Source organism: Nocardioides sp. zg-DK7169 (assembly GCF_013155365.1).
Classification (GTDB): domain Bacteria; phylum Actinomycetota; class Actinomycetes; order Propionibacteriales; family Nocardioidaceae; genus Nocardioides.
In genome coordinates this window covers 165,640-390,853 of record NZ_JABJRA010000005.1, presented here as the reverse complement: position 1 = coordinate 390,853, position 225,214 = coordinate 165,640, and the positions used below count along the sequence as shown (strand labels likewise).

Below are 225,214 nucleotides of genomic sequence, written 5' to 3'. Positions count from 1 at the left end.
CAACCGCCGGCGTCGCCAACGAGGCCTCGGCAAGCTCACCCCGGTCGAGTTTGAGATGATCTACGCGATCTCAGAAGCGGCCTGATCCCCGCAAACCCCGAGTGTCAACAAGACCGGGGGCAGTCCCTGGGACCTACCTGCGCGGAGCCTTCGAACCGTCTGCGCCGCCTCCGGGATGGGGCATGCCTGGCTGACTGCCGCCGACTCGTCGGCATGCGGCGAGGCGTCCCCTGGGGCCCCTAGCGACAGAGCGCCGCGACGTACCGTGGATCGCGATGGGGCAGTCGAGTGGGCACCTGGTGTGCAGCGTCTCGGCTCGCACTGAGGCAGTGCTCGCGCTGATCCACTCTCTGGTCGTGGTCGCTGACCTCCTCGATGTCCCCGTTGAACAGGTGGCGATGTGGCGCGACGGGGCGGGCTCCCCTTCGCCTGAGCAGGAGAGCCGTCTCAATGACCTCGCGCGACTCCCCTCGCGAGCCGCGCGGATCTTCGAGCGCATGGGCGCCCGGAACTGGACGTTCAATCCGAACGCGTTCCTCGGAGGGCTCAGGCCCATCGACGTGCTCCGCACGCGCGGGATCGAAGGGGCCGAGGTGGTCCTCGCCGCGTTCGGCGCGGCAGAGCAGTTGGCCTACGGCGGATGAGCGTGCGTCCGTCAACCATCTCGACCGTCCCCAGGGCTACGACGCCTGGTACTTCGCGCTGACCCCGGAGGTTGCGGTCGGCGAGTGTGCATGTCCTTGATCTTGTCGGGGTCGATGCGCCGGTGGCCGTCGAGGATGCGGCTCAGCGCGTACGACTTCCCGACGCCGGGGTGGCCCGGCGGTGACGATGATGACCCGCCCCTCGGTGGGGACCTTGGGCTGCCTGGCGCTGTAGGTCTTGATGATGGCGCGCTGGAGGGCTGGGTCTCGAAGGAAGGCGTCCAGGCTCGACGGCGCGTTCGCCAGTGGGCCGGACGGCCACGTAGGAGCGTCCGCTCGGCATGGACGCGGTCACGGTCTCGGTGGTTGAACTGCGTCGCGGACACGCTCGTACTCCTCCTCGGAGAGAAGCCCGGTCATGGACGCGTGAGTGACCTCGTCCCAGGTGCCTTCGATGGCGCCCTCAAGCGGTTCCGGGGCGTACTCGCGGAAGGTGTAGTCGTAGCCGATGAGCGCTTGGATCATCTGCTCGCGCTCGGGGCCGTCGACGTCGGCGACGATGGCGCGCAAGATGATCTCCTCGGGCGTCTCGACGTCTGCGGAGCGTCCTTCCATCGCTTTCAGCATGCGGTGCACACGCGGCTGGGTGGTGCCCAGTACCTCGGCGATCTCACGCTGGGAGTAGTGCTCGGAGAGACGCAGCGCGTCGTGCATCTCCTCCAGTCGGTCCAAGCGCTCACGGGCCCGACGGATCCGGGCGCTCGTGGCGATCTCCAAGAGCCCGATCGGCATGTCGCTCGCGCCCCAGTCCGATCGACGCGTGTCGTCCCTGACGACCAGCGCGCGCCTGGAGGTGGTGGCGATGACGGCCTCCGCGGTTCGGATTCGCCAGCGTACGCTGATACGCCGTGTATCAACGAGGATGCGGGGGACGCGGCGCCGTCGAGGATCGCGTTGATCTTGTTGGGCACGGCACCCTTCGGGGCCCTGGTCACCGCGCGGCGAACGAGCATGCGCTAAGGGGGGATCTCCGCGATAGGGGTCTGCCCCCGGTCTGTTGTAAACCTGTCACCCGTTCGTGCAGCAGCCCCTTCCGCTCTGGAAACCAGTTCGCGGGTAGGCGCGAGCGAGTTGTTCGGTGGCCGGATGAGCGGCCGGGGCGGTTCAGGGTGTCTATGCCGTCGGGGAGGAGGTCGGCGAAACTAGGTCGGTGCCCGCGCCGAACTCGAAGTCCAACTCGAAGCCGGTCTCGAAGGGGGCGGCTCGCGCGGTCGGTCGGGCGGGCGAACGGGAGAACGGGCGGGCCAGGCAGCAGGCTGTGGACGCGGCAGTCCATGAGGCGATTCAGGCCGCGGTGAACGTCGCGCCGATGTCGAAGAAGGCGAAGAAGAGGGCAGCCGAGCAGGCCCGTCTGGCCGCAGTCGAAGCCGCTGCCGCCGAGAGGGCCGCGCAGAAGGCAGCGGCGCAGAAGGAAGCCGAGGATCAGCGGGCCATCGCGGCCAGCCCGCACAAGTTCCCGCCCATCGACCACGCGACCGCCGGGCCGCGGTCAGCGGAGCAGTACGTCGCGGTCGTGCTGCGCACCGTGCTCGGAGCGAACAAGGTGAAGGTCACGTCGGGTGGGCGCGACGAAGGGATCGACGTCGTCTCCAGGGGCTTCTCGGTCCAGGTCAAGCGGTATGCGAACCAGGCGATCGGGCGCCCTGACATCCAGCGGCTCAACGGCGCCCGACGCCCAGGCACCGAAGGACTGTTCTTCACCTCGTCGCGCTACACCAAGGAGGCGATCGCGTACGCCGGCGCCAACGGGATCGCGTTGTTCACCTTCGACTTCGACGGTGTCGTACCGCCGCGAGGCGTCAACAAGCGAGCGAAGACGTTGTTGAACGGCACGGACCAGCGCACTGCTGCGGCTCGCAGGTACGGCGACGCTCTGTCGTATCTGCGGATGATGAGCAACGACAGCACGCTGCCCGACGAGACGCGAGCAGCAGCCCGGGAACTGGCTGCCTTCCTGGCTCCGCTCCGTCGGCCAGACGGCGAAGGGCCGTCAGCCAGATGAGCCCGTCGGCGGTGGGCAGCCGATCGCAGGAGCGAGCGTTGCTGACTACTAGGGCGACGGATGTCCGATGCGCAGCAGCGAGGAAGAAAACCGGGGCACCAGCCGCCCGTCCGCAGCGCAGGAAAGCACGCGCAGATCTGATGGAAGCAACTCCTTGGCGGCTGAAGGGACTCTGCAGTCGCCACTCCTTCGTGGCCGAAGGTCCGCTTGTGAATCTTCTTGAGCGCTCATGCTCGGAGGTGAAGGCGAGAACGAGCATCGCGATGACAAGAATGGTCGAGCCCGCAAGGCCGTGGAGCGCAGACGAGGTCGCATGAGCGCTCATTACGGTGCCGCGGAGGGGCCTGTCTGCTTCGCGAATCCCTTCATGGAGTCCACCGTGCTGCAGCAGAGCACTCTTAGCGGTCCGGCGATCCGCCTGCGGGAACGTAGTGGTCCGGGTTGTAGGCGCTGAGAGCCTCACTGCGCGTTTCATTTTCGCGGTCAAGGACGTTGCAAGTTCGCGACACCTGGGCGTCAACGCCTTTCAGATTCGTCGATCGTCGGCACGCGGCGCCGATGCCGGCGTGGCTGCTGCCGCCCAGGGGTCCTGGCGCAGCGCGGCGTCAGTTGCCGGTGAGCGAGAGCAGGTCGAGGAGGGCCTGCGGCGGGTCGCCCTTGACGGTGTCGACCTCGACCTCGTCCTCACCAAGCACGGTGAACGTGACCAGGCCGGTGGCGTCGGCGTCGTCGAAGGAGCACGCGGTGCCGGGTCCTGCGCGCAGCGCGCCGGTCGAGATCGCGTCCGCGCCCGTGCCCTCGGTCGCCGCGTCGTAGGCGAAGTACGCCTCGTCGGTCGTCGAGGTTGCGCACAACGTCGAGGGGGTGCCCCCGGCGGACCTCTCGAGCGATACGACCGCGAATCCGGTGTCGGTGTTCCAGCCGAGGGCTTCGTTCATCGTCGAGACCGGCGAGTCGGGCGCCACCCGCTTGGTGAACATCTCCATCGCCGCGGCCCAGGCAGCCGCCTCCGCGGCCGCGGCGTCCGCCGGGACGTCGGTGGGGTCAGCGGATCCGCCGTCGTTGCTGCTCGTGGAGCAGGCGGCGAGGCTCAGCGCCGCGCCGGCGGCGAGGACGGGCAGAAGTCGTTTCATGGTTGCTCCTCTGCCGGGGTCCCGGCTCAGTGTCGGGGGGGGTGCTCCTCCTGAGAGGGCACAGGAGGTCGATGCTCCCGCATGGCGGGCGGGCGTGGAGGGCGAACGGGGGATCGCGGCGTCACGCCCCCAGCGCGACACCCAGCTCGCTCTCCACGACGCGGTCGCCGCACTGGTTGCGGAACTCCTGGATGGGGCCGGGATCTCCTTGCGGCACGGGGGGACACGCGGCGTACCAGAAGTTGATCACCGCAGGCCCCGAGATCGCCTGAAGGTCGGTGCTGGCCGCCCCGCCGCCGGGGCAGGCGAGCTCCAGATCGGGCATGTCGTTGGGGGAGGTGCGTTCTCCCGGCGACACACGAGGGCCACCCGGGCCGGCGCCGTGCCGACTCGAGCAGCACCGCAGCGGCACCGGACTGGTCGAGACGCGTGGGGCGCCAGGGACGGCGTACCCCGGCTAGGTAGGACGAGGCCGGCGTGCTGGCCTGGTAGGCGTACGGCGGCGCCTCCCGCGCCCCTGCGGGGGTGGCGCGGCGCCGGACTCCGACCTACCGTCGATGAGGTGCCCGTCACAGACGTCGTGATCCAGGTCCTCGCGGCCGAGCCCGCGGGGCTGCTCCCCGCCCGGCAGCAGATGGCGCTGTCGCTGGGGTGGCACATCATCCTGGCCTGTTTCGGCGTCGCGTTCCCCGCGGTCATCTTCACGATGCACCTCATCGGCATCCGCCGCGACGACTCGGACGCGCTGGCGCTGGCCCGCAAGTGGGGCAAGGTCTCCGCGGTCCTCTTCGCGATCGGGGCGGTGTCCGGCACGGTCCTCAGCTTCGAGATGGGCCTGCTGTGGCCCGGGCTGATGGGCACCTACGGCGACGTGCTGGGCCTGCCGTTCGCCTTCGAGGGCCTGGCCTTCTTCCTCGAGGCGATCTTCCTCGGCATCTACCTCTACGGCTGGGACCGGATGCCGCCCAAGCGGCACCTGCTGATGGTGCTGCCGATGGCGGTCACCGGCGTGGTCGGCACCTACTGCGTGGTCGCGGTCAACGCGTGGATGAACGTGCCCGTCGGCTTCGACATCGTCGACGGCGCGGTCACCAACGTGCGGCCCTGGGACGTGCTGTTCAGCTCCGCGGCATTCTGGCAGTTCCTGCACATGTGGGTCGCGGCGTACATGGTCGTCGGCTTCATGATCGCCTCGGTCTACGCGGTGGGGATGCTGCGCGGGCGCCGGGACCGACGCCACCGGCTCGGGTTCGACGTCGCGTTCGCGTTCGCCAGCGTCTCGGCGGTCGTGCAGCCGTTCGTCGGCCACCTGCTCGGCGGCCGCATCGCCGACGCGCAGCCGGCCAAGCTGGCGGCGTTCGAGCTCGCCCTGGAGACCGAGAGCCCCTCGCCGCTGCGCCTGGGCGGGGTCCTCATCGACGACACGGTGCGGTGGGCCGTCGACATCCCGTACCTCGGCTCGCTCATCGCCCGCAACTCCTTCACCGCCCCCGTGGAGGGGCTCGAGAGCTTCCCGCGCGAGGACTGGCCGCCGGTCAACCTCACGCACCTGTCCTTCCAGACCATGGTCGGCATCGGGACGCTGCTGGCGGCGGCCGTGGTCGTGTACTGGCTCGCGCGCTGGCGCGGGCACGACCTGGTCGAGCGGCGCTGGTTCCTGCGCTTCGTGGCGGTGTCCGGGGTGCTGGCCATCGTCGCGATGGAGGCCGGCTGGATCGCCACCGAGGTCGGCCGGCAGCCGTGGGTCGTCTACAACATCCTGCGCACCTCCGACGCGGCCGGGGACAACCCGGGCCTGTGGTGGATGCTCGCCGCCACCGTCGTCGTCTACACCGGCATGACGATCGGCGCGATCGTGGTGCTGCGTTCGATGGCCCGGCGCTGGCGCAAGGGCGACGCCGACCTGCCCAGCCCGTACGGCCCGGAGGAGGCGCTCGTCACCACCGAGAGCGCCGCCGGCCCGGGCGAGGGCACCGGGGAGCGGAGATGACCCTCGCGGTCGCGGTCGCCGCGGCACTCTTCGTCGGCGTCGTGGCCTACGCGCTGTTCGGGGGCGCCGACTTCGGCTCCGGCTTCTACGACCTCACCGCGGGCGGCGCCCGCACGGGCGCCGCGCTCCGCACGCTGATCGACCACAGCATCGGTCCGGTGTGGGAGGCCAACCACGTGTGGCTGATCTACGTGCTGGTGATGTGGTGGACCGGCTTCCCGGAGTCCTTCGCGACCGCGATGTCGACGCTGATCCTGCCGATGCTCTTCGCGCTGGCCGGCATCGTGCTGCGCGGGGCCGCCTTCGCGTTCCGCAAGTACGCCGAGACGCTGAGCCAGGCGCGGCTGTTCGGCGCCGTCTTCGCCGGGTCCTCGCTGATCGCGCCGTTCTTCTTCGGCACCGTGGCGGGCGCGATCGCCTCGGGACGGGTGCCGGCCGACGGCACCGGGGACCGGATCGGCTCCTGGGTGAACCCGACGTCGCTGTTCGGCGGGCTGATCGCGGTCGGGACCTGCGCGTTCCTCGCCGGGTGCTTCCTGTGCGCGGACGCCGAGCGCACCGGCCAGCCCCGGCTGGCCGGCCAGCTGCGGACCCGGACCCTCGGGGTGGGGGTCGCGACCGGCGTCCTGGTGTTCGTGGCGCTGGTACCGCTGCGCCGCGACGCCCCGACGCTGACCGAGGGCCTGGAGACCCAGGCGGCGCCGCTGATCGTGCTCTCCGGGATCGCGGGGGTCGCGACGCTGGTCCTGGTCTACCTGCGGCGCTTCGCGGTGGCCCGGGTGAGCGCGCTGGTCGCCGTCGCCGCGGTGATCTCCGGCTGGGGGGTCGCGCAGTACCCGTGGCTGCTCGTCGACGAGGTGACGATCAACGACGCAGCCGGCGCGGACACCACGCTCCGCGCGCTGCTGGTCACCGTCGCGCTCGCGGTCGTGCTGGTGGTGCCGGCGATGGCGTACCTCTTCCGCCTCACCCAGACCGACGCCTGGTCGCGGAACGACGCCTGAGACGCGCGGGTCCACCCCACCCCTTGCGGTGGTCCGGGCGCCCATCCGGGCGCGGTGTGCATGGTCTGTCGGACCACGGCTACAGGCTCGAAACGCACATTCCCGAGGAGGGAGCGACACATGTTCGACGAGACACAGGCCTCGAACGTCATCGGCTCGACGGCGTACGGCACCGACGGTGCCAAGATCGGCAAGGTCGGCCAGCTGTTCATGGACGACGCGACGGGTCGTCCCGAGTTCGTCACCGTCAACACCGGGTTCTTCGGCACCAAGGAGTCGTTCGTACCGGTGGCCGAGGCCGAGTTCGACGGCTCCGCGCTGCGGCTGCCCTACGACAAGGACCTGATCAAGGGAGCCCCCAACGTCGACCTCGAGGGCGACGGGCACCTCCCCGAGGGCGAGGAGGAGCGCCTCTACGCCCACTACGGGCTCGGGTCCGGGTACCTCGCCGGCGATCCCGGCGTCAGCGGCATGGGGACCGGCACCGGCACGATGGGCACCCAGCCCGCCGGGCAGGACGTGTCCGGGCCGAACACCGACGACGCGATGACGCGCTCGGAGGAGCGCCTCGACGTCGGCAAGGCCTCGCGGGAGTCGGGCCGGGCGCGACTGCGCAAGTACGTCACCACGGAGACCGAGACGCACACCGTCCCGGTCACCAAGGAGCGTGCGGTCGTGGAGTCCGAGCCGGTCACCAGCGGCAACGTCGACCAGGCGCTCGACGGTCCCGACATCTCCGAGGAGGAGCACGAGGTGGTCCTCAACGAGGAGCGCCCCGTGGTCGGCAAGACCACCGAGGCGGTCGAGCGGGTCCGCCTGGGCAAGGAGAGCACCGTCGAGGACGAGACCGTGACCGAGGAGGTCCGCAAGGAGCACATCGAGGTGGAGGGCGACGTCGACGACCGACGCCGCTGACCCCGACGCTCGCTGACCCACCGCGACCGCTCGTGCCTCCGGGTGCGGGCGGTCGCTGCGCGCGTCCGGGGTCGTGCCGGGACGGGGGTCAGGACGGCTGGGACGGGCCGTGGTCGCGGTGCTCGACCTCGACGCCGTCGTCGGCCTCCACCGTGACGTGCTCGCGGCGCAGCTCGACCTCGACGGTCTCCTCCTCGACGACGGTCTGCTTGCGCACGATCACCCGCTCGCGCACCACCCGCCTCTTGGTGATCTCGAGGATCTCCTCGAAGAGCGGGACCGACAGCGACCCGTCCTCGAGGGTCTCGACCTCGCCGCTGTCGGCCTCGCCCGCCGGCACCCGCTCGGAGGTGTCGAGCTCCTCGGTCCCGCGGGAGACCACCGCCTGGGTGGGGACGGTCTCGACCTCGGTGCGCACCCGGACCCGGCCCGCCTCGCGGCGCTCGGTGCCGATCTCGGCGCGTTCCTCGTGCCGCGTGGTCTCGGCGCCCTGGTCGGGTCCTGCGTCGGGCTGCTCCCGGGGCGCGTCCGGGCCGCCGGTGCTCCCGCTGTCGGTGTCGTCCATGATCAGCTCCCAGCTCCCCCGGGGTCGTGCTGCGCGGGTACCCGGGATCGCGCGGGCCACGCAGCCCCGGCTACAGGTCGCCCGGCTCGAACCAGGCGGCGGAGGCGAGGGACCGCTCCTCGCGCAGGACGGACACCTCCAGCAGCAGGGAGCCGCGCGCGGGCGGTGTCGCGCCGTCAGCGGCCAGCGCCGCGCCCGCCCGGACGCCCAGGACCAGCCCGGTGCGGTCATCGAGGTGCAGCTCGCACGCGCCGTACGACTCGAGCGCGCAGCGCACGAGGGTCGTCTCGCGCGGCGCCTCGCCGAGACCGGGCACGGCGACGGGGTCGGCCGGGCCCGCGACCTCGGGCCAGCCCTCCACGTCGAAGGAGTCGCAGAAGCTCTCGAGGGACGCGATCGCGAGCCCCTCCGTCCCGTAGTCGGGCGGGAGGAGCATCGGGCTCTCGGCGTCACCGTGCGTCACGAGCACGCACGCCGGGTCGTCGGGGTCGCGGGCCGCGCTGAGGTCGTCGGTCTCCAGCCACAGCAGCCGGCCGTCGGGGCGGCGTACGGCGACGTCCGTGTCGCGGCGGCACACGACCAGGCGCCGGGGTCCGTGCGGTCCCTCGTGGACGGTGAGCTCGGCGACGAGCACCGCGCCGTCGTGGGGCGGGAGCGGGGCGTGGTCTGCGAACGGCGCGACCCGCCCGCCCCCGAGCCTGAAGAAGCTGTGGTTGTCCACGCCCGAGACCTCCCCGTGATCGACGGTGTCCGGACAGGATGCACCACGGGCGGGAGGGCCATCGGTCACCCGAGGGGGTCCTTGCCACGGCGGCGCGGCGCGAGGATGGTGAAGGGCCCCACCAACTCCGCTGCGACTCGGGCAGGCAGAACGGGCCGGGCGCGGCGCGTTCTCGAGGAGCGCCATGACCCCCGTACCCCCGCCCCGCTCACCCGCAGCCTCTCGCGCTCGCCGCGCACGCACCCGCCGCCGGGTCGGTGCCACGGTCGCGACGCTGACCGCCTCCGCGCTGGTCGCCGCCGGACTGTGGGGCGCCAGCCCCGCCCCCGGCCAGGCCGAACCCGGCGGCGGCTCGGACATGCCCGAGACCCTGCAGGCGGCGCCCAGCCCGCTGCGCACGCCGTTCGAGGAGTCGAACGGCGCGCGCTGGACGACGGTCCCCGAGTCCCAGCGGTTCTGGCGCCAGCTGGACCGCAGCAGCGATCGCGTGAAGGTGACCCGGGTCGGGCGCAGCGTCGAGGGCCGGCCGCTCCAGCTGGTCGCGGTCGGCGACCCGGCGCCCGCGTCGGCGGCGGAGGCCGCCGAGGGCTCGGTGCTGATGTACACCTGCTCGGTCCACGGTGACGAGAACTCCGGGCGCGAGGCGTGCATGCGCCTGGCCCGCGACATGTCGACCACCACCGACCCCGCGTGGCGCCGGCTGCTCCGCGACACCACGGTGCTCTTCATCAACCTCAACCCCGACGGCTGGGTCGCGAACACCCGCCAGAACGCCCAGGGCCTCGACGTCAACCGCGACTACATGGCGCTGGAGTCGCCGGAGGCGCGGACGGTGGTGAAGCTGATCCGCGACTGGAAGCCGGACGTGCTCAACGACCTCCACGAGTACGGCCCGAACCCCTATTACCGCACCGACCTGCTCCAGCTGTGGCCGCGCAACCGCCAGGTCGACCCGACCGTGCACGACCTCGCCCGGACGATGAGCGAGGACTACGCGGGCGGCCAGGTCGAGGCCTCGGGCTACACCTCCGGGGAGTACGGCATCTTCGTCAAGGACGGCGAGCCGTTCCGCCAGGTCGCCGGTGACGAGCAGGGCCGGATCCTGCGCAACTACGCCGGCCTCCAGCACGTCGCCGGGATGCTGAGCGAGACCGCCAACGAGCCGCTGGACGCCGAGGAGGAGGCCGACGAGGCGCTCACCAACCGGCGCCGGGTCGAGGTCAACTACCTCAGCGCGGTCGGCAGCGCGCAGTTCACCCTGGAGAACCGCGACACCCTGCTCCGCGAGACCGCCGCGGCCGCCGAGCGGGCGATCGCGAAGGGCGCGAGCCGCAGCGGCGTCGTCTACTTCGCCGGCCAGGACAACGTGCTGCCCACCGAGGCCTCGGACGTCGAGCCGGAGCCGATGTGCGGCTACCAGCTCACCCTCGAGCAGCGCCGCGACGTCGCCCGCACGCTGCGCCTGCACGGCATCACCTGGCGCAACAACGCCGAGGGGTCCTACGTGACGATGGCGCAGGAGGACCAGCCGCTGATCCCGCTGCTCCTCGACGCCCGCTCGGAGTACCGGATCACCGAGGCGACGCCGGTGGAGGTCTGCTGAGCGCCACCCCCGCCCGCTTGTAACGCGGGGTTATTGACGCTGAACACGCTTCAGGAGGCGTGTGGAGCGACAATAACCCCGCGTTACAGCGCGCCACGGGCGCCGCGGCCAGCCCGGGTCGGCCCTCAGCGGCGCCAGAACAGGTGGTGCACCACGCCGCCGGACGGGCTCGGGACGACGTCGAGGTGGTAGCGGTCGAGCAGGTCCGCGGGGCTCTCCCACAGCCGAGAGCCGGCGCCGAGCTCCACTGGTGCCACCGCGACGTGCAGCGTGTCGACGAGGTCGGCGTCCAGGAACTGCCGCACGGTGTCGGCGCCGCCGCCGAGGCGCACGTCCTTGCCGTCGGCGGCCGCGAACGCCCGGTCGAGCACCTCCGCCGGCGTACCGCCCACGAAGTGGAAGGTCGTGTCGGACAGGCTGAACGAGGGCCGCTCGTGGTGGGTCATCACGAGGACGGGGGTGTGGAACGGCGGGTCCTCGCCCCACCAGCCCTGCCAGCTCAGGTCGGGCCACGGGCCGCGCTGCGGGCCGAACTTGTTGCGGCCCATGATCTCGGCGCCGATGTTGCGGTGGAAGTCGCGCACCAGGTAGTCGTCCAGGCCGCGGCTGCCGCCCGGGTCGGTGCGGTTGGGCCAGCTCGCGGTGGCACCCGCCCGCGCGACCAGCTGTCCCGGGTCGGCGTGGCCGAACGGGCGCTCGAGGCTCTGTCCCTGCCCCGCGGCGTACCCGTCGCTGGACACGCAGAAGTTGTGCACTCGTACCTGCTGGGTCACGGCCTGCTCCTCGAGGTCGGGGTCGGGGTCGTGGTGACTCAGACCGTGGTGGGGAGGGGGACTCATCGGGCCCTCCCGGTAGTCCGCCACACAGGTGTCGTGATCTCGCCGATCGACGACACCTGTGTGGCGGACTATCACCCCTCGGGGGCCAGAGCGTCAGAATCGACACGTGCGCGAGGGACGGTGGCGGCGGGTGACCCGGGGGTCGTGGCAGTCCGCGGCGGTGACGGCCGTGGCGCTCGCCTGGGCACGGTGCTGGGGCGCGCGGGCGGCGTACGACGAGGAGGCGGGACTGTTCGTGTGCGCCGGGATGCGCGGGGGCTACGCGCGCGGCGGCACGACGTACGGCGGGGCGTACCTCACCGGCAACCCCCGCCCCGGCCGGGGGGTGCTGCGCCACGAGGCGGTGCACGCCGAGCAGTGGGCGCGCCACGGCCTCGGGTTCGGGCCCCGCTACCTGCTCGAGGAGCTGCGCCGCCCCGGCGCGCGCAACCGCTTCGAGGTCGAGGCCGGGCTGCGCGACGGCGGGTACGGCGACCCGCCGCCCGGATAGCCCCGAAATGGAGGTCCCGCCGGCGGCGGGGGCGTGTCAGCATCGGGCATGCGACCCCTGATCGTCACCGAGTTCATCAGCCTCGACGGCGTGATCGACTCACCCGGCGGCGGGGCGCACCCGCGTGCCGGGTGGACCTTCACCGACGTCCCCTTCGAGGAGGCGGCCTACGAGATCAAGGGCCGCGAGCAGGCGGAGGCCTCCGCGCTGCTGCTGGGCCGGGTGACCTACGAGGAGTTCGCGCCGGTGTGGCCGACGATGGCGGAGTTCGCGGAGTACAACGCGATGCCCAAGTACGTCGTCTCCTCCACCCTGCGCGAGCTGCCGTGGGGCCCCGCGACGGCGCTCGGCTCGCTGGCGGAGGTGGCCGAGCTCAAGCAGGGCGACGGCGGCCCGATCCACGTCCAGGGCAGCGCGACCCTCGCCCAGGGGCTGGCCGCGGCCGGGCTCGTGGATCGCTACCACCTGCTGACCTTCCCGGTGGTGCTCGGCGCGGGCAAGCGGCTCTTCGCCTCCGACGCCGACCACCACGGCCGCCTCGAGCTGGTCGAGCACGCGACGTACGACAACGGGATCCGGCTCGGGGTCTACGACGTGGTCCGCTGAGCCCTGGCGGGGATCGGCGGCGTCCTCGGCGCGGATGCGCGAGGATCGCGCCATGACGGAGGGGATCGGGCAGACCATCGGCGTCGTCGGCGGCGGGATCGTCGGGCTGGCCGTCGCGCGCGAGCTCACCCGGCGCCGCCCCGGGACCCGGGTGGTGGTGCTGGAGAAGGAGGAGCAGCTCGCGCGGCACCAGACCGGGCACAACTCCGGTGTCGTGCACGCGGGGATCTACTACCGGCCCGGCAGCCTCAAGGCCGAGCTGTGCACCCGGGGGCGGAGCCTGCTGCGCGAGTACTGCGCCGAGCGCGCGATCCCCTACGAGGAGTGCGGCAAGCTCGTGGTCGCCGTCGACCGCTCCGAGCTGGGCCGGCTCGACACCCTGGAGAGGACCGCCACCGAGAACGGCGTACCCGGCCTGCGCCGCGTCGAGGGGGCCGGGATCACCGAGGTCGAGCCGTACGCCGCCGGGCTGGTCGCGCTGCACTCCCCGCAGACCGCGATCACCGACTACGTCGCCGTCGCGCACGCCTACGCCGACGACGTGCGCGCCGCCGGCGGAGAGGTGCGCACCGGCACCGAGGTCACCGGGATCCGTCGTACGGCGAGCGGCGTCGAGGTGGCGACCACGCAGGGCCCGCTGCGGGTGGACCGGCTGGTGGTGTGTGCCGGGCTGTACGCCGACCGGGTCTCGCAGTGGGCCGACGGCAGCGCCGGGCCCCGGATCGTGCCGTTCCGCGGGGAGTACATGAGCGTGCGCCCGGCCAAGGCCGACCTGGTGCGCGGGATGGTCTACCCGGTCCCGGACCCGCGCTACCCGTTCCTCGGCGTGCACTTCACCCGCCGGGTGGGCGGCGGCCTCGAGGTCGGCCCGAACGCCGTGCTGGCGCTGGCCCGTGAGGGCTACCGGCGCCGCGACGCCCGCCTCGAGGACCTGCGCGAGTTCGCCGCCTGGCCGGGCTTCTGGCGGCTGGCGGCGACCCACTGGCGCACCGGCGCGCGCGAGCTGCGCGGCAGCCTGTCGGTGCGTGCCTACATGGCCGTCGCGAGCCGCTACGTGCCGCAGATCGGCGCCGCCGACGTGGTCCGCGCGGGTGCCGGGGTGCGCGCGCAGGCCGTCGAGCGCGACGGCAGCCTGCTCGACGACTTCCGGGTGCTCGGCGACGAGGCGGTCACCACCGTGCGCAACGCGCCCTCGCCCGCCGCCACCTCCAGCCTCGCGATCGCCGAGCACGTGGTGGACCGGATGGGGCTGTAGCGGGGCGGATTCGATCCCGACCTCGCGGGCATCGTCTGCCTGGCAGCGCGCCCTGCCTGCCGCTTCGGATCGAAGGAGTCGCGATGTCCCAGGCCACCCCCCAGGCCCCGTCGGAACGCGGACCGGACACCGGTGCCGAGCAGGCGCGCGAGCGCGGGCTCGCCCGGTTCGCCCAGCGCACCGCCGCGTGGACCGAGACCTGGTTCCCCGATGCCTACGTCTTCGCCCTCGTCGGCGTCGTCGTCGTCTCGCTGGCGGCGTTCGTCAACGGGTCCAGCCCCCGGGTGGTCGCCGAGGCGTTCGGCGGCGGCTTCTGGGACCTGACCGCGTTCACCCTGCAGATGGCGATGGTGGTGCTCACCGGTTACATCGTCGCCACCTCGCCACCCGTCGCGCGCCTGATCGAGCGGATCGCGAGGGTGCCGTCCACGCCGCGCGGGGCGGTCGCCTTCGTGGCGCTGCTGTCGTGCCTGGTCTCGATGCTCAACTGGGGCCTCAGCCTGGTGTTCTCGGGGCTGCTGGCCCGCGCGATCGCGCGCCGTCCGGACCTGCGGGCGGACTACCGGGCGCTCGGCGCCGCGGCGTACCTCGGCCTCGGCGCGGTGTGGGCGCTCGGCCTGTCCTCCTCGGCTGCGCAGCTGCAGGCCACGCCGGCCTCGCTGCCGCCGGAGCTGCTGGAGATCACCGGGGTGCTCGACTTCGGGGCCACGATCTTGACCTGGCAGTCGCTGGTGATGGCCGCGGTCCTGATCGTGCTCAGCGTCGTGATCGCCTGGGCCTCCGCGCCGCGCGGCGAGGCGGTGCGCACCGCCGAGGACCTCGGTGTCGACCTCGACGACCGGGTCGCCGAGCCGGCGGCGCGCACCCGGCCCGGGGAGTGGCTGGAGCACTCGCGGATCCTGCCGGCGCTGATCGGGATGCTGACGCTGCTGTGGCTGGTCTGGCAGTTCATCGACCTGCCGGTGCTGACGGTGCTGAGCAACCTCAACGGCTACCTGCTGGTCTTCCTGGTCCTCGGCCTGGTCCTGCACGGCACGCCGCGCCGCTTCCTCGACGCCACGACCAAGGCGGTGCCGTCGACGGCGGGCGTGCTCGTGCAGTTCCCGCTGTACGCCGCGATGGCCGCGATCCTCACCCGCGCCGAGGGTCGCGGCGGGGTCACGGTGTCCGAGCACCTCGCGGACCTGTTCACCGGCATCGGCGGCGGTGGCGCGTTCGCGGTCGTGATCGCGCTCTACACCGCGTTGCTGGGCCTGCTGGTGCCGTCCGGCGGCGGCAAGTGGCTGGTCGAGGCGCCGTACGTCATGCAGTCGGCCAGCGACGTCGGGATGAACCTCGGCTGGACGGTGCAGATCTACAACGCCGCCGAGGCACTGCCGAACCTGGTGAACCCCTTCTTCATGCTGCCGCTGCTCGCGGTGCTCGGCCTGCGGGCGCGCGACCTGGTGGGCTTCACGTTCCTGCAGTTCCTCTTCCACCTACCGGTGGTGCTCCTGCTGCTGTGGCTGCTCGGCATGACGTTCGAGTACGTGCCGCCGGTGATGCCCTAGCGGCGGTCCGGCCCCGAAATAGCTGTAACGCGGGGTTATGGACGCTTCCCACGCCGTGGGCGGCGTGTTCAGCGGCAATAACCCCGCGTTACATGCGGTGCGGGAGGGGCGAGCGTCAGCCCACCGGCTCCGGGGTGGTGTCGCGCTCCTCGGCGGGGGCGGCGCGCTTGGCGGCCCTCTTCGCGGCCCGCTTCTCCTTGCGCCGCTCGACCAGCAGGTAGAGCGCCGGGACGAGGAGCAGGGTGAGGAAGGTCGAGCTGAGCAGGCCGCCGATGACCACGATCGCCAGCGGCTGGCTGATGAACGCGCTGCCGCCGGTGAGCCCCAGGCTCATCGGGGTGAGCGCGAGGATCGTCGCGAGCGCGGTCATCACGATCGGGCGCACCCGCTTGCCACCGCCCTCGCGCAGCGCCTCGGTGATCGAGGCGCCCCGCTCGCGGTACTGGTTGACCAGGTCGATCAGCACGATCGCGTTGGTGACCACGACGCCGATCAGCATCAGCGCGCCGATCAGTGAGGCGACGCCGAGCGGGATGCCCGTCACCACCAGCAGCAGCAGCGCGCCCGTGGCCGCGAACGGCACCGAGACGAGCAGGATCAGCGGCTGGGCCAGGGAGCGGAACGTCGCGACCATGACCAGGTAGACGATCGCGATGGCGACCAGCAGGGCGAGGCCGAGCTGGGCGAACGCCTCCGCCTGGTCCTCCGAGACGCCGCCGAGCGAGACGTCGGTGCCCTCGGGCAGGTCGAGGTCGTCGAGCAGCGCCTGCACGTCGGAGGTCACCGCGCCGAGGTCGTCGGCGTCGGGCTCGGCGCTGATGGTGATGGTCCGCTCGCCGCCTGCGCGGGTGATCGCGGTGGCGACCTGGCGCTCCTCGAGCTCGGCGACCTGGCCGAGGGTGGCGCCGCCGGGGCCGACCGGAAGCTGGCCGAGCTCCTCGACCGAGGTCGGGCGCGGGCCGGAGACGACGACGGCGTCGAGCTGCTGGCCGTCGACCGACACCTGCGCCACCGGCGGCTGGAACAGCGTCGCGGCGAGCAGCTGGCCCAGCACCGAGGAGGTGAGGCCGCTGGCCTCGGCGCTCTCGCGGGCCTGGACGCTCAGGATCGGCTGCGCGGCGGCGGCGTCGGAGGTGACCACGCCGATGCTGTCGACGGTGCGCAGCTCCTCGGTGACCAGGTCGGCGGCCTCGGTCAGCGCGCCCTGGTCGGTGGCCGTGACGACGACCTCGAGGGCGGAGGCGAACCCGGCGTCACCCGCGGAGACGGTGACCTCGCCGTCGGCGTCCTCGAGGCGCTCGGTGAGCTCGTCGGCGACCTCGTCGGCGTCGGCGTCCTCGGCGAGGGTGAGCGCGAACGACGTGCTGCCTCCGGAGAACAGGGCGGTGGCCGGGTCGGAGCCGACCGTGGCCTGGAGGGTCTCGACCTCGTCGAGCTCGCCGATGATCTCCTCGACGCCGCGGGCGGCGGCGTCCTGGCGGGCCAGGCTGGCGCCGGGCTCGAGCTCCTGGGTGACGCTGAGGGTGTTCTGCCCGCTGCTGCCCAGGAAGTTGGTCTTGATCAGCGGGGTGAGGGCCAGGGTGCCGAGCAGCACGAGGAAGGCCAGGCCGACGGTGACCCACGGCTTGCGCAGCACCCACTGCACGGCCGGGTCGTAGAGGCGGCGCAGCCAGCTGCGCTCCTCCTTGGCCTCGGCCTCGGCGGCGACCACCTCGGCGTCGACGGGACCGGTGGTCTCCTTGAGGAACCAGTAGGCCAGCACCGGGATGATCGTCAGCGCGACCAGCAGCGAGGCCATCAGCGCGAGCGCGACGGTCACCGCGAACGGGCGGAACAGCTCGCCGACCTGGCCGCCGACGATGCCGATCGGCAGGAAGACCGCGGCGGTCGCGATCGTCGAGGAGGTGATCGCCCCGGCGACCTCGCGCACCGCGGTGGTGATCGCGGTGCTCTTGGCCTCGCCGTACGACAGGTGCCGCTTGATGTTCTCGATCACCACGATCGAGTCGTCGACGACGCGTCCGATCGCGACGGTGAGCGCGCCGAGGGTGAGGATGTTGAGGGTGTAGCCACCGAGCTGGAGACCGATCAGGGTGACCAGCAGCGACAGCGGGATCGAGATCGCGGTGACGATGGTGGAGCGCACCGAGAACAGGAACAGCAGGATCACCAGGACGGCGAAGATCAGGCCGAGGCCGCCCTCGGTGGTGAGGTCCTCGACCGACTTCTCGATGAACGGTGCCTGGTCGAAGGCGACGGTGAACTCGGCGTTGGAGCCGAGGGACTCCTCGAGCTCGGGGATCAGGTCCGCGACCTCGTGGGAGATGTCGACGGTGTTGCCGTCGGGGGTCTTGGTGATCGCGAGGGAGAGGCTCGGCTCGCCGTTCGTGCGGGCGTACGACGTGGGCGCCACCTGGGCGACCTTCACCGTGGCGACGCTGCCCAGCGGGCGGGTGCCCTCACCGACGGCGACCGGGACGGCGCGCAGCTGCTCCAGCGTGGTCGGGGTGGTGCCGACCTGCACCGAGAGGCTCTGGTCACCGGCGTCGAGACTGCCGGCGGGCACCATCGAGGAGCCGCGCAGGGCCTCGGCGACCGAGCCGGCGTTGACGCCCTGGGCGGCCGCGGCCGGGAGCGGGGTGATCTCGACGCGGTCCTGGGGCCCGCCGGTCAGCTGGACCTCGCGCACGCCCTCGACGTCCTCGAGCTCCGGGATCACGACCCGGTCCAGGTCGCTGGCCAGCCGGGCGGCGTCGGCGTCGGAGGTCACCGACAGCTGGATGACCGGGAACTGGTCGAAGTCGCCGGCGAAGACGACCGGCTCGACCTGGTCGGGCAGCGCGTCGAGGCCGGTCACGGCCGACTCGACCTGCTGCTGTGCCCGGTCCAGGTCGGTGCCGTAGGTCAGGGTCAGCAGCACCAGCGCGGAGCCGGAGGAGGACGTCGAGGAGATCTCCTCGAGGTCGTCGATGCCGGCGAGGGCGTCCTCCACCGGGATGGTGACCTCCTGCTCCACGGCCTCGGGCGAGGCGCCGGCGTACGGCACCACCACGCCCACCGCGGGGAACTGCAGGTTGGGGATCAGCTCCATCTTGAGCGACCCCAGGGAGAGGAAGCCGAAGATCGCGACGAGGACGGTGGCCAGGGCCACGAAGGCGCGGTTGCGCAGGGAGAATGAGGCGAGGTGGCCCACCGGGGCGCTCCTGTGTTCTGTTCAGGCGAGATCGGGGTACCGCATTTGGTTAGGGCGACGCTAAGGAACGCCCGCATCATCATAGGGAGCACGCGGTGACGCCACCGGATTGCCAGCGCGAGGAGCTGGTGGCCTCGGTCTCAGGCCATCTCGCGGCCCTCGACGACCTGGCGACGCAGCTGCGCCTGGAGGCCCTGGTGGCCAGCGAGCTGTCGCTGCAGCAGCTCAAGGTGCTGCTGCTCGCGGTGCACCGGGCGCCGATCACCGCCCACGAGGTCGCCGGCGCCCTCGGGGTCACCGCGGCGACGGTGTCCGGCCTGATCCGCCGCCTCGGCGAGCACGGGCTGCTGGTGCGCGAGGAGGCGCCGCAGGACCGCCGTGCCCGGCACCTGGTGGCGACCCCGGCGGGGCGGCAGGCGCTCGAGGAGCTCGCGTCGTTCCAGCTGCGCTCGCGGCTGGGGCTCCTGGAGCACCTCGACGACGAGGACCTGGCCACCCTCGACGCCGGCCTGGCGGTCGCGCGCCGCGCCTTGGCCGCGCACGTCGCGGAGGAGACGGGCGGGTCCTGAGCGCGACGGTGCCGCGCCGCCCGGAGGCGACGCGGCACCTGTGGTCTGCGAGGGGTGGCGCCGGGTCAGCGCACCACGACCCCCTCGGGGACCGACGGAGCGCTGCGGCGACCCGTGGGCCGCGCGTCGTCCGGGGTGTCGATCGCCAGGGTGCTGCGGCCCAGCCGGATCGTCATGTGCGCGATCGCGTCGGACATGATCGTCAGCGAGCGCCGCGAGATGTTGGTGAGGTCGTCGGCCGGCGTGTGGTAGTTCGGGTCGTAGGTGATCCCGGCCGTCCCGCCGAAGAGCGCCACCTCCTCCTCGGACTTCACGCCGTCGCCGCCGCTGAACAACCCGCCCGCGGCGACGCCGTTCTCGATGAACGCCTGGTAGTCCGAGCGGCCCGAGAACGCCGTGTCGACCACCGGCTGCCTCACCGAGCGGAAGTAGGAGCGGTAGAGCCGCTCGGTCTCGATCGAGCCGGCCGGCACCGGGGCGCTGGCCTCCTCGGTGGACTCGTCGGCGTCGTAGACGCCGATGACGTAGTTGGGCGAGGCCACCATGTCGTAGTTGAGGTAGACGGCGATGTCGTCGAGGGCCTCGGGATCGTTCGCCACCAGCTGGTCGACGTAGTGCGTCGAGCCGAGCAGGCCGAGCTCCTCGGCGCCCCACCAGGCGAAGCGGACCTTGTTGCGCAGCCGGCCCTCCATCTTCTTCAGCTGGATCGCGGTCTCGAGCAGGGTCGCGCTGCCGGAGGCGTTGTCGTTGATCGCGGCGGCGTCCTGCACGCCGTCGAGGTGGGAGCCCACCATGACCACGTCGTCGGCGCGACCGCGGCGGGTCTCGGCGATGACGTTCCAGGTGCGGCGCTCCTCCACGGTGACGTCCAGGTCGACGGTCGCCTCGACGGGTCCCTCGGCCAGGTCGGCGAGCAGCGCCTGCCCGTCCTCCTGGCTGATGCCCGTCGTCGGCGCGAGCGCATCGGTGGACTCCCCGAGCGTGGCGTTGCTGAGCGGGCCGGGGGCGTTGTTCCAGATCACCACGGCCGCGGCGCCGGCGGCCTTGGCGACCTCGGACTTGATCTGGAAGCTGCAGGTGCCGCGGTTGACCAGGGCGATCTGGCCGGCGACGTCCACGCCCTGCCAGGCGGCGGCGTCACAGCCCTGCGGGGCAGCCGGCGCGACCAGGTCGGCGGTGACCCCGCCCGCGGGGGTGCTCGGCGAGCCGGTGAGCACCTCGTTGGCGATCTCCTCGCCGCCGGCGGTGAGCGTGTTGGCGTTGACCCGGGTGTAGACGAAGTCGAAGTACTGCCGGCGCGGGGAGTAGCCGGCCGCCCGCAGCCGGGACTCCACGTAGCGCGAGGCGGCGTTGTAGCCCTCGTGACCGGCCGCGCGGTCGCCGTACCGGTCGGCGGCCGCCTGGAACTGGCGCAGGTGGGCCACGATGCGCGGGGTCTTCACCGCCTTGCGCAGCTTCTCGCTGTCGGTCAGCTTGGGCTTCGGCTTGCCGGGCTTGCCGGGCTTGCCGGGCTTGGCCTTGCCCGGCTTGGCGTGGACCCGCTCCTGCACGGCCTGGGTGCTCTGCGCGGGGGTGCTGCTCTGGCCGGGGGCGGCCGGACCGAGCAGGGCGAGTCCGACACCGAGAACGGCCGATGCGGCGATCGCCGCGCGACCTCGTGATGCGCTCACAGCTCATCTCCTTGGGAGGTGGGGGGACGAGTGCCCACCTTGACCCATGGAGGTGATCTGTGTCACGCCTCAGATCGGGGAGGGGAGCGGCGGGTCGCTGCGGCGCAGCCGACGCAGCTGGCTGCGCCAGTTGTGCCGGTTGGTGCGCTCCAGCCAGCCGTTGGGCAGGGAGAGCCGCACGACCTTGTGCCACGCGCTGGCGACCTGCTGGGGCAGCGGGCGCACGTTGTAGCTCAGGCCGTAGCGCTCGAAGAGCTCGCGCATCCGCGGGGCGATCTCGGCGTAGCGGTTGCTCGGCAGGTCGGGGAAGACATGGTGCTCGATCTGGTGCGACAGGTTGCCGGTCATCAGGTGCACCAGCGGCGGGCCGGAGATGTTCGCCGAGCCGAGCATCTGGCGCAGGTACCACTCGCCGCGGGTCTCGTCGGGGTCGAGCCGCTCCATCTCGAAGGCCTCGACGCCCTCGGGGAAGTGCCCGCACATGATCACCGAGTGCGACCAGACGTTGCGCAGCAGGTTGGCCGTCACGGTCGCGGTCAGCGTGGCGCGCCAGTGGCGTCCCGAGAGCGCCGGCAGCACGACGTAGTCCTTGGTGACCTGCTTGCCGATCTTGCGCAGGGTGGTGCGGATCTCCGCCTTCTTCTCCTCGGTGAACCCGGTCTTGTTGCGCAGAGAGTCGCCGAAGTCGAGGTCGTACATCGCGATGCCGTACTCGAAGATCAGCGCGTTGATCGCGTTCCACACCGGCTGCACGAGGTAGCGCGGCTTCCAGGGCTGGGCCTCGTCGACCCGCATGATCCCGTAGCCGAGGTCGTTGTCCTTGCCGAGGATGTTCGTGTAGGTGTGGTGGGTCTCGTTGTGGGCGCGCTTCCACTGCGCGGGCGGCGACGCGTGGTCCCAGTCCCAGGTCGTGGAGTGGATCTTCGGGTCGCGCATCCAGTCCCACTGCCCGTGCAGGACGTTGTGGCCGATCTCCATGTTCTCCAGGCTCTTGGCGACGCCGAGCATCAGCGTGCCCAGCGCCCAGCCGCCGCGCCGGTTGCTGGCGAGCACCAGCACCGCGCGCCCGGAGAGCTCCAGGGCCCGCTGCGCCGCGATCACCCGCCGGATGTACGCCGCGTCGCGGGCGCCGCGGGAGTCCAGCACCTCCTGGCGGATCTGCGTGATCTCGCGCCCGAGTGCCTCGACGTCCTCCGCGGTCAGGTGGGCGGCGGGTCCGATGCGGGACGACTGCAGGTGCGTGGTGGTGGTCATCGTGGGGGGCTCCAGGGGTGCTCGACGCTGGTGGTCGCGGACGCGGATCCTCAGGGATCGCTGATGAAGCGGTACCCGTACCGCGAGCCGTTAGCCCGCAGAGCCTACGGCGTCGGGGCCGCCTGCCCCCGTCCGGGCGCGCGCCGGGCGCCATGCGGCAGGCTGATCCCATGCAACCCGATCTCCACCTCGTCGGCGTGGATCTGGCCTGGGGCCTCCAGCGGCCCACGGGGATCGCCGTGCTCGATGCGGGCGGTCGCCTCGTGCACGTCGCTGCGGTCACCAGCGACGACGAGGTCGTCGCCGAGCTGGACCCGTACGTCGCCGGGCCCTGCGTGGTGGCCTTCGACGCCCCGATCCTGGTGCGCAACGCCTCCGGCAACCGGCCCGCGGAGGCGGCGCTGAACCGCGACTTCGCCCGGTTCGAGGCGGGCGCGCACCCCTCGAACACCGCGAAGCCCGACTTCCGCGACGGCAGCCGCGCCCAGCGCCTGGCCGCCCGCCTGGGCCTCGACGTCAACCCGCGCTCGGGGCGCAGCCGGCGCGCGATCGAGGTCTACCCGCACCCGGCCACGGTGGCGCTGTTCCGGCTCGGTCGCACCTTGAAGTACAAGGACAAGAAGGGTCGCGACCAGGCCTCGATGCGCGCCGAGCTGCTGGTGCTGATGGGCCTGCTCGAGGGGCTCGCGGCGAGCGAGACGCCGCTGCTGCTCGCCGGCCCCGCGTGGGCCGCGCTGCGGCGGGCGGCGGAGTCGGCGACCCGCAAGAGCGAGCTGCGGGTGGTCGAGGACCAGGTCGACGCGGTGGTCTGCGCCTACGTCGCGCTGCTCTCCCACCGGGCACCCGAGCGGCTCACGACGTACGGCGACGACGGCGGCTCGTCGTGGGAGGACGGCTACATCGTCACCCCGACGCTGCCCGCCGACCTGACCCCGCAGGGCCCCTCGCCCGCCGCCGGCGGCGAGGACGCGGTGGCCGAGGCGGTGCGCGAGTACGCGTTGCGCCACCCCGAGCTGTCCCGCGGAGGTGCGCTGGCCGTCGACCTGGTGACCCGGGTGCTCGACGAGGCCGGCATCAACTACCTGACCGTCACCGGGCGCACGAAGTCGGTGGCGAGCTTCGCGGAGAAGGCGACGCGCACCCGCGACGGCGAGCTGCTCTACCCCGACCCGCTGCGCGACATCACCGACCAGGTCGGGGTGCGCGTGGTGACCTACGTGCACAGCGACGTCGCCGCGGTGGCCGACCTGTTGGCCAGCCAGGTGACGGTGCTCGACGACCGCGACATGGGCAGCGAGACCGCCGCCGAGGGACGCTTCGGCTACGCCAGCCGGCACCTGCTCGTCGAGCTGGACCCGGCCCGGCTCGAGGAGCAGGACCTGGCGCCGCTGCACGTGCGGGTCGCCCAGATCCAGATCCGCACGGTGCTGCAGCACGCCTGGGCGGAGTTCGAGCACGACATCCGCTACAAGGGCACGATCCCCGAGGAGCACGCCCGTGACTTCGACCGGCGCTTCACCCTGGCCGCGGGGCTGCTGGAGCTCGCCGACCAGGAGTTCTCCACGATCCGCGACCGGCTGCGCGGCTCCTCGCAGGACCCGACCCCGGACCGGGTGGGCCACGAGCCCGACGAGCCGGGTGGCAGCGGCATCGACGCGCGCGAGCTCGCGGCGTTCCTCGCCGGGCAGTACCACGACGCGGGCTGGTCGCGCAGCGACCACTACGCCTGGATCTCCGGGCTGCTGCGCGAGCTCGACATCACCTCCCTCGACGAGCTGGGCGAGGTGATCCGCCCGGCGCTGGCGTGGGACCTCAACGGGCGCATGGAGTACCGCTACCCGCCCGGCGCCGTACGCCGCCTCGACGACGCGCTGCTCGCGGTGTACGGCGAGCGCTACGTCCGCCTGGAGGGCAACGCGCACCGCGCCGACCTGCTCGCCCAGCGCCTGGAGCGGCTGCGCCCGGAGGGCGAGGGATGAGCGGCCCGCTCGACTCGGTCGCCTGGCCGGTGCGCACCGAGCGGCTGGTGCTGCGCCCGGCGACTCCTGGCGACGTCGAGGCGACGTACCGGATCCGGGTGCTGCCGGAGGTCTCGCGCTGGATCACCGCCGCGCCGGGCGATCCCGCGTCGTACGCCGCGTCGTTCGCTGAGCCCGACCGGCTGGCGCGGACCCTGGTCGTCGAGCTCGGCAGCGACGGCGGCCCGGTGATCGGCGACCTGATGCTGTGGGTGGGCGACGCCTGGGCGCAGGTCGAGGTCGCGGAGGCCGCCCGGGCGTGCCAGGCCGAGCTGGGCTGGGTCCTCGACCCGGCGTACGCCGGCCGCGGCTTCGCCACCGAGGCGGTGCGCGCCCTGCTGGGGACCTGCTTCGACGCGCTGGGGCTGCGCCGGGTCGTCGCCGAGTGCTTCGCCGACAACACCGCCTCGTGGCGGCTGATGGAGCGCGTCGGCATGCGCCGCGAGGCCCACACCGTCCGCGAGTCCCTGCACCGCGACCTGGGCTGGCTCGACGGGTTCAGCTATGCGCTGCTGGCGGAGGAGTGGGCGGCCCGCGAGCGGTGACGCGGGGCGCGCCGCCCGTCGCGGCCCCCGCCGCACCTCACGGAGCGGCGGCGCGCAGCTTCTCCAGCAGCGGGGCGGCGGCATGGTCGAGGAACTGCTGCTGCCAGCGGTCGCCGACCTGCACCAGCGCGACGTCGGTGAAGCCGGCCTCCCAGTAGGCGCCGACGGCCTCCACGATCGCGTCGAGGTCGGGGCCGCAGGGGATCTGCCCCGCGACGTCCTCGGGGCGCACGAACTGGGTGGCGCCGGAGAAGCCGTACGGCGTGGGCAGGTCGGCGTTGACCTGCCAGCCACCGGCGAACCAGCGGAACTGCTCGTGGGCGAGGGCGGTGGCCTCCTCCTCGCTGGGGCCCCAGCAGATCGGGATCTGCCCGATCGCGCGGGCGCCGTCGGGGATCTGCGGGGCGCCGGGGGTGGCGTTCCAGGTGTTGATGATCTCCGCCTCCGGGGCGACCGCGACCAGGTGGTCGGCCAGCGGCGCGAGCTCGGTCATCGAGCGCTCACCGGAGACCGCGATGGCGAGGTCGACGCCCTGCTCCGGCACGTCCCAGACCCGCGCGGAGTTCACCTCGAAGTGCTCGCCGCGGTAGTCGACCAGGTCGCCGGTGTGCAGCGCGCGGATCACCTCGACGGCCTCCGCGAGCATCCGCTGGCGCACGCCGATCGTGGGCCAGCCGGCGCCGACGACGTGCTCGTTGAGGTTCTCCCCGCTGCCCAGGCCGAGGGTGAAGCGGCCCTCGGCGAGCAGCTGCAGCGTCGCGGACTTCTGCGCCACCACCGCCGGGTGGTAGCGCATCGTCGGGCAGGTCACGTAGGTCATCAGCCCCATCCGCTCGGTCGCCTGCGCGACCGCGCCGAGCACCGTCCAGGCGTACGGCGCGTGCCCCTGCTCGGTGAGCCAGGGGGAGTAGTGGTCGCTGGAGACGGCGAAGTCGAAGCCGACGCGCTCGGCGTCCACCGCGTAGCCCACCAGCTCGCGGGGCCCGCTCTGCTCGGTCATGAGGGTGTATCCGAGATTGCTCATGCGCGGGGGGTACCCGGTTTCGCCGCACATCCGTACCGTCGGGACATGACACCCGCACAGCTGTTGTCCGACGGGTTCGGACGCGTCCTCGAGAGCGGCACCGCGGTCGTCGACGGCCTCTCGCTCGGCGAGCTGTCGCGCCGCCCCGGTCACGACGCCAACCCGATCGGCTGGCTGGTCTGGCACCTCACCCGGGTCCAGGACGACCACGTCGCCGAGGTCGCCGGGCGTCCCCAGGTCTGGACCGACCAGGACTTCGTACGCCGCTTCGACCTGCCGCTCGTGGTCAGCGACACCGGCTACGGGCACACCCGCACCCAGGTCGACGTGGTGCGTGCCGAGGGCGACCTGCTCGCGGAGTACCTCACCGCCGTCCACGCGCAGACCCTCGCATTCCTCGCCACCGTCGGCGAGGACGACCTGGACCGCGTCGTCGACACCCGCTGGGACCCGCCGGTCACCCTCGGGGTCCGGCTGGTGAGCGTGCTCGACGACGACCTGCGCCACGTGGGGCAGGCCGAGTACGTGCGGGGGCTGCTCGGGGGTCGTCCGTAGCTCACCGCACCCGCAGCAGCGATCGGCCTCACCAGGGACTGGGCGCGTAGTCCTTCAGGAAGTGGCCGTACAGGTCCACGCCGGCCTCGCCCTGCACGATCGGGTCGTAGACCCGGGCGGCACCGTCGACGAGGTCGAGCGGGGCGTGCCAGCCCTCGGCGGCGATGCGGAGCTTCTCCTGGTGCGGGCGCTCGTCGGTGATCCAGCCGGTGTCGACGGCGGTCATCAGGATCTTGTCGGTCTCGAACATCTCGCCGGCGGAGGTGCGGGTGAGCATGTTGAGCGCGGCCTTGCTCATGTTGGTGTGCGGGTGCCCGTGGCCCTTGTAGCGCCGCGAGAACTGCCCCTCCATCGCCGAGACGTTCACGACGTACGCGCGCCGCGCGCCGCGGCGTACCGCCTCGCGCATCGAGGGCCGCAGGCGCGAGACCAGGATGAACGGCGCGGTCTGGTTGCACAGCTGGACCTCGAGCAGCTCCAGCGGGTCGACCTGGTCGACGCCCTTGGTCCAGGAGTTGGTCGACTGCAGGTCCGGCAGCAGCCCGCCGGCGTCCACGGCGGTGCCGTCGAGGTGGCGCTCCAGGGACGCGGAGCCGGCGCTGAGCGCCAGCGCGGTGAGGTCGGCGGCGGTGGTCGCGGCCAGCGCGGCGGCCGGCGCACCGGCCTCGTCGGCGTGGGCCACGGCGTGCTCGCGCAGCGCACCGGTGATCATCGCGGGGTGGGCGTCGCTGACCCGGTCGAAGGTGACCATCGCCGGCAGCTCGATGCCGGTCGGCAGCGGCGCGGACTCCATCTCCACCAGCTGGGAGTACGCGCCGGGGGAGCGGCGCACGGTCTGGCAGGCGTTGTTGATCAGGATGTCCAGCGGCCCGTCCGCGGCGACGTCGTCGGCCAGGGAGACGACCTGGGTGGGGTCGCGCAGGTCGATGCCGACGATCTTGAGGCGGTGCAGCCAGTCCGCGGAGTCCTCCATCGCGGCGAAGCGGCGCACCGCGTCCTTGGGGAACCGGGTGGTGATGGTGGTGTGCGCGCCGTCGCGCAGCAGCCGCAGCGCGATGTACATGCCGATCTTGGCGCGCCCGCCGGTGAGCAGCGCGCGCTTGCCGGTCAGGTCGGCGTGCTGGTCGCGCTTGGCGTGGCTCAGGGCCGCGCAGGAGGGGCACAGCCAGTGGTAGAAGGCGTCGACCAGGGTGTAGTCGTTCTTGCAGATGTAGCAGCCGCGCGGGTTGATCAGCTCCCCGGCGAAGGCGCCCTGGGCGGTGGAGACCAGCGGGATCCCCGCGGTCTCGTCGTCGATGCGCATCGCCGACCCGGTCGCGGTCGCCTCGGTGACGGCGCGGTCGTGGGCCAGCTCGGCCTCGCGCTTGCGGGTGCGCCGTTCGCGCTTGAGCGCCTTGTACATGTGCGACGCGGCGTGCTTGACGGTGCGGATGTCCGGGTGGTCGTCGGGCAGCTCGTGGAGCTGGTTGAGCACCCGGACAGCGGTGGCGAGGTCGTCGGGGTCGATGCCCGGGACGCTCGCGGAGGGCGTGCGGTCGTCGGTCGCGGTCACCGGCGGATCCTACGAAGCCGGAGCCGCGGACCCGACATCCTCACCCCCGCTCAGGCCCCCGATGCGGTGCGGGTCACGCGGTAGCGCACGAAGGACGGTACGGCGAGCGCGGCGACGACCGTGCCGACCACCACGAGCACGCCACCGCCGGCTGCGGCCGCGGCCGCGCCGACCGAGGCCGCCGCGGCGCCGTGCGCGACGTCGGCCAGGCGCGGGCCGCCGGCGACGATCACGATGAAGACGCCCTGGAGGCGCCCGCGGACCTCGTCGGCCGCGGCGCTCTGGAGCATGCTGGTGCGGAACGCCGCGGAGGCCATGTCGGCCGCGCCGCCGATCACCAGCATCACCAGCGCCACCGACAGCATCAGGGTGTGCGCGTGGCTGGCCAGCCCGACCGCGACGCCGAACCCGGTCATCGCCGCGCCCCACACGAGGATGCAGACGATCACGGCGAGGCCCTGGCGGTGCACGCGGGAGACCCAGCCGCTGAAGATGCCGCCGATCACCGCGCCCGCCGGGATGGCGGCGAAGAGCAGCGCGAAGATCAGCCCGCCCTCCTCGGGCCCGCCGAAGTCCACGTGGGCCATCTCCGGGAACAGCGCCCGGGGCATGCCGAAGAGCATCGCGATGACGTCGACGACGAAGGACATCAGCAGCACCGGGTGGTGGCGCAGGTAGGCCAGGCCCTCCAGCACCGAGCGAAGCCCGGGGGCGCCGACCACGCCGCCGAGCACCGGCAGCGCGGGCAGCCTGAGCACCGCGCCGAGCGTGGCCAGCAGGGTGATCGTGTCGATCAGGTAGAGCCACTCGAAGCCCAGCACCGGGATCAGCACGCCGGCCACCAGCGGCCCGGCGATGGCGCCGGCCTGCATCACGGTCATGTTGAGCGAGTTCGCCGCGGGCAGCAGCTCGGCCGAGACCAGCTTGGGGACCACCGCGCTGCGGGTCGGCTGGTTGACCGCGAAGAACGCCTGCTGCACCGCGAACAGGCTCAGCAGCAGCCACACGTTGGTCGAGCCCGCCGCCGCCTGGAGCCAGAACAGCGCGCTGGTCCCGATCAGGCCCAGCGTCGTCACCACGAGGATCGTGCGCCGGTCGAAGGCGTCGGCCAGCGCCCCGCCGTACAAGCCGAAGACGATGAGCGGGACCAGGCCGAAGAGGCCGGTCAGCCCGACGTACGCCGAGGAGCCGGTGTCGGCGTAGATCTGCGCCGGCACCGCCACGACGGTCAGCTGGGCGCCGATCACCGTGATGATGTTGGCCAGCCACAGCCGCTTGAAGTGCGGGTTCTGCAGCGGCCGGGTGTCAGCGACGATCGACTTGAGCCCAGGCACGAGGGGAGAACCTACGCCGCGCCCGGCCCCTTCCGGTGCCGGGGTCGCCCGGATGGACGGCGCTCAGCAGGCGGGCGACTCCCGCAGGCCGAGCAGCCGGTCGGCGAGCAGGTCGCACCACTGGCCCGAGGCGTTGCCGCGGTTCCAGGCGCCGTCGGACTCACCGGGGTGCTTGACCCAGACGGTGGCGTCGAGGGCGCCTCGGAAGCGCAGCCGCGGCGCGGCGCCCAGGCGCGCCCAGGTCGGGTTGATGACGTCCCCGGCGACCGGCGCGGAGAACCCGTTGCGCGAGGTGTCCACGACGTGCTTGGTGCCCTTCACCCCGATCCGGGACAGCTCGCGGCGCAGCGTGGCGGCGTAGGTCAGCTCCTCGCCCAGCGGTCGGAAGTTGGAGACGTTGGTGCTGATGCCGCGGGCCTTGGCGACCCCGGCGCGCTTGAGCAGCTGCGCGCGGCCGGTGTACGGCGTCCAGCCGGAGTGGCCGGCGTCGAGGTAGGCCCACGCCCCGGTCCTCGCGATCCGGGTGACCGCGAAGCGCAGCATCCTCAGGCGCGCGGCGGTGTCGGCGCAGCCGGGCTCGCCGATGAAGGGGATCGCGTCGGGCTCGACGACGACCATCGCCTTGCTCTTCTTGCCCAGGCCGCGGGCGAAGGCCCGCACGTAGGCGCGGTACGACGCGGCGTCGGGCAGGCCGCCGGCGGAGTACTGGCCGCAGTCGCGCCCCGGGATCGCGTAGAGCACCAGCAGCGGTGTCGAGCGGGTCGCCCTGGCGCGCGCCACCTGGTCGGAGACGGCCCAGGTCACCTGGGCGGTCGGGTGCTGCTCGGAGGAGTACCAGGTCGCCTGCGGGGCCCGGGCGATCCGGGCGTAGCGGCTCTCCTGCGTGGCGGCGGGGATCCGGTCGTCGACGTACAGCGGCCGGGTGCGGCGCGGGTCGGAGCCGGCGCGCTCGGAGGCGGAGGCCACGCCACCGGCGTCGGCCGGGGACCAGGCCGGGACCGCGGTGCCGGCCGTGACCAGCGCGGTCACCAGCACGATGCCCAGCAACCTCAGCAGCAGGCGTGGCGACATGGACCGGATCGTACGGCCTGCTCGGCCGTCCGGGAGGTGCGGTCGTCCAGCCACTGGGCGGGGTGACTACCCCCTCGCCCCCCGCCACCCCCAGCCACCCCCAGGCCCCGCCGCACCCCACCCCACGCCCCGGAGCCGTGGCAGGCTGACGCCCATGAGCGCACCCACCCCGTCCCCGGTCCTCCTGCCCGCCGCCGACGGGGCGTCGGGCTGGGTCGAGCAGCAGTCCCGCGAGCGGCTCGCGGCGGCGCGCGCGGTGGCCGACCGGCTCCGCGCCGGCGAGGGTGGCGGCGACGCGCTCGGCACCCTGGAGCTCTGGAACGAGCTGTGCATCGAGCTGGGCCGGGTCGCCTCGGTCGGGTCGCTGTACGCCAACGTGCACCCCGATCCCGCGGTCCGCGAGCAGGCCGAGCAGGCCGAGGTGGAGGCCGACCGGCTCGGCACCGAGCTCTCCCAGGACCGCGCGCTCTTCGAGGTCTTCTCCGCCCTCGACCCCGCCGGGCTGGACCACGACGCGACCCGGCTGCTGGAGCACACGCTGCGCGACTTCCGGCGCTCCGGCGTCGACCGCGACGAGGACACCCGCGACCGCCTCGCCGAGATCCGCGAGCGGCTCACCGCGCTGGACCAGGAGCTGAGCCGCAACACCCGCGACGACGTCCGCACCATCACCTTCCCCGCCGAGCGGTACGCCGGGCTGCCGCAGGACTGGCTCGACGCGCACCCCGCCGACGAGGACGGGCAGGTCACCGCCACCACCGACTACCCCGACGCGGTGCCGGTGCGGATGTTCGCCCACGACCCCGAGGTCCGCGCCGCGATGAACCTCGCCTTCCTCACCCGCGGCTGGCCCCAGAACGACGCGGTGCTCAAGGAGATGTTCGCGCTGCGTCACGAGCTGGCGACGCTGCTCGGCTACGCCGACTGGGCGGCGTACGACGCGGAGGTGAAGATGATCGGCTCCGGGCCGGCGATCCCGGAGTTCATCGACCGGATCGCGGCCGCCGCCGAGGAGCCGATGCGCCGCGACCTCGAGGTGCTGCTGGAGCGCTACCGCCGCGACGTTCCCGACGCGGAGACGATCCCGTCGGCGGACGCGTCGTACTACTCCGAGCTGGTGCGCCGCGAGCGCTACGACGTCGACTCCCAGCAGGTGCGGACCTACCTCGACTTCGCCACCGTGCGCCGCGGCCTGCTCGAGGTCACCGGCCGGCTCTTCGGGCTGCGCTACGACGAGGTGCCCGACGCCCCGACCTGGCACGAGGACGTCACGACGTACGACGTGCGCCGCGCGGACGACCCGGCCGACGCCGCGCCGCTGGGCCGCATCCACCTCGACCTGCACCCGCGGGAGGGCAAGTACAAGCACGCCGCCCAGTTCGACCTGGTCTCCGGCGTCGAGGGCACGCAGCTGCCCGAGGGCGTGCTGGTGTGCAACTTCGCGCGCGGCCTGATGGAGCACGACCACGTGGTCACGCTCTTCCACGAGTTCGGCCACCTGGTCCACCACGTCCTCGGCGGGCACCAGCGCTGGGTGGCGTTCTCCGGGGTCGCCACCGAGTGGGACTTCGTCGAGGCGCCGAGCCAGATGCTCGAGGAGTGGGCGTGGGACCCGGCGGTGCTGGCCTCCTTCGCCACCAACGCCGCCGGCGAGCCGATCCCGGCCGACCTGGTGGAGCGGATGCGCGCCGCGGACGACTACGGCAAGGGCATCCAGGCCCGGGTGCAGATGTTCTACGCCGCGATGTCGTACTGGTTCCACGTGGAACGTCCCGCCGACCTCACCGCCCGCACGCGCGAGCTGCAGGCGCGCTACTCGCCGTACCCCTACGTCGAGGGCACCCACATGTTCGCCAGCTTCGGTCACCTGGGCGGCTACTCCTCGGCGTACTACACCTACATGTGGTCGCTGGTGATCGCCAAGGACCTGTTCAGCGCCTTCGACGAGGGCGACCTGTTCGACCCGGTCGTCGCCGGGCGCTACCGCGACACGGTGCTGGCGCGGGGCGGCTCGAAGGACGCGGCCGACCTGGTCGCGGACTTCCTGGGGCGCCCCTACACCTTCGAGGCGTACGCGCGCTGGCTCGCCCGGCCGGCCTGAGCCCTCAGATCCAGCCCAGGCGGCGTGCGCTGGCGCAGGCGTCGTGGCGGTTGGCCGCGCCCAGCTTGGAGGTCGCGCTGGAGAGGTAGTTGCGCACCGTGCCCGGGCTGAGCGAGGCGCGCCGCGCGATGTCCTCGACCGGCGCGCCGTCGGCGGCGAGCTCGAGCACGTCGGCCTCGCGAGGGGTGAGCGGGCTGTCGCCGGCGGCCATCGCCTCGGCGGCCAGCTCGGGGTCGACGTAGCGGCGCCCGGCGTGGACGTCGCGCACCACCCGGGCCAGGGTGCTCGCCGAGGTCGTCTTGGGCAGGAACCCGCGCACGCCCACGCCGAGGGCGCGCTTGAGGTGTCCCGGGCGCCCGTGCCCGGTCACCATCACCACCCCGCAGCCCGGCAGCTCGGTCGCCAGCACCTCGGCGACCCCGATCCCGTCCAGGCCGGGCATCTGCAGGTCGAGGACGGCGACGTCGGGCCGCTCGGCGCGGGCCACGGCGAGCGCCTCGGGGCCGGAGGCGGCCTGGCCGACGACCACGAGGTCCTCCTCGAGGCCGAGCAGCTGGGCGAGCGCGACGCGGATCAGGTTCTCGTCGTCGGCGAGGAGGAGTCGGATCATCGCGCACCGCCCTCGGCCGCGGCCAGCCCCGCGCCGGCGGCCAGCCCCGCGCCGGCGGCCGGGACCACGGCGGGGGCCGTGCCGGGCAGGGCCGCGACCACGGAGAAGCGGTCCGGGGTGTGCGCGGTGCGCAGCGCGGCGCCCAGCGGGGCCAACCGGTCCGAGAGGCTCTGCAGCCCGGTCCCGACCTGGGCGCCGGCGGGGGCCGGGCGGTCGTTGGTGACGCACAGCTCGCCGTCGGCCCAGCGCACCTCGACCCGGGTCGCGGCGGAGTGGCGCAGGATGTTGGTGACCGCCTCGCGCACCACCCACGCGGCCGGCTCGTGCCACGCCGGCGGCAGCGCGTCGACGGCCACGTCGACCTCCGTGCCGGCGGAGCGCAGCAGGGAGCGGGCGCCCTCGAGCTCCTGGGCCCAGTCGGTGCCGCGGTACCCGCGGGCCAGCTCGCGGGCCTGGCGCAGCGCCTCGTGGGCGACCGCGCGGACCTCCCGCATCCGGGCGCCGGCACCGGGGTCGCCGCGCTCGGCGAGGGTCGCGGCCAGGTCGGCCTGCACCCCGATCACCGAGAGGTGGCGGCCCAGCACGTCGTGCAGGTCGCGGGAGAAGCGCAGCCGCTCCTCCGCGACCGCCAGCGCCGCCCGGCTGCGGCGCGCCTCGTCGAGCTCGCGGACCACCGCCAGCACCCACAGCGAGACCCGCACGGTGAAGACGAAGAAGCCGCCCACGCCCAGTCCGAGGAGCGCCAGCACCGGCTCGCCGGAGGCGACCGCGGGCGCGACGGTGAGCACCGCCAGCAGCACGGCGGTGGCCGTCCGGCCGCGCAGCCCGGCGACCGACCAGGCCAGCGCGCTCCACACCAGCATCACCGCCAGGCCGCGGGTCTCCTGGGGCAGCCACAGCGCCGCGACGTACGCCGCGGCGAGCAGTGCGAGGAAGGGTACGGCGCGGCGCGGCAGCGGCCCCGCCGACGGGTGCACCTCGATCACCTCGCGCAGCACCCGCGTCGCCGGCAGGCACAGGACCAGCCCGGCGACGCTGACGGCGAGCGCGAGGTCGTACTGCTCGACCGGGACCTGGGCCACCGCCTGCAGGGCGAAGAAGAACGGGGAGCCCCACAGCAGCACGTAGAGGGACTGGCGGGTGTAGGCGTCGACGCGGGAGACCTCGTCGCGGCCGGCCCAGCGCCACCAAGGTGTGCTCATCGGGGTCCCCCTCGGTGGGTGCGGGTGGCGGGTGGTGCGGGCTCATTGTGCCCGGTGGTGACCGCTCAGGAGCGCGGCTCCCAGCGCATGGATCGGGCGGCCAGCCAGCCGCCGAGCACGGTCCAGGCGAGGAGCACCAGCAGCGGCACCGCCGCGCCCGCCCACGCGTCCAGGCCGCCCATGGTCGGGACGTCGTCGTCGGGGCCGAGGCCGAACCAGGACCCGCGGACCAGGTCGGTGACCGCGCCGCCCGGGGTGAAGGCGATCCAGCGCTTCACCTCGTCGGGGAACCCCACGGCGAGCTGGCCCAGCACCAGCAGCCCCATGACCGGCATGCTGGTCAGCTGGGCGGCCTCGGCGTTGCGGGTCCAGGCCGCGGTCCAGAACGCCAGGGTCGCCAGCGTCACCGAGGCGAGCAGCACGGTCAGCAGGAACAGCACGGGCGCGCGCGGCGCGGGCACGCCCAGGGCCATGGCCGCGGGCACGGTCACGACCGCGATCAGCATGGCGATGATCGCGCCGGGGGCGGCGAGGGAGACCAGCAGCTCGGCGTCGCGGACCTCGCCGGTGCGCATCCGCTTGAGCACCAGCTCGTCGCGGCGGGTCACGATCATCGACAAGGTGTTGTAGAAGACCGGGAACAGCAGCGCGAGCATCACCACGGTGATCACCGCGGCCGCGCCCGGGCCGACCTCGCCGCGCTCGCCGGCGAGCACCAGGAGCAGCGGCAGCACCGGGAGGACCACGGCGTAGGACAGCGTCAGCCGGTTGCGCACCACCAGCCGCGCGTTGGCGCGCACCAGCCCGCTCAGGCGGCGCAGGGAGTCCCGGGCCGGGGAGGGCTCCGGGGCGGTGGACGGGGTGGCGGGGGCGAAGAAGCTCATCGGGCGGTCCCTTCGAGGGCGCGGTCGCCGGGCCGGGGCCCGGTGCGGGGGTCGTCGTCGGCGGGGTGGCGGGCGATGTCGAGGAACACCGACTCCAGGCTGGCGGTGCGGGCGTCGAGGCGCTCGAGGCGTACGCCGTGGCGCGTGGCCCAGCCGAGAAGCGCGCCGAGCGTGACCTGCAGGTCGTCGGTCTCGACGGTGGTGGTGCCGTGCTCGGCGTGCACGTGGCGCGCGCCGAGGGCCTCGGGCGCCGGCAGCGGCTCGGCGCTCACGGGCGTGGCGAACTGGACCCGCGAGGGCCGCTCGGCGGTGATCTGGGCGGCGGTGCCGTCGCGCACGATCCGCCCGCCGTGCATGATCGCGATCCGGTCGGCCAGCGCCTCGGCCTCCTCGAGGTGGTGGGTGCACAGCACGACCGTGCGCCCGGCGTCGCGCAACTCGCGCACCAGGTCCCAGAGTCGCTGGCGGCTCTCGGGGTCCAGGCCGGTCGAGGGCTCGTCGAGGAGCACCAGCTCGGGGTCGCCGAGCAACGTGCAGGACAGGTCCAGGCGCCGCTGCTCGCCGCCGGACAGCGCCCCGACGCGGGTGTCGGCGCGGCCGGCCAGGTCCAGCATGGCCAGGCCGTCGGACACCGGGCGCGGGTTGCTCAGCGTGGCCGCCCACAGCTCCAGGGTCTCGCGCACCGTGAGGTCGGCGGCGAAGCCGCTGCGCTGGAGGAGCACGCCGGTGCGGCGTCGTACCTTCGCCCGGTCCGCGACCGGGTCCAGGCCGAGCACCTCCACCGAGCCGGCGCTCGCGGGGGCGAGGCCCTCGACGACCTCCAGCAGCGAGGTCTTCCCGGCGCCGTTGGTGCCGAGCAGGGCCACGACGCTGCCGCGGGCGACGTCGAGGTCGACGCCGCGCACGGCCTCGAAGGCCGACTCCCCGGTGCCGTAGGTGCGCCGGAGCCCGCGCAGACGGACCGCGGGCGAGTCGTCGGTGGTGCGGGACGTGGTTGTCATGGCTCCCACGATGTCGTGCCGCGCGCGTCCGCGGCAGTGCGTGGCCTCATCGGTGTGCCATGACAAATGTCAGAACAGCCCCTCGCTCCCGGGTTTCTTGTTCCACCCCGCGCTCCGGCGTACGCTCGCGATATATCGCCGACCGGTCGTCATCGTCTCGCCCGGCCGGTGCACCACACGAACACCTACGACGAGGGAGTCGACATGGGACACGGACAGGGATGTGGGGACGGCGGCCTGGGGCGCGACCTCGGCCGGCTCGGCGCGCTGGGCCAGCAGTGGGGCCAGCAGTGGGCCCAGGAGCTGGAGGGGCTGCGTGCGCAGCACCGCGGCGGTCCGGGGGGATGGGACCAGGAGGGCGGCCGACGCGGCCACCGGCGCCCCGGCGGGTCGAGCGGCGGCTTCGGGAGCGGGTTCGGGGCGCCCTGGGCCCAGGGCGGGCACGGCGGGCCGCCGCCGTGGCTGTCCGGGATCTTCGGGCTCGGCCAGCCCGCCCGCGAGGAGCGGCGTGGCCCGCGGGTGCGCCGCGGTGACGTGCGCTCGGCGATCCTCGACGTGCTCGCCACCGCGGAGAAGAGCGGGGAGACGCTCAACGGCTACCAGGTGATCCAGCAGATCGAGGCCCGCTCGGGCGGCGCGTGGAAGCCCAGCCCCGGATCGGTCTACCCGACCATCCAGCAGCTGGAGGACGAGGGCCTGGTCGAGACCGTCTCCGACCGCGGCCGGCGCTCGCTGCTGCTCACCCAGGCCGGGGCGACCTACGTCGCCGAGCACGCCGAGGACCTTGCGGCGGTCTGGGCGCCCTTCGAGGACCCCGCGGAGCAGCGCGAGGGCGAGGGCCAGCACCCCGGCGGCACCGACCTGAAGCCGGAGATCGGGCAGGTCATGAGCGCCGTCTGGCAGGTGGTCACCACCGGTACGCCGCGCCAGCGGGCCGCGGCGGTCGAGATCCTCGTGGACGCCCGCCGCCGGCTCTACAGCGTGCTGGCCGACTCCGAGGGCGCCGACCCCGACGACGAGACCGACGTGCCGGACCGGCCGGGCCCGGACGGCGACGAGCGGCCCGACGCACCCCTGGACGAGGGAACGTCGTCATGACCCCCGGGGACGCCGCCCGCGTGCGCATCGGCGACGCCGAACGGCAGACCGCGGCCGACGTGCTGGCCGGGCACTACGCCGAGGGACGCCTCGACCCCGAGGAGCACGCGGAGCGTCTCGACCGGATCTGGACGGCGCGCACCCACGGCGACCTGGTGCCGCTCTTCGCCGACCTGCCCGCCGTCGGCGCTCCTGCCGCCCCGCGTGCTTGGGCGCCGGGTCCCGTCACGCCCGCTCGTCGCGGGCCGCGCGCGGCCCCGGTGATCGGGGTGCTCCTGCTGCTCGCCGTGGTGCTGCACCTGCCGCTGCTGGCGGTCCTGGCCGTGCTGACCGGGGTCCTCGTGATCGCCCGCCGGGTGAGCGGGCCCGGCCCCGGACGGCCCGTGCGGTCACTACGCTCACCCGTGTGACCTCGACCTCGCCGTCCTTCGACCTGTCTCCCGACCACGTCGAGCTGCGCTCGTGGGTGCACGACTTCGCCGCCGGGGTCGTCCGCCCGGCCGCGGCGGAGTGGGACGAGCGCGAGGAGTTCCCCTGGCCGGTGCTCGAGGAGGCCGCCAAGATCGGGCTCTACTCGCTGGACTTCTTCGCCACCCAGTCCTTCGACGAGACCGGCCTGGGCTTCCCGGTCGCGATGGAGGAGCTGTTCTGGGGCGACGCCGGCATCGGGCTCTCCATCGTCGGCACCGCGCTGGCCGCGGCGGCGCTGAGCTCCAACGGCACCCCCGAGCAGGTCGGCGAGTGGGCCCCGCAGATGTTCGGCACGCCCGGTGACCTGCGGATCGCGGCGTTCTGCTCCTCCGAGCCCGACGCGGGCAGCGACGTCGGCGCGATGCGCACCCGTGCGACGTATGACGAGGCGAGCGACGAGTGGGTCATCACCGGCACCAAGACCTGGGCGACCAACGGCGGCATCGCCGACGTCCACGTGGTCACCGCCGTGGTCGACCCCGACCTGCGCACCCGCGGGCAGGCCAGCTTCCTGGTGCCCCGCGGCACCCCCGGCCTGAGCCAGGGCCAGAAGTTCCACAAGCACGGCATCCGGGCCTCGCACACCGCCGAGGTCGTCCTGGACCGGGTCCGGGTGCCCGGGCGCTGCCTGCTCGGCGGCAAGGAGCGCCTCGACGCCCGGCTGGCACGCGCCCGCGAGGGCGGCGGCGCCCGCGGCAACGCCTCGATGGCGACCTTCGAGCGCACCCGCCCCGCCGTCGGGTCGCAGGCGATCGGGATCGCCCGGGCGGCCTACGAGGTGGCGCTGGACTACGCCCGCACCCGCGAGCAGTTCGGCCGCCCGATCATCGAGAACCAGGCGATCGCCTTCGCCCTCGCCGACATGCGCACCTCCATCGACGCGGCCCGCCTGCTGGTCTGGCGCGCCGCGTGGATGGCCGCCCAGGGCAAGACCTTCGAGGCCGCGGAGGGCTCGATGTCGAAGCTGGTGGCCGGCGAGACGGCCGTCAAGGTGACCACCCAGGCGATGCAGATCCTCGGCGGCAACGGCTACACCCGCGAGTACCCCGTCGAGCGCTGGTCGCGCGACGCCAAGATCTACACCGTCTTCGAGGGCACCTCGGAGATCCAGCGCCTGGTGATCGCCCGCGCCATCTCCGGGGCCCCGATCCGCTGAGGCCGGCTCGCGGGGGCGACCGCCGGGTCGGCAGACTTGACCGGGTGAGCTCCGACCCGATCGAGCGGCTGCTGGCCGCCCCGCCCGACCTCCCGGTCGCGGCCGGGCTGGACGCGCTGGTCGACGCGATCGCCGCGCGCGGGGCGGCGGTGCTGCACGCGCCGCCGGGCACCGGCAAGACGACCCTGGTGCCGCCCGCGGTCGCCGCCGCGCTCGGCGGCCGGGTCGTGGTGACCCAGCCGCGGCGCATCGCCGCGCGCGCCGCGGCCCGTCGCCTGGCCCACCTGCTGGGCGAGCCGGTCGGCGCCACGGTCGGGTACGCCGTGCGCGGGGAGCGCAGGGTCGGCGCGGCCACCCGGATCGAGGTGGTGACCACGGGGGTGCTGCTGCGCCGCCTCCAGCGCGACCCCGAGCTGCCCGGCGTCGCCGCGGTCGTCCTCGACGAGGTGCACGAGCGCCAGCTCGACGTCGACCTGACCCTCGCCCTGCTGGTCGACGTCCGCGACAACCTGCGCCCCGACCTGGCCGTGGTCGCGATGTCGGCGACCGTGGAGGCCGGGCGCACGGCGGCGGTCCTGGCCGGCCGGGACGCCGAGGGTGGCAGCGGGGCGCCGGTGCCGGTGGTCGGGGTGCCCGGCGCCCTGCACCCGGTCGCGGAGCACTGGTGCCCGCCGCCCCCCGGCGTACGACGCCTCGACGAGCGGGGCGTGACCCCCGCCTTCCTCGACCACGTGGCGGCCACGACGCGGCGGGCGCTGGCCGAGCAGCCCGGCGACGTGCTGGTCTTCCTGCCCGGCGTCGGGGAGGTGGGCGGGGTGGTGCGCCGTCTCGCGGGGCTGGACGCCGACGTGCGCCCGCTGCACGGCCGACTCCCGACCGAGGAGCAGGACCTGGCCCTCACCGCCGGGGCGCGGCGCCGGGTCGTGGTGTCGACCTCGGTGGCGGAGTCCTCGCTGACGGTGCCCGGGGTGCGGGTGGTCGTCGACGCCGGCCTGGCCCGCCAGCCGCACACCGACCACCGCCGCGCCCTCGCCGGGCTGGTGACGGTCCCGGTCAGCCGGGCCGGCGCCGAGCAGCGGGCCGGGCGGGCCGGGCGCGAGGGCCCGGGCGCGGCGTACCGCTGCTGGTCGGCCGTCGAGCACACCCACCTCGACCCGCACCCCGCGCCGGAGATCGCCACCGCCGACCTGACCGCCTTCGCCCTCGAGCTCGCCGTGTGGGGCAGCCCGGACGGCTCCGACCTGGCGCTGCTCGACCCGCCACCACCGGCGGCGCTCGCCTCCGCCCGGGCCACCCTGGTCGCCCTCGGAGCGGTCGAGGTGGCCGGCGCCGTGACCGCCCGCGGCCGCGAGATCGCCCGGGTCGGCACCGACCCGCGCCTGGCCCGCGCGCTGCTCGACGGCGCCGGGCTGGTGGGCGCGCGGCGCGCGGCCGAGGTGGTGGCGCTGCTCTCCGAGGACGTGCGGGTCCCCGACGGGGACCTGGTCGCCGCCCTGCGGGCGCTGCGCCGCGGCGCGCCCGGCCTGCCGGTCGGCGCGTGGCGCACCCAGGCACGCCGCCTGCGCGACGCGCTGCCGCCCGGGGAGCGGCAGGAGCGCCCGGGCGCCGAGGTCCTCACCGACGACCTGGCGGTCGGGCTGGTCGCCGCGCTGGCCCACCCGGACCGGATCGCACGCCGGCGCCGGGACTCCTCGGCGTACCTGATGGCGTCGGGGACCGGAGCCGTCCTCGCCCCGGGCCAGACCGCGCTCGCCGGGCTGCCCTGGCTCGTGGTCGCCGACGCCGAGCGCCGCCCCGGCCAGCGCGACGCGACCGTGCGCGCCGCCGCCCCGCTCAGCGAGGACCTGGCCCTGGAGGCCGCGCCGTCGCTGTGGCACGAGCGCGACCGGGTCATCTGGCAGGACGGCCGCGTCGTGGCCCGTCGTACGACGCGGCTCGGCGCGATCGAGCTCTCCTCGGTGCCGCTGCCCGACCCGCCGCCCGCGCTGGTCGCGGAGGCGGTGAGCGAGGCGCTGCGGCGCGAGGGCGTGGCCCTGCTGCCGTGGACCGAGGCCGCCACCGCGCTGCGCGCCCGGCTGGCGTTCCTGCACCGCGCGCTCGGCGAGCCGTGGCCGGACGTGTCCGACGAGGCGCTCAGCGCCACGGTCGAGACCTGGCTGGGCCCCGAGCTGGCCGGGCTGCGCGGAGGCCGCGACCTGCGCCGCCTCGACCTGGTCGGCGCGCTGCGCCGGCTGCTGCCCTGGCCGGAGGCGTCCCGCCTCGACGAGCTGGCGCCCGAGCGGGTCACCGTGCCCAGCGGCTCGACGGTGCGCCTGGACTACGGCGCCGACCAGCCGGTGCTCGCGGTCCGTCTCCAGGAGGTCTTCGGCTGGAGCGACGCGCCCCGCCTGGCGGGCGGGCGGGTGCCGGTGCTGCTGCACCTGCTGTCGCCGGCGCGCCGCCCGGTCGCGGTCACCGCCGACCTCGCGTCGTTCTGGCAGCAGGCCTATCCGCAGGTGCGCGGCGAGCTGCGCGGGCGCTACCCGAAGCACTCCTGGCCCGAGGACCCGCTCACCGCGGAGCCGACCGCGCGTGCCGCCCGGGCGGGGCAGCGCCGGTGAGGGTGTCTCGATGAGGGGTGCGGGGAGCTGGCCGGGGCGGAGGTCTCGATGAGGCGGCAGCGCTTCGCCGGCCGGATCGCGGGCGCCGGCACCTCGAGCGGCACCCGGGTCGTGGTCGGGCACTGGCACGACACCCCGATGGGCGCCTTCTCGGACGCGATGGTCGAGACCGCCAGCGGCCACCGGGTGCTGCTGGCGCCGCGCGAGGAGGTCGCGGACTTCATCGCCGCGACGTACTCCTTCGACGAGGTGCGGGTCGAGGACTTCACGGTGACCAGCGACCCCTCGCTGTGGCAGGTGCGCTCGCCCTCGCTGCACCTCGACCTGGTCGTGGGGGCCCCGACCGGGCTCGGGCGGCTGCTCTCGGTCGTGCCGCGCGGCCTGTCCACCGCCCCGGCGTGGTGCGCGCTGACCGACCCGGTGGCGCGGGTGGTGCTGCGCGGGGTCCGGACCCGCGGCAGTGCCGGGGGCGGGCGCCGGGAGTACTACGGCGCCACCGGGGTCCGCAGGGTCCTCGCCGCCCGCGGTGCCTGGGAGGGTGCCGACCTCGGCACCCTCGCCCCGGTCGACCCGCCCCCGCGCTTCGGCTTCTCCTCCACGCCCCGACGGCCCTCGGTGACCGACGTGGTCACCACGGTCCTCGGCTGAGCTGGGGGGCTGCGGCGGCGGCGACGCCGCCGGAACCCGAGGACCGGCCTCAGCTCACGACCTTCAGCCCGATGACACAGCCGACGATGCCGGCGAGCAGCAGCACCTTGACGACCGAGGCGTCCTCGGTGCCGGTGGCCATCGACCAGGCGACGGTCAGGGTGGCGCCGATGCCGACCCAGACGGCGTACGCCGTGCCGGTCGGGATGGTGCGCATCGCCCAGGCCAGGCCGGCCATGCTGGCGGTGAGGCCGGCGACGAACACGATCGACGGCACCAGCCGGGACAGGCCGTCGGAGCGGCCGAGGGCGACGGCCCAGACGGCCTCGAGGGCACCGGAGAGGGCGAGCACGAGCCAGGACATGGGAGACCTCCATGGCCCGTCTTGTCGCTGGCCGGGTACGGGTCCCCTCGTCCGGGAGCCGCGCTCGCGGCTCGCGCCGATCCTACCCGCGCACCGCCGGCAGCACCGTCTCGCACACCAGCCGCAGGCTGGTCCACGACGGCTCGGCCGGCAGCCCGCCGCACGCGGGGTGGCTGGTCACCAGCCGCACCTCCCGGGCCCGGATCCGCTCGACGAGGTCGTCGGGGGTGAGGACGAGGTAGACCCCCGCGGCCCGCATCTCCTCCACCGTCCGCGACGGGTCGAGCACGTGGGAGGCGGCCTCGCCGTGCCACTGCTGGTACGACGTGGCGTCGGCCAGCAGGTGGTGGCCCCAGCGCTCCCAGAACTCCTCGGGGTCCGGGGTGCAGAAGACGTTGGCGGGGCCGGTGCGCGGCGTGGTGAGCACCATCCCGGGCTCGTGGCCGGCGTCGCGGCAGGCCTGCTCGTAGGTCTCGCGCAGCGCGGGGTCGGCGTGCTGGGGCTGGAAGTGCAGGCCCAGGCGGGCCGCGCGCCGGGCGGCGGCCGGGGTGCCGCCGCCGTAGAACAGCACCGGGTGCGGGTCGGAGAACGGCCCCGGGGTCGTCACGCCCTCGCGCCACAGCCGCAGCAGCTCGACCAGCCGCTCCTCCAGGTCGCGCCCGCGGGTGGACCAGGGGCGCCCGTGCACGTCGTACTCCTCGCGGCGGTAGCCGAGCCCGACGGTGTAGCTGACCCGCCCGCCGCTGAGGTGGTCCAGCACGGCGAGGTCCTCGGCCAGCCGCACCGGCTCGTAGAGGTTGACCAGCAGCGCGGAGACCGTGATCGGGACCCGCCGGGTCACCGCCGCGAACGCGCTCGCCAGCAGCAGCGGGCTCGGCAGGTAGCCGTCCTCGGCGACGTGGTGCTCGGAGACCATCAGCGCGTCGAGGCCGTGGGCGTCGACGTACGCCGCCTGCTCGACCGCGCGGGTGTAGAGCTCGTGACGCTCGGCGGGCGTGGCGCCCGGGGCGCGCAGGTCGTAGCGCGCGGCGAAGCTGGCCATGGCCCACACCCAAGCAGATCGCGGGGCGCATGGGTACGGCTTCGGGCCGGCTCCTCGGTGCGCCGCGGCTCGACGCTGCTCGGCCTCAGAGCGCGATCGCGCGGTGCACCCAGGTCGAGGTGACCACCATGCCGACGCGCTCGTAGAGGCCCAGCGCGCCGGTGCGGGAGTCGGTCGCCAGCTCCGAGCGGGTGGCGCCGTGCACGCGGGCCTGGGCGAAGGCGTCGACGAGCAGCGCCTGGGCCAGACCGCGGCCGCGCTGGTCGCGACGGGTGGCGAGGCGGTCGACGTACCCGCAGTCCCCGGCGAGCAGGACGACGGCGCACGCCACGACGTCGCCGTGCGGGTCCAGGACCACCCGCAGGTGCCACGGCTCGAAGCCGGGCCGGTCGGGCACCCGGGCGGTCCAGTCCTTGAAGGACTCCCGCTCGCGCCGCGACCACTCCAAGAAGGCGTCCTCCAGCAGCGTCCAGCAGGCGCGGAGCTCGTCCTCGCGGGCGCCACGCAGCGTGTATCGGTCCGGCAGCGGCCGGGGCGGGACCTCGGCGCCCGGCGGCAGCTCGAGCACCCAGCTGGTCCAGCGCACCTGGTAGCCCAGCGCGGCGAGCAGCCGGTCGCCCGGCGACCCCTCGGGCACGGGCATCCCGATGGTCCGACTGCCCTGGCGCCGCGCGAGGTCCTGCATCCGGTGCGCCAGCCACGTGCCGATCCCACGACCGCGGTGGTCGGGGTGCACGGCCGCGTCACCGCGCTCGCCGTCGACCTCGGCGTACGCCACCATCCGCTCGCCGTCGAGCACGGCCACCGAGGACGCGGCCAGGTCGTGGGAGGGCCGCTGCCAGTCGGCGACCAGGTCGGCCTCCTCGATCACCACCTCACCGACATCGGCGAGCTCCTGGGCGGCCATCAGCTCGAAGACCGCCCGCGAGTCGCTCGGGGCGAGGGGCCGGGTGGTGAGCCCGGCGGGGAGTCCGTCGGCGGGCTCGGGGGCGGCTGCGCTCATCCCCTGAGTGCAGCAGGAAATGCCGACCGGGGCCTCCCGTTTTCGGCAGGCCCCGGTGGGGTGGTGCTGGAGGTGGTGCTGGTGCGGCGGTGGCGAACTACCCGCGCCGCGCCGACCCCCGCGCCCGCTCGCAGACGCTCAGGCGTTCTTGATCGCCGAGACGTCGAACTCGAGCTTGATCTTCTCCGAGACCAGCAGGCCGCCGGTCTCGAGCGCGGCGTTCCAGGTCAGGCCCCAGTCCTTGCGGTTGATGGCGGTGGCGCCCTCGAAACCGACGCGGAGGTTGCCGAACGGGTCCTGCGCCGAGCCGGTCTCGTCGAAGGCGATGGTGAGCGACTTGGTGGTGCCCGCGATGGTGAGGTCGCCGGTGATCGCCCAGGTGTCGTCGTCGACCTTCGACACGTCGGTCGAGACGAAGGTGATCTCCGGGTTGTTCTCGGCGTCGAAGAAGTCGGCCGAGGCGAGGTGTCCGTCGCGGTCCGGGCTGCCGGTGTCGATCGAGGCCGTCTTGATGGTGATGCTCACCGAGGACGCCGACGGGTCGGTCGTGTTGATGGTGGCGGTGCCGGCGAAGTCGCGGAACGAGCCGCGCACCGTGGTCACCATGGCGTGACGGGCGCTGAAACCGATCCGGCTGTGGCTCGGGTCGATCGTGTAGGAGCCGGTCAGGTCGTCGACCGCGCTGGTGGGCGCGTCGAAGACGTCGGTGGCGGGCTCGGCGGTGGGCTTGCGGCTGAAGATGCTCATGGTGGCGCTCCGTAGGCAGAAGTGTTGAAGTTTCAACCACCGTAACCCGGGCTGGCCTCGATCCATTCCCGGACCCGTGAGCATTTTCGCCCGCGGGTCGACGGGCGCGTCGTTCATACGCAACAGGGCCGCGATCCCGGTCGGGATCGCGGCCCTGATGACTGGTGTGCGGCCGGTCGGTGACCGGCGTGGGACCAGTGGGGTGCGGGTCAGGCGGCGTGCTGGCCGACCTGGCCGCCCTGGCTGACCTGGGAGGCGCGAGCGGTGGGTACCCAGCGCGCCTCGAGTCGGCTGCGGCCGTCGGGACCCATGACGTCCACCCAGCGCATCCGGGGTCGGTCGGTCGCCCGTGCGGCGTGTCCTGTGTCGAGCATCTGACACCTCCTGTTCATCTTCTGTTCACCTACGTTACCCGATCTCCACCAGAACACGCGACCCGCCGCGCGATTCGGCCCAGGCGCCCCACCTGGGCACGTCCTCACTGCGAGATGTGCACGCCATCCCCCACTGTCCGCGCATCACGCGGGGCCGCAGGGCGAGGTGTCGTTTTTCGGAGGGCGGGGCAGATCGCCGTGGCTGGCATGGGGCGGTTCTGTGATTTTCTGCCCGATTTCGGGCAGAAGGTTGCGACAGCGCCTGTTGCGGAGCACAGTGGACGGCATGTTCGCCGACCCTGTCCTCATCGACCACGTCGCGCGGACCACCGGTCTCAGCCAGTCCGAGGCGCGCCGGGTGGTGGTGGACGTCCTGTCCTTCCACCACGAGCCGGTCGAGGACCTGGTACGCCGCCGGCACGCGGAGCTGCGAAGCGCCGGCGCTCGCAACGAGCAGGTCTTCGCCGCGCTCGCCACCGAGCTCGCCTCCCGCGTCGTGGCCGGCCCCGCGCTCACCGAGCGCCAGGTGCGCCGCATCGTCTACGGCTGACGGCGGCGCCCACATCCCCCCTCTTACGTCTGGAAAGGCACGGCCATGTGCGGAATCGTCGGATGCATCGGCACCCAGCAGGCGGCCCCGCTGCTGCTGGAGGGCCTCTCACGTCTCGAGCACCGCGGCTACGACTCCGCCGGCATCGCGGTGCTGCCGCCGGCCGCCGGCAGCGCCCCGCGGATCGTCAAGCGCGCCGGGCGGGTGCGCGACCTCGCGGACGCGCTCCCGAAGCGGTTCGCCGGGCGGGTCGGCGTCGGTCACACCCGCTGGGCGACCCACGGCCCGGCGACCGACGCCAACGCCCACCCGCACACCGACGCGTCGGGCCGCGTCGCCGTGGTCCACAACGGCATCATCGACAACGCGGCCGCGTTGCGCGCCCGGCTCACCGACGCGGGCGTGGAGCTCACCTCGGACACCGACACCGAGGCACTGGCCCACCTGATCGGCCGCTCCGGCGCCGAGACGCTCGAGGCCAAGGTCGCCGACGCCCTCTCGCTCGTCGAGGGGACCTGGGGGATCGCGGTGCTGCACGCCGACTTCCCTGATCGGATCGTGATCGCCCGCAACGGCAGCCCGCTGATCATCGGAGTCGGCGAGCGCGAGATGCACGTCGCCTCGGACCTCGCCGCGCTGGTGCGCTACACGACGACCGTGGCCCACCTCGCGGACGGCGAGATGGCGACGCTGACCGCCGGCGGGTTCACGACGTACCGCCAGGACCTCAGCGCCACCGCGACCACCCCGACCCACCTCGACATCGAGGCGGCCGCCTTCGACGCCGGCGAGTACGACTCCTACATGCTCAAGGAGATGTTCGAGCAGCCCGCGGCCGCCGAGCGGGTGCTGAGCGGGCGCCTGGACGACCGGTTCGGCACCGCGCACCTCGGCGGGCTCGGCATGGACGCCCGGGAGACCCGCGCGGTACGCCGGGTGAAGATCCTCGGCTGCGGCTCGGCGTACTACGTCGGGCAGATGGGCGCGACGCTGATCGAGGAGCTGGTCCGGATCCCGGCGGACGCCGAGGCGGCCAGCGAGTTCCGCTACCGCGACCCCGTGATCGAGCCCGACACCCTCTACGTCGCGATCAGCCAGTCGGGCGAGACCGTCGACACCCTGCTCGCCGTGCAGGAGATCCGCCGCAAGGGCGGGCGGGTGGTCGGCCTGGTCAACGTCGTCGGCAGCGCGATCGCGCGCGAGTGCGACGGCGGCATCTACCTGCACGCCGGGCCCGAGGTGGCGGTCGCCTCGACCAAGGCGCTGACCACCATGTTCCTGGGCTGCGCGCTGCTCGCGCTCCAGCTCGGCCGGGTCCGCGACCTGTCCGTCGCCGACGGGCGCCGGCTGATCGCCGGGCTCCAGGCGCTGCCGGGCCAGATCCAGGAGGTGCTGGACTCCGAGCAGGAGCTGGTGCCGCTGGCGAAGCGCCTCGCCGAGGCGGAGAGCCTGTTCTTCATCGGCCGGGTGCGCGGCTACCCGGTGGCCCGCGAGGGCGCGCAGAAGTTCAAGGAGATCAGCTACCGCCACGCCGAGGCCTACCAGACCTCCGAGCTCAAGCACGGCCCGCTGGCGTTGATCTCGCCGGCCGTGCCGACGGTCGCGATCGTGCCCGCCGACGAGCTGGTCGACCGCAACGTGGGGGCGCTGCACGAGATCGCCGCACGCGGCGGCCCGCTGGTCGTGGTCACCCATCGCGAGGTGGACCTCGGCGACCTCGAGGGCCGCGAGGGCGTCGCGCGCATCGACGTGCCCCGCACCGAGCGCGAGCTGGACCCGATCCTGCTCACCATCCCGCTGCAGCTGCTCGCCTACCACGCCGCGAGCCACCTCGGCCTCGACGTCGACAAGCCGCGCAACCTGGCCAAGTCGGTGACGGTGGAGTGAGCCTCGGCCCGCGATGAGCGGAACACGGAGCGCACCGGCTTCGCCGGCTCCGGTCGCGGCTCAGCGCCAGGCGGGCAGGTCCCGGTGACGAGCAGGTCCCCGGTGACGAGCAGCTCACGTCACCGACCGTCGCCGGGGCGAAGGTCACGGCCTCGTCGTGCCGGGCCTCGTCGTGCCGGGCCTCGGCGGACCGCACGGGACGGACTGCTCCACCGAGAGGCTCGTGTGCGCGACGTCTCATGGGCGCGTCGCTGGCGGCCGCGTGACGAATCACTCCACCGCCACGAATCGGGCCTGGGTGGCGCGGACCACTACCGTGGGGCTCGTGAGCACCGAAGAAACCGTGTCAGAGACCCCGACCTTCGCAGAGCTCGGCCTCGACGACGCCGTTCTCAAGGCGCTGCGTGACGTCGGCTACGAAACCCCCTCTGCGATCCAGGCCCAGACCATCCCGCCGCTGCTGGCCGGCCGCGACGTCGTCGGCCTGGCCCAGACCGGCACCGGCAAGACGGCGGCCTTCGCGCTGCCCATCCTGTCGCGCCTCGACATCAAGCAGAAGACCCCGCAGGCGCTCGTGCTGGCCCCGACCCGTGAGCTCGCGCTCCAGGTCTGCGAGGCCTTCGAGCGCTACGCCGCGCACCTCAAGGGCGTCCACGTCCTGCCGGTGTACGGCGGCCAGGGGTACGGCGTCCAGCTCTCCGCGCTGCGCCGCGGCGTACACATCGTCGTCGGCACGCCGGGTCGCATCATGGACCACCTCGACAAGGGCACCCTCGACCTCTCCGAGCTGCGCTTCCTCGTCCTCGACGAGGCCGACGAGATGCTCAACATGGGCTTCGCCGAGGACGTCGAGACGATCCTCGCCGGCACCCCTGCGGACAAGAACGTCGCGCTGTTCTCCGCGACGATGCCCTCGCAGATCCGCCGGATCTCCAAGAAGTACCTGAACGACCCGCAGGAGATCACCGTCAAGGCCAAGACGGGGACCGCCTCCAACATCACCCAGCGCTACCTGACGGTGAGCTACCCGCAGAAGGTCGACGCCCTCACGCGCATCCTCGAGGTCGAGAACTTCGAGGGCATGATCGTCTTCGTCCGCACCAAGAACGAGACCGAGACGCTCGCCGAGAAGCTGCGCGCCCGCGGCTTCAGCGCCGCCGCGATCAACGGTGACGTCAACCAGGCGGTGCGTGAGCGCACGGTCAACCAGCTCAAGTCGGGCAAGCTCGACATCCTGGTCGCCACCGACGTCGCCGCCCGTGGTCTCGACGTCGACCGGATCAGCCACGTCGTCAACTACGACATCCCCACCGACACCGAGTCCTACGTGCACCGCATCGGCCGCACCGGCCGCGCGGGTCGCAGCGGCGACGCCATCTCCTTCATCACCCCGCGCGAGCGCTACCTGCTCAAGCACATCGAGAAGGCCACCCGCCAGCCGCTCACCCAGATGCACCTGCCGAGCGCGGAGGACGTGAACAACACGCGTCTGTCCCGCTTCGACGACCAGATCACGGCCGCGCTGGGCCAGACCGAGCGGATCGACAAGTTCCGCGACATCGTGGCCCACTACGTGCGCAACCACGACGTGCCGGAGGCCGACGTGGCCGCCGCGCTCGCCGTCGTCGCGCAGGGTGACGAGCCGCTGCTGCTCGACCCGGCCGCCGAGCGCCCGATCCGTGAGCCGCGCGGCGAGGAGCGCGACCGTCCCGAGCGCTCCGCCACCCGCGGCCAGCGCACCTCGCGGGGCAGCGACGTCCCGCTCGCGACGTACCGCATCAGCGTGGGCAAGCGCCACAAGGTCGAGCCGCGCCAGATCGTCGGCGCGATCGCCAACGAGGGCGGCCTGCGTCGCCAGGACTTCGGCAACATCGCGATCCGCCCGGAGTTCTCGCTGGTCGAGCTGCCCGCGGACCTTCCCGACGAGGTCTTCGAGGCGCTGCGCGGAACCCGCATCTCCGGCAAGCTCATCGAGCTGACCAAGGACAACGGCCCGCGTCGCAGCTCCGCGCCCCGTCGCGAGGACTCCTCCGACGGCGAGCGGTACCGCAAGCCGCGCCACAAGGGCTGAGCGACACCGCTCCAGATCCGCACAGCAGGGCCCGCCGGTTCGACCGGCGGGCCCTGCTGGCGTCTCGGGGGGACGTCGGTGCGTCAGCGGCGTGGGCGGTCGCGCCAGGCTGCGGTGCTCCACAGCGCCCAGACGACCAGGACCGGCTGGAAGAACAGGCGCACGAACCGCTTCCGGTCGCTGTCCAGGCCGAAGGCGTCGGTTCCCTCGAGGTACTGCGCGATGTTGCCGGGGAAGATCGCGATGAAGAACGCCGCGGCGAGCAGGCCGGTCGGGATCCGGCCGCGGGTCCAGGCGAAGAGCGCCGCGCCGAGGGAGATCTCCGCGATCCCCGAGACCAGCACCACCGGGTCGTCGTCGACGGGGAACCAGTCGGGCACCTGGGCGCTGAACTCCTCCCGCGCGAAGGTCAGGTGACTGACGCCGGCGAAGACGAGGACGGCGCCGAGCAGGCGGCGGGCGAGGGTGCGCGGCAGCGAGGTCGGCGGCGCGTCGGTGAGGGAGGCCATGGCACAACCTAGGCAGGTCCCGCCAAACCGGGCCAGACCCAGACCGGCCAGACCGGCCAGACCGGCCAGGTCGGTCAGGTCATCGGGGCGGGCAGGCCACCGGCGGTGCACAGGCGGTCCCCGTGCGCGGTCCTCGACACGAGCTCCCGAGGACCCTGGTGGGTGGCGGCGCCCGGTGCTCGGCTGGAGCTGCGGCCGCACCCGCGGCCACGGAGCCCCGGAGGTCGCCGTGCACCGATCCCTCGCCCTGCTGCTCAGCCTCGTCATGGTCTTGGCGCTGCCCGTCCTCGCCGGTCCACCGGGCGGCGCGGCCGCCGCGTCGGGACCCGGTGCGGGCCGGGACGACGCGCCCCCCGTGTACGTCGCGCTGGGCGACTCCTTCTCCTCCGGCGTCGGCACCCGCACCTACCTCGACGACGGCTCGGGGTGCCTGCGCTCGGCCCACGCCTACCCGGCCCGCCTGGCGCGTGCCGCGGGGTGGCGGCTGCGGTTCGAGGCCTGCTCGGGGGCGACCTCGGTGCAGGTGCGTCGCCGCCAGCTGGCCGCGCTCGTCGGGGCCGACTACGTGACCGTGGGTGCGGGCGGCAACGACGCCCGGTTCAAGGCGGTGCTCACCCAGTGCGCCCTGCCCCGGTGGGCGGGCGACTGCGCCGAGGCGGTGGACGGGGCTGACAAGGTCGTCCGCGACGTGCTGCCCGACCGGCTGGACCTGCTGATGCGACGCATCGCCGCCCGGGCACCCGGCGCGGTCGTCGTGGTGGTCGGCTACCCGCGGCTGTTCATGGGGGAGGACTGCAACGTCGCCACCTGGTTCTCCCCGGACGACCAGCGCCGCCTGGCCGCGACCCAGCGCGCGCTCAACGCGGCGCTGCGCGCGGCGGCGCGCACCGCCGGCTTCGGCTTCGCCGACCCCACCGCCGCGTTCACCGGGCACGCGGTCTGCGACGACCGCGAGTGGGTCAACGGCCTCTCGCGCCCGCTGCGCGAGAGCTACCACCCCAACCGCGCGGGCCACCGCGCCGGCTACGCGCCGCTGGTGTCGGCCCGCCTGCGCGACGGCGGGTGATGCATGATCGCACCCATGTCTCGTCCCACCCGGCTCCCGGCGCGCGCCGGGGCGCTCGCCCTCGTCCTGACCCTCGCCGGGTCGCTGACCGCCTGCACCGAGGACGACGAGGGGCCCGACCCGCGCCCCGAGGCCGAGGCGCTGGCGGCCGCGCTCCAGGCCGGGGACCTCGAGGGCGTGGAGCTCGGCGGTCCGCTCGGGGCGCAGGCGCCGGCGGCGTACCCCGAGACGGTGGCGCGCCTCGGGGACGTCGAGCCGAAGGTGCGGGTCGCGGACGTGCAGGCGCCAGACGACGACGGCACCGAGGCGACGGCCACCCTGGAGTGGAGCTGGCCGCTCGCGGAGCAGCCGTGGGACTACACCACCGAGGTGACGCTGGAGCGGGCCGGCGAGGGATGGCGGGCGGTCTGGGCCCCGACGGTGGTCGAGGGGTCCCTGGCCGAGGACGAGCTGCTCGACGCCACCACCGTCGCCCCGGCCCGCGGTGACCTGCTCGGCGCCCGAGGCCTGGCGCTGGTGACCGACCGGCCGGTGCTGCGCCTGGGCGTCGACCGGTCCCGGGTGACCCGGCCGCAGGCGGTCGCCGCCGCGCGCCGCCTCGCCGCGCTGCTCGACCTCGACGCCGCGGCGTACGTCGAGCGCGTGCGGGCCGCGGGCGAGCTGGCCTTCGTCGAGGCGATCACGCTGCGCCGCGAGGACGTCGAGCCGGCCCTCGCCCGCGCCTACCCCCGGATCGAGGGCGTGCTGGGGATCCCCGACGAGCAGCCGCTGGCCCCGAGCCGCGGGTTCGCCGCCGCGATCCTCGGGACCGTCGGTCCGGTGAGCGCCGAGATGGTCAAGGAGGACCCGGAGGCCTACCGCGCCGGGGACGTCGCTGGGCTCTCCGGCCTGCAGGCCCGCTACGACGAGCAGCTGCGCGGCACCCCCGGCGTGGTGGTCGCCGCGATCTCCGACGACCCGTCCGGCGGCGACGACGAGCGCGAGCTGTACCGGGTCGACGCCGTCGACGGCGAGGACCTCGCGCTCACCCTCGACCTCGACCTGCAGACGGCGGCCGAGGCGGCGCTGGCCGACGAGTCCTCGCCCAGCGCCGTGGTGGCGCTGCGGCCCAGCGACGGGGCCCTGCTCGCGGCCGCCAACGGACCGGGCACCGAGGGCTACAACGTCGCGACCTACGGCCAGTACGCGCCCGGCTCGACCTTCAAGATCGCGACCAGCCTCGCGCTGCTGCGCGCCGGCCTGCGCCCGGACAGCGCGGTCTCCTGCCCGCCGTCGGTGAGCGTCGACGGCAAGCGGTTCGAGAACTACTCCGGCTACCCGGCGGCCGCGCTCGGCCGGATCTCGCTGCGCGACGCGGTGGCGAACTCGTGCAACACCGCCCTCATCGGCGCCCGCGACCGGCTCGGCGCCGACGACCTCGCGGCCGCGGCGGCGTCGCTGGGACTCGGGGTCGACCACGACCTCGGGTTCCCCGCCTACTTCGGCAGCGTCGAGCCGCCCGCCAGCGAGACCGAGGCCGCGGCCGACATGATCGGCCAGGGCACCGTGCTCGCCTCCCCGATGGTGATGGCCGCGGTCATCGGCTCGGTGCAGGCCGGCTCGCTGGTGGTCCCGCGGCTGCTCGAGGAGGCCGAGGTGAGCGCGCCCGAGGACGTCGCACCCCTGACCGGCGCAGAGGCCCGTCAGCTGCGCGCGATGCTGCGCGCGGTGGTCACCGACGGCAGCGGCCGGCTGCTCGCCGACCTGCCGGGCCCGCCGGTGATCGCCAAGACCGGTACCGCCGAGTTCGGCGCGTCCGGCAAGGTCGACACCCACGCCTGGATGGTCGCTGCGCAGGGCGACCTCGCCGTCGCCGTATTCGTCGAGCGCGGCGACTCCGGCTCCGGCACCGCCGGCCCGGTCCTGGCGCAGGTCCTCCGCGCCGCCCGCTGACGCCAGCCCTCGGTCGGGCACCGCCCGGGAGAAAGGGCGAACCCCTCGCCGCATGGGGTCGGCGAGGGGTTCATGTCGAATTCAAAGTGCTCCCTCCGAAATCGACATCCAGATGTTGTCACGCCCGTCCGGGCGGTGTCAGGGGAATCTCCGGAGATACCGCAGGATTTGCGGCGTGGATCACGTCACCTGCGCAGACCCGGCCCAGTGGGTCCGTGGTGGCAGGATCGCTGCATGAGCGGACTCGACCTCCTCGGACCCGACCACCGCAACCTTCTCGTCGCGGGCGCGTGGCGCCCGGCACGAGACGGGCGCCGCTTCGAGGTCTGGGACCCCGCCGACGCCTCCGTGCTCACCGACGTCGCCGACGCCTCGGTGTCGGACGCGGTGGCGGCGCTCGACGCGGCGGTGGAGGCGCAGCACGACTGGGCCCGCACGCCACCGCGCGAGCGCGGGGAGATCCTGCGCCGGGCCTTCGAGATGATCGCCGAGCGCGCCGAGGACTTCGCCCACCTGATGAGCCTCGAGATGGGCAAGCCGGTCGCGGAGGCGCGCGGCGAGGTCGGCTACGGCAACGAGTTCCTGCGCTGGTTCTCCGAGGAGGCGGTCCGCGTCCACGGCCGCTGGATGACCGCCCCCGCGGGCGGCAGCCGGCTGGTGACCATGAAGAAGCCGGTGGGGCCCTGCCTGTTCATCACCCCGTGGAACTTCCCCCTCGCCATGGGCACCCGCAAGATCGCCCCGGCCGTGGCGGCGGGCTGCACGATGGTCCTCAAGCCCGCCCAGCAGACCCCGCTGACGATGCTCGCCCTCGCCGCGGTGCTCCAGGAGGCCGGCCTGCCCGCGGGCGTGCTCAACATCGTCACCACCACCCGCTCCCGGGAGGTCAGCGAGACCCTCCAGGCCGACCCGCGGCTGCGCAAGGTGAGCTTCACCGGTTCCACCGCCGTCGGTCGCACGCTGGTGCGCCAGTCCGCCGACCACCTCCAGCGCCTCAGCATGGAGCTCGGCGGCAACGCGCCGTTCCTGGTCTTCGAGGACGCCGACCTCGACGCGGCCGTCGACGGCGCGATGGTGGCGAAGATGCGCAACATGGGCGAGGCCTGCACCGCCGCCAACCGGTTCCTGGTGCACTCCTCGGTCGCCGCGGAGTTCGGACGCCGCCTCGGCGAGCGGATGGCCGCGATGCGCGTGGGCCGCGGCCAGGAGGACGGCGTCGAGGTCGGCCCGCTCATCGACGAGGACGCCGTCGCCTCGGTGACCCGCCTCGTGGACGCCGCGGTCGCCGACGGCGCCGAGGTCGCCGGGCGCGGGAGCGTGCCGGAGGGCGACGGCTACTTCTACCCGCCGACCGTGCTCATCGGCGTACCCCACGACGCGGCGCTGTCCCGCGAGGAGGTCTTCGGCCCGGTCGCGCCGGTCACCACCTTCGAGACCGAGGAGGAGGCGGTACGTCGCGCGAACGACACCGAGTACGGCCTGGCCTCCTACGTCTACACCCGCGACCTGGCGCGCACGATCCGGGTGGCCGAGGCGCTCGACTTCGGGATGGTCGGGATCAACACCGGCCTGCTGTCGAACCCCGCGGCGCCGTTCGGTGGGGTGAAGGCGAGCGGGTTCGGGCGCGAGGGCGGCTTCGAGGGGATCGAGGAGTACCTCGAGACCACCTACGTCGCGCTGCCCGCCGACTGAGGGCCGCCGCGAGGCCCAGAGCACCCACAGACAGCCGAGGGGTGGACCGCCACGGCGGTCCACCCCTCGGCTGCGTGCGGTCCGACCCGTGGCGCTCAGGAGCGCTGGGCGAGCTCCTGGCCGTCGTGGTCGTTGACGCCCGGGTGGGCGTCGGTCTTCGCGGACGGCACGGCGCCCTCGACGGCGCGCTTGATCAGCGCCTCGAAGTCGAGCCCGGTCGAGGTCTTGAGCATCGACATCGTCTGCACGACGTTGTCGGTGACCTGGCGCGGGAGTGCGGCCGCACCGTCGGTGGAGACGACGGTGAGCTGGTCGATGGCGCCGATCGGGGCGGCCACCTCGCGGGCCACCTGCGGCAGCACCTCGATGAGCATCTGGAGCACGGCCGCGTCGTTGTAGTGCGCGAACGCCTCGGCGCGCCGGTCCATGGCCTCGGCCTCGGCCTGGCCGATCGCCAGGGTGGCGGCGGCCTTGGCCTCGCCCTCGGCGCGGACCGCGTCGGCCTCCGCCGTACGACGGGCCTTCTCGGCCTCACCGCGCTTCGCGCCCTCGATCGCCTCGGCGTCGGCCAGCGCGGCACGGCGCGAGCGCTCGGACTCACCGGTCAGGCGGGCCTCCTCGGCCTTGGCCTGGGCGGCGGCGATCGAGGCGGCCTTGCGGGCCTCGGCGGCCGCGATCTCGGCGTTGCGCTGGGCCTCGGCCTCCTGCTCGACGCGGTAGCGCGCGGCGTCGGCGGGCTTGCGGACCTCGGTCTCGAGCTGGCGCTCGGTCAGCGCGGCCTGCTGGACGGCCACCTTCTCCTGCTCGGCGAAGATCGCCTGGTCGCGCTCGGCCTGGGCGAGCGGGCCGGCGGCGGCAGCGGTGGCGGAGGCGGCGTCGGTCTCGGCCTTGATCTCGGCCTGCTTCAGCGCGAGGGTGCGCTGCGCGATCGCGATCTCCTCCTCGGCCTTGATGCGCGCCTGCTCGGCGGCCTGGCGGGCGTTGGCCTCGGCGATCGCGGCCGTCTGGCCGATCCGGGCCGCCTCGGGGCGCCCGAGGTCGGCGAGGTAGCTGCCGTCGTCGGTGACGTCCTGGATCTGGAAGGTGTCGAGGATCAGGCCCTGGCCGGTGAGGGAGTTCTCCGACTCGTCGGCGACCCGCTGGGCGAAGGCGCCGCGGTCGCGGATGATCTGCTCGACGGTGAGGCCGCCGACGATCGAGCGCAGCGCGCCGGCCAGCACCTCCTGGGTGAACGGCTCGATGTCGCCCTGCTGGGAGAGGAAGCGCTGCGCGGCGAGCCGGATCTGGTCGGCGTTGCCGCCGACCTTGACGATCGCGACGCCCTCGACGTTGAGCTTGATGCCCTGGCCGGACACGGCGCCGCGGATCTGCACCGAGATCCGGCGGCTGGACAGGTCGAGGGTGCCGAGCTTCTGCACGAACGGGATGACGAACGTGCCGCCACCGAGGATGACCTTCTGCCCCGACAGGTCCGTGGTCAGCGCGCCGGTCTCCGGGTTGATCACCGCCTTGCCCTTGCGGCCGGTGACGATGAAGGCCTCGTTGGGTCCCGCCACCTTGTAGCGGCTGGTGACGAGCAGGATGAGCAGCACGACGAGGGCGATCAGCCCGATGACGGGGACGAGTGCGGAATCTGGCACGGGGGTCCTTTCGAGGGTCTCCCGCGGCGCGGGAGGGTGGTCAGTCAGTCGGGCAGGATCGGCCAGACCGGGGCGACGGTGACGGCGGTCGGCGAGAGCACCCCGGTGACGTGGATGGCGGTGCCGGACGGGATCGGCTCCGCGGCGCGGGCGTTGAGGCGCAGCACGTGGCCGCCGACCAGGACGCGCACCGTGCCGAGGCCGTCGGCGGGGATCTCGGTGGTGACCGTGCCGTCGCGGCCGATGGCGTCGTCGGTGCGCACGGTGTCGTCGCTGCCGCCGCCGCGGACCAGCGAGGTGAGGCGGGCCGCGAACCAGGCGAAGAGCACGCCCGCTCCGACGCCGACCGGTACGGCGAGGGCCATCGGCCCGTCGGCGCCGTCCACGGCCGCGGCGCCGAAGCCGAAGGCCGAGACGAAGGCGCCGATCACCGCGGTCGAGAAGAGGTCGCCGCCCAGGCCGCCGAGGAGCCCGTCGCCGACGCCGTCCAGCACGTCGCCGAAGAGCAGCGAGACGGCGAGCAGCACCAGCCCGACGATCCCGATGATCAGGAACGGCGTCATCGTGCTCCCCCCACGTGGCCGTCCCCCATGACGACCGGTGCCTGCACCCTAGCGTCATCCCGGGCCGTGCTGGTCCATGATGCGGCCATGGAGCCCTTCATGGACCCGGCCGAGCAGTACGCCATGTTCGCCACGGACGCCCGCGACTCGCCCTGCTTCAGCGAGTGGGCCGCCGCGGTCGCCCGGGACGAGGAGGTCCTGGCCTGGCTGGCCACGCTGCCGCCGATCAAGCAGCAGCCGAACCTGGTCTTCGCGGCCGCCCGGTGGCACGGCGTACCCGCCCCCGGGCCGTACGACGCGCTCCGCTCGGCGCTCCTCGACGACGACGGGACGATCCGCGAGACGATCCTGAGCCGCTCCACCCAGACCAACGAGGCCGGGCGGATGGCCACCCTGCTGCCGGCGATCACCTCGCTCGGGCTCGAGGGCCCGATCAGCCTGCTCGAGGTCGGTGCGAGCGCGGGGCTGTGCCTCTACCCCGACCGGTGGGGCTACGCCTGGCGGACCGAGGCGGGGGAGGTGCGCCTGGGCGGGGAGCCGCGGCTGACCTGCGCGGTGCGCGGCGCCCTGCCGCCGCTGCCCGACCGGCTGCCGGAGGTGGCCTGGCGCGGCGGCCTGGACCTCAACCCCGGCGACGTCACCGACGAGGACGCGATGGCCTGGCTGGAGAACCTGGTCTGGCCCGAGCAGGACGAGCGTCGCGAGCGGCTGCGCCACGCGATCGCGATCGCCCGCGCCGAGCCGCCGCGGCTGGTCCGCGGCGACCTGCTGAGCGACCTGCCGGACCTGCTCGAGGTGGCCGCCGGGCAGGGCCCGGTGGTGGTGTTCCACAGCGCGGTGGTGGCCTACCTCGAGCCCGAGGGCCGCGAGCGCTTCCACGACCTGATGACCGGCCTGGTCGCCGACGGGGCCTGCCACTGGGTCAGCAACGAGGGCAAGGGGGTGCTGCCGCGGATCACCGAGACCGGACCGCCGGTCCCCGAGGGGCACCCGACGTTCGTGACCGGCGTCGACGGCCGCGCGGTCGCCTGGACCCACGGCCACGGCCGCTCCCTGCGCTGGGTCGCCGGGTCCTGACCCGCGAGGGGGAGGCCTGGCTGGGCGACACCTGCTGCGCGAGCGTCGATGACCGGGCCTCGACCCACCTCACGATCGGGCACGAACGACAGCCCTGAGCCCGGAAACGTTGCCGTTGGGGACCAAACGACAACGTTCTCGCGGCGGCCGCCCCGCTCAGACCGCGAGGTCGAACGCCGCGGCCAGCCGGGTGCGGGAGCGGATGTCGAGCTTGCGGTAGACGTGGGAGAGGTGCCACTCGACCGCCTTCACCGTGACCACCAGCGTCTCGGCGATCTGGCGGTTGGTGAGGCCGTCGGCGGCGAGACGCGCGACGCGCTGCTCGGTGGGGGTCAGGGTCGCGAGCGCCTCGCGCTGGTGGGGCCGGGGGGCCTCCCCGACGCGTGCGAGCAGCCCGCGCGCCCGGGCCTGGAGGGGACGCAGCTGCTCGCGGCCGGCGTACTCCTCGACGTCGCGGAGCATCCGCACGGCGTGCTGGCGCTCCGGCGACTCCCGCGGGTGCTGCAGCAGCATCAGTGCCGCGAGGTCGGTGTCGATCTGGGCGGCGAGCCGGGGCGCGGGGTGGTCGAGCAGGAGCGCGCGGGCCTCGGTCAGCCGCTCGGTGCGGTGCGGGCCGGCGCCGACCACCGCGAGGATCCGCAGGGCGTGGGCGTGTGCCAAGGGCGAGCCGGACGCGGTGGCGACCTCCAGCCACTCGGTGGCCAGGTCGTTGCCCTCGCGTCCGCGGCCGAGGCGGACCAGTGCGATCGCCGCGCTGCCGCGCCAGGGCAGCAGGTACGCCTCCTGCGGGTCGGCGGGGGTGGGGCCGAGCAGCCGCCCGCACTCCAGGTGGTGTTCCAGCGCGTCCTCGGTGTCGCCGAGGGCGGCGGCCAGCTCGCCGCAGCTGTGGTGCGCGATCGCCGCGACCGGGTCGTGCGCGGAGTCAGCGGCAAGACCATCCGCACCGCCATCGACAGCGGCGGGAGTGGCCTTCCGTGCGGCCACCATCGCCAGCAGGCCCTCGCCGGCGCGCATCGCCACGTCCAGCTCGCCGCGGCCCAGCCGCGCCTCGATCGTGCAGGCGGAGGCCAGCACCTGGTCGGCCGGGCGCCGGGGCCCGGGCGCGGGCTGCTCGAGCAGCTGCAGGGCCTCGCTCACGCGCCCGGCGTACAGGTGGCGCACCGCGGCGATCACGGCCGGGTCGGCCGGCTCGACCGGTACGGCCGCGCGGAGCGGGCCTGGGTCGTGTCGGGTCATGAGGGCAGGTTAGGGAGACCGCCGTCCCGTCCGTGCGGCTTTGCCGCGATTGGTCCCTCCCACAGGTGAGGTGCTCGTCCCAGGTGGCCCAGCAGCCGGTCGGCGTACGTCGCCCCGGCCGGTACGACGCGGGGCGCGGCGAACCGGGCCGGGCGGTCCTCGGCCGCCACCACCTCGTGAGCCACCGCCAGCAGGTCGCGTGCGAGGTCCTCGGGAAACGGATGCGGGGAGCCCGGCGAGGCGCTCGCCACGGCGACGTCGTGGGCGTGCACGGCGACCTCGAGGGCCGCGGCGCGCAGCAGCAGCCCGGCCTCCAGCTCCGCTGTGCCGCGCTCCGCGTCGCCGACCCCGACCCGTTCGCGCCGGCCGCAGCCGCCCGGCCCGCCGACCCACGCCCCGAGCAGGACCCCGGCCTTGTCCCGCAGCGCGGCCGCGCGCTGCGCCGGGCCGGCGCCGGACACCGCGGGGCCCGCGGCGATCCGCCCGGTGGCCGCCTCCAGGAAGGCGTCGAGGCCGTCCTCGAGGTGGGCGAGCAGCCGCTCCAGGTCCCAGGCCGCGCACGGGGTCGGACGGGACAGGTCGCCCGTCGCGACCCCGACGAGCACGCCGCCGGCGTAGGCCAGCGAACGCTCCAGCAGCTCGACGTCCCCGTCGAGCCGCCGGGTCACCGCACGACCAGGCTGAGCGGGTGGTCGCCGGGACGGTAGTCGGCCGGGAGCCGGTCGGGGAGGCCGAACTTGGCGAACAGCGAGGTGTCGAAGAAGGCGCGCACGTGGTCCACCCGGTCGCCGTCGAGCTCGAGCACCTGGAGCTGGAAGGGCACGAAGTCGCGCTCCTGGGTGCGCATGTAGAGGCCGAAGGCGGGCTGGCCGTTGGCGGAGGTGCGCAGCATCGGCATGTCGCTGCACCCGCCGGGGCAGTTGCGCTCGATCAGGGTGCCGATGCTCTCCGGGCCGATGTACCAGTTCAGGAACGGCGGCATCTCCCAGACCGCCTCGCTGGTGAGCAGCGTGACGATGGTGTCGACGTCCTTGCGCCAGAACGCGTCGACGTAGCGGTCGAGCAGCTGCTGCTGGGCCGGGGTGAGGTCGTCCTCGACGGAGTCCTCGGTGAGGCCGCGGCTCTTCACCTGTGCATGCGCACGCTGGAGGGCGGAGTTGACCGCCGCGGTGCTCGTCTCGAGGGCCTCGGCGACCTCGGCGGCCGACCAGCGCAGCACGTCGCGCAGGATCAGCACGGCCCGCTGCCGGGCCGGCAGGTGCTGGAGCGCCGCGACGAAGGCGAGCCGGATCGAGTCCCGCTCGGTGACCAGGACCGCGGCGTCGGGGACCGGCTGGAGCCAGGCGACCTCGTGGTCCTGCTCGAGGGCGTCGCCCCCCATCTGGTCGGCGGTGCCGAGGGCGGCGGGCAGTGGTCGCCGGGGCCGGCCCTCGAGGTTGGTGAGGCACACGTTGGTCGCGATCCGGTAGAGCCAGGTGCGCACCGAGGAGCGGCCCTGGAAGTCCGCCGAGGCCTTCCAGGCGCGCAGGAACGTCTCCTGGACCAGGTCCTCCGCCTCGTGCACGGAGCCGCTCATCCGGTAGCAGTGCGCCAGCAGCTCGCGCTGGTAGCGCTCGGTGAGTGCCTGGAAGTCGTCCAGCTCGGTCGTCTGCTCGGTCACCTGCGTCGCCGTCCGCTCGGTCATGCCGCGTTCCCTTCGCCCACCAGTGTGTCCCTGGTCACCGACCGGCGTCGATGCGAATACTCATCGGTGTCCGGAAATCACCGGTACTCGGCAGCGACCGCCAGTGCCCGTTCGGCGGCGGGGACGGCCCGGGCCCGGTCGGCGGGGACCAGCCCGACCCGGGTACGCCGGTCCAGCAGGTCGCCCACGTCGTGGGCCCCCTCGTGGGTGACGGCGAAGACCAGCTCGGCGAGGGTGACCGGGATCCCGTCGGCGACCGGGGCCAGCAGCTCCTCCTCGCCCAGGCCGGTGCGCTCGCGGGCGCTGGCGAGCACCAGCTCGGCCTCGGTGCCGAAGCGGCGCACCAGCCGTGGGTGCTGCTCGAGGCGGGCGAGCTCGCCGCGCGGCGCGGCCCCGAGCAGCGGCACGGCGCGGGTGACGCAGGGTCCCGCCGCCAGGGGCCCGTGCGCCCGGGCCGCGTCGAGCGCGGCGTCGACGGCGTCCTCGGCCATCTGGCGATAGGTGGTCAGCTTGCCGCCGACGACGGTGACCAGACCGGTGGGCCCGGTCAGCACCGCGTGACGGCGCGAGAGGTCGGCGGTGCCCCCGTCGCTGCCGCCACCCTCCGCCGGGCCCGGTCCGGCGAGCAGCGGGCGCAGCCCGGCGTACGCCCCGACGACGTCGGTGCGGTGCAGCGGGCGGGCGAACGCCGCGGACACCACGTCGAGCAGGAAGCCGATCTCCGGCTCGCTGGGCACCGGAACGTCCGGGAGCGGGCCGGTGACCGGCTCGTCGGTGAGCCCGACGTGGACGGTCCCGTCGGGTTGCGGCAGCACCAGCACGAACCGGCTGGTGGACCCGGGGACCGGCGCGAAGACCGACGCGTGCAGCCCCGGCAGTGACTCGCCGCGCAGCACCAGGTGGGTGCCGCGGCTGGGGCGCAGCCGCACCTCGCCGGCCAGGTCGCCGGCCCAGACGCCGGTCGCGTTGAGGACCGCGCGCGCCTCCACGTCGTACGTCGCGGCGCTGAGCTCGTCGCGCAGCCGGACCCGGGTCCCGCTCGCGGCGAGCACCCGGGCGCGGGTGTGGACCCGGGCGCCGTGGGCGGCGGCGGTGCGCGCGACGGTGGTGACCAGGCGGGCGTCGTCCTCGAGCTGGCCGTCCCACGACAGCAGCGCGCCGCGCAGCCCCTCGGCGCGCAGCGCGGGCACCATCGCCAGCGCCTCGGTGGCGGAGAGCCGGCGCGGCCCGGGCAGGGTCTCGGCGCGGGTGCCGGCGCCGCGGCGCAGCAGGTCGCCGGCGCGCAGCGCGGCGTGCACGAGCGCGGCCTGGCCGTGCCCGACCGAGGAGCCGAGCGGCAGCAGCGTCGGCATCGGGTGGGTCAGGTGCGGGGCGGTGACCTCCATCAGCAGGCCCCGCTCGACGGCGCTCTCGTGGGCCACGCCCAGCTGGCCGTTGGCGAGGTAGCGCAGCCCGCCGTGCACGAGCTTGGAGGACCACCGCGAGGTGCCGAACGCAAGGTCGTGGGCGTCGACGGCGAGCACCGAGAGCCCGCGGGTGGCGGCGTCGAGGGCGGCCCCGGCGCCGGTGATGCCCAGGCCGACCACGACCAGGTCCACCCGCTGCGGCGCCCCGGCGAGGCCGGCGGTGATCCGGCCCGGGGCGCGGGCGGCGGTGCTCACGGGGCCAGGGCCCGGGCGGTCGCGAGCGCCAGCTCGGCCTCGAGGTCGGCCTCGCCGACCTCCTCGTCGACCATCGTGTGCGCGGAGAGGACGAACCCGTGCGCGGCGAGCAGGAGCGCGCGGGCGATGGCGACCGGGTTGCCGGCGCGGACCTCTCCGGTCTCCTGGCCGCGGGCGACGGCGTCGGTGAGCACCGCGAGGATCAGGTCCTGGGAGCGGCCGCGGCGCGCGAGCAGGTAGGGCAGCACCAGCTCGGGGTCGAGCTCGACGATGCGGACGAAGAGCTCGTTCTCGCGCAGCAGGCGCACCGTGGTGACCACCGCCTCGACCAGCCGCTCCACCGCGGAGCGCTCGGGGTCCAGGCCGCTCACCGTGGCCTCCACCAGCCCGGTCCACTCCCGGGTCATCAGGTCGCCGAGCAGCTGCTGCATGTCCGACCAGGTGCGGTAGATCGTCATCCGCGACACGCCCGCCCGGCGGGCGACCTCGGTGAGCGTCGTACGCCGCCAGCCGACGTCGAGGATGCACGCCCGCGCGGCGTCGAGGTAGGCGTCGCGGGCGTCGGGGCGCGCGCCCTGGCCGGGCGTCGATCCCGAAGTCGTGTGACGAAGTGACGTCATATGTCACACTGTAACGCATGACGCACGTCACCTCTGGAGAGATGCACCCCTCCCGCTGGGGCGACCCGGCTCTCGCCGTGCCGCTGCCGGCGCCCGCCCGGGCGCTGGTGGAGGCGGTCTTCGGCATCGAGGAGCGACCCGCGCTCGCCGAGGTGGTCCTGCCCGCGCCGGCGATCGACCCCGGCCTGCTCGACGAGGTCCGCGCGGTCGTGGGCGCGGAGCACGTGTGCACCGACGACGCGACCCGGCGGCTGCGCACCCGCGGCCGCTCCACGCCCGACCTGCTGCGCCAGCGCGCCGGGGACCTGGCCGACGCCCCCGACGCCGTGGTGCGCCCCGGCGACCACGCGGAGGTCGCCGCGGTGCTGGACTGGGCCGTGGCCCACCAGGTCGCGGTGGTCCCCTTCGGGGGCGGTACGTCGGTCACCGGGGGGCTGGCCGCCCGGCGCGACGGGTTCGCCGGGCTGGTCTCGCTCGACCTGGGCCGGATGCGGCGCCTGCTCGCCGTCGACCCGGTCTCGATGACCGCGACCCTCGAGCCCGGCCTGCGCGGCCCCGAGGCCGAGGCGCTGCTGGCCGCCGAGGGGCTGACCCTGGGGCACTTCCCGCAGTCCTTCGAGCACGCCAGCATCGGCGGGTTCGCCGCCACCCGGTCCTCGGGACAGTCCAGCGCCGGCTACGGCCGCTTCGACGCCCTGGTCGTGGGGCTGCGGGTGGCGACGCCGCGCGGCGAGCTGCGCCTCGGCGCGGCGCCGATGAGCGCCGCCGGTCCCGACCTGCGCCAGCTGCTGCTGGGCTCCGAGGGCGCCTTCGGGGTGATCACCGAGGTGACGGTGCGGGTGCGCTCGCTGCCGGCGGAGAAGGTCTACGAGGGCTGGCGCTGGGCCTCCTTCGCCGAGGGCACCACCGCGATGCGCACCCTGGCCCAGTCCGGGCTGCTGCCGACCGTGCTGCGGCTCTCCGACGAGACCGAGACCGGACTCGACCTGGCCCACCCCGAGGACCTCGGCGCACCGGCGGAGGGCGCCGGTGGCTGCCTGATGGTGACCGGGTTCGAGGGCGCCCCGGCGGCGGTGGCCGCCCGGCGGGCCGCGGTCACCGAGGTGCTGCGCGGGCTCGGCGGCACCCCGCTCGGCGAGGAGCCGGGCCGGTCCTGGGCGCACGGGCGCTTCGCCGCGCCGTACCTGCGCGACGCCCTGCTGGACGTCGGCGTGCTCGTGGAGACCCTGGAGACCGCGACCTTCTGGTCGCAGGTGTCGCGCCTGCACGCCGCGGTGCGCGAGGCCCTGGAGACCGCGCTGGGTTCACCGGTGCTGGTGCTGTGCCACGTCTCCCACGTCTACGAGACCGGGTGCTCGCTCTACTTCACCGTCGCCGCGCGGCAGGGCGACGACCCGCTGGCGCGGTGGGCCGCCGCCAAGGAGGCCGCCTCCGCGGCGATCGTCGCGGCCGGGGCCACCATCACCCACCACCACGCCGTCGGCACCGACCACCGCCCGTGGCTGCGCGCCGAGATCGGCGACCTGGGCGTCTCGGTGCTGCGCGCGGTGAAGGCCGACCTGGACCCGACCGGGATCCTCAACCCGGGGGTGCTGGTGCCGTGACCCGGTCCTTCACGTTCCTCGTCAACCCCGCGTCCGGCGGGGGCGCGGCGCCGGGAGCCGTGGTGGGCATCGCCCGGTTGCTGCGCGACGCCGGCGCGGTCGTCGACGTCACCTACTCGCCCGGCCCACGGGCGATGGCCCGGCTGGTCGACGAGGCGCTGGCACGCGAGGACGTGGTGGTCTCCGTGGGCGGGGACGGGATGCTCTCCTCCCTCGCCGGGCCGGTGGCCGCCGGCGGGGGCACGCTCGGGATGGTGCCCGCCGGGCGCGGCAACGACTTCGCGCGGATGCTCGGCGTGCCGGCCGGGCCCGAGGCCCAGGCCGAGGCGCTGCTCACCGGGCGCCCGCGCCGCGTCGACCTGGTGCGCGTCACGCTGCCCGGCCAGGCGCCGCGAGTGGTCGCCGGCTCGGTCTATTCCGGCGTGGACGCCCGCGCGGCCGCGCTCGTGCACGGGATGCGCTGGGTGCCCCAGCGGGCGCAGTACCCGTGGGCCGCGGTGCGCGCGCTCGCGACCTACCGGCCGGCCGCGTTCGAGCTGAGCGTGGACGGCGTGCGGCGGCGCTGCTCGGCGGCGACGGTGGTGGTGGCGAACTCGGCGTACTACGGCAAGGGCATGCGGATCGCCCCGCCCGCCGACCTCGCCGACGGGCTGCTGGACGTGGTGGTGATCGAGGCGGCCTCGCGCACCGGGCTGATCCGCGCGCTGCCGACGGTGTACGCCGGCGGGCACGTCGAGCGCCCCGAGGTCACCCTGCTCACCGGGCGCCGCGTCGAGCTCACCCTCACCTCGCCCACCCCGGTCCAGGTCAGCGCCGACGGCGAGCCGCTCGGCACCCTCACCGCACCGGACCGGCTCTGCGTGGAGGTGCTGCCCGCCGCCCTGCAGGTGCTGGCGTGAGCGACGGGCCGGGCCGCCTCAGGCCTGCGGCAGGGTCCACACGAGCAGGTCGGTGGGGACGGCGGCGGTCACCTGGTGCGCGGACTCGTCGGTGAAGACGAACGCGTCGCCGGCGGCCAGCGGCTGGGCCAGCGAGGAGCGCAGCAGCGCCCCGGTGGCGACGTACACGTGCGTGAGCGCCCCGCCGTGGATCAGCAGCTTCTCGCCGGTGTCGAGCCGGGCGGCGGAGAACGTCGCCCCGGCCACCTGCGCGACCTCCACCAGCGAGCCCTCGGCGGCGTCGAGGTCGACCGGGCGCACGTCGTACGACGGCTGCTCGGGGGCGTCCTCGTCGGCCGTCAGCCACACCTGGACGAAGCGGGTCTGCGGGGCGACGGCGATCTCGGCGTGCTCGACGCCGGCCCCGGTGTGCAGCACCGCGACCGAGCCGGGCTCGAGCACGACCGAGCCCTCGGGACCGGTGTGCTCCAGGGCGCCGGACACCACCCAGGTCACGATCTCCAGGCCGGAGTGGCGGTGGGACTCGAAGCCCTGCCCGCGGGCGAGCAGGTGGTCGTCGTGGCACACCATCGGTCCCAGCCGCAGCCGGTCGGGGTCGTAGTGCTCCCCGAAGGAGAAGGAGTGGTGGGTCACCCGGCCGCGGAACCGCTCGGTGAATCGGGCCGAACCTCGGCGGATCTCAGTGGTCACGGCCATGATTGTGCCGTGCCCCCCGAGCGCTCGTTCCCCGTGCTGCCTCCAGGCTTCCGATTCGGCGTCAGCACGTCGGCCTACCAGACCGAGGGTGCCGTCGACGTCGACGGCCGCGGGCCCAGCATCTGGGACACCTTCAGCCACACCCCGGGACGCACCCTCGAGGGGCACACCGGCGACGTCGCCTGCGACCACTACCACCGCTGGCCCGAGGACATCGGCCTCGTCGGACGGCTCGGCGTGCAGGGCTACCGGATGTCGCTGGCCTGGCCGCGCATCCAGCCGACCGGCGCGGGGGCACCGGACCGGCGCGCCCTGGACCACTACGACCGGGTCGTCGACGCGGTGCTCGAGGCCGGCGTGGAGCCGATGGTCACGCTCTACCACTGGGACCTCCCGCAGGCGCTGGAGGACGACGGCGGCTGGCTCAACCGGGCCACCGCCGACCGGTTCGCCGATTACGCCGCGATCGTCGCGGACCGCTACGCCGACCGGGTGACGCACTGGGTGCCGGTCAACGAGCCCAACGTCGCGGCCTTCGTCGGCTACGGCATCGGGACCTCCGCGCCGGGGCGCGAGCTGCTCTTCGACTCCGTGGCCGCGGCGCACCACCTGCTGCTGGGCCACGGGCGCGCCGCCGTCGCCCTGCGCGAGGCCGGCGCCTCGAGCATCGGGTGCGCCAACAACCACGCGCCGATGTGGCCGGCCACCGAGGACCCCGCCGACGTGGGCGCCGGCAAGCTGTTCGACGCGTTCTGGAACGGCATGTTCCTCGAGCCGATGCTCCTGGGGCGCTACCCCGAGGACCTGCTGCCGCTGCTGGAGCCGGAGATCGTCGAGGGCGACCTGGCGACGATCCGCCAGCCGCTCGACTTCTACGGCGTCAACTACTACAGCCCGTTGAAGGTCGCGGCCACCGACGAGGACGCCGCACTGCCCTTCGAGCTCCAGCCGCTGCTGGGCTACCCGACCACCGACAGCGGCTGGACGGTCGTGCCCTCCGCGCTGCGCGAGTGGCTGATCACCGCGCGGGCCCGCTACCGCGCCGCGCTGCCGCCGATCGTGATCACCGAGGCCGGGTGCGCTTACGACGTCGCGCCGGGCCCGGACGGCACCATCGACGACCAGCAGCGCATCGACTACCTCGACGTGCACCTGCGCGCGGTCGCGGACGCGGTCCAGCGCGGGGTCGACGTGCGCGGCTTCTACACCTGGTCGCTGCTCGACGGCTTCGAGTGGAGCCGCGGCTACACGCTGCGCTACGGCCTGGTCCACGTCGACCACGAGACCCAGCGCCGCACCCCCAAGCGCTCCTTCGACTGGTACGCCGACATGATCGCCGCGCAGACCCGCTCGGTGGGCTGAGCCTCCCCGCCGGGTGGCTGCGGCCTCTGGCGGGTGTCGGCGCGAGGTGTCATCGTCGACGGATGGCCGACGTACTCCTGCTCCACCACGCCCGCGGGCGCACCCCCGGGATGCGCTCCCTCGCCGACCGCCTGGGCGCGGCCGGCCACACCGTCCACCTGCCCGACCTCTACGAGGGACGGGTCTTCGACGACCTCGACGCCGGGGTGGCGCACGCCCGCTCGGTGGGCTTCGACGTCCTGCTCGAGCGGGGACGCGCCGCCGCCGAGGGGCTCCCCGACGACCTGGTCGTGGCCGGCGTCTCCCTCGGGGTGATGCCCGCCCAGGCCCTGGCGCAGAGCCGGCCGGGGGTGCGCGGGGCGCTCCTGCTGGAGGCCTTCCTGCCGACCGAGGAGTTCGGGGCCTGGCCCCGGGGCGTGCCGGTGCAGGTGCACGGGATGGCCGACGACCCGTTCTTCGCCGGCGACGGCGACCTGGCCGCCGCCCGCGACCTCCTCGCCGCCGAGCCGGGGCTGGCCGAGGTCTTCGTCTACCCCGGCGAGGAGCACCTGTTCACCGACCCCAGCCTCGCCTCGCACGACGAGGCGGCCTCGGCGCTGCTGCTGGAGCGGGTGCTCGCGTTCCTGGAGCGGGTGGACGAGGAGCCTGCGAGGTCCTGAGGGGGCGATAGTCCGCCACACAGGTGTCGCAGATCCGCCCGATCACGACACCTGTGTGGCGGACTATCGGGCTGGTGCCCGACCCCTCAGACCAGCCCGTGCCGGTGCGCGAACACCACGATCTGCACCCGGTCGCGCAGCGCGAGCTTGCGCAGGATCGCTCCCACGTGGGTCTTCACCGTGGACTCGCTGGCGAAGACCTGGCCGGCGATCTCGGTGTTCGACAGCCCCAGGGCCACCGCGGTGAACACCTCGCGCTCCTTCTCGGTGAGCCCGAGGTACTCCGTGGGCGGCGGCGTGGCGCTGCGGAACTGCCCGTCGAGCAGCGTCGACAGGTCGGTCGGGGCGAGGACGGCGTTGCCCGCGTGCACGGTGCGGATCGCGTCGCCGAGCTGGCGCGGGGTGGTGTCCTTGAGCAGGAACCCGCTCGCGCCGTGCCGGATCGCGGTGGCGGCGCGGTCGTCGAGGTTGAACGTCGTCAGCACCACCACCCGCACCGGGCGCGAGCGCCGGGCCACCCGCTCGGGGGCGAAGATCTGCCGGGTCGCCTCGACGCCGTCCATCTCCGGCATCCGGATGTCCATCAGCACCACGTCGGGCGTCAGCTGCTCGACCAGCCGCACCGCCTCGACGCCGTCGGCGGCCTGCCCGACCACCTCCATGCCCTCCTGGGCGTCGACGATGACCGACACCCCCGCGCGGAACAGCTCCTGGTCGTCGACGAGGAGCACCCGGATCGGCGCGCCCGCCGAGCCGGAAGCCGAGCCCGTCACCGGCGCGCTCACCGGCTCAGCCCCCGGGTCGGGACCCACGCGGTGGCGGTGAACGTCGGGCCTCCGGCCTCCTCGCGACGTCGTACGTCGAGGCGCCCGCCGACCGCCTCGAGCCGGCGGCGCATGCCCTCGAGGCCGCGGCCGGCGCCGGGAGCCGCGGGCGGGGCGGCGTCCGGGTCGACGGCGCCGATCGGGCGGGTGAGGTCCTCGTCGGGCACGCCCGCGGCCACGGCGATGCTGTTGCGCACCTCGATGCGCAGCTCGCCGTCCCAGTGCCGCTCGACCTGCACCGGGGTGTCGCGGCGCCCGTGCCGGATCGCGTTGGTGAGCATCTCCTGCAGCACCCGGAAGGCCACCGTCTCCAGCTCCGGCGGCATCGGCCGCGGGACACCGACCTCGGTGGCGACCACGTCGTGACCGGCCGCCCGGACCCCTTCGACCAGCTCGTCGAGCCCGCCGGGGGCGGCGACCGGGGCCTGGGTGCTGGTCAGCACCTGGCGCACGTCCTGCAGCGAGCTGCGGGCCGAGGTGGCGATCGTGGACATCGTCTGCTTCAGCGCGGTGGTGTCGGCGTCGGGCAGGTACTGCGCCGACTCGGCCTGGGCCAGGATCACGGCCAGGGAGTGGCCGACGACGTCGTGCACGTCGCGGGCCAGGCGGGTCTGCTCATCGCGCAGCCGGGCGATCTCCTCGGCCTGCTCGCGCTCGCGCACGGCCATCGCTGCCTCGTCCTCCGCGACCACCTGCGAGGCCCGGGAGTCGCGGGCCCGGGCCAGGAAGCGCAGCGCCAGGCCGGCGAGCCACGGCACGGCCAGCACCGCGAGGACCACGAGCGCGATCGCGACCTGCCAGGTGTCGCCGAGGGAGTAGGCCAGCTCGAGCGGCCCCTGGTAGTTGCGCAGCACCGTGTAGACCACGCCGGAGTCGGCGAACCAGACCGCGACCAGGAAGACCACGAGCCCGCCGACGGGGATGCTCAGGGCGCTCGCCCAGACCGTCGCGGGCCGGCCCCAGCGGGCGCAGCCGAACGCCACCAGCATCACCGCGAGCTCGACCAGCAGCATCCGGGTCTCGGTGACCACCTGGGCGACGCCGAGCAGCCAGACCAGCGCCAGCGCGATCGCCGGCGCGTGCCGGCTGAGCCCGGCGGCGGCCGCGAAGCCCAGGACGTAGAGGGTCAGGACCGTGCGGCTCTCCTCGGGGTAGATCTCGGTCCCGAGCACCTCCAGCATGCCGACGAGGACCGCCAGGGCGCCCACGGCGAGGTCCGGCGCCCAGCGCCGCCAGTCGTCCAGCGGGTGGGGCGCGGGTGCGGACGCGCTCATGCCGGCACCGCCACGGTCGTCGTACGGCGACGCTGCAGCGGCCGCTCCACGGCGTACCAGCTCAGCGCGGCGGCGCCGACGGTCAGCACGGCCGCGACCACCCCGCCGAGCTCGGCGTGGGGGCGCAGCCACAGCGTGAGCGGGTAGCTCCACAGGTAGGCGCCGTAGGACACCGTGCCGAGCCAGACCAGGGCGCGCAGCGGGCCGGTGATGGTCCGCCATCGTCGCCAGGCGAGCAGCAGCACCGCGGTGAGCGCAGCGATGGCCGGACCTCCTGCCAGGTAGGTGAGCGCGTGACCGCGCAATGGAACCACGGCCAGCACCCCGAGCGCGGCGACGGTGAGCACCACGAGCACCGGCGGTACGGCGACCCCCTGCGGACGACGCTCCAGGAGGACCCGGCTCGCGGCCCCGATCACGAAGCACAGCGCCCACGAGGTCGGCAGCGGATAGGCCAGGTCCGGGTCCTCGGCGAGCCACAGCGTGGTCGCCACGCAGGCCAGCAGGCAGGCCGCCGCGGCGACGGCGAGCAGCAGCCGCACCCGACCGCGGGCCACCGCCAGCGACAGCAGGGCCGGCCAGAGCAGGTAGAACTGCTCCTCGGTCGCGAGGGTCCACAGGTGGAACGTCGCGCCGCCGGGGACCAGCCCGGGCAGGTTGCCGGTCCAGGTGATCGCCACCAGCAGGGTGCGGGCGACCTCGTCGCGCTCCCCGATCGGGTCGAGGGTCAGCGTGACGAGCAGCCACACCGCGACCACCACGGCCAGCGCGGGGACCAGCCGCCGGGCCCGGCGCCGGTAGAACCGGCCCAGCGCGACCCGGCCGGTGCGCCCGGCCTCCTCCAGCAGCAGGCCGGTGATCAGGTGCCCGGAGAGGGCGAAGAACATCACCACCCCGACCACCCCGGCGCCCGGGAAGACCTCCGGCAGCGCGTGGCGCAGCACCACCAGGGCCACGGCGACGCCGCGCAGCAGGTCCAGTCCGTCGATCCTCATGCCGCCGCGCGCGGCGTAGCGCGCCCGGCCACGGCGTCGCGCACCAGCCGGTCGACCAGGGCGACGTAGTCGATTCCGGCCGCGGCGAACATCTGCGGCACCTGCGAGTGAGCGGTGAAGCCGGGCATCGTGTTGACCTCGTTGAGCACCGGCCCGGCCTCGGTGAGGAAGAAGTCGATGCGGGCGACCCCGCGGCACCCGAGCGCGGTGAACATCGCGAGCGCGGCGGACTCCAGGGCCTTCTGCTCGGTGGACGACAGCGGGGCGGGCACCACGAAGTCCGCGCCCCCGCCGTACTTCGCCTCGAAGTCGAAGAGCCCGTCCACCCGGATCTCCAGGGCGGGGGAGACCAGCAGCTCCGCCCCGCTCGCCAGGACCGCGACGTCGATCTCGCGGCCCACGACGACGTCCTCCACGAGCACCCGGTCGTCGAGGGCGAACGCCGCGTCCAGCGCTGCCGCCAGCTCGGCCTGCTCACGGACCAGGGACACGCCGTGGCTGGAGCCGGCCGCGACCGGCTTCACGACCACCGGGTGGTCCACGGCGTACGCCGCGGCGCTGGCGCGGGTCAGCAGCACGCCGGGCGCCGTGGCGAGCCCGAGCGCCTCGGCGACGAGCTTGGTCACCCACTTGTCCATCGCCAGCGCGCCGGCGCCCACGCCGGAGCCGACATAGGGGACGCCGGCGAGGTCGAGCAGCGCCGCGAGGGTGCCGTCCTCGCCGCCGGGGCCGTGCACGACCGGTACGGCGACCGCGCAGCTGCGCAGCACGTGCACGGCGCCGGCCAGCCCGATCGGCCGGTCGCCGCCGTCGCGCCACACGCCCTCGGGGTCGATGGTGAGCCGGACGACGTCGTGACCCCCGGCGAGCAGCGCCTCGGCGACCCCGGCCGCGGAGGCGAGGGAGACGTCGTGCTCGCAGCTGGTGCCGCCGCCGATCACGGCGACCCGCCCGATCGGCGTGCGGGCGGGGACGGGGGTGCGGGCTGCGGTGGTCATCGGACGCTCCTGAGGACGGTGGTGGCCACGACCCGGTCGGGTCGCGGCCCGAAGCCGGTGAGCACCTCGTGGGGGAGGGTCCCCGACCACGTGGCCCACTCGGCGGGGGTGGGCTCCCCGGCGTCGCCGGGGCCGAGCACGGTGGCGGTGTCGCCGAGTGCGACGGCGTCGTCGCCGAGGTCGAGGACCACCTGGTCCATCGAGACCCGGCCGACGACGGGCCGGCGCTGCCCGCGCAGCAGCACGGAGGCGCGGCCGGAGGCGGCGCGCGGCAGCCCGTCGGCGTACCCCACCGGGAGCAGGGCGAGGGTCGTCGCGCGGGCGGCGGTCCAGGTGTGGCCGTAGCCGACCGGGGTGCCGGCGCGGACCCGGCGCACCTGCACCACCGGGGCGCTCAGGGTGACCGCGGGGCGCAGCGCGGTGGTGCCGCTCGGGTCGATGCCGACCAGGCCGGCGCCGACCCGGACCAGGGTGTGGTGGCTCTGCGGGTCGGTGAGGGTGGCCGCGGTCGCGGCGAGGTGGCGCAGCGCGGGCCGCAGCCCGCAGGCGCGGGCGACCTGCACGCCCCAGGCGAACCGGGTGCGGCCCACGGCGTTGGCCGGGTGGCCCGGCTCGTCGGCGAGCGCGAGGTGCCCCATCACGCCCACCACCTGCACCAGCCCGGCCCGCTCGGCGGTGCGCGCGGCCCGGCACAGGGTCGCCCAGCCGGACGGCTCGGCGCCGTCGCGGGCCAGCCCGGTGTCGAGGTGCAGGTGCACCCGCGCGGGCCGCCCGGGGGACGCGGCGCGGGTGATCGCGCCGAGGTGCTCGGTGGACGGTACGGCGAGGTCGAGGCCGGCCGCGAGCGCGCCGGCGAAGTCGGCGTCGACGCCGTTGAGCCAGCTGAGCACGGGGACGTCGATGCCCTCCGCGCGCAGCGCCAGGCCCTCCGCGACGGTGGTGACGCCCAGGCTGGTGGCGCCGTGGGCGAGCGCGGCGCGGGCGACCGTGGCCGCGCCGAGGCCGAAGCCGTCGGCCTTCACGACCGCCATCAGCGCGGTCCCGCCCGGTGCGCCCGGTGCGCCCGGGGTGACCCGGGCCGCGAGCACCCGGGTGTTGGCGGCGACCGCCTCGGGGTCGACCAGCAGCCGCGGCGCGGCCGAGCGGGTCGCGGCGCGCGCGAGCGGCACCGCGCTCACGCCGCCGCCCCGGCGCCGGTGCCCGTGGCGGCGCCCTCGCCGAGGGAGGCCTCGAGCGGGCCGTAGAGGGCCGCCGGGGCGCCGGTGCGCAGCGCCCAGTAGCGGTCACCGTGGCTCCAGTGCCACCACTCGGTGGGGTAGTTGACCAGCCCGGCGCCGCCGAGGACGCGCGCCATCAGGTCCCGGTGGGCGCGGGCGTCCGCGCCGATCCCGGCCGCCGCGGTCCAGCAGCGCCCGTCGGACTGCTCGGGGGTGGCGTCGACCGGGGTGCCCAGGTCGAGCTCGTCGCCGCAGGCGTCGACGAGGGTGAGGTCGACCGCCGCGCCGGCGACGTGCGGCGCGACCGCCACCGGGCTCACGAACTGGCTGGTCAGCCGCTCCACCTCGGCGGCGTCCGCGTCGGGGTGGGCGGCGCGGACCTCGCCGGCGTACCACTCGATGATCCGGCGCTGGTCGGCCACGCTGCGGTGCCCCTCGAGCACCCGCAGCCCGATGCCGGGCGGCAGCGCGTCGCGGGCCGCCGCAAGCCGGGCGGCGAGCCCGGCACGGACCAGGGCCCGGGCCGGGCCGAAGGAGGCGTCGAGGGCGACCAGCGGCTCGCCGCACTCGTGCACCGGCACGGCGGCGACCCGGGGGTCGGAGAGCAGGATCGTCATGGCTCCAACCTCGCCGCCGGGGCGGGGGTGCCGCCTCCGCCTCAGGTGCCGGGGAAGGGGCCGCTGGTACCGGAGGGATGGCCGCGAGGACGAGGCGCGCGGGGGCCCGCGCGCCCGAGGGTGGAGCCATGATCGCGATCTCCCTGGCCGACCTCGCCGCCGTCGTCGGTGGCACCGTGCACGGCGACCCGCGCGCCGGGCGCACCGTGGTGAGCGGCGCCGCCTACCTCGACTCCCGCCACCCCGAGCCGGGCGGGCTGTTCGTCGCCATCGCCGGCGAGCACGCCGACGGCCACGACCACGCCGCCGGGGCGCACGCCGTGCTGGGCAGCCGGCCGACCGCCGCCCCGACCGTGGTGGTGCGCGACCCGGCGGTCGCGCTGGCCCGGCTGGCGCGCCACGTCGTGGACACGGTGGCGCCCACGACGTACGCCGTCACGGGCTCGCACGGCAAGACCACCACCAAGGAGCTGCTGGCCGCGGTGCTCGGCTCCGGCGGCGAGCGCTGCGTGGCGACCGCGGGCAACCTGAACAACGAGCTCGGGGTGCCGCTGACCTGCCTGCGGCTGCGCCCCGACACCCGCGAGCTGGTGCTGGAGATGGGCGCCCGGGGCCTGGGCCACCTGGCCTGGCTGAGCGAGGTCGCCCCGCCGGACGTGGCCGCCGTGCTCGCGGTCGGCTCCGCGCACGTGGGGGAGTTCGGCGGCCCGGCGCTGGTCGCGGCCGCGAAGGGCGAGCTGGTCGAGGCGCTGGCGCCCGGCGGGACCGCGGTGCTGAACGCCGACGACCCGCAGGTGGCCGCGATGGCGGTGCGCACCCGGGCGCGGGTGCTGACCTTCGGCCGCACCGGTGAGGTGTCGTGGCGCGCGCCGGCGCTGGACGCCCGCGGACGGGCCTCCTTCGTGCTCACCCACGCCGGTGAGGAGGCGCCGGTGCGCCTGGCGCTCACCGGGCGCCACCAGGTGGCGAACGCCGCGGCCGCCGCGGCGATGGCGCTGGCCGGCGGCCGCTCCCTCGACGAGGTCGCCGCCGGGCTCAGCGCCGCCCGCCCGGCGCCGCAGTCGCGCAGTGCGGTCCACGAGCGGGCCGACGGGCTGGTGGTGCTCGACGACTCCTACAACGCCAACCCCGAGTCGGTGCGCGCCGCGCTCGACACCCTCGTCGACCTCGGGCGCGCCCGTCCCGGGCGCACGGTCGCGGTGCTGGGCGAGATGCGCGAGCTCGGGGAGGGGTCCGCCGCGCTGCACGCCGCGGCGGGGGAGCAGGCCCGGGCCGCCGGCGTCGACGTGCTGCTCGCCGTCGGGTCCGGCGCCTGGCCGGCCGGCGGCGAACGGGTCGCGGACCGCGAGGCCGCGCTCGCCTGGCTGCGCGCCCACGTCGGCCCCGGCGACACGGTGCTCCTCAAGGCCTCCCGCGCGGTCGGCCTGGAGACGGTGGCGGCGGGGCTGCTGGCCCGGGGACGATAGTCCGGCACAGGAGTGTCGTCGATCCGCCCGATGACGACGCCTGTGTGGCGGACTATCCGACCCCGCCCGTCCGCCCGGCCGGCCTCAGAGCGCGGCGGCCACCCGGGTGCCCTGCTCGATGGCGCGCTTGGCGTCCAGCTCGGCGGCCACGTCGGCGCCGCCGATCAGGTGCACGGCCACCCCCGCCTCGACCAGCTCGTCGTACAGCTCGCGCACCGGCTCCTGGCCGGTGCACAGCACGACGTGGTCGACCGCGAGCAGGTGCGCCTCGCGGTCGCGGGTGTAGTGCAGCCCGGCGTCGTCGACCCGGTCGTAGGTGACGCCGGTGACCCGCTCGACCCCGGACTGCTTGAGCACCGCGCGGTGCGCCCAGCCGGAGGTCTTGCCCAGGCCGACGCCGATCGGGGTGGTCTTGCGCTGGAGCAGGGTGACCTCGCGCAGCGGGGTGCGCGGCTTGGGCTCGGTCAGCCCGCCGCGGTGCAGCGAGGGGTCGCCGACGCCCCAGTGCGCGCGCCAGTCGTCCTCGGTCTCGCGCGGGTCGTGGGACAGCCAGTGGCTGACGTCCACACCGATGCCGCCCGCGCCCACGACGGCGACCCGGCGGCCCGGGACCACCCGGCCGGACAGGACGTCGGCGTACGTCACGACGGAGGGGTGGTCCACGCCCTCGAGGTCGGGCACCCGCGGGACGACGCCGGTGGCCAGCACCACCTCGTCGTACGCCGCGGCGCCGGCGTCGTCGCGTGCGGTGAGCTCGGCGGCGGTCGCGGTGACCCCGAGACGCACCTCGACGCCGAGCACCTCCAGGCGCCGGGTGAAGTAGCGCAGCGTCTCGGCGAACTCCTCCTTGCCGGGCACCGCCATCGCGAGGCGGAACTGCCCGCCCAGCTGCGGGGAGCGCTCGAAGAGGGTGCCCGCGAGACCGCGCTCGGCCGCGGAGACGGCGGCGGCGAGCCCGGCCGGGCCGGCCCCGACGACCGCGACCCGGGCCCGGCGCCGGGTCGGCGCGAGCACCAGCGTCGTCTCGCGCGCGGCCCGCGGGTTGACCAGGCAGGAGGCCAAGCGGTTCGCGAACACGTGGTCCAGGCAGGCCTGGTTGCAGGCGATGCAGGTGTTGATCTCGTCGGCGCGCCCGGCGGCGGCCTTCTCGACGAACGCCGGGTCGGCCAGCAGCGGGCGGGCCATCGAGACCAGGTCGGCCTCGCCGGCGGCGAGGATCTCCTCGGCCAGCTCGGGGGTGTTGATCCGGTTCGAGGCGCAGACCGGGACCCCGACCTCGGCGCGCAGCCGGGCGGTGTGCGTGCGCCAGGCGCCGCGGGGGACCTGGGTGATGATCGTGGGCACTCGCGCCTCGTGCCAGCCGATGCCGGTGTTGAGGACGCTGACGCCGGCCTCCTCGAGCAGGTGCGCCAGCTCGACGACCTCCTCCCAGGTCTGGCCGTCCTCGACCAGGTCGAGCAGCGAGATCCGGTAGACGATCGGCAGGTCCTCGCCGACCAGCTCGCGGGTGCGGCGCACCACCTCGACGGGGAAGCGCATCCGCTTGGCGGCGGTGCCGCCCCACGCGTCGGTGCGGTCGTTGGTGCGCGCGGCGAGGAACTGGTTGATCAGGTAGCCCTCCGAGCCCATGATCTCGACCGCGTCGTACCCCGCCTTGACCGCGAGTGCGGCGGTGCGGGCGAACGCGGTCGCCGTCCGGTCCACGCCGCGGGTGGAGAGCGCGCGCGGGCGGAACGGCGTGATCGGGGAGCGCTTCGCCGAGGCCGAGACGCTGAACGGGTGGTAGCCGTAGCGCCCGGCATGCAGCACCTGCAGCGCGATCGCGCCGCCGGCGTCGTGCACCGCGCCGGTCACCTCGCGGTGGCGCATCGCCTGGAGCCGGGTGGTGAGCTCGGAGGCCAGCGGCTTGAGCCAGCCGCGCTTGTCGGGGGCGTAGCCGCCGGTGATGATCAGCCCGGCGCCGCCGCGGGCGCGCTCGGAGAGGTACGCCGCGAGCGCCGGCAGGTCGCGGACCCGGTCCTCCAGCCCGGTGTGCATCGAGCCCATCACCACCCGGTTGCGCAGGGTGAGCGGGCCGAGCGTGAGCGGCTCGAGCAGGTGGGGGTACGGCGCGGGCGCGTCGGCGGTCATCGGTGGGCCTCCAGGTAGTCGGTCAGCCAGGCCACCCAGAACTCCTCCAGCCGGATCCCGCCGCGCAGGACGAGGTGCTGGTCGAGCTCGAGGCCGCTCAGGGCGGACGGGTCGGGGTGGTCGCGTGCCTCGAGGAAGCGGTAGTGCTCGAGGCGGGCGAGGTGGTCGGCGAGGGCGTCGCGCACCACGGCGAGGACCGCGTCGCGGTCGCCGAACGAGGCACCGCGCATCTTCACCGCCAGGTCGCTGCGCGAGGGCTCGGTCACCGACGGCTCGGCCAGCCAGGCGGCCAGCGCCTCGCAGCCCGCGGGGGAGACGTCGTACACCTTGGTGGTGGGCCGGTCGGTCTGCGCGACCTCGGTGACGCTCACCCACGAGCGGGCCTCCATCCGCGCCAAGGTGCGGTAGATCTGCTGGTGCGTGGCGCTCCAGAAGAAGCCCAGCGACCGCTCGAAGCGCCGGGTGAGGTCCGCGCCGGAGGCGGGCTGCTCGCGCAGCGCGACGAGGAGTGCGTGGTCCAGGGCCATGGCGACACCCTGGCCCACCTATGCAACAAGGTGCAAACCTGCCGTACGGCGCCGCCGGTGACCTGGCTCACTCGGGCCCGGACACGGTGGGTCCGGGCCGCTGCGCCGCCTACGATTCGCCTCATGCGTCTGCGTCGTAGCTCCCTGGCCGTGCCCGCCGTCCTCAGCCTCGCCCTCCTCGGCGCGTGCGCCCCCGAGGACGAGACGGCGAGCGACCCGGCGGCGACCTCGTCGGACGCGGCCACGACCGACCCGGCTGAGTGCGCCGAGGGTGCGACGTTCATCAAGGACGGCCAGCTCACCATCGGCACCGACTCCCCGGCGTACGAGCCGTGGTTCGTCGACAACGACGCCACCAACGGCCAGGGCTTCGAGTCCGCGGTGGCCTACGAGGTGGCCGAGCGCCTCGGCTTCGACGCCCAGGACGTCGACTGGGTGCGGGTGCCGTTCAACGCCTCCTACGCGCCGGGTGAGAAGAAGTTCGACTTCGACATCAACCAGATCTCGATCACCCCCGCGCGCGCCGAGGTCGTGGACTTCTCCGACGGCTACTACTCCGCCGCCCAGGCGGTGATCGCGCTCGAGGGCACCGACGGCGCCGAGGCGTCCAGCATCTCCGACCTCCAGGGCCTCAAGCTCGGCGCCCAGACCGGCACCACCTCGCTGACCGCGATCCGCGAGGTCATCGAGCCCGGCGCCGAGCCGCTGGTCTTCGAGGACACCAACGCCGCCAAGCAGGCGCTGCTCAACGGCCAGGTCGACGCGATCCTCGCCGACCTGCCGACCGCCTTCTACATCTCCGCCGTCGAGATCGAGGGCTCCGAGATCATCGGGCAGTTCCAGCCCGAGACCGGCGACCAGGAGGAGTTCGGCATGCTCTTCGAGAAGGGCAGCGACCTGGTCCCGTGCGTCGACGCCGCGCTCGCCGAGATGCGCGAGGACGGCACGCTCGAGGAGATCGAGACCGAGTGGCTCTCCGACGTCGTGGGCGTGCCCGAGCTGTCCTGAGCGGGACAGCCGGTCCGGCACTCCTTCCTCCCGTGTTGACTGATCCCCATGACTGACACCTGGGCGCCGAGCGAGCGCGAGCTCGAGCGGCGCCGGGTGCGTCGGGCGCGCCGCCGATCCTCGGTGCTGGTGGCGACGGCCGCGACCGTCGTCGTCTTCGCGCTGCTCGCCCTGGGCGTCACTAGCACCCCCGGCTGGGAGCGGGTGCGTGAGACGTTCTTCGACCCTGGGCACGCCCGGGACGTGCTGCCCGACATCTGGGGAGTGTTCTGGAAGAACGTGCTCATCTTCCTCGCCGCCGAGCCGTTCATCCTGCTGATCGGCCTGGCGCTGGCGCTGGTCCGCGTCTCGCGGTCCGCGCTGCTCACCCCGCTGCGCATCGTCGCGGTGCTGTGGACCGACGTGCTGCGCGGCGTGCCGACGGTGCTGCTGATCCTGCTGCTCGGGTTCGGCGTCCCGGCGCTGCGCCTGGAGGGCCTGCCCACCAGTGGGCTGTTCTGGGCGGCCGTCGCGCTGGTGCTGTCCTACTCCGCCTACGTCGCGGAGGTCTTCCGCGCGGGCATCGACTCCATCCACCCCTCCCAGCTCAACAGCGCCTCCGCGCTCGGGCTGAGCCGCGGCCAGGCGCTGCGGTTCGTGGTGGTGCCGCAGGCCGTGCGCCGGGTGGTGCCGCCGCTGCTCAACGACTTCGTGTCGCTGCAGAAGGACACCGCACTGGTCTCCCTCGTCGGCGCCTTCGACGCGGTGTACGCCGCGCGCGACTACACGGCGTACCACTTCAACTACACGGCGTACGTCGTCGTCGCGCTGTTCTTCGTGGTGCTCACCGTGCCGCTGGCGCGGTTCACCGACTGGCTGCAGCGGCGCTGGGTCGAGAAGGAACGGGCGGGTGCCCTGTGAGTGGTCCTGTGAACGAGCCGCTGCTGGAGGTCCGCGACCTGCGCAAGCCCTACGGCGAGCGCCTCGTCCTCGACGGGGTCTCGCTGACCGTGAACCCCCACGACGTGGTCTGCCTGATCGGGTCCTCGGGCTCGGGCAAGTCCACGCTGCTGCGCTGCATCGACCTGCTCGAGGACATCGACGATGGCGTGATCCGCTTCGAGGGTCGCGAGATCTCCGACCCGCGCGTCGACCCGCGCGAGGTGCGCCAGCGGATGGGGATGGTCTTCCAGGCCTACAACCTCTTCCCGCACCTCACCGTGCTGGACAACTGCACGCTCGCCCCGCGGCGGGTGCACGGCGTCGGGCGTGCCGCCGCCGAGGAGCGCGCCCGCGACCTGCTGGCCCGCTTCGGGCTCGCCGACGAGGCCGACAAGCACCCCGACCGGCTCTCCGGCGGCCAGCAGCAGCGCGCCGCCCTGGTCCGCGCGCTGTGCACCGGGCCCAGCCTGCTGCTGCTCGACGAGATCACCGCGGCGCTGGACCCCCAGCTGGTCGGCGAGGTGCTCGGCATCGTCCGCACCGAGGCGGCCGCCGGCACCACGATGGTGATCGCCACCCACGAGATGGCCTTCGCCCGCGACGTCGCCACCCACGTCTGCTTCCTCGACGGCGGCCGCATCCTCGAGCAGGGCCCGCCGGAGCAGATCTTCAGCGAGCCCCGCGAGCCCCGCACGCGGGAGTTCCTGCGACGGGTGCTGCCGACCGCCCCCGGGCTGTAACGCCGGTCGCGCCCCACCCCGCGCCGAGACGCCCCCGGGAACCCCCTCCCACTGTGACAGTGGTTCTGTCATGATCGGCGCCATGACGTACGAACTGGGTCAGGGCAGCGGGCCGCTGCGCGGGGTGAAGGTCGTCGAGATCGCGGGGATCGGGCCCGGTCCGCACGCGTGCATGATCCTCGCCGACCTCGGCGCCGACGTGATCCGCGTCGAGCGGCCGGGCGGCCAGGCGCTGGCCGGCGGCGCGGGCAACCTGCTCAACCGTGGGCGTCCCAGCGTCGCGCTCAACCTCAAGGACCCCGAGGCGACCAAGACCGTCCTGGAGCTCGTCGCCGACGCCGACGTCCTCGTCGAGGGGATGCGCCCCGGCGTCACCGAGCGCCTCGGCCTCGGTCCCGAGGACTGCCACGCGGTCAACCCGCGCCTGGTCTACGGCCGGATGACCGGCTGGGGACAGGACGGCCCGCTGGCCCAGGCGGCCGGGCACGACATGAACTACATCGCGATCACCGGTGCGCTGCACGGCCTCGGGCAGGACAAGAGCCGCCCGCACTTCCCGACCAACCTGGTCGGCGACTTCGGCGGCGGCTCGACGTACCTCGTGATCGGCATCCTCGCCGCCCTCCTCGAGGCGAAGGTCTCGGGCCGCGGCCAGGTCGTCGACGCGGCGATCGTCGACGGCACCGCCCACCTCAACGCGATGGGCGCGGCGTTCCTCGCGATGGGCACCTTCACCGAGGAGCGCGCCGCCAACCTGCTCGACGGCGGGATGCCGTTCTACGACATCTACGAGACCTCCGACGGCCGGCACATGTCGGTCGGCGCGCTGGAGCCGCAGTTCTTCGACGCCTTCGTGACCCTGCTCGGCATCAAGGACCGCGCGCCCGGCCAGTTCGAGCTCGAGCGCACCGACGAGCTGCGCCGGCTGATCACCGAGGCGTTCCTGAGCCGCACCCAGGCCGAGTGGGTGGAGCTCTTCGAGGGCACCGACGCGTGCGTGGCCGGCATCATCCCGATCAGCGAGGCGGCCACGCACCCGCACATGGCGGCGCGCGAGGTGTTCGTGGAGAAGGACGGCTTCCTCCAGCCGCAGCCCGCGCCCCGCTTCTCGCGGACCCGCGCCACCATCGGTACGCCGCCCCCGGCCACCGCCGGCGCCCAGACCCGCGCGGCGCTCAGCGCCTGGGGGATCGCCGACGTCGACGGCCTGCTCGAGCGCGGGGTCGCGGTCCAGGCCTGAACCTGAGCCCGACGGGACACCGGGGGCTGATGGACACGACGCGGGTGGAGACGACATGAGGCCGTTCCTGTTCCTGGGCACCCGCCCCGAGGACGACGCCGCCGATGCCGAGTACGCCGCGGTCCTGCGGTGCGCCGGCCTGGAGGAGCGCGACGTACGACGGGTGCGCCTGGACCGCGGGTCGCTGGCGGACGCCGTCGGGGACCTCGACCTCGAGGACTGGTCCGGGATCGTGCTCGGCGGCGGGCCGTACACCGTGACCGACCCGCCGCAGCTCAAGGGACCCGACCAGCTGCGCGCGGAGGTCGAGCTGCGCGCGCTGGCCGAGCGGGTGGTCGAGGCGGACACGCCGTTCCTGGGCGCCTGCTACGGCATCGGCACGCTCGGCGGGCTGCGCGGCGGGCACGTCGACCGCGAGCACGGCGAGCCGATCGGCGCGGTGACGGTCCGGCTCACCGAGGCCGGTGCGGTCGATCCGCTGCTGGGCACGATGCCGCCGGAGTTCCAGGCGTTCGTCGGCCACAAGGAGGCGGTCAGCCGGCTGCCCGAGGGCGCGGTGCTGCTGGCCTCCTCCGAGACCTGCCCGGTGCAGGCGTTCCGGCTCGGCTCCCGCGTCTACGCCACCCAGTTCCATCCCGAGCTCGACGACGACGGCCTGGTGAAGCGCATCGAGATCTACCGCCACCACGGCTACTTCGAGCCGCTCGAGGAGGCCGAGCTGATCGCCCACGCCCGCTCCGCCGTGGTGACCGAGCCCCCGCGCCTGCTCGCCCGGTTCGTGGACCTCTTCGCCCGCTGATCCGTCGAGTCGAGACTTCCGCCCGGTCGAGTCGAGACTTCCGCCCGGTCGAGTCGAGAGTTCTGACGCTCGAGCCGAGACTTGGGTGCGCCACGAGCGCCGACTCGCGCCACCACGAGCGCCGACTCGGCGAAGGACCGGGACCTCCGGCCCTGTGCCGGCCCGACGACGCGACCTAGGTTGGTCGCAGGCCCCTGGAACCGCGGGGACAGCACGAGGAGGAAGTGCCGATGTCGGTGGGCGACGAGATGGTGACGGTCCTGGACACCGAGGAGTGCTGGCGGATGCTGCGCTCCCACGAGCTGGCGCGCATGGCGTTCCGGCTCGTCGACGAGGTCCACCTGGTCCCGATCAACTACGCGGTGGACCACGACACGCTGCTGTTCCGCACCGCCGAGGGCGAGAAGCTGCTCAGCGTCGTGATGCACGGCGAGGTCGTCCTCGAGATCGACGAGATGGACGACGAGCAGGCGCGCAGCGTGGTCGTGCGCGGCACCGCCCGGCTGCTCGAGGAGGACGAGGCGCACCGCGCCGACAACCTCCCGCTGCGGCCCTGGGTCGGGACCGCGAAGTACAACGTCGTCGAGATCGTGCCCCGCGAGATCACCGGTCGCGTCTTCGCGCTGAGCCGGCCCTGGACCCACTACCTGCCGGAGTCCTGAGCCGCCGCTGGCCGAGTCGGCGCCGGCAGGCTCATCGGCCCCGCCCTACGCTGCGGGCATGAGCGCCGACCCCACTACTCCCGGGCCCGCCCCCGAGCACGTCGACGTCCTGGTGATCGGGGCCGGTCTGTCCGGCCTCGGCGCCGCCGCGCAGCTGCGCGAGCACCACCCCGGGCGCAGCCTGGCGGTGCTCGAGGCCCGCGACGTCAGCGGCGGCACCTGGGACCTGTTCCGCTATCCCGGGATCCGCTCGGACTCCGACATGTTCACCTTCGGCTACCGCTGGCGGCCCTGGGTGGGCGACACCGCGCTGGCCGACGGCGCGTCGATCCTCGACTACGTCCGCACCGTCGCCCGCGAGCGCGGCGTGGACCGTCTGGTGCGCTACGGGCACCGGGTCGTGAGCGCCGACTGGGACTCCGCGAGCGCCCGCTGGCGGGTGCGGGTCGACCGAGGCGGCGAGGAGCTCACCCTGACCGCCGGCTTCGTGCACTGCTGCTCGGGCTACTACGACTACGAGAGCGGCCACACCCCCGAGCTGCCCGGCATCGAGCGGTACGACGGGGAGGTCGTGCACCCCCAGCACTGGCCCGAGGACCTCGACCACGCCGGCAAGCGGGTCGTGGTGATCGGCAGCGGGGCCACCGCCATCACGCTGGTCCCGGCCCTGGCCGCGGACGCGAAGCACGTGACGATGCTGCAGCGCTCCCCGACGTACGTCCTGTCCCGGCCGGGCCGCGACCCGGTCGCCAAGGTGCTCGACCGGCTGCCGGCGCGCCTGGCGTTCCCGGTGGTGCGGTGGAAGAACATCCTCCAGGCGGTCGCGTTCTACCAGGTCGCGCGGCGCCGTCCGGGCGTCGTGAAGCGGCTGATCCGCTCCGGCGTCGCCGCCCAGCTGCCGCCCGAGGTCGACGTGGACACCCACTTCCGGCCCAGCTACGACCCGTGGGACCAGCGGCTGTGCTTCGTGCCGGACGGTGACCTGTTCCGCGCCATCCGCAGCGGCGGGGCCTCCGTCGTGACCGACACGATCGACACCTTCACCGAGCGCGGCATCCGGCTCGCCTCCGGGCAGGAGCTGGAGGCCGACGTCGTGGTCACCGCGACCGGGCTGCGGCTGCTGCCGTTCGGCGGGATCGCGCTCAGTGTCGACGGCGAGCCGGTCACGCTGTCGGAGACGATGGCCTATAAGGCGCTGATGCTCAGCGGCGTGCCCAACTTCGTCTACACGATCGGCTACACCAACGCCTCCTGGACGCTCAAGGCCGACCTGGTCAGCGAGTACGTCGCACGCCTGCTGCGCCACCTCGACGAGCGCGGCGCGCGCAGCGTCGTACCCGTGCGCGAGCCGGGCGTGGGCGAGCGCCCGTTCATGGACTTCCAGTCCGGCTACGTGCTGCGGGCGCTGGACCGGCTGCCGCGCCAGGGCGACCGCGCGCCGTGGATGCTGAAGCAGAACTACCTCACCGACGTGCGCACCATCCGGCGCGACCGGATCGACGACGGGGTGCTCCGCTTCACCTGAAGTTCGCCCGAACGGGTACCGGAAGGGTCCGCAACGTTCGAGGAGGAATCGATGGGATTCACCGACAAGGCGAAGAACAAGGCCGAGGAGTTCGGCGGCAAAGGCAAGGAGAAGACCGGGGAGGCCACCGGGGACCGCGACCTCCAGGCCGAGGGCAAGGGCGACCAGGCGTCCGCCGGCGTGAAGCAGGCCGGCGAGCACGTCAAGGACGCCGCCAAGGACCTGAAGGACGGCCTGAAGTAGCCGCTGTCGACACGATTGGTGCGCCGGGACGGCATCTGGCCGGCCCGGCGCGCCATTGGTGCCGAACCACCCTCCCGTCGGTCGAGCGGCACACCACAAGCGCCGACTCGCGCCACCACACGGGCCGACTCGCGGAAGGCCCGTGTGACCCAGCAGGCGGCGCGGGGATGCGAGAGATGGGGGCGGGGCGCCGTACGCTGCACACGCGGCCCGTCCTGTCTTGCCTCGGGCCTGCTGTTCGTCCCTGTGGCTCCGTCACCGGAGCCGGACGAGCCCCTTCTTCTGGCGAGACACCGCCACAGTGAGTGATATTTCCTTGTCTTCCTCTTCCTTCGCCGATCTCGGCGTGCCCTCCGACCTCGTCGCCCTGCTCACCGAGCGCGGCATCACGGTCCCCTCGCCGATCCAGGCGGCGACTCTTCCCGACTCCATGGCCGGGCGCGACGTGCTCGGCCGTGGCCGCACCGGCTCCGGCAAGACCTACGCGTTCCTGCTCCCGCTGGTGACCCGGCTGCGTTCCGCCGGTCGCCGCTCGGCCGCCGGCCGCCCCCGCGCCCTGATCCTGGCCCCGACCCGTGAGCTGGTCGGCCAGATCAAGGAGGCGCTGGACCCGCTGGCCGCTGCCGCGGGCCTCACCACCCAGACCATCTTCGGCGGCGTCGGGCAGAACCCCCAGGTCGCCGGCCTGCGCCGCGGCGTGGACATCGTCCTGGCCTGCCCGGGCCGCCTCGAGGACCTGATCAGTCAGGGTCACTGCGACCTCGGCTCGATCGAGGTCACCATCCTCGACGAGGCCGACCACATGGCCGACCTCGGCTTCCTGCCGGCCGTGCGCCGGATCATGGACAAGACCCCCCGCGAGGGCCAGCGCCTGCTGTTCTCGGCGACCCTCGACAACGGCATCAACGTGCTGGTCAAGCGGTTCCTGAACCAGCCGGTGACCCACGAGGCCGACTCGGCCCAGTCGCCGGTCTCGACGATGGACCACCACGTCCTGCACCTGCCCCGCGAACAGCGCGTGTCGGTCCTGGTCGACCTGGCCAGCGCGCCGGGCCGCACCGTGGTCTTCACCCGCACCAAGCACGGCGCCAAGGCGCTGACCCGCCAGCTGAACAAGTCCGGCGTCCCGACCGTCGAGCTGCACGGCAACCTCAGCCAGAACGCCCGCACCCGCAACATGGACGCCTTCCACGCCGGCAAGGCCAGCACCCTGGTCGCCACCGACATCGCGGCGCGCGGCATCCACGTCGACGACGTGGCCCTCGTGATCCACGCCGACCCGCCGGCCGAGCACAAGGCCTACCTGCACCGCTCGGGCCGTACGGCGCGCGCCGGTGCCGCGGGCACCGTGATCACGCTGATGACCGACGACCAGGTCCGCGACGTGCGCGACCTGACCCGTGCGGCGGGCATCAAGCCCACCATCACCAAGATCGACGGCCCGAAGCACCCGATGCTCACCACGCTGGCCCCCGGCGAGCGCACCATCGTCATCGGCGGCCTCGAGCTCGAGGTTCCGGCGCAGGCCCCCGGCCGTCGTCCGTCGAGCGGTGGCCCCGCGGGCAACGGCGGCGGTCGCAACCGGCGCCGCGGCGGCGCGTCGGGCTCGGGCCAGTCCTCGAGCCGCGGCGGCCAGGGCGGCGGTCGCTCCGGCGGCCAGTCCGGCTCCCGGTCGGCCAGCAAGCCCGCCGGTGCGGGCCGTTCGGGCCGCCCGGCCCGTGGCGGCAGCAGCGGTGGCAGCGCCACCGGTGGCAGCCACAGCGCGGCGAGCTTCTCCTCGGGTCGCCGCTAGTCTCGAAAGCCATGAGCCCGGTGCGCAGCTGGTTGCAGCGCTCCCTGTGGGAGGTCGTCCCGCGCGATCATCGCGAGACGCCCGCAGCGCTGCGCCGCCGCCAGCTGGTCACCGCCGGGTTCGTGCTCGTCGGCGCCGTCGTGCTCGGGCTGTCGCTGCGGATCGAGCCGGGCAATGCCTGGTTCTACCCCGCGACGTTCGGGCTCGCCGGTGTGTGGGCGCTCGGGGCGTTCTGCTCCGGGCCCCTGCACCTGGGCCGCATCGCGCGACGTGACGAGCTGGTCCGGCCCTGGGCGACACCGATCGCCCTGGGGGCCGGGCTGGCCGGCCTGTTCGTCGTCGGCGGCCTGGCCGTGCGCGAGCTGCCCTGGCTCTCCGGCCAGGTCAGCTCGGTGCTCGACTTCGCCGACCAGGGGTCGGTCCCGCTGCTGGTGGTGATCACGGCGGCCAACGGCGTGGCCGAGGAGCTGTTCTTCCGCGGCGCCGTGTACGCCGCGATCCCGCGGCACCCGGTCGCCTGGACGACGCTGGCCTACGGCGTCGCGACGCTGGCGACCGGCAACCTGATGCTGTCCTTCGCGGCCCTGCTGCTCGGCGTGGTCGTCGGGCTGGAGCGCCGCGCCTCGGGCGGCATCCTCGGGCCGATCCTGACCCACTGCACGTGGTCGCTGTCGATGCTGCTGGTGCTCCCGCTGGTCTTCGGCGCCTGAGCCGCCCGGCCTGCCTGGGCCCCCTCAGTCCTCCGCGAGCGCGCGGCGTACCGCGTCGGCGTAGGCCAGCGGCTCGCCCGGCACGATCTCGCGGATCGCGGGGTCGGTGACCACCACCCGGTTGCCCATCGACTCGATCAGGTTGGCGGCGGTGGTGGTGTCCACCCCGGTGACCAGCTTGATCCACCACGACGACAGCACCGGCGTCCCGACGGGGGCCTGCAGGATCGGCAGCCGGCGCCCGTGCATCTCGCGCGCCGCCTGCTGGAGCATCTCCAGGTAGGTCAGCTGGTCGGCGCCGCCGATCTCGAGCACCCGCCCCGTCGCGGCCTCGTTGTCGACGACCCCCGCCAGGTAGCGCACCACGTCGTCGATCGCGATCGGCTGGGTCAGCGTCGCGGCCCACCGGGGCACCACCATCGCGGGCAGGTTCTTGACCAGGCGCCGGGTCATCTCCCAGGAGATGCCCCCCGCGCCCACGACGATCGCGGCGCGCAGCACCGTCACCGGTACGCCGGCCTCCCCGAGCAGGTCCTCCACCTCGCGGCGCGAGCGCAGGTGCGGGGAGAGCGTCTCGTCCTCGGAGCCGAGCCCGCCGAGGTAGACCAGCTGGCGCGCCCCGTTGGCGGCCGCGGCGATCCCGAATCCGCGGGCCGCGTCGGCGTCCTTGCGCTCGAAGTCGTCGTCGTCGAGGGAGTGCACGAGGTAGATCGCGACGTCCACGTCCTCCAGCGCCGGCCCGAGGGTGCCCGGGTCGTGCACGTCGCCGAAGACCGGCTCGCCGGGGCCCCGGTAGGTGTCGGGGTGACGCGTCATCGCCTTGACCCGGTGGCCGCTGTCGAGCAGCGCGGGCACCAGACGGCGCCCGACGAAGCCGGTGGCGCCGGTGACGAGCACGGTGGGGGACGTCATGCAGCCACCCTAGGAACGACCCGCAAGCGGGCCGGGGCGCTGCTAGCGCGCGTCCCGCGCGGCGGGCTCCTCCGGCTGCTGGTCCCGCGCCCGGCGGGCCCGCTCGGCGATCCGTTCGCGCTTGGTCTCGTCCATGGCCGTCTCGTAGGCGGTCACCAGGCTCGCGATCGACAGCGGCTTGAGCCGCTCGACGACCTCCTGGATCTTCTCCGGGGAGGTCCCGGCCTCCTTGTAGACCGGCCAGACCATGGTGCGGAACAGCTCGTTGAGCTCGCGGGCCAGTGCGCGCCCGTGCGCGGCGTACACCTCGGCGGCGGCGACGGCCGCCTCGGTGGGGAAGCCCAGGTCGAGCAGGCCGAGGCCGACGCTCAGCTGCGACAGCGACACCTCGTAGCGCCCGCGCCGGTTGCGGACCACGATGCCGAGCGCCGCGAGCGTCGCCAGGTCGTCGTCGGACAGCGAGCGGCCGGCGCGCCGCTCCAGCTCGGCGTGGGTCATCTCGGCCGGCTGGTCGGCCTGCCAGGGCGCCAGCATCGTGCGGTGCAGGGCGATGTCCTCGGGCGTCGCGTCGGCGGGGATCGCGGCGACGTACTTCTCGATCGCGGCGAGGGTGAAGCCGTGGCCCTGGAGCTCCTGCACCAGCTCCAGGCGGGCGACGTGGTCGGTGCCGTAGTAGCCCGAGCGACCCCGTCGCACCGGCGGCGGGACCAGGCCCTTGGAGGTGTAGAAGCGGACGTTGCGCACGCTCATGCCGATGCGTGTCGTGAGCTCCTCCAAGGTGAGCAGCTCGCCGGACTCGATCTGGGTCATGGTCGTGGCCTCCTGTCGCGGCGTCGTCCGCGTGGTCCAGGTCACACGGGGCGAGTTGCCCCGACGCTCTTGACCGTGACACTAATGGTGTCACAATCAAGGGACCAACCCGGGCGCAGGCCCGACCATCGACACATCTTTCGCAAGGACGGTCATGGCAGAAGCATTCGTGTACGACCACATTCGTACGCCGCGCGGCAAGGGCAAGGCGGCGGGCTCGCTGCACGAGGTCAAGCCGGTCGACCTCGTGGTCGGGCTGCTCGACGAGATCAAGGTCCGCAACCCCTCCTTCGACGCCGCGCGCGTCGACGACGTCGTGCTCGGCGTGGTCTCGCCGATCGGCGACCAGGGCGGCGACATCGCCAAGACGGCCGCACTGGCCGCCGGCTACCCCGACACCGTCGCGGGCGTGCAGCTCAACCGCTTCTGCGCCTCCGGGCTCGAGGCCGTCAACCAGGCCGCGTCCCGCGTGCGGGGCGGCTTCGAGGACCTGATCCTCGCCGGCGGCGTGGAGTCGATGAGCCGCGTCGCGATGGGCTCCGACGGCGGCGCCTGGGCCTCCGACCCGGCCACCGCGCTCAAGTCCGGCTTCGTGCCGCAGGGCATCGGCGCCGACCTGATCGCCACCCTCGGCGGCTGGAGCCGCGAGGACGTCGACGCGTACGCCGCGCAGTCCAACCACCGCGCCGCGAAGGCGTGGGCCAACGGCTACTTCGCCGACTCCGTCGTACCGGTCAAGGACCTCAACGGCCTGACCGTGCTCGCCACCGACGAGCTGATCCGCCCCGACACCAGCGTCGAGAGCCTCTCCGGGCTGCGGCCCAGCTTCGCCCAGATCGGCGCGGACGCCGGGTTCGACGACGTGGCGCTGGAGAAGTACCACTGGGTGGAGCGGATCAACCACGTCCACCACGCCGGCAACTCCTCCGGCATCGTCGACGGCGCGGCCCTGGTCGCGATCGGCTCCGAGGAGGTCGGCCAGCAGCTCGGGCTGACCCCGAAGGCGCGCATCGTCGCCACCGCGGTGTCCGGCGCCGACCCCACGATCATGCTCACCGGTCCGGCGCCGGCGGCGCGCAAGGCGCTCGCCAAGGCCGGGCTCGAGGTCTCCGACATCGACCTGTTCGAGATCAACGAGGCGTTCGCCGCCGTCGCGATGCGGTTCATGAGCGACATGGGGATCACCGACGAGATCACCAACGTCAACGGCGGCGCGATCGCCATGGGTCACCCGCTCGGCGCGACCGGCGCGATGATCCTCGGCACCCTGGTCGACGAGCTCCGCCGTCGCGACCTGCGCCGCGGCCTCGCCACGCTCTGCGTGGGCGGCGGCATGGGCATCGCCACCATCGTCGAGATCGTCTGACCGGCCCGTCGAACCGAAGGAACCCATACAGCGATGAGCACCACCACCACTGAGTCGGCCGTCCGCTACGAGCGCGACGCCGACGGCATCGTCACCCTGACCCTCGACGACCCCACGGCGAGCGCCAACACCATGAACGAGCTGTACAAGACCTCGATGGCCGACGCCATCGGGCGCCTGTACGCCGAGCTGGAGGCCGACCCCGAGTCGGTCACCGGCGTGGTCCTGGCCAGCGCGAAGAAGACCTTCTTCGCCGGCGGCAACCTCAAGAACATGGTCACCGCGACCAAGGACGACGCGCAGAACGTCTTCGACATGGCCGAGGGGATCAAGGCCGACCTGCGTCGCCTCGAGACCTTCCCCCGCCCGGTCGTCGCCGCCATCAACGGCGCGGCGCTCGGCGGCGGCTTCGAGATCTGCCTGGCCTGCAACCACCGCATCGCCGTGGACGACCCCAAGGTCGCCCTCGGCCTGCCCGAGGCGACCCTCGGCCTGCTCCCCGGCGGCGGCGGCGTCACCCGCATCGTGCGCCTGCTCGGCCTGCAGGCCGGCCTGATGGAGGTGCTGCTCACCGGCGCCCAGTTCAAGCCCGCCCAGGCCAAGGAGAAGGGGCTGGTCGACGAGCTGGTCGCCACCCGCGAGGACCTGGTCCCGGCCGCGAAGGCGTGGATCAAGGCCAACCCCGAGGCCTCGCAGAACCCGTGGGACGCCAAGGGCTACAAGATGCCCGGCGGCACCCCGAAGTCCCCGGCCCTCGCCGGCTTCCTGCCGGCGTTCCCGGCGCTGCTGCGCAAGCAGACCAAGGGCGCCGTCTACCCGGCCACCCGGGCGATCCTGTCCGCGGCCGTCGAGGGGGCGCAGGTCGACTTCGACACCGCCTCGCGCATCGAGTCGCGCTACCTCACCAACCTGGTGATCAACCAGGGCGCCAAGAACATGATCCAGGCGTTCTTCTTCGACCTCCAGGCGATCAAGTCCGGCTCGCTGCGCCCGCAGGGCATCGAGCCGTGGAAGGCCACCAAGGTCGGCGTCCTCGGCGCCGGCATGATGGGCGCCGGCATCGCCTACGTCTGCGCCCGCGCCGGCATGCAGGTCGTGCTCAAGGACGTCTCGACCGAGAACGCCGCCAAGGGCAAGGCCTACTCCGAGAAGATCAACGCCAAGGCCGTGGGCCGCGGCAAGCTCACCGAGGAGAAGAGCCAGGAGCTGCTCGACCGGATCACGCCGACCGGGGACGCCTCCGACCTCGCCGGCTGCGACCTGGTGATCGAGGCGGTCTTCGAGGACCCGGCCCTCAAGGCCAAGGTCTTCGCCGAGGTCGCGCCGTACGTCAACGACGACGCGCTGCTGTGCTCCAACACCTCCACGCTGCCGATCAGCGAGCTGGCCACCGGCGTGGACCGCCCGGCCGACTTCATCGGCCTGCACTTCTTCTCCCCGGTGGACAAGATGCCGCTGGTCGAGATCATCAAGGGCAAGGAGACCTCCGACGTCGCCCTGGCCAAGGCCTACGACGTGGTCCAGCAGATCCGCAAGACCCCGATCGTGGTCAACGACAGCCGCGGCTTCTACACCTCGCGGGTCATCGGGTTCATGGTCAACGAGGGCATGGCGATGCTCGCCGAGGGCGTGCAGCCCTGGACCATCGAGCGGGCCACCACCCAGGCCGGCTACCCGGCCCCGGTGCTCCAGCTCTCCGACGAGCTCAACCTCGAGCTGATGTCGAAGATCGCCGCCGCCACGAAGGCCGCCGCCGAGCGCGACGGCTCGACGTACGACGCCCACCCGGGCACCGTCGTCGTGGACAAGATGATCGAGGCCGGTCGCCCCGGCCGGCTGCGCGGCAAGGGCTTCTACGACTACGACGAGGCCGGCAAGCGCGGCTCGATCTGGTCGGGCCTGGCTGAGCTGTTCCCGGTCGCCGATGAGCAGCCGTCGATCCAGGACTGCAAGGACCGGATGCTGTTCGCGGAGGCACTGGAGACCGCGAAGTGCTTCGAGGAGGGCGTGATCACCTCCGCCGCGGCAGCCAACATCGGCTCGATCATGGGCATCGGCTTCCCGCCCATGACCGGCGGCGCGGCGCAGTTCATGACCGGCTACGAGGGCGCCGACGGCGAGATCGGCCTGGCCGCGTTCGTGGCCCGCGCCGACGAGCTCGCCGAGAAGTACGGCGACCGCTTCCGCCCCACGGCGTACCTGCGCGAGCTGGCGGCCAGCGGGGGCTCCTTCCCGGCCTGATCGCCGCACGCACCCCCAGACCGGCGTCGGTCCCGCATCCGCGGGGTCGGCGCCGGTCGGCCGTCCGGGGTGGGTCGGAGGTCACGGTGATGCTCTAGCGTGCGGGCGCATGGGTCTCCTGCTGCTGGTGCGCCACGGCCAGGCCTCCTTCGGGGCCGACGACTACGACGTGCTGTCGCCGACCGGCTGGGCTCAGGGCCAGGCGCTGGGCGCCGACCTGGCCGCCCGGGGGATCGCCCCCACCGCGCTGCTGCGCGGCGACATGCGCCGGCACCGCGAGACCCTCGAGGCGATGCTCGAGGGCGCCGACGGCGCGCCGGGCTGGGACCCGGCGCGCGTCGAGGTGGACGCCGGCTGGGACGAGTTCGACCACCGCGCCGTGGTCGCCGCGGACCCCGCCGTACCCCACGGTGAGCTGGACCGCCGCGCCTTCCAGGCCGCCTTCGAGCGCGCCACCGCGCGCTGGTGCGCCGGCACCCACGACGCGGAGTACGACGAGTCCTGGCCGGCCTTCCTCGGCCGCGTGCGCGGCTCGCTCGAGCGCGCGACCGACCGGGCCGGCAGCGGGCAGGTCGTCGTCGCGGTGACCTCCGGCGGCCCGGTCGCCGCCGCCTGCGCGACCCTGGTCGGCGGCGCCGGCGACGGGGACGCGGCCCTCGCCGCCCGCCTGTGGTCGCGCTTCAACACCGTGGTCGTCAACGCCGGCGTCACCCGCGTCGTCGTCGGCTCCACCGGCCCCCGCCTCCTGAGCTTCAACGAACACCCCCACCTCGACGGGGACCTCCTGACCTACCGCTGAGTCGAGACCCCCGACGGTCGAGTCGAGACTTCTGACGGTCGAGTCGAGAGCTCGCGCCGGCCTGCCCGGTCCAAACCCTCGACTCAACGGTCGAAAGTGCCGACTCAACCGGCGCCGACTCGGCGGTGTAGAAAAAGTCAGGCTTGACTGTTTGTTTGCGAAGGGCCCATGCTGGGGGCGTGAGCACGTCGCCGGAGAGTCCCTCGTCCAGCACCCCCGCGTCTGCCGGGCGGGTGCCCCAGGAGGAGCGCACGCGGGCGATGCGGGCGCGGCTGCTGGAGGCCACCGTGGAGTGCCTGGCCGAACGAGGGTTCGGCGGCACCTCGACCACGGTGGTCTCCGAGCGGGCGGGGGTGAGCCGCGGGGCCCAGCTGCACCACTTCCCGACCAAGAACGCCCTGGTCGTGGCCGCCGTCGAGCACGTCGCCGACGTGCGGGCCCGCGAGCTGGAGGAGGCCGCGGCCCAGCTGCCCACCGGCCCGACGCGCACCCGCGCGGTGCTGCAGATGCTCGCCGACCACGTGACCTCCCCGATCTTCACCGCGGCCCTCGAGCTGTGGGTCGCGGCCCGCACCGATGAGACCCTGATGGGCGCCGTCGCGCCGCTGGAGCAGAAGGTCGGGCGCGAGCTCCACCGGCGCACCGTCGAGCTGCTCGGCGCCGACGAGTCCGTGCCGGGCGTGCGCGAGCTGGTGCAGGCCACCCTCGACCTGGTCCGCGGCCTCGGCCTCGCCGACACCCTCACCGACGACGCGCGCCGCCGGGCCCGCATCCTCGACCGCTGGGCGCTGGTCCTCGACGACGCGCCCGGGCGCGGCGAGCGGCCGGGCGGTGCGCGATGAGGCTGCTCGAGGAGCTGCTCGCCGACCTGGCCGCCGAGGGCGACCAGCTGCGCGACACCGTCGCAGGCCTCGACGCCGCCGCCTGGGCCACGTCCACCCCCGCGCCCGGGTGGAGCATCGCCACCCAGGTCGCCCACCTCGCCTGGACCGACCAGCGTGCCCTGCTCGCCGCGGACGCCCACACCCCCGACGGCGCCCGCGCCTGGGACGCCGAGGTCGACCGCGCGCTGCGCGACCCCGCGTCGTACGTCGACGACGGCGCCCACGAGCTCGCCCGCCTCGACCCGCTGGACCTGCTGGCCCGCTGGGACCTGGCGCGGCGGGCGCTCGGCGCCGCGCTGCGCGCGCACCCCTCCAGCGTGCGACTGCCCTGGTACGGCCCGCCGATGTCGGTCGCCTCGATGGCGACCGCCCGGCTGATGGAGACCTGGGCGCACGCCCTCGACGTCCACGACGCCCTCGGCGCCCGCCCGGAGCCCACCGACCGGATCCGGCACGTCGCCCACCTCGGCGTCAGCACCCGCGACCACGCCTACCTCACCCGCGGCGAGACGCCGCCGGCCGAGCCGTTCCGGGTGCAGCTGGACGCGCCCTCCGGTGCCGTGTGGACCTGGGGACCCGCCGACGCCGCCCAGCGCGTCACCGGGCCGGCCCTCGACCTGTGCCTGCTCGTCACCCAGCGCGCCCACCGCGCCGACACCGCCCTGATCGCCACCGGCGGCGACGCCGAGCACTGGCTGGACATCGCCCAGGCCTTCGCCGGCCCACCCGGCGTCGGCCGCGACCCGAGGAGCACCCGTGGCTGAGGTCCTGCGCATCGGCAACTGCTCCGGCTTCTACGGCGACCGTCTCTCCGCCATGCGGGAGATGGTCGAGGGCACCGTCGGGGGCCACCACCTCGACGTCCTGACCGGTGACTACCTCGCCGAGCTCACCATGCTGATCCTGGCCAAGGACCGGCTCCGCGACCCCGCGCTCGGCTACGCGCGCACCTTCGTGCGCCAGCTCGAGGACTGCCTCGGCACCGCCCTCGAGCACGGCGTCCGCATCGTCAGCAACGCCGGCGGCCTGAACCCCGCGGCCCTGGCCGACCGGGTCCGCGAGGTCGCCCGCGGCCTCGGGCTCGACGTCGCGGTCGCCCACGTGGAGGGCGACGACCTGCTCGCGGGCGCCCATCCCGACGCCGCCGGACTCGCGCTGGACGGCGCCCTCAGCGCCAACGCCTACCTCGGCGGGTTCGGGATCGCCGCGGCCCTGCGCGGCGGCGCCGACGTCGTCGTCACCGGCCGGGTCACCGACGCCTCGCTGGTGCTCGGCCCCGCGGTCGCCCACCACGGCTGGACGCCCGACTCCTACGACGAGCTGGCCGGCGCCGTGCTCGCCGGGCACGTCCTCGAGTGCGGCACCCAGGCCACCGGCGGCAACTTCTCCGGCTTCCGCCGGCTCTTCGAGGACGGCCGGGACCCGTCCCTGCCCCTCGGGTTCCCGGTCGCGGAGATCGCCGCGGACGGCAGCAGCGTGATCACCAAGCCCGACGGCACCGGGGGCGCGGTCAGCGTCGACACCGTCACCGCGCAGCTGGTCTATGAGATCCAGTCCGCCCGTTATCTCGGCCCCGACGTCACCGCCCACCTCGACACCGTCCGCCTCGAGCAGGTCGACCACGACCGGGTCGCGCTCACCGGCACCCGCGGCACGCCGCCGCCGGCCGAGCTGAAGGTCTGCGTCAACGAGGTCGGCGGGCACCGCAACACCGTCGAGTTCGTGCTCACCGGTCTCGACATCGAGGCCAAGGCGGACTGGGTGCGCGAGCAGCTCACCCCGCGGCTCACCGCCGCCGAGGTGAGCTGGTCCGGCGCCCGCAGCGCCCAGCCCGGCGCGGACACCGAGGAGGCCGCCTCCACGCTGCTGCGCTGCACGGTGCTCGACCCCGAGCCCGGCCCGGTCGGCAAGGAGTTCACCGCCGCCGCGGTCGAGCTCGGCCTGGCGTCGTACCCCGGCTTCAGCTTGAGCACGCCCCCCGGCCCGCCCACGGCGTACGGCGTCTACCGCGCGGCGTACGTCGCGCGCTCGGCCGTCGCGCACACCGTGGTCCACGCCGACGGGCGCCGCGAACCGGTCGCGGACCCGCCCGAGCTCGGCCCCGGCCCGCAGGACCCCGAGGTCCGCGACGCCGGCCGCCGGCCCTCGCCGTACCCCGCCCGGCCGGACTCGCTGACCCGCCGGATGCCGCTCGGCGCCTTCGTCCACGCCCGCTCGGGCGACAAGGGCGGCGACGCCAACCTCGGGCTCTGGGTCGCCCACGACGCACCGGCGTGCCTGGCCGGCCACGCCGACCGGGTGACCTGGCTGGCCAAGCTCATCAGCCCGCGCAAGGTGCGCGAGCTCGTCCCCGAAGCAGCCGACCTCGACATCGACGTCTTCGTGCTGCCCAACCTCGGTGCCGTGAACGTGGTCATCCACGGGCTCCTCGGGCAGGGGGTCGCCGCCTCGACGCGGTTCGACCCCCAGGCCAAGGGGCTCGGGGAGTGGGTCCGCTCGCGCACCGTCCACGTCCAGGAGGACCTCGCATGACCGCCACCGCCGACCCCACCGACGTCCGCACCCCCGAGGAGGCCGCGGAGATCCGCGCCGCGCTCAAGGAGACCGCCCGGGAGTTCACGCGCCGCGAGGTCGCACCGCACCTGCAGCAGTGGGAGGACGACGGGGAGATCCCGCGCGAGCTGCACCGCGCCGCCGCCCGCCAGGGTCTGCTCGGCGTCTCCTTCGCCGAGTCGGTCGGCGGCGAGGGCGGCGACCTGCTCGACACCCTCGCGCTCCAGGAGGGGATGTTCGCCGAGGGCGCCTCCAGCGGCCTGATGGCGGGGCTGTTCACCAACGGCATCGCGCTGCCGCACATCGCCGCGCACGGCACCCCCGAGCTCATCGACTCCTACGTGCGCCCCACCCTGGCCGGCGACATGATCGGCGCGCTGGCGATCACCGAGCCCGGCGGCGGCTCCGACGTGGGCAACCTGCGCACCACCGCGACCCGCGACGGCGACCACTACGTCGTCAACGGCGCCAAGACCTTCATCACCAGCGGCGTGCGCGCCGACTTCGTGACCACCGCGGTGCGCACCGGCGGCGCCGGCTCCAGCGGCGTCAGCCTGCTGGTGATCGACAAGGACACGCCCGGCTTCACCGTCGACCGTCGCCTCGACAAGATGGGCTGGCGCTGCTCCGACACCGCCGAGCTCTCCTTCGTCGACGTGCGGGTGCCGGTGGCCAACCTGGTCGGCGAGGAGAACGCCGGCTTCTGGTACATCGCCGAGCAGTTCGTCGTCGAGCGGATGGCGCTCGCGGTGCACGGCTACGGCATCGCCGGGCGCGCGCTGGCCCTGGCCAAGGAGTACGCCACCCAGCGCGAGACCTTCGGCCAGCCCCTCATCAAGCGCCAGGCGGTGCGCCACAAGCTGGTCGAGATGCACCGCCAGGTGGAAGTAGCGCGGGCCTACACCCACGACGTCGCCCGCCGCCACGCCGCCGGCGAGATGGTGATCGCGGACGCCTGCCTGGCCAAGCAGACCGCCTGCGAGACCGCGTCGTACGTCTGCGACCAGGCGGTCCAGCTCTTCGGCGGCGCCGGCTACATGCACGGCACCGAGGTCGAGCGGCACTACCGCGACGCGCGCCTGCTGCCGATCGGCGGCGGCGCGACCGAGGTGCTCACCGACCTCGCGGCCAAGCTGCTGGGCTACTCCTGATGACCTCGGCGCGGGAGGCGATGCTGGAGCGGGTCGCCGAGCTCGACGCCGCCCACGCCCAGGCGGTCGCCGGCGGCGGGGAGAAGTACGTCGCACGTCACCGCGCCCGCGGCCGGATGCTCCCGCGCGAGCGCGTCGAGCTGCTCCTCGACGAGGGCTCCGCGTTCCTCGAGCTCAGCCCGCTGGCCGGCTGGGGCTCCGACTTCGCGGTCGGGGCCAGCGTGGTCACCGGCATCGGCGTGGTCGAGGGCGTGCAGTGCCTCGTCACCGCGCACGACCCGACGGTGCGCGGCGGGGCGTCGAACCCGTGGACCCTGCGCAAGATCTTCCGCGCCAACCAGGTCGCCGCGGAGAACGACCTCCCGATCATCTCCCTGGTGGAGTCCGCCGGCGCGGACCTGCCGACCCAGAAGGAGATCTTCATCCCCGGGGGCCGGCTGTTCCGCGACCTGACCCGGGCCAGCGCGCGGCGCCAGCCGACGATCGCGGTCGTCTTCGGCTCCTCCACGGCCGGCGGCGCCTACGTCCCGGGGCTCTCCGACCACACCGTGATGGTCAGGGAGGCCGCGCAGGTGTTCCTCGCCGGCCCGCCGCTGGTCAAGATGGCCACGGGGGAGGACGCCGACGAGGAGGCCCTCGGCGGCGCGGAGATGCACGCCCGGGTCTCCGGGCTCGCCGACCACCTCGCCGAGGACGAGCGCGACGCCCTCCGGATCACCCGCCGGATCGTGGCCCGGCTCAACCGGGAGCGCCCCGCGGCCGCAGCCGCCACGGCGCCGCTCGGCCACGCCGAGCCCGAGCTGGACCCCGAGACCCTCCTCGACGTCGTCCCCGGCGACCTGCGCGAGCCCTTCGACCCGCGCGAGGTGGTCCGCCGCCTCGTCGACGGGCCGGGACCGGGCAACGAGGTCGCCTTCGACGAGTTCAAGGCGCGCTACGGCACCTCGCTGGTCACCGGCTGGGCCCGCCTGCACGGCCACCCGATCGGGATCCTCGCCAACGCCCAGGGCGTGCTGTTCAGCGAGGAGGCGCAGAAGGCGACGCAGTTCATCCAGCTCGCGAACTCCTCGCGCACCCCGCTGCTGTTCCTGCACAACACCACCGGCTTCATGGTCGGGGAGCGCTACGAGCAGGGCGGGATCATCAAGCACGGCTCGGCGATGATCAACGCCGTCGCCAACAGCACCGTGCCGCACCTCTCCGTGCTCGTCGGGGCGTCGTACGGCGCCGGCAACTACGGCATGAACGGCCGCGCCTTCGACCCGCGCTTCCTGTTCTCCTGGCCCAGCGCGAAGGCGGCCGTGATGGGTCCCGCGCAGCTGGCCGGGGTGCTCTCGATCGTCGCCCGCGCCGGCGCGCAGGCCCGCGGCCAGGACTACGACGAGGCCGCCGACGCCGCGATGCGCGCGATGGTGGAGCAGCAGATCGAGGAGCAGAGCCTGCCGTTCGTGCTCTCCGGGATGGTCTACGACGACGGCGTCATCGACCCCCGCGACACCCGCACCGTGCTCGGCATCTGCCTCTCGGTGATCGCCGGCAGCCCCGACCCGGGTGCCGGTCCCTACGGCGTCTTCCGGATGTGAGGGCCATGATCACCCGCCTGCTCGTGGCCAACCGCGCGGAGATCGCCGCGCGGGTCTTCCGGACCTGCCGCCGTCTCGGCATCGAGACCGTCGCCGTGCACTCCGACGCCGACGCCGAGCTGCCCTACGTCGCCGAGGCCGACCTCGCGGTCCGCCTCCCCGGCACCGCCGCGGGCGAGACCTACCTGTGCGCCGACCTGCTCGTCGACGCCGCGCTGCGCGCCGGGGCCGACGCCGTCCACCCCGGCTACGGCTTCCTGTCCGAGAACGCCGACTTCGCCCGCGCCGTGCTGGCCGCCGGGCTGACCTGGGTCGGCCCGGCCCCGGAGTCGATCGAGCAGATGGGCTCCAAGGTCCGCGCCAAGCAGATCGTCCGGGCAGCCGGCGTACCCGTGCTGGAGGCGCCGGACCGGCCCACCGAGGCGGACCTCCCGCTGCTGGTCAAGGCCTCCGCCGGCGGCGGCGGCCGGGGCATGCGCGTGGTGCGCGACCTCGCCGACCTCGACGCCGAGGTCGAGCGGGCCCGCGCCGAGGCGGCCGCGGCGTTCGGCGACGGCACCGTCTTCGTGGAGCCCTACGTCGAGCGCGGCCGCCACGTCGAGGTCCAGGTGCTGGGGGATCGCGCGGGCCGCATCGTGGTGCTCGGCACCCGCGACTGCTCGGTGCAGCGGCGCCACCAGAAGGTCGTCGAGGAGGCGCCCGCCCCCGGCCTGTCCGCCGAGGTCGAGCGCGGCCTGCTCGACGCCGCGCGCCGGGCCGCGGAGGCGATCGGCTACGTCGGCGCCGGGACCGTGGAGCTGCTCCTCGACCCGGGGACCGGCCGGTTCTGGTTCTTGGAGATGAACACCCGCCTCCAGGTGGAGCACCCGGTCACCGAGGAGGTGCTCGGCGTCGACCTGGTGCAGCTCCAGCTCGACGTCGCCGAGGGCCGGCCGCTGACGCTGCCCGACACCGTCGGCGGGGAGCCCTGGGCCGACGGGCACGCCGTCGAGGTGCGCCTGTACGCCGAGGACCCGGCCCGCGGCCACCAGCCGCAGAGCGGGGTGCTGACCGCCTTCGACGTGCCCGCCGAGCCGGGCATCCGGGTCGAGGCAGGCTTCGCCGCCGGCGACGCCGTCACCACCCACTACGACGCGATGCTCGCCAAGGTCGTCGCCCACGCACCCACCCGCGAGCAGGCCGCGCGCCGCCTCGCCGGGGTGCTGCGCCGCGCGCGGCTGCACGGCGTCGCCACCAACCGCGACCAGCTGGTCGCCGTGCTGACCTCCCCGGCGTTCCTCGCCGGCGAGCTGAGCACCGGCTTCCTCGACGAGCACGTCGCGGCGCGCGCGGAGCCCGACCCCGCGGCCCCCGTGGCCGCCGCCCTGGCCCTCGCCGAGCGCGCCGTCGCCGCACGCACCGTGCAGCGCGGCGTCCCGGTCGCCTGGCGCAACGTCGTCTCCGCCCCGCAGACCACGACCCTCCGCCTCCACGACGAGGACGTCGAGGTCGCCTGGTGGGGCGGTCGCTCCGGCTACACCGTGGCGCCCACCGCACGCACCGGCGACCTCGCGGTGGTCGCGGCCGGCCCGATCGCCGTGACCCTCGAGCGCGACGGCGTGCGCACGACGTACGACGTGGCGGTCTCGGGCCCGCGCGGCCGCGAGGTGGTCGAGGTCGACGCCCCGACCGGCCACGTGCGCCTGGAGCGGGTGCCGCGGTTCGCGGACCCCTCCGCGGCGTCCGGGCGGCTCGCGCGCGGCTCGCTGCTGGCCCCGATGCCCGGCAGCGTCGTCAGCGTCGCCGCCGCGGTCGGCGACCGGGTCCGTGCCGGGCAGCCGCTGCTGGTCCTGGAGGCCATGAAGATGCAGCACACCGTGAGCGCGCCGGTCGACGGCGTGCTGAGCGTCCTCGACGTCGTACCGGGCGCGCAGGTCGCGGCCGGCGCCGTCCTCGCCGTGGTCGATCCCGGCCCCACCGATACCCCTGATGAAGGAGAGCACCGATGACCACCTTCTCCGAGACCGAGGAGCGCCAGGAGCTGCGCCGCCAGGTCGCCAAGCTGGCCGGCACCTACGGGCGCGACTGGTTCGCCCGCCAGGCGCGTGCCGGCGAGAAGAGCACCGAGCTGTGGCTCGAGATCGGCCGCAACGGCTACCTCGGGATCAACATCCCCGAGGAGTACGGCGGCGGGGGCGGCGGCATCGGCGACATCGCCGCCGTCTGCGAGGAGCTGGCCGCGCAGGGCTGCCCGCTGCTGCTGATGGTCGTCAGCCCGGCGATCTGCGGCACCGTGATCACCCGCTTCGGCACCGAGGAGCAGAAGCGGCGCTGGCTGCCCGGGATCGCCGACGGCACCTCCACGATGGCCTTCGCGATCACCGAGCCGGACGCGGGCTCCAACTCCCACCGGATCACCACCACCGCGCGCCGCGACGGCGAGGACTGGGTGCTCTCGGGGCGCAAGGTCTACATCTCCGGCGTCGACGAGGCCGAGAACGTCCTGGTCGTGGCGCGCACCGAGGACGCTCGCACCGGCAACCTCAAGCCGTGCCTGTTCGTGGTCCCCACCGACGCCCCGGGCTTCGAGGCCCAGGAGATCGCGATGGAGATCGTCAGCCCGGAGAAGCAGTTCACCCTCTTCCTCGACGACGTCCGGCTGCCCGCCGACGCGCTGGTGGGCGACGAGGACGCCGGCATCATCCAGCTCTTCGCCGGGCTCAACCCCGAGCGGATCATGGCCGCGGCGTTCGCCACCGGCCTGGCCCGCTACGCCCTCGACAAGGCGGTGGGCTACGCCCGCGAGCGCACCGTCTGGAAGACCCCGATCGGTGCCCACCAGGGCGTCGCGCACCCGCTGGCCGAGTCGCACATCGAGCTCGAGCTGGCCCGCCTGATGACGCAGAAGGCGGCGGCGCTGTGCGACGCCGGCGACGACATGGGCGCCGGCGAGGCGGCCAACATGGCCAAGTACGCCGCCGGCGAGGCCTGCGTGAAGGCCGTCGACACCGCCGTGCACGTGCACGGCGGCAACGGCGCCACCCAGGAGTACGGCGTCGCCGGCCTGCTGGTCGCCGCCCGGGTCACCCGGATCGCGCCGGTCAGCCGGGAGATGATCCTCAACTTCGTCGCCCAGCACACCCTGGGGCTGCCGAAGTCGTACTGAGCCTGGCTCGACGGGATCCTGGCTCGACGGGATAGTCCGCCACACAGGTGTCGTGAAACGGCTCGATGACGACACCTGTGTGACGGACTACCGGCCGGGGCGGGCGACGGGTCGCGGGTCGAGACCCGGCGTTCGACGGCGCACGGCCCACCTACGCTCCTCGGGTGCAGGGGGTGTTCGAGGGGTTCGCGACGATCGGGATCCTGATCGCACTCGGCCTGCTGCTCGGCCAGCTGCGCATCGTCGACGGCGCCGGCCAGCGCACCCTGTCCAACCTGGCCTTCTACGTCGCCAGCCCGGCGCTGCTGGTGACGGTGCTCGAGGACAGCGACCTCGGCGAGGTCTTCTCGGGCAACCTGGTCGCCACCACCGCCGCGGTGCTGGTGGCGGTCGCCCTGGTCACCGCGGTCGCGGTGGCGCAGGGACGCAGCCTCGGCACGACGGTGGTCGCCGCGCTGTGCGGCGGCTACGTCAACGCCGGAAACCTGGGGCTGCCGATCGCGGCGTACGTCCTGGGCGACGCGGCGCTGGTCGCGCCCACCCTGCTGCTCCAGCTGCTGGTGCTCCAGCCGTTGGCGCTGACCCTGCTCGACGCGGCGGAGAGCCCGCAGCGGCTGTCGGTGTGGGCGGTGGCGCGGCGCCCGTTCACCAACCCGATCACCGTCGGCTCGCTGCTCGGCCTGGCGCTGGCGCTCTCCGACACCGAGCTGCCCGGCGCGGTGCACGACCCGCTGGAGCTGGTGGCCGGCATGGCGGTGCCCTCCATGCTCATCGCGTACGGCGTCGCGCTGCGGCTGGGCCCGCTGCCCGGGCGCGGCGTGCCCGCGCTGGACCTGGGCGCGATCGTGGCGACCAAGATGGCCGTCCAGCCGATCGCGGCGTACCTCGTCGGGCGCTTCGTCCTGGACCTCGACGCCCACTCGCTGCTCGCGGTGACGGTGCTGGCGGCGCTGCCGACCGCGCAGAACGTCTTCGTGATCGCCACCCGTTACGACCGCGCGAGCCTGCTGGCGCGCGACGCGATCTTCGTCAGCACGCTCGCCAGCGTGCCGGTCGTGCTGCTGGTGACCGCGCTGCTGGCGTGACGCCGGTAGCGTGAGGTCCGTGGGACGAGTGAGCGAGGGGGTGGACCGCACCCAGCAGCGGGTCCCGATCCTCGGCTTCCCGATCGCGGTCATCTACAAGTACTCCGACGACCAGGGCAACTACCTCGCCGCGATCATCACCTACTACGCGTTCATCGCGATCTTCCCGCTGCTCCTGCTCGCCACCTCGGTCCTCGGCTTCGTGCTCCAGGGCGACCTGGACCTGCAGGAGCGGGTGCTCGACTCGGCGCTCGGGCAGTTCCCGATCATCGGCGACCAGCTCGGCCGCCCGGGTGGGATCAAGGGCTCCACCAGCGGTGTGATCGTCGGCTTCTGCGTCGCGCTGTACGGCGCGCTCGGGCTCGGCACCGCCGTGCAGAACGCGCTCAACGTCGCCTGGGCGGTCCCGCGCAACAAGCGCCCCAACCCGATCCTGCTGCGGCTGCGCAGCGTCGGGCTGATCTTCACCGTCGGGTTCGCGCTGCTCGCCCTCTCGCTGGGCTCCGCGCTCAGCCAGGCCACCGTGTTCGGCGAACGGGTGGCGTCCTACCGCTGGCCGATCGTGGTGGTCACGGTGGTCGCGACGACCCTGGTGCTCGCCGTCGTGATGCGGATGGGCCTGGCCCGCTCGCACCCGCTGTGGGGCTCGGTGCCCGGCGCGTTCGTGATCGCGGTGCTGTGGCAGACGCTGCAGTACTTCGGCACGCTCTACGTCACCAACGTCCTGGCCGAGACCAGCGACATGAACAAGACCTTCGCCCTCGTCCTCGGCCTGATCGGGGTGCTGTGGATGGCGGCGGCGATGGCGGTCGTCGGCATCGAGGTCAACGTGGTCGCGGTGCGCAAGCTGTGGCCGCGCGCGCTGATGACGGCGTTCACCGACCGGGTCCGGCTCACCGACGCCGACCGGCGCGCCTACACCAGCTATGTCCGCTCCCAACGGCACAAGGGCTTCCAGCGGGTGCGGGTCTCCTACGGCCCCTCGCCGCTGGACCAGCCGGTCGAGCCGGACGCCGAGGCCGAGACCGAGCCGACCCTCCCGCTGGACCTGGCGGGCTACGAGGACGTCGACGCCGGGCGCAGCGAGGAGGAGCTCGAGGAGCTCGACCCGCACCCGGACGGCGAGGTCGAGGTCGAGGCGCGCGAGCTGCCGGACGAGCAGCGGCGCTGAGCCCAGGGCGGTACGCCGTGGGGCCGGGACGTCAGGCGCGCAGCCGCTCGCGGAGCGTGGTCAGCACCCGCGGCTCGAGGCCGAGGCCGTCGAGCAGGTAGCGCTCGCGGGTGCCGTAGCGCTCCTCGACCGCGGCGTACGACGTGTGCAGGTAGGCGGCATCGGCCAGCAGCACCGGCTCGAAGACGGCCGCCTGCTCCGGGCCCTGGGCCTCGGTGAGCAGACGCAGGGTGGCCGCGCGGCTGGCCTCGGCGCGGGTGTTGGTGAGCAGGTAGTCGGCCAGGACGAGGTCGTCGGCGACACCGGCGATGTGGAGCAGCAGCGCGGCGGTCCAGCCGGTGCGGTCCTTGCCGGCGCTGCAGTGGAAGAGGTGCACGCCGTCGTCGGCGAAGGAGGTCAGCAGCGAGCCGAGCGCCTCGCGGGTGGTCGGCTCCCCGACGAACCCGAGGTAGACCCGCTCCATCAGTGCCACCGCCGACTCCGCGTCGGCGAGCTCGGAGATGGCATCGAGCGGGATGCCGAGGACGTCGACGTGGTGCCGCGTCGCGCCGGGCACGTCCACGCTGGGGCGGTGCTCGACCTCGGGCAGCGTGCGCAGGTCGTGGACCGCGCTCACGCCCAGGGCCGCGATCGAGGCCGCGTCCTCGTCGGTGAGCTGCAGCTCGTTGGAGCGGTAGTAGACCCCACCGCGCAACGGCGTACCGTCGCCCGCCCGGTACCCCGGTCCCGCCACGTCGCGGAAGTTGTCCGCCGATCCCAGTCGGACCAGCTCCTCGGCCGCGCGCGGCCCCACGCCCCCCAGCTCCTCGCCCATGCCCGCACCATAGTGGAGCGGTCCCCGAGGATCCGTCGGTCGAGCTCGTCGAGACCCGGGCAGAGGTCTGGCCCCGCCGGCAGGGTGCTGGCGGGGTCCTGACGCTCGGGTTCACTCGTCCGGTGGGTGTGCGGTGAGGAGGCGGGTGGCGCCGTCGGACTTCACGAGGTGCAGACCGTGGGGCGATCGCCAGAGGAACGTCGCCGGGGCGGTCTTCTCGTAGGTCCAACCGGTGTGGGTCTTGGCCCGGTGATGTCGCCGGCACAGCGGCGCCAGGTTGCAGCTGCATGTCGGGCCGCCCGAACCGTGGGCGATCACGTGGTCGGTGTCGCAGCGAAGGGCCGGGCGTTCGCACCACGGGAAGGCACAGCTCGATTGGGTGAGGCGGGTCTGCTCGGTGAGCCGGTCGGGGACGGCGTAGGCGTCGGTGTGGTGGTGGGCGTCGAGGTCGATGACCGGCTTGAGCGTCACCTGGGTGTCGGGTCCGCACCAGTCGCGGACCTGCTCGGTGGAGACGATGGAGCGGGTCTCCTCGACCCGCGCGATGCCCGGCTTCCCACCGAGGGCCGCTTCGGAGAGGTGCACGTGGATGACGACCTGCCGCGGCTTGACCACCGAAGCCGTGCCGTCGCAGGCCTCGGTCATCAGGTCGAACGCCAGCTGGCGCCGAGCCAGCTCGCCGGCCGCCATCGAGCGGCGCACGTCGAGGGACTCCTCCGACCCCAGCGCAGCCAGCTCCTGGGCGCCCTGGCGGATTGCGGCGTCCAGGTCGAGCGCGTCGGCGAGGTCGAGGGTGCCCTCGACCTGCACGGTCCCGTCGAAGTCGGCCGACTCGGTGTGGACGTCGAAACGGCGCCCGTCGGCCGCCTCGCGCCGCTGCTTCTCCGCACCCTCGGGGTCGAACGTGACTCGGGCGTGGTCGACGAGCCGCCCGATCGCCGCGAAGCCGACCTTCCCCACCACAGGGGCGAGCTGGCGGTCGACGTACTCCGCGGCGACCAATGGCAACGTGGTGGTCAGCTGCGCGACCCGGCGGGCCTTCCACGCGGGGACCTCGCCGGCCTGCACGAGCGCCTAGATGCGCTTCAGCCGGTGCGCCAGCTCGAGGGCGTCCCCGATCAGCGTCTTCGCGGAGTCGGTGGACATGTCGAGCGCGACGCCCAGCTCCATCGGCGCGAACTCCGCGACCAGGGGCGTGCCCTCACCCGCGAGCGGGACGGCAAGCTCCCCGAACACCAGCCCGGTGGTCGGGGCCGGGGACACCGACTCCTCGGGGTGCATCGCCGCCCACACCAGAGCGGCCTCCAGCACGTCGACCTCCGCGGCCTGGGCTGCGGCCCGGCGGCGCCGTGCGAACGCCAGCACGGCGGCCGGAGAGTCGCAGTCGGGGAGTTCGGGGGAGGCCATGCCTCAGTCTACTCGAACGCATGTTCGAGAGCAAGGGTGTTTCCCCAGCGTCTCGACAAGCTCGACCAACGGGCGCCGCTCGACCAACGGGGCCTCGACGAGCTCGACCAACGGCGCCGGCTCGACCGGCGGCCACCCGCCGCCTACGGCTCGCGCAGCGGCACGAACAGATAGGCGCCGTGCCGGGTCACCTCGGGGCCGGTCGGGGTGGCGCGGACCAGGAGCATCGTGCCGTCGACGGGGACCACCATCCGCCCGCCGGGGCCGAGCTGGTCGACGAGGGCGGTGGGGAGGTCGCGGGCCTCGGCGGAGACCAGCACCCGGTCGTACGGCGCGCCGCCGGGGTCGCCGAGCACGCCGGGGCGGGCCGCCTCGATCCGCGCCCCCGGGCGGTGGGCGGCGGCGTGCTGTCCGGCCAGGTGTCCGGCGAGGTTGGCGGTTCCGAGGTCCACGAGGTCCGGCTCCACCTCGAGGCCGAGGACGTCGCCGGTGGGTCCGGTCAGGTGCGCGAGCAGCGCGGTGGTCCACCCGGACCCGGACCCGACGTCGAGCACCCGGTCCCCGGGGCGTACGTCGAGCAGGCGCAGCATGGCGGCGACCGTCCGCGGCTGGGAGCAGGTCATGCCGTGGCCGATCGGCAGCGGGCCGTCGTGGTCGGCGCGCCGGCGCTCCGCACGGGGGAGGAACCTCGTGCGCGGGGTGGCGGCGAACGCCGCCTCGACAGCGTCCATGGTCCCAGCGAACCACCGACGGGCGCCGGTGTCAGGTCGACACCGGCGCCCGTCGTGCGGTCGGGGCGATGAGCCCGCTAGGCCTTGTCGAACTCGAAGAGCGCGACGACCTCGTCGCTCGGGGTGTCCGACCCGCCCTCGGGCTCGATGGTGATGCCGGCGCCGATCGCGGTGGCCGGGTCGCCGGCGAGGACGACGGTGTTGTCCTCGCCCTTCGGCATGATCGCCGCGCTGACCATCCCGACCTCGCGGTGGTCCAGCCAGACCTCGTAGACCTTGCCCTCGGGGGCCGGGGCCATGTCCTCGGTCTCGAGGACCGCCTTGTTCAGCTCCCGCGACACCAGCACCGTGGCCTCGGAGCCGTCCGGGAAGGCCTGGGTGTAGGCCTCCAGGTCGGAGGCCTGGCGCACCTGCTCCACGGCCGACAGGGTCGGGGAGTCGGTCCCGCCGTCGTCCCACGGCTGGGTGACGGTGACGCCGACGGCGGCCACCACCGCGGCGGCGGCCACGGCGAGGACGCCCGCCCACCGACGACGGCGCGACGGCGCGGAGGTGATCGGAACGGGGGCGTCGGCGCCGCCGTCGGCGGCACCGCCGGTCCCCGGTGCGGGAGCGGGCTGCTCCGGTGCGGCGAGGACGGTGGTGCCCTCCTCGACGACGGGCGGCAGCGGTCGCACCTGGGCGATCTGGGCCAGGATCGAGTCGCGCAGCGCGGCCGGCGGCTGCACCGCAGTGGTCTCGGCCAGCAGCGCCGTGGCGTCGCGGAGGCTGTCGACCTCCGCGCGGCACGCCGCGCACCCGGCCAGGTGACGCTCGAAGTGGACGCGTTCGTCGTCGTCGAGGGCGTCGACGGCGTAGGCGCCCGAGAGCGCGTGGATGTCTTCGCTCACTGGCCTACTCCCATCGTGTCTCGAAGTCTGATCAGTCCGTCGCGGATCCGCGTCTTCGCGGTCCCGACGGGCAGGTCCAGCATGCTGGCGACCTGCGTGTGCGTGTAACCGCCGAAGTAGGCAAGCTCGAGGGCCTCGCGCTGCACCGGGGTCAGGGTCCCCAGCGCGCCGCGTACCCGGCGGGCCTCGAGGGAGGCGTGTGCGGCCTCGGCGGTGCTGTCGTGCTCGACCGGCTGGTTCTGCTGGTGGTAGGTCACGTCACGCCGGGTGGCCGCCTCGGCCGACCGGACCCGGTCGACGGCCTTGCGGTGGGTGATCGTCAGCATCCAGGCCAGCGGAGATCCCCGGTCGGGGTCGAAACGGCTGGCGGTGCGCCAGATCTCCAGGAAGGCCTCCTGCGTGACCTCCTCGGCCTGGGCCGGGTCGCGGACCACGCGCAGGGCGAGGCCGTGCACGCGGGCGGCAGTGAGGTCGTACAGCTGGGCGAAGGCTGCCTGGTCCCCGCGGGAGGCGCTCCTGAGGAGCGGTCCTGGGTCGGGGACCGCCGGCGTCCCCTCCGGGGAGGGGACGCCGGCGAACGGTCGGGTGGGGTCCACGAGTAGATCCTTGCGCGTCAGTGCCTGGTCGTCATGCTCAGGGCATCAGCACGGTGTCGATGAGGTACACCTTGGCGTTGGCGGTGTCGATGTTGCCGCACAGCACGGCGGCCTTCTCGTCGCCCACGCTGAACTCCTCGCCGGAGCCGGTGACCTTGAGCTTGTCGCCGTTCAGCGTCTCGAAGGTGCCGTTGAGCTCGTCGGGCTCGACCTCCTCGGTCACCACGTGGTGGGTGAGGATCTTGGTCAGCAGCTTCTTGTTGGCCAGGACCGCGTTGAGGTCCTTCTTCGGGATCGCGGCGAAGGCCTCGTTGGTGGGCGCGAAGACGGTGATGTCCTCGGCGGAGTTGAGGGCGTCGACCAGGTCGGCCTCGGTGACCGCGGCGGTCAGCGTCGAGAGCAGCGGGTTGGAGGCGGCGGCGTTGGCGACCGGCTCGGTGGCCATGGCGTCCAGGGAGCCCTTGCCCTCGGTCGGGACCGCGCTGCACGCGGCGCCGAAGACCTCGGAGCCCATGGCCATCTCGGTGTCGGTCATGTCGTCGGAAGGGGACATGTCGTCGGAGGACATGTCGTCCGAGGGCGACATCTCCTCGGACGGGCTGGAGGAGGAGGCGGTGTCCGAGGCGGTGTCGCCGCCGTCGTCGTCGCTGCAGGCCGCGAAGCCGAGGGACATGGTGACGGCGATGGCCGCCAGGGCGCCGGTGCTGCGAAGGGAGCTGCGCTTCATGGAACTGCCTTTCGATCGGATGGTGCGTTCTCGTTCGGCTGTCATCGGGAGTTCGGTGCGATCGCCGGTCCGGATTGGTCCGGTGTGGCGCCGACCTCACCCCTCCACACCGGTACGCCGACGTCTCACTCCACGTCGACGACGATCTCCTGCAGGCCGCTGGCGCCCTCGGGGAACGGCGCGGCGCGCACCGGCATCTGGGTCTCCCCGTCGCCGTTCACGGCGCGCACGGTGAGGGTGTGGCGGCCGGGCTCGGCGGCCCAGGGCATCCACCACTGGCGCCAGTAGTCCTCGCCCACGTCGGGTCCCAGCCGTGCCGGCTGCCAGGCGCCGCCGTCGATGCTGACCTCGACCCTGGCCACGCCGCCGCGGTGCTGGGCCCAGGCGATCCCGCCGATGACGGCGTCCCCGGCGTCGATGGTGTCGAAGGAGCCCGGGGTGTCGATCCGGCTGGCGAGCTTGATCGGGGCGTCGGTCGCCCAGTCGCGGTCGGTCCAGTACGCCGACTCCGCGGCGTAGGTGGTCAGCGTCATCCGCTCGAGCCACTTCGTGGCGCTGATGAAGCCGTAGAGCCCCGGGATCACCAGGCGCACCGGGAAGCCGTGCTCGCGGGGGAGCGCGGCGCCGTTCATGCCGACTGCGACCAGGGCGTCGCGGCCGTCGGTGGCGAGGTCGAGCGGGGTGCTGATCGTCATCCCGTCGACGTCGGTGGAGAGGATCTGGTCGGCGCTGGTGCCCACGCCGGCCAGGTCGAGCACGTCGGTGAGCCGTACGCCGAGCCAGCGCGCGCCGCCGACGTACGGGCCGCCGACGGAGTTGCTCACGCAGGTCAAGGTGATGTCCCGCTCGACCAGCGGCATCGCGAGCAGGTCCTCGAAGCTCAAGGTCACCGTGCTGCGCACGTCGCCGTCGATGGTCAGGCGCCAGTCGTCGACGTCGACGAGTGGGACGTCGAGGCGGGTGTCGACGCGGTAGAAGTCCTCGGCCGGCGTGCGCAGGGCGGTGATCTCGGGGAACCGCTCCTCCAGCCCGGCGGGGAAGCGCGGGGCCCGGTCGGTCGCCGCCGGGAGGTCGACGTCCGCGGGCTGCAGGCGCAGCCGGGTCAGCCAGCGCCCGGCCCCGGCCATCACCGCGGCGGCGACGCCGAGCACGCCGGCGGCCACCAGCACGCCGCGCCGGCTCGGGGAGGTGCTCGGGGTGGTGGAGGTGGAGCCGCCCGCCGGCGGCGCCGGCCACGGGTCGGGGTCGGCGGCCCGGACCAGCCACAGCAGCGCGCCGACCCCGGTCAGGGCCGCCACGAGGCTGGGCACGACATCGGTCACCGCCGCCTGCGGCCGGGCCAGGGCGGCCGCCCCGGCCAGCACGGTGAGCAGGGCGAGCAGGGCGGCGCCCGCCGCCGGGCGGCGGCGGGCGAGCAGCCCGGCGACCCCGGCGAGCAGCAGCACGCCGGCCATCACCGAGCCGACCAGCACCGTCTTGTCGTCGTCGCCGAAGGTGCGGATGGCCCACTCCTTCATCGGCGTCGGGGTCAGGTCGATGACCGTGGACCCGACCGCGAGCACCGGTGAGGACGCCGGGTCCAGCAGCGAGGCCGTCAGGTGGCCGGCCGCGGTGCCCACCAGCGCCGCCAGCACGCCGCACCCCGCGTAGCCGAGCCAGACCAGGCCGCGGCGTGCCAGGGAGCGGGTGGGCGGACTCGGCGTGTGGCTCATGGGGATGATTCGGAACCGCGCCGCCCCGCGGATGTCTGCGTGCCGCGGCGCGCGGCAGGGCAGGATGCCCCGCATGGCCGAGGCACCCGCACCCGTGGTCGAGTACGCCGTCGTCGGCGGCGTCGCCGCGATCACGCTCGACTCCCCGCACAACCGCAACGCGCTCTCGCGCCAGCTCCTCACCGAGCTCGAGGAGGCGCTGGACCGGGCCGCGGCCGACGACGCGGCGCGCGTGGTGCTGGTCCGCGCGGCCGGGCGGGTGTTCTGCTCGGGCGCCGACCTGGCCGAGGCGCGGGCGGGCTCGATGGCCGAGGGTGCGTCGCGCATCGTGGCGCTCCAGCGCAGGATCCTGGCCCTGCCCAAGCCGGTGGTCGCCCGCGTCCACGGTGCCGTGCGGGCCGGCGGCACCGGCATCGTCGCGGCCGCCGACGTGGCGGTCGCGGCCGACGACGCCACCTTCGCGCTGACCGAGGTCAAGCTCGGCCTGGCGCCGGCTGCGATCTCGGTGACGGTGCTGCCCCGGTTGACCTCGCGGGCCGCGGCACTGGCCGCGCTCGGCGGCGAGGTGTTCAGCGGCGCCGACGCGGCGGCGTACGGCCTGGTCACCACCGCAGTGCCGGCCGCGGAGCTGGACGCCGAGGTGGACCGGGTCTGCGCCAGCCTGGCGACCGGGGCCGCGCAGGGGCTGCGCGAGACCAAGGCGCTGCTCAACCGCGACATGGTCGCCCGCCTCGACGAGCAGGGGCCCGGGCTCGCGGAGCTGAGCGCACGGCTGTTCGGCTCCGAGGAGGCCCGCGCCGCGATGACCGCCTTCCTCCAGCGGGGGCGCTGACCCGGTCGTCCCGTGGGAAAGTCCCGCCGGCGGGCAACCCTTCACGGTTCCCAGGTGGTCCTCAGGGGCATGAGCACACTGCCAGGGCCGCCGCAGGCCGTCGCCGTCGCGGGGGGAGCGGGGAGCGTGGAGCCGATCGACTTCGACGACTTCGTGGCCGCCCGCTCCACCGGGCTGCTGCGCACGGCGTACCTGTTGACCCACGACCACGCGCTGGCCGAGGACCTGCTGCAGACCGCGCTGGCCAAGGCGTGGTTCGCCTGGTCGCGGATCGAGTCCTCCCCGGAGGCCTACGTGCGCCGGATCCTGGTCACGACGTACTCCTCGTGGTGGCGGCGGCGCTGGAACGGCGAGCACGCCACCGCCGAGCTGCCCGAGCCGACCGGGCCCGCGGCGCCGGACCCGAGCGCCGCCACCGACACCTCGCACGACCTGTGGACGGCGATGGGCCGGCTGCCGCGGCGCCAGCGCGCGGTGATCGTGCTGCGCTACGTCGAGGACCTCACCGAGGCGCAGACCGCCGACCTGCTCGGCTGCTCCGTCGGCACCGTCAAGAGCCAGGCCAGCAAGGCGCTGGCCAGGCTCCGCATCGACCCCGCCCTGAGCGAGGACCGCACCCACCTTCCCGAGGGGGACCTGCGATGAGCAGCATCGACGACCTCAAGACCACCCTGCACCACGCCGCCGAGGGTCCCGACCACGCGCTGGCGGGGCGCCCCGCCGCGGTCCGCGAGCGGGTGCGCGTCGTACGACGTCGGCGGCGGGTGGCCGTGGCGGGCGCGGTCGCTGCCGTGGTGGCGGTGACCGGGATCGGCCTGGGCGTCGGGCTGGACGGCGGGGAGCGCGCCGACACGGTCGACCCCGCGCGCGGCCTCGACATCGAGCGGAGCATCGTGTGGAACGGCTTCGAGTACGCCGTCGTGGCCGCCGAGCGGGTCGAGCTGAGCGACGCGACGACCGACGACCTGCGCGTCGAGCCCGGCGACGGGGACGACCTGCTGCTCACCGTCGCCACCGACGGGCTGGGCGGGGGCGACGTCACGGTGCGGGGCGCCGGTGAGGTGCTGGGCCGCGCGTCCGACGCGCTGCCGGTCACCGTCGACCCCTTCGGGGTGCGGGCGGTCAGCCTGGAGCTCGGCAGCCCGGCCGGTGCGGCGCCAACACCGTCCGGGGACGCCACCGTGACCTGGGCGGTCTACGAGCGCACCGACGCCCTCCCCGAGGGCCCCAGCGACGGACACGCCGTCTGGCGCGAGCGGATCGGCGGCACGACGCTGGTCGCGGGGGGCTTCTCCGAGCCGGGCCGGGGCGAGCTCGAGGTGGCCCATCGTGGTCGCCTGGATGACCTGTCCTTCTCGACCTACTGCCGCACGAGCGAGCGCGGGCTCTTCCTGCACGTCGCGGTGGACGGCGGGACCCGCGGGAGTGGCCACCGCTGCACGGCCGAGCCCGGCGACGACCCGACCAGCATCGCCAGCGGCATGTGGGGCACGGACGTCGCCGCGCACACGTTCGCGGTCTGGGTCACCCGCGACGAGCTCGGGCGGGGTGAGCCGGTCACCGCCGACGACCTCGTCGTCGGGGTCGGGGTCTACGAGGCGGGCGAGCGGTTCCGGGTCCACGACATGCTGCTCGGCGAGGTGATCCAGGAGGGGACGCTGTGGCGGCGCGACCGGGTGCACCGGTTCACCTCCACGGCGCAGACGGTGCGCATCGACACCACGGACGGTCCGGTCTCGGTCCACTACGTCACCCCCGGCGGCCCCGTGTCGGCGCTCGTGGCGCAGGGCCGCCGGCCCGGCTCGGCCTTCAGCACCCCGTTCGTGGGTGCCGCGGGGAGGGTCGGCATCCACCTGCCGGCCGGGGACGTCTACGCGGTCGGTGTCGACACCGACACCGTGCGCTCGGACCCGCCCGGTGCCGGCCGGGTCGAGGACGTCGAGGCCTCCGTCGTCGTGTACCGGCCGCTGCGCCGCTGACTCCCCCCCGCCCCGCTCCTTCCCGCTCCGCCAGGGCGCTGCCGGGGAGCTCTCGGGGTCATGGGGGCGTGGGCGGGGTCGCACCCCGGGGCCAGAAGTCGCCGGTTCGCTCCGGTCCTCGCCGGGGGCCGGATACAGTTGCTCGCTTGCCCCGACCGTCACGCGGGTGGGGCAGTACAGCCGGCGCTGGCCGGTCCGAGTGCGGAACCGTGTGTCGAGGGGATCCATCCGTGAGTGACGAGCTGGTCGAGCAGGAGCTCCAGGCGGAGCAGGCGTTCGTGGACCGGGTCTACCGGCAGCTGGCGGACTCCGCCGAGGCGGCCAAGCAGCTGGCGAAGGAGGGCCACGACCGCGGCAAGATCGGCCACGAGGGTGGCCTGGTCGAGCGCGACGCGATGGTCTTCCAGGCCGCCAAGCGCCTCGCCCAGCTCGACGCCGCCCACGAGGGCCTGGTCTTCGGGCGCCTGGACCTGCGTCCCGAGCGCGACCCGGCGCCGCGCTACATCGGCCGGGTCGGGCTGCGCGACTCCGAGCGCGACTCGCTGCTGATCGACTGGCGCGCGCCCGCCGCCGCGGTGTTCTACCAGGCGACCGCGGCCACCCCGCACGACGTCGTACGCCGCCGGGTGCTGCGCTGCGTCGGCCCCAAGGTGGTCAGCGTGGAGGACGAGCTGCTCGACGACTCCGTCGAGACCGACCTCCCGATCGTCGGCGAGGGCGCCCTGATGGCACAGCTCTCCCGCGCCCGCGACCGCTCCATGCACTCGATCGTGGCCACCATCCAGGCCGAGCAGGACAAGGCGATCCGCGCGCCCGGCAAGGGCGTGGTGTCGATCTCCGGCGGCCCCGGCACCGGCAAGACCGTGGTGGCGCTGCACCGCGCGGCGTACCTGCTCTACAGCGACCGGCGCCGCTACGAGTCCGGCGGCGTGCTCGTCGTGGGCCCCAGCGGGGTCTTCATGCGCTACATCGAGCGGGTGCTGCCGAGCCTCGGCGAGACCGCCGTGGCGCTGCGCTCGCTCGGCGAGGTCGTCGACGGCGTCCGCGCGACCCGGCACGACGAGCCGGCGGTCGCCGACGTCAAGGGCGCGGCCCGGATGGCCGAGGTGCTGCGTCGCGTCTCGCGCCAGCAGGCGCCGAACAGCCCCAGCCAGTTCAAGATCTTCTACCGCGACGACACCCTCGTGCTCGACCGCGGCATCCTCGGGCGGGTGCGCCGCCAGCTGATGGGCCAGGGGCCGCGCAACAAGCAGCTGCCCCGCGTCGCCCACGCGCTGCTCGACGCGATGTGGCGCCAGGTCCGCGGCGAGCGCGGCCGGGAGCGGGGCCGCGAGTCGTTCAACGAGGACATGCTCTCCCACGACGGCTTCCTCGACTTCGCCGCCGCGTGGTGGCCGCCGCTGGACGCTCGCACCGTGCTGGGCTGGCTGCGCGACCCTGAGCTGCTGGCCCGGGTCTCCGACGGCCTGCTGAGCGCCGAGGACCAGCGGCTGCTGCTGAAGTCGTGGACGGGCGACCCCCGCGACCTCTCCGTCGAGGACGTCGCGCTGCTCGACGAGCTGCGCTACGCCCTCGGCGACGTCCCGATCAAGGCCGACGACTCCCGCGACGACCCGATGGCGCTCATCGCCGGCGGCGTCGACATGCAGGAGCTGTTCACCGCCGCCGACCGTGAGTACGCCCCCACCGGACGCGCCTGGGCGCCGCCGACGCACCGCATCGAGGACGATCCCTACGCCCACGTGCTCATCGACGAGGCCCAGGACCTGACCCCGATGCAGTGGCGCATGGTCGGGCGCCGCGGCCGCACCGCCTCCTGGACGATCGTCGGCGACCCGGCGCAGTCCTCCTGGCCGGTGCCGCAGGAGGCGAACGACGCGCGCGCCGAGGCGCTCGCCGGCAAGTTCGTCCACGAGTTCCACCTCTCGACGAACTACCGCAACTCCGCGGAGATCTACGCCCACGCCGCGGCGTACGCCGAGCGGGTCGGGCTGGACGCCGACCTGCCGCAGGCGGTGCGCTCGACCGGCATCGAGCCGCGGGTCGTGGAGGACGTCGACGACCTGGAGGCCGCCGTACGCGCCGAGGTCGACGCGATCGCGGGCCAGGTCGCCGGCACCGTCGGCATCGTGGTCCCGGCGGCGCGTCGCGCCGAGGTGAACTCCTGGCTGGCCGCGTGGCCCGAGCGCGCCGAGGACGCCCCCGGCGCCCGCGCCGCGGCCCGCGACTCCACGGTCGCGCCGTCGGGGGAGGACCGCGTCGTGGTGCTCACCGGCCTGGACACCAAGGGCCTGGAGTTCGACGGCATCGTCGTCGTGCGCCCCCAGGAGATCGAGGACGAGTCGGTCACCGGCCGCGCCACGCTGTACGTCGTCCTCACCCGCGCCACCCAGCTGCTCACCACCGTCTCCTGAGGGTTTCGCGGCCCGGCGGAGCGGGGACGGCTGCGTCATGCGCATCGTGACGATCGTGGGCTCGCTGCTCCTGGCCCTGGTGCTCGGCTTCGCGGCCGGCTGGCTGGTCTTCGACGAGGACGAGCCCGACGACCGCGAGGTGGCCTGCGCCGGTGCCCGGTCGCTGCCCGAGGACCCCGGGGACCGCTGGGACCCCGCACTGGCCAACCAGGTCCACGGCGTCGCGATGCTCGCCCAGGGCGCCGGCGCGACCGGTGAGGGTCTCGACGACCTCGACGAGCTCGGGCGCGCCGGACGCGAGCTCCAGGGGGTCCTGCGCGACTTCGAGTTCGAGCGGTACCCCGGCGCCCGCGCGGCGCTGCTGGAGGCCTGCTGACGGCGACGGGCCGGCGCCCCGCCCACCTCCTCACGCGGCGTCGTCGACGCTGCTCACGTCTCCTGGAGCGTGTCCAGCGTCCACAACCCCGCGTCACCGCGAACGGGGGCGCAACTAGAGTTCGGCCATGACTGCGAGGACCTCTGCCCGGGACGCCATCGAGGCACTCCAGGGGCACGAGGCGTGGGCGATCATCCGGCGCTCCACCCGGGCCGGGGACCGCGACACCGTGGGCCTGGTCGGCGGGCGGCGCAGCGTCGTGGAGTCGATCCTCGACGTGCCGCTCGAGGAGGGCGCGCCCGCGGAGGGCCACATCGCCGACCGGCTGCTCGCGATCCCGTTCCGCCAGGTCGCCGAGCGCGGCTTCGAGGCCCACGACGACCAGACCCCGCTGGTCGTGGTCGACGTCGAGACCGAGCTGGAGTTCTCGGTCGCCGAGATCGTGGAGGCGATCGACGACGTGGAGGTCGAGTTCACCGACCGGGGCGGCTTCGAGACCTCCGACGAGGAGTACGCCGGGGTCGTCGAGGCGATCATCCGCGACGAGATCGGGCAGGGCGAGGGCGCCAACCTCGTCGTCGGGCGCCACTACCGCGCCCAGGTCGCCGACTGGGGCGCCGACAAGGCGCTCGCCGTCCTCAAGCGGCTGCTCGAGCGCGAGCGCGGCGCCTACTGGACCTACCTGTTCTTCACCGGCGACCGCTACCTCGTCGGCGCCACCCCCGAGCGGCACGTCTCCATCCACGGCGGCGACGTCCGGATGAACCCGATCTCCGGCACCTTCCGACTCGGGGGCGGCGAGGACACCCAGCAGCGGCTGCTGGACTTCCTCGCCGACGAGAAGGAGGTCTACGAGCTCTTCATGGTCGTCGACGAAGAGCTCAAGATGATGTGCGACATCTGTGACCAGGGCGGGCAGGTGCTCGGCCCGTTCCTCAAGCCGATGAGCCGCCTGGTGCACACCGAGTACCTCCTCGCAGGCCGCACCACCCGCGACCCCCGCGAGGTCCTGCGCGACACGATGTACGCCGCCACCGTCACCGGCAGCCCGGTCCGCAACGCCTGCCGGCTGATCAAGAAGTACGAGACCGAGGGGCGCGGCTACTACGGCGCCGCGCTGGCGGTCCTGGGCCGCGACGCGGTGGGCGGCCCGGTCGTGGACAGCCCGATCGTGATCCGCACCGCGGACATCGACCTCGAGGGCAACCTCAAGGTGACGGCCGGCGCCACCCTGGTCCGCGACTCCGACCCGGCGTACGAGGTGGCCGAGACGCACGCCAAGGCCGGCGGCATCCTCAGCGCCTTCGGCCTGGTCGAGCCCGCGCCGGTGCCGGACGTCAACGTCGGCGAGCTGGTCCTCGACGAGGACGTGCTGCTCGCCCTCAACGCCCGCAACCAGCGGCTCTCCACCTTCTGGCTGACCGACCAGGCCGGCGTCTCGCCCGAGCCGGGCCTGCGCGGCAAGCGCGCGGTCATCCTCGACGGCGACGACGACTTCGTGAACATGCTGCGCCACGTCCTGCGGGTGCTCGGGATGGACAGCGACGTGGTGCGCCACGAGGACTACCGCCCCGGCTGCCTGGGCGGCTACGACCTGGTGCTGGTCGGGCCCGGTCCCGGCGACCCGCGCGACGACACCGACCCCAAGATGGCCCAGCTGCGGGCCGCGGTCGACGAGCTGCTCGCCGCGGAGCAGCCGTTCCTGGCCGTCTGCCTGGGCCACCAGGCGCTGTGCCACCGCCTCGGGATCCCGCTGGCGTTCAAGGACATCGTCTTCCAGGGCACCCAGTCGCCGGTGCGGATCGGGCGCCGCACCGAGCGGGTCGGCTTCTACAACACCTTCGTCGGCCGGGTCGGCGAGGGCACCGAGCTGCCGTCCGGCGTGAGCGTCGACTCGGATGCCGAGACGGGCGACGTGCACCTCGTGCGCGGTCCCCACTATCGTGGGATCCAGTTCCACGCCGAGTCGATCCTGACCGAGCGTGGCTTCGAGATCCTGCACGACCTCGTCGCCGACCTCCTGCTCGACTGAGACCTCCGCGGTCCTCGAGCAGGTCACAGACGGGACAGGGCCCGATGGAGTGGGGAAGCTCCTCCGGGCCCTGTCTCACCTTCCCGCGCAGGCGGCGTCAGTCCCCGGCGGGGAGGCCGAAGAGCCGCTCGGCGGCCCGGGAGTCGGCGTACTCCTCGAAGCGGGCGATGCGCCCCTCGCGCAGCGTGACGACCAGGCAGGTCGGCACCCGCACGGCCTCGCCGGCGGCGCTGGTGCCGACGGTCGTCGCCTGCAGCACCCAGCCGCCGTCGAAGACCTTCAGGCGCACGTCCTCGACGCGTACGTCGGCCCCCGCCTGCACCTGCCGGGTGCGCGAGGGGGTGCGCTGGATCTCCGACTCCCGCTCGCCGATGTTGTGCCAGGTCGACACCCCCTCGGCGTAGACGTCGTCGTCGGCGCGGCGACCCGCCAGGAACGCCGGCAGCCACCGCTGCGCCACGGCCAGCGCCTCGGCGACGCCGGCGTTGGAGGGGGTCTCGATCACGGGAGCGCTCATGGTGCCGCATCCTGCCGTCTCGCGCGGGTGTCCGGGGCGACGACGGGTGAGCGTCCGCAGCGCGGACGGCGGTAGATTCCGCCCGTGGCCGGAGCGGACGTCGTGGTCGTGGACCACCACGACTCCTACACCTGGAACCTCGCCCACCTGGTGGCCTCGGTGACCGGCGTGCTGCCGCGGGTGGTCCAGCACGACGAGGTCGACGCCGAGGACGTGCTCGCCCACTCCCACGTGGTGCTCTCGCCGGGCCCCGGCACCCCGGACTCCCCGCGCGACTTCGCCGTCGGCCGGGCCGTCCTGGCCGCCGCGACCCGCCCGGTGCTGGGCGTCTGCCTCGGCATGCAGGGCCTGGTCACGACGTACGGCGGCCGGGCCGGTCGGGTCACCCCCGGCCACGGCGTCCTGGCGCGCGTCGAGCACGACGGGACCGGGCTGTTCGCCGGCCTGCCGCAGGGCTTCGCGGCGGTGCGCTACCACTCGCTGGCCGCCCTGGAGGTCCCCGACTGCCTGCGCGTGACCGCCACGGACGCGGAGTCCGGGCTGGTGATGGGCGTGGAGCACCGCTCACTGCCGCTCACCGGGGTCCAGTTCCACCCCGAGTCGGTGCTCTCCGAGCACGGCGCGGACCTGGTCGCGAACTTCCTGGTGGCCGCCCGATGAGCGACGCTGCGGACCTCAGGGAGCCCAGGGACCTCAGGGACCCCGCGGACTGGTTCCCCGCGCTGGCCGCGCGGCACCGCCGCTGCTTCTGGCTCGACGGCGCCGGCGGTCGGGACTGGTCGGGACGCCGCTCCCTGGTCGGGTGGCTGGCCGACGACGACGTCTCGCTGAGCTACGACGCCGCGGCCGGCGAGGTCACCCGGCACGCCGGCGGCCGCACGCAGGTGGTCGGCACCGACCCCTTCGCGGTGCTGGCCGACGAGCTCGCCGCGGGCGACCCGGGTGCGCAGTGGTTCGGCTACTTCGGGTACGCCGCGCGTCCCGACCTCCCCGCCCACCCCTCGCGCCGCGACGGCACCGGGCTGCCGGACGCGGTGTGGATGCGCCCCTCGCAGCTGCAGGTGCTGCCCCCGGCGCCCGCAGCCCCGTCCGCCGAGGCGACGCCGACCGCCCAGGCCGCCGGGACCGCCGAGCGCCCTGACGTCCCCGCGTCCTACCGGACCGCCTTCGCGCGCGTCCAGGAGCACCTGCACGCCGGCAACACCTACGAGGTCAACCTGACCCACCGGCTCGCGGCGCACAGCCGCCTCGACCCCGCGACGGCGTACCTGCGGCTGCGCGCGGCCAACCCCGCGCCGTACGCCGGCTTCGTGCAGCACGACGTGTCCGGCGCCGAGGCGTGGCTGCTCAGCTCCAGCCCCGAGCGGTACGCCGCGGTGGACGCCGACCGCACCGTGGAGGCCCGCCCGATCAAGGGCACCACCCCGCGCGGCGCGACGCCGCACGAGGACGAGCGGCGCCGCGCCGAGCTGGCCACCCACCCGCGCTTCCGTGCCGAGAACCTGATGGTCCTGGACCTGCTGCGCAACGACCTGGCGATGGTCTGCGAGCCCGGGACGGTCCAGGTGCCGCGCCTGATGGAGGTCGAGTCGTACGCCGCGGTCCACCAGCTGGTCTCGACGGTGCGCGGCCGGCTGCGCCCGGAGGTCTCCACCCTCGCGGCGCTGCGCGCGCTCTTCCCGGCCGGGTCGATGACCGGGGCGCCCAAGCTGCGCACCATGGAGGTGATCGCGGAGGTGGAGGCGACCCCGCGCGGCGCCTACGCCGGGGCGTTCGGGCGCATCGGCGCGGACGGCACCGCCGACCTGGGTGTGGTGATCCGCTCGCTGACGACCACCGGCGACGGGTCCTGGCAGGTCGGCACCGGCGGCGGGGTGACCGTGCACTCCGACGTCGCGGGCGAGCACGCCGAGGCGGGCTGGAAGGCCGTCCGGGTGCTCCAGGCCCTCGCCGAGGAGCCCGCCCCCACCGGCTGACTCCACCGCCTGACTACGCTCGGTGACATGGAACGGCCCGTGGTGATCGTCCTGTTCGGCGCGACCGGCGACCTGGCGCGCCGCAAGCTGCTGCCCGGTCTGCTCAGGCTGCACGAGGCCGGGCTGATCTCCGACGCCCGGATCGTCGGCACCTCGCTGGAGGAGCTCGACGACGAGCAGTTCGTGAAGTTCGCCCACGAGGCGTGCGAGGAGTTCGCGAAGGGCGGCCTGACCGAGGAGCACTGGGCCCGGTTCGCCCCGCTGCTGAGCTACGTGCCGACCGGCGACGGCCCGCAGGCGCTGGCCGCGGCCGTCGCGGAGGCGGAGAGCGCGTTCCCCGCGGAGCCGTTCGTCGGGCGCCTGCACTACCTCTCGGTGCCGCCGAAGGCTGCGCTGGACGTCGTGCACATGCTCGACGAGGCCGGCCTCGTCGAGCGCTCGCGGATCATCATGGAGAAGCCCTTCGGCACCGACCTGCCCTCCGCGCAGCGGCTCAACGCGCGCCTGCACGAGGTCTTCGAGGAGCGCCAGATCTTCCGCATCGACCACTTCCTCGGCAAGGAGGCGGCCCAGAACATCCTGGCCTTCCGCTTCGCCAACGGGCTCTTCGAGCCGATCTGGAACCGCAACTTCATCGACCACGTGCAGATCGACGTCCCCGAGACCCTGGGCCTCGAGGGCCGCACCCGCTTCTACGAGTCGACCGGCGCCTACCGCGACATGGTGGTCACCCACCTGATGCAGGTCCTGGCGTTCATGGCGATGGAGCCGCCGACGTCGCTGGAGCCGGAGCCGATCAGCAACGAGAAGCTCAAGGTGTTCCGCTCGATGCGCCCCATCGAGCCCAGCAACGTCGTGCGCGGTCAGTACGTCGGCTACCGCGGCAAGGAGGACGTCTCCGACTACTCCGACACCGAGACCTTCATCGCGCTCAAGGTCGAGATCGACAACTGGCGCTGGGCCGGGGTGCCGTTCTACCTGCGCACCGGCAAGAAGCTCGCGGAGGGCGCGCGCATCATCTCCATCGCCTTCAAGGAGCCGCCGCTGTCGATGTTCCCGACGGGTTCCAAGGCCGGCACCCAGGGGCCCGACCACCTGACCTTCGACCTCGCCGACCAGTCGCGGATGTCGCTGTCCTTCTACGGCAAGCGCCCCGGGCCCGGGATGACGCTGGAGAAGGTCTCGATGCAGTTCGCGACCCACGAGACGCTCGGCTCGGACTCGGTGCTGGAGGCCTACGAGCGGCTCATCCACGACGCGATCCGCGGCGACCACACGCTCTTCACCACCGCCGCCGGCATCGAGACCCTGTGGGAGAAGTCGATCCCGTTGCTGGAGAACCCGCCGCCGGTGCGCGCCTACCCGCCGGGCAGCTGGGGCCCCAACGCCATCCACCAGCTGATCAACCCGCACGCCTGGCGGCTGCCGTTCGAGCGTGGCTGGCGCGAGACCCGCGACCTCTCCTGACCCGCGGGTCGCTTCTCAAGCGCTCCCTCAGGCGCCGGGCGACGTACGCCGGGTGCCGTCGTCGGCGTACTCGACCCGGGCGAAGTCGACGACCCGCTTGGCGTTGGCCAGGGCGCTGACCACGACGGTGCCGAGGCGCCCGCTGCGGTCGAAGACGGCGGCCGTGCCGACGGCGATGCCGCCGTCCTCGCGGCGGTCGGTGGCGGCCAGGCCGATGGAGACGCCGTCGGGCTCACGGGCCAGCACCAAGGTGATGTCGGTGTTGATGTGCTCGACGCCGAGGCTGCCCCAGTTGGTGACCAGGCTGGCGCCGTCGGCCAGCGAGGCGACCGCCTGGAACGGGGTCGGCGCCTCGCCCACCACGACCGAGGGTCCGGTGCTCCACGACTGCTTGCGCGAGGCGTTCTGGTGCTGGGTGAAGTCCTGGGACCAGCCGACGTCGTCGCTGTGGATGAACGGCACGTGCGCCTCGGTCGTGACCGGGGCGATCTCGAGCGGCGGGGGGACCAGGTCCGACTCGGCGCCGGAGCCCGGGGACCAGGTCTCGCCCGCGGTGCTGCCGGTGGCGCGCAGGAACAGCCCGCTGGCCCGGGCCACGGCGACGTCGTCCTGCAGGTAGGTCGCGTCCACCAGGCACAGCCGGTTGCCCTCGCGCACGACCTCGGTGCGCACCACGCACGGGTCCGTCGTCGCGGGACGGAAGAGGTCCACGGTGTAGCGCGCCGGGCGCAGGTCGGCGCGGCCCAGCTCGGCCACCCGATGCTCCAGCGCCCGTGCCATCGCACCGCTGACCGCCACGCCGTGCAGGTGGTTCTCGCCCCACATGCTGGCGGCGAGGTCGGTGGCGAGCAGCTCGCCGGTGGCCTCGTCGAGGCGGTAGTAGCCCGGGCCGGTCGGGGAGTCTGGGGAGCTGGTGGAGGCGGCGGTCATGTGCTCATGGTGCCTGCAGCTCGGCTGCCCTCGCGCTGGCGTTCGACAGCTGGGTCATCGCGGTCGTGGCCCCCTCGACCACCGCGTCCCGGTCGTACGGCGCGGTGTCGGCCACGTTGACCACGTGGATCAGGGTGCCGTTCTGCACGAAGCCGGTCGCGGCGACGCCGGTCTTGTCGGCGGCCACGACCACGCGGGCGGCGTCGGCGCCGGGGATGCGGGGCGCGGTGACGTCGCCGTCCTCGGGGGCGCCCATGGTCTCCCAGGCGGCGTCCAGGCCGTCGGGGAAGACCATGTAGTTGGCGTCGAGCACCGCGCTGCCCTCCTTCGGCGGCACGAGGGCGCAGCGGGGCGCGTCCTCGGTGCCGCGATCGACCTTCAGCCCGGTGCCGAGCACGGCCTCGAGCCGGCCGACCCGGAGCCCGTCACACGGGTTCCAGGCCTCGGGGCGCTCCGAGGCCTCCTCGGAGGTGTCCGCGCCGCCGTGGGCCGCTGTGGCGTCCGGGGCGGTCTCGGCAGCCGGCTCCTCCTCGGAGCAGGCGCTCAGCACCCCCAGGGAGGCGACGAGGAGGGCGGCGGTGGCGAGCGAGCGACGGCTCAACGGAGGTTCTCCTGGGTGGTGCGGGTGGGCGGGACGTCCGGCCCCGAGGACGAAGCGGCGGGCGGGGCCGGCGGTGGCGTGGGCGGCGGGGGCGTGGGGTTCCCGGGCAGGGACAGGAGCAGGCGGGCGCCGCCGGCGGGGGACCGGTCCGCGGCGACCGACCCGGAGTGGCGACCGGCGACCTGGCGCACGATCGAGAGGCCCAGGCCGGAGCCGGGCATCGAGCGGGACTCCTCGGAGCGGTAGAACCGGTCGAAGACGTGCGGCATGTCGACCTCGTCGATGCCGGGACCCTCGTCGTCGACGGTCAGGGTGCCGCGCTCCAGGGTGATCCGCACGGTGCCGTCCGGCGGGCTCCACTTCGCGGCGTTGTCGAGCAGGTTGGTGACCGCGCGCTCCAGGCCGGCGGCCTCGCCCACGACGTACCAGGGATCGGCGTGGACCTCGAAGACCACGCCCGGGGCGCGGCGGCGCACGCGGGCGATCGCGTGGTCGAGGATCTCGGAGAGGTCGACGGTCTCCACGACGTGCTGGAGCGGCTCGTCGCGGGCCAGCTCGACCAGGTCGCCGATGAGGGTGGTCAGCTCCTCCATCTGGGCGCGCAGGTCGTCGAGCACCTCGGCGCGCGCGCCCGGCGGCAGCGTGGCGCCGGCGGCGTCGGCCTGGGCGAGCAGGTCGATGTTGGTGCGCATCGAGGTCAGCGGGGTGCGCAGCTCGTGGCCGGCGTCGGCGACGAGCTGGCGCTGCAGGTCGCGGGAGGCGGAGACCGCGCGCAGCAGCTGGTTGAACGCCGTGGCCAGCCGGGCGACCTCGTCGGCGCCCTCGACCGGGATCGGGGTGAGGTCCTCGGTGCGGGCGATCCGTTCCACGCGTGAGGTCAGGACGCGCACTGGTCGCAGGCCGTTGATGGCCACCATCCACCCGGCCATGCTCGCCGCGATCACGCCGGCCACGCCGAAGAGCAGCATCACCACCCCGAGCCGGGACAGCACCTGCTGCTGGGAATCCAGGGACTGGGCGAGCACCAGCGCGACGCCGTCGCCGTAGTTGACCGCCACCATCCGGTAGGCCTCCCCGTCGGCGCGGACGGTGCGGATGCTGGTGCTCTCCTCGCCGCGGGCGACCGCGATCTCCGGCTCGGCGGGGCGCAGGCCCGTCTCGTCGAGGATCTTGGGGTTGGTGTCGCCGGCGGAGTTGACCAGCGCGATGCGCACGTCGGTGGCGACCAGCGCCCAGGCCGGCACCTCCTCGCCGGAGGTGAAGGTGAGAGTCGGCGCGGAGGCGGTGCTGCGGGCCCGCTCGACCAGCGACTGGTCGAGGGTGGACTGCATCTGCATGCGCACGGTGACGTAGGCGCCGAGCGCCACGAAGGCGACGGCGAGCCCGACGGCGATCGTGGTGAGCAGGGTGACGCGGCTGGCCAGGGAGCGGCGATAGTGCCAGCGGCGGTCCTCGCGGGGCAGGGTCTGGTCCGGTGCGCTCATGCTTCCTTCAGCACGTAGCCGACCCCGCGCACGGTGTGCAGCAGGCGGGGCTCGCCGGCGGCCTCGGTCTTGCGGCGCAGGTAGCCGACGTAGACCTCGAGGGAGTTCGCGGTGGTCGGGAAGTCGTAGCCCCAGACCTCCTCGAGGATGAAGCTGCGCTCGAGCACCCGGCGCGGACGGCGCAGGAACATCTCCAGCAGCGTGAACTCGGTGCGGGTCAGCTCGATCAGCCGGTCGCCGCGGCGAACCTCGCGGGCGCCGACGTCCATGGTCAGGTCGGCGAAGGAGAGCACCTCCTCGGCGTCCTCCTGCACGACCGCGCGGCGCAGCAGCGCGCGCAGCCGGGCGAGCAGCTCGGGCAGCGCGAAGGGCTTGGTGAGGTAGTCGTCGGCGCCGGCGTCCAGCCCGGCCACCCGGTCACCGACGGCGTCGCGGGCGGTCAGCACCAGGATCGGTACGTCGTGGCCGGCGGCGCGCAGCGCGCGGGTGGTCTCCAGGCCGTCCAGGCGCGGCATCATCACGTCCATCACCACGACGTCAGGGGCGGCGGCGCCGATCTGGGCGAGCGCCTCCGCGCCGTCGGCGGCGAGGCGGACGTCGTAGCCGTTGAACTCCAGCGAGCGGCGCAGCGACTCGCGCACCGCCTTGTCGTCGTCGACGACGAGGACACGGGGCGGGGTCGGGGCGCTCACGCGTCCATGCTGCCAGCCCAGGCTGAGCCGCGTCTGAGAGGCAGGCCGGCGCCGCCCGGCCGCGTGCGTCAAAGGGTGGTGCGGAGGCGGACCGCAGGTGGGTCAGGAGTAGGACGCGGCGGCCTGGGCGGCGCGGGCGCCGTAGCCGCTGCCGAACAGGCAGGCGTGCACCAGCAGCGGGAAGATCTGGTGCACCGCGACCCGGTCGCGCCACCCGTCGGCCAGCGGGTGCACCTCCTGGTAGGCCTCCAGCACCCGGGCGAGGTTCGGGAGCCCGAAGAGCGCCAGCATCGCCAGGTCGGCCTCGCGGTGCCCGCCGTACGCCGCGGGGTCGACGACGCTCACCCGGCCGTCGGCGCCCCACAGCACGTTGCCGTTCCACAGGTCGCCGTGCAGGCGCGAGGGCGGCTCCTCGGGCAGCAGGCGGGGCAACCGGCCGACCAGGCCCTCGATCAGCTCGGCCTCGCTGGCGGTGACGGCGGCGCGGTCGCGCGCCACCTTGAGGTAGGGCAGCACCCGGCGTACGGCGTAGAACTCCGCCCAGGTCGGGGCCGGGCGCTGGGGCAGCGGCAGCCGGCCGATGAACCCCTCCTCGCCCGACCCGGGCGGGGCGCCGTACGCCGGTGCGCCGGCGTCGTGGGTGGTGGCCAGGGCGCGCCCGAACGCGGCGGCGGCGTCGACGCTGCCGCGTCCCGGCTCGACCCAGCGCAGCACCAGGCACTCCTCGTCGACCGCGAGCACGTCGGGGACCGGCACGCCGCCGTCGACCTCCCCGAGCCAGCGCAGCCCGCGGGCCTCGGTCGGGAAGAACCCGGCCGGGGCGTGCGGGAGGGTCTTGACCAGCGCGGTCGTGCCGTCGCTGAGGCGCAGCTTGGTCGCGGTGCAGACCTCGCCCCCCGCGACCGGCGCCGTGGCGACGACAGCCGCGCCGAGGAGCTTCTCGGCGTGGCGGGCGACCCGGGGCTGGCGGGTCATGACGTGGGCGGGTCCGGGGTCGGGTCGAGCGTCTGGGGCAGGGCCGCGAGGATCGCGGCCGACGTGCGCTCCACCATCGCGAGCACCTCCTCGAAGCCGTCGTCCCCACCGTAGTAGGGGTCCGGTACCTCGCCGCCGGGTTCGACCGGGTCGAGGTCGCGGAACAGCCGGACCCGCTCGCTGCGCCCGCCGAGGGCGGCCAGGTTGTCGTGGTCCATCGCCAGCACCAGGTCGCTGCGTCCGCGCCAGTCCTCGTCCCATTGCCGGGCCCGGTGCCGGGAGGGGTCCAGGCCGACGGCGCGCAGCGTGGCCGCCGCCCGGCGGTCCATCGGCTCGCCGACGTGCCAGCCGCCGGTGCCGCAGCTCCTCACCTCGACCCGGTCGGCGAGGCCGGCCTCCGCGACCCGGGCGCTGAGCACCACGTCGGCCATCGGCGAGCGGCAGATGTTGCCCAGGCACACCAGCGCGAGCGTGTAGCGGCCCGGCACCCGCGGCGCCGGCAGTGCCGGGGAGGGGTCGGGACCGGGCTCAGTCATCGACGCCGATCAGCCCGTCGACGATCCAGGTGACGACCGTGATGACGATCGCCCCGCCGACCGCGGGCCAGAAGCCGTCGACCTCGAAGCCGAGGTCGAAGTGGTGGGCGACCCACCCGGTCAGCATCAGCAGCGCGGCGTTGATGACCAGCAGGAAGATCCCGAGGGTGAGGATGATCAGCGGGAACGAGAGCAGCTGGAGCACCGGCTTCACGAACGAGGTGATCACGCCGAGGATCAGCGCCACCCCGATCACCGGGAGCAGCTTGTCCTCCAGCTCGGCGCGGCCCGAGGTGGGACCGGCGAAGCTGATCCCGTTGATCAGCCAGGCGGCGGCGGCCACGGCGAGGACGTTGGTGACCAGCCAGGTCAGGAAGCGTGTCATGGCCTGATTGTGGCAGTACGCCGCCGGGGCCGGGGCCGGTCAGGAGCCGCCGGCGACGGGCGGGCCGGGCTCGAGGGCCAGCGCGGTGATGATCTCGTCCGCGGCGCCGGCCAGGTGCCCGCGGAGGAAGTCGTGGGCGGCGTCCAGGTCGCCGGACTCCAGCAGCAGCACCAGCTGGGTGTGGTTGTCGGCCTCGTCGTGGGCGTTGCGCCGCAGCCGGTCGACCTGGGCCAGCGCGACCTTGAGCTCGGTGACCAGCTGCTCGGCCATGTGCACCAGCCGCGGGCTGCCGGTGAGGGCGACCAGGGAGAGGTGGAAGGCGAGGTGCTGCTCGTTGAGCTCCTGGTAGGTGCCGCCCGCGTGCACCGACGCGGTGTAGGCCTCCAAGGTGGTGCGGACCTGGCGGCGCAGCGCGTCCGTGGCCTGCGGCCAGGCCAGAGCGCCGGCCCCCTCCAGCACCCAGCGGGCCGCGCAGATGTCGCGGACCGACGCGGCCTGCGGCGTCGCGACGCTGACGCCGCGGTGCGGCTCGCGGGTGGCCAGGCCCTCCGAGACCAGCACCGTGAGCGCCTCGCGCACCGTCGGGCGCGAGACCCCCAGGGAGGCGGCGAGGGCGACCTCGCGCAGCGGGGTGCCCGACTCCAGCTCCCCGTCGAAGACCGCACGCCGCAGCTCCTGGGCCGCCCGGTCCACGGCCGTCGCGTGCTCGAGGCGCAGCGCCCCGGCGGGGACTGCGGCCGGTTCGGACATGGGGCCATTCTTGCCCACCGGGCTCGCCCACTACCGTCTCCGCCATGTTCCCGGTCGGTGGGATCGAGGTGATGCTCCTCGGCGTCGTGCTCTCGGGGGTGCTCTGCCTGGGGGTGGCGGCGCTGCTGCGGCGCCGGACCGGGGGGCTCTGGGCGGGTGCGGTCGCGGGACTGCTGTGGTCGCTGGCGGTCATCGCGTGCGTGACCCTGCTGCCCGCCGACGCGGCGCCGGGGATCGTGCCGGCCGAGACCCGCAGCGACACCTGCTCGTGGGACGTGGGCGGCCCGGCCCCGGACGGGTTCTGGATCTTCTCCGGCGGCCAGCGGCTGCTCAACACCCTCGTCTTCGTCCCCGCCGGGGCGCTGCTGGTGCTGGCGCTGGCCCGGTGGCCGCGCCTGATGGTGCTCACCGTCCCGGTCGGGCTGGTCGCCCTCGGCGCCTACTCGGTCGCCATCGAGATCACCCAGCTCGAGCTCGCTCGCCTGGACCGGGCCTGCGACGCGACCGACATGGTGGACAACTCCACCGGCGCACTGCTCGGCGGCGTCCTCGGGCTCGGGCTGGCGCTCGTCCTGCGGCCGTGGCGGGCCGGTCGCGCGCGGAGTGACGCCGCTCACACCTAGGCTGGGCGCGTGACGTCCCCCCAGGCCGGATCCGCCCCGCACCCACCACCCCCGCTGCCCCGCCCTCGCGCCTCGCTCGCCGACATCCCGGCGTACGTCGCGGGCCGGCCGCCGACGCTGCGTCCCGGCCTGACGGCGTACAAGCTGTCCTCCAACGAGAACCCCTACCCGCCGCTGCCCGGCGTGCTGGAGGCCGCCCACGAGGCGGTGGGGCAGATGAACCGCTATCCCGACATGGGTGCGGTCGCGCTGCACGCCGCGATCGCCGGGCACGTCGGCGTCCCGGTCGAGCAGGTCACGGTCGGCACCGGCTCGGTGGCGCTGATCTACGGGATCGTCCAGGCCTTCTGCGAGCCGGGCGACGAGGTGGTGATGGCCTGGCGCTCCTTCGAGGCCTACCCGATCGCGGCCGCCGCGTGCGGGGCGACGGCGGTGCGGGTGCCGCTGCTGCCCGACGCCCGCCACGACCTGGCCGCGATGGCCGCCGCGATCACCGACCGCACCCGCGTGGTGCTGGTCTGCACGCCCAACAACCCCACGGGTCCCGCGGTCACCCAGGCCGAGCTCGACGCCTTCCTCGCCGCGGTGCCGCCGCACGTGCTGGTCGTCGTCGACGAGGCCTACATCGAGTTCGTGCGGATGGCCGACCCGGTGGACGGGATCGCGACCCTCCGCCGGCACCCGCAGGTGGTCCTCACCCGGACCTTCTCCAAGGCCTACGGCCTGGCCGGCCTGCGGGTCGGGTACGCCGTGGCGGCCGCGCCGCTGGCTGCCGCGCTGCGCGCGGTGTCGCTGCCGTTCGGGGTCCCGCATGTCGCCCAGGTCGCCGCGATCGCCTCGCTGGGTCGCCGCGAGGACCTGCTCGAGCGCGTGGAGGTGCTCCTCGCCGAGCGCACCCGCGTCGTGGCCGGGCTGCGCGACCGCGGCTGGGACGTGCCCGACGCCCAGGGCAACTTCGTCTGGTTCGACCTGGCCGAGCGCACCGCCGCCTTCGCCGAGCACGCCGAGGGGCTGGGCATCACGGTGCGCCCGTTCGCCGGCGAGGGGGTCCGGGCGACGGTGGCGGAGCCGGCGGGCAACGACCGGCTGCTCGAGCTGGCGGCGACGCTGCGGCCCCGCTGAGGTCCCGGTGAGGCGGCTCAGCGCCCGGTCGCGCTGAAGTGCTGGTAGTCCTTCAGCGAGCTCCACGCCCCGCCCCAGCCCCAGCCGATCCGGGCGAACGCCGCCACGACGGGGCCGTCGGCGGTGATCATCCCCGGGCGCACCGGCGTGCGGCGCGCGTAGGACGTCGCGAGCTCGGGCAGCACGAGGTCGCCGCGCACGTAGGGGTTCTGGAACGGGTTGATGTCGATCGCGCGCCCCGACGCGTGCTCGGAGTACGACGACCCGCCGGTGATCGGGCGGCACACGAAGGCGCCGGTGTCGTTGCCGTCGCCGGTCGGGGTGGCGTCCTGGTCGGCGCGGGTGGCGATGCGCATCCGCTCCATCGGGAAGTCGGCGCGCCACAGGTCGCGGAACACCTGGACCAGGTCGTCGGCGTCGGCCCGGTTGACCAGCAGCTCGCCGGTGTGGCGGCCGGCGTCGAAGCCGCGGAAGGTCACCCGCACCCAGGCCAGGTCGTCGGCCGCCACCGGGCACCCGGGGCGCCAGGTGGAGCGGGCGAGCACCCGCTCGGGGGCCGGTGCGACGACGCGGGAGGCGTAGCCGCGCCCGGGCAGCATCGGCACCGGGTCGGGCAGGTTGAACGCACGCCGGCGCAGCTCGCGGGGCGTCGTGCGGGCCGCGGCGTACCCGTCGGGCCCGGTGGGCAGCTCGCGGGTGCCGAGCCAGGCCGGCGGGGTGGTGCCGGGGCGCGGCGACGGGGTCGGGGAGGACGTCCGGGACGGGCTCGGGGTGCCGGCGTCGGAGCCCGGGGCGGAGGGCGTGGGCGTCCGCGTGGGCGCGTCGGCGCCCGGGTCCTCCTCGCTGCAGCCCGCCAGGGCCATGACGAGCAGGGTCGCGGCGGCGAGGGTGCTGCGGAGGGAGCGGGGCACGGGACCGACGCTACGCCGGGCCGCGTCGTACCCCGCGGCGACGCTCGTCCCGCCGGATTGTTGAGCGTTCACCTATCATGGGGTCATGGGAGCCGATCAGACCGCGACGTACGTCGAGAAGGGCAAGGCCTTCGACCGGGACATGAGCTACATCCCCGATCGGATCCTCGCCGGTGAGCGGCCGGCCGACCCGCTCGAGGGCGCGTACGGCGGGCGCGCGGACGTGCCGGTGTGGCCGGTCGAGCCGGGGCGCTACCGGCTGATCGCGGCCAAGGCGTGCCCGTGGGCCAACCGCACGCTGATCGTGCGCCACCTGCTCGGGCTCGAGGACGTGCTGAGCGTCGGGCTGCCCGGGCCGACGCACGACCAGCGCAGCTGGACCTTCGACCTCGACCCCGGCGGCCGCGACCCGGTGCTGGGCATCGAGCGGCTCCAGGAGGCCTACTTCGCGCGTTACCCCGACTATCCCAAGGGCATCACGGTGCCCGCGATCGTGGAGATCGAGAGCGGCAAGGTCGTCACCAACGACTTCCCGTGGATCACCCACGACCTGTTCTTCGAGTGGCGCGAGCACCACCGCCCCGACGCCCCCGACCTGTGGCCCGCCGACCTGCGCGAGGAGATGGAGCAGGTCATGAAGCGGGTGTTCACCGAGGTGAACAACGGCGTCTACCGCTGCGGCTTCGCCGGCTCGCAGGAGGCGTACGACGCGGCGTACGAGCGGCTGTGGGAGGCGATGGACTGGCTCGAGGAGCGGCTCGCCACCCGCCGCTACCTGATGGGCTCGACGATCACCGAGGCCGACGTGCGGCTGTTCACGACGCTGGCGCGCTTCGACGCGGTCTACCACGGCCACTTCAAGTGCAACCGCCAGAAGCTGACCGAGATGCCGCACCTGTGGGGCTACGCCCGCGACCTGTTCCAGACGCCCGGGTTCGGCGAGACGATCGACTTCGACCAGATCAAGGCGCACTACTACGTCGTGCACACCGACGTGAACCCCTCCGGGATCATCCCCGGCGGGCCGGACCCGTCGGTCTGGCAGGAGCCGCACGGACGCGAGGATGTCGGCGCGTCCTAGCCTGAGGGCATGGGGCACAGTCACGGCCACGGGGGACACGGCCACGGCGGGCACGCCGCCGGACGGGCGGCCGATCGCCGGCGGCTCAAGATCGTCCTGGGGGTCACGGCCTCCGTGATGGTGCTGGAGGTCGTCGGCGGCCTGCTCACCGGCTCGCTGGCCCTGCTGGCCGACGCCGGGCACATGGCGACCGACGCCGGCGGGGTGGTGCTGGCGCTCGGGGCGTCGTACCTCGCGTCCCGTCCGGGCGGGCCGCGCTCGACGTTCGGCTACCACCGCGCGGAGATCCTCGCCGCCGCGCTGAATGGCCTGGTGCTGCTCGGCGTCTGTGCGTACGTCGCGTGGGCCGGCATCAGCCGGCTCGGCGACCCGACCCCGGTCGACGCGGTGCCGATGGTGGCGGTGGCGCTGGTCGGCCTGGTCGCCAACGTGGTGTCGCTGGGCGTGCTCAACCGCTCCGACACCGGCTCGCTCAACATGCGCGGCGCCATCAGCGAGGTCTTCGCCGACCTGGTCGGCTCGCTGCTCGCCGTCGTCGCCGGCGTGGTGATCTGGACGACCGGCTGGGAGCGCGCGGACGCCGTGGCCTCGCTGGTGATCGCGGCACTGATCCTGCCCCGGGCGCTGCTGCTGATCCGCGACGCCGGTGTCGTCCTGCTGGAGATCGCCCCGGAGAGCCTGGACCTCGCGGCGGTGCGCGAGCACCTGCTCGGCGTGCCCGGGGTCGTGGACGTCCACGACCTGCACGCCTGGACCATCACCAGCGGCATCCCGAGCCTCTCGGCCCACGTCACCGTCACCGACGCCTGCCTCGCCGAGCGCGGCGTCGGCGCCACCCTCGACGAGCTCAGCGCCTGCGTCGCCGCCCACTTCGACGTCCAGCACGCGACCTTCCAGGTCGAGCCGGTCAGCCACCGCGCCCACGAGGACCTCGGCGAGGCCCACTGACCGCTCCGCTGCTCCAGCCGGTCGAGACCGGCGGGGCGCGCGTGCTGCCGCCGGCCGATGAGTCCGCGACCCCCGAGCCGTCGGTACGCGTGAGACCCACCGACAGCGGGAGCGAGGCGGACACCGTGCGGAAGCTGACCTATGCGATGAACGTGTCCCTGGACGGCTACATCGCCGCCCCCGGCGACGACATCGGCTGGAGCGTGCCCAGCCCCGAGCTGCACCAGTGGTTCAACGACCGCACCCGCGAGGTCGACCTCTCGCTGTACGGCCGCCGGCTGTGGGAGCTGATGAGTGCCCACTGGCCCACCGCCGACCAGCAGCCGGACGCGACGCCCGAGGAGGTCGAGTACGCCCGCCTGTGGCAGAAGACGCCGAAGGTGGTGTTCTCCACGACGTTGAAGGAGGTCCACGGCAACGCGCGCCTGGTCACCGGCGACGCCGTCGCCGAGATCAGGCGGCTGAAGGCCGAGGACGGTGCCCCGATGGAGATCGCCGGCGCCAGCCTCGCGGGCACGGCGATGCGCGCGGGCCTGGTCGACGACTACCAGGTGGTCACCCACCCGGTGCTGCTCGGCGGCGGTACGCCGTTCTTCAGCGCGCTGGACTCGTGGGTGAACCTGCGCCACGTGGGCACGCGGAGCCTGCCGGAGGGCGTGAGCGTGGCCCACTACGAGACCCGGCGCTGAGCCGGAGCGTCAGGAGGCGCGCTGCGGCGGAGGAGGCTGTGAAACACCCTTGCTGTCGAACACATGTTCGAGTAGGATGAGGCATGGCCTCCCCCGAACTCCCCGATTGCGACACCCCAGCCGCCGTGCTGGCGTTCGCGCAGGAGCAGCGGGCTGCGGTGCAGCGGGGCGAGGTGCTGATCCTGGAGGCCGCTTTGGTGTGGGCGGCGATGCACCCCGAGGAGTCGGTCGCCGACGCGGCACCGACCACCGGGCTGGTCTTCGGCGAGCTCGCGGTGCCGCTGGCCGGCGAGGGGACGCCGTTGGTGGCGGAGTTCGCGCCGATGGAGCTCGGCGCCGCGCTCGGGATGTCGACCGATGCGGCCCGCTCGCTGGTCGGTGACGCGCTGGAGCTCGCGCACCGACTGAAGCGCACCTGGAGGCTGGTCCGTGCCGGCGAGGTGCCGGCCTGGAAGGCCCGCCGGGTCGCGCAGCTGACCACCACCCTCCCCCGCGACGGTGCGGAGTTCGTGGACCGCCAGCTCGCCGCCTTCGTCGGGAAGATCGGCTGGGCCGGGATCGAGCGGCTCGTCGACCAGGCCCGCGTCACCTTCGACCCCGAGGGTGCGGAGAGGCAGCGCCGCGAGGCCGCCGACGGGCGCCGCTTCGACGTCCGCACCCGCGAGGCCACCCACGACGGCACCGTGCACGTCGAGGGCGTCCTCGACCTCGCCGACGCGATCGACCTCGACACCGCGATCCGCCAGGGGGCTGAGGAACTCTCCGCGCTCGGTTCCACCGAGTCGTTGGACGTGCGCCGCTCGATGGCCGCCGGTGAGCTCGCCCGGCGTCAGCTGGCGTTCGACCTGCGCGCCGAAGCGGGTGAGGGTGCCGCGTCCGTGGTGAAGCCCCGGCAGGTCGTCATCCACGTGCACCTCTCGGCGGCCGCGATCTCCCGCGGCGAGGCCGGCATCGCCCACGTGGAGGAGACCCGCAGCATCGTGTCGACCCAGCAGGTCCGTGACTGGTGCAGCGGGGACGCGCAGGTGGTGATCAAGCCGGTGATCGACCTCGAGGCGCACCACCACACCGACGCCTACGCGATCCCGGACCGACTCGCCGACCAGACGCGTCTCGGCCAACCGGTGTGCGCTTTCCCGTGGTGCGAACGCCCGGCGAGGCGCTGCGACACCGACCACGTCATTGCCCACGGTGACGGTGGGCCTACGTGCAGCTGCAACCTGGCCCCGCTCTGCCGCCGACATCACCGGGCGAAGACCCACACGGCCTGGGCCTACGACAAGACCGACGCCGCGACGTACCTCTGGCGATCGCCCCATGGGCTCCACCTCGTGAAGGACCACGGCACCACCCGCCTCGTCACCGCGCACCCGCCCGACGAGTAGATCCACCGCCCCGGACCCCGCCCGCACGCCGCCGGCGGGGCCACGGGCATGTCCGGGGACGTCGCCGCCCGGCTTCTGTCGCGTCGCGGTGCCACTCGGCTCGTCACCGCCGATGGGTCCGACGAGCAGAGCCATCGCCCTGGCCAGCCGGAGATGCGCCGGGGTCGCCACGTCCTGCTCGACCGCCGCCGCAGGCCGAGTGCGAGGGTGTGCCCAGCGCCGAGGGGAGGAGCCGCCGTGGCGACGAGGACGGTGGAGGTCCAGACCGAGGTGCCCGCGTCCGCGGCGGCGGTGTGGGAGCGGGTCGTGCATCCCGACGGCATCAACCACGAGATGCGGCCCTGGCTGACGATGCGCATGCCGCGCCGGGCCGCTGGGCTGAGCGTGGACACGGTCCCGCTGGGTCAGCCCGTCGGGCGCGCCTGGCTCCGGCTCTTCGGTGTCGTGCCGTTCGACTTCGACCACCTGAGGGTGGTCGAGGTCGAGCCGGGGGTCCGCTTCCTCGAGCGCTCCACGATGATGAGCATGCGGCGCTGGGAGCACGAGCGGGTGCTGACGCCGGTCGCCGGGGGCACCCGGGTGCACGACCGGGTCACGCTGCAGCCCCGGCTGCCCGTGCCCGGCCTCGCCGCGGTGCTGGCGCTGGTGGTCGGCGCCTTCTTCCGGCATCGGCACCGTCGCCTGCGGCGCTACTTCGCGCCGCGGTGACGAGCCGCTCGCCTACGCGCGGCGGGCGTCCTGCTCGGCGGCGTCGGAGAGGCGGACGAGCGTCTGCTCGATGCCCCGGCGGTTGCGCTTGGTGAAGCCGAGCAGCTCATACATCTTGGCCTGCACGCCGCTGACGCCGGAGTAGTCGAAGGTCTCGGTGATCCGGGTGCCCTCGCCGTCGGGCTCGAGCTCGTAGCGCCAGATGTGGCCGCCGGGGTGCTGCCAGGCGAGGCGGCGACCCTCCTCGAACTCCACCACGGTGCTGGTGATCTTGTAGGGCACGCCCATGCGCATGTTCATGCCGAACTTCGCGCCCAGGGAGAGGCGCTCGGGGCCGGCGATGGCGTCGCGGACGGTGCCGGATCCGTCCACCCGCGCGTGCTGGCGCGGGTCGGCGACGATGTCGAAGACGACGTCCGCGGGCGCGGTGGTCGTCGTGCTGGCGAGGACGCGTCGAGTGGTCATGGCCGCCAGCCTAGGGAGGCGACCCCCACGAGGGGGGTGAGTTGGCGCGGGGGGTGGGTGGGGCTAGGTTGTGCCGCAACACGATCCTGTGTCCTGGGTCACCCTCGGTCCACCGCCCGAGCCGGCCCGGCGCCACAGGTCTCTGCAGGGTCTCTCAACAGGATCGGTCCTCAGGGCGCCCCACCCCGGCGCCCGGGGCTGGCACATCCGGTCGGCGGTGATCCCGCAGCCCGGTGAAGCGAAGGAGCGCTCATGACACAGCAGTCCGGCGACGGCTTCGGCCCCGACCTCGCCGACGTCTTCGGACCCGCACACTCCGACGGTGGTCCCGAGCTGGTCCAGCTCCTGACCCCCGAGGGCGAGCGGGTGCACCACCCGGAGTTCGACCTCGACTTCTCCGCGGAGGAGCTGCGCGGGTTCTACCGCGACATGGTCCTCACCCGGCGCCTGGACGTGGAGGCCACCGCGCTCCAGCGCCACGGCGAGCTCGGCATCTGGGCCCAGCTGCTCGGCCAGGAGGCCGCGCAGATCGGCGCCGGCCGCGCGCTGCGCCCCCAGGACCACGTCTTCCCGACCTACCGCGAGCACGGCGTCGCCTGGTGCCGCGGCATCGACCCGCTCCAGCTGCTCGGGCTGTTCCGCGGCGTCGACCACGGCAGCTGGGACCCCGAGGAGCGTCACTTCGGCCTCTACACGATCGTGATCGGCGCCCAGTGCCTGCACGCCGTCGGCTACGCGATGGGCATGCAGCGCGACGGCGACGTCGGCACCGGCGACCCGGGCCGCGACGCGGCCGTGCTGGCGCACTTCGGTGACGGCGCCTCCTCCCAGGGCGACGTCAACGAGTCCTTCATCTTCGCGGCGTCCTACAACGCCCCGGTGGTGTTCTTCTGCCAGAACAACCAGTGGGCGATCTCCGAGCCGATCGAGCGGCAGAGCCGGATCCCGCTCTACCAGCGAGCCCTCGGCTTCGGCTTCCCCGGCATCCGCGTCGACGGCAACGACGTGCTCGCGACGTACGCCGTGACCCGGGCGGCGCTCCAGCGCGCCCGCGACGGGCAGGGCCCGACCTTCGTGGAGGCCTACACCTACCGGATGGGCGCGCACACCACGACCGACGACCCGACCCGCTACCGGCTCTCCGACGACGTCGAGCGGTGGAAGCTGCGCGACCCGATCGCGCGCGTCGAGGTCTACCTCAAGCGCAACGGCCTGGTCGACGAGGCGTTCCTCGAGGCGGTCGCCGACGAGGCCGACCAGCTCGGCGCCACGCTGCGTGAGGGCTGCAAGGCGCTGCCGGACCCGGCCCCGCTGAGCATGTTCGAGCACGTGTACGCCGAGATGACCGAGGAGCTCGCCGCCCAGCGCGACGGGTTCGCGGAGTACCTCTCGACCTTCGAGGGGGAGCGGGCATGAGCCAGCGGATCACCCTCGCCAAGGCGCTCAACATGGGCCTGCGCCGGGCGATGGAGGACGACGGCAAGGTCCTGCTGATGGGCGAGGACGTCGGCAAGCTCGGCGGCGTCTTCCGGATCACCGACGGGCTGCAGAAGGACTTCGGAGAGGACCGGGTCATCGACTCCCCGCTGGCCGAGTCCGGCATCGTCGGCACCGCGGTCGGGCTGGCGATGCGCGGCTACCGCCCGGTGGTGGAGATCCAGTTCGACGGGTTCGTCTACCCCGCCTACGACCAGATCGTGTGCCAGGTCGCCAAGATCCACTACCGCAGCCGCGGCCGGGTGAAGATGCCGATGGTCATCCGGATCCCGTACGGCGGCGGCATCGGAGCGGTGGAGCACCACTCCGAGAGCCCGGAGGCGCAGTTCGCGCACACGCCGGGGCTCAAGGTCGTGACCTGCTCGAACCCCGTCGACGGCTACTGGATGATCCAGCAGGCGATCGCCTGCGACGACCCGGTGATCTTCCTGGAGCCCAAGCGGCAGTACCACGCCGACAAGGCCGACCTCGACGAGCAGACCCCGCCCGAGCCGCTCTTCACCTCCCGGATCGTGCGCCCCGGCACCGACGCCACCCTGATCTCCTACGGCCCGATGGTGAAGACCGCGATGAAGGCGGCCGAGGCGGCCGCCACCGAGGGCCGCTCGCTGGAGGTCGTCGACCTGCGCACGCTCTCCCCGCTCGACATGGGCCCGGTGCTGGACTCCGTACGCCGTACCGGCCGGGCGATCGTGGCGCACGAGGCGCACGTCAACCTCGGCATGGGCGCGGAGGTCTCCGCACGGATCACCGAGGAGTGCTTCTACTCCCTGGAGGCCCCGGTGCTGCGGGTGGGCGGGTTCGACACGCCGTACCCCGCCTCGCGCATCGAGGAGGACTTCCTGCCCGACCTGGACCGGGTGCTCGACGCCGTCGACCGCTCGTTCGCCTTCTGACCCGCACGTCACCGAGAGGACCCGGATGCCCGAGTACAAGCTGCCCGACGTCGGCGAGGGGCTCACCGAGGCCGAGATCGTGGCCTGGAAGGTCGCGGTCGGCGACACGGTGGCCATCAACGACGTGGTCGTGGAGATCGAGACCGCGAAGTCGCTGGTCGAGCTCCCCTCGCCGTACGCCGGGGTGGTGAGCGCGCTGCTCGTCGAGGTCGGCGAGACCGTCGAGGTCGGGACGCCGATCATCGCGATCGGGGAGCCGGCGGCCGCACCCGCGGCTCCGAGCTCCGCGCCGGTCGTCGAGGCCCGCATGGAGATCGACCTGTCCAACCCCGCGGCGAGCGGCGGCGGGGAGGGCGAGAGCCTGGTCGGGCGCAACAAGGCCGACCGCGGTCCGATGCGCCGGCCGCGCCGCGGGTCGGCCTCGCCGTCCACGCTCGCCGGCGCCGCGACCCAGATGCAGGTGCAGGGCGCCTTCTCTCCCGGCGGGGCCCAGTCCCAGGACGTCATCGAGGTCGACGAGCCGGCGGTGCCCGCCACCGCCGCGCGGGTGCCCGTCGAGCGGGTGCGGGCGCTGGCCAAGCCGCCGGTGCGCAAGCTGGCCAAGGACCTCGGGGTCGACCTCGCCGACCTCACGCCGACCGGCCCGCACGGCACGATCAGCCGCGCGGACGTCGAGGAGGCCGCCGCCGGGAACCGGATGCCGGAGAGCTACGAGGACCGCGGCGCCGGTGCGCCCGGTGTGCACCCGCTGGCCGGGGCCCGCGAGACCCGCGAGCCGATCAAGGGCGTGCGCAAGATGATGGGCAAGGCGATGGTGGAGTCGGCCTTCACGATCCCCCACGTCACCGAGTGGATCACCGTCGACGTCACCCGCACCATGGAGCTGGTCGGGCGGTTGTCCGCCCGCCGCGAGCTGCAGGGCGTCAAGGTCTCGCCGCTGCTCGTGCTAGCCCGCGCGGTGGTGCTGGCGATGCGGCGCACCCCGCAGGTGAACGCGTGGTGGGACGAGGCGGCCCAGGAGATCGTCGTCCGGGGCCACGTGAACCTCGGCATCGCGGCGGCCACGCCGCGAGGGCTGGTGGTGCCGAACATCAAGGACGCCGACGCGCTGTCGCTGCGCGAGCTCGCCGAGGAGCTGGCCGAGCTCACCGCCACCGCGCGGGAGGGACGCACCCAGCCGGCGCAGATGAGCGGCGGCACCTTCACGATCACCAACGTCGGCGTCTTCGGCGTCGACGCGGGCACGCCGCTGATCAACCCCGGGGAGTCGGCCATCCTCGCCCTCGGCGCGATCAACAAGCGCCCGTGGGTCGACGAGCACGGCGAGCTGTGCGTCCGCGACGTCACCACGCTCGCGCTCTCCTTCGACCACCGCCACATCGACGGGGCGCTCGGCTCCCGCTTCCTCGCCGATGTCGCGGGGATCCTGGAGGACCCCGCCAGCGCGCTGCTGTTCTGAGCCGCGCCCGCCAGCGTGACATCGCGGCGCGTGCCGGAGCCCGAGATCACCAGCCCCGTCGACCTGTGCCTGCCCGACGGGCGGCTCGACCCCGGGGCCGTCGGGTGGAGCCGGACGCCGCTGCACCGCGCCAACCTGCGCCGCGGGCCGGGCTGGTGGGGGCGCACCAAGCGCTGGGAGTACTGGGGCGTCGTCACCCCGACCCACGTGGTCGGCCTGGTGGTCTCCTCCCTCGACTACGCGGGCGTGCTGGGCCTCTACCTGCTGGACCGGGCGAGCGGCGCGGAGACGACGTACGACGACGTGGTGCCGCTGGCGCGCGGCGTGGTGCTGCCCGACCGCGCCGGGCTCGGCCCGGTGAGCGCGCGCGGGCCGCGCACGTCGTTCAGCTTCGACCAGGCCGAGCACGCCACCCGCCTCCAGGCCGCCGGGCCGGACGTCTCGGTCGACCTCGAGGTCGCCGTCGTGCCGGGGCAGGACAGCCTCGCCGTGGTGGTGCCGTGGAGCCGGCGCAAGTTCCAGTACACCGTGAAGGACCTCGCCCGCCCGGTCGTCGGCACCATCACCGCCCGCGGCACGACGTACGACGTGGGCGGCGCGGCGGGGGACGCGTGGGCGGTGCTCGACCACGGGCGGGGCCGCTGGCCGTACTCGATGACGTGGAACTGGGCGGCCGGCAGCGGGGCGGGCCGCGCCATCCAGCTCGGCGGGCGCTGGACCGCGGGCACGCCGCTGACCGAGAACGCGCTGCTCGTCGACGGGGACCTGCACAAGATCGGCGAGGAGCTGAGCTGGACCTACGACCGCACCGACTGGCTGCGGCCGTGGGAGATCCGCGGTGAGCGGGTGGCCGCGCAGTTCCACCCCTTCCACGAGCGGGTGGCGCGCACCAGCCTGGTGGTCCTCGCCGGGGAGACCCACCAGTGCTTCGGCCACTTCACCGGCTGGGCGAGCACCGACGACGGCGAGCGCGTCGACCTCGACGGCCTGGTCGGCTGGGCCGAGGAGGCGCGCAACCGCTGGTGACGGCCCGGCTCAGAGCTCCTTGGCCATCATCGAGACCAGCGTGCCGTCGGTGTAGGTGCGCTGCCCGACCTCCACGAAGCCGCGCTTGGCGTGGAAGGCCAGCGACGGTTCGTTGGCGGGGCGGGCGTTGACCTCGAGGGTCAGCCGTCCGCGCGCCGCGGCGTCGCGCTCGACCACGTCGTAGACGAACCCGCCCAGCCCGCGGCGGCGGAACCGCGGCGCGAACACGATCCGGTCGAGGTAGTGCAGCTCCTCGCCGTACCGCTCGGTGAACCAGGCGTAGTTCTCCGCGTCGTACGCCGAGCCGCCGTCGAAGACGATCACGAAGCCCGCCACCTGCGGGCCCTCGCCGTCGTCCACCTCGACCACGTCGGCGCGGTGCGCCCACCCCTGGATCGTCGCGAGCCGGTCGGCGTCCAGGGGCGAGAGGACGTCGACGTCGGCCTGGTTGAGCGCGAGGACGGCAGGTACGTCGCGGGGCTCGATCGGGCGCAGCAGGGGAGCGGTCACGGCCTCATTGTGCCGAGCCGGGCCCACCGCCGCCCGCTCAGGTACGCCGGCGGCTCAGGCGGGCCGCGCCCAGGGCGAGGCGGCTGGCCGTGGCGCTGGCGAGCCGGCCGGTGGCGGTGCCGCGGGGACGGCGGGGGTTCTTCAGGGCGTCGGTGCCGCCGTCGACGGTGACCACCGAGCCGACCAGCAGGCTGGCGGCGTCGGAGAGCAGGAACCCGATGAGCGCCGCGACCTCCTCGGGCCGGCCGGGGCGCTGGAGGGCGGTGGGGTAGGTGTCGGCGTAGCGCCCGAAGACCGGGTCGCGCCGCACCTCCTCGGTCATCGGGGTGGCGATCAGCCCCGGCGCGATGGCGTTGAGCCGGATGCCGGCGCGGGTCCAGTCCTTCACCTGCTCGCGCGCCCACCAGGCGAGTGCGGCCTTGCTCGCGGGGTAGGCGAACACCGCGGAGACCCCGCCCGCGGCCTCGCGCGCGGCCGTCTCGTCGCCGGCCAGGCAGGCACGCGCCAGCGCGGCGGGCCAGGCGGGCTGGCAGGTGACGGAGTTGGAGGCGAGCAGCACCACCGAGGAGAGGCTGTCCGGGGTCGAGCCCGCGACCAGCAGGTCGCGCAGCCCGGTGACCAGGTCGACGGCGCCGAAGTAGTTGACCGACACCAGCAGCCGGCTGTCCACGCCGCTGATCCCGGCGATGCCGGCGCACGGCACCACCCCGTGCAGGACGTCGGTGGCCTCGCGGACCGCGCGCACCGCGGCGTCGCGCCCGGTCGGGGTGGACAGGTCCGCGACCACCTCGGCCTCGTGGCGGTCCACCCCGATCACCCGGTGGCCCTGCTCGCGCAGGAGCGTGGTGGTGGCGGCCCCGATCCCGGAGGCCGCGCCGGTCACGACGTACGTCCTGGTGAGGGGAGTCATGGCCGGAACTGTAACGCGTTCTAGTTCATGCGTAGCGCCGCACCCGGTCGGCCGGCGCGCTCGGCCCGGTCTCGAGCAGCACCGCGAGCTCGTGCTCGAGGACGGCGCCGACCCGGCGGCAGAACTCCTCGGGCTCGTCGGCGGCGTCCGGCTTCTCCACGACCACCCGGTCCACGATCCCGAGCGCGGCCAGGTCCAGCGCCCGCACCCGCTGGGCGCGGGCCATCTCCGGGGCGTGCTCGGTGTCGCGGTACACGATCGCGCTGGCGCCCTCCGGCGGCAACGGCGAGAGCCAGGCGTGCTGGGCGGCCACCACCCGGTCCGCCGGCAGCATCGCCAGCGCGCCGCCGCCGTTGCCCTCGCCCAGCATCAGGCACAGGGTCGGCGCGTCGAGGGTGACCAGGTCGGCCAGGCAGCGCGCGATCTCGCCGGCGAGCCCGCCGTTCTCGGCCTCGGGCGACAGTGCGGCGCCCTGGGTGTCGATGACGGTCACCAGCGGGAGCCCCAGCTCGGAGGCCAGCCGCATCCCGCGCCGCGCCTCGCGCAGCGCCTCCGGGCCCATCGGCCGGTCGCGCTGCCCGCGCCGGTCCTGGCCCAGGAACACGCACGGCGCCTTGCCGAAGCTCACCAGCGCGATGAACAGCCCCGGGTCCTGCTCGCCCTGCCCGGTGCCGTTGAGGGGGACGACGTCGGAGGCGGCGTAGCGCAGCAGCCGGCGCACGCCGGGGCGGTCGGGGCGCCGCGACCGGGTGACGGCGTCCCAGGTCTCGACGTCCGGCACCGGCTCGTCGATGACCGGCGCGACCGGCTCGATCCCGTGCCGCGGCGCGAGCAGGATCCGCAGCGCGCGGTCGAGGATGTCGGCGATGTCCTCGGGGGCCACGACGGCGTCGATGATCCCGCGGGCGTAGAGGTTCTCGGCGGTCTGCACGCCCTCGGGGAACGGCTTGCCGTAGAGCGCCTCGTAGACCCGCGGGCCCAGGAAGCCGAGCAGCGCGCCCGGCTCGCCGACGGTCACGTGGCCCTGCGAGCCCCACGAGGCCATCACCCCGCCGGTGGTGGGGTGGCGCAGGTAGACCAGGTAGGGCAGGCCGGCCGCCTTGTGTGCGGCGACGGCCTGGGCGATGCGGGCCATCTGCACGAAGGCGGGGGTGCCCTCCTGCATCCGGGTGCCGCCGCTCACCGGGCCGGCCAGCAGCGGCAGGCCCTCGCGGGTGGCGCGCTCGACCGCGGTGACCAGCCGGTCGGCGGCGGCGCGCCCGATGGAGCCGGCGAGGAAGGAGAACTCGCCCATCACGACCGCGACCCGGCGGCCCTTCATCAGCCCCTCGCCGGTCAGCACCGACTCGTCCACCCCGCTCTTCTCGGCGGCTGCGGCGAGCTCGGCGGCGTACTTCTCGCTGATCTCCCTGCGCTCGGGCGGGGTGTCCCAGGAGGTCCAGGAGCCCTCGTCGAGGACCAGGTCGAGGAGCTGGGTGGCGTTGAGGCGGGTCACCCCTCGAACGCTAGGGCACCAGCGCGACCGTGCCGTGGGCAGTGGCTGACGACGTGGGGGCCGCCGCATCGTCATCTCGTGCTGGCGTCGTCCTGCGCCGCCGTGCCGCGATCCACAGGTCGAGCAGCACGGCGCCCAGCAGCAGCGCGCCGGCGCCCACGAGCAGCAGGTCGCGGTGCGGGCCGAGGGCGCCGCCGAGGCGGCCCACCTGCGGTACGGCGTACCAGACCCGCCCGCGGACCTGCTCGGCCAGCACGGGCTCGGGGTCGGCGACGGGGTTGGCGTCGCCGCGGGTGAGGAAGGCCGGCCGGCCGCCGGCGCCGACCAGGGCGGCGATCCGGTGGGTGATGAGCCTCGGTTCTCCCTCGACGGCCTCGAAGGTGATCACGTCGCCGACCCGCAGGTCCTCGGCGGCAGCGGGACGGACGACGACGATGTCGCCGGGGTCGTGGACCGGGGCCATCGACCCGGTGAGCACGGTCAGCGGGACCGAGCCGCTGAGCACCGGGACCACCACCAGCACCACGGCCAGCGCCGTGGCGGCCAGCGAGCACAGCAGGGCGACGGCGGTGCCGATACGGCGCAGGACGCTCATGGCGGGTCCTTCGGGATGGGCCGCGTGCGGGGGGAGTGCGGCGACGAGGCATCGTCCCCCAGGTGCCGCCCGGTGCGGGGCGTTTCGGCGCAGCTCACCGGGTGAGGCGCAGCACGCCCGCCTCCTCCTCGGCGGTGAGCCCGGTGGTCACGGCGTCCGGGGTCGCGCGCAGCCAGGTGAGCGTGTCGAGGCCGATCTCCGCGAGCGGTCGCAGGACGAGCCCGGCCGCCAGGGCGGGCGCGGCGTCGTGGGTCATCATCCCGTCGTACGCCGGGCGCGGCAGCCACAGCGGCAGCGAGTGCGGCCCGGCCCAGGGGCTGACCCCGACCCGCTCGAGGGATCCCTGGTCGACCCAGGTGAGCAGGGGGTCGGGGACCCCGCAGCCGGCGGCGACCTCGCCCAGCAGCACGCCCAGCGGCACCGCCGGGCCGACCGCGTCGTACACCCCGCCCACCCGCTCCTCCGCGCACCGCACGATCCACCGGGCCAGGTCGCGCACGTCGATGACCTGCACCGGGTCCTCAGGGGTGCCCGGGGCGAGCACCTCGGGGCGGGTGGGCGTCGCGGCCAGCCGCGCCGGCCAGTAGCTGAAGCGTCCGGTCGGGTCGCCGGGCCCCACGACCAGGCCGGGACGCAGGATCGTCCAGGAGGCGGCGCCGTCGCGGACCAGCTGCTCGCAGGCCACCTTGAGCGGTCCGTAGGCCTCGGCGTCGGCGCTCAGGTCGACGTCGTCGAAGCGCGGCTCGTGCAGCGGCAGGGTCTCCGGGGTGCCGTGCGGGGTGGTCTCGTCGGCGTACGCGCTGATCGAGGAGACGAAGACCTGGTGCGCATGCGGCAGCGCGGCGACGCTGCGGCGCACCCAGGAGGGCTGGCGGGCCACGTCGACGACCGCGTCCGGGCTGCCGAGGTCGGGCAGCGGCCGGTCGCGGTCGAGCACCAGGTGCCGGGCCCCGGCGGGGACGGTCCCGGAGAGCCCGCGGTTGGCGCAGGTGACCCGGTGCCCCCGCTCCACGGCCTCCTGCGCGACCGCGCGCGAGACGAACCGGGTGCCGCCGAGCACGAGGACGTCCATGACCGCACGGTGCCGGGTCCGGGGCCGACGCGCAACGCCTAGTCGAGCAGGGGCGAGTCCTCGCCGAGCAGCCAGGCGTCGAGGAGGGGGTCCACCTCGGGGCCGAGCCGCTCGACCAGCCAGGCCCGGTAGTCCTCCCGGGTGGCGGCGGCGTTGTCGCGCTCGGCCGGCCAGGCGCGGACCATCTCCCAGAAGGGCTCGTCGCCGACCAGCTCCCGCACCTCCTGCCACATCAGGGCCGGTCCGTAGTAGATGTTCGACTCCCCGAAGGCCTGCGGGTCGTAGGCGGCGGGCGGGCCCGCCGCCGCGCGCATCTGCGGCTCCCACACCGCCCACGTGTCCAGCAGCCTTGCCACCGGCATGCCCGCGGCCTCGGCCTCCCAGACCCCTTGGAGGTACATCGCCATGCCCTCGTTCATCCACACGTCGCGCCAGTCCGCGGGACTGACCTGGTTGCCGTACCAGTGGTGGGCGAGCTCGTGGACGAGCACCGGCATCGAGGTGGTGTAGGCGGTGTCGCCCAGCGTGATCATGGTCTGGGTCTCCATGCCGCTCTCGGAGTCCACGACCACCACGCCGGCGGTGTCGAACGGGTAGGGCCCCAGGCGCTCCTCCAGCCAGTCCAGCGCTGCACCGGTGCGCTGGACGCGGCGCAGCCAGCGCGGCTCGTCGGCCGGGGTCCAGTAGGTCAGCGGCACCCCGCTCGCCGACGTCGCCTCGGTCATCTCCAGCTCGCCGGTCGCGAGCGTGACGAGGTACGACGACGCCGGCTCGGCGAGGTGCCAGGTCGTCCGGGTCAGGCCGTCGGCCTCGGTGCGCGAGGTGAGCTCGCCGTTCGCGACGCCCACCCACGGGGACGGCACCGTGACGGTGATGTCGTAGAGCGCCTTGTCGGACGGCTGGTCGTTGACGGCGTACCAGGTGTGCGCGCCGTACGGCTCCTGCATCGTCCAGGTCTCGCCCTCGGCGGTGGTGTGCCAGCCGAGGGCGGCCATGTCGTGCCGGGTGGAGGGGGCCTCGGTGGGGCGCGGGGTGCCGGCGTAGTCGATCCGCAGGCGGTACCGCTCGTCGCGCTCGACCGGCAGCGACACGACGAGGTCCTTGCCGGTGTGCTCGTGCGCGACCTTCGCGCCGCCGGCGTGCACCTGCTCCACCTCGAGGTCCGGCGCCAGGTCCAGGCGCACCGTCTCGGCGGTGTCCGCCGCGCGGAAGGTCAGCACCTCGCGGCCGGTCAGGGTGCGGGCCCGCGGGTCCCAGTCGAGGGTGAGGTCGTAGTGCAGGGCGTCGACGCCGGGGTCGCCCATGTCGGGGTAGACCGAGTCCTCCACCGGCTGGCTCAGCGCGAGGTCGTGACCGGTCGCGCCCGGCGAGGGCGTCGTCGGGGTCGAGGGAGCGGAGGGAGTCGGCGGTGCCGGGGCGGCGGAGGGCTGCGACGGCTCGTCGTCGGCCTCGGTGCAGCCGGCGAGCAGCAGTGCGCCGCTCAGCGTCAGCGCCGCTGCGCGGGTGAGCGCCCGCCGGTGCCCCCGCACTCCCATCACTCGCCCCGCAGCAGCGGGCGCACCAGGCGACGGCCGTGGTGGATCTGTGCCTTGACGGTGCCCAGCGGGGCGCCGGTCAGGGCGGCGATCTCGTCGTAGGCCATCCCGTAGACGTCGCGCAGCAGCAGCGGCTCGACGTACTGCGGGTGCTCGCGCTCGAGGGTCTCCATCGCCTCCAGCAGGTCCAGGCGGGTGCCGGCGATGACGCTGGTGGTGCGCGGGTCCGGGCGGTCGGCGCCCAGGCCCTCCTGCGGGTCGCGCGGGGTCGCCTGGTTCTTCAGGCGGCGGTACGTCGTGCGCGCGCTGTTGAGCGCCACGACGTGCAGCCAGGTGGTGAACCGGCCGCGGCCGTTCCAGGAGCCGACCTTGTGGGCGACGTTGATCAGCGCCTCCTGGCAGGCGTCCTCGGCGTCGGCGGAGTGCGGCAGCACGCCGCGGCACACCGCCAGGGTGCGCGGGCGGACGGCGCGCAGCAGCGCGTCGAGGGCCTCGCGGTCGCCGTCCTGGGCGCGCCGGGCGAGCGCGTCGATCTCGTCGGGGGTCCTCGCCTCCCCGTCGTAGCGGTGCTCGTGCTCCATCAGCGCCCGTTTCTCCCAGTCGTGCCGCGGTCGTCCAACATAATGATGGCGTGTCGATGCCCAGCCGTCTCGGTCGTTACGTCGTGCGCCGGCGGATCGGTGCCGGCGGGTTCGCGACCGTGTGGCTGGCCTACGACGAGCAGCTGGACTCCCCGGTCGCGGTGAAGGTGCTCGCGGAGAACTGGACCGAGGACCACCACGTGCGCCGTCGGTTCCTGGAGGAGGGCCGCTACCTGCGCCGGGTCGACTCCCCGCACGTGGTGCGCGTCTACGACGCCGGCGAGCTCGACGACGGCCGTCCCTACCTGGTGATGACCTACGCCGACCAGGGCACGCTCGCCGACCGCCTCGAGGTCGACGGGCTGAGCGCGGCGCAGGCGCTGGAGGTCGTGTGCCAGGTCGCGGCCGGCCTGTCCGCGCTGCACGAGGCCGGGATCCTGCACCGCGACGTGAAGCCGGCCAACGTGCTGTTCCGCACCCGCGCGGGACGGGGCGCCGAGGCACCGCAGGTGGTCGCGATGGTCGCCGACCTCGGCCTCGGCAAGACCCTGGACGTGTCCTCGCGCCTCACGATGGTGGCCGGCACGCCGTCCTTCGTGGCGCCCGAGCAGGCCCAGGGCGAGCCGCTCGACGCCCGCGCCGACCAGTACTCCCTGGGCGCGCTGACCTACCTGCTGCTCGCCGGGCGCGCGCCGTACCCCCACGCGACGCTGCAGGCCGCCGCGCACCCCCCGACGCTGCCCCCGCTCTCCACCGCCGAGCGGCCCTACCCCGACGCCGTCGACGCGGTCGTGCGTCGCGCGCTCGCGCCGGAGCGCGAGCAGCGCTGGCCCGACGTGGAGGCCTACGTCGCGGCGCTCGCCGCTGCGCTGGAGCCGGTGGTGGCCGCGGCGCCCGGGGCCTCGCAGCCGTGGCTGCCGCTGGACCCCGACCTCACCCAGGCCGGGGCGCGCCCCGACCCACCGGCAGCAGCGCCAGCCCCCGCGCCGCAGCCGCCCACCCGGGGCGACGCCGCGTGGCCGCGGGGCGGGCGCCGGGTGCTCGTGGGCGTCGGCGGCCTGCTGGCCCTCGCGGCGGGCGCCGTGGGCGGCGTGGTGTGGGCGGACGACGCCGATCCGGCGGGCGTCAGCCTCGACGACGTCGGCGGGACCCTGAGCGTGACGGTGCCGGCGCACTGGAACCGCGCGGTGGCCGACGACGGCTGGGTGCCGCCCAACGACGACGCCGAGCAGCCGGCGCTCTCGGTCGGCACCAGCCCGACCTGGCACGACCCCGGCGGCGCCGGGCAGGGCGTCTTCATCGGCCTGCTGCCCGGCACCGAGCTCCCCGTCCAGCTGCCGCAGCACCCCGAGTGCGCCTCCACCGGCTCCCCCCAGGACGACCGGATGGACGGCGACCCGTCGCGGACGGTGGTCCACCAGGACTGCCCGGCCGGGGTCACCGTCGAGCGCGTCGTCCAGGTCACCGGCGACCAGCTGCTCTGGGTCCAGATCCGCAGCGCCGACCGGGCCACCGCCGCCCGCGTCCTGGACTCCGTGGTCGCCCACGGGATGTGACCCCGGTCGGGGGCGAGCCCGACCGGGGGGGGCGGGGTCAGTGGCGGGCGGAGGCGAGGACGTGCTCGAGCAGGTCGGCCATACCGGTGCGGTCGACCTCGCGGCCGGTGACGGCGACGCCGACCTGGGCGGTGGTGGTCCCGAGGGTGCTGTAGCGCTCCATCAGCACCCGGCGGTACCCGTCCTGGAGGTAGGTCGCGACGAAGCCGTCCTCGGTCTCGGCCTCCACCGTCACCGCCTCCATGTTGCCGTCGCGCTCGGCGGCGCGCAGGGCGGCGATCCGGGCGCCACTGGCCACCGAGGTGGAGATCCGCTGGCCGCCGAGCAGGGTGACGCGCAGCAGGTAGGTCGGGATCGGGTTGTCCGGCCGACTGAAGTTCCACGCCGCCCCCGGCTCGACCGCGACCCGCAGCCAGCTCCGCGGCGCCGAGATGCTCACCCGCTCCCCGGCCTCGCGCAGGGTCATCCGCTCCAGCGCGACGTCCGCGGGGAGCGGGGCCACCCCGGGGTCGGGACGCACGTCGTACTCGTTGACGGGGTAGGACGGCGAGGCCGCCGGGACCGGGAGCGCGGCGAAGGACGCCGGCGGGTCGTCCGCGCCGAGCACCCGCTGCCCCGCGTAGCCCCCGCCGACCCCGAGCAGGCCGAGGCAGAGGAGGAACCCGAGCACCCGCGCCGACATGGGCGTCACCGTAGCGCCAGCGCCGCGCGGCCTAGGCTTCGCAGGTGAGCAGTCTCCTGATCCGCAACACCCGTCCGGTACCCCTGCGACCGGACGAGCGGGCGCCCGATCGTCCCGTCGACGTGCTCGTCGAGCTCGGGTCGGTCACCGCCGTCGGGCCCGGCCTCGCGCGCCCGCAGGGCGTCGAGGAGATCGACGCCGGCGGGCGCTGGGTGATCCCCGGCCTGTGGGACCAGCACCTGCACATGACCCAGTGGACGCTGGCCTCCCAGCGCCTCGACCTCTCCTCGGCCCGCTCGCCGGAGGAGGCGCTGAACCTGGTGTGCGCGCGCATCGCCGAGCGCCCCGGCGAACCGGTCATCGGCTGGGGGCACCGGGCCGGCACCTGGGACCGTGAGGTCACCGTCTCCGAGCTCGACGCGGTCTCCGGCGACATCCCCGTCGTGCTGATGAGCGGCGACGGCCACCACGGCTGGCTCAACACCACCGCGCTGATGCACCTGGCGCTGCCGGTGCGCGACTCCGTGGTCCGCGAGACCGAGTGGTTCGCGACCTACCCGCGCCTGGGGACCCTGGGCGGGGCCGACGAGACCTCGCCCGCGGCGTTCCGGCGTGCGCTGGACGCCGCGGCCGCGCTGGGCGTGGCGGGGATCGTCGACCTCGAGTTCAGCGGCACCCCCGAGGACTGGGCCACCCGCTGGGCCGAGGGCTGCGACCGGCTGCGGGTGCGCTGGGGGTCCTACGCCTCGACGCTGGAGCGGGTCATCGCGGCCGGGCTGCGCACCGGCGACCCGCTGCCGGGCTGCGACGACCGGGCCACGATGGGCCCGCTCAAGATCATCAGCGACGGCTCGCTCAACACCCGCACGGCGTGGTGCTGCGAGCCGTACGGCGACGCGCAGCGCCTGGAGTACCCCTCCGGCCAGCCCAACCAGTCCCCGGAGGAGCTGCGCGCACTGCTCACCCGGGCGACCGGTGCCGGCCTCGAGGTCGCCACCCACGCCATCGGCGACGCCGCGGCGGCCGACGCGCTCAGCGCGTACGCCGAGACCGGCGCCCGCGGCTCGATCGAGCACGCCCAGATGATGCGCCGTGAGGACATCACCCGGATGGCGCGGCTCGGGCTGCGCGCGAGCGTGCAGCCGGCCCACCTGCTCGACGACCGCGACCTCACCGACCGGATCTGGGGGGACCGCTCGGCGCGCTGCTTCGCGTTCCGCTGGATGCTCGACGACGGCGTCGAGCTGGCGATGGGCTCCGACGCGCCCGTCTCCCCGCTCGACCCGTGGCTGGCCATCGCCGCGGCCGTGCACCGCAGCGCCGACGAGCGCGCGCCCTGGCACCCCGAGCAGGCGCTGACCCCGCAGGAGGCGCTGGCCGCGTCGGTCGACGGGCAGCCGAGCGTGCGGGTCGGCTCCCGTGGCGACCTCGCCCTGCTCGACCGCGACCCGCTGGCGACGGGAGCCGACACCGCCGAGACCGGCGCCCTGCTGCGCGGCACCAGCGTGGGGCTCACCGTCGTCGGTGGCCTGGTGGTGCACCGGGACCTCTGAGGCCAGGCCCCCCCGGGCTCAGTCGCGCTCGAGGGCGTCCAGCACGAGGCGCGCCGCGGCCCGCTGGCCGGCCTCCAGCGGGTGGTAGGCCAGGGCGTGGCCGGGCACCGTGGCGCGCCCGTTGACCCACGGGCGGTCCGAGCAGATGTCGTGGCCCTCGCTGGCGGCGTACAGGTCGACGTACGCGACGCCGGCGCTGCGGGCGACCCGCCGCTCCACGTCGGCGAGGCGGCGGTTGAGCCCGGCCGCCAGGGCGCGGTCGCCGCGCGCGAGCGGCAGCAGCTCGGGACACGAGGCGGCCGGCGGGATCACCCGGGGATAGCCGACCACCACGATCTCGGCGCGCGGGGCGCGCTCGCGCACCTGCTCGATGCTCGCGCGCAGCCGCTCGCCGATGGTCGCGAGGTTGTCCTGGAGCTCCGCGCCGCCGTCCTCGCCGTACCGCTCGGTGCAGGGGGCACCGTCGGGGTCGTCGGCGCCGAGCTCGGCGCAGCGCACCAGCGTCGCGAAGACCTCGAAGTCATTGCCGCCGATCCCCATCGTGACCAGGTCGGTGTCGCGGTCCACGGCGCGCAGCTGCGCGGGCACGGTGCCGGCGAAGGTGCGCTGCGGGCCGGTGAGGTTGCCGGTCTCGGCGCCGCCGCAGCTGCGGTCCTCCAGCTCCGCACCGAGGGCCTCGGCGACCAGGGTCGGGTAGTTGCGCGTCGAGCGCAGGCACCCGTCCGCGACCGCCGGGGCGGTGATGAGGGGCGCGGCGGTGAAGGAGTCCCCGAGCGCGACGTAGGAACCGACGCGCGACGGCTCCTCGGGCTGGACCGGCAGCGACGGGGTGCTGCTGGGGGTCGGGGCCTGCTCGGCGAGCTCCTCGACCTCGCTGCTCTCGTCGCTGCAGCCCGCCACCGCGGTGGCGAGCGCCAGGGCGAGGAGGGGGGCCACGAGGGAGCGGGCGGTCCGGCGGGGCCGGGAGGCGGAACGGGTACGGCGGCGCTGCGAGGTCACAACAGGTCCAGTACCCGGTCGGCCACCTCGCGCTCGTAGACCGCGAACGGGTGGAAGGCCAGCGCCGCCTCCGGGTCGCTCGCCGCCCCGTTGACCCACGGCTCGGCCGCGCAGATGTCGTGGCCCTCGCTGGCCGCCCACATGTCGACGAAGTCGAAGCCCGCGCGGGAGGCGGCGTCGGCCACCGCGTCGTTCAGCTCGGCGTTGAGCCCGCGCGCCCAGGCGTAGTCGCCGGGCGCGATCGGCAGCCGGTCCGGGCAGCTGCCCTGCGCCGGGAGGAGCTGGGGGTAGCCCACGGCGATCACCTCCGCCTCCGGCGCGCGCTCGCGGATCTCGGCGAACGCCGCGTCCAGGTTGGTGCGGACCGTCTGGAGCCGGGCCGCCATCGGCACCGGCTGCGCGGAATCCTGGAGGGTGCACGGCGTACCGGTGGGGTCGGCGGCGCCGAGGCTCGCGCAGTAGCCGAAGAGCAGCGAGGCGACGTCCTCGTCGTTGCCGCCGATGCCGACGGTGATCACGTCGGTGTCGGGGTCGACGGCGTCGAGCTGCGGCGGGTGGGCGTTGCCGAAGACCGTCTGGGTCCCGGTGAGGTCGGCGGTGCGCGCCCCCGAGCAGCTCACGTCGACCAGCTCGAGCCCGGCCTCCTGCGCGACCAGCGAGGGGTAGTTGTGGTCCGAGCGCAGGCAGCCGCCGGCGTGGTCGTTGGTCGGGATCAGCGGACCGGAGGTGAAGGAGTCGCCGAGGGCGACGTAGGTCGGGTCCTCCTCCTCGGCGCACCCGGCCGCCGCCACCCCGAGGAGGAGCAGCAGCACGGCCGCGGCCCGGAGGCCGCGGCCGTGCCGCTGTCGTGCGCGCTGCGCGTCCACGGGGACGACGCTACGGGGCGCGTGGGGGTGGAGCGCCTGCGTCAGGGCAGGTCGATCGGGCGCAGGACCCGGTTGATGCCGTGGCCGATCTGCTTGTTGCCCTTGTTGATGTCGAGCGTGATCACCTGCGGGTTGGCGTCGTTCTTGTCGAGGTCGACGAGGAGGACCTTGGTCTTCTTGCCCTTGCCCTTCACGTCGACCTTGACCTGCTGACCGAGGGCGGTGGTGACCTTGGCGCCGTCGGAGGCCAGGACCTTCTTGCTGGTCAGGGTCTTGCCCGCGACGACGTGGTAGAGCAGCACCGCCTCGAGGGTGTCGACGTCGGCGACCGACGCCAGGGCGTTGAACGTCGCGCGCTCGGTCTTCGGCGCGCTGCCGCTGACGTCCTTGACCAGCGCCCGGAACGCCGCGTCGGTCGGGAGGAAGGCGGTGGCCCGCTTGCCGCCCTGGGTGAGCAGCTTGACCGCACTGTCCGGCTTTGCCTCGAGCACGGCGAGCACGCCCTTCTCGAGGATGTCGAAGTCCTTCCAGTTCTTGTCGAACTTGTTGCCGTCGGCCGCGAGCACCTTGGCCAGGCTCTTGTTGCCGGCCTTGCGCTCGGTGGTGGCGTCGGCGTGGGCGGCGGGCATCACGGCGGTGCTGGCGAGTGCTGCGGTGACCACGCCGCTCAGGGCGAGCTTCCACGTGGTGGAGACGGTGCGCTTCATGGTGCGGTTTCCCTCCGTTGTCGGTGCACGGGGCACGGTGCTGGCCGGGGGCGGTCAGCCACCGCGGTGTTTCTCGAGTTGTTCGGCGCAGCGGCGCGGGCGGATGGTGCCGGAGAGTGATCTGTTCAACATTGTGCGAGCCGAACAAGGAATTGCCTGCGGTTCACGTGGGAGGGACAGGACTTTGCACCCCGGTCGGGGGAGGATGGGGGCATGGTCAGCCTCACCGATCCCAGCTCCGGTCGCACCAGGTCCCTGCGCGGGACTCTGCGACGGGTCGCCGAGGCAGCCGTCACGCCGCTCGAGCTCGACGACGTCCTCGACGTCTTCCACCCGCTGCGTGCCGGCGCGCCGCTGCGCGGCAAGGTCGTCGAGGTCCGCCCCGAGACCGCCGGCTCGGCCACCCTCCTGATCCGCCCCGGCCGCGACTGGGCCGGGCACCAGCCCGGGCAGTTCGTGCGCGTCGGGGTCGAGGTCGACGGGGTCCGCCTGTGGCGCACCTACTCGCTGACCCACGGCCCGCGCGCCGACGGCTGCATCTCGATCACCGTCAAGGCGATCGAGGGCGGCGCGGTCTCCATGCACCTGGTCCACCGGGTTCGTCCCGGCACGATGCTCCAGCTCGGCCAGGCCGAGGGCGACTTCGTGCTCGGCGACCCCGCCCCGGGCAAGCTGCTGCTGGTCACTGCCGGCTCGGGCATCACCCCGGTGATCGGGATGCTGCGCAACCTGTTCTCCCGCGCCGAGCCGGTGCGCTCCGACATCGTGCTGCTGCACTCTGCGCAGACCCGCGACTCGGTGCTGTTCGGCGCGGAGCTGCGCGGGTACGCCGACCGTGGCCTGATCCGCCTCGTCGAGCTGCACACCACCGTCACCGGTCGCCTCGAGGTCGACGACCCCGAGCGCGGCCTGGGCGCCCTGGTCCCCGACCTCGCCGAGCGCACGACGTACGCCTGCGGGCCGGCGGGGCTGCTCGACGCGCTCGCCGAGCACCACGACGCGCTCGGGCTGCCGCTGTCGGTGGAGCGTTTCCGCACCGACCTGATCACTCCCGGGGAGGGCGGCTCGGTCGTCTTCGCCGGTTCCGGGACCACCGTCGAGATGGACGGTGCCACCACGATCCTCGACGCCGCCGAGGACGCCGGCGTGCTGATGCCGAGCGGATGCCGGATGGGCATCTGCTTCGGCTGCGTGCTGCCGCTGCGCGAGGGCGCCGTGCGCGACCTGCGCAACGGCGAGGTGACCACCGCCGCCCCCGGCGACGGCGTCCGCATCCAGACCTGCATCAGTGCCGCTGCCGGCGCCTGCCACATCGACCACTGACCACCACTCGATTCCACCCGCGAGGAGTCCTTCGATGACCGCCATCACCAAGAAGCCCGTCAACCCGATCGCCCACCTGAGCCCCGAGGACATCGAGGACATCGGGCGCGAGCTCGACGCGATCCGCCAGGACATCCTCGAGGCCCGCGGTGAGAGCGACGCGGCGTACATCCGCGGGATGGTGGCCTTCCAGCGCCGCCTCGAGCTGGGCAGCCGCGCGGTGCTGCTCGCCAGCGCCTTCCCGCCCGCCTGGGTCGCCGGCACCGTCGGCCTCAGCGTCGCCAAGATCCTCGAGAACATGGAGATCGGCCACAACGTCATGCACGGCCAGTGGGACTGGATGCGTGACCCGAAGATCCACTCCACGACGTGGGAGTGGGACAACGCCTCCACCGCCGAGGGCTGGAAGCACAGCCACAACGAGGTCCACCACACCTACACGAACATCGTGGGCAAGGACAACGACCTCGGCTGGGGCATCATGCGCATGGACGAGGACCAGCGCTGGCACCCGATGTACCTCGCCCAGCCGCTGCTGAACTTCATCAACGCCTGCTTCTTCGAGTACGGCATCGCCGCCTACGACCTCGAGCTCGGCAAGAACCTGCGCATCCCCAAGGAGCGCCGCAGCGAGACGTTCAAGAAGAACGCCAAGAACACCCTGCGCAAGATCCGCAAGCAGGCCACCAAGGACTACCTGGTGCACCCGGCGATGTCGATCCCGACCGGCTCGTTCGTGCCGACCCTGGCCGCGAACTTCACCGCCAACCTGGTGCGCAACCTGTGGTCGCACTCGGTGATCATGTGCGGTCACTTCCCCGAGGGCGTCGAGACCTTCGAGAAGAAGTCGATCCCGGAGAAGGAGACCCGCGGCGAGTGGTACGTGCGCCAGATGCTCGGCTCCGCGAACATCTCGGGCTCCAAGGCCATGCACATCATGACCGGCAACCTCTCCCACCAGATCGAGCACCACCTGTTCCCGGACCTGCCGTCCAACCGGTACGCCGAGATCGCGCCGAAGGTGAAGGCGCTGTTCGCCAAGTACGACCTGAACTACCACGAGGCCCCGCTGCCCGCCCAGGTCGCGAGCGCCTGGCACAAGGCGGTCCGGCTCTCGCTGCCCAACGGCTGGCTGGCCACCACCAACGTCAAGAACGCCCCCCAGCAGCTGAAGCTGCTCTGGGCGATGAGCACCAAGGGCGCCAAGGTCCGCCGTGCCGCCCAGGCCCGCCTGCAGCAGCAGGAGCGCAAGCTGGTGAAGGCGGCCTGAGGGTCGCCCCCCCCGGGCTTGAGCTGCGAGGTCGCCTCGCCCTACGGCCCCAGCAGCCGTACGGCGAGGGGCTCCTCGACCGCGCCTCCGGCGCCGTCGGGGCGCACCCGGGTTCGGAACGCCCGGCCGCCGGGTCGCTCGGAGACCGCCTCGACGAGCTCGCCGTCGCGCCACAGCAGTGCGACCCCGTCGTCGAGCGCCCAGCCGGCGGGCAGCGCGCCGGACGCGACGAACGAGCGGTAGGAGCGCTCCCGCTCGGCCTCGCCGTCGTAGTGCGGGCACGCCGAACCGGGCAGCAGCCCGAGGCCGTCGGCCAGGGGTGCGAGGGTGCCGCAGGAGTCGGTGGAGCAGCCCTCGAACCAGCAGTTCATCCCGGCGCTGATCCCGGCCACCACGACGCCCGCGGCGAGCGCCTCGCGCAGCACGGCGTCCAGGCCGTGCAGGCGCCACAGGGCCAGCAGGTTGAGCGTCGAGCCGCCGCCGACGTACACCACGTCCTGGTCCAGCACGTGCTCGCGGACGCTGCGCCCGCCCAGGGACCCGAGCCCGAACAGCTCCAGCGTGCTGGTCTCCGCGCGCCCGGCGAAGGCGGCGTGGAAGCGGGCGACGTAGTCCGCGGAGTCGCCGCTGGCGGTCGGCACGAAGCAGACCCGCGGCAGGCCGCCGGCGCCGCGCGGCGTCGCCACCAGGGAGAGCAGCAGGTCGTCGAGGGCGGAGTCGCTGCCGTCCGGGGCGCCGGCCTCCGCCGGCATCGAGAAGCCGCCCCCGCCCAGGGTGAGGATCGTGCCGCTCGTCGTGCTGCCCCGAGTCGTGCGGTCCCGTGTCATGCGCCCATCCAAGCAGCCGGCGCCCGGCGGTGCGGGCACCGTCGGTGGCGGGGCCTAGGCTCAGCGCGTGAGGCGACGATGAGCAAGATGGACGCGCTGCGAGCGATGCGCGAGGCGAAGTACGAGGCAGCCCAGAAGGCCGCAGGCGGCGCGACCCCGCGGCGTGCGACGGCCGCCGCGGCGGACGCGAAGCCGGCGGCCAAGGCTGCCAAGGCGAAGCCTGCCAAGGCGACCAAGGTCGCCCAGCAGGCCGAGACCCCCGCCGAGGGCGCCGAGGAGCTGTGCGGGCACCGCAACATGAGCGGGCGCACCTGCACCCGCGAGCACGGCCACGCGGCCAAGTCGCACCGCTACTCCTGACCCCGCACATGCCGCCGGGCCGGCACCTCCACGTGGGAGGCGCCGGCCCGGTCGGGGTGGATCAGTTGTTGTAGTAGGGCTGCGACTGCGGGTTGAAGACGTCCATGCGGACCTTCTTCGCGTCGCGGACGCGCTTGTCGTCGAGCTCGAGGACGTCGAAGCCCTGCTGGATGTCGTTGCTGTAGATGCGGCCGTTGTACCAGTACGCCGACCAGGAGCCACCGGTGATCAGCTCGGTGTCGGAGAGCGGACCCCGGTCGAACCAGGCGATCTCCTTGGGCTTGCGCGAGTTGGTGAAGTCGAAGACCGAGATGCCGCCCTGGTACCAGGCCTGGACCATGATGTCCTTGCCCTTGACCGGGATCAGCGAGCCGTTGTGGGCCACGCAGTTCTCGGTGGCGGCCTGCGGACGCGGGATCTTGTAGTAGCTGCGGAACGCCAGCTTCGGGGTGCCCTTGCCGGCCTTCTTGCCCGCCTTGCCGTTCTTCTTGCCACCGACGATGTCGTAGATGGCGTTGGCGCCCTTGGTGCGTCCGGTCTCCGGGTTGCAGGTCGGCGCGCCGCCGCCACCGAGCTCGTCGGTGAAGACGACCTTGGTCGCCTTGTTGTTGAAGGTGGCGGAGTGCCAGAAGGAGAAGTTCTCCTCGTCGCGGACCTGCTCGATCACCTTCGGGGCCTTGCGGTCGGAGATGTCGAGCAGGATGCCGTCACCCATGCAGGCGCCGGCGGCGATGTCCTTGGAGGGGTACGCCGTGATGTCGTGGCAGCCGGTGGTCGGGCGCGAGTAGCCCTCACCCGGGTTGCCGCCGTCGGGGAAGAGCACCGGCGCGGCGACCAGCGAGCTGGAGCCGGGGTCCTTCACCGGCACCTTGACGATGCTGATCTTGTCGTGCGGCGGCTGGCAGTCGGGGAACGTCTCGTTGGGGGAGTAGGAGGAGACGTACACGAAGAGGTTGCGCCCGCGCTTGTCGGGAGCCAGCGTGTGGGTGTGCGAGCCGCAGGCGGTCTCGACCGCGGCGACGTACTGCGGGGACTCCGGGTCGCTGATGTCGAAGACGCGGATGCCCTCCCAGGCCTCCTTCTGCTGCGCCGAGAGCGCCGTGCTGCTGCACGAGTCGTCGCTGCGGCTGGAGTCGACGGAGAGGACCAGCAGGTCGCCGTAGACCGAGATGTCGTTCTGCGAGCCCGGGCAGACGACCTGCGACACGATCCGCGGGTGCTTGGCCCGGGAGAGGTCGTAGACCATGAAGCCGTTGTAGTTGCCGGCGAAGGCGTACTTGCCCTTGAACGCCAGGTCGGAGTTGAGCGCCGAGACGTCGGCGAAGGCGCCCTGCTTGGGGATGTTGGCGACCAGCGAGAGGTTGTCGCTGCTGTCGGTCTCGCCCGGCTTCAGCGCCCGCGCCGGGGTGCGGAGCATCGAGAAGTCGTTGCCGGGGATGTCGCAGGCGGCGACGAAGTTGTCGCCGAGCGCCGCGAGCTCCTTGCGCTCCTCGGCGCTGCAGCTGCCGGCGCTGGAACGGGAGGTGGTGCCCTTCTCCTCTCCGTGGTCGTCGCCGTCGTGTGCGACGGCGGGCGCTGCGGCGAGCGCGAGGGCCAGGCTGAGGGAGCCGGCCGCTGCGGCGGCGAACCGGCGCCAGGGGCGAGATGACGGGGGTCCGCTACGAGGAGTTCTGTTCATGGGCCCGAGAACCTTTCGTGATGGGGGGCTCTGTTCCCCAGAAGCCCTGCTCTGTCATACCGTGAGCCGGATCACTTCGTAAAGGGCTGTCGTCGGGAACATTCGCGACGGACGCCACAGACGCCACCGCTCCACCGGACAAAGGACGCCTCGTGATCTCGGGAACCCCTCGCACCTCGCTGTACGCCGCCGCCGTGCTCGGCGCCCTGCTCCTCCTGCCCGCCTGCTCCCAGGACTCCGAGCCCGCGCCGGAGGCGGAGGCGGCGAGCACGACCGGGACCGACGACCTCACCGTGATCGTGCCCGGCGCGCCCGGGGAGACGGCGAAGACCGTCGGGCCCGACGACATCGAGCTCGAGGACCCCTGGAACCACGCCGACGTCGCGTTCCTGCAGATGATGATCCCGCACCACGCCCAGGCCCTGACGATGTCGCAGCTGGCCCCCGAGCGGGCCGCGAGCCCGCGGGTGCGCCGCCTCGCCGAGCGGATCGAGGCCGCCCAGCGCCCCGAGATCCTGGTGATGGCGGCCTGGCTGAAGGAGTACGGCGTCGACGTGCCGCTCGCGGCCGAGGACCCCTCGGCCTACGACCACGGCGAGCACGGGCACAACGAGATGCAGGGCATGCTCTCGCCCGCCGAGATGGCCGCGCTGGAGAAGGCGAGCGGTCCGGAGTTCGACCGGCTCTTCCTCGAGGGGATGATCCACCACCACGAGGGCGCGATCGGGATGGCCCAGGACGTCGCCCGCGACGGCGCTCACGTGCGGGTCAGCGAGATCGCCTCCGACGTGATGGTCACCCAGCAGGACGAGATCGAGATCATGCGCTCGATGCTCGCCGGCGGCTGAGCGGGCCGCCGGGCCGCCGGCGCCCACGGTCTTCAGCGCAGCTTCAGCAGCCGTCGGGGAGAATGTCGGTTCCCGACCGCCCGGAGGTTCTGATGCGCGTGCTCGTCGTCGACGACGAGGTGCGGCTGGCACGGTCCCTGAAGGTGGGGCTCGGGGCCGAGGGGTTCGCGGTCGACGTGGCCCACGACGGCACCGACGGCCTCTGGCTCGCGCGCGAGCACGACTACGACGCGATCGTGCTGGACCTGATGCTGCCGGGGATCAACGGCTACCGGGTCTGCGCGGCCCTGCGCGCGGAGCAGAACTGGACACCGGTGCTCATGCTGACCGCCAAGGACGGCGAGTGGGACCAGGTCGAGGGCCTCGACACCGGCGCCGACGACTACCTGACCAAGCCGTTCTCGTTCCCGGTGCTCGTCGCCCGGCTGCGTGCGGTCGCCCGGCGCGGGGCCCGGCCGCGGCCCACCCTGCTCGAGGCGGGTGACCTGCGCCTGGACCCCGCCGCCCGTCGGGTCTGGCGCGGCGAGGAGGAGATCGCGCTGACCGCCCGGGAGTTCTCCCTGCTCGCCTTCCTGGCCCGCCACCACGGGGACGTGGTCTCCAAGCGGCAGATCCTCGAGGCGGTCTGGGACGTCGATTTCGACGGCGACCCGAACATCGTGGAGGTCTACGTCCGCCACCTGCGCAACAAGGTGGACCGTCCCTTCGGGCGCGAGGCGATCCAGACCGTGCGCGGTGCGGGCTACCGGCTGGCGAGCAACGGTGGCTGAGCGCCGGTGGGCCCGTGCCTCGGTGCGGGTGCGGACCACGGCCGCCGCCGTGCTCGTGGTCGCGGTGGTCCTGGTCCTCGGGGCGGCCGCGCTGGTGCTGCTCGTGCGTGCCTCGCTGCTCGATGGCCTGGAGACCAGCGCGGAGCAGCGGGCGGGCGAGCTGGTCGCCCAGGTCGAGACGTCGGGGCTGCCGTCCTCGGGGCCAGTCGGCGAGGACGCCGACGACCTGGAGGACCCCGACGAGCCCGAGGAGCTCGTCTGGCAGGTGCTCGCCCCCGACGGCACGGTCCTCGCCGCCTCCCAGCCGCTCGCCCGCCCGCTGCCGCGCGAGGACACCGACCGCGCCGACCTGCCGGGGGACGACCAGCCCTACGTCGTGGTCACCCAGGACGCGGAGGCCGGCGATCGCGAGTACGTCGTGTCCGTGGCCGTCTCCCTGGAGGAGCTCGACGACTCCACCGACGCGCTGCTCCCGCCGCTGCTGGTCGGCGTACCGCTGGTGCTGCTGCTGGTCGGCGGCACCACCTGGGCGGTGGCGACCCGGGCGCTCGCGCCGGTCGAGCGGATCCGCGAGGAGGTCGAGCAGATCACCGGCGACCGGCTGGACCGCCGGGTGCCCGAGCCGCCGTCGCGCGATGAGATCCATCGGCTGGCCCGCACCATGAACCAGATGCTGGCGCGCCTCGAGGGCTCGCGAGAGCGACAGCAGCGCTTCGTCGCCGACGCCTCCCACGAGCTGCGCTCGCCGCTGGCCAGCATCCGCCAGACCGCCGAGGTGGCCCGTGCCCATCCCGGGGCGCTGCCCGAGGGCGAGCTCGCCGAGGCGGTGCTCGAGGAGTCCGGGCGCATGCAGCGCCTGGTCGAGCAGCTGCTGGTGCTCACCCGGGCCGGCGAGGCGAGCGGGGAGCAGGCCGCCCACGACGTCGACCTGGACGACCTCGCCCTCGCCGAGGCGCGTCGGGTACGCCGGGGCGGGCTGGGCGTGGACACCTCCGGCATCGGTCCGGGACGCGTGCGCGGCGACGAGGTCGCGCTCGGCCAGGTGGTGCGCAACCTCGTCGACAACGCCGCCCGGCACGCCGCGACGACGATCCGGCTGGCGGTCCGCGAGGACGCCGTGGCCGGCCGGGACCCGGGCGTCGAGCTCGTGGTCGAGGACGACGGCCCCGGGATCCCCGAGGCGGAGCGCGAGCGGGTCCTCGACCGCTTCGTCCGGCTCGACGAGGCCCGTGCCCGGGACGCGGGCGGGAGCGGGCTCGGGCTGGCGATCGTCCGCGAGATCGTCACCGCCCACGGCGGCACCGTCGCGATCACGGCTGCGCCGTCCGGCGGCGCCCGGGTCGTGGTGCGGCTCCCGGCGCCCCGTGCGGGCGTGGACGGCTGATTCGAACGGCCGACCTGAACGCGCCTTCAGGTGGGTTCAGGAAGGCTTCAGCGGCCTTGACGCACGCTGGGGGCGTCCCCCAGCCGGGGGTGTTCCCCACGCAGAGAGGCACCCACCATGAACACCGCCACGCTTCGCAGCAAGCGCGTCGTCCTGCCCACCCTCGCGGCCCTCGCGGCCCTCGGGATCGGCGGCACCGTCTGGACCGCCACCGCGAACGACACCGGCGTGGACGGGGCCGAGCGCGACCGGGTCGGCGCGGCCGCCACCAAGGCCGTCGGCGGCGGCACCGTCGTCGACGTCGAGACCAGCGACGACCGGGGCGAGGCCTACGAGGTCGAGGTGCGCCTCGACGACGGCACCGAGGTCGACGTCGCCCTCGACGAGGACCTCGCGGTGGTCCAGGAGGAGCGCGACGACGCCGACGACGAGGGCCGGGACGCCGACGACCGCCCGGTCAGCGACGCGGACTGGGCCGCCGCGGAGAAGGCCGCCCTGGGCGCTTTCGAGGGCGGGACCGTCCTCGACGTCGAGACCAGCGACGAGCCCGGCGCCGCCTGGGAGGTCGAGGTCCGCGACGCCGACCGCGCCGAGTGGGACGTCGTGCTCGACGCCGACCTCACGGTGCTGCGCAAGAACGCCGACGACTGAGCGGGCCGGTCGGCTGCGGGGCGGACCCGACCGACCGGGCGGCTACTCGTCGCCGGTCAGGTTGAAGCCCCGCAGCCGCCGCCCGGTCAGCCAGGCGCCGCCGAGGACGACCACGACGGACGCCGCGACGGCGTACCAGAGCGGCAGGTCCTCGACGAGCCGGACGCCGGCGACGGCGTCGACGAGCTCGCGGGCCCACCGGGTGATGCTCAGCCAGCGCACGCCGTCGAGCAGCCCGCCGAGCAGGCCCTCCCAGATCAGCAGGTAGATCAGCCCGACGACGATGGCATGCCGGGTGAGCACGGAGAGATAGGCGAACAGCGAGCAGTACGCCAGCCCGCCGACCAGCCCGGCCAGGCCGAACCCGAGGGCGAGGTCGGGGTCGGCGGGGCGCAGCACCAGCCCCGAGACGAGCAGCGGCACCGCGGCGAAGAGGAGCACGCAGCCGGCGGCGACCAGGAGCTTGCTGGCGACGATCTCGTGGCGCGAGACCGGCTTGGCCAGCAGGTAGGCGATCGACCCGTCGTCGATCTCGGGGGCCACCAGCCCCGAGGTGGCCAGCAGCGCCACCAGCGGGACCGCCACCGTCAGCCCGAAGGCGTTGAGGGTGTTCTGGGCGGCGCCGGTGTCGTCGCCGACGAGCACCCGCACCACGACCGCGAGGCCGACCAGCACGACGGGCAGGAGCAGCAGCAGCGCCCCGCGCCACCGGCCGAAGACGCTGAGCACGCCGAGGCGCACGATCGTCCGGGAGATCACGAGGACACCAGGTAGGCGAAGACGCTCTCCAGCGACTCGTCGGTCGGCGAGACCTCGAGCAGCCGGATGCCGTGGTCGCGGGCCAGACGCGGCAGCACCTCGCTGAACCGGCCGAAGTCGGAGGCCTCCAGCTCGATCCCGCCCTCCGCGCGCAACCGGGCGCCGCGCACCGAGGGGTCCGCGAGCAGCACCGAGGCCAGCGCCCGGTCGTCGCTGGTGCGCAGCACGAACCGGTTGGGCCGGTCGGTCATCAGCCGCCGGATCGCGCCGAAGTCCCCGGACGCGGCGTGCCGCCCGGCGACCACCACCTCGATCTGGCGGGCCACCTGCTCGACCTCCTCGAGGATGTGGGAGCTGAACAGCACCGTGCGGCCCTCGGCACCCATCGTGCGCAGCAGCTCCATCAGGTGCATCCGCTGCCGGGGGTCCATGCCGTTGAACGGCTCGTCGAGCAGCAGCACCGCGGGGTCGTGCACCAGCGCGGAGGCCATCTTGACCCGTTGGCGCATCCCCTTGGAGTACGTCGAGATCCGGCGGTCCTGGGCGTCGGTCATCTCGATCATGGCGAGCGCGCGCTGGGCGGCCGCGCCCGGGTCGGGCAGGCCGTGGAGCTCGGCGTTCGCGACCACGAACTGGCGCCCGGTCAGGTAGTCGAACAGCGCCTCGCGCTCGGGCACCAGCCCGAGCTTGCGGTACACCGCCTCGTTGCGCCACAGCGGCTCCCCGTCCAGCGTGACGGTGCCCGAGGACGGCGCGAGGAACCCCGACATCAGCGCGATCAGCGTCGACTTGCCGGCGCCGTTCGGTCCCAGCAGGCCGGTGACGCCCGGGCCGATCGTCATCGAGACGTCGTTGACGGCGACCACGTTGCGGTACCACCGCGAGACGTGGTCGAGGCGGATCTCGCTCACCTCAGTCCACCTCCCGGTAGCGCAGCAGCAGGGCGCCGACCGAGCCGAGCACGTAGACGAGGACCGCGGCGAGGTGGAGCAGGCCCATCGCGGTGCCCTCCGGCGGCGTCGGGGTCGCGGCCGGGGAGTCGAAGAGGAACACCTGCACCCCGTTGATGAGCGTGTACGGCGAGAACAGCCCGGCCACCTGCCCCACGGTGCCGTGCTCGGTGACCGAGGAGACGCCCTGGACGGTCGACACCACCGTGAAGCTGACCAGCAGCACCACGATCACGCCCGCGACCGCGAGCCCCCGGCGGATGGTCAGCGACGCCATCACCGCCGCCAGCCCGGCCAGGCAGGCGGCGAGCAGCACCGCGCCGGCCACGCCGCCCAGGAACCGGCCGGTCTCGCGGCCCAGCGGCAGGTCGGCGAGCACGCCCCCGACGTACATCAGCAGCAGGGGAGCGGCGATCAGCAGGAAGGTCGCCGCGGCCAGCGAGGCCAGCCGCACCAGGACGTAGGTGCTGCGCCCCATCGGGCGCGCCAGGTAGAGGGTGATGGTGCGGAAGCGCAGGTCGCGGGAGATGAGGGCCGGGGCCTGCGCGGCGACGAAGACCGAGATCAGCAGCTGGGTGGTGATCGGGTAGGTCGAGTACGCCACGATCTGGCTGTCCAGGCCGAGCAGGTCGCGGGCCTGGACCAGCACGCCGACCAGGATCAGCGCGGGCAGCAGCATCGTCGCGAGCAGGATCATCGGGAGCACCTTCGAGCGCCCGGAGCGCCCGAGCCCGTAGGTGTTGCGCAGGCCGGTGAGGAAGAACGACCGGGCCACCGCGCCGCCGCCCAGGCGCGGGCCGGTGTAGCGGCGGTAGCCGAGGTCGTGGATGACCCCGGCGGGCTGCTCAGACGGGCTGGACACGACCGGCACCTCCCTCTCGGAAGACGTCCTCGATGCGGTGGTGGCGCTCCTGCATCCGGACCAGCCCGAGCCCGAGGTCCACGGTGAGGTCACGGACCTGGTCGCGGGTGTGCTCGTCGCGCACGTCCACCTCGATCATCCGGCCCTCTGCCGGGCGGGCGGCGAGGCCGGCGTCCACGAGCGCCTGGCCGAGCAGCCGGTCGGCGTCGGGGCGGCCCTGCACCTCGACCAGCAGGCTGCCGGTGGTGTGCAGGAACTCGGTGGTGGCCGAGGAGCGCAGCAGCCGGCCGCCGTCCAGGACGACGATGGCGTCGCTGACCCGCTCCAGCTCGCCGAGGAGGTGGGAGGTGACCAGGACCGCGATGCCGAAGTCGGTGCCGATCCGGCGCACCAGCGCGAGCATGTCGTCGCGGGCGGCCGGGTCCAGGCCGCTGGTCGGCTCGTCCAGCAGCACCAGGTGCGGGTCGTGGACGAGCGCCTGGGCGAGCTTCGCGCGCTGCTTCATGCCGGTGGAGTAGCCCCCGATCGGGCGGTAGCGCTCCTCGGCCAGCCCGACGTGGCGCAGCACGTCGGCGGCCCGCTCCCGGGCGGCGGCGTGCGGCAGCCCGGACATCTGGCCCAGGTGCACCACCAGGTCGCTCGCCGAGACGTCGGCCGGCAGGCAGTCGTGCTCGGGCATGTAGCCGACCATCGCCCGGATCTGCGGGCCCTCGGTGCGTACGTCGTGGTCGAGCACGCGGGCCGAGCCGGAGGTGGCCGGGAGCAGCCCGAGCAGGATCTTCAGCAGCGTCGACTTGCCCGCGCCGTTCGCCCCGACCAGGCCCGTGACACCGTCCTCGACGCGTACGTCGAGGGAGTCCAGCGCGGTGACGCCGGGGTACTGCTTGGTCAGGCCAGCAGTCTCGATCACGGCCACGGGGACAACCTAGCCCGACGTCCCAGCGGGCGGGGGCCGTTCGTCGCCTAGGCGACCGTCCCGTCGAGCGCGGCCTGCACGACCTCGCGGGCCTCGGCCTGCACCTGCGCGAGGTGCTCGGGGCCGCGGAAGGACTCCGCGTAGATCTTGTAGACGTCCTCGGTGCCGGAGGGGCGCGCGGCGAACCAGGCCGACTCGGTGGTCACCTTGAGCCCGCCGATGGGGGCGCCGTTGCCGGGCGCCTCGGTGAGCCGGGCCGTGATCGGCTCGCCGGCCAGCGTGGTGGCGGTGACGGCGTCGGGGGTGAGCGCGGCCAGGGCCGCCTTCTGCGCGCGGGTGGCGGGGGCGTCGACGCGGGCGTACGCCGGCTCGCCGTGCTCCGCAACCAGCGCGGCGTAGCGCCGGGACGGGGTCTCCCCGGTGGTGGCGGTGATCTCGGCGGCCAGCAGGCAGAGCAGCAGCCCGTCCTTGTCGGTCGTCCACACCGAGCCGTCGCGGCGCAGGAACGAGGCGCCTGCGGACTCCTCGCCGCCGAAGCCGAAGGAGCCGTCGAGCAGCCCGGGGACGAACCACTTGAACCCGACCGGCACCTCCACCAGGGGCTTGTCGAGCGAGGTGGCGACCCGGTCGATCATCGAGGAGGAGACCAGGGTCTTGCCGATCCGCGCGGTGGCCGGCCAGCCGGGGCGCGCGCCGCCGAAGAGGTGGCCGATCGCGACGGCGAGGAAGTGGTTGGGGTTCATCAGCCCGGCGTCCGGGGTGACGATGCCGTGCCGGTCGGCGTCGGCGTCGTTGCCGGTGGCGATGTCGTACGCCGAGCGCTGCTCGACCAGCGAGGCCATCGCGGACGGCGAGGAGCAGTCCATCCGGATCTTGCCGTCCCAGTCCAGCGTCATGAACCGCCAGGTGGGGTCGACCAGCGGGTTCACCACGGTCAGGTCGAGACGGTGCCGCTCGGCGATCGCGCCCCAGTAGTCGACCGACGCGCCGCCGAGCGGGTCGGCGCCGATGCGCAGCCCGGCCCCGCGGATCGCGTCCAGGTCGACCACCGAGGGCAGGTCGTCGACGTAGGTGCCGAGGAAGTCGTAGGACCCGGCCGTGCGGCGGGCCCGGGCGAACGGCACCCGGCGCACCCCCTCCAGGCCGCCGCGGATGAGCTCGTTGGCGCGCTTCGCGATCGCGGAGGTGGCGTCCGAGCCGGCCGGGCCGCCGTGCGGCGGGTTGTACTTGAAGCCGCCGTCCGCGGGCGGGTTGTGCGAGGGCGTCACCACGATGCCGTCGGCGAGGCCGGATCCGGTGCTGCGCCCGCCGTTGGCGCGCAGGATGGCGTGCGAGACCGCCGGGGTCGGGGTGTAGCGGTCGGCCGCGTCCACCAGCACCGTCACGTCGTTGCCGACGAGGACCTCGAGCGCGGTGGCCCAGGCCGGCTCGGAGAGCGCGTGGGTGTCGCGGCCGAGGAAGAGCGGGCCGTCGTACCCCTGCTCGCGGCGGTGCTCGCAGATCGCCTGGGTGGTGGCGAGGATGTGGGCCTCGTTGAACGAGGAGCCCAGCGAGGAGCCGCGGTGGCCGCTGGTGCCGAAGACGACCTGCTGGTCCGGGTCCTCCGGGTCGGGGGTCCGGGTGTAGTACGCCGTGACCAGGTGCGGCACGTCGATGAGGTCCTCGGGGCGGGCGGGCTGTCCTGCGCGGGCGTCGGGCATGGGGACCATGATGGCGGTCCGACACGGTCTGGTCACGACCCGTCCGAGGTGCCGGGACCCGGGGCGTCGCGGTGCGATGATTCCTCCCATGCGTCGCCTCGCCCTCCCCGGCGCTGCGGTCCGGCGATGAGGTTCCAGCGCACGGTCGTCCTCGGGCTCGTGCTGCTCGCCTTCCTGCTCCTCGGGCCCGTCGTCCTGCTCGCGGCCCTCGGGCTGCTCGCGGTCCCGCGGGTGCGGGCCTGGCTGCGCCCGACCTGGCGGGTCGTCGCGGCCTGGGTGGCGGGCGTCGTCGCGGTCACCGGCCTGGTCGTGGTGATCCCCGACGGCTGGCTGCCGGTGCCGCCCGGACCGGGTCTGGCCGTGAGCCCGTCGTACCTCGGCCGGCCGGCGCGGGTGCAGCCGATCGACATGGTGGTCCCGCAGCACCCGGCGCTGGCGCCGAACGGGCGCAGCACGATGCACAACGACGCCTGGTCGAGCGACGCCTATCCGGGGCCCGGGCCGGTCGGCGACTCGGTGGAGGTCGACTCCGCGTGGTTCGGGCTGGAGGAGTGCGCCACGCTCGCCTTCGACCGCCACGACCGGCTGGTCGCGCTGTGCGGAGACCTGTCCGGACCGACGCTGCGGGTGCTGGACCCGGACTCGATGCGCCCGCTGGCGAGCAAGACCCTGCCCGAGCGCGCCGACACCGGCACCCGGCCGTGGGAGGACCTGTGCGGCGGGTCCTACTTCTACCTCGACGCCGCCGACCGGGCGGTGCTCGCGACCACGGACCGGCGGGTGCTGGTGGTGGAGACCTCCGACGCGGAGGGCGAGGCCGACCTGACCACCCACGCCACCCACGACCTGACCTCCGCAGTGCCCGAGGACGACTGCCTGATCGCGCTGATGCCGGACTGGTCGGGGCGGATCTGGTGGGTCACCCGCGAGGGGCGGGTCGGCACCATCGCCCGCGACGGGCGGATCTCCTCCCTGGAGCTCGGCGAGGAGGTCGCCAACTCGATGTCGGTCGACGAGTCCGGGATCTACCTGGTCACCACCGAGGCGCTGCACAAGCTCGCCGCGGACCGCCGCGACCGGCCGGTGGTGCGGTGGCGCACGGCGTACGACCGCGGCAGCGAGCGCAAGCCGGGCCAGCTCACCCAGGGCAGCGGCACCACGCCGACCATCCTGCCGGGCGGGGTCGTGGCGATCACCGACAACGCCGAGCCGCGGATGAACGTCGTCTTCGTGCGGGCCGAGGACGGCGCGGAGATCTGCCGCGCGGCGGTCTTCGACGCGGGCGCGAGCGCCACCGAGAACTCGCTGGTCGCGGTCGGCGACGGCGTCGTGGTGGAGAACAACCACGGCTACACCGCGCCTTGGCGCACCCTGCTCGGCCGCACCACCCCCGGCGGCTTCGCGCGGGTCGACCACCGCGACGGCGACTGCGAGGTGGTGTGGACCTCGGAGGAGGTCGCGCCGTCCTCGGTCGCGAAGGCCTCGCTGGCCACCGGCCTGGTCTACGCCTGGACCAAGCCGCAGAACCGGTGGGGCGTCAACGCGTGGTACTTCACCGCCCTGGACGCCCGCACCGGCCGCACCGTCTTCTCCGTGCGTGCCGGCCTCGGCACCCTGATGAACAACCACTACGCCGCCATCACCCTGGGCCCCGACGGCTCGGCGTACATCGCCACGCTGGGCGGGATGGTGCGGGTGCGGGACAAGGCCTGAGGCCGCCCCGTCACGGCTCGCGGACTCCGTCCTCCCCGCCCTCGGCTGCCGCCCGGGCGGCCGCGCGGCGCTCGGCCTGCTGGCGCCGGCGGCGTACCTCTGCGCGGGCGAGCACGTAGGCCAGCACGACCGGCCAGACGTACGACGCGTTGTCGAGCACCCAGGACAGCCATGCCGGCATCGACCAGTCCGGCCAGGGGATCGACGGCAGGTCCGGCCACGGGATCGTGGGCAGGGACCAGTTCGGCCAGGGGATGCTCGGGAGGTCCCAGTCCGGCCACGACACGCTCAGCGCGAGGCGAGCCAGCAGCGCCGCCACCAGGATCGGCACCAGCACCGTGGCCACGCCGGTCGCGGTCTGGATGGCGGCATAGCGGCGCGGGTGGGCCAGCACCTTGTCCTCGTACGCCGCGGCGCGGGAGCCCGGCTCGGGGTCCAGATCGATCCCGCCGAGGCCGGTGAGCGAGGTCAGCTCGGAGGCCTCGTCGGCGGCGTACAGCGTGGCGCGGCGGGGCCGGCCCAGGCGGGTGAACAGCACCCCGACCATGCCGAGGCCCTCGGGGAGCCGTGCGCGCTCCTCCTCGTCGAGGCCGTCCCCGGGCTTGACCCGGATCTTGTCCTCCATCGACTTCTTGCGGGCGACCACGACGCCGTCGTGCAGCCACCGCACCTGGCGCGAGACCGTCCCGCTGACCTCCACCCGGTGGTGCCCGTCGGCGGTCGCGAGGTCCCAGGCCTGGTCGGGTGCGGGTGCGGTCACGGGCGCCGACGCTAGTCGATCCCCGTCGGCGCGGGACACCCGACCGGAACCCTCGACCCGACCGGTCGCAACCCTCGACTCGACCGTCAGAGGTCTCGACTCGACCGGGAGCTCAGGGGTAGCGGATCCCGGTGACGTCCTCGCTGAGCTCCCACAGCCGGCGCTGGGCGTCCTCGTCGTGGGCGCGGGCGTGAGCGGTGACCACGCGCGGGGCGCCGGAGAACTCGGCGGGCCCACCCGGGCCGCAGTACGTCGCGCCCGGCAGGTCGGCGGTGGCCGCCATCAGCGTCGGCAGCGCGCCCGAGGCGGCGCTCTGGGAGACCCCGCGGATCGCGGCGTCCAGGATCGAGGCGACGCCGCCGCGCGAGCGGCCGTACTGCCCGTTCGCGGCCAGGTGCGTGCCGGCGAACCCGGGGTGCGCCGCCAGCGCCCGGACCGGCACCTCGGCCTCGCGGGCGCGCCGGTCGAGCTCGAAGGTGAACAGCAGGTTGGCCAGCTTGCTCTGCCCGTAGACGTGCCAGCGGTGGTAGCGCCCCCCGGTGGCCCGCGGGTCGCCGAGCGGGGCGCTGCGGGCGATGCGGTGCATCGTGGAGGACACCGTCACCACCCGTCCAGCGCCGCTCGCCACCAGCCGGGGCAGCAGCAGGCCGGTGAGCAGGAACGGCCCGAAGTGGTTGGTGGCCATCTGCAGCTCGAGCCCGTCGGCGGTGCGGGAGTACGGCGTGCCCATCACCCCGGCGTTGTTGACGAGCACGTCGATGCCCCCGAGGTCGGCGGCCGCGGCGCCGGCGCGGCGTACCGAGGCCAGGTCGGACAGGTCGACGACGAGTCGCTCCAGCGACGCCGCGGGGACCTCCTCGCAGATCGCCGCCGTCGTCTCGTCCAGGCGCTCCTCGGTGCGCCCGGCGAGCACCACCCGGGCGCCGCGGCGGGCCAGCTCGAGCGCGGTGTGGTGGCCGAGCCCGCCGACGCTGGTGCCGGTGACCAGCACCGTGCGGCCGGTCTGGTCGGGCATGTCGGCCAGCTGCCAGCTGTCCACGGGAACGCTGGGGGGCCCGCTCACGGCGTGGTCGCCAGTGCCTCGACGACCAGCTGCCCGAGCCGCTCGTCGCCCTCCACGCGCACCGCGCCCGGGGCGACCGCGCGCCGCCCGCCGGCGAGCAGCAGGAAGCTCTCCCGGTCGGTGCGCAGCCGCACGGTCGGCTCGGCCGGGAGGTCCGCCAGCCGCTCGCCGCGCCCGGAGTCGTTGATGGCGAACGCCACCGGCTCGCTGCCGTCCACCTCCGCGAGGAGGGTCGTGCCGGCCGGCGCGCCGACCCGCTTGGCCAGCACGAACCCGAGGCTCTCCAGCAGGTAGTCGGTCGTGTGCTGGGCCGCCGGGCTGTCCAGGCCGCCGGGGCGCCCGACCGCGCGGCGTACGTCCTGCTCGTGCATCCACACGTCGAGCGGACGGTTGCGCAACAGCGTGCGCCAGTCCCACGGCACGCCGCCGAAGACCCGCTCGGGCCGCGCCGAGGCGTCCGTCGGCGGGTCGGCCAGCAGGGCGGTGTGCCGCGCGGTCGCCGACTCGCGGATCTCGCGGATCAGGTCGTCCGGGGTCGCCCCGCGCCGGTTCGCCGGCCCGATCTCGGTGTAGAGGCCCATCGCGCCGGTCACGTGCGCCGGCTCGCCGATCTCCGCCTGCTCCTCGACGCCGGTCGCCAGCACCTTCTCCAGGTGCGCGACGTGCGCGACGACGGCCCGCACGTCCCACCCGGGCAGGTCGGTCGGCGCGTCCCACTGCTCCTCGGGGATCTCCTCCAGGAGCGCGGTGAAGTCGTCGACCGCCTGCCACCAGACCTCGACGTACCCGGCCAGGAGCTCGGCATCAGTCATGCCGGGCAGCGTAGACGTAGGCGTGGTCACGCCGCACCCGCCGCGGCCCCGGTCACCGGGTCCGGAGCACAATCGTGCGGTGAGCACCCGCCCCCGCGTCCGCGCCCCCGAGCTCGAGGGCCGCGGCTGGCTGAACACCGACGGCCCCCTGGCCCTGAAGGACCTCCGCGGCCGCTTCGTGCTGCTGGACTTCTGGACCTTCTGCTGCATCAACTGCCTGCACGTCCTCGACGAGTTGCGCGGCGTGGAGGAGGAGTACGCCGAGGAGCTGGTCGTCGTCGGCGTGCACTCCCCGAAGTTCGTGCACGAGGCCGACCCGGTGGCGCTGGCGCAGGCCGTCGAGCGCTACTCGGTGCACCACCCCGTGCTCGACGACCCCGACCTGGTCACCTGGGGCGCCTACACCGCGCGGGCCTGGCCCACGCTGGTGCTCATCGACCCCGAGGGCTACGTCGTCGCGCAGTACGCCGGGGAGGGCCACGCCCACGCGATCGCCGCGCTCCTGGGCGAGCTGGTCCCGCAGCACCGCGAGCGCGGCACGCTGCAGCCCGGCGACTCGCCGTACGTCCCCCCGGTCGTGGAGCCGACCGACCTGCGCTTCCCCGCGAAGGCCGTGCCGCTCGGGGAGGGCCGGGTGCTGGTCGCCGATGCCGGCCACGACGCCGTCGTGGAGCTGGACGCCGACGGCGCGGTGCTGCGCCGCCTCGAGGGGTTCCGCGAGCCCAACGGGCTGTGCCTGCTCCCCGAGGACGTCGCTGCCGAGGTGGGCTACGACGTGGTGGTCGCCGACACCGTCGCGCACCGGCTGCAGGGGATCTCGCTGGCCGACGGGGGCGTCTGCACGCTCGCCGGCGATGGGACGCAGTGGATGCAGGGCGACGGCACCGACCGGCTCTCCAGCCCCTGGGACGTCGCGTGGTGGCAGGACCGGGTGTGGGTCGCGATGGCCGGCATCCACCAGCTGTGGACCCTGGACCCGCGCACCGGTGACGTCGAGGTCGTCGTGGGCACCAGCAACGAGGGCCTGCTCGACGGCCCCGGCGCGGAGGCGTGGCTCGCCCAGACCTCCGGCCTCGCGCCGGACGGCGACCGGCTCTGGCTGGCCGACTCCGAGACCTCCGCGCTGCGCTGGGTGGAGGCCGACGGCGACGGCTGGGCGGTGCGCACGGCGGTCGGCAGCGGCCTGTTCGACTTCGGCTTCCGCGACGGCGCCGCTGAGCAGGCGCTGCTCCAGCACCCGCTCGGCGTGACGGTGCTGCCCGACGGCAGCGTGGCGGTCTGCGACACCTACAACGGCGCGCTGCGCCGCTTCGACCCGGCGACCGGCGAGGTGAGCACGCTCGCGACCGACCTCGCCGAGCCCAGCGGCGCCCACGTCGACACGGGCGTCGAGCCGGCCCAGCTGGTCGTCGTCGAGTCCGGCGCCCACCGGCTGACCCGGCTGCCCCTCGGCGCCGCGGCCACCCGCACCGACGGCTTCGCGCACACCACCCAGCGGCCGGTGACCGACGTGCCGGGCGAGCTGGAGCTGGTCGTCACCTTCGAGCCGCCGCCGGGGCAGAAGGTCGACGACCGCTTCGGCCCGGCGACCCAGCTCATCGTGGAGGCGACCCCGCCGGCGCTGCTGCGCGAGGGCGCGGGCCGCGGCACCGACCTGACCCGCCGCCTGGTGCTGGACCGCCACGTCGGCGACGGGGTGCTCCACGTCGCCGCGCGCGCCGCCTCCTGCGACGCCGACGGCGGCGAGGGCGCCGCCTGCCGGATGCACCAGCAGGACTGGGGCGTGCCGGTGCGGATCAGCGACGCGACCGCCTCCGGAGTGCTGCACCTCCCGCTCGGCGGCGTACCGCAGGGGTGAGGGGGGCGAGACACCTCACGGCGCGCCGCGCGGCTCCTCGTCGGAGAGGACGTCGCTGAGCTCGTCGACGACCAGCAGGTCGTGGCGCACCTGCCCGGCGCGGAAGGACGCACGGCCGACCATGTGGCCCGCGACCACGCTGGTGCCCATCTGCATGAGCACGACGAGCCCGAGGATGCCGAGCGAGGCGGGGTCGCGCAGGCTCAGCGCGAGGCCGACGACGACCAGCAGCATGCCGATCACCTGCGGCTTGGTGGCCGCGTGCATGCGGCTGAGCAGGTCGGGGAGCCGCACGACGCCGATCGCTGCGACGAGGGCGAAGAAGGAGCCGAGCAGCAGGCAGGCGGCGGCGAGCACGTCGGCGGCGGTGGTCCAGTCCCAGCTCACGGATGCCCCCGGTGGTCGTCGTTGTCGTCCTCGGCCTCGACGTCGTCGGTGCCGCTCGCGTAGCGCGCGATGCTCACCGATCCGACGAAGCCGACCATGGCGAGCACCACCAGCACCGGCAGCGCGTACGTCGTGTGGCGGTGGGCGGAGTACACCGCGATCCCGCAGATGGTGACGGCCATCAGCACGTCGAGGGCCACGCTGCGGTCCAGGATGGTGGGGCCGATGGTCAGCCGGATCACCGTCAGCAGGGCGGCGGTGCCCAGCATCACGCTGGCCGCGATCAGGACGAGGGTCATGCGGTGCCTGCCTCGGTCGCGGGGTCGGGTCGAGGCGTGAAGGCGGCCAGGAACCGCTGCTCCTGGGCGAGAGCCCGGGCGCGGAACCGGTCCGCGGCCGCCTCGTCGTCCACGTCGAGCACGTGGAGGTAGAGGGTGTGGGTGGAGCGGCGCGCCTCCACGACGACCGAGCCCGGGACCAGCGACAGCATCGAGGCCACGCCGGTGAGCACGAAGTCGGAGGTGGTCTCCAGGTCGACCGCGACCACGGCGTTGCGCACCGGGCGGCGCCGCAGCACCACCCCGGCGACCTGCACGCTCGCCACCGCGATGTCGATGAGGAACCGTCCGGTCAGCAGCAGCGCGCGCCACGGGTGGACGGTGAGGTTGAGCTCGACCGGCGGGAGCGGGAAGACCAGGCAGACCACCACGGCCAGCAGCAGCCCCGAGACCACCAGCATCGGCGTCACGTCGCCCCACAGCGCCATCCAGACCAGCGTGAGCCACACCAGCGCGCCCGGCTGCACGGCGCGGTAGCGGCTGGGCTTCACGCTGCCGTCGCGACGCGGGGTCACCTTCGGGCTCACTGCTCGTCTCCGGTCAGCACCGAGGAGAGGTACGGCGTGCGGTCCAGCAGGTCGTTCGAGGCCCGGTCGCTGTAGGCGAACAGCGGGCCGGCGACGACCGTGAGCGCGACGCTGGCGGTGACCAGGAACGCCGCAGGCAGCACCATGCTGCGCGGCATGTGCGGGGTGTCGTCGCCGTCCTTGATGAGCTGGTGGAAGTCGCGGTCGGGCAGGTCGTCGTCGCCCAGGCGGCGGGCCTCCTCGATCGCGGCCAGCGACAGCGAGCCCCGCGGGGTGTGCACGTGGCCGCGGTGCTCGGCGGAGGACAGCGCGCCGTAGCCCGGGTCCCGCTCGGCGATCTCCTCGAGCGCCTCGTGGGCCTCGGCGGGGGTGCGCCAGAACGCGACCGCCCAGGTCTTCGTGACGGCGTACAGGGTGAGCAGGCTGGTGAGCACGCCGCCGACGACCAACGCCCAGGCGAGCGTGGAGCCCTGGTCCTGCGCGGCCTGGAGCAGCCCGACCTTGCCGATGAACCCGGAGAACGGCGGGATGCCGGCGAGGTTCATCGCTGGCACGAAGAAGAGCAGGGCGAGCAGCGGGGCGATCCGGGCCAGGCCGCCGACGCGCATCAGCGAGGTGCTGCCGGCCCGGCGCTCGACCAGTCCCACCACCAAGAAGAGCGCGGTCTGCACGGTGATGTGGTGCACGACGTAGAAGATCGTGCCGGCGACGCCCGCCGAGCTGGCCAGCGCGATGCCCAGCACGAGGTAGCCGATGTGGCTGACCAGGGTGAAGGAGAGCATGCGCTTGATGTCGGACTGCGCGATGGCGCCCAGGATGCCGACGAGCATCGTCAGCAGGGCGGCCCACATCAGCAGGTCCGTGAGCGGGCTGTCGGGGAACAGCAGGGTCTGGATGCGCAGGATCGCGTAGACGCCGACCTTGGTGAGCAGGCCAGCGAAGACCGCGGTGACCGGGGCGGGCGCGGTCGGGTAGCTGTCCGGGAGCCAGAAGGACAGCGGGAAGACGGCGGCCTTGATCGCGAACGTCGTGAGCAGCAGCAGCTGGATCATCAGCGCGACGTGGTCGGGGAGGTCGGCGATCCGCTCGGCCAGGTGGGCCAGGGTCAGCGTGCCGGTGGCGGCGTAGACGACCGCCAGGGAGATCAGGAACAGCGTCGAGGACAGCAGGTTGACCAGGACGTAGATGGTGCCCGCGCGCAGCCGGGTCGCGGTGCCGCCGAGGGTCAGCAGCACGTAGCTGGCGAAGAGCAGCATCTCGAAGCTGACGAACAGGTTGAACAGGTCGCCGGCGAGGAACGCGTTCGCGACGCCGGCCACCAGCACCAGGAACGTCGGGTGGTAGACGGAGAGGGTCGCGTTCTCCTCGTCCTCGGTCATGCCCTGGCCGAGCGAGTACGCCAGGACCGCGAGGGTCACCGTCGCGCTCACGAGCAGCATCAGCGCCGCGAGCCGGTCGGCGACGAGCACGATGCCGAGGGTCTCGGTCCAGCCGCCGACCCAGAGCACCTGCGGGCCCTCGGTGTCGGCCGCGACCATCAGGATCGCGGCGACGACCACGATGGAGGCGAGCACGACCACGCTGATCAGGCGTTGCAGGCGCGGGTGCTGGCCGAGCACCAGGGAGAGCCCGGCGCCGAGGATCGGCAGCAGGACGGGAAGGGGGATCAGGGCGCTCACGGGCGGGGCTCCGTTCCGGGCACGGCGTCGAGCGCCGTGGCGAGAGGGGCGGCGCCGCCGGGCTCGGGAGCCGCGGGGGTCTCGTCGCTCTCGCGTGGGTCGTCGCTCACGTCGGTGTCCTCGTCGTCGCTGGCGGCGCCGTACGCCTCGGAGGTGACGTCGGTGGCGGCCATCCGGCGGATCGCGGCGTCCTCGACGTCGTCCTGCACGTCGTCGTGGCCGTTGAGCTGCCAGCTGCGGTAGGCCATCGCCAGCACGAACGCCGTCGTGGCCAGGGTGATCACGATCGCGGTCAGCACCATCGCCTGGGGGAGCGGGTCGGCCATCTCGGAGGCGTCGCCGCTCTCGGAGCCGATGATCGGCGCGCTGCCGGCCGGCCCGCCGGCGACGAGGAAGGCCAGGCTGACGCCGTTGCCCATCATCACCAGGCCGACGAGCACCCGCGACAGGCTGCGCTCGAGCAGCAGGTAGACCCCGCAGCCGAGCAGGGCGGCGGAGACCACGACCAGGGTCAGGTTGATGTCGTTCACGCGCGGGTCGCCTCCTGCTCGGTGCCGGGCGTCTCCCCGGCTACGGGCTCGTTCACGAGCTCCTCCTCGGACTCGCGGCGTGCGCGCACGACCTGGCGGTCGATGTGCGACCCGAGCGCCCGCAGCAGGTCCAGGACCAGGCCGACGACGACGAGGTAGACGCCGATGTCGAAGAGCGCGGAGGTGACCAGGTGCAGCTTGCCGAGGGCCGGGAGGTGCAGGTCGACGATCGCGCTCTGCAGGATCGAGCCGCCGAAGGCCAGCGGCAGCACGGCGGCCAGCGCGGCCACCGCGAGGCCGCCGCCGATGAGTCGGCCGGCGTCGACCGGGGCCGCCTCATCGAGCTCGTAGCGACCGCCCACGAGGTAGCGCACCACCAGCGCGAGGCCGGTGACCATGCCCGCGGCGAAGCCGCCGCCGGGCTCGTTGTGGCCGACCAGGAGCAGGTAGATCGAGAAGACGACGATCGTGTGGAACATCAGCCGGGTGACCACCTCGAAGATGATCGAGCGGCTCTCCGGCGGCAGCGTGCGGGGCGCGGCGAGCCACGGGCGGCGCCCGGGGGACGTCGGCTGCTTGCGCACGGTCGGCGGGTAGGGGATCTCGTGCACGCGGCGGATGCCGGTGCCGCGGGTGTTGACGAAGATCAGGCTCGCGACGCCGGTCGCGGCGGCGACGAGGACGGTGATCTCGCCGAAGGTGTCCCAGGCACGCGCGTCCACGAGGATCACGTTGACGATGTTCTTGCCGCCGCCGTAGTCGACGGCCTCCTGGGGAAGCATCAGCGACACCGGGTCGGCGATGCGGGCGCCGGCGGCGACGAGCATGAAGCCGGCCGACACGAGCGCCACGGCCAGGCCGAGGGCCATCCGCCAGTAGCGCTGGCGCGACAGCGGCCGGTCGGTGAAGTACTCCGGCATCCGGCGCAGCGCCAGCACGAAGACCACGACGGTCAGGGTCTCGACCAGGACCTGGGTCAGCGCGAGGTCGGGTGCGCCCTGCATGACGAAGAGCAGCGCGGTGCCGTAGCCGGTGGCACCGGCCAGCAGGACCGCACGCAGGCGCCGGCGCGACCGGGTCGCCATCAGGGCACCGGCGACGGTGACCGCGCCGATCACGGCCTGCGCGGGGTGCTCCCACGCCTCGACGTCGATGTCGCTCCAGGCGCCGATGAGCGTGGAGCCGGGCACGACGACCACGACGGCCAGGATGATCGCGAGGTACGCCGAGGCGGAGCCTCGCTGCACGACACCGGTCACCTCGACGGCGGTGCGGTCGAGGACCCGCATGCCGTCGCGGTAGGCGCGCTCGAAGCTCCAGTCCAGGGACCACAGCGACTGCAGGCGCGCGACCTGGGCGCGGAACACGAACAGCAGGGCGCCGCCGGCGAGGGCCAGCAGGGTGAGCAGCAGCGGCAGCCCGAGGCCGTGCCACAGCGAGAGCTCGGCGTGGTGGACGCCCTCCGGCACCTCCTCGAGGTACGGCGCGAGCATCTCGGTGACCGGGCGGCCCAGGAAGCCGAGGGCCAGCGACAGGCCGGCGAGGATCACCGGGCCGGCGGCGAAGCCGGCGTGGACGGGGGCGACGCTCGGCTGCTCCTCGACGTCGCGGGTGGCGAAGGCGCCCCACACGAAACGGGCGGAGTAGGCGGCGGTCAGCAGCGAGCCGACCACGACGCCGGCCAGCGCGAGCCAGCCGACCGCGCCGGCGAGGCCGGTGCCGTCACCCTCCTTCGCGACGTCGAGCATCGCGACCAGGATGCTCTCCTTGGCGACGTAGCCCAGGAGCGGCGGTACGCCGGCCATCGACGCGGCGGCGAGGATCGCGGCGCCCGCCACGACCGGCATCTTCCGGCCCAGGCCGCTGAGGCGGCGCAGGTCGCGGGTGCCGGCGCTGCGGTCGATGATGCCGACGACCAGGAAGAGGGTCGCCTTGAACAGCCCGTGGGCCAGCATCAGGCCGAGGCCGGCGAGCAGGGCGCTGCGGGTGCCGATGCCGAGCACCATCACCAGGAAGCCCAGCTGGCTCACGGTGCCGTAGGCGAGGAGCAGCTTGAGGTCGGTCTGGCGCAGCGCGCGCAGCCCGCCGAGCAGCATCGTGACGATGCCGAGGACCAGCAGCACCGGGCGCCAGCCGTCGACCCCGGCGTACACCGGGGCGAGCAGGGCGACCAGGTAGACGCCGGCCTTCACCATCGAGGCGGCGTGCAGGTAGGCGCTGACCGGGGTGGGCGCGGCCATCGCGGCCGGCAGCCAGAAGTGGAAGGGGACCAGCGCGGACTTGCTGATCGCGCCGACCAGGAGCAGGTGCACCGCGACGGTGACCGCGACCCCGCTCGGCGGGTCGGCGAGCAGCTCGCTGATCCGGTGGGTGCCGCCCGCGTGGCCCAGGATCAGCGCGCCGACCAGCATGCTGAGGCCGCCGAAGGTGGTGACCACCAGCGCCTGGATCGCCGCCTGGCGGCTGGCGCGGCGGGCCGGGTCGTGACCGATCAGCAGGAAGGAGAAGACCGTGGTCAGCTCCCAGAAGACGTAGAGCAGCAGCAGGTCGTCGGCGAGGACCAGGCCGAGCATCGCGGCCACGAACGCCGTCAGCACGCCGGCGAAGCGGGGCACACCGAGACTGTCCTTGCGGAAGTACCACGTGCAGTAGGCAAGGACGAGCGTGCCGACGCCGAGGACGATCATGGCGAGGAGCCACTGCAGCGCCCCCATGCGGAACGCCAGCTCCATGCCGATGGACTGGACCCACGGATGGGCCTCGCTCAGTACCTCCCCGCGGGAGATCGCGGGGCCCTGGGCGGCCACCCACACCGTTCCGGCGAGGGGCCCGAGGGCGACGATGAGGAAGGCGCGACGGCCCCAGCGGCGCACGAGCCACGGGCAGGCCGCCGACATCGCCAGGAGTGCGGCGACCAGGATCAGCAAGGACCAGCCCTTCGGAGCCGATGGCGGCAGAGACGACAGATGGCGGTACCGCGATTCTACGGGGCGGGCAGTAGCGCCTCGTCCCCGCGGCGTCGAGGTGGACCCACGACGGCCCCCGTCTCGGTCGAGACGGGGGCCGTCGCAGAGGGTGTCGGAACCCGGGTGGGGACCGGCGGAGCCGGGGGGAGTGCCTTAGAAGGCGTCCTCGGAGAGGTCCATGACCGACAGGTCGGTGGCCTCGGCGATGGCGCGCTCGGCGCTGATCTTCGGCAGGTTGTACTGGGCGAAGAACTGCGCCGCGGCGACCTTGCCCTCGTAGAAGGCCTTGTCCTTGGTCGACAGGGAGTCGGCGTCGTCGAGCTTGGCGATGGCGACCTCGGCCTGGCGCAGCAGCAGCCAGCCGCACACCACGTCGCCGAGCACCATCAGCAGGCGGCTGGTGTTGAGGCCCACCTTGTAGAGGTTGCGCACGTCGGCCTCGGCCGACATCAGGTCGTTGATCATGTGGCCGACCAGGGCGTTGGCGTCCTCGAGGGCCGTGGCGAGCAGGGCGCGCTCGTTCTTGAGGCGGGCGTTGCCGTTCTCGTCCTCGACGAGCTCCTTGATCTGCGCCGCGAGGTGGCCCAGGGCGCGGCCCTGGTCCTTGACGATCTTGCGGAAGAAGAGGTCCTGGCCCTGGATCGCGGTGGTGCCCTCGTAGAGGGTGTCGATCTTCGCGTCGCGGACGTACTGCTCGAGCGGGTACTCCTGCAGGAAGCCGGAGCCGCCGAAGGTCTGCAGCGACTCGGTGCCGAGCAGGACCCACGAGCGCTCGGAGCCGTAGCCCTTGACGATCGGGAGCAGCAGGTCGTTGACCGCGTTGGCCAGCCGGTAGGCGTCGGTGTCGGTCTCGCCGGCGTGCTCGGCGAGCATCACGTCGTCCTGCCAGGTGGCGGTGTAGAGCACCAGGGCGCGCATGGCCTCGGCGAAGGACTTCTGCACCATCAGCGAGCGACGCACGTCGGGGTGCTGGGTGATCGTCACGCGCGGGGCGGTCTTGTCGCCCGAGCGGGTGAGGTCGGCGCCCTGGACGCGGGTCTTGGCGTACTCCAGCGCGTTGAGGTAGCCGGTCGACAGCGTCGCGATGGCCTTGGTGCCGACCATCATCCGGGCGTTCTCGATGACCTGGAACATCTGCGCGATGCCGTTGTGGACCTCGCCGAGCAGCCAGCCGCGGGCGGGCTCGCCGCCGCCGACCTGGGGGTCGCCGAAGGTCAGCTCGCAGGTGTTGGAGACCTTGATGCCCATCTTGTGCTCGACGTTGGTGACGTAGACGCCGTTGCGCTCGCCGGTGAGCTCACCGGTCTGGTGGTCGAAGTGGTACTTCGGGACCAGGAACAGCGACAGGCCCTTGGTGCCCGGGCCGCCGACCCCCTCGACGCCCTCGGGGCGGGCGAGCACCATGTGCATGATGTTCTCGCTCATGTCGTGCTCGGCGGAGGTGATGAACCGCTTCACGCCGGTGATGTTCCACGAGCCGTCGTCGTTGAGCGTGGCCTTCGAGCGGCCGGCGCCGACGTCGGAGCCCGCGTCGGGCTCGGTGAGCACCATGGTGGCGCCCCACTGACGCTCGACCATGATCTCGGCGATGCGCTTGTCGCGCTCGTTGCCGTTGCGGTGCACGACACCGGCGAACGGCGCGCCGGCGGCGTACATCCAGATGGGGGCGTTGGAGCCGAGGATCATCTCCGCGAGCGCCCAGTTCAGGCTGGAGGGGGCGGGGGTGCCGCCGAGCTCCTCGTTGATCTGCAGGCGCCAGTACTCCGCGTCCATCCAGGCGCGGTAGCTCTTCTGGAACGACTCAGGGATCGGCGCCGTGTTGGTCTTCGGGTCGAAGACCGGCGGGTTGCGGTCGCTGTCCTCGTACGACGCGGCGAGGTCCTCGCGCGAGATCCGCTCGACCTCGGCCAGGATCTCGCGAGCGGTGTCGGTGTCGACCTCCGCGAACGGCCCGCTGCCCAGGATCTGGTCGCGGCCCAGGACCTCGAAGAGGTTGAACTCGATGTCGCGAAGGTTGCTCTTGTAGTGGCTCACGGACCCACCTTTTCGTGTCTCGGGAACGGGGCCAGCCCGGATGCGGGACGTCGTTACTGGCCAGTAACAACCATCGTAGTGCGGGTCTCGGCGCCGGGCAAGACGTCGAGGGAGTGCCAGCCGACACGCTCGCGCCATAGTGGCCCCTGTCGGGCGTTACGCTAAAGTGGATAGAGTCGGTCAGATTAAGACTTCAGGGGTCTGATCGTTTTCTCATGTCCGCTCGGTGGCAGGTGCAGTCACCGATCGATCCAAGGGTGCAACCTTCATGCGTCAGCTCATCGTGCTCGGATTCGTCGGATTCCTTGCCCAGCTCATCGACGGCTCGCTCGGCATGGCGTACGGCGTCACGTCGTCCACGCTGCTGCTCGCCGCGGGCGTCGCCCCGGCAGCCGCCTCCGCCGCGGTCCACTTCTCCGAGATCGGGACCTCGCTGGTCTCCGGCATCTCCCACCACAAGCTCGGCAACGTCGACTGGCGCACCGTCTCCATCCTGGCCGTGCCCGGCCTGGTCGGCGCGTTCGCGGGCGCGACGTTCCTGGTCAGCCTGGACGGCGACGTGGCCAAGCCGTGGGTCGCCGGCATCCTGCTGACGCTCGGCGTCTACGTGATCTGGCGCTTCCTGGTGCTCGGCGGCAAGCGGCCGACCTTCAAGGGCCGCCCGCCGGCCGCGATGCTCGCCCCGATGGGCCTGGTCGGCGGCGCGCTCGACGCCATCGGCGGCGGTGGCTGGGGCCCGGTCGGCACCACCACGCTGCTCTCCTCGGGCCGCCTCGAGCCCCGCAAGGTGATCGGCTCGATCGACACCTCCGAGTTCCTCGTGGCGATCGGCGGCTCGGCGGGCTTCCTGCTGGCGCTGGGTCACTCCGAGATCGAGTGGGGCATCGCGGGCGCACTGCTCGCGGGCGGCGTCGTGGCCGCCCCCATCGCGGCCTGGCTGGTCAAGCACCTCGCCGCGCGGGTCCTCGGTGTCGCCGCGGGCGGCCTGATCATCGTCACCAACGCCAAGACCATCATCGAGACCCTCGGCGTCTCCGGTGTCGCCGTCGGCGCGATCCTGATCGTCCTGGTCGTCGCGTGGATCTCCGGCATCGTGTGGGCGGTGCGCCAGGAGCGCGCGGCCCGCGCCGCCGAGACCGAGCTCGCCCGCCTCTCCGGCGGCGACGACGTCGTCGCCGCCGACGCGGACCCCGTCCTGCCGACGGCCTGAGCGAGGTGCCGCCGGCGTCCGTCGAGGTCAGCCGGGGGATCGTCGACCGGGTCCATCAACATTTCTGACACACTGGACCCATGCGTGTTTCCGCCAAGTCCGACTACGCCCTGCGTGCGCTGATCGAGATGGCGGCGCGCCCCGACGGTCGCGCCATCAGTGCCGAGGAGCTCGGGCGTCTCCAGGAGATTCCCCACGGGTTCCTCCAGGCGATCCTCGCCGACCTGCGCCGCGCCGGCGTGGTGATCTCCCAGCGTGGTCAGTCCGGCGGCTGGCGCATGGCTCGGCCCGCCTCCGAGGTCTCGGTCGCCGACGTGATCCGCGCCGTCGACGGCCCGCTGGTCTCCGTCTACGGCCTGCGTCCCGAGGCGGTCACCTACAACGAGGCCGCCGACGTCCTCCAGCACGTCTGGATCGCCGCGCGCCACTCCCTGCGCGACGTCTTCGAGCAGGTCTCGATCCAGCAGCTCGCCGACGCCAAGCTCCCCGAGGCGGTCACGTCCCGCACCGCCGACGAGGACGCCTGGCAGCCGCACTGAGGCTGGTGCGGCCGGCTCGGCCGCCACTAGCGCCGACTCGCGCGACCACTAGCGCCGACTCGCGCGACCACTAGCGCCGACTCGCGCGACCACTAGCGCCGACTCGCGCAACCACTAGCGCCGACTCGCGCAACCACTAGCGCCGACTCGCGCAACCATTAGCGCCGACTCGGCGAGGGCCTTCACGAGAACGTGTTTCAGTTCTAGGCTCCCCGGCATGACGATCGAGGGAATCACCAGTGACGCGCTGACCTGGAACGCCGCCACCGACCCGCACCCGGCGCGGCTGGCCTCGCAGCGCTCGTTCTCCGCGGTCGCGAAGGGCGACCTGGAGGAGTGGCTGACGGTGTATGCCGAGGACGCGGTCCTCGAGGACCCGGTCGGCCCCTCGATGTTCGACCCCGAGGGGCGCGGGCACCACGGGCACGCGGGGCTGCGGGCGTTCTGGGAGACCGCGATCGCGCCGATCGACCGCTTCGAGTTCACCGTCACCGAGTCCTTCGCCAATCCGGGCAGCAACACCTGCGCCAACCTCGCCCGGATCCGCACCTCGTTCGCGGACGGCAGCCACACCACGACCGACCTGATCACTGTCTACGTCATCGACGACGACGGCCGGGTCACCTCGATGCGCGCCTTCTGGGAGCCCGAGCGGACGATGGCGAGCTTCACCCGGCCCTGAGAGGGCACCTCGTCAGTCGGTGTAGCGCGCCACCCACTCCACCAGTGGTCGCAGCCGCGCCCAGTCGGCGCGCACGATGTCGAGCAGCTCGCCGGTGTGCACCACGGGGCCGAACCCGATGTCGTGGACCGCGCTCAGCGAGCGGTGCCGCAGCAGCTCGATGCGCGGGTGGTCTGCGTCGTACCCCCGCGGCGAGGTCTTGAGCCGGTCCCCGCCGACCTCCCAGCCCTCGCTGCGCAGCGCCGCGACGATCTGCTCCAGCTCGGTGCCGGTGCGCGGCTCGTCGATCGCGCTGCGGATCCGGGCCAGGTGCTCGGGCGTCGCGCGGTAGAAGCCAGCCTCGGTGCTGACGCCGCGCGGCGAGATCTGCACGTACCAGCCGGTCGACGCGCCGACGGCGACGAACGCCCCCTGGTGGGTCTTGTACGGCGTCTTGTCCTTGCGGAAGCGCACGTCGCGGTAGGGGCGGAAGATCTTCGCGGTGCCGAACTCCGGCGCCAGCGCGGCGCACAGCGCCTCCATCGGCGCGCGCACGGCCTCGGCGTACACGTGCTTGTGGGCCTCCCAGAACGACCGGGTGTTGTCGAGCTCCAGGTCGTCGTAGAAGTCCAGGGCGGCGACGGGGAAACCAGCGAACTCGCTCACGCCGATCACCCTACGGATCGGGCCGGAGACGCCGGCACGGGGCCGGGGGCGGCCGTCGGGCCGGGTGAGGCGGGCCACCGGAGGTGGCGGGAGGAACTGGAGCGGATGACGAGACTCGAACTCGCGACATCGACCTTGGGAAGGTCGCGCTCTACCAACTGAGCTACATCCGCACGACCCGGGCAACCGGGTCGTCGACACCTTATACGGCGCCGCCCGCGCTCGTGGCAGCGACCCGCACGAAGTCGGGGTGCTTGGGCTCGATCGCGTCGCCCGAGGAGCGGCCGGTGAGGCGTCGGTGGATCCACGGGGCGAGGAACTCCTTGACCCAGCGGGCGTCGGCGCGCAGCCGCTCGCCGCGGGAGACCTCGTCGAGGTCCGGGAGCGCGAGCGGGCGGAGGTCGTGCTCCACGCCGAGGGCGTCGAGCAGCATCGAGGCGACGATCTGGTGCCCGGCCGGGCCGAGGTGCATCCGGTCCACGTCCCACAGCCGCGGGTCGTGGGCGAGCACACCCTCGGGCAGCAGCTGGGAGACCCGCCAGGAGTCCGCCACGGTCGCGCCGTGCGTCTCCGCGATCATCCGGACGTGCTCGTTGTAGAGCGCGAACCGGCCGCGGATCGGCGCGTAGATGCCGTTGGCCCCGGGGTCGAACGCGGTGAACAGGACCACCCGCGCGCCGGTCGCGGCCAGCCGGCCCACCGCCGCGTCGTACGCCGTGGCGAGGGCGTCGAGGTCCACCTTGGGCCGCACGATGTCGTTGGCGCCGGCGTAGACGGTGATCAGGTCGGGCTCGAGGGCGATCGCGGGCTCGACCTGCTCCTCGATGATCGGCAGCAGCTTGCGCCCGCGCACCGCGAGGTTGGCGTAGCCGAAGTCGTGGCCCTCGGCCTCCGCGCGTGCCGCGAGCACCTCGGCGGTCCGGTCGGCCCACCCCCGCAGGCCGTTGGGTCGGGTCGGGTCGGGGTCACCGACACCCTCGGTGAAGGAGTCGCCCAGGGCGACGTAGCGACGGAAGGACATGGCCCCATCTTGCCGATCGGGCCCTGACCCTCAACGTTGTGACCCCACCCGGCGTTGGAAGGGTGTCGGATGGGCCACACGGGGGCGCACCACACGGCCGGGAGGACTGCGGATGGACGGGTTCGAGGAGTTCGTCGAGGCGGAGACGCCACGGCTGCTCGCGCTCGCGCACGCCCTCACCGGCAACCCGCACGACGCCTGGGACCTGGTGCAGGACTGGTGCGTGTGGGGACACGGTGGCGGCGGCTGGCCGAGCAGAACCCCGGCGGCTATGCACGCACCACCCTCGTCCGGCTGCGGGTGGACCGCGCCCGGCGGCTGCGTCGCGAGCTGCTCCCTGGACTGCTGCCTGAGCGGGCGGCACCGGTGGTCATCACCGAGGAGCTCGACCCCTGGCTGCTCGCGGCGCTGGGGCGGCTGAGCCCGCACCAGCGGGCCGCGGTGGTGCTGCGCGTGCTCGAGGACCTCGACCACGCCGAGATCGCTGCGAGGCTCGGCTGCTCGGTCGGCACGGCTCGCAGCCACCTGTCCAGGGGACTGGCCCGGCTGCGCGAGGCAGCCGGGGAACGCGTGGAGGTGGAGTGATGGACGAGCAGCAGGACCGCGACGAGGCCCGGACCGAGCGCGCCCTGCGTGCCCCGTTGGCCTCCCTCGCCGCCGCGGCCCGGCCGACGGCGGACGCCGTCGAGGTCGTACGACGGGGGGTGCGGCGCCGGCGCCGCCGGCGCGCGGCCCTCGCCACGGCCGGCGCCGGGCTCACCGTCGCCGCGGTGGCACTCGCGACCACGGTGCTGCCCGGCGGCGCAGGTGGCTCGGGCGGCCCGAGGCCGGACCCGGCGGAGCGCCCGACCACCGCGCCGGCCCTCTTCGACTGCCCGCTGGAGCACCGGGTCCTCCGCGACCCGGTGCCACCGTTCCCGGGGCTCGCCGATCAGGAGCGGGTGGTGGCCGAGGTGAGCGGGCTGGTGCGCAACGTGTGGACCGTCCGCCACGCCGAGCCGACGGCGCTCGGGGTGGTGGCGCTGGTGCAGGGCAACCTCGCCTTCGCCGAGGCCCAGCTGCCCGAGCACGGCGTCGCGCTGGTGCGGCCGTGGGCCTCGCGCCCCGACGCCGCCGCCCAGGTCGACCGGGCCCTGGAGCGCGCGGTCCTGCCGGTCGCCGCGCTGGTGCGGCGCGAGTCCGGGGACCTGCCCGGCGGCGCGGGCATCGCGCTGTGGCCGGAGGCCGGGGGCGGTGGTGGTCTCCTGGCGCGCACCGGCTCCTCCCGAGGTGCTCGCCCTGGCGGGTGAGCAGCGTGGCGGCGTGCGGGTCGTGGTCGACGAGGTGGCGTGGTCGGGCGAGGAGGTCCGGCAGGCCACCGTGCGGCTGTGGGAGCGCACCCGGCGGATGCCCGGCGTCGAGCTGACCTCGGCCGGGGCGTGCGGCGACCTGAGCGGGCTGGTGGTCACGGTGAGCGAGCCGCTCGACGAGGCGCGCCGGGGGCGGCTGCAGGAGCGTTTCGCCGAGATCGCCGGGATACCGGTGAAGGTGGTCGAGGGGGAGGCGGTCGTGATGCTCGACGGCGGGGACGCCGTCAGCGACTGAACGCCGCCCGGGCGGTCGCCACCTCGGTCGCCACCTGGTCCGCGGCCGCGGCGAGGTCCACCGGCGCCCCGTCGCCCAGGTCGCGCTCCAGCTCGGCGCAGGCGGCGGCCAGGCGTACGGCGCCCACGGCCGCGCTCGCGGACTTCAGGCTGTGCGCCACCGCCGCGGCGGCCGCGCGGTCCTCCTCCTTCGCGGCCCGCTGCAGCGTCTCCACCTGGTGCTCGGCGTCGCTGCGCCACGCGGCGACCAGGGACCTCCCGAGCGCCGGGCCGCTGTCGCCCAGGTGGCGCAGGAGCGCCTCGAGGACCGTCGGGTCGACCGCAAGCGGTCCACCGGCCGGGGACGGGCCGGCCGGTGCCGGCGCCTCCGCGGTCTCGTCCGGCTCCCGCTCCGGGGCGGGCGCTCCGCGCCGCGGCGTACGGCGCAGCGCCGCGGCGATCTCCTCCGAGCGCACCGGCTTGGACAGGTGCTCGTCCATGCCGGCGACCAGGCTCTCCTCGCGCTGCTCGACCAGGGCGTTGGCGCTCAGCGCGACGATCCGCGGCTGGCGCTCCGGGGGCAGCTCGGCGCGGATCCGGCGGGTGGCCTCGAGCCCGTCCATCACCGGCATCTGCACGTCCATCAGCACCAGGTCGTACGGCGCGGTCTCCGGCGCGTCCCGCACGGCGTCGAGCGCCTCCTGGCCGTTGGCGACGACCACCGGGCGCTGGCCCAGGCGCTCCAGCATCAGGCTGGCGACGCGCTGGTTGACCGGGTTGTCCTCGGCGAGGAGCACCCGCAGCCGCCCGATCGGCTCGTGCTCGGGGCGCTCGGCCTCGGCGGTCCGGGCCCCGAGGGTGCGCGCGACGGTGCCGCGCAGGGCCGCGGCCTTGACCGGCTTGGTGAGGTGCACGAGGCCGAGCTCGGCCGCGCCCGGGATCCGCTCGCCGAGGGAGGTGAGCAGCACCAGCGGGACGTCCGCCCAGCCCGCGGTCGCTCGCAGGCCGGTGGCCAGCGCCACGCCGTCGAGGTCGGGCATGTGCATGTCGAGGATCGCCACGTCGGGCACCCACTCGGCCGCCGCCACCAGGGCGTCGACGGGGGACTCCTCGTCCACGACCTCCATGCCCCACGACTCCAGCTGGGCGCGCAGGATGCGGCGGTTGGTGGCGTTGTCATCGACGACGAGTGCGCGGCGACCGGGCAGCTCCGCCGGGGCGACCCGCGCCGTGTCCTGCAGGTCCTCCGGCTCTCCGCCGCAGGTCAGCGGCACCACCACGGTGAACGTGGAGCCCACGCCGGCCTCGCTGGCGACGTCGATGCGTCCGCCCATGGCGGCGACCAGCCGCTGGCTGATGGCCAGTCCGAGGCCGGTCCCGCCGTGCACCCGCGTGGTGCTGGAGTCGACCTGGGAGAAGGAGCGGAACAGCCGGTCCATCCGGTCGGCCGGGATGCCCTCGCCGGTGTCGCGCACGGCGAAGGAGAGGGTGGTCCGCGGGGCCCGAGCGTCGCTGCCGTCGCTCGCTGCGCCCGCTGCGTCGGCCGTGTCCAGGCGGTCCCCGGCGGCCACGGGGGCGACCGAGACGAGCACCTCGCCGGTGGCGGTGAACTTGACCGCGTTGCCGACCAGGTTGGCCAGCACCTGGCGCAGGCGGGTCACGTCGCCGACGACCACCGGCGGCACCGCCGGGTCGATGTGCGCGACCAGGTCCAGCCCCTTGGCGCTCGCCTGTGCAGCGACCAGGTCCAGGCAGCTCTCGACGCAGTCGCGCAGCACGAAGGGGTGGTGCTCCAGCTCCAGCTCGCCGGCCTCGATCTTCGAGAAGTCCAGGACGTCGTTGATGATCGCGAGCAGCGTGGCGCCGCTGTTGCGCACCGTCTCGGCGTACTCGCGCTGGTCCGCGGCGAGGTCGGTGTCGAGAAGCAGCTCGGACATCCCGATCACCGCGTTCATCGGGGTGCGGATCTCATGGCTCATCGTGGCCAGGAAGGCCGACTTGGCGGCGTTCGCCTCCTCGGCGGTACGCCGGGCCGCGACCAGCTGCTCCTCGTGGCGCCGGGTGCCCTCGCGCGCGTGGGCCAGGGCGGCGGTCATCTCGTCCAGGCCGGCGCCGATGGCGCTGAGCTCCTCGGGGCGGCGCACCTGGTTGCGGGCGGTGAGGTCGCCCCGGCCGAGGGTGCGGATCTGGGTGAGCAGCAGGCCGACGGGCTCGACGACGGAGCGGACCAGGCGCCGCCGCTGGACCGACATCGTCAGCACGCCGCCGATCAGCAGCAGCACCTGGGCCAGGAGCGCCGCCTGGATGACGCCCTGGCGGCGCCCCTCGAGGCCCTCCCGGCGCGCGTCGGCGGCGTCCTGCACCCGCTGGTAGGCGTCGCGGTAGTCGTCGAAGAGCACCTGGCCGTCGCGCACGAACTGCCGGCGCTCGGCGTCCACCGCGCTGCTGCTGAACGTGGCGCCGCGGGCCAGTGCCGGCTGCGCCCACTCGGTGGTCCAGCGGCTGATCCGCTCCTCCTGCTCGTCGACCAGAGCCAGCAGGTCGGGCTCGCCCTCGAAGGACTCGCGGGCGACCACCAGCCGGGCCGCGAGCTCCTGGCGGGCCAGGAAGTAGACGTCGAGCATCTCGCGGTCGCCGGTGATCAGGTAGGCGCGCAGGCCGGTCTCCTGGTCGATCATCGCCATGTGCTTGTTCCGCTCGGCCCGTGCGCCGGTCCCCACCCTCTCGATCGTGGGGTTCACGACGGCGGCGAGATAGCCGAGCAGGGCGAGGTTCACGAGGACGACCGCGGCCACCGCCAGGAGACCCGTGAGCGACACACGGCGTACCTGACGAGAGAGATTCACGGCGCGATCGTCCCAGATGACCGCGCGCAGCCCCACAGCCGATCTCGCGGCCGGTAGGTTGAGCGGGTGCTGCTCTCTGACCGCGACATCACCGCGGAGATCGACTCCGGGCGGGTCGCGCTGGATCCCTGGGACCCTGCGATGCTGCAGCCCTCCTCGGTGGACGTGCGCCTGGACCGGTTCTTCCGGGTCTTCGAGAACCACCGCTACCCGCACATCGACCCCGCGGCGGACCAGAGCGACCTGACCCGCGAGGTGGAGCCGGACGGCGACGAGCCGTTCATCCTGCACCCCGGCGAGTTCGTGCTCGGCTCGACCTACGAGGTGCTGACACTGCCCGACGACATCGCGGCGCGGGTCGAGGGCAAGTCCTCGCTGGGCCGCCTCGGGCTGCTCACCCACGCGACCGCCGGCTTCGTCGACCCCGGGTTCTCCGGACACGTCACCCTCGAGCTGGCCAACGTCGCGACCCTGCCGATCAAGCTCTACCCCGGCATGAAGATCGGGCAGTTCTGCTTCTTCCGGCTGACCTCGCCGTCGGAGCACCCCTACGGGTCGCAGAAGTACGGCTCGCGCTACCAGGGCCAGCGCGGCCCGACGCCGTCGCGCTCCTTCCAGAGCTTCCACCGCACGCCGATCTGACCTCGGTCGTCGGCTGACGCGCGGACCCGGAAAGGCGTAAGGTTAGGTTTGCCTAACACCTACGACGGGAACCCGATGACCGCCACGCCCACGCAGACCCTCCCCATGCTCCTGGAGGAGGTCGAGGTGCGCCGGGTGGACCGGATCTCGCCCAGCTTCGTCCGGCTCGAGCTCGGCAGCCCCGCGCTGGCCGACCTCGGCGTCGACGGGCCGTGGTGGGACCAGCGCTTCAAGCTGATCGTCCCGCACGCCCCGGGCGCGCCGCTGCCGACCTTCGAGGGCGCCCACGCCGGCTGGTACGCCGCGTGGCTGGAGCGCCCGGTCGAGGAGCGCGGGGTGATGCGCACCTACACGATCCGCGAGGTCCGTGGCGAGGGCGCCGACACCCGCATCGTGGTGGACATCGTGCTGCACGCCGACGGCGAGTCCGGTCCCGGCGCCACGTGGGCCGCGGCCGCGCAGGTCGGCGACCGCGCGGTGGTGCTGGCGCCCCGGCGCGGCGAGTTCTTCGGCGGCATCGAGTTCGTGCCCGGCACCGCCTCGCGGGTGCTGCTGGCCGGCGACGAGACCGCCGTCCCCGCCATCACCGCGATCCTGGCCCAGCTCCCGCCCGAGGCCCGGGGTGCCGCCTTCCTCGAGGTGCCGGTGACCGGCGACATCTTGTCGGTCGTGCACCCCGAGGGCGTCCAGGTCGTCTGGCTGCCCCGCGAGGGCGCGCCGTACGGCTCGCGCCTGCACCCCGCCGTGCTCGAGCACCTCGGCCTGGGCGCGGACCCGCAGGGCGCCGTCGCGGAGGACGAGGTCGACCCGGACCTGTGGGAGACCCCGACGTACTCCTCCTCCGGCGAGGCCGTGCTCGACCCGGCCGCGCTCGGGGAAGCCGACGTCCGCGACGGGCTCTACCTGTGGATCGCGGGGGAGGCACGGGCGGTCACCGGCCTGCGGCGTGCCCTGGTGAAGGACCACGGCTTCGACCGGCGCCAGGTCGCCTTCATGGGCTACTGGCGCCTCGGCGTCGCCATGAAGTCCTGACCTCGCGACCGGCGCGCTGAGGGGGTCGCCGGCGGCGCCGGGCCGTTAGTTCTCGAGGCGGTCGGCGACGCGGCGCAGGCCCTCCGCGAGGCGGTGGCGCCGCGGGGCGTTGCGGACCCGCGGGCTGGAGGCGCGCGCGATGCGCTCCTCGATCTGGTGACGTGCCTGCTGCTCGATGAGGGGACGGAACTCGCTCATGGGGTGCTCCCGGGGTGGGCGGGCCGCGGGGGCCCGGGGGACGGACGGTGTCAGGCCCGAGCGACGACGATGTCGCCGCTGACCGTGGTGGCGCGCAGCTCGATGTGGTCCTGGCCCTCGGCGGGGGCGCCGGTGCCCGCCGCGTCGGCACGGATGGTGCCGGTGAGGGTGGTGACGTCGGTCCAGACCGCGACGCCCTCGGGCACGCCGACGCGGACGTCGCCCGACGCGCCGCTGCACTGCAACCGCCCGCGCCGGGCCTGGGTGACCGTGAGATCGCCGCTGCCGGTGGTCAGGGTGACGTCGGCGGAGGCCAGGCCGATCCGCAGGTCCCCGGTGCCGGTCTTCACCACGGCAGGGGCCTCGAGGTCGTCGACCACGACGTCGCCGGACCCGGTGGAGGTCGTCGTCGGGGCGGCGCTGCGCCCGATCAGGACGTCGCCCGACCCGCTCTTGACGCGCAGCTCGGCCAGGGCGCGCTCGACGCGGACCGTGCCGGACCCGCTCTCGATGAGGCCCGCGCCGGTGAGCTCCTCGACGCGCACCTCGCCGGACCCGGTGCGGACCTGGAGGCTGGCGAGGGAGCCGACGGCCTCGACGTCGGCCGAGCCGCTCCGCACGGCGGCGTTGCTGCCCGTGGGCAGCTCGACCTGGACCAGCAGGTCGGTGTCGCCGAGGAACCCCGAGCGGCGTGGCGGGGCGAGCACCTCGACCCGTTCCTCGTGCTGCACGACCCGGGTGTCGGGCGCGTCGGCGCCGGTGACCCGTACCCGGGTCGTGGCGGTCTCGGTCGCGGTGAGCTCCACGCGGCCGTGGCGGACCTCGACGAGGAGGTCGACCGGGTCGGGGGTGGCGAGCTCGTGGGTGCGCAGGATGCTCATGGGGGTCTCCTCGCGGCTGCTGTCAGAGCCAGCCGGTCATGCGGCGGTTGCCGGGGCGGCCCCGACCCAGCGGGTCGGTGCCGAGGAAGGGGATGCTCGACACGTCGAGGTCGACGTTGATCGCGCTCTCCTGCGTGGCGGTGCGGACGGCCTGGACCAGCCAGGCGTTGAGGGACTGCCCGGACCTCGCGGCGAGCTCCTCCGCCCGGGTCTTGACCGACTCCGGCATCCGCAGGGTGATCCGGGCGACGCTGTCCTCCTCGTCCTCTGCGCCGGCACCGGGCGGAGCGGGCGCGGCCGGGGGCGGCGGGGGAGCCGGCGGCAGCGTGTCCACGACGAACGCGAGCTCGCGCCCGTCGAGGCGCACGTCCACCCGGCCGGCCGGCATCTCGGCGGTGATCTCGCTGGCGGCCTGCGAGACCGCCTCCATGACCGCCAGCCGGGCCGCGGCCTCCAGGGCGTGGCCGAGGCGCTCCGCGGCGCGGCGTACGCCCTCGTCGCCGGTCGCGGCCGCGGCGGCGAGGTCGCGGCGCAGGCTCTCGACGTACGGCGTGATGTCCATGGGCACCACGCTGACATCACCATGACGTCACGTCAAGGGGTGTTTGCCGTCATGGTGGCGTCGGTGGGTTGCTGTGTTGCCAGGGCGATGTCGCCTCGGCCACAACCGCGGCCCGGTTTGGTCCAGACGGCTTGCGGGCACCCGACCTGATGCCCAGTCGCGCGCCCAGGTCGCGCGGGGCAGCGCAGAGAGGGCGTGGCGATGGAGGCTCCGACCGCGGCAGGGACGCTGATCGACGCCCAGCCTGTCGACTATCTGGTCATCGCCCTCTACTTCGCGGTGGTGCTCGGCATCGGCATCATGGCGCGCCGCCAGGTCTCGGACTCGGTGGACTTCTTCCTCTCCGGGCGATCGCTCCCGGCCTGGGTCACCGGCCTGGCCTTCATCTCGGCGAACCTCGGTGCCGTCGAGATCATGGGCATGTCCGCGAACGGCGCCGAGTACGGCCTCCCGGCGGTGCACTACTTCTGGGTCGGCGCGATCCCGGCGATGCTGTTCCTGGGCGTCGTGATGATGCCCTTCTACTACGGCTCCAAGGTGCGCTCGGTCCCTGAGTTCATGTTTCGCCGCTTCGGCACGGGGGCCCACCTGGTCAACTCGCTGTCCTTCGCGGTCGCCCAGCTGCTCATCGCGGGCATCAACCTCTACCTGCTCGGCACGATCATCCAGGCGCTGCTCGGGTGGGACCTGATCATCGCGCTGCTCGTCGCGGCGATCGTGGTGCTCTCCTACATCACCCTGGGCGGGCTGAGCGCGGCGATCTACAACGAGGTGCTGCAGTTCTTCGTGATCGTGGCGGCGCTGCTGCCGCTGACCCTGATCGGCCTGGACCGCGTCGGCGGCTGGAACGGGCTGAAGGAGCGGATCGCCGAGAACGCCGGCGCCGGCGGCTCCGCCAGCGCGGCCGAGCAGCTGAACTCCTGGCCGGGCAACGCGCTCACCGGCTTCGACTCCAGCACCTTGTCGGTCATCGGCATCGTCTTCGGCCTCGGCTTCGTGCTCTCCTTCGGCTACTGGACGACGAACTTCGTCGAGGTCCAGCGCGCGATGGCCTCGGACTCGATCAGCTCGGCGCGCAAGACGCCGATCATCGGCGCCTTCCCGAAGATGTTCATCCCCTTCATCACCATCCTGCCCGGCATGATCGCCGCGGTGCTCGTCACCGAGATCGCCCAGACCAAGGCCGGTGAGACCGTCGAGGGCGGGGCCAGCGGGACGGTGAAGCTCAACGACTCACTGCTCTACCTGATGCGGGACCTGTTGCCCAACGGCCTGCTCGGCGTCGCGATCACCGGTCTGCTGGCGGCGTTCATGGCCGGCATGGCGGCCAACATCTCGGCGTTCAACACGGTCTTCTCCTACGACCTGTGGCAGCGCTACGTGGTCAAGGACCGCGACGACGCCTACTACCTGCGCGTCGGGCGGCTCGCGACCGTCGGCGCCACCGCCGCCGCGATCGGCACGGCGTTCTTCGCCTCCAGCTTCTCGAACATCATGGACTACCTCCAGACGCTGTTCGGGTTCTTCAACGCCCCGCTGTTCGCGACCTTCATCCTCGGCATGTTCTGGCGCCGGATGACCGCCACCGCGGGCTGGGTCGGCCTGGTGGCCGGCACCCTGGCGGCGGTCTCGGTGGCCTTCCTCAGCGAGGACTCCTTCGGCTCGCTGAGCCTCGGCGTGCTGCCGCTCAGCGGCCAGGGCGCGTCGTTCGTCGCCGCCGGCGCCGCGTTCGTCGTCGACATCGTGCTCAGCATCGTGGTCTCGCTGGTCACCAAGCCCAAGCCGCGCTCCGAGCTGGTCGGCCTGGTCTACTCCGAGACCCCGCGTGAGGACCTCGTGGACGCCGACGAGGCGAGCTACCCGTGGTACCGCCGCACCCTCCCGCTCGCGGGCGTGGCTCTCGTCCTGGTCATCATCCTCAACGTCGCCTTCTGAGAAGGGGAGTCCCGATGTCTTCGCAGAGCCCCCAGCCCCGCCGCACAGGCGAGCGACGCCGCAAGGTCGGCGCCCTCGACATCCGCAACGTCATCGGCCTGCTGATCGCGACGTACGGCGTGATCCTGGTGCTGATGGGTCTGTTCGGCGACCCCGAGACCGAGAAGACCGGCGGCGTCAACGCCAACCTCTGGGCCGGCCTCGGCATGCTCGCCGCCGGTCTCGCCTTCCTCGCCTGGGCCCTCCTGCGCCCCCTCGTCGTCCCCGAGACCACGGAGGCGGACGTCCCCGACGGGACTCCCTGAGGGGCGTTGGCCGCGCAGCGGGCGTTGGTCGAGCCGGTCGAGGCCCCTGGGGAAACACCCTTGTCCTCGAACATGTGTTCGAGTATGCTGAGGCATGGCCTCCCCCGAACTCCCCGACTGCGACACCCCAGCCGCCGTGCTGGCGTTCGCACAGCGCCGCCGGGCCGCCGCCCAGGCGGCAGAGGTCGACGTGCTGGAGGCCGCCCTGGTCTGGGCGGCGATGCACCCCGAGGAGTCGGTGTCGCCGACCCCGACCACCGGGCTGGTGTTCGGGGAACTGGCCGTCCCGCTCGCCGGTGAGGGCACCCCGCTGGTCGCGGAGTTCGCGCCGATGGAGCTCGGCGCCGCACTCGGTCTCTCGACCGACTCCGCGAGGTCACTGATCGGGGACGCCCTCGAGCTGGCGCACCGGTTGAAGCGCACGTGGGCGCTCGTGCAGGCCGGTGAGGTGCCGGCGTGGAAGGCCCGCCGGGTCGCGCAGCTGACCACCACGTTGCCATTGGTCGCCGCGGAGTACGTCGACCGCCAGCTCGCCCCCGTCGTCGGGAAGATCGGCTTCGCGGCCATCGGCCGGCTGGTCGAGCACGCCCGGGTCACCTTCGACCCCGAGGGTGCCGAGAAGCAGCGCCGTCAGGCAGCCGACGGGCGCCGCTTCGACGTCCACACCCAGGCCGCCGACTGCGACGGCACCGTCCAGATCGAGGGCACCCTCGACCTCGCGGACGCACTCGACCTCGACGCCGCGATCCGCCAGGGCGCCCAGGAGCTCGCCGCACTGGGCTCGACAGAGTCGCTGGACGTACGCCGCTCCCGGGCCGCCGGCGAGCTCGCCCGCCGCCAGCTCACCCTCGACCTGATGGGCGACGCGGGCGACGGGACCACTGCAGTGGCGAAGCCCCGCCAGGTCGTCATCCACGTCCACCTCGCCCACGCCGCGATCAGCCGCGACGAGGCGGGCATCGCGCGGGTCGAGGAGACCCGCTCCATCGTCTCCACCGACCAGGTCCGCGACTGGTGCACCGGCGACGCCCAGGTCGTCGTCAAGCCCGTCATCGACCTCGACGCCCACCACCACACCGACGCCTACGCCGTCCCCGACCGGCTGGTCGAGCAGACCCGTCTGGTCCAGCCGACGTGCGCGTTCCCGTGGTGCGAACGCCCGGCCCGCCGCTGCGACACCGACCACGTCGTCGCGCACGGCGAGGGCGGTCCGACATGCAGCTGCAACCTCGCGCCGCTGTGCCGCCGACACCACCGGGCCAAGACCCACACCGGCTGGACCTACGACAAGACCGATCCCGCGACGTACCTCTGGCGCTCGCCCCACGGCCTGCACCTCCTGAAGTCCGACGGCACCACCCGCCTCCTCACCGCACACCCACCGGACGAGTGAACCCGAGCGTCACGACCCCGCCAGCCACCTGCTGGCGGGGCCACAGCCCTGTCCGACCAACGGATGTCCACGACCATGACCAGCGGGGCTGGCCGAAGGGGCCGCAAATGACCGACAGGCCGTGCGGTCGAGGACGCCGGGGCGTCTCGTCCACACGACCCGTCGGTCGTGGTGCTGATCAGAGGTCGAAGAGCGACCCGGAGCCGTGGATGTCCACGTCGGTGCGGGGCTGGTGCGCCTCGCCGTTGACGGTCGGCGCCGGCTTCTTCTCCTCGGTCGGGGCTGCGGGCTCCGGCTCCTCCTCGGGCTCCGGCTCGGGGGCCTGCGGCTCCTCGGCCTTCTCCGTGGTGGCGGCCTCGGTCTCGACCGGAGCGGTCGCGGGGGCCTCGCTGGCGGCCTGGGTGGCCGCCTCGCTCACTTCGGCGCCGCTGGGCTGCTCGGTGGTCGCCTCGGTCGCCGGGGCCTCGGTGACCGGCGGCGCAGCAGCCGGGGCGGCCGCAGGTGCCGGAGCGGCCGGAGCGGCCGGAGCGGCGATGTCGAACAGCGAGCCGAGGTTGTCGAAGTCGACGTCCGTCGCCGGAGCGGCAGCGGGCGCGGCCGGCGCCTTGGCCTCGACCGGCTCTGCTGCGGGGGCGGGCTCGGCCTTGGCCTCGACCGGCTCTGCCGCGGGGGCGGGCTCGGCCTTGGCCTCGACCGACTCGACCGCGGGGGCCGGCTCGGGCGTGGCCAGGTCGAAGAGCGAGCCGAGGTTGTCGAAGTCGACGTCCGTCGCCGGGGCAGCGGCGGGCGCGGCCTGCGCCCTGGTCTCGGCCTGCGCCTTGGACTCGACCGGCTCCGCCGCCGGGGCAGGCTCGGTCTTGGTCTCGACAGCCTCGGCGGGCTTCGCCGGTGCAGCCGGCTCGTCGGCGACCAGGTCGAACAGCGAGCCACCCGAGCCGAGGTCGACCTCGGCCTTGGGCGCGGGCTTGCTCTCGGCCTTGGTCTCGGCGGGCGCCGCCTTGGCCTCGGCGGGCGCCGCGGGGGCGGGCTCGTCGTTGCCGAGGTCGAACAGCGACCCGCCGGAGCCGAGGTCGCTCTCCGTCTTGGGCGCGGGCTTGCTCTCGGCAGGGGCGGCCTTGGCCTCGGGCTTCGCCGGGGCGGGCTCGTCGTTGCCGAGGTCGAACAGCGACCCGCCGCTCGAGGCCGGCTTCGACTCGGGAGCCTCGGCGGGCGCGGTCTTGGCCTCGGCGGGCTTGGCCGGGGCCGGCTCGTCGAACATCGAGGAGGCGTCGTCGAAGAGCGAGGTGCCACCGGAGGCCTTGGCCGCCGGGCCGGCGTCCTCGGTCGCGGTGACGGTGTTCTCGGTCTGGGTGACGTCGCCCGCCTCGGGCTCGGCCTTCGTCGCCACGTCGGTGCGGGACTCCGCGCCGGCCTTGGCCGCGGGGGCCGCGACCGGGGCGGCCGCACCGGCGCCGGGAGCGAGCTTGGTGGCCATCTCGCCCTTGACCGAGGCGAGCAGCATCTGCGCGACGTCGAGGACCTCGACCTCCTCGCGGGCCTCGCCCTTGGCCTGCTGCGCGGTGAGGCCGTCGGAGAGCATCACGCGGCAGAACGGGCAACCGGTCGCGATCTGGTCGGCACCGGTGCCGACCGCCTCCACGGTGCGGTTGACGTTGATCCGCTCGCCGAGGTTCTCCTCCATCCACATGCGGGCACCACCGGCGCCGCAGCAGAAGGAGCGCTCGGAGTTGCGCTCCATCTCGCGGACCTCGGCGCCCGGGAGCACCTGGAGCAGCTCGCGCGGCGGCTCGTAGACGCCGTTGTGGCGACCGATGTAGCACGGGTCGTGGTAGGTGATCGTGCGCTTGTGCGCGCCGGCGCCGTCGTTGACCGGCGTCAGCTTGCCCTCGCGGACCAGGCGGTTCAGCAGCTGGGTGTGGTGGACCACCTCCAGCTCGATGCCGAACTCCTTGTACTCGTTCTTCAGCGTGTTGAAGCAGTGCGCACAGGTCGTGACGGCCTTCTTGACCTTGTACTCCTTGAACGTCTCGACGTTCTGGGCGGCCAGGCCCTGGAAGACGAACTCGTTGCCGGCGCGGCGTGCCGGGTCACCGGTGCAGGTCTCGCCGTTGCCGAGGACGCCGAAGGAGACGCCGGCCATGTCGAGCAGCTCGGCGACCGCGCGGGTGGTCTTCTTGGCGCGGTCCTCGTAGGCGCCGGCGCAGCCGACCCAGAACAGCCAGTCGACCTCCTCCAGCGACTCGATGTCGTCACCGACGACCTTGACGTCGAAGGGCAGGTCCTTGGCCCAGTCGAGGCGGGCGTTCGCGGACATGTTCCACGGGTTGCCCTTGTTCTCCAGGCCCTTGAACAGGCCGTTGAGCTCGGCGGGGAAGTTCGACTCCACCAGCACCTGGTAGCGGCGCATGTCCATGATGTGGTCGACGTGCTCGATGTCGACGGGGCACTGCTGGACGCAGGCACCGCACGAGGTGCACGACCACAGGACGTCCTCGTCGATGACCGCGGAGCCGGACTCCGGCATGTAGAACCACTCGTCGGGGTCGGTCGAGCCGACCAGCGGGCGCTCGGCCTCGCGGGCGAGCACCTCGTCCTTCTCCAGCAGCGCGGTGGCCGCCTCGCTGCCCTCGCCGCCGGCGATCGAGTACGGCGCCTTGGCGTAGGCGTGGTCGCGCAGGGCGGTGATCAGCAGCTTCGGGGACAGCGGCTTGTCGGTGTTCCAGGCCGGGCACTGGCTCTGGCAGCGACCGCACTCGGTGCAGGTCGTGAAGTCGAGGATGCCCTTCCAGGAGAAGTCCTCGAGCTTGCCGACACCCAGCGTGGCGTCCTCGTCGAGGTCGTCGATGTCGTCGAGGGTGACGGCCTTGCCGTTGTTGGTCAGCGGCTTCATGCCGCCCAGCGCGGTGCGGCCGGAGCCCTCACGCTTGAACCAGATGTTGGGCCAGGCGGTGAAGCGGTGCCAGGCGACGCCCATCGTGAGGTTGTTGGCGATGACCATCAGCCAGATCATCGCGGTGACGATCTTGAACATCGCGATGACGACGATGATCGTCTCGAGGGTGCCCTCGGAGCCCGCGCCGGAGGGGAAGATCGCGTCGCCGATCAGCGAGCTGATCGGGAAGTGGAAGCGGTCGAAGTCCTCGGGGTGGCTGCTGGCGATCTGGCCGAGGTTGTACTCCGCGCCGCGGATGAAGAGGATCGCGGAGCCCTCGAGGAGCGCCATCGCCTCGACGAAGTAGGCCTGCCAGAAGTTGGAGCCGTAGAAGCGGCTCTTCTTCCCCTTGCGCCGGGGGTGGTTCACCTGGCGGTAGATGATCAGGAAGACGATGCCGACGGTGCTCAGCAGGCCGAGACCCTCGCTGATCCACTCGTAGAGGAAGAAGTGGCCGATGATCGGCAGCGCGAAGTCCGGCTTGAACAGCTGGAAGTAGCCGGTCAGCACCGCGCCGCTGAGGATGATGAACCCCGCGTAGACGAACCAGTGCATGATGCCGACCCAGTGCCACTGGAGCATCCGGGTGTGGCCCAATGTCTCCTTGACCATCGTCCACGACCGGCGGGCCGGCTGGTCGGTGCGGCCCGTGGTCGGGCCACCGACGCGCAGGGTCGCGAGGATGCTGCGGACGGCGATCGCGGTCATGGTGACGGCGACGGCGGTGAAGGCCAACGAGACAACGATGGCGAAGATCTGCATGGACTACGGCTCCTCGTCGTGGTGCGTGCCCGGCGCCGGGCACGAGCGCGAGCCTAGGGGGCTCCCGTCGAGCGGTCGGCGCCCGCTCGACATGAGAACGACTCTACCCGCCGGTAACATTCGCTGGCGAGTCGTCGGCCGGACCTTCCCGGCCTCGGCGATCGTGACGGTGGTCACGCCGTCGGTCCCGAGTCCCCTCGGCGTCTCGACCGTACGCCGTGGGCCGCGGGTCGTGTCGTGCTCGTGCCACCTGCCGGGCGGGGCAGGCGCGCCTCGACGTGGAGCCGGGCGAGGACCCCTTGAGGGGTCCCCGCCCGGGTTCGGTGCCGCTGCGCGGTCGTGCGGTGGTGCTGATCTGCGTCGAGCGGCGGCTCAGCGCTTGGCGTCGTAGATCTTCAGCGTCGCGACGCCGAGGTTGATCTTCGCGCCGTACAGCTCGCTGTTGACGTCGAGGACGCCGAGCTGGACCGCGATCGCCTTGGCGCCCCACTTGCCGCGCTCGACGACGTTGAACTTCACCGAGAGCAGCGGGAGGCCCGGGATCTCGATCGAGGGGATGTCCTGGGGCGCACTCATGGTCTCGCCGTTGACGGTGATGGCGCCGATCGTGGTGCCCGAGGTGTCCACCTTGGTGCGGCTGTTGGCCTTCTGGCTGCGCAGCCGGGTGGCCTTCACCGAGGCCTTGATGCCGTCGATGACGAGCATGTCGCCGCCGAGGGCGACGCGGGCCAGGCTGGCCTCCTCGTAGCCCCAGGCCTTGCGACCGTTCTGCTTGCCCATCTGGCGGCTGCCGCCGACCGAGACCTCGAGGACGCCGGGGAGGTTGACGTCGAGGACCGAGTCCTGCTTGACCTTGCCGCCGGTGCCCGAGCACGGCATCACGATGTTCTGGGTGCGGCCCACGTCGAGCAGCCCGGCGAGCGCCTTGGCGTCCAGGGTGCTGGCGCGGCCGCGGAACAGGCCGGTCTTGATCTCGTCGAAGATCTTCGCCGAGCTGTGCGCCACGCGGATGCGGGTCTTGGTCGGCGCGATGTAGACCTCGAGCGCGTCGGCACGGGCGATCGCGCGGGACTTGTTCACCTTGCTCTCCTGGTTGCCCAGCGAGATCCGGCCGAGGCCGGGGATGTTCACCGGGCGGCCCGGCAGCGGGACGTCGAAGCCGGTCCGCTTGCCGCCGGTCGGGGTGAACCACAGGCTCAGCAGGTTGGTGGAGATGTTGGTGCCGAAGCCGGTCTTCGGGTCGTGGTACGCCTCGGCGCGGGTGCTGATCGCGCCGAGCTCGAGCTTGCCGAAGGCGTTGTTCATCAGCGTGATGCCGGCGATCTTCTGCTGCGTGATCGAGGCGACCCGGCCGGACTTGAACTTGCGGGTGCGGTTGGTGGTCGTGATCGCCCCGACCTCACCGAGCCCGGGGATGGTGACCCCGGCGAGGCTGTTGCGGCGCACCAGGCCCGCCTCGTTGGTGCAGCCGATGACCTTGTGCGCCGTACGTCCCGAGGAGGCCGGCAGCGCACCGCCCTCGATGCGGGTGCCGTAGCCGCCGCCGGCCAGGGCGAACTTGGTGTAGCGGCCCTTCTTGCCGGCCTTCTTCTCGGCCTTCGGCGTGACCGCGACGACGGTGCTCGTCCACTCCGGTGAGGCCTTCACCTGGCTCGCGGTGGGGCTGGACGTCGCGGGCGTGGCGTGGGCCGGCATCGCCGGCACCACGAGCGCGAGGGCGAGCGCGGTGCCGAGTGGCAGCAAACGGCGCATGGGGTTGCTCCTGACAAGAGAGGTCCTGAAGGGGGGTCTGGTTTCAACGAGGTAGTTCGCTTGGGGCTACGCATTCGCGCTCATGCCTACCCAGAAGCCGCCGAAGTGTGACCACAGAGGCTCCCGTGACGGGAGTGGTCCGGACCAGTGGTCTCGACCGGTCGGGGCCGATCGGGCTCGCGTACGGGGGGAGACCGGAGGGGTCGACGCCCGGGGCGCCGCGGCGTTGGATGGGGCGATGAGGAGCGTCGTCGTCGATGTGGGCCCGGTCAGTCCAACCGACCTGGTCGCGGTGGCCCGTGACGGTGCGGCGGTCGAGCTGTCCGCGGCCGCCCGCGCCGCGATCGTGAAGGGCCGCGAGACCGTCGACACGCTCGCGGCCGCGGCGGAGCCGGCGTACGGCGTCTCGACCGGCTTCGGGGCGCTCGCGACCCGGCACGTGCCGCTGCGCGACCGCGCCCGGCTGCAGCGCTCGCTGGTGCGCTCGCACGCGGCGGGCTCGGGGCCGGAGGTGGAGCGCGAGGTGGTGCGGGCGCTGATGCTGCTGCGGCTCTCCACGCTCGCGACCGGGCACACGGGGGTGCGCCCGGAGACCGCGGAGCTGCTGGCCGCGCTGCTGAGCCACGGGATCAGCCCGGTGGTGCACGAGCACGGCTCGCTGGGCTGCTCCGGCGACCTCGCCCCGCTGGCCCACTGCGCGCTGGCGCTGATCGGCGAGGGCCCGGTGCGCGACGCCGCCGGCGCGCTGCGCCCGGCCGCCGAGGTGCTCGCCGAGGCCGGGCTGAGGCCGGTCACGCTGGGGCCCAAGGAGGGCCTGGCGCTGATCAACGGCACCGACGGGATGCTCGGGATGCTGGTGCTGGCCCTGGCGGACCTGCGCCGGCTGCTGCGCAGCGCCGACGTGGCGGCGGCGATGTCGGTGGAGGGCCTGCTGGGCACCGACCGGGTCTTCGCCGAGGAGCTGCAGGCGCTGCGCCCGCACCCGGGGGTGGGCGCCTCCGCCGCCAACCTGCGGGTGCTGCTGGCGGGCTCGGGGGTGGTGGCCTCGCACCGGGGCCGGGACTGCACCCGGGTGCAGGACGCCTACTCGCTGCGCTGCGCCCCGCAGGTCCACGGCGCCGCGCGCGACACCGTCGAGCACGCGGCGCAGGTGGCGGAGCGCGAGCTGGCCGCGGCGATCGACAACCCGGTCGTCGTGGGGGACCGGGTGGAGTCCAACGGCAGCTTCCACGGCGCCCCGCTCGGCCACGTGCTGGACTTCCTGGCGATCGCGGCCGCCGACGTCGCCTCGATGAGCGAACGGCGCACCGACCGCTTCCTCGACGTGGCGCGCAGCCGCGGGTTGCCGGCGTTCCTCGCCGCGGACCCCGGCGTCGACAGCGGGCACATGATCGCGCAGTACACCCAGGCCGCGATCGTCTCGGAGCTCAAGCGGCTCGCGGTTCCCGCGTCGGTCGACTCGATCCCCTCCAGCGCGATGCAGGAGGACCACGTCTCGATGGGCTGGTCGGCCGCGCGCAAGCTGCGCCGCAGCATCGACGGGCTGACCCGGGTGGTGGGGATCGAGGTGCTGACCGCGGCGCGGGCGCTCGACCTGCGCGCGCCGTTGGAACCCGCCCCCGGCACCGGGGCGGTCGTCGCGCTGCTGCGCGGGGCCGGCGTCGAGGGCCCGGGACCGGACCGCTTCCTCGCCCCGGAGATCGAGGTCGCCGTGGAGCTGGTGCGCTCCGGTGCGGTGCTGCGCGCCGCCGAGGAGCAGGTCGGAGCGCTGCGATGACGCTCGAGGAGCCGGTGGGGTCCGGGCGCGGACCGATCCGCGCGCCGCGGGGCACCGCGCTGACCGCCCGGTCCTGGCAGACCGAGGCGGTGCTGCGGATGCTGATGAACAACCTCGACCCCGAGGTCGCCGAGCGCCCCGAGGACCTCGTCGTCTACGGCGGCACCGGGAAGGCGGCCCGCAGCTGGGCGGCGTACGACGCGCTGGTGCGGACCCTGACCAGGCTCGGCGACGACGAGACGATGCTGGTGCAGTCGGGAAAGCCGGTCGGCGTGATGCGCACCCACCCATGGGCGCCGCGGGTGCTGATCGCCAACGCCAACCTGGTGGGGGACTGGGCGACCTGGGAGGAGTTCCGGCGCCTGGAGGACCTCGGGCTGACGATGTACGGGCAGATGACGGCCGGGTCGTGGATCTACATCGGGACCCAGGGGATCCTCCAGGGCACCTACGAGACCTTCGCCGCGGTGGCCGACAAGCGCTTCGGCGGCACGCTCGCCGGCACCGTCACGCTGACCGGGGGCCTGGGCGGGATGGGCGGGGCACAGCCGCTGGCGGTCACGATGAACGAGGGCGTGGCGATCTGCGTCGAGGTCGACCCGGCGCGGATCGGGCGCCGCCTCGAGCAGCGCTACCTCGACGTGCGCGCCGACTCCCTCGACCACGCGCTCGCCCTGGCCCGTGCGGCCCGCGAGGAGCGCCGGGCGCTGTCGATCGGGGTGCTGGGCAACGCCGCGGAGGTCTTCCCCGCGCTGCTCGCCGCGGGCGCGCCGATCGACGTGGTCACCGACCAGACCTCCGCCCACGACCCGCTGTCCTACCTGCCGCTCGGCGTCGACCTCGCCGACTGGCGGCGCGCCGCGCAGGCCGACCCGGCCGGGTTCACCGAGCGGGCCCGGGCCTCGATGGCGGCGCAGGTGGGCGCGATGGTCGGGTTCGTCGACGCGGGCGCGGAGGTCTTCGACTACGGCAACTCGATCCGCGACGAGGCCCGCAAGGGCGGCTGCGCGCGGGCCTTCGACTTCCCCGGCTTCGTGCCCGCCTACATCCGCCCGCAGTTCTGCGAGGGCCGCGGGCCGTTCCGGTGGGTCGCGCTCTCGGGCGACCCCGCCGACATCGCGGCCACCGACGCCGCGGTCCTCGAGCTGTTCCCCGACGACCGGCGGCTGCGGCGCTGGATCACGATGGCCCAGGAGCGGGTGGCCTTCCAGGGCCTGCCGGCCCGGATCTGCTGGCTCGGGTACGGCGAGCGCCACCTCGCGGGGCTGCGGTTCAACGAGATGGTGCGCAGCGGGGAGCTGCGCGCGCCGGTGGTGATCGGCCGCGACCACCTCGACTGCGGCTCGGTCGCATCGCCGTACCGCGAGACCGAGGCGATGGCCGACGGCTCCGACGCGATCGCCGACTGGGCGATCCTCAACGCGCTGGTCAACACCGCCTCGGGCGCCAGCTGGGTCTCCTTCCACCACGGCGGCGGGGTCGGCATCGGCCGTTCGCTGCACGCCGGGCAGGTCTGCGTCGCCGACGGCACCGACCTCGCCGCCGAGAAGCTCGCGCGGGTCCTCACCAACGACCCCGGCACCGGGGTGATCCGCCACGTCGACGCGGGCTACGAGAGCGCAGCCCGCGTCGCCGCGGAGCGGGGGGTGCGGATCCCCCGGTGAGGGACTACTTCCGGCGCTTCGGGCGGACCTTCAGCGTCAGCGTGTCCTTCGAGGCGGCCACGGTGGCGGTGCCCGCGTAGCCGAGCACCACCCGATGCCGCCCGACGGCCAGCTTGCGCAGCGAGAACGTGGCGCGGCCGGCCTTGTTCAGTGTCGCCTTGCCGACGACCTTGCCCTTCACGGTCGCCGTGACCCGGCCGCGGGCGAGCTCGCCGCCGGCCGCGATGGCGACCTTCACCTTGGCGCGGGTGCCCTTCACGACGGGATTGCGCACGAACGACGCCAGCGTCGTGGACGTCGCGACCTCCGGTGCGGGGGTCGCGCACTCCTCCATGACGTCGGCGCTGGCCAGAGGGGTGCACACGAAGGCGGTCGGGTTGACCTCCTCCGGCGGCATCCACACGTCGGCGGCCGCCTCGAAGTCCGCGGCGTACCCGAGCAGCGACTCCTCGGTGTACGCCGTGCCGAGGAAGGTGATCGCGACCGGGCGACGGTTGTTCGCCGCGTAGCCGGCCGGGAGCGTCACCGACGGGTAGCCGGCGCGGGCGCCGACGCCGGTGGTGCCGGCGTTGCTGACGATGGCGTCCACGTCGTTCGCCTCGAGCACGGCGTCGATGTTGCCCCGGCTCTCGGCGATGCCGAGGTCGCGCGCGGTCTCGTAGGCCTCGAGCTGGGCGGGGTCGGTGAGGTCGACGGCCTCGGAGGCGGTGAGCAGGGTCTGGCCGAACTTCAGCGCCACTGCGGCGTGCGCGTCGTTGAACGCGATGACGTCGCTGAGCGTGTCCATCGGCGCGCTCTCCGGCAGGCGGGCGAGGTAGGCGTTCAGGTCGCGCTCGAACTCGTAGGAGAGGATGCCCGGCTGCTGCGAGCCGGCCGGAGCGGTCACCGGTACGAGCGTGGCGCCCTGGGCCTCGAGCACCTCGAGGGCGTTGTTGTAGACCTCGTTGGTCGAGGACACCACGCCGAGGCGCACGCCCTCCAGCGCGGTCTCGGACAGCCCGGCGGTGTAGTCGACGTCGTCGTAGGCGTCGGCGCCCGTGGTCGCGGGGTCCTCCGGGTCGGCGCCGGTGGTCAGGCCGGTGAGCACCGCCGCGGCGTCGTACACCGAGCGGGCCATCGGGCCGACGGTGTCCTGGGAGGCCGAGATCGGGATGACGCCGGTGCGGCTGATCAGCCCGACGGTCGGCTTCACGCCGACCAGCGAGTTCGCGTTGGACGGGCTGAGGATGGAGCCGGAGGTCTCCGAGCCGACGGTGGCGGCGGCGAGCGCGGTCGAGGCGGCCACGCCGGAGCCGGCGCTGGAGCCGCTGGGCGTCTGGGAGAGGTCGTAGGCGTTGAGCACCTGCCCGCCCAGGGAGCTGTAGCCGGCGGGCATCCCGCTGGTCGTGTAGTTCGCGAACTCGGTGAGGTTGGTCTTGCCGAGGATGATCGCGCCGGCCTCGCGCAGCGCCGCGGTGGCCGGGGCGTCCGCGGCGGGGAAGGAGTTGGCCAGGGCGACGCTGCCCGCGGTGGTGGGCATCCCGGCGGCGTCGATGTTGTCCTTGATCAGGATCGGGATGCCGAGCAGCGGGCCGGTCTCGCCGGCCGCGCGGGCCCGGTCGGCGGCGACGGCCTGGGCGCGGGCGTCGGCGGCGACCTGGCGCACCGAGTTCAGGCGCGGGCCGCTGTCGTCGATGGCCGCGATCCGGGCGAGGTAGGCCTCCACCAGCTCGACGGAGGTGAAGTCGCCGGCGGTGAGGCCGGCTTGGAGGTCCTCGATCGAGGCGGTGCTCAGCTGCAGGCCGCCGGGCAGCGTGGTCGCGGAGACGGGCTTGGGCGCGGGCGCCGGCGCGGCGGTGGAGGCGGGGGAGGAGACGGCCAGGCCGGAGAGGGCCAGGGCAGCCGCCGACAGGGTCCCGGCGACGACGCGGGTCGTCCGGCGGGGGGAGGAGAGAGACAAGTCGAGTCCTTCGAGAGGTGGGGACGGTGCGGGCTCGGAGTGTCCGGCCCCGGTGTTTCGTCCGCCGACCGGCCGCGGCGGGCTCGACGCGGAGCCCCGCTCCGAACGGGTGAGGCGGTGCGCCCGCGCGCCGCAGGACGTCCGGCGTCGGGGCGCGGGGGCGGGAGGTTCTCGCGCGCCGGGCGCCGGGCGCCGGGGAGTCTGCGTTACCTGTTCTTCACGTGGGTCGTCCCACGGGTCGCGGGTCCCCGGCTGCCGGGCGCGGCCCGATTTCCGCCTGGTGCGTCGAGGCGGGCGGGACGGGCGGTGCGGCTGCCACGGTGTCGGCGGGCCGGTGCGGCCCGTCCGACCAGCCACAGGAGGCCACCTTGCAGCACGAGCCCACCCCGTCCGCCGGTGTCGAGGACCTGGCCGCCGCACCCGACCTGGGCGCGCTCGACGCCGCCCTGGCGCCGCGGTCGATGATGGCCGGCTGGAGCAAGCTGGAGCCGTCGCTGTGGCCCGAGCCGCGACCCGTCCACGACCCCGCGGTGTGGCGCTACGCCGACGCGCGGGCCGGGCTGGACGCCGCCGGGCGGATGATCTCCGCCGAGCAGGCCGAGCGCCGCAACCTGTTCCTGGTCAACCCGGTCGAGGGCAACCACTACCCGACCGTGCGCACGCTGGTCAGCGCCTACCAGATGATCCTCCCCGGTGAGCGCGCCCGCAGCCACCGGCACACCCCCAACGCGCTGCGCCTGGTCATGGACGTCGCGCCCGGGACCTACACGGTCGTCGACGGCGTGCGCATCGACATGGAGCCCGGCGACGTGCTGCTCACGCCCGGCTGGTGCTGGCACGGCCACGGCAACGACGGCGCCGAGCCCGGCTACTGGATCGACTACCTCGACGTCCCGCTGGTGCACCTGCTGGAGCCGATGTTCCTCGAGTGGCACCCCGACGGCTTCCAGGAGCCGACCAGCGCGACCCGCGACTCCGCGTTCGTCTTCTCGTGGACGAGCACCGAGGCACGGCTCGACGCGGCCGCGCCCGACGAGCACGGCCGGCTGCGCGTGCAGCTCGGCGACCCGGCGATGCCGACCACCGCGCTGTTCATGGAGCGGATCGCCGTCGGGAGCTCCCGCCCCGCGCTGCGGACCACCGCCAGCCAGATCATCACCTGCTACGCCGGCAGGGGGGTCAGCCGCATCGGCGATCAGGAGATCGCCTGGTCGCGCGGGGACGTCCTCGCGGTGCCGAGCTGGACGGCGTACGAGCACCGCGCGGAGGAGGACGCCGTCCTCTTCACCGTCACCGACCGCCCGGTGCTCGACAAGCTGGGCTTCTGGCGCGAGGAGGTCGTCGGCGGCTGAGGTCGTCGTACGACGGGGGGCGCCGGGGAGGCGATCTTCCACTGGATGAAGGGAGGCGTGGTGCGCGGGCGGGCGGCTCCATAGCGTCGGAGGGTCCGCGGAGTACCGCTGCCCGCGACGCCTGCCTGAGGAGCCGCCCTGCCATGACCGACACCGTCCTGCCGCCCCTGACCGGCCTCAAGGTCCTCGACGTGGCCACCCTGTTCGCCGGGCCGTCCGCCGCGACCCTGATGGGTGACTTCGGCGCGGAGGTGATCAAGGTCGAGCACCCGCGCAAGCCGGACCCGGCCCGCACCCACGGGCACTCCAAGGACGGTCACGGCCTGTGGTGGAAGGTGCTCGGCCGCAACAAGCGCACCATCACCCTCGACCTCTCCCAGCCCGCCGGCCAGGAGGTCTTCCTGCGCCTGGTCGCCGAGGCCGACGTCGTCATCGAGAACTTCCGCCCCGGCACCCTCGAGCGCTGGAACCTCTCCTACGACCGCCTCAGCGAGGTCAACCCCGGCCTGGTGCTGACCCGGGTGACCGGCTTCGGCCAGTTCGGCCCGCGCTCCAAGGAGCCGGCGTTCGGCACCATCGCCGAGGCGATGTCCGGCTTCGCGCACTCCACCGGCCAGCCCGACGGCCCGCCGACCCTCCCGCCGCTGGCCCTGGCCGACAACATCTCCGGCCTGGCCGCCACCATCGCCACCCTGATGGCGCTGCGCGGGCGCGACACCACCGGCAAGGGCCAGGTCGTCGACCTCGCCATCATCGAGCCGATCCTGGCGATGCTGGGCTCGCAGCTCACCGTCTTCGACCAGCTCGGGGTGATCACCCAGCGCGCCGGCAACCGCTCGGAGAACAACGCGCCGCGCAACACCTACAAGACCGCCGACGGCGACTGGGTCGCGATCTCCACCAGCGCCCACACCATCGCCGAGCGCGTGATGCGCCTGGTCGGTCGCGACGACCTGACCAAGGAGCCGTGGTTCGGTGACGGCCACCAGCGCGCCAAGCACGCCGACATCCTCGACGAGGCCGTCGGCTCCTGGATCCTCGCGCGCCCGACCTCGGTCGTCGTGGAGGAATTCGCCAGGGCCGAGGCCGCGCTGGCCGTGGTCAACGACATGAGCCGCGTGATCGTCGACGAGCAGTACAACGCCATCGGCGCGATCGCCACGGTCGAGGACGAGGACCTGGGCCCGATCCGGATGCCCAACGTCATGTTCCGCCTCTCCGAGCAGCCCGGCCGGATCCGCCACACCGGCCGCGGCCACGGCGCCGACACCGAGGAGGTCCTGCGCGAGCTCGGCCTCGAGACGGAGGAGCTGGAGAAGCTGCGCGCGGACGGGGTGGTCTGAGTGGGCTCCGCGCTCGCCTCGCTCGAGGACGCCCTCGCCTGGCTCTACGTCCCCGCCCCGCGCGCCGGTGAGCTGCTGGCCAAGGCCGCGAAGGTCGCCGACGGCATCGTGGTCGACCTCGAGGACGCCGTGCACCCGCGCCAGCGGGCCGCCGCGCGCGAGCACCTCGCCGAGGCGCTGCCGGCGCACGACGGGGCGGCGTTCGTCGTCGTCCGCGTCAACCCGGTCTCCACCGACGACTTCGCCGCCGACGTCGCCGCGCTGACCCCGCTGGTGCAGGCGGGCCACGTCGCCGCGGTCCGGGTGGCCAAGGTCGAGTCGGCCGAGGAGGTGGCGACCGCACGCGCCGCCACGGCGGCCTGGGGCCCCGAGCCCCGCCTGATCTGCCAGCTGGAGTCGGCCGGCGCGATCGCCCGGGCCCACGAGATCGCGGCCGCAGACGGCGTGCACTCGATCATGCTCGGCGAGGCCGACCTGCGCGCCGACCTGCGGCTGCCGCGTGGCGCCGCGGGCGACCCGGGCCTGCTGCTTGCCCGCCAGACCTGCGTGCTCGCCTCGCGGGCCGCCGGCCTGCCCTCCCCGGTGGGCAGCGCGTTCACCGACGTCACCGACACCGAGGGGCTGCGCGAGACCAGCGCCCGCCTGGCCGCCCTCGGCTTCGTCGGCCGCTCCTGCATCCACCCCAAGCAGCCGGCCGTGGTCCGCGAGGCCTTCGCGCCCTCGGAGGCCGACCTGGCCTGGGCCCGCTCGGTGCTCGCCGAGGCCGGCACCCAGGACGGCGCCGACAGCGCCGCCTCCGTGCTCGCCGACGGCTCCTTCGTGGACCCGGCGATCGTGCGTCAGGCCGAGCGGCTCGCCGCCCGCGCCGGGGCCGCTCGATGAGCGGCCTGCCCGTCGAGGGCGTGGGGCCGGGCCGCCTCGCCGGCGCCGACGTCACGGTCGTCGACCTCGCCCAGCCGCTGCACCCTGGCGTACCGGTCTCGCCGAGCCACCCCGGCTTCAAGCACTCCCTCCAGCGCCGCCACGGCGACGCCGTACGCGTCGACGGGACGTCGGGCGCCAACGACCTGCTGGTCCTCGGCACCCACACCGCGACCCACGTCGACGCGCTGGCCCACATCAGCCACGACGGGCTGCTGCACGGCGGCCTCGACGCCCGCAGCGCCCAGGAGGGCGGCCGCTTCGTCGAGCACGGCGTGCACACCATCGCTCCGGTCGTCGCGCCGGGCGTGCTCCTGGACCTGCCGGCGCTGCTCGGCGTCGAGCGGCTCGCGCCGGGCCAGGCGATCACCGCCGACGACCTCGCCGCGGCCGCGGGCGACCGCGAGATCGAGCCCGGCAGCGTGATCATGGTCCGCACCGGCTGGGCGCAGCTGTGGGACGACCCGCAGGCGTTCCTCAGCCACGACGGCGGCGTGCCCGGGCCCGACGAGGGCGCCTGCCAGTGGCTGGCCGCGCGGTCCCCGCGCCTGGTCGGCTCCGACACCACCGCCTTCGAGCACATCCCGGCCGGTGAGGGGCACGCGCGCCTGCCCGGCCACCGGGTCCTGCTCGTCGAGGCCGGCGTACCGATCATGGAGATGCTCCAGCTCGAGCGCCTCGCCGCCCTCGCGCCCGCGCAGCTCACCGTCGTGGCCGCGCCGCTGCCGATCGTCGGCGCCACCGGCTCGCCGCTGCGCCCGCTCGCGCTCGTCGTCACCTGACGTCGTACGACGTCCCGCACCCGCACCTACCGCTCGACCCACCCACGAGGAGCCCAGTTCCGTGACCGCAGTCGCCCCGAGCACCGAAGGGGCGACCGCGGTCGCCCGCCTGGCCGCCTTCGCCGCGGCCTTCCGCGAGACCCCCACGCAGGCCGCGCTGGACGACGCGCGCCAGCGCCTGCTCGACACCATCGGCATCTCGGTGCCCGCGCTCGGGACCGGGCCCGCCGAGGTCGTGCACAACCTCGCCCGGGCCTGGGGCGGGCACGCCCAGTCCACCGCGCTCGGCCTCGCCGAGAAGGTCCCCGCCCCGACCGCCGCGCTGGTCAACGGCACCCTGGGCCACGCCCTGGACTTCGACGACACCCACGTGCCCTCGATCCTGCACCCGTCGGCCTCGGTCGTCCCGGCCGCGCTGGCCGCCGCCGAGGCGTGCGGGGCGAGCGGGCGCCAGCTGCTCGCCGCGATCGCGGTCGGCAACGAGATCTGCATCCGGCTGGGCAACGCCGGCTACGACCCGGCGATCAACAACTCGGTCTTCTTCGACCGCGGGCTGCACGCCACCTCCATCTGCGGCGCCCTGGGCTCCGCCGCGGCCGCCGCGACCGTGATGGGCCTGCCCGAGGACCAGATCGCCCACGCGATGGGCATTGCGGCCTCGATGGGCGCGGGCCTGCTCGAGGCGAACCGGGCCGGCGGCTCGGTCAAGCGGATGCACTGCGGCTGGGCCGCGCACTCCGGCGTCGTCGCCGCCCAGTCCGCCGCCGCCGGGCTGACCGGCCCGCCGACGGTGCTCGAGGGTCGGTTCGGCTTCTTCCACGCCTACTGCGGGGAGACCTACGACGAGGCCGCGCTGCTCGACGGCCTCGGCGAGGTCTGGGCCACCGGCGACTGCTTCGTGAAGCCCTACCCGACCAACGTCTTCACCCACTCCGGCATCGACGCGGCGCTCGCGCTGCGCGCCAAGGGCCTGCGCCCCGAGCAGATCGAGTCGGTCGAGATCGGGGTCCCCTCGCCGGTGCTGCGCACCATCGCCCAGCCGCGCGAGGCGAAGGTCCGCCCCGAGTCGGGCTACCACGCGCAGTTCTCCGGCCCGTTCACCTTCGCGATCGCGCTCGGCGGCGGTGGCGGGCTGGGCGTCTACCTCGACGACTTCACCGACGCGCAGGTGGCCGACCCGGTGCTGCTCGACCTCGCCTCGCGGATCACCCACGTCGCGGACCCGCGCTGCGACGAGATCTTCCCCAGCCACTTCCCCTCGATCGTGCGGGTCCGGCTCACCGACGGCTCCGAGATGGTCGAGGAGGTCCTCACCACGCGGGGCACCTCCGAGCGGCCGCTGAGCGATGAGGAGATCATGCTCAAGTTCCGCCTCAATGCCGCCGGCCTGCCAGGCGGCGCCGACGAGATCGGCCGGCGCATCGCCGACGTCGCGTCGTACGACGACGTGAGCCGCCTGCTCGAGGGCACCACCGCGAGCTGACCCCGCACTCCCCGCAACGACCCCGCACGGCCCGGGCCCGGCAGCACCCGCTGCTGGGCCCGGGTCGTCCGATGAGAGGTGCCACCTTGACCGCCACGTCCCGTCCCGCCGCCGCTGGTCCCGACGCCGCCCGCCCCGTCGGGCTGTCGGTGCCGCTGCTGCTGATCCTCGCGGCGTGCAGCGGCTTCCCGCCGTTCGCGATCGACACCTACCTGCCGGGGTTCCCGCAGATCGCCGACGACCTGGACACCACCGCGGCACAGGTGCAGCTGACGCTCACCGCGTTCCTGCTGGCGACCGCGGTGGGGCAGATCGTGTGGGGCACGCTGTCGGACCAGGTCGGACGCCGCCCGGTCCTGCTCGGCGGGATCGCGGTGGGGGTCGTGGCCAGCCTGACCTGCGCGCTCACCGAGTCGATCTGGCTGCTCCTCGCGGCGCGGGCGCTGCAGGGGATCGGCACCGGCGCGGTGATGGTGGTCGCGCGGGCGGTGGTCGCGGACCTGTCGTCGGGCGCCAGTGCGGCGCGGGCCTTCTCCACCCTGGCCGCGGTGCAGTCGGTCGCCCCGATCGCCGCACCGGTGATGGGCGGGCTGCTGATCGGGCCGTTCGGGTGGCGCGCGGCGTTCTGGATGCTGTTCGCGATGACCGTGGCCATGTCGGTGGCGATCCTCGTGATGATCCCCGAGACCCTGCCCGCGGAGCGCCGCGGCGGCAGCGGGCTGCGGCGGATCCTGATCGACGGGCGGCACGTGCTGGGCGACCGCGGCTACGTCGGCGCGGTGGTCACGGTGTCGGCGAGCTTCGCGACGATGTTCGCCTACATCTCCGCGAGCCCGTTCGTGATCCAGACGATCATGGGGCTCTCGGAGTACGCCTACTCGGCGATCTTCGCCTCCACCGCCGCCGCGCTGGTCGCCATGATCATGGTGAACCGGCGCCTGGTGCTCACCGTGGCCCCGGAGCGGCTGATCGTCTGCGGCGCCCTGGGCCAGGTCTTCGGCGTGAGCGTGCTGGTCGTGTGCGTGGCGTTCCTCGACCTGCCGCTGCCCGGCATGATCCTCGGCTTCCTCGCCGTGCAGGGCTCCCAGGGGCTGCTCAGCGGCAACTGCAACGCGATCGGCCTGATGCGCGCCAAGCCCCGCACCGGCACCGGCTCGGCGCTCATGGGCGGCGCGCAGTTCGGCCTCGCCGCGGTGGTCGCACCGCTCGTCGGGATCGCCGGCGAGCACTCCGCCGTACCGATGGTGACGCTGATGTCGCTCAGCGTCGCGTTCACCTTCCTCGGCGTCGCGCTGATTCGCTCCGCCACCCGCGCGCAGGAGCCCGCTGCCGCCTGATCGCTGCGGGGTCGTCCTGCGGAAACGAGCAGCCCGTGGCCGCGCCGCCACCCCGCCAACCGCCGTACGACGTACGCCGCCCTCGACTCGGCGGTCACGACCCTCGACTCGACGGTCCCAACTCTCGACTCGACCGGACAGCCCGAAATGCCCCGAGGGGGCACGTCCGGTGGGACGTGCCCCCTCGGGGGTGGTGGCCGGGCAGTGCGGGTGGCCGCGGCGGCTCAGCGGCTCAGATCTCGACGGTGGTGGCGTCGTAGGAGTAGAGCCAGTCGTAGCGGTCCGCGATCGGGTTCACGCTCCACTCGCGCTCGAGGTAGGCCTTCGCGCTCTCGGGCGTGGCCAGCTCGGGGGAGTGGAAGCGGTCGGTGTTCGCGGTCGCGCCCCGCACCATCTTGGAGGTGCGGTCGATGCGGGCGTGCTCGTAGCGCAGCAGCGCCTTCTCGGGGTCGGAGCCGTAGGCCTCCAGCGCGCGGGCCAGGACCAGGCCGTCCTCGATGGAGTGGACGGCGCCCTGGGCCAGGAACGGCAGGGTGGCGTGGCAGGCGTCGCCCATCAGCGTCACCCGGCCCTTGGTCCAGTGCGGGATCGGCTCGCCGCGGACCAGCGCCCACTTCATCAGCGAGGGCGAGAGCTTGATCAGCGTCTGGATGTTCTCGTGCCAGCCGGCGAAGTCCTCGAGGCACTCCTCGACGGTGCCGTGGACGTTGCCGCCCTGGGCGGTCCACTCCTTGCCCTCGATGGTGGCCACGAAGTTCATCAGCTTGCCGCCGTGCAGCGGGTAGTGCACCGCGTGCGCCCGCGGGCCGATCCAGGTGGTGCCGACCCAGGAGCGCAGCTCCTCGGGCAGGTTCTCCATCGGGATCAGGCCGCGCCAGGCGACCATGCCGGAGAACTCCGGGGCGCTGGGGCCCCACAGCTCGTCGCGGATCCCCGAGCGCCAGCCGTCCGCGCCGACGACCACGTCGCCGGTGACGACGGTGCCGTCCTCGAGGGTGATCGACGCGGACGTGTCGTCCTGGGAGACCCCCACGACGCGCGACTTCAGCCGGATCGCGTGCGGGTCCTCGGCGAGCACCGCCTGACGCAGGGTGTCGAGCAGGTCGGGACGGTAGACGGTGAGGTACGGGTAGCCGTACCGCTCGATCGCCAGCGGGCCGAGGTCGAACAGCGGCCACGGCTCACCGGAGTTCCACAGGCGCAGCTCCTTGCGCTCCGGGTCGCACGACAGCTGCTTCAGCGTGTCGAAGACGCCCAGGGCGTCGAGGACCCGGTTGCCGTTCGGGCTGATCTGGATGCCGGCGCCGACCTCCTTGATCTCCTGGGCCTGCTCGTAGAGCTCGACCTCGAAGCCCTTCTTCAGCAGGGCGAGGGCGGCGGTCATGCCGCCGATGCCACCGCCCGCGATAACCACGCGCATTGGGGGTTGCCTTTCTGGTCGGCTCAGAGAGCTTCGGTACGGAGCAGGCCCAGGGCCTTGAGGACGGCCTCGTCGCTGCAGCGCACCAGGTGCGCGTCGGTGTCGGCGCGGAAGGAGTAGGGGCGCCACGAGGGGACGGCGATGACGTCGCCGCGCTCCCAGGTGATGGTCTCGCCGTCGATGTCGAGGGCGCCCGAGCCCTCGACGACGGTGAAGATCGAGTTCGCGGTGGTCTGGTGGACCTGCGAGGTGAAGCCGGCGTCGAGGCGGTGCACGTGGATCGAGATCGTCGGCATCGCCGGCTCGCCCAGCTCGATCACCTTCGAGGCCAGCCCGTCGGCCGGCGCCTCGGCGGCGTCGAGACGCGACAGCGAGTCCTCCCAGCGGAAGGCCAGCGGCGAGGAGTCGACGTCCACCGGGTCCGCCTCGAGGCGGTCGGGGTGCTGCTTGAAGAACATCGGCTCGAGCAGGTGGATCAGCGGTACGTCGAGGATGTCGACCCAGTAGCAGTCGTCGCCGTCCGCGTCGGACTCGTGGGAGTGGCTGTGCCAGAACGTCGACGGCGTCAGCAGGACGTCGCCGGGGCGCATCTCCACGCGGTGGCCGTTGACGACGGTGTAGGTGCCCTTGCCGTCGAGGATGATCCGCAGCGCCGCCGGGGTGTGGCGGTGGCAGTCGGCGGTCTCGCCCGGGCGGATCAGCTGGTACGCCGCGACGAGGGTGCGCACGGTGGCGTACTCGTTGCCCTCGACGGGGTTGCGCATCGTGACGTTGCGTCGGTCGGCCATCGAGTGGTCGACGAGGCGGCCCGCGGCGTCGAGCACCGACTGGATGTCGTCGTACTTCCAGCGGTAGGGGACCAGGTTCTTGCGGGGCTCGGCCCAGAGCGCGGGGAAGCGGCGGTGCCAGCCGCCCTCCATGCTCAGGTCGTCGAAGATCCCGTAGAGCTGCTCGAGGCTCTCGATGTCGGCGGAGGAGGGGACGGCTGCTGCGTCGGTCAAGGCGCGCTCCTTCACTTCTGCTTGATGATGTCGGGGGTGTAGGCGTTCGCGAACACCTCGGTGTTGCCGCGGGTGCCCTGACGGACCGGGACGTTCATCTCGCCGACCTGTTCGATCACGATGCGGATGACGTCGCCGTCGACGACCGGGCCGACGCCGGCGGGGGTGCCGGTGGCGATGATGTCGCCGGGGTGAAGCGTCATCACGGTGGAGGCCATCGCGATCATCCCGGGGATGTCGAGGACCAGGTCGCGGGTGTTGGCGTCCTGGCGCAGCTCGTCGCCGACCCACAGCTTCATGCTCAGCTGGGTCGGGTCGTCGACCTCGTCGGCGGTGGTGATCCAGGGGCCGACCGGGCAGAAGGTGTCGTAGGCCTTGCGGAAGACGCGCTCCTCGCGGCCGCGCACCACCATGTCGAGCAGGCAGGCGTAGCCGAAGACGTGGTCCTTCCAGTCCTCGCGGGCGATGTCGCGCCCGCCCTTGCCGATCACGATGCCGAGCTCGGACTCGTGGTGGACCTCGCGGCCCGGGAGGGCGGGGAGCTCGACGAAGTCCTCGGGGCCGGAGAGCGACGACGGCGGCTTGAGGAAGAACCCCTGCACGTCGGCGCGGTAGCCGGCCTGCATCTCGCGGCCGTGGTCGTGGTAGTTCACCGGGTAGGCGATCACCTTGTTCGGCCACGGGACCGGGGTGAGCAGGCCCGCCTCGGCGAGCGGGGTGCGCGCGCCGGTCGCCAGCGCGGCCTCGATGGCCGGACGGCGCTCGTCCCACTCGGCGATCAGGCGGTTGGGGCCCACCGGCGGCCACTCCGCGACGTCGACACCCGCCGCCTCGGTGACGTCGACGACGTACTCACCGTCGACGACGCCGACCTGACCCTTGCCGAACCGGGCGATCTTCATCCGTGCACTCCTCGATGTCTGCGCGTGTTGCCGCGTCCTCGCCGCCCTCGTCCGGCGTGCCGGGCGGGCGGGGTTCCTGCGGGCTGACCTCACGGACGCTAGGTCCGCGCGAAGGGGTGCGGAAAGGCGTCTTCCGGTGGATGCGATTACGCATTCTCGGCACCTGCGGGGGCCGGTGAGACTCCATCTCGAATCATCGTCCGACCCGTCTGCCGACCCCCGTACGCCGCCTGTGCGCCCGCCGGCACACCGCCTGTACAACGAGGAGCTGCGAAGTGCCCACCACCGTCCGCGATGCCGTGTTCGAGGTGCTCAGGGACCACGGGGTGGACCGCATCTTCGCGAACCCGGGCTCGACCGAGGTCGACCTGCTCACCGACCTGCCCGACCACCTCGACTTCGTGCTGGCCCTGCACGAGGGCTCGGTGCTGGGCATGGCCACCGGCCACGCGATCGCCGCCGGCCGCCCGGCCCTGGCGCTGCTGCACACCACCGCCGGCTACGGCAACGCCGTCGGCGGGCTGGCCACCGCCCGCGCCAACCGCGCGCCGGTCGTGCTGCTCGTGGGCCAGCAGGACCGCCGCCACCTCGCGGCCGCCCCGTTCCTGGCCGGCGACCTGGCCACCCTGGCCGGCAGCTACCCGGTCAGCGTCGAGGAGCCGGCCCGCCCCGGCGACGTGCCCGGCGCGATCGCCCGCGCCCTGCACGACGCGACGATCCACCGCGGCCCCGCCGTCGTGATCATCCCGATGAGCGACTGGGCCGAGCCCGCCGACGAGGTCCGCGCGCCCGCCGCGCGCCGCCTGGTCGTCGGCACCTCCGCCGACCCGGACGCCATCGCCGCCCTGGCGAGCGCGCTGCGCGACGCCGAGCGGCCCGCGCTGGTCCTCGGCTCGCTGGCCGACGACCCCGGCACCTGGGCCGCCGTCGCCGAGCTGGCCACCGCCCTGGACTCCCCGGTCTGGCAGGCCGCCTACTCCTACCGGATGGGCTTCGACCAGACCTCGCCGTTGTTCGCCGGCCACCTCCCGCCCGGCCGCGCCGCCCTGCGCGACGCGCTCGGCGAGCAGGACGTCGTCCTGGTCCTCGGCGCCCACGCGTTCCGCCAGTACCTCTACGAGGAGGGCGACTTCGTCGGTGGCGACACCCGTGTCCTGGTGGTCACCGAGGACGCCGACGAGGCCGTCCACAGCGACGCCGAGCTGGCCGTGATCGCACCGATCGACGCGGTCGCCGAGGCCCTCGCCCAGGACCTGCCGGTGCGGGCACCGGCCGAGCGCGCCCCGCGCCCGGTTCCCGCGCGGCTGGTCGCCGAGCCCGGCGCCGAGATCCGCCCCGGCGACGTCTTCCAGGCGCTCGCCGAGCGGCTGCCGGCCGAGTCGACGTACTTCGAGGAGAGCCCCTCGACGCGTCGCCCGCTGCTCGCCGCGCTGCCGGTGCGCGCGCCGTTCGGCTTCCTCACCGCCGCCATGGGCGGCCTCGGCTTCGCGGTCCCCGGCGCCATCGGCGTCAAGATGGCCCGCCCCGAGCGCCCGGTCGTCGCGATCGTCGGCGACGGCGCCTCGCTCTACAACGTCCAGGCCCTCTGGAGCGCGCAGAAGTACGGCGTGGGCGTGCTGTTCATCGTGATGTCCAACGGCGGGTACGCCGTGATGGACCGCCTGGCCCACAACGCCGGCGCCACCCCGCCGTGGCCCGGCTTCGGGGAGATCAGCCTCTCCACCCTGGCCGCCGGCTTCGGCTGCCCGGCGCGTCGCATCGAGACGGTCGAGGAGCTGCTGGCGGTGCTCGACGAGGTCGTCCCGACCCTCGGCGAGCGCACCGAGCCGCTCGTGCTCGACATCGCCGTCACCACCTCCTGACCCGTCCTGACCCTCGCGCGGCCTCCGGCCGCGCCGTCCGCCCGCCTGCTCGGGCACCGACCAAGAAAGGTATTGCCTGATGGCACAAGACTGGCTCGCCGAGGACCTTCCCGAGGAGCGCGAGGAGCTGCGCGACGTCGTCTCCGACATCTTGTCGAAGTACGACCGCGAGTACTGGATCCAGGTCGACGAGTCCGGGGAGTACCCCCAGGACTTCGTGGACGACCTGCAGCAGGGCGGCTGGCTCTCGATGCTGATCCCGACCGAGTACGGCGGCGGCGGCGCCTCCATCCCCGACGCCGCGCTGTTCCTCGAGACGATGAACCGCTGGGGCGCCCCGGGCACCCTGATCCACGCGCAGATGTACACGATGGGTGCGATCCTGCGCCACGGCTCCGAGGAGCAGAAGCAGAAGTGGCTGCCGCAGATCGCGGACGGCCTGCGCCTGCAGTCCTTCGGTGTCACCGAGCCCGACGCGGGCACCGACACCACCCGGATCCGCACCTTCGCGCGCCGCGAGGGCGACAACTACGTCATCAACGGCGGCAAGATCTTCACCTCGCGCGCCAAGCAGTCCGACCTGCTGCTGCTGATCGCGCGCACCAAGAAGTACG

At 73.8% G+C, this 225,214-nt stretch carries 206 protein-coding genes, 1 tRNA gene and 1 riboswitch (1 of these 208 cut by a window edge); of the genes, 106 read left to right on the top strand and 101 right to left on the bottom strand.

From position 1 onward, the window contains the following. The first annotated feature begins 329 nt into the window (after positions 1–329). Complete coding sequence (locus tag HOQ23_RS10730; RefSeq protein ID WP_172214533.1) at positions 330–644, top strand: antitoxin Xre/MbcA/ParS toxin-binding domain-containing protein; 315 nt, start codon at positions 330–332, stop codon at positions 642–644. Between the two features lie 351 nt (positions 645–995). Here the strand turns inward: HOQ23_RS10730 and HOQ23_RS10725 are convergent, their stop codons facing one another. Continuing rightward, positions 996–1,436, bottom strand: a complete 441-nt coding sequence (locus tag HOQ23_RS10725; protein ID WP_172214531.1) for a hypothetical protein — start codon at positions 1,434–1,436, stop codon at positions 996–998. A gap of 418 nt (positions 1,437–1,854) precedes the next feature. On the opposite strand from HOQ23_RS10725, the gene HOQ23_RS10720 reads away from it, so the two are divergent. Beyond that, positions 1,855–2,706 carry a restriction endonuclease gene (locus HOQ23_RS10720; RefSeq protein ID WP_172214529.1) on the top strand — a complete coding sequence of 284 codons (852 nt, stop codon included), beginning with the start codon at positions 1,855–1,857 and terminating at the stop codon, positions 2,704–2,706. A 605-nt stretch (positions 2,707–3,311) separates the two neighbouring features. Here the strand turns inward: HOQ23_RS10720 and HOQ23_RS10715 are convergent. Beyond that, a complete protein-coding gene (locus HOQ23_RS10715) occupies positions 3,312–3,839 on the bottom strand; it encodes a hypothetical protein (protein WP_172214527.1) in 528 nt (175 codons plus the stop codon). A gap of 121 nt (positions 3,840–3,960) precedes the next feature. Beyond that, positions 3,961–4,164, bottom strand: a complete 204-nt coding sequence (locus HOQ23_RS10710) for a hypothetical protein (protein WP_172214525.1) — start codon at positions 4,162–4,164, stop codon at positions 3,961–3,963. A 237-nt stretch (positions 4,165–4,401) separates the two neighbouring features. Here HOQ23_RS10710 and HOQ23_RS10705 point away from each other — a divergent pair, with 237 nt between their 5' ends. The 3 genes from HOQ23_RS10705 (at position 4,402) to HOQ23_RS10695 (ending at position 7,748) form a co-directional block, all read left to right on the top strand. Next, complete coding sequence (locus HOQ23_RS10705) at positions 4,402–5,829, top strand: cytochrome ubiquinol oxidase subunit I (RefSeq protein ID WP_367650451.1); 1,428 nt, start codon at positions 4,402–4,404, stop codon at positions 5,827–5,829. Continuing rightward, a complete protein-coding gene (locus tag HOQ23_RS10700; RefSeq protein WP_172214523.1) occupies positions 5,826–6,833 on the top strand; it encodes a cytochrome d ubiquinol oxidase subunit II in 1,008 nt (335 codons plus the stop codon). Before HOQ23_RS10705 ends, HOQ23_RS10700 begins: the two co-directional genes overlap by 4 nt. A gap of 120 nt (positions 6,834–6,953) precedes the next feature. Beyond that, positions 6,954–7,748: a DUF2382 domain-containing protein gene (locus tag HOQ23_RS10695; RefSeq protein ID WP_172214521.1), complete on the top strand. Its 795-nt coding sequence runs from the start codon at positions 6,954–6,956 to the stop codon at positions 7,746–7,748. Between the two features lie 88 nt (positions 7,749–7,836). Here the strand turns inward: HOQ23_RS10695 and HOQ23_RS10690 are convergent, their stop codons facing one another. Both HOQ23_RS10690 and HOQ23_RS10685 read right to left on the bottom strand, forming a co-directional pair. Beyond that, complete coding sequence (locus HOQ23_RS10690; protein ID WP_172214519.1) at positions 7,837–8,313, bottom strand: DUF2382 domain-containing protein; 477 nt, start codon at positions 8,311–8,313, stop codon at positions 7,837–7,839. A 70-nt stretch (positions 8,314–8,383) separates the two neighbouring features. Continuing rightward, on the bottom strand, positions 8,384–9,034 hold the full coding sequence (locus HOQ23_RS10685; protein WP_172214517.1) for a hypothetical protein: 651 nt from the start codon (positions 9,032–9,034) through the stop codon (positions 8,384–8,386). Between the two features lie 184 nt (positions 9,035–9,218). Between HOQ23_RS10685 and HOQ23_RS10680 the strand changes: the two genes are divergently transcribed. Beyond that, positions 9,219–10,637, top strand: coding sequence for a M14 family zinc carboxypeptidase (locus HOQ23_RS10680; protein ID WP_172214515.1), 1,419 nt, complete (start codon positions 9,219–9,221; stop codon positions 10,635–10,637). A gap of 125 nt (positions 10,638–10,762) precedes the next feature. Here the strand turns inward: HOQ23_RS10680 and HOQ23_RS10675 are convergent, their stop codons facing one another. Beyond that, complete coding sequence (locus tag HOQ23_RS10675; protein ID WP_216654019.1) at positions 10,763–11,476, bottom strand: dihydrofolate reductase family protein; 714 nt, start codon at positions 11,474–11,476, stop codon at positions 10,763–10,765. Between the two features lie 106 nt (positions 11,477–11,582). On the opposite strand from HOQ23_RS10675, the gene HOQ23_RS10670 reads away from it, so the two are divergent. The 4 genes from HOQ23_RS10670 (at position 11,583) to HOQ23_RS10655 (ending at position 15,377) form a co-directional block, all read left to right on the top strand. Then, positions 11,583–11,966 carry a hypothetical protein gene (locus HOQ23_RS10670; protein WP_172214513.1) on the top strand — a complete coding sequence of 128 codons (384 nt, stop codon included), beginning with the start codon at positions 11,583–11,585 and terminating at the stop codon, positions 11,964–11,966. 48 nt (positions 11,967–12,014) lie between these two features. Then, on the top strand, positions 12,015–12,572 hold the full coding sequence (locus HOQ23_RS10665) for a dihydrofolate reductase family protein (protein WP_172214511.1): 558 nt from the start codon (positions 12,015–12,017) through the stop codon (positions 12,570–12,572). 52 nt (positions 12,573–12,624) lie between these two features. Further along, entirely contained in the window at positions 12,625–13,827 is a 1,203-nt protein-coding gene (gene lhgO, locus HOQ23_RS10660) for an L-2-hydroxyglutarate oxidase (RefSeq protein WP_172214509.1), read from the top strand. An 83-nt stretch (positions 13,828–13,910) separates the two neighbouring features. Beyond that, complete coding sequence (locus tag HOQ23_RS10655; protein WP_172214507.1) at positions 13,911–15,377, top strand: short-chain fatty acid transporter; 1,467 nt, start codon at positions 13,911–13,913, stop codon at positions 15,375–15,377. Positions 15,378–15,492: 115 nt separating this feature from the next. Here the strand turns inward: HOQ23_RS10655 and HOQ23_RS10650 are convergent, their stop codons facing one another. Continuing rightward, positions 15,493–18,570 carry an efflux RND transporter permease subunit gene (locus HOQ23_RS10650; RefSeq protein ID WP_172214505.1) on the bottom strand — a complete coding sequence of 1,026 codons (3,078 nt, stop codon included), beginning with the start codon at positions 18,568–18,570 and terminating at the stop codon, positions 15,493–15,495. A gap of 95 nt (positions 18,571–18,665) precedes the next feature. On the opposite strand from HOQ23_RS10650, the gene HOQ23_RS10645 reads away from it, so the two are divergent. Further along, a complete protein-coding gene (locus tag HOQ23_RS10645) occupies positions 18,666–19,139 on the top strand; it encodes a MarR family transcriptional regulator (RefSeq protein WP_172214503.1) in 474 nt (157 codons plus the stop codon). 65 nt (positions 19,140–19,204) lie between these two features. Here HOQ23_RS10645 and HOQ23_RS10640 read toward each other — a convergent pair whose 3' ends face one another. Next, a complete protein-coding gene (locus HOQ23_RS10640; RefSeq protein WP_172214501.1) occupies positions 19,205–20,809 on the bottom strand; it encodes a M28 family peptidase in 1,605 nt (534 codons plus the stop codon). Positions 20,810–20,878: 69 nt separating this feature from the next. Then, positions 20,879–22,063, bottom strand: a complete 1,185-nt coding sequence (locus HOQ23_RS10635) for an acyl-CoA desaturase (RefSeq protein WP_172214499.1) — start codon at positions 22,061–22,063, stop codon at positions 20,879–20,881. 170 nt (positions 22,064–22,233) lie between these two features. Here HOQ23_RS10635 and HOQ23_RS10630 point away from each other — a divergent pair, with 170 nt between their 5' ends. Together HOQ23_RS10630 and HOQ23_RS10625 are read left to right on the top strand one after the other, a co-directional pair. Next, positions 22,234–24,042: a DUF429 domain-containing protein gene (locus HOQ23_RS10630; protein ID WP_172214497.1), complete on the top strand. Its 1,809-nt coding sequence runs from the start codon at positions 22,234–22,236 to the stop codon at positions 24,040–24,042. Continuing rightward, positions 24,039–24,626, top strand: a complete 588-nt coding sequence (locus tag HOQ23_RS10625) for a GNAT family N-acetyltransferase (protein ID WP_172214495.1) — start codon at positions 24,039–24,041, stop codon at positions 24,624–24,626. The genes HOQ23_RS10630 and HOQ23_RS10625 overlap by 4 nt, the downstream gene beginning before the upstream one ends. Positions 24,627–24,663: 37 nt before the next feature. Here HOQ23_RS10625 and HOQ23_RS10620 read toward each other — a convergent pair whose 3' ends face one another. Continuing rightward, complete coding sequence (locus HOQ23_RS10620; RefSeq protein WP_172214493.1) at positions 24,664–25,650, bottom strand: TIGR03557 family F420-dependent LLM class oxidoreductase; 987 nt, start codon at positions 25,648–25,650, stop codon at positions 24,664–24,666. 45 nt (positions 25,651–25,695) lie between these two features. Here HOQ23_RS10620 and HOQ23_RS10615 point away from each other — a divergent pair, with 45 nt between their 5' ends. Then, on the top strand, positions 25,696–26,205 hold the full coding sequence (locus HOQ23_RS10615) for a DUF664 domain-containing protein (protein ID WP_172214491.1): 510 nt from the start codon (positions 25,696–25,698) through the stop codon (positions 26,203–26,205). Positions 26,206–26,233: 28 nt separating this feature from the next. Here HOQ23_RS10615 and HOQ23_RS10610 read toward each other — a convergent pair whose 3' ends face one another. The 3 genes from HOQ23_RS10610 to HOQ23_RS10600 all read right to left on the bottom strand — a co-directional run bounded on the left by HOQ23_RS10610 (position 26,234) and on the right by HOQ23_RS10600 (position 30,162). Beyond that, positions 26,234–27,757: an SDR family NAD(P)-dependent oxidoreductase gene (locus tag HOQ23_RS10610; RefSeq protein ID WP_367650450.1), complete on the bottom strand. Its 1,524-nt coding sequence runs from the start codon at positions 27,755–27,757 to the stop codon at positions 26,234–26,236. 50 nt (positions 27,758–27,807) lie between these two features. After that, a complete protein-coding gene (locus HOQ23_RS10605) occupies positions 27,808–29,091 on the bottom strand; it encodes an MFS transporter (protein ID WP_172214489.1) in 1,284 nt (427 codons plus the stop codon). 63 nt (positions 29,092–29,154) lie between these two features. Then, positions 29,155–30,162 (bottom strand): glycoside hydrolase family 6 protein, encoded by a 1,008-nt coding sequence (locus HOQ23_RS10600; protein WP_172214487.1) that lies wholly within the window; start codon positions 30,160–30,162, stop codon positions 29,155–29,157. 154 nt (positions 30,163–30,316) lie between these two features. On the opposite strand from HOQ23_RS10600, the gene HOQ23_RS10595 reads away from it, so the two are divergent. Beyond that, positions 30,317–32,263, top strand: coding sequence for a M3 family metallopeptidase (locus tag HOQ23_RS10595; RefSeq protein ID WP_172214485.1), 1,947 nt, complete (start codon positions 30,317–30,319; stop codon positions 32,261–32,263). Positions 32,264–32,267: 4 nt separating this feature from the next. Here HOQ23_RS10595 and HOQ23_RS10590 read toward each other — a convergent pair whose 3' ends face one another. The 4 genes from HOQ23_RS10590 to HOQ23_RS10575 form a co-directional block, all read right to left on the bottom strand. Continuing rightward, positions 32,268–32,873 carry a response regulator transcription factor gene (locus HOQ23_RS10590; protein ID WP_172214483.1) on the bottom strand — a complete coding sequence of 202 codons (606 nt, stop codon included), beginning with the start codon at positions 32,871–32,873 and terminating at the stop codon, positions 32,268–32,270. Beyond that, positions 32,870–34,075 (bottom strand): sensor histidine kinase, encoded by a 1,206-nt coding sequence (locus HOQ23_RS10585; protein ID WP_172214481.1) that lies wholly within the window; start codon positions 34,073–34,075, stop codon positions 32,870–32,872. The genes HOQ23_RS10590 and HOQ23_RS10585 overlap by 4 nt, the downstream gene beginning before the upstream one ends. A 65-nt stretch (positions 34,076–34,140) precedes the next feature. Continuing rightward, the gene (locus HOQ23_RS10580; RefSeq protein WP_172214479.1) at positions 34,141–34,959 is read right to left on the bottom strand and encodes an ABC transporter permease; all 819 of its coding nucleotides are present in this window, start codon (positions 34,957–34,959) and stop codon (positions 34,141–34,143) included. Then, on the bottom strand, positions 34,956–35,960 hold the full coding sequence (locus HOQ23_RS10575) for an ABC transporter ATP-binding protein (protein ID WP_172214477.1): 1,005 nt from the start codon (positions 35,958–35,960) through the stop codon (positions 34,956–34,958). The genes HOQ23_RS10580 and HOQ23_RS10575 overlap by 4 nt, the downstream gene beginning before the upstream one ends. Before the next feature lie 204 nt (positions 35,961–36,164). Between HOQ23_RS10575 and HOQ23_RS10570 the strand changes: the two genes are divergently transcribed. The 5 genes from HOQ23_RS10570 to HOQ23_RS10550 are packed head-to-tail and all read left to right on the top strand — an operon-like array spanning position 36,165 to position 41,933. After that, a complete protein-coding gene (locus tag HOQ23_RS10570; protein ID WP_172214475.1) occupies positions 36,165–37,058 on the top strand; it encodes a PadR family transcriptional regulator in 894 nt (297 codons plus the stop codon). Beyond that, positions 37,055–37,468: a DUF1707 domain-containing protein gene (locus tag HOQ23_RS10565; protein WP_172214473.1), complete on the top strand. Its 414-nt coding sequence runs from the start codon at positions 37,055–37,057 to the stop codon at positions 37,466–37,468. The genes HOQ23_RS10570 and HOQ23_RS10565 overlap by 4 nt, the downstream gene beginning before the upstream one ends. Further along, positions 37,465–38,685, top strand: a complete 1,221-nt coding sequence (locus HOQ23_RS10560) for an acyl-CoA dehydrogenase family protein (protein ID WP_172214471.1) — start codon at positions 37,465–37,467, stop codon at positions 38,683–38,685. Before HOQ23_RS10565 ends, HOQ23_RS10560 begins: the two co-directional genes overlap by 4 nt. Before the next feature lie 44 nt (positions 38,686–38,729). Then, positions 38,730–41,285 carry an ATP-dependent helicase HrpB gene (gene hrpB / locus HOQ23_RS10555; protein ID WP_172214469.1) on the top strand — a complete coding sequence of 852 codons (2,556 nt, stop codon included), beginning with the start codon at positions 38,730–38,732 and terminating at the stop codon, positions 41,283–41,285. A gap of 48 nt (positions 41,286–41,333) precedes the next feature. Then, positions 41,334–41,933 carry a hypothetical protein gene (locus HOQ23_RS10550; RefSeq protein ID WP_172214467.1) on the top strand — a complete coding sequence of 200 codons (600 nt, stop codon included), beginning with the start codon at positions 41,334–41,336 and terminating at the stop codon, positions 41,931–41,933. Positions 41,934–41,982: 49 nt separating this feature from the next. Here the strand turns inward: HOQ23_RS10550 and HOQ23_RS10545 are convergent, their stop codons facing one another. The 5 genes from HOQ23_RS10545 to HOQ23_RS10525 all read right to left on the bottom strand — a co-directional run bounded on the left by HOQ23_RS10545 (position 41,983) and on the right by HOQ23_RS10525 (position 45,463). Further along, positions 41,983–42,297 (bottom strand): multidrug efflux SMR transporter, encoded by a 315-nt coding sequence (locus HOQ23_RS10545; RefSeq protein WP_172214465.1) that lies wholly within the window; start codon positions 42,295–42,297, stop codon positions 41,983–41,985. Between the two features lie 10 nt (positions 42,298–42,307). Further along, a riboswitch (guanidine-III (ykkC-III) riboswitch) is annotated at positions 42,308–42,373 on the bottom strand. A 6-nt stretch (positions 42,374–42,379) separates the two neighbouring features. Then, positions 42,380–43,339 (bottom strand): LLM class flavin-dependent oxidoreductase, encoded by a 960-nt coding sequence (locus HOQ23_RS10540; RefSeq protein ID WP_172214463.1) that lies wholly within the window; start codon positions 43,337–43,339, stop codon positions 42,380–42,382. An 85-nt stretch (positions 43,340–43,424) separates the two neighbouring features. Then, positions 43,425–44,342: a GNAT family N-acetyltransferase gene (locus HOQ23_RS10535; RefSeq protein ID WP_172214461.1), complete on the bottom strand. Its 918-nt coding sequence runs from the start codon at positions 44,340–44,342 to the stop codon at positions 43,425–43,427. Between the two features lie 138 nt (positions 44,343–44,480). After that, complete coding sequence (locus tag HOQ23_RS10530; RefSeq protein ID WP_172214459.1) at positions 44,481–45,089, bottom strand: YceI family protein; 609 nt, start codon at positions 45,087–45,089, stop codon at positions 44,481–44,483. 209 nt (positions 45,090–45,298) lie between these two features. Beyond that, complete coding sequence (locus HOQ23_RS10525; RefSeq protein ID WP_172214457.1) at positions 45,299–45,463, bottom strand: hypothetical protein; 165 nt, start codon at positions 45,461–45,463, stop codon at positions 45,299–45,301. A 286-nt stretch (positions 45,464–45,749) separates the two neighbouring features. Between HOQ23_RS10525 and HOQ23_RS10520 the strand changes: the two genes are divergently transcribed. The 3 genes from HOQ23_RS10520 to HOQ23_RS10510 all read left to right on the top strand — a co-directional run bounded on the left by HOQ23_RS10520 (position 45,750) and on the right by HOQ23_RS10510 (position 49,971). Beyond that, entirely contained in the window at positions 45,750–46,013 is a 264-nt protein-coding gene (locus HOQ23_RS10520) for a hypothetical protein (RefSeq protein WP_172214455.1), read from the top strand. 45 nt (positions 46,014–46,058) lie between these two features. Next, positions 46,059–47,900, top strand: a complete 1,842-nt coding sequence (glmS, locus tag HOQ23_RS10515; protein WP_172214453.1) for a glutamine--fructose-6-phosphate transaminase (isomerizing) — start codon at positions 46,059–46,061, stop codon at positions 47,898–47,900. 325 nt (positions 47,901–48,225) lie between these two features. Next, positions 48,226–49,971 carry a DEAD/DEAH box helicase gene (locus tag HOQ23_RS10510; RefSeq protein WP_367650449.1) on the top strand — a complete coding sequence of 582 codons (1,746 nt, stop codon included), beginning with the start codon at positions 48,226–48,228 and terminating at the stop codon, positions 49,969–49,971. 83 nt (positions 49,972–50,054) lie between these two features. Here HOQ23_RS10510 and HOQ23_RS10505 read toward each other — a convergent pair whose 3' ends face one another. After that, positions 50,055–50,480 (bottom strand): hypothetical protein, encoded by a 426-nt coding sequence (locus HOQ23_RS10505; protein ID WP_172214449.1) that lies wholly within the window; start codon positions 50,478–50,480, stop codon positions 50,055–50,057. A gap of 229 nt (positions 50,481–50,709) precedes the next feature. Between HOQ23_RS10505 and HOQ23_RS10500 the strand changes: the two genes are divergently transcribed. The 3 genes from HOQ23_RS10500 (at position 50,710) to HOQ23_RS10490 (ending at position 55,170) form a co-directional block, all read left to right on the top strand. Continuing rightward, the gene (locus HOQ23_RS10500) at positions 50,710–51,546 is read left to right on the top strand and encodes an SGNH/GDSL hydrolase family protein (protein WP_367650448.1); all 837 of its coding nucleotides are present in this window, start codon (positions 50,710–50,712) and stop codon (positions 51,544–51,546) included. Positions 51,547–51,561: 15 nt separating this feature from the next. Further along, positions 51,562–53,478, top strand: coding sequence for a penicillin-binding transpeptidase domain-containing protein (locus HOQ23_RS10495; protein ID WP_253945349.1), 1,917 nt, complete (start codon positions 51,562–51,564; stop codon positions 53,476–53,478). Between the two features lie 234 nt (positions 53,479–53,712). Further along, positions 53,713–55,170, top strand: a complete 1,458-nt coding sequence (locus HOQ23_RS10490) for an NAD-dependent succinate-semialdehyde dehydrogenase (RefSeq protein ID WP_172214445.1) — start codon at positions 53,713–53,715, stop codon at positions 55,168–55,170. A gap of 95 nt (positions 55,171–55,265) precedes the next feature. Here HOQ23_RS10490 and HOQ23_RS10485 read toward each other — a convergent pair whose 3' ends face one another. Both HOQ23_RS10485 and HOQ23_RS10480 read right to left on the bottom strand, forming a co-directional pair. Then, complete coding sequence (locus HOQ23_RS10485) at positions 55,266–56,810, bottom strand: SPFH domain-containing protein (RefSeq protein ID WP_172214443.1); 1,545 nt, start codon at positions 56,808–56,810, stop codon at positions 55,266–55,268. Positions 56,811–56,854: 44 nt separating this feature from the next. Continuing rightward, a complete protein-coding gene (locus HOQ23_RS10480) occupies positions 56,855–57,373 on the bottom strand; it encodes an NfeD family protein (RefSeq protein ID WP_172214441.1) in 519 nt (172 codons plus the stop codon). A gap of 87 nt (positions 57,374–57,460) precedes the next feature. Between HOQ23_RS10480 and HOQ23_RS10475 the strand changes: the two genes are divergently transcribed. Then, a complete protein-coding gene (locus tag HOQ23_RS10475; protein WP_172214439.1) occupies positions 57,461–58,450 on the top strand; it encodes a DUF2332 domain-containing protein in 990 nt (329 codons plus the stop codon). 156 nt (positions 58,451–58,606) lie between these two features. Here the strand turns inward: HOQ23_RS10475 and HOQ23_RS10470 are convergent, their stop codons facing one another. From HOQ23_RS10470 to HOQ23_RS20540, 5 genes are all read right to left on the bottom strand, one after another. Beyond that, complete coding sequence (locus HOQ23_RS10470) at positions 58,607–59,686, bottom strand: helix-turn-helix transcriptional regulator (RefSeq protein ID WP_172214437.1); 1,080 nt, start codon at positions 59,684–59,686, stop codon at positions 58,607–58,609. Then, positions 59,683–60,354 (bottom strand): maleylpyruvate isomerase N-terminal domain-containing protein, encoded by a 672-nt coding sequence (locus tag HOQ23_RS10465; RefSeq protein ID WP_216654017.1) that lies wholly within the window; start codon positions 60,352–60,354, stop codon positions 59,683–59,685. Before HOQ23_RS10465 ends, HOQ23_RS10470 begins: the two co-directional genes overlap by 4 nt. Beyond that, positions 60,351–61,370: a sigma-70 family RNA polymerase sigma factor gene (locus HOQ23_RS10460; RefSeq protein WP_172214435.1), complete on the bottom strand. Its 1,020-nt coding sequence runs from the start codon at positions 61,368–61,370 to the stop codon at positions 60,351–60,353. The genes HOQ23_RS10465 and HOQ23_RS10460 overlap by 4 nt, the downstream gene beginning before the upstream one ends. 77 nt (positions 61,371–61,447) lie before the next feature. Next, on the bottom strand, positions 61,448–63,031 hold the full coding sequence (locus HOQ23_RS10455; protein WP_367650447.1) for an FAD-dependent oxidoreductase: 1,584 nt from the start codon (positions 63,029–63,031) through the stop codon (positions 61,448–61,450). Next, positions 63,028–63,651 carry a TetR/AcrR family transcriptional regulator gene (locus tag HOQ23_RS20540; RefSeq protein WP_216654015.1) on the bottom strand — a complete coding sequence of 208 codons (624 nt, stop codon included), beginning with the start codon at positions 63,649–63,651 and terminating at the stop codon, positions 63,028–63,030. Before HOQ23_RS20540 ends, HOQ23_RS10455 begins: the two co-directional genes overlap by 4 nt. Before the next feature lie 17 nt (positions 63,652–63,668). Between HOQ23_RS20540 and HOQ23_RS10450 the strand changes: the two genes are divergently transcribed. Continuing rightward, complete coding sequence (locus tag HOQ23_RS10450) at positions 63,669–65,255, top strand: FAD-binding oxidoreductase (RefSeq protein WP_253945348.1); 1,587 nt, start codon at positions 63,669–63,671, stop codon at positions 65,253–65,255. Further along, positions 65,252–66,154 carry a diacylglycerol kinase family lipid kinase gene (locus tag HOQ23_RS21565; RefSeq protein ID WP_172214431.1) on the top strand — a complete coding sequence of 301 codons (903 nt, stop codon included), beginning with the start codon at positions 65,252–65,254 and terminating at the stop codon, positions 66,152–66,154. The genes HOQ23_RS10450 and HOQ23_RS21565 overlap by 4 nt, the downstream gene beginning before the upstream one ends. An 18-nt stretch (positions 66,155–66,172) precedes the next feature. Here HOQ23_RS21565 and HOQ23_RS10440 read toward each other — a convergent pair whose 3' ends face one another. Further along, positions 66,173–66,844, bottom strand: coding sequence for a pirin family protein (locus HOQ23_RS10440; protein ID WP_172214429.1), 672 nt, complete (start codon positions 66,842–66,844; stop codon positions 66,173–66,175). Positions 66,845–66,859: 15 nt separating this feature from the next. Here HOQ23_RS10440 and HOQ23_RS10435 point away from each other — a divergent pair, with 15 nt between their 5' ends. Beyond that, a complete protein-coding gene (locus HOQ23_RS10435) occupies positions 66,860–68,212 on the top strand; it encodes a GH1 family beta-glucosidase (RefSeq protein ID WP_172214427.1) in 1,353 nt (450 codons plus the stop codon). Between the two features lie 62 nt (positions 68,213–68,274). Next, positions 68,275–68,871 (top strand): dienelactone hydrolase family protein, encoded by a 597-nt coding sequence (locus HOQ23_RS10430; protein WP_172214425.1) that lies wholly within the window; start codon positions 68,275–68,277, stop codon positions 68,869–68,871. A gap of 86 nt (positions 68,872–68,957) precedes the next feature. Here the strand turns inward: HOQ23_RS10430 and HOQ23_RS10425 are convergent, their stop codons facing one another. The 6 genes from HOQ23_RS10425 to HOQ23_RS10400 are packed head-to-tail and all read right to left on the bottom strand — an operon-like array spanning position 68,958 to position 74,796. Continuing rightward, a complete protein-coding gene (locus HOQ23_RS10425) occupies positions 68,958–69,656 on the bottom strand; it encodes a response regulator (protein WP_367650446.1) in 699 nt (232 codons plus the stop codon). Continuing rightward, the gene (locus HOQ23_RS10420) at positions 69,653–70,969 is read right to left on the bottom strand and encodes a sensor histidine kinase (RefSeq protein ID WP_172214423.1); all 1,317 of its coding nucleotides are present in this window, start codon (positions 70,967–70,969) and stop codon (positions 69,653–69,655) included. The genes HOQ23_RS10425 and HOQ23_RS10420 overlap by 4 nt, the downstream gene beginning before the upstream one ends. Beyond that, positions 70,966–71,964: an acyltransferase gene (locus tag HOQ23_RS10415; RefSeq protein ID WP_172214421.1), complete on the bottom strand. Its 999-nt coding sequence runs from the start codon at positions 71,962–71,964 to the stop codon at positions 70,966–70,968. Before HOQ23_RS10415 ends, HOQ23_RS10420 begins: the two co-directional genes overlap by 4 nt. After that, complete coding sequence (locus tag HOQ23_RS10410; protein WP_172214419.1) at positions 71,961–72,962, bottom strand: D-alanine--D-alanine ligase; 1,002 nt, start codon at positions 72,960–72,962, stop codon at positions 71,961–71,963. Before HOQ23_RS10410 ends, HOQ23_RS10415 begins: the two co-directional genes overlap by 4 nt. Continuing rightward, complete coding sequence (alr, locus tag HOQ23_RS10405; RefSeq protein ID WP_367650445.1) at positions 72,959–74,140, bottom strand: alanine racemase; 1,182 nt, start codon at positions 74,138–74,140, stop codon at positions 72,959–72,961. The genes HOQ23_RS10410 and alr overlap by 4 nt, the downstream gene beginning before the upstream one ends. After that, the gene (locus tag HOQ23_RS10400; RefSeq protein WP_172214417.1) at positions 74,137–74,796 is read right to left on the bottom strand and encodes a M15 family metallopeptidase; all 660 of its coding nucleotides are present in this window, start codon (positions 74,794–74,796) and stop codon (positions 74,137–74,139) included. The genes alr and HOQ23_RS10400 overlap by 4 nt, the downstream gene beginning before the upstream one ends. Before the next feature lie 128 nt (positions 74,797–74,924). On the opposite strand from HOQ23_RS10400, the gene murF reads away from it, so the two are divergent. Beyond that, on the top strand, positions 74,925–76,262 hold the full coding sequence (murF, locus tag HOQ23_RS10395) for a UDP-N-acetylmuramoyl-tripeptide--D-alanyl-D-alanine ligase (RefSeq protein WP_172214415.1): 1,338 nt from the start codon (positions 74,925–74,927) through the stop codon (positions 76,260–76,262). Between the two features lie 84 nt (positions 76,263–76,346). Here murF and HOQ23_RS10390 read toward each other — a convergent pair whose 3' ends face one another. Next, positions 76,347–78,392, bottom strand: coding sequence for an NADPH-dependent 2,4-dienoyl-CoA reductase (locus HOQ23_RS10390; RefSeq protein WP_172214413.1), 2,046 nt, complete (start codon positions 78,390–78,392; stop codon positions 76,347–76,349). Then, a complete protein-coding gene (locus HOQ23_RS10385) occupies positions 78,389–78,919 on the bottom strand; it encodes a PadR family transcriptional regulator (RefSeq protein WP_172214411.1) in 531 nt (176 codons plus the stop codon). Before HOQ23_RS10385 ends, HOQ23_RS10390 begins: the two co-directional genes overlap by 4 nt. Positions 78,920–79,042: 123 nt before the next feature. On the opposite strand from HOQ23_RS10385, the gene HOQ23_RS10380 reads away from it, so the two are divergent. The 10 genes from HOQ23_RS10380 (at position 79,043) to HOQ23_RS10335 (ending at position 88,559) form a co-directional block, all read left to right on the top strand. Next, complete coding sequence (locus HOQ23_RS10380; RefSeq protein WP_172214409.1) at positions 79,043–79,927, top strand: ABC transporter substrate-binding protein; 885 nt, start codon at positions 79,043–79,045, stop codon at positions 79,925–79,927. A 48-nt stretch (positions 79,928–79,975) separates the two neighbouring features. Beyond that, positions 79,976–80,827, top strand: a complete 852-nt coding sequence (locus tag HOQ23_RS10375; RefSeq protein ID WP_172214407.1) for an amino acid ABC transporter permease — start codon at positions 79,976–79,978, stop codon at positions 80,825–80,827. Between the two features lie 8 nt (positions 80,828–80,835). Continuing rightward, positions 80,836–81,588: an amino acid ABC transporter ATP-binding protein gene (locus HOQ23_RS10370; RefSeq protein ID WP_172214405.1), complete on the top strand. Its 753-nt coding sequence runs from the start codon at positions 80,836–80,838 to the stop codon at positions 81,586–81,588. An 82-nt stretch (positions 81,589–81,670) separates the two neighbouring features. Continuing rightward, positions 81,671–82,828, top strand: a complete 1,158-nt coding sequence (locus tag HOQ23_RS10365; protein ID WP_172214403.1) for a CaiB/BaiF CoA-transferase family protein — start codon at positions 81,671–81,673, stop codon at positions 82,826–82,828. A 55-nt stretch (positions 82,829–82,883) separates the two neighbouring features. Beyond that, a complete protein-coding gene (locus tag HOQ23_RS10360; protein ID WP_172214401.1) occupies positions 82,884–83,627 on the top strand; it encodes a glutamine amidotransferase in 744 nt (247 codons plus the stop codon). Between the two features lie 230 nt (positions 83,628–83,857). Beyond that, a complete protein-coding gene (locus HOQ23_RS10355) occupies positions 83,858–84,289 on the top strand; it encodes a pyridoxamine 5'-phosphate oxidase family protein (protein ID WP_172214399.1) in 432 nt (143 codons plus the stop codon). Positions 84,290–84,347: 58 nt separating this feature from the next. Beyond that, positions 84,348–85,814 carry an NAD(P)/FAD-dependent oxidoreductase gene (locus HOQ23_RS10350; RefSeq protein ID WP_172214397.1) on the top strand — a complete coding sequence of 489 codons (1,467 nt, stop codon included), beginning with the start codon at positions 84,348–84,350 and terminating at the stop codon, positions 85,812–85,814. A 51-nt stretch (positions 85,815–85,865) separates the two neighbouring features. Continuing rightward, positions 85,866–86,057 carry a CsbD family protein gene (locus HOQ23_RS10345; protein ID WP_172214395.1) on the top strand — a complete coding sequence of 64 codons (192 nt, stop codon included), beginning with the start codon at positions 85,866–85,868 and terminating at the stop codon, positions 86,055–86,057. A gap of 316 nt (positions 86,058–86,373) precedes the next feature. Then, positions 86,374–87,849, top strand: coding sequence for a DEAD/DEAH box helicase (locus HOQ23_RS10340; protein WP_172214393.1), 1,476 nt, complete (start codon positions 86,374–86,376; stop codon positions 87,847–87,849). 11 nt (positions 87,850–87,860) lie between these two features. Beyond that, on the top strand, positions 87,861–88,559 hold the full coding sequence (locus HOQ23_RS10335) for a CPBP family intramembrane glutamic endopeptidase (RefSeq protein WP_172214391.1): 699 nt from the start codon (positions 87,861–87,863) through the stop codon (positions 88,557–88,559). A gap of 24 nt (positions 88,560–88,583) precedes the next feature. Here HOQ23_RS10335 and HOQ23_RS10330 read toward each other — a convergent pair whose 3' ends face one another. After that, positions 88,584–89,471, bottom strand: coding sequence for an NAD(P)H-binding protein (locus HOQ23_RS10330; protein ID WP_172214389.1), 888 nt, complete (start codon positions 89,469–89,471; stop codon positions 88,584–88,586). Positions 89,472–89,513: 42 nt separating this feature from the next. Next, a complete protein-coding gene (locus HOQ23_RS10325; protein WP_172214387.1) occupies positions 89,514–90,281 on the bottom strand; it encodes a MerR family transcriptional regulator in 768 nt (255 codons plus the stop codon). Positions 90,282–90,435: 154 nt separating this feature from the next. Here HOQ23_RS10325 and HOQ23_RS10320 point away from each other — a divergent pair, with 154 nt between their 5' ends. The 12 genes from HOQ23_RS10320 (at position 90,436) to HOQ23_RS10265 (ending at position 106,259) form a co-directional block, all read left to right on the top strand. After that, entirely contained in the window at positions 90,436–91,647 is a 1,212-nt protein-coding gene (locus HOQ23_RS10320; protein ID WP_172214385.1) for an acetyl-CoA C-acetyltransferase, read from the top strand. A gap of 33 nt (positions 91,648–91,680) precedes the next feature. After that, positions 91,681–93,888 carry a 3-hydroxyacyl-CoA dehydrogenase NAD-binding domain-containing protein gene (locus HOQ23_RS10315; protein WP_172214383.1) on the top strand — a complete coding sequence of 736 codons (2,208 nt, stop codon included), beginning with the start codon at positions 91,681–91,683 and terminating at the stop codon, positions 93,886–93,888. 109 nt (positions 93,889–93,997) lie between these two features. After that, positions 93,998–94,687 carry a histidine phosphatase family protein gene (locus HOQ23_RS10310; protein ID WP_172214381.1) on the top strand — a complete coding sequence of 230 codons (690 nt, stop codon included), beginning with the start codon at positions 93,998–94,000 and terminating at the stop codon, positions 94,685–94,687. A gap of 179 nt (positions 94,688–94,866) precedes the next feature. Then, positions 94,867–95,529, top strand: a complete 663-nt coding sequence (locus tag HOQ23_RS10305; protein WP_367650444.1) for a TetR/AcrR family transcriptional regulator — start codon at positions 94,867–94,869, stop codon at positions 95,527–95,529. After that, the gene (locus HOQ23_RS10300; protein WP_172214379.1) at positions 95,526–96,335 is read left to right on the top strand and encodes a TIGR03084 family metal-binding protein; all 810 of its coding nucleotides are present in this window, start codon (positions 95,526–95,528) and stop codon (positions 96,333–96,335) included. Before HOQ23_RS10305 ends, HOQ23_RS10300 begins: the two co-directional genes overlap by 4 nt. Further along, positions 96,328–98,103, top strand: coding sequence for an acyclic terpene utilization AtuA family protein (locus tag HOQ23_RS10295; protein ID WP_172214377.1), 1,776 nt, complete (start codon positions 96,328–96,330; stop codon positions 98,101–98,103). Before HOQ23_RS10300 ends, HOQ23_RS10295 begins: the two co-directional genes overlap by 8 nt. Continuing rightward, positions 98,100–99,275, top strand: coding sequence for an acyl-CoA dehydrogenase family protein (locus HOQ23_RS10290; protein ID WP_172214375.1), 1,176 nt, complete (start codon positions 98,100–98,102; stop codon positions 99,273–99,275). The genes HOQ23_RS10295 and HOQ23_RS10290 overlap by 4 nt, the downstream gene beginning before the upstream one ends. After that, entirely contained in the window at positions 99,275–100,858 is a 1,584-nt protein-coding gene (locus HOQ23_RS10285) for an acyl-CoA carboxylase subunit beta (protein ID WP_172214373.1), read from the top strand. The genes HOQ23_RS10290 and HOQ23_RS10285 overlap by 1 nt, the downstream gene beginning before the upstream one ends. A 5-nt stretch (positions 100,859–100,863) precedes the next feature. Beyond that, entirely contained in the window at positions 100,864–102,846 is a 1,983-nt protein-coding gene (locus tag HOQ23_RS10280) for a biotin carboxylase N-terminal domain-containing protein (protein WP_172214371.1), read from the top strand. Next, positions 102,843–104,003: an acyl-CoA dehydrogenase family protein gene (locus tag HOQ23_RS10275; protein ID WP_172214369.1), complete on the top strand. Its 1,161-nt coding sequence runs from the start codon at positions 102,843–102,845 to the stop codon at positions 104,001–104,003. The genes HOQ23_RS10280 and HOQ23_RS10275 overlap by 4 nt, the downstream gene beginning before the upstream one ends. A 164-nt stretch (positions 104,004–104,167) precedes the next feature. Next, complete coding sequence (locus HOQ23_RS21560; protein ID WP_172214367.1) at positions 104,168–105,088, top strand: AEC family transporter; 921 nt, start codon at positions 104,168–104,170, stop codon at positions 105,086–105,088. Between the two features lie 19 nt (positions 105,089–105,107). Further along, a complete protein-coding gene (locus tag HOQ23_RS10265; RefSeq protein ID WP_172214365.1) occupies positions 105,108–106,259 on the top strand; it encodes a YhjD/YihY/BrkB family envelope integrity protein in 1,152 nt (383 codons plus the stop codon). Positions 106,260–106,290: 31 nt separating this feature from the next. Here the strand turns inward: HOQ23_RS10265 and HOQ23_RS10260 are convergent, their stop codons facing one another. From HOQ23_RS10260 to HOQ23_RS10225, 8 genes are all read right to left on the bottom strand, one after another. Next, positions 106,291–107,073 (bottom strand): tyrosine-protein phosphatase, encoded by a 783-nt coding sequence (locus HOQ23_RS10260; RefSeq protein WP_172214363.1) that lies wholly within the window; start codon positions 107,071–107,073, stop codon positions 106,291–106,293. Between the two features lie 111 nt (positions 107,074–107,184). Continuing rightward, positions 107,185–108,141 (bottom strand): HNH endonuclease signature motif containing protein, encoded by a 957-nt coding sequence (locus HOQ23_RS10255; RefSeq protein ID WP_172214361.1) that lies wholly within the window; start codon positions 108,139–108,141, stop codon positions 107,185–107,187. Between the two features lie 6 nt (positions 108,142–108,147). Further along, positions 108,148–108,480 carry a hypothetical protein gene (locus HOQ23_RS10250; RefSeq protein WP_172214359.1) on the bottom strand — a complete coding sequence of 111 codons (333 nt, stop codon included), beginning with the start codon at positions 108,478–108,480 and terminating at the stop codon, positions 108,148–108,150. Between the two features lie 143 nt (positions 108,481–108,623). After that, positions 108,624–109,211, bottom strand: a complete 588-nt coding sequence (locus HOQ23_RS10245) for a protein-L-isoaspartate O-methyltransferase (RefSeq protein WP_172214357.1) — start codon at positions 109,209–109,211, stop codon at positions 108,624–108,626. A gap of 77 nt (positions 109,212–109,288) precedes the next feature. Continuing rightward, entirely contained in the window at positions 109,289–110,101 is an 813-nt protein-coding gene (locus tag HOQ23_RS10240; protein ID WP_172214355.1) for an anti-sigma factor, read from the bottom strand. After that, positions 110,098–110,697 (bottom strand): ECF RNA polymerase sigma factor SigK, encoded by a 600-nt coding sequence (sigK, locus tag HOQ23_RS10235; RefSeq protein WP_172214353.1) that lies wholly within the window; start codon positions 110,695–110,697, stop codon positions 110,098–110,100. The genes HOQ23_RS10240 and sigK overlap by 4 nt, the downstream gene beginning before the upstream one ends. Before the next feature lie 37 nt (positions 110,698–110,734). Continuing rightward, on the bottom strand, positions 110,735–111,424 hold the full coding sequence (locus HOQ23_RS10230) for a fasciclin domain-containing protein (RefSeq protein WP_172214351.1): 690 nt from the start codon (positions 111,422–111,424) through the stop codon (positions 110,735–110,737). Positions 111,425–111,549: 125 nt separating this feature from the next. Continuing rightward, positions 111,550–113,136 carry a molybdopterin-dependent oxidoreductase gene (locus HOQ23_RS10225; protein WP_172214349.1) on the bottom strand — a complete coding sequence of 529 codons (1,587 nt, stop codon included), beginning with the start codon at positions 113,134–113,136 and terminating at the stop codon, positions 111,550–111,552. Positions 113,137–113,209: 73 nt separating this feature from the next. Here HOQ23_RS10225 and HOQ23_RS10220 point away from each other — a divergent pair, with 73 nt between their 5' ends. The 6 genes from HOQ23_RS10220 to HOQ23_RS10195 all read left to right on the top strand — a co-directional run bounded on the left by HOQ23_RS10220 (position 113,210) and on the right by HOQ23_RS10195 (position 120,769). Further along, on the top strand, positions 113,210–113,968 hold the full coding sequence (locus tag HOQ23_RS10220; protein ID WP_172214347.1) for an enoyl-CoA hydratase-related protein: 759 nt from the start codon (positions 113,210–113,212) through the stop codon (positions 113,966–113,968). Between the two features lie 69 nt (positions 113,969–114,037). Next, positions 114,038–114,613: a SigE family RNA polymerase sigma factor gene (locus HOQ23_RS10215; protein WP_172214345.1), complete on the top strand. Its 576-nt coding sequence runs from the start codon at positions 114,038–114,040 to the stop codon at positions 114,611–114,613. Next, a complete protein-coding gene (locus HOQ23_RS10210) occupies positions 114,610–115,947 on the top strand; it encodes a hypothetical protein (protein WP_172214343.1) in 1,338 nt (445 codons plus the stop codon). Before HOQ23_RS10215 ends, HOQ23_RS10210 begins: the two co-directional genes overlap by 4 nt. A 230-nt stretch (positions 115,948–116,177) precedes the next feature. Beyond that, entirely contained in the window at positions 116,178–118,361 is a 2,184-nt protein-coding gene (locus HOQ23_RS10205; RefSeq protein WP_172214341.1) for a UvrD-helicase domain-containing protein, read from the top strand. Positions 118,362–118,398: 37 nt separating this feature from the next. Further along, the gene (locus HOQ23_RS10200; protein WP_172214339.1) at positions 118,399–118,737 is read left to right on the top strand and encodes a hypothetical protein; all 339 of its coding nucleotides are present in this window, start codon (positions 118,399–118,401) and stop codon (positions 118,735–118,737) included. A gap of 127 nt (positions 118,738–118,864) precedes the next feature. After that, positions 118,865–120,769: an anthranilate synthase family protein gene (locus tag HOQ23_RS10195; protein WP_172214337.1), complete on the top strand. Its 1,905-nt coding sequence runs from the start codon at positions 118,865–118,867 to the stop codon at positions 120,767–120,769. A gap of 97 nt (positions 120,770–120,866) precedes the next feature. On the opposite strand, the gene HOQ23_RS10190 is transcribed toward HOQ23_RS10195, so the two are convergent. Next, on the bottom strand, positions 120,867–121,286 hold the full coding sequence (locus HOQ23_RS10190) for a nuclear transport factor 2 family protein (protein WP_172214335.1): 420 nt from the start codon (positions 121,284–121,286) through the stop codon (positions 120,867–120,869). 84 nt (positions 121,287–121,370) lie between these two features. Here HOQ23_RS10190 and HOQ23_RS10185 point away from each other — a divergent pair, with 84 nt between their 5' ends. Genes HOQ23_RS10185 through zwf form a run of 3 tightly spaced genes read left to right on the top strand, consistent with a single transcriptional unit; the run spans position 121,371 to position 124,729 of the window. After that, positions 121,371–121,946: an aminodeoxychorismate/anthranilate synthase component II gene (locus tag HOQ23_RS10185; RefSeq protein WP_172214333.1), complete on the top strand. Its 576-nt coding sequence runs from the start codon at positions 121,371–121,373 to the stop codon at positions 121,944–121,946. Then, a complete protein-coding gene (locus HOQ23_RS10180; RefSeq protein ID WP_172214331.1) occupies positions 121,943–123,262 on the top strand; it encodes an anthranilate synthase component I family protein in 1,320 nt (439 codons plus the stop codon). Before HOQ23_RS10185 ends, HOQ23_RS10180 begins: the two co-directional genes overlap by 4 nt. A 27-nt stretch (positions 123,263–123,289) precedes the next feature. Continuing rightward, positions 123,290–124,729, top strand: a complete 1,440-nt coding sequence (gene zwf, locus HOQ23_RS10175; RefSeq protein ID WP_172214329.1) for a glucose-6-phosphate dehydrogenase — start codon at positions 123,290–123,292, stop codon at positions 124,727–124,729. A 27-nt stretch (positions 124,730–124,756) separates the two neighbouring features. Here the strand turns inward: zwf and HOQ23_RS10170 are convergent, their stop codons facing one another. The 8 genes from HOQ23_RS10170 to HOQ23_RS10135 form a co-directional block, all read right to left on the bottom strand. Then, the gene (locus HOQ23_RS10170) at positions 124,757–125,659 is read right to left on the bottom strand and encodes an acyl-CoA thioesterase domain-containing protein (RefSeq protein ID WP_172214327.1); all 903 of its coding nucleotides are present in this window, start codon (positions 125,657–125,659) and stop codon (positions 124,757–124,759) included. A gap of 4 nt (positions 125,660–125,663) precedes the next feature. Continuing rightward, complete coding sequence (locus HOQ23_RS10165) at positions 125,664–126,260, bottom strand: hypothetical protein (RefSeq protein WP_172214325.1); 597 nt, start codon at positions 126,258–126,260, stop codon at positions 125,664–125,666. Beyond that, positions 126,257–127,744, bottom strand: a complete 1,488-nt coding sequence (locus tag HOQ23_RS10160; RefSeq protein ID WP_172214323.1) for a HAMP domain-containing sensor histidine kinase — start codon at positions 127,742–127,744, stop codon at positions 126,257–126,259. Before HOQ23_RS10160 ends, HOQ23_RS10165 begins: the two co-directional genes overlap by 4 nt. Further along, positions 127,741–128,436: a response regulator transcription factor gene (locus HOQ23_RS10155; protein WP_172214321.1), complete on the bottom strand. Its 696-nt coding sequence runs from the start codon at positions 128,434–128,436 to the stop codon at positions 127,741–127,743. The genes HOQ23_RS10160 and HOQ23_RS10155 overlap by 4 nt, the downstream gene beginning before the upstream one ends. 102 nt (positions 128,437–128,538) lie before the next feature. Beyond that, positions 128,539–129,411: a fructosamine kinase family protein gene (locus HOQ23_RS10150; protein WP_172214319.1), complete on the bottom strand. Its 873-nt coding sequence runs from the start codon at positions 129,409–129,411 to the stop codon at positions 128,539–128,541. Beyond that, positions 129,408–129,947 (bottom strand): low molecular weight protein-tyrosine-phosphatase, encoded by a 540-nt coding sequence (locus HOQ23_RS10145; RefSeq protein ID WP_172214317.1) that lies wholly within the window; start codon positions 129,945–129,947, stop codon positions 129,408–129,410. The genes HOQ23_RS10150 and HOQ23_RS10145 overlap by 4 nt, the downstream gene beginning before the upstream one ends. After that, a complete protein-coding gene (locus HOQ23_RS10140; protein WP_172214315.1) occupies positions 129,940–130,332 on the bottom strand; it encodes a phage holin family protein in 393 nt (130 codons plus the stop codon). Before HOQ23_RS10140 ends, HOQ23_RS10145 begins: the two co-directional genes overlap by 8 nt. A 39-nt stretch (positions 130,333–130,371) precedes the next feature. Further along, positions 130,372–131,082: a GntR family transcriptional regulator gene (locus HOQ23_RS10135; protein WP_172214313.1), complete on the bottom strand. Its 711-nt coding sequence runs from the start codon at positions 131,080–131,082 to the stop codon at positions 130,372–130,374. Positions 131,083–131,126: 44 nt separating this feature from the next. Between HOQ23_RS10135 and HOQ23_RS10130 the strand changes: the two genes are divergently transcribed. Together HOQ23_RS10130 and hisC are read left to right on the top strand one after the other, a co-directional pair. Further along, positions 131,127–131,705 carry a VanZ family protein gene (locus HOQ23_RS10130; protein ID WP_172214311.1) on the top strand — a complete coding sequence of 193 codons (579 nt, stop codon included), beginning with the start codon at positions 131,127–131,129 and terminating at the stop codon, positions 131,703–131,705. Positions 131,706–131,714: 9 nt separating this feature from the next. Next, positions 131,715–132,827: a histidinol-phosphate transaminase gene (gene hisC / locus HOQ23_RS10125; protein ID WP_367650443.1), complete on the top strand. Its 1,113-nt coding sequence runs from the start codon at positions 131,715–131,717 to the stop codon at positions 132,825–132,827. A 17-nt stretch (positions 132,828–132,844) separates the two neighbouring features. On the opposite strand, the gene HOQ23_RS10120 is transcribed toward hisC, so the two are convergent. Beyond that, positions 132,845–133,738, bottom strand: coding sequence for a M15 family metallopeptidase (locus tag HOQ23_RS10120; protein ID WP_367650442.1), 894 nt, complete (start codon positions 133,736–133,738; stop codon positions 132,845–132,847). Positions 133,739–133,823: 85 nt separating this feature from the next. Between HOQ23_RS10120 and HOQ23_RS10115 the strand changes: the two genes are divergently transcribed. The 5 genes from HOQ23_RS10115 (at position 133,824) to HOQ23_RS10095 (ending at position 138,549) form a co-directional block, all read left to right on the top strand. Continuing rightward, positions 133,824–134,819 (top strand): glutathione S-transferase family protein, encoded by a 996-nt coding sequence (locus HOQ23_RS10115; RefSeq protein ID WP_172214309.1) that lies wholly within the window; start codon positions 133,824–133,826, stop codon positions 134,817–134,819. Positions 134,820–134,828: 9 nt separating this feature from the next. Beyond that, positions 134,829–135,767, top strand: coding sequence for a cation diffusion facilitator family transporter (locus HOQ23_RS10110; protein WP_172214307.1), 939 nt, complete (start codon positions 134,829–134,831; stop codon positions 135,765–135,767). 125 nt (positions 135,768–135,892) lie between these two features. After that, positions 135,893–136,456 (top strand): dihydrofolate reductase family protein, encoded by a 564-nt coding sequence (locus HOQ23_RS10105; protein ID WP_172214305.1) that lies wholly within the window; start codon positions 135,893–135,895, stop codon positions 136,454–136,456. 83 nt (positions 136,457–136,539) lie between these two features. Further along, positions 136,540–137,841: an HNH endonuclease signature motif containing protein gene (locus HOQ23_RS10100; protein ID WP_172214303.1), complete on the top strand. Its 1,302-nt coding sequence runs from the start codon at positions 136,540–136,542 to the stop codon at positions 137,839–137,841. 237 nt (positions 137,842–138,078) lie between these two features. After that, positions 138,079–138,549: a hypothetical protein gene (locus tag HOQ23_RS10095; RefSeq protein WP_216654014.1), complete on the top strand. Its 471-nt coding sequence runs from the start codon at positions 138,079–138,081 to the stop codon at positions 138,547–138,549. A 12-nt stretch (positions 138,550–138,561) separates the two neighbouring features. Here HOQ23_RS10095 and HOQ23_RS10090 read toward each other — a convergent pair whose 3' ends face one another. Continuing rightward, positions 138,562–139,014, bottom strand: coding sequence for an SRPBCC family protein (locus HOQ23_RS10090; RefSeq protein ID WP_172214301.1), 453 nt, complete (start codon positions 139,012–139,014; stop codon positions 138,562–138,564). A 252-nt stretch (positions 139,015–139,266) separates the two neighbouring features. Between HOQ23_RS10090 and pdhA the strand changes: the two genes are divergently transcribed. Genes pdhA through HOQ23_RS10070 form a run of 4 tightly spaced genes read left to right on the top strand, consistent with a single transcriptional unit; the run spans position 139,267 to position 143,892 of the window. Then, positions 139,267–140,430 (top strand): pyruvate dehydrogenase (acetyl-transferring) E1 component subunit alpha, encoded by a 1,164-nt coding sequence (gene pdhA, locus HOQ23_RS10085; RefSeq protein WP_172214299.1) that lies wholly within the window; start codon positions 139,267–139,269, stop codon positions 140,428–140,430. After that, positions 140,427–141,407: an alpha-ketoacid dehydrogenase subunit beta gene (locus tag HOQ23_RS10080; protein ID WP_172214297.1), complete on the top strand. Its 981-nt coding sequence runs from the start codon at positions 140,427–140,429 to the stop codon at positions 141,405–141,407. The genes pdhA and HOQ23_RS10080 overlap by 4 nt, the downstream gene beginning before the upstream one ends. Before the next feature lie 25 nt (positions 141,408–141,432). Then, positions 141,433–142,866 carry a dihydrolipoamide acetyltransferase family protein gene (locus tag HOQ23_RS10075; protein ID WP_172214295.1) on the top strand — a complete coding sequence of 478 codons (1,434 nt, stop codon included), beginning with the start codon at positions 141,433–141,435 and terminating at the stop codon, positions 142,864–142,866. 30 nt (positions 142,867–142,896) lie between these two features. After that, positions 142,897–143,892, top strand: a complete 996-nt coding sequence (locus HOQ23_RS10070) for a DUF2804 domain-containing protein (RefSeq protein ID WP_172214293.1) — start codon at positions 142,897–142,899, stop codon at positions 143,890–143,892. Between the two features lie 9 nt (positions 143,893–143,901). Here the strand turns inward: HOQ23_RS10070 and HOQ23_RS10065 are convergent, their stop codons facing one another. The 7 genes from HOQ23_RS10065 to HOQ23_RS10035 form a co-directional block, all read right to left on the bottom strand. Further along, positions 143,902–144,402, bottom strand: a complete 501-nt coding sequence (locus tag HOQ23_RS10065) for a GNAT family N-acetyltransferase (RefSeq protein WP_172214291.1) — start codon at positions 144,400–144,402, stop codon at positions 143,902–143,904. Between the two features lie 37 nt (positions 144,403–144,439). Then, on the bottom strand, positions 144,440–145,312 hold the full coding sequence (locus tag HOQ23_RS10060; RefSeq protein ID WP_172214289.1) for an SDR family oxidoreductase: 873 nt from the start codon (positions 145,310–145,312) through the stop codon (positions 144,440–144,442). Between the two features lie 25 nt (positions 145,313–145,337). Then, a complete protein-coding gene (locus HOQ23_RS10055) occupies positions 145,338–146,807 on the bottom strand; it encodes a carboxyl transferase domain-containing protein (RefSeq protein WP_367650441.1) in 1,470 nt (489 codons plus the stop codon). A 10-nt stretch (positions 146,808–146,817) separates the two neighbouring features. Then, positions 146,818–147,402, bottom strand: coding sequence for a signal peptidase I (locus tag HOQ23_RS10050; RefSeq protein ID WP_172214285.1), 585 nt, complete (start codon positions 147,400–147,402; stop codon positions 146,818–146,820). Between the two features lie 94 nt (positions 147,403–147,496). Further along, positions 147,497–148,474, bottom strand: coding sequence for an NAD-dependent epimerase/dehydratase family protein (locus HOQ23_RS10045; RefSeq protein ID WP_172214283.1), 978 nt, complete (start codon positions 148,472–148,474; stop codon positions 147,497–147,499). A gap of 38 nt (positions 148,475–148,512) precedes the next feature. Further along, positions 148,513–150,009: a M1 family metallopeptidase gene (locus HOQ23_RS10040; RefSeq protein ID WP_172214281.1), complete on the bottom strand. Its 1,497-nt coding sequence runs from the start codon at positions 150,007–150,009 to the stop codon at positions 148,513–148,515. Continuing rightward, complete coding sequence (locus tag HOQ23_RS10035; protein ID WP_172214279.1) at positions 150,009–150,590, bottom strand: RNA polymerase sigma factor; 582 nt, start codon at positions 150,588–150,590, stop codon at positions 150,009–150,011. The genes HOQ23_RS10040 and HOQ23_RS10035 overlap by 1 nt, the downstream gene beginning before the upstream one ends. A 56-nt stretch (positions 150,591–150,646) precedes the next feature. Between HOQ23_RS10035 and HOQ23_RS20535 the strand changes: the two genes are divergently transcribed. Next, complete coding sequence (locus tag HOQ23_RS20535) at positions 150,647–152,146, top strand: serine/threonine-protein kinase (RefSeq protein ID WP_216654064.1); 1,500 nt, start codon at positions 150,647–150,649, stop codon at positions 152,144–152,146. 37 nt (positions 152,147–152,183) lie between these two features. On the opposite strand, the gene HOQ23_RS10025 is transcribed toward HOQ23_RS20535, so the two are convergent. Beyond that, the gene (locus HOQ23_RS10025; RefSeq protein ID WP_172214277.1) at positions 152,184–152,828 is read right to left on the bottom strand and encodes a hypothetical protein; all 645 of its coding nucleotides are present in this window, start codon (positions 152,826–152,828) and stop codon (positions 152,184–152,186) included. A gap of 44 nt (positions 152,829–152,872) precedes the next feature. On the opposite strand from HOQ23_RS10025, the gene HOQ23_RS10020 reads away from it, so the two are divergent. Further along, entirely contained in the window at positions 152,873–154,381 is a 1,509-nt protein-coding gene (locus tag HOQ23_RS10020; protein WP_172214275.1) for an amidohydrolase family protein, read from the top strand. Positions 154,382–154,399: 18 nt separating this feature from the next. On the opposite strand, the gene HOQ23_RS10015 is transcribed toward HOQ23_RS10020, so the two are convergent. Genes HOQ23_RS10015 through HOQ23_RS10005 form a run of 3 tightly spaced genes read right to left on the bottom strand, consistent with a single transcriptional unit; the run spans position 154,400 to position 156,953 of the window. Beyond that, entirely contained in the window at positions 154,400–155,317 is a 918-nt protein-coding gene (locus HOQ23_RS10015) for an SGNH/GDSL hydrolase family protein (RefSeq protein ID WP_172214273.1), read from the bottom strand. 59 nt (positions 155,318–155,376) lie between these two features. Further along, positions 155,377–156,246 carry an SGNH/GDSL hydrolase family protein gene (locus HOQ23_RS10010; RefSeq protein WP_172214271.1) on the bottom strand — a complete coding sequence of 290 codons (870 nt, stop codon included), beginning with the start codon at positions 156,244–156,246 and terminating at the stop codon, positions 155,377–155,379. 41 nt (positions 156,247–156,287) lie between these two features. Further along, entirely contained in the window at positions 156,288–156,953 is a 666-nt protein-coding gene (locus tag HOQ23_RS10005) for a fasciclin domain-containing protein (RefSeq protein ID WP_172214269.1), read from the bottom strand. A gap of 213 nt (positions 156,954–157,166) precedes the next feature. On the opposite strand from HOQ23_RS10005, the gene HOQ23_RS10000 reads away from it, so the two are divergent. Further along, positions 157,167–158,276 (top strand): ferredoxin reductase, encoded by a 1,110-nt coding sequence (locus tag HOQ23_RS10000; protein WP_172214267.1) that lies wholly within the window; start codon positions 157,167–157,169, stop codon positions 158,274–158,276. 34 nt (positions 158,277–158,310) lie between these two features. Next, positions 158,311–159,546, top strand: coding sequence for an acyl-CoA desaturase (locus tag HOQ23_RS09995; RefSeq protein WP_172214265.1), 1,236 nt, complete (start codon positions 158,311–158,313; stop codon positions 159,544–159,546). Positions 159,547–159,587: 41 nt separating this feature from the next. Here the strand turns inward: HOQ23_RS09995 and HOQ23_RS09990 are convergent, their stop codons facing one another. Then, positions 159,588–160,373 carry a peptidase E gene (locus HOQ23_RS09990; protein ID WP_172214263.1) on the bottom strand — a complete coding sequence of 262 codons (786 nt, stop codon included), beginning with the start codon at positions 160,371–160,373 and terminating at the stop codon, positions 159,588–159,590. A gap of 78 nt (positions 160,374–160,451) precedes the next feature. Here HOQ23_RS09990 and HOQ23_RS09985 point away from each other — a divergent pair, with 78 nt between their 5' ends. Then, complete coding sequence (locus tag HOQ23_RS09985; RefSeq protein ID WP_172214261.1) at positions 160,452–160,733, top strand: hypothetical protein; 282 nt, start codon at positions 160,452–160,454, stop codon at positions 160,731–160,733. A gap of 61 nt (positions 160,734–160,794) precedes the next feature. Here the strand turns inward: HOQ23_RS09985 and HOQ23_RS09980 are convergent, their stop codons facing one another. Beyond that, positions 160,795–162,411 carry an LVIVD repeat-containing protein gene (locus tag HOQ23_RS09980; protein ID WP_172214259.1) on the bottom strand — a complete coding sequence of 539 codons (1,617 nt, stop codon included), beginning with the start codon at positions 162,409–162,411 and terminating at the stop codon, positions 160,795–160,797. 152 nt (positions 162,412–162,563) lie between these two features. Between HOQ23_RS09980 and HOQ23_RS20870 the strand changes: the two genes are divergently transcribed. The 4 genes from HOQ23_RS20870 to HOQ23_RS09960 all read left to right on the top strand — a co-directional run bounded on the left by HOQ23_RS20870 (position 162,564) and on the right by HOQ23_RS09960 (position 166,064). Then, complete coding sequence (locus HOQ23_RS20870; RefSeq protein ID WP_172214257.1) at positions 162,564–163,259, top strand: DUF305 domain-containing protein; 696 nt, start codon at positions 162,564–162,566, stop codon at positions 163,257–163,259. Positions 163,260–163,351: 92 nt separating this feature from the next. Beyond that, complete coding sequence (locus HOQ23_RS09970; protein ID WP_172214255.1) at positions 163,352–164,029, top strand: response regulator transcription factor; 678 nt, start codon at positions 163,352–163,354, stop codon at positions 164,027–164,029. Continuing rightward, positions 164,022–165,413, top strand: coding sequence for an ATP-binding protein (locus HOQ23_RS21555; RefSeq protein ID WP_172214253.1), 1,392 nt, complete (start codon positions 164,022–164,024; stop codon positions 165,411–165,413). The genes HOQ23_RS09970 and HOQ23_RS21555 overlap by 8 nt, the downstream gene beginning before the upstream one ends. A 117-nt stretch (positions 165,414–165,530) precedes the next feature. After that, positions 165,531–166,064 (top strand): PepSY domain-containing protein, encoded by a 534-nt coding sequence (locus tag HOQ23_RS09960; protein ID WP_172214251.1) that lies wholly within the window; start codon positions 165,531–165,533, stop codon positions 166,062–166,064. Positions 166,065–166,106: 42 nt separating this feature from the next. On the opposite strand, the gene HOQ23_RS09955 is transcribed toward HOQ23_RS09960, so the two are convergent. The 5 genes from HOQ23_RS09955 to pgm are packed head-to-tail and all read right to left on the bottom strand — an operon-like array spanning position 166,107 to position 171,251. Further along, positions 166,107–166,823: an ABC transporter permease subunit gene (locus tag HOQ23_RS09955; RefSeq protein WP_172214249.1), complete on the bottom strand. Its 717-nt coding sequence runs from the start codon at positions 166,821–166,823 to the stop codon at positions 166,107–166,109. Beyond that, positions 166,820–167,734: an ABC transporter ATP-binding protein gene (locus tag HOQ23_RS09950; RefSeq protein WP_172214247.1), complete on the bottom strand. Its 915-nt coding sequence runs from the start codon at positions 167,732–167,734 to the stop codon at positions 166,820–166,822. Before HOQ23_RS09950 ends, HOQ23_RS09955 begins: the two co-directional genes overlap by 4 nt. 1 nt (position 167,735) lies before the next feature. Further along, entirely contained in the window at positions 167,736–168,635 is a 900-nt protein-coding gene (locus HOQ23_RS09945) for an ABC transporter permease (protein ID WP_172214245.1), read from the bottom strand. Continuing rightward, positions 168,619–169,545 carry an ABC transporter ATP-binding protein gene (locus HOQ23_RS09940; RefSeq protein WP_172214243.1) on the bottom strand — a complete coding sequence of 309 codons (927 nt, stop codon included), beginning with the start codon at positions 169,543–169,545 and terminating at the stop codon, positions 168,619–168,621. Before HOQ23_RS09940 ends, HOQ23_RS09945 begins: the two co-directional genes overlap by 17 nt. Positions 169,546–169,598: 53 nt before the next feature. After that, positions 169,599–171,251, bottom strand: a complete 1,653-nt coding sequence (gene pgm / locus HOQ23_RS09935) for a phosphoglucomutase (alpha-D-glucose-1,6-bisphosphate-dependent) (protein WP_172214241.1) — start codon at positions 171,249–171,251, stop codon at positions 169,599–169,601. A 126-nt stretch (positions 171,252–171,377) separates the two neighbouring features. Here pgm and HOQ23_RS09930 point away from each other — a divergent pair, with 126 nt between their 5' ends. Continuing rightward, positions 171,378–172,964 (top strand): hypothetical protein, encoded by a 1,587-nt coding sequence (locus tag HOQ23_RS09930; RefSeq protein ID WP_216654013.1) that lies wholly within the window; start codon positions 171,378–171,380, stop codon positions 172,962–172,964. A 10-nt stretch (positions 172,965–172,974) separates the two neighbouring features. On the opposite strand, the gene HOQ23_RS09925 is transcribed toward HOQ23_RS09930, so the two are convergent. The 3 genes from HOQ23_RS09925 to HOQ23_RS09915 all read right to left on the bottom strand — a co-directional run bounded on the left by HOQ23_RS09925 (position 172,975) and on the right by HOQ23_RS09915 (position 175,599). Beyond that, complete coding sequence (locus tag HOQ23_RS09925) at positions 172,975–173,724, bottom strand: hypothetical protein (protein ID WP_172214239.1); 750 nt, start codon at positions 173,722–173,724, stop codon at positions 172,975–172,977. 112 nt (positions 173,725–173,836) lie between these two features. Continuing rightward, a complete protein-coding gene (locus HOQ23_RS09920; RefSeq protein ID WP_367650440.1) occupies positions 173,837–174,763 on the bottom strand; it encodes an oxidoreductase in 927 nt (308 codons plus the stop codon). A 20-nt stretch (positions 174,764–174,783) separates the two neighbouring features. Further along, a complete protein-coding gene (locus tag HOQ23_RS09915; protein ID WP_172214237.1) occupies positions 174,784–175,599 on the bottom strand; it encodes a maleylpyruvate isomerase family mycothiol-dependent enzyme in 816 nt (271 codons plus the stop codon). Positions 175,600–175,678: 79 nt separating this feature from the next. Between HOQ23_RS09915 and HOQ23_RS09910 the strand changes: the two genes are divergently transcribed. Continuing rightward, positions 175,679–177,457 carry an NHL domain-containing thioredoxin family protein gene (locus HOQ23_RS09910; RefSeq protein WP_367650439.1) on the top strand — a complete coding sequence of 593 codons (1,779 nt, stop codon included), beginning with the start codon at positions 175,679–175,681 and terminating at the stop codon, positions 177,455–177,457. 15 nt (positions 177,458–177,472) lie between these two features. Here the strand turns inward: HOQ23_RS09910 and mnhG are convergent, their stop codons facing one another. The 7 genes from mnhG to HOQ23_RS09875 form a co-directional block, all read right to left on the bottom strand. Beyond that, entirely contained in the window at positions 177,473–177,844 is a 372-nt protein-coding gene (gene mnhG / locus HOQ23_RS09905; RefSeq protein ID WP_172214233.1) for a monovalent cation/H(+) antiporter subunit G, read from the bottom strand. After that, positions 177,841–178,143 carry a monovalent cation/H+ antiporter complex subunit F gene (locus HOQ23_RS09900; RefSeq protein WP_172214231.1) on the bottom strand — a complete coding sequence of 101 codons (303 nt, stop codon included), beginning with the start codon at positions 178,141–178,143 and terminating at the stop codon, positions 177,841–177,843. The genes mnhG and HOQ23_RS09900 overlap by 4 nt, the downstream gene beginning before the upstream one ends. Further along, positions 178,140–178,709 (bottom strand): Na+/H+ antiporter subunit E, encoded by a 570-nt coding sequence (locus HOQ23_RS09895; protein WP_172214229.1) that lies wholly within the window; start codon positions 178,707–178,709, stop codon positions 178,140–178,142. The genes HOQ23_RS09900 and HOQ23_RS09895 overlap by 4 nt, the downstream gene beginning before the upstream one ends. Further along, entirely contained in the window at positions 178,706–180,388 is a 1,683-nt protein-coding gene (locus tag HOQ23_RS09890) for a Na+/H+ antiporter subunit D (RefSeq protein WP_172214227.1), read from the bottom strand. Before HOQ23_RS09890 ends, HOQ23_RS09895 begins: the two co-directional genes overlap by 4 nt. Next, positions 180,385–180,918, bottom strand: coding sequence for a Na(+)/H(+) antiporter subunit C (locus HOQ23_RS09885; RefSeq protein WP_172214225.1), 534 nt, complete (start codon positions 180,916–180,918; stop codon positions 180,385–180,387). The genes HOQ23_RS09890 and HOQ23_RS09885 overlap by 4 nt, the downstream gene beginning before the upstream one ends. Further along, positions 180,915–183,845, bottom strand: coding sequence for a Na+/H+ antiporter subunit A (locus HOQ23_RS09880; RefSeq protein ID WP_172214223.1), 2,931 nt, complete (start codon positions 183,843–183,845; stop codon positions 180,915–180,917). The genes HOQ23_RS09885 and HOQ23_RS09880 overlap by 4 nt, the downstream gene beginning before the upstream one ends. Positions 183,846–184,037: 192 nt before the next feature. After that, on the bottom strand, positions 184,038–185,918 hold the full coding sequence (locus HOQ23_RS09875; protein ID WP_172214221.1) for an acyl-CoA dehydrogenase: 1,881 nt from the start codon (positions 185,916–185,918) through the stop codon (positions 184,038–184,040). A gap of 268 nt (positions 185,919–186,186) precedes the next feature. Here HOQ23_RS09875 and HOQ23_RS09870 point away from each other — a divergent pair, with 268 nt between their 5' ends. From HOQ23_RS09870 to HOQ23_RS09860, 3 genes are all read left to right on the top strand, one after another. Next, positions 186,187–187,128 (top strand): sulfite exporter TauE/SafE family protein, encoded by a 942-nt coding sequence (locus HOQ23_RS09870; RefSeq protein WP_172214219.1) that lies wholly within the window; start codon positions 186,187–186,189, stop codon positions 187,126–187,128. Between the two features lie 80 nt (positions 187,129–187,208). Next, a complete protein-coding gene (locus HOQ23_RS09865) occupies positions 187,209–187,667 on the top strand; it encodes an Rrf2 family transcriptional regulator (RefSeq protein ID WP_172214217.1) in 459 nt (152 codons plus the stop codon). Positions 187,668–187,884: 217 nt separating this feature from the next. Continuing rightward, on the top strand, positions 187,885–188,349 hold the full coding sequence (locus HOQ23_RS09860) for a nuclear transport factor 2 family protein (RefSeq protein ID WP_172214215.1): 465 nt from the start codon (positions 187,885–187,887) through the stop codon (positions 188,347–188,349). A 12-nt stretch (positions 188,350–188,361) separates the two neighbouring features. On the opposite strand, the gene HOQ23_RS09855 is transcribed toward HOQ23_RS09860, so the two are convergent. The 3 genes from HOQ23_RS09855 to HOQ23_RS09845 form a co-directional block, all read right to left on the bottom strand. After that, on the bottom strand, positions 188,362–188,994 hold the full coding sequence (locus HOQ23_RS09855) for a DUF2461 domain-containing protein (RefSeq protein ID WP_172214213.1): 633 nt from the start codon (positions 188,992–188,994) through the stop codon (positions 188,362–188,364). Between the two features lie 97 nt (positions 188,995–189,091). After that, a tRNA-Gly gene (locus tag HOQ23_RS09850) sits at positions 189,092–189,167 on the bottom strand. Positions 189,168–189,196: 29 nt separating this feature from the next. Further along, positions 189,197–190,015 (bottom strand): SGNH/GDSL hydrolase family protein, encoded by an 819-nt coding sequence (locus HOQ23_RS09845; protein WP_172214211.1) that lies wholly within the window; start codon positions 190,013–190,015, stop codon positions 189,197–189,199. A gap of 219 nt (positions 190,016–190,234) precedes the next feature. Between HOQ23_RS09845 and HOQ23_RS09840 the strand changes: the two genes are divergently transcribed. From HOQ23_RS09840 to HOQ23_RS09830, 3 genes are read left to right on the top strand one after another with little or no spacing between them, the layout of a single operon-like run. Continuing rightward, a complete protein-coding gene (locus HOQ23_RS09840) occupies positions 190,235–190,600 on the top strand; it encodes a sigma-70 family RNA polymerase sigma factor (RefSeq protein WP_216654010.1) in 366 nt (121 codons plus the stop codon). Next, on the top strand, positions 190,600–191,304 hold the full coding sequence (locus tag HOQ23_RS09835; RefSeq protein ID WP_172214209.1) for a hypothetical protein: 705 nt from the start codon (positions 190,600–190,602) through the stop codon (positions 191,302–191,304). The genes HOQ23_RS09840 and HOQ23_RS09835 overlap by 1 nt, the downstream gene beginning before the upstream one ends. 13 nt (positions 191,305–191,317) lie before the next feature. Then, complete coding sequence (locus tag HOQ23_RS09830; protein WP_172214207.1) at positions 191,318–191,599, top strand: hypothetical protein; 282 nt, start codon at positions 191,318–191,320, stop codon at positions 191,597–191,599. On the opposite strand, the gene HOQ23_RS09825 is transcribed toward HOQ23_RS09830, so the two are convergent. Beyond that, entirely contained in the window at positions 191,589–194,423 is a 2,835-nt protein-coding gene (locus HOQ23_RS09825) for a response regulator (RefSeq protein ID WP_172214205.1), read from the bottom strand. The genes HOQ23_RS09830 and HOQ23_RS09825 overlap by 11 nt on opposite strands. Before the next feature lie 66 nt (positions 194,424–194,489). Here HOQ23_RS09825 and dcd point away from each other — a divergent pair, with 66 nt between their 5' ends. Both dcd and HOQ23_RS09815 read left to right on the top strand, forming a co-directional pair. Further along, positions 194,490–195,065: a dCTP deaminase gene (gene dcd, locus HOQ23_RS09820; RefSeq protein ID WP_172214203.1), complete on the top strand. Its 576-nt coding sequence runs from the start codon at positions 194,490–194,492 to the stop codon at positions 195,063–195,065. Positions 195,066–195,140: 75 nt separating this feature from the next. Continuing rightward, positions 195,141–196,097, top strand: a complete 957-nt coding sequence (locus HOQ23_RS09815; RefSeq protein WP_253945345.1) for a siderophore-interacting protein — start codon at positions 195,141–195,143, stop codon at positions 196,095–196,097. Positions 196,098–196,142: 45 nt separating this feature from the next. Here the strand turns inward: HOQ23_RS09815 and HOQ23_RS09810 are convergent, their stop codons facing one another. Genes HOQ23_RS09810 through HOQ23_RS09800 form a run of 3 tightly spaced genes read right to left on the bottom strand, consistent with a single transcriptional unit; the run spans position 196,143 to position 197,738 of the window. After that, on the bottom strand, positions 196,143–196,295 hold the full coding sequence (locus HOQ23_RS09810; protein ID WP_172214201.1) for a hypothetical protein: 153 nt from the start codon (positions 196,293–196,295) through the stop codon (positions 196,143–196,145). A 50-nt stretch (positions 196,296–196,345) separates the two neighbouring features. After that, positions 196,346–197,176, bottom strand: a complete 831-nt coding sequence (locus tag HOQ23_RS09805) for a DUF4097 family beta strand repeat-containing protein (RefSeq protein WP_172214199.1) — start codon at positions 197,174–197,176, stop codon at positions 196,346–196,348. A 22-nt stretch (positions 197,177–197,198) separates the two neighbouring features. Then, positions 197,199–197,738 (bottom strand): toxin-antitoxin system HicB family antitoxin, encoded by a 540-nt coding sequence (locus HOQ23_RS09800; RefSeq protein ID WP_172214197.1) that lies wholly within the window; start codon positions 197,736–197,738, stop codon positions 197,199–197,201. Between the two features lie 201 nt (positions 197,739–197,939). On the opposite strand from HOQ23_RS09800, the gene HOQ23_RS09795 reads away from it, so the two are divergent. From HOQ23_RS09795 to HOQ23_RS09785, 3 genes are all read left to right on the top strand, one after another. Next, positions 197,940–199,673, top strand: a complete 1,734-nt coding sequence (locus HOQ23_RS09795) for a sodium:solute symporter family protein (RefSeq protein ID WP_172214195.1) — start codon at positions 197,940–197,942, stop codon at positions 199,671–199,673. Between the two features lie 14 nt (positions 199,674–199,687). Continuing rightward, on the top strand, positions 199,688–199,978 hold the full coding sequence (locus HOQ23_RS09790; protein WP_172214193.1) for a hypothetical protein: 291 nt from the start codon (positions 199,688–199,690) through the stop codon (positions 199,976–199,978). Between the two features lie 94 nt (positions 199,979–200,072). Then, positions 200,073–201,371: an HNH endonuclease signature motif containing protein gene (locus HOQ23_RS09785; protein ID WP_172214191.1), complete on the top strand. Its 1,299-nt coding sequence runs from the start codon at positions 200,073–200,075 to the stop codon at positions 201,369–201,371. A 178-nt stretch (positions 201,372–201,549) separates the two neighbouring features. Here HOQ23_RS09785 and HOQ23_RS09780 read toward each other — a convergent pair whose 3' ends face one another. Beyond that, positions 201,550–205,065 (bottom strand): (Fe-S)-binding protein, encoded by a 3,516-nt coding sequence (locus HOQ23_RS09780; protein ID WP_172214190.1) that lies wholly within the window; start codon positions 205,063–205,065, stop codon positions 201,550–201,552. A 372-nt stretch (positions 205,066–205,437) separates the two neighbouring features. Continuing rightward, the gene (locus HOQ23_RS09775; RefSeq protein ID WP_172214188.1) at positions 205,438–206,817 is read right to left on the bottom strand and encodes a choice-of-anchor P family protein; all 1,380 of its coding nucleotides are present in this window, start codon (positions 206,815–206,817) and stop codon (positions 205,438–205,440) included. Between the two features lie 238 nt (positions 206,818–207,055). On the opposite strand from HOQ23_RS09775, the gene hutH reads away from it, so the two are divergent. Next, the gene (gene hutH, locus HOQ23_RS09770; protein WP_172214186.1) at positions 207,056–208,594 is read left to right on the top strand and encodes a histidine ammonia-lyase; all 1,539 of its coding nucleotides are present in this window, start codon (positions 207,056–207,058) and stop codon (positions 208,592–208,594) included. Next, positions 208,591–210,258 carry a urocanate hydratase gene (hutU, locus tag HOQ23_RS09765; RefSeq protein ID WP_172214184.1) on the top strand — a complete coding sequence of 556 codons (1,668 nt, stop codon included), beginning with the start codon at positions 208,591–208,593 and terminating at the stop codon, positions 210,256–210,258. Before hutH ends, hutU begins: the two co-directional genes overlap by 4 nt. A 4-nt stretch (positions 210,259–210,262) precedes the next feature. Here hutU and HOQ23_RS09760 read toward each other — a convergent pair whose 3' ends face one another. Then, a complete protein-coding gene (locus HOQ23_RS09760; protein WP_172214183.1) occupies positions 210,263–212,197 on the bottom strand; it encodes an amidase family protein in 1,935 nt (644 codons plus the stop codon). Between the two features lie 368 nt (positions 212,198–212,565). Here HOQ23_RS09760 and HOQ23_RS09755 point away from each other — a divergent pair, with 368 nt between their 5' ends. The 6 genes from HOQ23_RS09755 (at position 212,566) to HOQ23_RS09730 (ending at position 219,415) form a co-directional block, all read left to right on the top strand. Beyond that, positions 212,566–213,549: a cupin domain-containing protein gene (locus HOQ23_RS09755; RefSeq protein ID WP_216654008.1), complete on the top strand. Its 984-nt coding sequence runs from the start codon at positions 212,566–212,568 to the stop codon at positions 213,547–213,549. Positions 213,550–213,692: 143 nt separating this feature from the next. Then, on the top strand, positions 213,693–214,892 hold the full coding sequence (locus tag HOQ23_RS09750) for a CaiB/BaiF CoA-transferase family protein (RefSeq protein WP_172214182.1): 1,200 nt from the start codon (positions 213,693–213,695) through the stop codon (positions 214,890–214,892). Continuing rightward, a complete protein-coding gene (locus HOQ23_RS09745) occupies positions 214,893–215,774 on the top strand; it encodes a CoA ester lyase (protein ID WP_172214181.1) in 882 nt (293 codons plus the stop codon). Then, positions 215,771–216,595, top strand: a complete 825-nt coding sequence (locus HOQ23_RS09740; RefSeq protein WP_172214180.1) for a cyclase family protein — start codon at positions 215,771–215,773, stop codon at positions 216,593–216,595. Before HOQ23_RS09745 ends, HOQ23_RS09740 begins: the two co-directional genes overlap by 4 nt. 61 nt (positions 216,596–216,656) lie before the next feature. Further along, the gene (locus tag HOQ23_RS09735) at positions 216,657–218,078 is read left to right on the top strand and encodes an MmgE/PrpD family protein (RefSeq protein ID WP_216654006.1); all 1,422 of its coding nucleotides are present in this window, start codon (positions 216,657–216,659) and stop codon (positions 218,076–218,078) included. Positions 218,079–218,164: 86 nt separating this feature from the next. Next, positions 218,165–219,415: a multidrug effflux MFS transporter gene (locus HOQ23_RS09730; protein ID WP_172214179.1), complete on the top strand. Its 1,251-nt coding sequence runs from the start codon at positions 218,165–218,167 to the stop codon at positions 219,413–219,415. Between the two features lie 232 nt (positions 219,416–219,647). On the opposite strand, the gene HOQ23_RS09725 is transcribed toward HOQ23_RS09730, so the two are convergent. From HOQ23_RS09725 to HOQ23_RS09715, 3 genes are read right to left on the bottom strand one after another with little or no spacing between them, the layout of a single operon-like run. After that, positions 219,648–220,835 (bottom strand): FAD-dependent monooxygenase, encoded by a 1,188-nt coding sequence (locus HOQ23_RS09725; protein WP_172214178.1) that lies wholly within the window; start codon positions 220,833–220,835, stop codon positions 219,648–219,650. Positions 220,836–220,858: 23 nt separating this feature from the next. Next, a complete protein-coding gene (locus HOQ23_RS09720) occupies positions 220,859–221,836 on the bottom strand; it encodes a cupin domain-containing protein (RefSeq protein ID WP_216654004.1) in 978 nt (325 codons plus the stop codon). A gap of 11 nt (positions 221,837–221,847) precedes the next feature. Continuing rightward, positions 221,848–222,738: a fumarylacetoacetate hydrolase family protein gene (locus tag HOQ23_RS09715; RefSeq protein WP_172214177.1), complete on the bottom strand. Its 891-nt coding sequence runs from the start codon at positions 222,736–222,738 to the stop codon at positions 221,848–221,850. A gap of 275 nt (positions 222,739–223,013) precedes the next feature. Here HOQ23_RS09715 and HOQ23_RS09710 point away from each other — a divergent pair, with 275 nt between their 5' ends. Then, positions 223,014–224,600 (top strand): thiamine pyrophosphate-dependent enzyme, encoded by a 1,587-nt coding sequence (locus HOQ23_RS09710; RefSeq protein ID WP_172214176.1) that lies wholly within the window; start codon positions 223,014–223,016, stop codon positions 224,598–224,600. Positions 224,601–224,679: 79 nt separating this feature from the next. Next, a protein-coding gene (locus tag HOQ23_RS09705) for an acyl-CoA dehydrogenase family protein (protein WP_172214175.1) crosses the window boundary here: on the top strand, positions 224,680–225,214 show its start. The gene runs 644 nt beyond the window's last position; 535 of the gene's 1,179 nt are visible here — the first part of the coding sequence; the start codon lies at positions 224,680–224,682; its stop codon lies off the right edge, out of view.

Coding starts and splice junctions, on each gene's coding strand:
- HOQ23_RS10725 (WP_172214531.1), bottom strand. CDS start 1,436: ATGCCGATCGGGCTCTTGGAGATCGCCACGAGCGCCCGGATCCGTCGG.
- HOQ23_RS10715 (WP_172214527.1), bottom strand. CDS start 3,839: ATGAAACGACTTCTGCCCGTCCTCGCCGCCGGCGCGGCGCTGAGCCTC.
- HOQ23_RS10710 (WP_172214525.1), bottom strand. CDS start 4,164: ATGCCCGATCTGGAGCTCGCCTGCCCCGGCGGCGGGGCGGCCAGCACC.
- HOQ23_RS10700 (WP_172214523.1), top strand. CDS start 5,826: ATGACCCTCGCGGTCGCGGTCGCCGCGGCACTCTTCGTCGGCGTCGTG.
- HOQ23_RS10695 (WP_172214521.1), top strand. CDS start 6,954: ATGTTCGACGAGACACAGGCCTCGAACGTCATCGGCTCGACGGCGTAC.
- HOQ23_RS10690 (WP_172214519.1), bottom strand. CDS start 8,313: ATGGACGACACCGACAGCGGGAGCACCGGCGGCCCGGACGCGCCCCGG.
- HOQ23_RS10680 (WP_172214515.1), top strand. CDS start 9,219: ATGACCCCCGTACCCCCGCCCCGCTCACCCGCAGCCTCTCGCGCTCGC.
- HOQ23_RS10675 (WP_216654019.1), bottom strand. CDS start 11,476: ATGAGTCCCCCTCCCCACCACGGTCTGAGTCACCACGACCCCGACCCC.
- HOQ23_RS10665 (WP_172214511.1), top strand. CDS start 12,015: ATGCGACCCCTGATCGTCACCGAGTTCATCAGCCTCGACGGCGTGATC.
- lhgO (WP_172214509.1), top strand. CDS start 12,625: ATGACGGAGGGGATCGGGCAGACCATCGGCGTCGTCGGCGGCGGGATC.
- HOQ23_RS10655 (WP_172214507.1), top strand. CDS start 13,911: ATGTCCCAGGCCACCCCCCAGGCCCCGTCGGAACGCGGACCGGACACC.
- HOQ23_RS10635 (WP_172214499.1), bottom strand. CDS start 22,063: ATGACCACCACCACGCACCTGCAGTCGTCCCGCATCGGACCCGCCGCC.
- HOQ23_RS10630 (WP_172214497.1), top strand. CDS start 22,234: ATGCAACCCGATCTCCACCTCGTCGGCGTGGATCTGGCCTGGGGCCTC.
- HOQ23_RS10625 (WP_172214495.1), top strand. CDS start 24,039: ATGAGCGGCCCGCTCGACTCGGTCGCCTGGCCGGTGCGCACCGAGCGG.
- HOQ23_RS10620 (WP_172214493.1), bottom strand. CDS start 25,650: ATGAGCAATCTCGGATACACCCTCATGACCGAGCAGAGCGGGCCCCGC.
- HOQ23_RS10615 (WP_172214491.1), top strand. CDS start 25,696: ATGACACCCGCACAGCTGTTGTCCGACGGGTTCGGACGCGTCCTCGAG.
- HOQ23_RS10600 (WP_172214487.1), bottom strand. CDS start 30,162: ATGTCGCCACGCCTGCTGCTGAGGTTGCTGGGCATCGTGCTGGTGACC.
- HOQ23_RS10595 (WP_172214485.1), top strand. CDS start 30,317: ATGAGCGCACCCACCCCGTCCCCGGTCCTCCTGCCCGCCGCCGACGGG.
- HOQ23_RS10590 (WP_172214483.1), bottom strand. CDS start 32,873: ATGATCCGACTCCTCCTCGCCGACGACGAGAACCTGATCCGCGTCGCG.
- HOQ23_RS10585 (WP_172214481.1), bottom strand. CDS start 34,075: ATGAGCACACCTTGGTGGCGCTGGGCCGGCCGCGACGAGGTCTCCCGC.
- HOQ23_RS10580 (WP_172214479.1), bottom strand. CDS start 34,959: ATGAGCTTCTTCGCCCCCGCCACCCCGTCCACCGCCCCGGAGCCCTCC.
- HOQ23_RS10575 (WP_172214477.1), bottom strand. CDS start 35,960: ATGACAACCACGTCCCGCACCACCGACGACTCGCCCGCGGTCCGTCTG.
- HOQ23_RS10570 (WP_172214475.1), top strand. CDS start 36,165: ATGGGACACGGACAGGGATGTGGGGACGGCGGCCTGGGGCGCGACCTC.
- HOQ23_RS10565 (WP_172214473.1), top strand. CDS start 37,055: ATGACCCCCGGGGACGCCGCCCGCGTGCGCATCGGCGACGCCGAACGG.
- HOQ23_RS10550 (WP_172214467.1), top strand. CDS start 41,334: ATGAGGCGGCAGCGCTTCGCCGGCCGGATCGCGGGCGCCGGCACCTCG.
- HOQ23_RS10545 (WP_172214465.1), bottom strand. CDS start 42,297: ATGTCCTGGCTCGTGCTCGCCCTCTCCGGTGCCCTCGAGGCCGTCTGG.
- HOQ23_RS10540 (WP_172214463.1), bottom strand. CDS start 43,339: ATGGCCAGCTTCGCCGCGCGCTACGACCTGCGCGCCCCGGGCGCCACG.
- HOQ23_RS10535 (WP_172214461.1), bottom strand. CDS start 44,342: ATGAGCGCAGCCGCCCCCGAGCCCGCCGACGGACTCCCCGCCGGGCTC.
- HOQ23_RS10530 (WP_172214459.1), bottom strand. CDS start 45,089: ATGAGCATCTTCAGCCGCAAGCCCACCGCCGAGCCCGCCACCGACGTC.
- HOQ23_RS10525 (WP_172214457.1), bottom strand. CDS start 45,463: ATGCTCGACACAGGACACGCCGCACGGGCGACCGACCGACCCCGGATG.
- HOQ23_RS10520 (WP_172214455.1), top strand. CDS start 45,750: ATGTTCGCCGACCCTGTCCTCATCGACCACGTCGCGCGGACCACCGGT.
- glmS (WP_172214453.1), top strand. CDS start 46,059: ATGTGCGGAATCGTCGGATGCATCGGCACCCAGCAGGCGGCCCCGCTG.
- HOQ23_RS10505 (WP_172214449.1), bottom strand. CDS start 50,480: ATGGCCTCCCTCACCGACGCGCCGCCGACCTCGCTGCCGCGCACCCTC.
- HOQ23_RS10495 (WP_253945349.1), top strand. CDS start 51,562: ATGTCTCGTCCCACCCGGCTCCCGGCGCGCGCCGGGGCGCTCGCCCTC.
- HOQ23_RS10490 (WP_172214445.1), top strand. CDS start 53,713: ATGAGCGGACTCGACCTCCTCGGACCCGACCACCGCAACCTTCTCGTC.
- HOQ23_RS10480 (WP_172214441.1), bottom strand. CDS start 57,373: ATGACGCCGTTCCTGATCATCGGGATCGTCGGGCTGGTGCTGCTCGCC.
- HOQ23_RS10475 (WP_172214439.1), top strand. CDS start 57,461: ATGGAGCCCTTCATGGACCCGGCCGAGCAGTACGCCATGTTCGCCACG.
- HOQ23_RS10470 (WP_172214437.1), bottom strand. CDS start 59,686: ATGACCCGACACGACCCAGGCCCGCTCCGCGCGGCCGTACCGGTCGAG.
- HOQ23_RS10460 (WP_172214435.1), bottom strand. CDS start 61,370: ATGACCGAGCGGACGGCGACGCAGGTGACCGAGCAGACGACCGAGCTG.
- HOQ23_RS20540 (WP_216654015.1), bottom strand. CDS start 63,651: ATGACGTCACTTCGTCACACGACTTCGGGATCGACGCCCGGCCAGGGC.
- HOQ23_RS10450 (WP_253945348.1), top strand. CDS start 63,669: ATGACGCACGTCACCTCTGGAGAGATGCACCCCTCCCGCTGGGGCGAC.
- HOQ23_RS10430 (WP_172214425.1), top strand. CDS start 68,275: ATGGCCGACGTACTCCTGCTCCACCACGCCCGCGGGCGCACCCCCGGG.
- HOQ23_RS10420 (WP_172214423.1), bottom strand. CDS start 70,969: ATGAGCGCGTCCGCACCCGCGCCCCACCCGCTGGACGACTGGCGGCGC.
- HOQ23_RS10415 (WP_172214421.1), bottom strand. CDS start 71,964: ATGAGGATCGACGGACTGGACCTGCTGCGCGGCGTCGCCGTGGCCCTG.
- HOQ23_RS10410 (WP_172214419.1), bottom strand. CDS start 72,962: ATGACCACCGCAGCCCGCACCCCCGTCCCCGCCCGCACGCCGATCGGG.
- HOQ23_RS10400 (WP_172214417.1), bottom strand. CDS start 74,796: ATGACGATCCTGCTCTCCGACCCCCGGGTCGCCGCCGTGCCGGTGCAC.
- murF (WP_172214415.1), top strand. CDS start 74,925: ATGATCGCGATCTCCCTGGCCGACCTCGCCGCCGTCGTCGGTGGCACC.
- HOQ23_RS10390 (WP_172214413.1), bottom strand. CDS start 78,392: ATGACCGCCGACGCGCCCGCGCCGTACCCCCACCTGCTCGAGCCGCTC.
- HOQ23_RS10385 (WP_172214411.1), bottom strand. CDS start 78,919: ATGGCCCTGGACCACGCACTCCTCGTCGCGCTGCGCGAGCAGCCCGCC.
- HOQ23_RS10380 (WP_172214409.1), top strand. CDS start 79,043: ATGCGTCTGCGTCGTAGCTCCCTGGCCGTGCCCGCCGTCCTCAGCCTC.
- HOQ23_RS10375 (WP_172214407.1), top strand. CDS start 79,976: ATGACTGACACCTGGGCGCCGAGCGAGCGCGAGCTCGAGCGGCGCCGG.
- HOQ23_RS10365 (WP_172214403.1), top strand. CDS start 81,671: ATGACGTACGAACTGGGTCAGGGCAGCGGGCCGCTGCGCGGGGTGAAG.
- HOQ23_RS10360 (WP_172214401.1), top strand. CDS start 82,884: ATGAGGCCGTTCCTGTTCCTGGGCACCCGCCCCGAGGACGACGCCGCC.
- HOQ23_RS10355 (WP_172214399.1), top strand. CDS start 83,858: ATGTCGGTGGGCGACGAGATGGTGACGGTCCTGGACACCGAGGAGTGC.
- HOQ23_RS10350 (WP_172214397.1), top strand. CDS start 84,348: ATGAGCGCCGACCCCACTACTCCCGGGCCCGCCCCCGAGCACGTCGAC.
- HOQ23_RS10345 (WP_172214395.1), top strand. CDS start 85,866: ATGGGATTCACCGACAAGGCGAAGAACAAGGCCGAGGAGTTCGGCGGC.
- HOQ23_RS10335 (WP_172214391.1), top strand. CDS start 87,861: ATGAGCCCGGTGCGCAGCTGGTTGCAGCGCTCCCTGTGGGAGGTCGTC.
- HOQ23_RS10330 (WP_172214389.1), bottom strand. CDS start 89,471: ATGACGTCCCCCACCGTGCTCGTCACCGGCGCCACCGGCTTCGTCGGG.
- HOQ23_RS10325 (WP_172214387.1), bottom strand. CDS start 90,281: ATGACCCAGATCGAGTCCGGCGAGCTGCTCACCTTGGAGGAGCTCACG.
- HOQ23_RS10320 (WP_172214385.1), top strand. CDS start 90,436: ATGGCAGAAGCATTCGTGTACGACCACATTCGTACGCCGCGCGGCAAG.
- HOQ23_RS10315 (WP_172214383.1), top strand. CDS start 91,681: ATGAGCACCACCACCACTGAGTCGGCCGTCCGCTACGAGCGCGACGCC.
- HOQ23_RS10310 (WP_172214381.1), top strand. CDS start 93,998: ATGGGTCTCCTGCTGCTGGTGCGCCACGGCCAGGCCTCCTTCGGGGCC.
- HOQ23_RS10300 (WP_172214379.1), top strand. CDS start 95,526: ATGAGGCTGCTCGAGGAGCTGCTCGCCGACCTGGCCGCCGAGGGCGAC.
- HOQ23_RS10290 (WP_172214375.1), top strand. CDS start 98,100: ATGACCGCCACCGCCGACCCCACCGACGTCCGCACCCCCGAGGAGGCC.
- HOQ23_RS10285 (WP_172214373.1), top strand. CDS start 99,275: ATGACCTCGGCGCGGGAGGCGATGCTGGAGCGGGTCGCCGAGCTCGAC.
- HOQ23_RS10280 (WP_172214371.1), top strand. CDS start 100,864: ATGATCACCCGCCTGCTCGTGGCCAACCGCGCGGAGATCGCCGCGCGG.
- HOQ23_RS10275 (WP_172214369.1), top strand. CDS start 102,843: ATGACCACCTTCTCCGAGACCGAGGAGCGCCAGGAGCTGCGCCGCCAG.
- HOQ23_RS10260 (WP_172214363.1), bottom strand. CDS start 107,073: ATGGGCGAGGAGCTGGGGGGCGTGGGGCCGCGCGCGGCCGAGGAGCTG.
- HOQ23_RS10250 (WP_172214359.1), bottom strand. CDS start 108,480: ATGGCCTCCCCCGAACTCCCCGACTGCGACTCTCCGGCCGCCGTGCTG.
- HOQ23_RS10245 (WP_172214357.1), bottom strand. CDS start 109,211: ATGGACGCTGTCGAGGCGGCGTTCGCCGCCACCCCGCGCACGAGGTTC.
- HOQ23_RS10230 (WP_172214351.1), bottom strand. CDS start 111,424: ATGAAGCGCAGCTCCCTTCGCAGCACCGGCGCCCTGGCGGCCATCGCC.
- HOQ23_RS10225 (WP_172214349.1), bottom strand. CDS start 113,136: ATGAGCCACACGCCGAGTCCGCCCACCCGCTCCCTGGCACGCCGCGGC.
- HOQ23_RS10220 (WP_172214347.1), top strand. CDS start 113,210: ATGGCCGAGGCACCCGCACCCGTGGTCGAGTACGCCGTCGTCGGCGGC.
- HOQ23_RS10215 (WP_172214345.1), top strand. CDS start 114,038: ATGAGCACACTGCCAGGGCCGCCGCAGGCCGTCGCCGTCGCGGGGGGA.
- HOQ23_RS10210 (WP_172214343.1), top strand. CDS start 114,610: ATGAGCAGCATCGACGACCTCAAGACCACCCTGCACCACGCCGCCGAG.
- HOQ23_RS10200 (WP_172214339.1), top strand. CDS start 118,399: ATGCGCATCGTGACGATCGTGGGCTCGCTGCTCCTGGCCCTGGTGCTC.
- HOQ23_RS10195 (WP_172214337.1), top strand. CDS start 118,865: ATGACTGCGAGGACCTCTGCCCGGGACGCCATCGAGGCACTCCAGGGG.
- HOQ23_RS10190 (WP_172214335.1), bottom strand. CDS start 121,286: ATGAGCGCTCCCGTGATCGAGACCCCCTCCAACGCCGGCGTCGCCGAG.
- HOQ23_RS10180 (WP_172214331.1), top strand. CDS start 121,943: ATGAGCGACGCTGCGGACCTCAGGGAGCCCAGGGACCTCAGGGACCCC.
- zwf (WP_172214329.1), top strand. CDS start 123,290: ATGGAACGGCCCGTGGTGATCGTCCTGTTCGGCGCGACCGGCGACCTG.
- HOQ23_RS10170 (WP_172214327.1), bottom strand. CDS start 125,659: ATGACCGCCGCCTCCACCAGCTCCCCAGACTCCCCGACCGGCCCGGGC.
- HOQ23_RS10160 (WP_172214323.1), bottom strand. CDS start 127,744: ATGAGCGCACCGGACCAGACCCTGCCCCGCGAGGACCGCCGCTGGCAC.
- HOQ23_RS10150 (WP_172214319.1), bottom strand. CDS start 129,411: ATGACCCGCCAGCCCCGGGTCGCCCGCCACGCCGAGAAGCTCCTCGGC.
- HOQ23_RS10145 (WP_172214317.1), bottom strand. CDS start 129,947: ATGACTGAGCCCGGTCCCGACCCCTCCCCGGCACTGCCGGCGCCGCGG.
- HOQ23_RS10140 (WP_172214315.1), bottom strand. CDS start 130,332: ATGACACGCTTCCTGACCTGGCTGGTCACCAACGTCCTCGCCGTGGCC.
- HOQ23_RS10135 (WP_172214313.1), bottom strand. CDS start 131,082: ATGTCCGAACCGGCCGCAGTCCCCGCCGGGGCGCTGCGCCTCGAGCAC.
- HOQ23_RS10130 (WP_172214311.1), top strand. CDS start 131,127: ATGTTCCCGGTCGGTGGGATCGAGGTGATGCTCCTCGGCGTCGTGCTC.
- HOQ23_RS10115 (WP_172214309.1), top strand. CDS start 133,824: ATGGGAGCCGATCAGACCGCGACGTACGTCGAGAAGGGCAAGGCCTTC.
- HOQ23_RS10110 (WP_172214307.1), top strand. CDS start 134,829: ATGGGGCACAGTCACGGCCACGGGGGACACGGCCACGGCGGGCACGCC.
- HOQ23_RS10100 (WP_172214303.1), top strand. CDS start 136,540: ATGGCCTCCCCCGAACTCCCCGATTGCGACACCCCAGCCGCCGTGCTG.
- HOQ23_RS10090 (WP_172214301.1), bottom strand. CDS start 139,014: ATGACCACTCGACGCGTCCTCGCCAGCACGACGACCACCGCGCCCGCG.
- pdhA (WP_172214299.1), top strand. CDS start 139,267: ATGACACAGCAGTCCGGCGACGGCTTCGGCCCCGACCTCGCCGACGTC.
- HOQ23_RS10080 (WP_172214297.1), top strand. CDS start 140,427: ATGAGCCAGCGGATCACCCTCGCCAAGGCGCTCAACATGGGCCTGCGC.
- HOQ23_RS10075 (WP_172214295.1), top strand. CDS start 141,433: ATGCCCGAGTACAAGCTGCCCGACGTCGGCGAGGGGCTCACCGAGGCC.
- HOQ23_RS10060 (WP_172214289.1), bottom strand. CDS start 145,312: ATGACTCCCCTCACCAGGACGTACGTCGTGACCGGCGCGGCCTCCGGG.
- HOQ23_RS10050 (WP_172214285.1), bottom strand. CDS start 147,402: ATGAGCGTCCTGCGCCGTATCGGCACCGCCGTCGCCCTGCTGTGCTCG.
- HOQ23_RS10045 (WP_172214283.1), bottom strand. CDS start 148,474: ATGGACGTCCTCGTGCTCGGCGGCACCCGGTTCGTCTCGCGCGCGGTC.
- HOQ23_RS10040 (WP_172214281.1), bottom strand. CDS start 150,009: ATGGGAGTGCGGGGGCACCGGCGGGCGCTCACCCGCGCAGCGGCGCTG.
- HOQ23_RS10035 (WP_172214279.1), bottom strand. CDS start 150,590: ATGGAGCACGAGCACCGCTACGACGGGGAGGCGAGGACCCCCGACGAG.
- HOQ23_RS20535 (WP_216654064.1), top strand. CDS start 150,647: ATGCCCAGCCGTCTCGGTCGTTACGTCGTGCGCCGGCGGATCGGTGCC.
- HOQ23_RS10025 (WP_172214277.1), bottom strand. CDS start 152,828: ATGTCGGCGCGGGTGCTCGGGTTCCTCCTCTGCCTCGGCCTGCTCGGG.
- HOQ23_RS10005 (WP_172214269.1), bottom strand. CDS start 156,953: ATGAAGCGCACCGTCTCCACCACGTGGAAGCTCGCCCTGAGCGGCGTG.
- HOQ23_RS10000 (WP_172214267.1), top strand. CDS start 157,167: ATGGTCAGCCTCACCGATCCCAGCTCCGGTCGCACCAGGTCCCTGCGC.
- HOQ23_RS09995 (WP_172214265.1), top strand. CDS start 158,311: ATGACCGCCATCACCAAGAAGCCCGTCAACCCGATCGCCCACCTGAGC.
- HOQ23_RS09990 (WP_172214263.1), bottom strand. CDS start 160,373: ATGACACGGGACCGCACGACTCGGGGCAGCACGACGAGCGGCACGATC.
- HOQ23_RS09985 (WP_172214261.1), top strand. CDS start 160,452: ATGAGCAAGATGGACGCGCTGCGAGCGATGCGCGAGGCGAAGTACGAG.
- HOQ23_RS09980 (WP_172214259.1), bottom strand. CDS start 162,411: ATGAACAGAACTCCTCGTAGCGGACCCCCGTCATCTCGCCCCTGGCGC.
- HOQ23_RS09970 (WP_172214255.1), top strand. CDS start 163,352: ATGCGCGTGCTCGTCGTCGACGACGAGGTGCGGCTGGCACGGTCCCTG.
- HOQ23_RS09960 (WP_172214251.1), top strand. CDS start 165,531: ATGAACACCGCCACGCTTCGCAGCAAGCGCGTCGTCCTGCCCACCCTC.
- pgm (WP_172214241.1), bottom strand. CDS start 171,251: ATGCCCGACGCCCGCGCAGGACAGCCCGCCCGCCCCGAGGACCTCATC.
- HOQ23_RS09930 (WP_216654013.1), top strand. CDS start 171,378: ATGAGGTTCCAGCGCACGGTCGTCCTCGGGCTCGTGCTGCTCGCCTTC.
- HOQ23_RS09915 (WP_172214237.1), bottom strand. CDS start 175,599: ATGACTGATGCCGAGCTCCTGGCCGGGTACGTCGAGGTCTGGTGGCAG.
- HOQ23_RS09900 (WP_172214231.1), bottom strand. CDS start 178,143: ATGACCCTCGTCCTGATCGCGGCCAGCGTGATGCTGGGCACCGCCGCC.
- HOQ23_RS09870 (WP_172214219.1), top strand. CDS start 186,187: ATGCGTCAGCTCATCGTGCTCGGATTCGTCGGATTCCTTGCCCAGCTC.
- HOQ23_RS09865 (WP_172214217.1), top strand. CDS start 187,209: ATGCGTGTTTCCGCCAAGTCCGACTACGCCCTGCGTGCGCTGATCGAG.
- HOQ23_RS09860 (WP_172214215.1), top strand. CDS start 187,885: ATGACGATCGAGGGAATCACCAGTGACGCGCTGACCTGGAACGCCGCC.
- HOQ23_RS09845 (WP_172214211.1), bottom strand. CDS start 190,015: ATGTCCTTCCGTCGCTACGTCGCCCTGGGCGACTCCTTCACCGAGGGT.
- HOQ23_RS09835 (WP_172214209.1), top strand. CDS start 190,600: ATGGACGAGCAGCAGGACCGCGACGAGGCCCGGACCGAGCGCGCCCTG.
- HOQ23_RS09815 (WP_253945345.1), top strand. CDS start 195,141: ATGACCGCCACGCCCACGCAGACCCTCCCCATGCTCCTGGAGGAGGTC.
- HOQ23_RS09810 (WP_172214201.1), bottom strand. CDS start 196,295: ATGAGCGAGTTCCGTCCCCTCATCGAGCAGCAGGCACGTCACCAGATC.
- HOQ23_RS09805 (WP_172214199.1), bottom strand. CDS start 197,176: ATGAGCATCCTGCGCACCCACGAGCTCGCCACCCCCGACCCGGTCGAC.
- HOQ23_RS09800 (WP_172214197.1), bottom strand. CDS start 197,738: ATGGACATCACGCCGTACGTCGAGAGCCTGCGCCGCGACCTCGCCGCC.
- HOQ23_RS09795 (WP_172214195.1), top strand. CDS start 197,940: ATGGAGGCTCCGACCGCGGCAGGGACGCTGATCGACGCCCAGCCTGTC.
- HOQ23_RS09790 (WP_172214193.1), top strand. CDS start 199,688: ATGTCTTCGCAGAGCCCCCAGCCCCGCCGCACAGGCGAGCGACGCCGC.
- HOQ23_RS09785 (WP_172214191.1), top strand. CDS start 200,073: ATGGCCTCCCCCGAACTCCCCGACTGCGACACCCCAGCCGCCGTGCTG.
- HOQ23_RS09780 (WP_172214190.1), bottom strand. CDS start 205,065: ATGCAGATCTTCGCCATCGTTGTCTCGTTGGCCTTCACCGCCGTCGCC.
- HOQ23_RS09775 (WP_172214188.1), bottom strand. CDS start 206,817: ATGCGCCGTTTGCTGCCACTCGGCACCGCGCTCGCCCTCGCGCTCGTG.
- hutH (WP_172214186.1), top strand. CDS start 207,056: ATGAGGAGCGTCGTCGTCGATGTGGGCCCGGTCAGTCCAACCGACCTG.
- hutU (WP_172214184.1), top strand. CDS start 208,591: ATGACGCTCGAGGAGCCGGTGGGGTCCGGGCGCGGACCGATCCGCGCG.
- HOQ23_RS09750 (WP_172214182.1), top strand. CDS start 213,693: ATGACCGACACCGTCCTGCCGCCCCTGACCGGCCTCAAGGTCCTCGAC.
- HOQ23_RS09740 (WP_172214180.1), top strand. CDS start 215,771: ATGAGCGGCCTGCCCGTCGAGGGCGTGGGGCCGGGCCGCCTCGCCGGC.
- HOQ23_RS09725 (WP_172214178.1), bottom strand. CDS start 220,835: ATGCGCGTGGTTATCGCGGGCGGTGGCATCGGCGGCATGACCGCCGCC.
- HOQ23_RS09715 (WP_172214177.1), bottom strand. CDS start 222,738: ATGAAGATCGCCCGGTTCGGCAAGGGTCAGGTCGGCGTCGTCGACGGT.